At 46.2% G+C, this 230,686-nt stretch carries 224 protein-coding genes, 3 tRNA genes and 1 pseudogene (2 of these 228 only partly in view); 84 read left to right on the top strand and 144 right to left on the bottom strand.

The genetic code is table 11. The features are described 5' to 3' along the window. Positions 1–427: the beginning of a DMT family transporter gene (locus FD963_RS03310; RefSeq protein WP_215362980.1), read on the bottom strand. 476 nt of this gene lie to the left of the window's left edge; 427 of the gene's 903 nt are visible here — the first part of the coding sequence; the start codon lies at positions 425–427; its stop codon lies off the left edge, out of view. 147 nt (positions 428–574) lie between these two features. Between FD963_RS03310 and FD963_RS03305 the strand changes: the two genes are divergently transcribed. The 5 genes from FD963_RS03305 (at position 575) to FD963_RS03285 (ending at position 3,547) form a co-directional block, all read left to right on the top strand. Then, positions 575–1,720 (top strand): alpha-hydroxy acid oxidase, encoded by a 1,146-nt coding sequence (locus FD963_RS03305; RefSeq protein ID WP_215362978.1) that lies wholly within the window; start codon positions 575–577, stop codon positions 1,718–1,720. Positions 1,721–1,912: 192 nt separating this feature from the next. Beyond that, positions 1,913–2,521, top strand: a complete 609-nt coding sequence (locus FD963_RS03300; RefSeq protein WP_251367289.1) for a hypothetical protein — start codon at positions 1,913–1,915, stop codon at positions 2,519–2,521. 23 nt (positions 2,522–2,544) lie between these two features. Next, positions 2,545–2,736, top strand: a complete 192-nt coding sequence (locus tag FD963_RS03295; protein ID WP_215362976.1) for a hypothetical protein — start codon at positions 2,545–2,547, stop codon at positions 2,734–2,736. A 96-nt stretch (positions 2,737–2,832) separates the two neighbouring features. Beyond that, the gene (locus FD963_RS03290; protein ID WP_215362974.1) at positions 2,833–3,369 is read left to right on the top strand and encodes a cytochrome b; all 537 of its coding nucleotides are present in this window, start codon (positions 2,833–2,835) and stop codon (positions 3,367–3,369) included. Then, complete coding sequence (locus FD963_RS03285; protein ID WP_215322382.1) at positions 3,362–3,547, top strand: hypothetical protein; 186 nt, start codon at positions 3,362–3,364, stop codon at positions 3,545–3,547. The genes FD963_RS03290 and FD963_RS03285 overlap by 8 nt, the downstream gene beginning before the upstream one ends. A gap of 57 nt (positions 3,548–3,604) precedes the next feature. Here the strand turns inward: FD963_RS03285 and FD963_RS03280 are convergent, their stop codons facing one another. Then, positions 3,605–4,705, bottom strand: a complete 1,101-nt coding sequence (locus tag FD963_RS03280; RefSeq protein WP_215362972.1) for an alkene reductase — start codon at positions 4,703–4,705, stop codon at positions 3,605–3,607. 71 nt (positions 4,706–4,776) lie between these two features. Continuing rightward, on the bottom strand, positions 4,777–5,682 hold the full coding sequence (locus tag FD963_RS03275) for a hydrogen peroxide-inducible genes activator (RefSeq protein ID WP_215362970.1): 906 nt from the start codon (positions 5,680–5,682) through the stop codon (positions 4,777–4,779). A gap of 144 nt (positions 5,683–5,826) precedes the next feature. Here FD963_RS03275 and FD963_RS03270 point away from each other — a divergent pair, with 144 nt between their 5' ends. The 3 genes from FD963_RS03270 to FD963_RS03260 are packed head-to-tail and all read left to right on the top strand — an operon-like array spanning position 5,827 to position 7,767. Further along, positions 5,827–6,312 carry a rubrerythrin family protein gene (locus FD963_RS03270; RefSeq protein WP_215362968.1) on the top strand — a complete coding sequence of 162 codons (486 nt, stop codon included), beginning with the start codon at positions 5,827–5,829 and terminating at the stop codon, positions 6,310–6,312. A 60-nt stretch (positions 6,313–6,372) separates the two neighbouring features. Further along, positions 6,373–6,540 (top strand): rubredoxin, encoded by a 168-nt coding sequence (locus FD963_RS03265; RefSeq protein ID WP_068321654.1) that lies wholly within the window; start codon positions 6,373–6,375, stop codon positions 6,538–6,540. 57 nt (positions 6,541–6,597) lie between these two features. After that, positions 6,598–7,767 carry an NAD(P)/FAD-dependent oxidoreductase gene (locus tag FD963_RS03260; RefSeq protein ID WP_215362966.1) on the top strand — a complete coding sequence of 390 codons (1,170 nt, stop codon included), beginning with the start codon at positions 6,598–6,600 and terminating at the stop codon, positions 7,765–7,767. Between the two features lie 75 nt (positions 7,768–7,842). Here the strand turns inward: FD963_RS03260 and FD963_RS03255 are convergent, their stop codons facing one another. From FD963_RS03255 to FD963_RS03225, 7 genes are all read right to left on the bottom strand, one after another. Then, positions 7,843–8,436, bottom strand: a complete 594-nt coding sequence (locus tag FD963_RS03255) for a urate hydroxylase PuuD (protein WP_215362964.1) — start codon at positions 8,434–8,436, stop codon at positions 7,843–7,845. Positions 8,437–8,464: 28 nt separating this feature from the next. Beyond that, positions 8,465–9,043: a superoxide dismutase gene (locus FD963_RS03250; protein WP_215362962.1), complete on the bottom strand. Its 579-nt coding sequence runs from the start codon at positions 9,041–9,043 to the stop codon at positions 8,465–8,467. Between the two features lie 140 nt (positions 9,044–9,183). Next, on the bottom strand, positions 9,184–9,960 hold the full coding sequence (locus FD963_RS03245; RefSeq protein WP_072582966.1) for a 3-hydroxybutyrate dehydrogenase: 777 nt from the start codon (positions 9,958–9,960) through the stop codon (positions 9,184–9,186). 128 nt (positions 9,961–10,088) lie between these two features. Further along, on the bottom strand, positions 10,089–12,485 hold the full coding sequence (locus FD963_RS03240) for a xanthine dehydrogenase family protein molybdopterin-binding subunit (protein WP_215362960.1): 2,397 nt from the start codon (positions 12,483–12,485) through the stop codon (positions 10,089–10,091). Positions 12,486–12,497: 12 nt separating this feature from the next. Further along, on the bottom strand, positions 12,498–13,007 hold the full coding sequence (locus FD963_RS03235) for a (2Fe-2S)-binding protein (RefSeq protein ID WP_215362959.1): 510 nt from the start codon (positions 13,005–13,007) through the stop codon (positions 12,498–12,500). A 42-nt stretch (positions 13,008–13,049) separates the two neighbouring features. After that, positions 13,050–13,904 (bottom strand): xanthine dehydrogenase family protein subunit M, encoded by an 855-nt coding sequence (locus FD963_RS03230; protein WP_215362958.1) that lies wholly within the window; start codon positions 13,902–13,904, stop codon positions 13,050–13,052. 74 nt (positions 13,905–13,978) lie between these two features. Then, on the bottom strand, positions 13,979–14,455 hold the full coding sequence (locus tag FD963_RS03225) for a CoxG family protein (RefSeq protein WP_215362957.1): 477 nt from the start codon (positions 14,453–14,455) through the stop codon (positions 13,979–13,981). Positions 14,456–14,567: 112 nt separating this feature from the next. On the opposite strand from FD963_RS03225, the gene FD963_RS03220 reads away from it, so the two are divergent. The 8 genes from FD963_RS03220 to FD963_RS03185 all read left to right on the top strand — a co-directional run bounded on the left by FD963_RS03220 (position 14,568) and on the right by FD963_RS03185 (position 21,715). Further along, the gene (locus tag FD963_RS03220; protein ID WP_215362955.1) at positions 14,568–15,260 is read left to right on the top strand and encodes a TetR/AcrR family transcriptional regulator; all 693 of its coding nucleotides are present in this window, start codon (positions 14,568–14,570) and stop codon (positions 15,258–15,260) included. A gap of 14 nt (positions 15,261–15,274) precedes the next feature. Further along, the gene (locus FD963_RS03215; RefSeq protein WP_215362953.1) at positions 15,275–15,733 is read left to right on the top strand and encodes a VOC family protein; all 459 of its coding nucleotides are present in this window, start codon (positions 15,275–15,277) and stop codon (positions 15,731–15,733) included. Positions 15,734–15,742: 9 nt separating this feature from the next. Beyond that, on the top strand, positions 15,743–16,984 hold the full coding sequence (locus tag FD963_RS03210; protein WP_215362951.1) for an FAD binding domain-containing protein: 1,242 nt from the start codon (positions 15,743–15,745) through the stop codon (positions 16,982–16,984). Between the two features lie 75 nt (positions 16,985–17,059). Further along, positions 17,060–18,295 (top strand): ABC transporter substrate-binding protein, encoded by a 1,236-nt coding sequence (locus tag FD963_RS03205; RefSeq protein WP_251367287.1) that lies wholly within the window; start codon positions 17,060–17,062, stop codon positions 18,293–18,295. 87 nt (positions 18,296–18,382) lie between these two features. Further along, positions 18,383–19,267, top strand: a complete 885-nt coding sequence (locus FD963_RS03200; protein WP_215362949.1) for a branched-chain amino acid ABC transporter permease — start codon at positions 18,383–18,385, stop codon at positions 19,265–19,267. 14 nt (positions 19,268–19,281) lie between these two features. Next, entirely contained in the window at positions 19,282–20,241 is a 960-nt protein-coding gene (locus FD963_RS03195; protein ID WP_215362947.1) for a branched-chain amino acid ABC transporter permease, read from the top strand. Further along, positions 20,241–20,996, top strand: coding sequence for an ABC transporter ATP-binding protein (locus FD963_RS03190; protein WP_215362945.1), 756 nt, complete (start codon positions 20,241–20,243; stop codon positions 20,994–20,996). Before FD963_RS03195 ends, FD963_RS03190 begins: the two co-directional genes overlap by 1 nt. Before the next feature lie 14 nt (positions 20,997–21,010). Beyond that, positions 21,011–21,715, top strand: coding sequence for an ABC transporter ATP-binding protein (locus FD963_RS03185; protein WP_215362943.1), 705 nt, complete (start codon positions 21,011–21,013; stop codon positions 21,713–21,715). Here the strand turns inward: FD963_RS03185 and FD963_RS03180 are convergent. Continuing rightward, complete coding sequence (locus FD963_RS03180) at positions 21,712–22,215, bottom strand: YqaA family protein (protein WP_215362941.1); 504 nt, start codon at positions 22,213–22,215, stop codon at positions 21,712–21,714. The two genes, FD963_RS03185 and FD963_RS03180, sit on opposite strands and share 4 nt — an antisense overlap. A 160-nt stretch (positions 22,216–22,375) precedes the next feature. Between FD963_RS03180 and FD963_RS03175 the strand changes: the two genes are divergently transcribed. Together FD963_RS03175 and FD963_RS03170 are read left to right on the top strand one after the other, a co-directional pair. Further along, positions 22,376–23,545 carry an acyl-CoA dehydrogenase family protein gene (locus tag FD963_RS03175; protein ID WP_215362939.1) on the top strand — a complete coding sequence of 390 codons (1,170 nt, stop codon included), beginning with the start codon at positions 22,376–22,378 and terminating at the stop codon, positions 23,543–23,545. A gap of 12 nt (positions 23,546–23,557) precedes the next feature. After that, positions 23,558–24,742, top strand: coding sequence for a CaiB/BaiF CoA-transferase family protein (locus tag FD963_RS03170; RefSeq protein WP_215362937.1), 1,185 nt, complete (start codon positions 23,558–23,560; stop codon positions 24,740–24,742). Here FD963_RS03170 and cls read toward each other — a convergent pair. The 3 genes from cls to FD963_RS03155 all read right to left on the bottom strand — a co-directional run bounded on the left by cls (position 24,739) and on the right by FD963_RS03155 (position 27,166). Continuing rightward, complete coding sequence (cls, locus tag FD963_RS03165; RefSeq protein WP_215362935.1) at positions 24,739–26,217, bottom strand: cardiolipin synthase; 1,479 nt, start codon at positions 26,215–26,217, stop codon at positions 24,739–24,741. The genes FD963_RS03170 and cls overlap by 4 nt on opposite strands. After that, on the bottom strand, positions 26,214–26,900 hold the full coding sequence (locus FD963_RS03160) for an endonuclease/exonuclease/phosphatase family protein (protein ID WP_251367285.1): 687 nt from the start codon (positions 26,898–26,900) through the stop codon (positions 26,214–26,216). Before FD963_RS03160 ends, cls begins: the two co-directional genes overlap by 4 nt. 65 nt (positions 26,901–26,965) lie before the next feature. Continuing rightward, complete coding sequence (locus FD963_RS03155) at positions 26,966–27,166, bottom strand: (2Fe-2S)-binding protein (protein ID WP_215362931.1); 201 nt, start codon at positions 27,164–27,166, stop codon at positions 26,966–26,968. 66 nt (positions 27,167–27,232) lie between these two features. Here FD963_RS03155 and FD963_RS03150 point away from each other — a divergent pair, with 66 nt between their 5' ends. Then, a complete protein-coding gene (locus FD963_RS03150) occupies positions 27,233–27,928 on the top strand; it encodes an ABC transporter permease (RefSeq protein WP_215362930.1) in 696 nt (231 codons plus the stop codon). Further along, entirely contained in the window at positions 27,921–28,628 is a 708-nt protein-coding gene (locus FD963_RS03145) for an ATP-binding cassette domain-containing protein (RefSeq protein ID WP_215362928.1), read from the top strand. The genes FD963_RS03150 and FD963_RS03145 overlap by 8 nt, the downstream gene beginning before the upstream one ends. Here FD963_RS03145 and FD963_RS03140 read toward each other — a convergent pair whose 3' ends face one another. The 14 genes from FD963_RS03140 to FD963_RS03075 form a co-directional block, all read right to left on the bottom strand. Next, positions 28,629–28,919: a hypothetical protein gene (locus FD963_RS03140; protein ID WP_215362926.1), complete on the bottom strand. Its 291-nt coding sequence runs from the start codon at positions 28,917–28,919 to the stop codon at positions 28,629–28,631. A 9-nt stretch (positions 28,920–28,928) separates the two neighbouring features. Continuing rightward, the gene (locus FD963_RS03135; RefSeq protein ID WP_215362924.1) at positions 28,929–29,984 is read right to left on the bottom strand and encodes a formate dehydrogenase subunit gamma; all 1,056 of its coding nucleotides are present in this window, start codon (positions 29,982–29,984) and stop codon (positions 28,929–28,931) included. A 47-nt stretch (positions 29,985–30,031) separates the two neighbouring features. Continuing rightward, the gene (locus tag FD963_RS03130) at positions 30,032–30,268 is read right to left on the bottom strand and encodes a hypothetical protein (protein WP_215362922.1); all 237 of its coding nucleotides are present in this window, start codon (positions 30,266–30,268) and stop codon (positions 30,032–30,034) included. Further along, the gene (gene fdh3B / locus FD963_RS03125) at positions 30,268–30,924 is read right to left on the bottom strand and encodes a formate dehydrogenase FDH3 subunit beta (protein WP_072582988.1); all 657 of its coding nucleotides are present in this window, start codon (positions 30,922–30,924) and stop codon (positions 30,268–30,270) included. The genes FD963_RS03130 and fdh3B overlap by 1 nt, the downstream gene beginning before the upstream one ends. A gap of 27 nt (positions 30,925–30,951) precedes the next feature. After that, the gene (locus FD963_RS03120) at positions 30,952–33,930 is read right to left on the bottom strand and encodes a formate dehydrogenase subunit alpha (protein WP_215362920.1); all 2,979 of its coding nucleotides are present in this window, start codon (positions 33,928–33,930) and stop codon (positions 30,952–30,954) included. Between the two features lie 67 nt (positions 33,931–33,997). Next, positions 33,998–34,219 (bottom strand): hypothetical protein, encoded by a 222-nt coding sequence (locus FD963_RS03115; RefSeq protein ID WP_215362918.1) that lies wholly within the window; start codon positions 34,217–34,219, stop codon positions 33,998–34,000. Positions 34,220–34,334: 115 nt separating this feature from the next. Then, positions 34,335–34,985 (bottom strand): molecular chaperone, encoded by a 651-nt coding sequence (locus tag FD963_RS03110; protein WP_215362916.1) that lies wholly within the window; start codon positions 34,983–34,985, stop codon positions 34,335–34,337. Continuing rightward, positions 34,982–37,072 (bottom strand): 4Fe-4S binding protein, encoded by a 2,091-nt coding sequence (locus tag FD963_RS03105; RefSeq protein ID WP_215362914.1) that lies wholly within the window; start codon positions 37,070–37,072, stop codon positions 34,982–34,984. The genes FD963_RS03110 and FD963_RS03105 overlap by 4 nt, the downstream gene beginning before the upstream one ends. 11 nt (positions 37,073–37,083) lie before the next feature. Next, complete coding sequence (locus FD963_RS03100) at positions 37,084–37,650, bottom strand: DUF3306 domain-containing protein (RefSeq protein WP_215362912.1); 567 nt, start codon at positions 37,648–37,650, stop codon at positions 37,084–37,086. Continuing rightward, positions 37,650–38,165, bottom strand: a complete 516-nt coding sequence (locus FD963_RS03095; RefSeq protein ID WP_251367282.1) for a DUF3305 domain-containing protein — start codon at positions 38,163–38,165, stop codon at positions 37,650–37,652. The genes FD963_RS03100 and FD963_RS03095 overlap by 1 nt, the downstream gene beginning before the upstream one ends. A 32-nt stretch (positions 38,166–38,197) precedes the next feature. Next, positions 38,198–39,286, bottom strand: a complete 1,089-nt coding sequence (apbC, locus tag FD963_RS03090) for an iron-sulfur cluster carrier protein ApbC (RefSeq protein ID WP_215362908.1) — start codon at positions 39,284–39,286, stop codon at positions 38,198–38,200. 130 nt (positions 39,287–39,416) lie between these two features. Beyond that, positions 39,417–40,358 (bottom strand): anion permease, encoded by a 942-nt coding sequence (locus FD963_RS03085; RefSeq protein ID WP_371743885.1) that lies wholly within the window; start codon positions 40,356–40,358, stop codon positions 39,417–39,419. Positions 40,359–40,438: 80 nt separating this feature from the next. Beyond that, positions 40,439–41,086 (bottom strand): DUF47 domain-containing protein, encoded by a 648-nt coding sequence (locus tag FD963_RS03080; RefSeq protein ID WP_215362906.1) that lies wholly within the window; start codon positions 41,084–41,086, stop codon positions 40,439–40,441. Between the two features lie 66 nt (positions 41,087–41,152). Then, the gene (locus FD963_RS03075) at positions 41,153–41,347 is read right to left on the bottom strand and encodes a heavy-metal-associated domain-containing protein (RefSeq protein ID WP_371818484.1); all 195 of its coding nucleotides are present in this window, start codon (positions 41,345–41,347) and stop codon (positions 41,153–41,155) included. A gap of 51 nt (positions 41,348–41,398) precedes the next feature. Here FD963_RS03075 and FD963_RS03070 point away from each other — a divergent pair, with 51 nt between their 5' ends. Next, positions 41,399–43,666: a cation-translocating P-type ATPase gene (locus FD963_RS03070; protein WP_215362904.1), complete on the top strand. Its 2,268-nt coding sequence runs from the start codon at positions 41,399–41,401 to the stop codon at positions 43,664–43,666. Between the two features lie 50 nt (positions 43,667–43,716). Here the strand turns inward: FD963_RS03070 and FD963_RS03065 are convergent, their stop codons facing one another. Then, positions 43,717–44,514: a DUF3047 domain-containing protein gene (locus FD963_RS03065; RefSeq protein ID WP_215362902.1), complete on the bottom strand. Its 798-nt coding sequence runs from the start codon at positions 44,512–44,514 to the stop codon at positions 43,717–43,719. A gap of 47 nt (positions 44,515–44,561) precedes the next feature. Here FD963_RS03065 and FD963_RS03060 point away from each other — a divergent pair, with 47 nt between their 5' ends. Genes FD963_RS03060 through FD963_RS03040 form a run of 5 tightly spaced genes read left to right on the top strand, consistent with a single transcriptional unit; the run spans position 44,562 to position 50,119 of the window. Continuing rightward, positions 44,562–46,058, top strand: coding sequence for a glycosyltransferase family 39 protein (locus FD963_RS03060; protein ID WP_215362900.1), 1,497 nt, complete (start codon positions 44,562–44,564; stop codon positions 46,056–46,058). Positions 46,059–46,107: 49 nt separating this feature from the next. Then, on the top strand, positions 46,108–47,151 hold the full coding sequence (locus FD963_RS03055) for a lysylphosphatidylglycerol synthase transmembrane domain-containing protein (protein ID WP_215362898.1): 1,044 nt from the start codon (positions 46,108–46,110) through the stop codon (positions 47,149–47,151). A 17-nt stretch (positions 47,152–47,168) separates the two neighbouring features. Then, positions 47,169–48,428, top strand: a complete 1,260-nt coding sequence (locus FD963_RS03050) for a glycosyltransferase family 9 protein (protein ID WP_215362896.1) — start codon at positions 47,169–47,171, stop codon at positions 48,426–48,428. Positions 48,429–48,433: 5 nt separating this feature from the next. After that, positions 48,434–49,225 (top strand): phosphatase PAP2 family protein, encoded by a 792-nt coding sequence (locus FD963_RS03045; RefSeq protein ID WP_215362894.1) that lies wholly within the window; start codon positions 48,434–48,436, stop codon positions 49,223–49,225. Positions 49,226–49,231: 6 nt separating this feature from the next. Continuing rightward, positions 49,232–50,119 carry a 23S rRNA (adenine(2030)-N(6))-methyltransferase RlmJ gene (locus FD963_RS03040; protein WP_215362892.1) on the top strand — a complete coding sequence of 296 codons (888 nt, stop codon included), beginning with the start codon at positions 49,232–49,234 and terminating at the stop codon, positions 50,117–50,119. Here FD963_RS03040 and FD963_RS03035 read toward each other — a convergent pair. The 13 genes from FD963_RS03035 to FD963_RS02975 all read right to left on the bottom strand — a co-directional run bounded on the left by FD963_RS03035 (position 50,116) and on the right by FD963_RS02975 (position 61,459). Beyond that, positions 50,116–50,682, bottom strand: coding sequence for a heme-binding protein (locus FD963_RS03035; protein ID WP_215362890.1), 567 nt, complete (start codon positions 50,680–50,682; stop codon positions 50,116–50,118). The two genes, FD963_RS03040 and FD963_RS03035, sit on opposite strands and share 4 nt — an antisense overlap. An 80-nt stretch (positions 50,683–50,762) precedes the next feature. Then, positions 50,763–51,707: an LD-carboxypeptidase gene (locus FD963_RS03030; RefSeq protein WP_215362888.1), complete on the bottom strand. Its 945-nt coding sequence runs from the start codon at positions 51,705–51,707 to the stop codon at positions 50,763–50,765. Further along, positions 51,704–52,162, bottom strand: coding sequence for a tRNA adenosine(34) deaminase TadA (tadA, locus tag FD963_RS03025; RefSeq protein WP_215362886.1), 459 nt, complete (start codon positions 52,160–52,162; stop codon positions 51,704–51,706). The genes FD963_RS03030 and tadA overlap by 4 nt, the downstream gene beginning before the upstream one ends. Then, the gene (queD, locus tag FD963_RS03020; protein WP_215362885.1) at positions 52,163–52,627 is read right to left on the bottom strand and encodes a 6-carboxytetrahydropterin synthase QueD; all 465 of its coding nucleotides are present in this window, start codon (positions 52,625–52,627) and stop codon (positions 52,163–52,165) included. 35 nt (positions 52,628–52,662) lie between these two features. Beyond that, a complete protein-coding gene (gene queE, locus FD963_RS03015; protein ID WP_215362883.1) occupies positions 52,663–53,316 on the bottom strand; it encodes a 7-carboxy-7-deazaguanine synthase in 654 nt (217 codons plus the stop codon). A gap of 28 nt (positions 53,317–53,344) precedes the next feature. Continuing rightward, entirely contained in the window at positions 53,345–54,007 is a 663-nt protein-coding gene (locus FD963_RS03010) for a hypothetical protein (protein WP_251367281.1), read from the bottom strand. Positions 54,008–54,048: 41 nt separating this feature from the next. Further along, positions 54,049–54,750, bottom strand: coding sequence for a hypothetical protein (locus FD963_RS03005; protein ID WP_215362880.1), 702 nt, complete (start codon positions 54,748–54,750; stop codon positions 54,049–54,051). A gap of 64 nt (positions 54,751–54,814) precedes the next feature. Next, positions 54,815–56,686: a radical SAM protein gene (locus FD963_RS03000; RefSeq protein ID WP_251367280.1), complete on the bottom strand. Its 1,872-nt coding sequence runs from the start codon at positions 56,684–56,686 to the stop codon at positions 54,815–54,817. A gap of 36 nt (positions 56,687–56,722) precedes the next feature. Next, complete coding sequence (locus tag FD963_RS02995; RefSeq protein WP_215362876.1) at positions 56,723–57,520, bottom strand: ferritin-like domain-containing protein; 798 nt, start codon at positions 57,518–57,520, stop codon at positions 56,723–56,725. A 30-nt stretch (positions 57,521–57,550) separates the two neighbouring features. Further along, a complete protein-coding gene (gene guaA / locus FD963_RS02990; protein ID WP_215362874.1) occupies positions 57,551–59,158 on the bottom strand; it encodes a glutamine-hydrolyzing GMP synthase in 1,608 nt (535 codons plus the stop codon). 36 nt (positions 59,159–59,194) lie between these two features. Next, positions 59,195–60,658, bottom strand: a complete 1,464-nt coding sequence (gene guaB / locus FD963_RS02985) for an IMP dehydrogenase (RefSeq protein WP_215362872.1) — start codon at positions 60,656–60,658, stop codon at positions 59,195–59,197. Between the two features lie 26 nt (positions 60,659–60,684). After that, complete coding sequence (locus tag FD963_RS02980) at positions 60,685–61,035, bottom strand: RnfH family protein (protein ID WP_215362870.1); 351 nt, start codon at positions 61,033–61,035, stop codon at positions 60,685–60,687. After that, the gene (locus FD963_RS02975) at positions 61,028–61,459 is read right to left on the bottom strand and encodes a type II toxin-antitoxin system RatA family toxin (protein WP_215361255.1); all 432 of its coding nucleotides are present in this window, start codon (positions 61,457–61,459) and stop codon (positions 61,028–61,030) included. Before FD963_RS02975 ends, FD963_RS02980 begins: the two co-directional genes overlap by 8 nt. Before the next feature lie 25 nt (positions 61,460–61,484). On the opposite strand from FD963_RS02975, the gene smpB reads away from it, so the two are divergent. From smpB to FD963_RS02950, 5 genes are all read left to right on the top strand, one after another. After that, positions 61,485–61,937, top strand: a complete 453-nt coding sequence (gene smpB / locus FD963_RS02970) for an SsrA-binding protein SmpB (protein ID WP_046330447.1) — start codon at positions 61,485–61,487, stop codon at positions 61,935–61,937. Between the two features lie 144 nt (positions 61,938–62,081). Continuing rightward, positions 62,082–63,494 carry a circularly permuted type 2 ATP-grasp protein gene (locus FD963_RS02965; protein ID WP_215322276.1) on the top strand — a complete coding sequence of 471 codons (1,413 nt, stop codon included), beginning with the start codon at positions 62,082–62,084 and terminating at the stop codon, positions 63,492–63,494. 26 nt (positions 63,495–63,520) lie between these two features. Further along, positions 63,521–64,498, top strand: coding sequence for an alpha-E domain-containing protein (locus FD963_RS02960; protein WP_215362868.1), 978 nt, complete (start codon positions 63,521–63,523; stop codon positions 64,496–64,498). Positions 64,499–64,515: 17 nt separating this feature from the next. Beyond that, positions 64,516–65,313, top strand: a complete 798-nt coding sequence (locus FD963_RS02955) for a transglutaminase family protein (RefSeq protein WP_215362866.1) — start codon at positions 64,516–64,518, stop codon at positions 65,311–65,313. A 56-nt stretch (positions 65,314–65,369) separates the two neighbouring features. After that, positions 65,370–66,266: a peptidase gene (locus FD963_RS02950; protein WP_215362864.1), complete on the top strand. Its 897-nt coding sequence runs from the start codon at positions 65,370–65,372 to the stop codon at positions 66,264–66,266. An 88-nt stretch (positions 66,267–66,354) separates the two neighbouring features. Here FD963_RS02950 and ppsA read toward each other — a convergent pair whose 3' ends face one another. Continuing rightward, positions 66,355–68,760 carry a phosphoenolpyruvate synthase gene (ppsA, locus tag FD963_RS02945; RefSeq protein ID WP_251367279.1) on the bottom strand — a complete coding sequence of 802 codons (2,406 nt, stop codon included), beginning with the start codon at positions 68,758–68,760 and terminating at the stop codon, positions 66,355–66,357. A 106-nt stretch (positions 68,761–68,866) separates the two neighbouring features. Here ppsA and FD963_RS02940 point away from each other — a divergent pair, with 106 nt between their 5' ends. Then, the gene (locus FD963_RS02940; RefSeq protein WP_072583021.1) at positions 68,867–69,694 is read left to right on the top strand and encodes a pyruvate, water dikinase regulatory protein; all 828 of its coding nucleotides are present in this window, start codon (positions 68,867–68,869) and stop codon (positions 69,692–69,694) included. A gap of 16 nt (positions 69,695–69,710) precedes the next feature. Here FD963_RS02940 and FD963_RS02935 read toward each other — a convergent pair whose 3' ends face one another. The 16 genes from FD963_RS02935 to rpsB form a co-directional block, all read right to left on the bottom strand. Next, positions 69,711–70,535 (bottom strand): RNA methyltransferase, encoded by an 825-nt coding sequence (locus tag FD963_RS02935; protein WP_215362862.1) that lies wholly within the window; start codon positions 70,533–70,535, stop codon positions 69,711–69,713. A gap of 3 nt (positions 70,536–70,538) precedes the next feature. Beyond that, a complete protein-coding gene (gene rnhB, locus FD963_RS02930) occupies positions 70,539–71,132 on the bottom strand; it encodes a ribonuclease HII (RefSeq protein ID WP_215362860.1) in 594 nt (197 codons plus the stop codon). Then, the gene (gene lpxB / locus FD963_RS02925) at positions 71,129–72,385 is read right to left on the bottom strand and encodes a lipid-A-disaccharide synthase (protein ID WP_215362858.1); all 1,257 of its coding nucleotides are present in this window, start codon (positions 72,383–72,385) and stop codon (positions 71,129–71,131) included. Before lpxB ends, rnhB begins: the two co-directional genes overlap by 4 nt. Further along, positions 72,345–73,142: an acyl-ACP--UDP-N-acetylglucosamine O-acyltransferase gene (gene lpxA / locus FD963_RS02920; protein WP_215362857.1), complete on the bottom strand. Its 798-nt coding sequence runs from the start codon at positions 73,140–73,142 to the stop codon at positions 72,345–72,347. Before lpxA ends, lpxB begins: the two co-directional genes overlap by 41 nt. Next, a complete protein-coding gene (gene fabZ, locus FD963_RS02915) occupies positions 73,142–73,591 on the bottom strand; it encodes a 3-hydroxyacyl-ACP dehydratase FabZ (protein WP_072583028.1) in 450 nt (149 codons plus the stop codon). Before fabZ ends, lpxA begins: the two co-directional genes overlap by 1 nt. Before the next feature lie 46 nt (positions 73,592–73,637). Beyond that, positions 73,638–74,705 (bottom strand): UDP-3-O-(3-hydroxymyristoyl)glucosamine N-acyltransferase, encoded by a 1,068-nt coding sequence (gene lpxD / locus FD963_RS02910; protein ID WP_215362856.1) that lies wholly within the window; start codon positions 74,703–74,705, stop codon positions 73,638–73,640. Positions 74,706–74,710: 5 nt separating this feature from the next. Further along, entirely contained in the window at positions 74,711–75,238 is a 528-nt protein-coding gene (locus FD963_RS02905; RefSeq protein WP_215362855.1) for an OmpH family outer membrane protein, read from the bottom strand. 18 nt (positions 75,239–75,256) lie between these two features. Further along, positions 75,257–77,596 (bottom strand): outer membrane protein assembly factor BamA, encoded by a 2,340-nt coding sequence (gene bamA, locus FD963_RS02900; RefSeq protein WP_371818483.1) that lies wholly within the window; start codon positions 77,594–77,596, stop codon positions 75,257–75,259. Continuing rightward, positions 77,593–78,726: an RIP metalloprotease gene (locus FD963_RS02895; protein ID WP_215362854.1), complete on the bottom strand. Its 1,134-nt coding sequence runs from the start codon at positions 78,724–78,726 to the stop codon at positions 77,593–77,595. Before FD963_RS02895 ends, bamA begins: the two co-directional genes overlap by 4 nt. After that, positions 78,714–79,910: a 1-deoxy-D-xylulose-5-phosphate reductoisomerase gene (gene ispC / locus FD963_RS02890; protein ID WP_215362853.1), complete on the bottom strand. Its 1,197-nt coding sequence runs from the start codon at positions 79,908–79,910 to the stop codon at positions 78,714–78,716. The genes FD963_RS02895 and ispC overlap by 13 nt, the downstream gene beginning before the upstream one ends. Next, positions 79,910–80,737 (bottom strand): phosphatidate cytidylyltransferase, encoded by an 828-nt coding sequence (locus tag FD963_RS02885; protein ID WP_215362852.1) that lies wholly within the window; start codon positions 80,735–80,737, stop codon positions 79,910–79,912. The genes ispC and FD963_RS02885 overlap by 1 nt, the downstream gene beginning before the upstream one ends. Positions 80,738–80,765: 28 nt before the next feature. Beyond that, entirely contained in the window at positions 80,766–81,539 is a 774-nt protein-coding gene (locus FD963_RS02880; RefSeq protein WP_215362851.1) for an isoprenyl transferase, read from the bottom strand. Positions 81,540–81,564: 25 nt separating this feature from the next. Next, the gene (frr, locus tag FD963_RS02875) at positions 81,565–82,125 is read right to left on the bottom strand and encodes a ribosome recycling factor (RefSeq protein ID WP_215362850.1); all 561 of its coding nucleotides are present in this window, start codon (positions 82,123–82,125) and stop codon (positions 81,565–81,567) included. An 11-nt stretch (positions 82,126–82,136) separates the two neighbouring features. Beyond that, a complete protein-coding gene (gene pyrH / locus FD963_RS02870; protein ID WP_215362849.1) occupies positions 82,137–82,847 on the bottom strand; it encodes a UMP kinase in 711 nt (236 codons plus the stop codon). Between the two features lie 185 nt (positions 82,848–83,032). Beyond that, complete coding sequence (gene tsf / locus FD963_RS02865) at positions 83,033–83,917, bottom strand: translation elongation factor Ts (protein ID WP_215362848.1); 885 nt, start codon at positions 83,915–83,917, stop codon at positions 83,033–83,035. After that, positions 83,917–84,666, bottom strand: coding sequence for a 30S ribosomal protein S2 (gene rpsB / locus FD963_RS02860; RefSeq protein ID WP_215359531.1), 750 nt, complete (start codon positions 84,664–84,666; stop codon positions 83,917–83,919). The genes tsf and rpsB overlap by 1 nt, the downstream gene beginning before the upstream one ends. Before the next feature lie 244 nt (positions 84,667–84,910). Between rpsB and map the strand changes: the two genes are divergently transcribed. Together map and FD963_RS02850 are read left to right on the top strand one after the other, a co-directional pair. After that, entirely contained in the window at positions 84,911–85,771 is an 861-nt protein-coding gene (gene map / locus FD963_RS02855; RefSeq protein ID WP_251367348.1) for a type I methionyl aminopeptidase, read from the top strand. Positions 85,772–85,775: 4 nt separating this feature from the next. Next, positions 85,776–88,373 (top strand): [protein-PII] uridylyltransferase, encoded by a 2,598-nt coding sequence (locus tag FD963_RS02850; protein WP_215362847.1) that lies wholly within the window; start codon positions 85,776–85,778, stop codon positions 88,371–88,373. Here FD963_RS02850 and FD963_RS02845 read toward each other — a convergent pair. The 4 genes from FD963_RS02845 to smc are packed head-to-tail and all read right to left on the bottom strand — an operon-like array spanning position 88,370 to position 95,490. Then, positions 88,370–88,861 carry an NUDIX hydrolase gene (locus FD963_RS02845; RefSeq protein ID WP_215362846.1) on the bottom strand — a complete coding sequence of 164 codons (492 nt, stop codon included), beginning with the start codon at positions 88,859–88,861 and terminating at the stop codon, positions 88,370–88,372. The two genes, FD963_RS02850 and FD963_RS02845, sit on opposite strands and share 4 nt — an antisense overlap. An 11-nt stretch (positions 88,862–88,872) precedes the next feature. Continuing rightward, positions 88,873–90,888, bottom strand: a complete 2,016-nt coding sequence (gene ligA, locus FD963_RS02840) for an NAD-dependent DNA ligase LigA (protein ID WP_215362845.1) — start codon at positions 90,886–90,888, stop codon at positions 88,873–88,875. Between the two features lie 9 nt (positions 90,889–90,897). Next, positions 90,898–91,968: a cell division protein ZipA C-terminal FtsZ-binding domain-containing protein gene (locus tag FD963_RS02835; RefSeq protein WP_251367278.1), complete on the bottom strand. Its 1,071-nt coding sequence runs from the start codon at positions 91,966–91,968 to the stop codon at positions 90,898–90,900. Next, complete coding sequence (gene smc, locus FD963_RS02830) at positions 91,969–95,490, bottom strand: chromosome segregation protein SMC (protein ID WP_215362844.1); 3,522 nt, start codon at positions 95,488–95,490, stop codon at positions 91,969–91,971. A gap of 175 nt (positions 95,491–95,665) precedes the next feature. Between smc and dapD the strand changes: the two genes are divergently transcribed. From dapD to prmB, 3 genes are read left to right on the top strand one after another with little or no spacing between them, the layout of a single operon-like run. Then, on the top strand, positions 95,666–96,493 hold the full coding sequence (dapD, locus tag FD963_RS02825; protein ID WP_072583047.1) for a 2,3,4,5-tetrahydropyridine-2,6-dicarboxylate N-succinyltransferase: 828 nt from the start codon (positions 95,666–95,668) through the stop codon (positions 96,491–96,493). Positions 96,494–96,502: 9 nt separating this feature from the next. Next, entirely contained in the window at positions 96,503–97,654 is a 1,152-nt protein-coding gene (dapE, locus tag FD963_RS02820; protein WP_215362843.1) for a succinyl-diaminopimelate desuccinylase, read from the top strand. Between the two features lie 46 nt (positions 97,655–97,700). Beyond that, positions 97,701–98,597, top strand: coding sequence for a 50S ribosomal protein L3 N(5)-glutamine methyltransferase (prmB, locus tag FD963_RS02815; protein WP_215362842.1), 897 nt, complete (start codon positions 97,701–97,703; stop codon positions 98,595–98,597). A 4-nt stretch (positions 98,598–98,601) separates the two neighbouring features. Here the strand turns inward: prmB and radA are convergent, their stop codons facing one another. From radA to FD963_RS02800, 3 genes are read right to left on the bottom strand one after another with little or no spacing between them, the layout of a single operon-like run. After that, on the bottom strand, positions 98,602–99,966 hold the full coding sequence (gene radA / locus FD963_RS02810; RefSeq protein WP_215362841.1) for a DNA repair protein RadA: 1,365 nt from the start codon (positions 99,964–99,966) through the stop codon (positions 98,602–98,604). Positions 99,967–100,005: 39 nt separating this feature from the next. Next, positions 100,006–100,500, bottom strand: a complete 495-nt coding sequence (locus FD963_RS02805; RefSeq protein WP_251367277.1) for a hypothetical protein — start codon at positions 100,498–100,500, stop codon at positions 100,006–100,008. Between the two features lie 11 nt (positions 100,501–100,511). Continuing rightward, entirely contained in the window at positions 100,512–102,455 is a 1,944-nt protein-coding gene (locus FD963_RS02800) for a potassium transporter Kup (protein WP_215362839.1), read from the bottom strand. 155 nt (positions 102,456–102,610) lie between these two features. Here FD963_RS02800 and FD963_RS02795 point away from each other — a divergent pair. Further along, positions 102,611–102,687 (top strand) — tRNA-Met (locus tag FD963_RS02795). A gap of 99 nt (positions 102,688–102,786) precedes the next feature. On the opposite strand, the gene FD963_RS02790 is transcribed toward FD963_RS02795, so the two are convergent. The 5 genes from FD963_RS02790 to FD963_RS02770 all read right to left on the bottom strand — a co-directional run bounded on the left by FD963_RS02790 (position 102,787) and on the right by FD963_RS02770 (position 108,474). Beyond that, positions 102,787–103,158 carry a glycine zipper family protein gene (locus tag FD963_RS02790; protein ID WP_215362838.1) on the bottom strand — a complete coding sequence of 124 codons (372 nt, stop codon included), beginning with the start codon at positions 103,156–103,158 and terminating at the stop codon, positions 102,787–102,789. 23 nt (positions 103,159–103,181) lie between these two features. Further along, positions 103,182–105,551 (bottom strand): DNA internalization-related competence protein ComEC/Rec2, encoded by a 2,370-nt coding sequence (locus FD963_RS02785; protein ID WP_251367276.1) that lies wholly within the window; start codon positions 105,549–105,551, stop codon positions 103,182–103,184. A gap of 115 nt (positions 105,552–105,666) precedes the next feature. Further along, entirely contained in the window at positions 105,667–106,512 is an 846-nt protein-coding gene (locus FD963_RS02780) for a TatD family hydrolase (RefSeq protein WP_215362837.1), read from the bottom strand. A gap of 11 nt (positions 106,513–106,523) precedes the next feature. After that, positions 106,524–107,219 carry an ABC transporter ATP-binding protein gene (locus tag FD963_RS02775; protein ID WP_215362836.1) on the bottom strand — a complete coding sequence of 232 codons (696 nt, stop codon included), beginning with the start codon at positions 107,217–107,219 and terminating at the stop codon, positions 106,524–106,526. Continuing rightward, complete coding sequence (locus tag FD963_RS02770) at positions 107,212–108,474, bottom strand: lipoprotein-releasing ABC transporter permease subunit (RefSeq protein ID WP_215362835.1); 1,263 nt, start codon at positions 108,472–108,474, stop codon at positions 107,212–107,214. Before FD963_RS02770 ends, FD963_RS02775 begins: the two co-directional genes overlap by 8 nt. A 46-nt stretch (positions 108,475–108,520) precedes the next feature. On the opposite strand from FD963_RS02770, the gene FD963_RS02765 reads away from it, so the two are divergent. From FD963_RS02765 to lysS, 4 genes are all read left to right on the top strand, one after another. Continuing rightward, positions 108,521–109,501, top strand: a complete 981-nt coding sequence (locus FD963_RS02765) for a hypothetical protein (RefSeq protein ID WP_215362834.1) — start codon at positions 108,521–108,523, stop codon at positions 109,499–109,501. Positions 109,502–109,519: 18 nt separating this feature from the next. Then, the gene (gene recJ / locus FD963_RS02760; RefSeq protein WP_215362833.1) at positions 109,520–111,280 is read left to right on the top strand and encodes a single-stranded-DNA-specific exonuclease RecJ; all 1,761 of its coding nucleotides are present in this window, start codon (positions 109,520–109,522) and stop codon (positions 111,278–111,280) included. Between the two features lie 34 nt (positions 111,281–111,314). Then, a protein-coding gene (gene prfB / locus FD963_RS02755; RefSeq protein WP_215321673.1) for a peptide chain release factor 2 occupies positions 111,315–112,419 on the top strand; the annotation gives its coding sequence in 2 pieces (ribosomal slippage) (positions 111,315–111,386 and positions 111,388–112,419; 1,104 coding nt in all). 33 nt (positions 112,420–112,452) lie between these two features. Next, positions 112,453–114,003, top strand: coding sequence for a lysine--tRNA ligase (gene lysS, locus FD963_RS02750; protein WP_215362832.1), 1,551 nt, complete (start codon positions 112,453–112,455; stop codon positions 114,001–114,003). Between the two features lie 77 nt (positions 114,004–114,080). On the opposite strand, the gene FD963_RS02745 is transcribed toward lysS, so the two are convergent. The 4 genes from FD963_RS02745 to FD963_RS02730 all read right to left on the bottom strand — a co-directional run bounded on the left by FD963_RS02745 (position 114,081) and on the right by FD963_RS02730 (position 118,638). Beyond that, positions 114,081–115,772 carry an amidohydrolase gene (locus FD963_RS02745; RefSeq protein ID WP_215362831.1) on the bottom strand — a complete coding sequence of 564 codons (1,692 nt, stop codon included), beginning with the start codon at positions 115,770–115,772 and terminating at the stop codon, positions 114,081–114,083. Positions 115,773–115,831: 59 nt separating this feature from the next. Continuing rightward, a complete protein-coding gene (gene cysK / locus FD963_RS02740; protein ID WP_215362830.1) occupies positions 115,832–116,803 on the bottom strand; it encodes a cysteine synthase A in 972 nt (323 codons plus the stop codon). A gap of 96 nt (positions 116,804–116,899) precedes the next feature. Next, positions 116,900–118,096, bottom strand: coding sequence for an acetate/propionate family kinase (locus FD963_RS02735; RefSeq protein ID WP_215362829.1), 1,197 nt, complete (start codon positions 118,094–118,096; stop codon positions 116,900–116,902). Positions 118,097–118,152: 56 nt separating this feature from the next. Continuing rightward, entirely contained in the window at positions 118,153–118,638 is a 486-nt protein-coding gene (locus FD963_RS02730) for a disulfide bond formation protein B (RefSeq protein ID WP_215362828.1), read from the bottom strand. Positions 118,639–118,808: 170 nt separating this feature from the next. Between FD963_RS02730 and FD963_RS02725 the strand changes: the two genes are divergently transcribed. Beyond that, positions 118,809–119,585, top strand: a complete 777-nt coding sequence (locus tag FD963_RS02725) for a ferredoxin--NADP reductase (protein ID WP_215291637.1) — start codon at positions 118,809–118,811, stop codon at positions 119,583–119,585. A 111-nt stretch (positions 119,586–119,696) separates the two neighbouring features. Next, entirely contained in the window at positions 119,697–119,861 is a 165-nt protein-coding gene (locus FD963_RS02720) for a hypothetical protein (RefSeq protein WP_215364028.1), read from the top strand. A gap of 105 nt (positions 119,862–119,966) precedes the next feature. Here the strand turns inward: FD963_RS02720 and FD963_RS02715 are convergent, their stop codons facing one another. The 7 genes from FD963_RS02715 to accB all read right to left on the bottom strand — a co-directional run bounded on the left by FD963_RS02715 (position 119,967) and on the right by accB (position 125,941). Then, complete coding sequence (locus FD963_RS02715; RefSeq protein WP_215362827.1) at positions 119,967–120,125, bottom strand: hypothetical protein; 159 nt, start codon at positions 120,123–120,125, stop codon at positions 119,967–119,969. 105 nt (positions 120,126–120,230) lie between these two features. Continuing rightward, positions 120,231–120,950, bottom strand: coding sequence for a sulfite exporter TauE/SafE family protein (locus FD963_RS02710; protein ID WP_251367347.1), 720 nt, complete (start codon positions 120,948–120,950; stop codon positions 120,231–120,233). A gap of 29 nt (positions 120,951–120,979) precedes the next feature. Next, complete coding sequence (locus FD963_RS02705) at positions 120,980–121,756, bottom strand: ABC transporter ATP-binding protein (protein ID WP_215362825.1); 777 nt, start codon at positions 121,754–121,756, stop codon at positions 120,980–120,982. 40 nt (positions 121,757–121,796) lie between these two features. After that, positions 121,797–122,570: an ABC transporter permease gene (locus tag FD963_RS02700; protein ID WP_215362824.1), complete on the bottom strand. Its 774-nt coding sequence runs from the start codon at positions 122,568–122,570 to the stop codon at positions 121,797–121,799. A gap of 6 nt (positions 122,571–122,576) precedes the next feature. Then, positions 122,577–123,860: an ABC transporter substrate-binding protein gene (locus tag FD963_RS02695; protein ID WP_215362823.1), complete on the bottom strand. Its 1,284-nt coding sequence runs from the start codon at positions 123,858–123,860 to the stop codon at positions 122,577–122,579. A 60-nt stretch (positions 123,861–123,920) separates the two neighbouring features. After that, positions 123,921–125,378: a pyruvate carboxylase subunit B gene (locus FD963_RS02690; RefSeq protein WP_251367346.1), complete on the bottom strand. Its 1,458-nt coding sequence runs from the start codon at positions 125,376–125,378 to the stop codon at positions 123,921–123,923. Beyond that, on the bottom strand, positions 125,378–125,941 hold the full coding sequence (accB, locus tag FD963_RS02685; protein ID WP_215362821.1) for an acetyl-CoA carboxylase biotin carboxyl carrier protein: 564 nt from the start codon (positions 125,939–125,941) through the stop codon (positions 125,378–125,380). The genes FD963_RS02690 and accB overlap by 1 nt, the downstream gene beginning before the upstream one ends. 113 nt (positions 125,942–126,054) lie before the next feature. Here accB and FD963_RS02680 point away from each other — a divergent pair, with 113 nt between their 5' ends. Genes FD963_RS02680 through FD963_RS02665 form a run of 4 tightly spaced genes read left to right on the top strand, consistent with a single transcriptional unit; the run spans position 126,055 to position 130,132 of the window. Next, a complete protein-coding gene (locus FD963_RS02680; protein ID WP_215362820.1) occupies positions 126,055–126,867 on the top strand; it encodes an IclR family transcriptional regulator in 813 nt (270 codons plus the stop codon). A 15-nt stretch (positions 126,868–126,882) separates the two neighbouring features. Beyond that, positions 126,883–127,713: a 3-keto-5-aminohexanoate cleavage protein gene (locus FD963_RS02675; protein ID WP_215362819.1), complete on the top strand. Its 831-nt coding sequence runs from the start codon at positions 126,883–126,885 to the stop codon at positions 127,711–127,713. A gap of 5 nt (positions 127,714–127,718) precedes the next feature. Then, positions 127,719–129,329, top strand: coding sequence for a GMC family oxidoreductase (locus FD963_RS02670; RefSeq protein ID WP_215362818.1), 1,611 nt, complete (start codon positions 127,719–127,721; stop codon positions 129,327–129,329). Between the two features lie 32 nt (positions 129,330–129,361). Then, positions 129,362–130,132: a sulfite exporter TauE/SafE family protein gene (locus tag FD963_RS02665; RefSeq protein ID WP_215362817.1), complete on the top strand. Its 771-nt coding sequence runs from the start codon at positions 129,362–129,364 to the stop codon at positions 130,130–130,132. 10 nt (positions 130,133–130,142) lie between these two features. Here FD963_RS02665 and FD963_RS02660 read toward each other — a convergent pair whose 3' ends face one another. From FD963_RS02660 to FD963_RS02650, 3 genes are read right to left on the bottom strand one after another with little or no spacing between them, the layout of a single operon-like run. Beyond that, positions 130,143–131,678, bottom strand: coding sequence for an AMP-binding protein (locus tag FD963_RS02660; RefSeq protein WP_215362816.1), 1,536 nt, complete (start codon positions 131,676–131,678; stop codon positions 130,143–130,145). Positions 131,679–131,685: 7 nt separating this feature from the next. After that, the gene (locus FD963_RS02655) at positions 131,686–133,095 is read right to left on the bottom strand and encodes an aldehyde dehydrogenase family protein (protein ID WP_215362815.1); all 1,410 of its coding nucleotides are present in this window, start codon (positions 133,093–133,095) and stop codon (positions 131,686–131,688) included. 50 nt (positions 133,096–133,145) lie between these two features. Next, on the bottom strand, positions 133,146–134,132 hold the full coding sequence (locus FD963_RS02650) for a tripartite tricarboxylate transporter substrate binding protein (RefSeq protein ID WP_215362814.1): 987 nt from the start codon (positions 134,130–134,132) through the stop codon (positions 133,146–133,148). Positions 134,133–134,322: 190 nt separating this feature from the next. Between FD963_RS02650 and FD963_RS02645 the strand changes: the two genes are divergently transcribed. From FD963_RS02645 to FD963_RS02620, 6 genes are read left to right on the top strand one after another with little or no spacing between them, the layout of a single operon-like run. Then, entirely contained in the window at positions 134,323–135,123 is an 801-nt protein-coding gene (locus FD963_RS02645; RefSeq protein WP_215362813.1) for an IclR family transcriptional regulator, read from the top strand. 39 nt (positions 135,124–135,162) lie between these two features. Further along, positions 135,163–136,071 carry a bifunctional enoyl-CoA hydratase/phosphate acetyltransferase gene (locus FD963_RS02640; RefSeq protein WP_251367275.1) on the top strand — a complete coding sequence of 303 codons (909 nt, stop codon included), beginning with the start codon at positions 135,163–135,165 and terminating at the stop codon, positions 136,069–136,071. An 11-nt stretch (positions 136,072–136,082) separates the two neighbouring features. Further along, a complete protein-coding gene (locus tag FD963_RS02635) occupies positions 136,083–138,971 on the top strand; it encodes a molybdopterin oxidoreductase family protein (RefSeq protein WP_215362812.1) in 2,889 nt (962 codons plus the stop codon). Then, a complete protein-coding gene (locus tag FD963_RS02630) occupies positions 138,968–139,627 on the top strand; it encodes a 4Fe-4S dicluster domain-containing protein (protein WP_215275317.1) in 660 nt (219 codons plus the stop codon). The genes FD963_RS02635 and FD963_RS02630 overlap by 4 nt, the downstream gene beginning before the upstream one ends. After that, positions 139,627–140,562, top strand: a complete 936-nt coding sequence (locus tag FD963_RS02625; protein WP_215362811.1) for a DmsC/YnfH family molybdoenzyme membrane anchor subunit — start codon at positions 139,627–139,629, stop codon at positions 140,560–140,562. The genes FD963_RS02630 and FD963_RS02625 overlap by 1 nt, the downstream gene beginning before the upstream one ends. Positions 140,563–140,571: 9 nt before the next feature. Next, on the top strand, positions 140,572–141,147 hold the full coding sequence (locus tag FD963_RS02620; RefSeq protein ID WP_251367274.1) for a nitroreductase: 576 nt from the start codon (positions 140,572–140,574) through the stop codon (positions 141,145–141,147). Between the two features lie 7 nt (positions 141,148–141,154). Here FD963_RS02620 and FD963_RS02615 read toward each other — a convergent pair whose 3' ends face one another. The 4 genes from FD963_RS02615 to xsc form a co-directional block, all read right to left on the bottom strand. Beyond that, positions 141,155–141,562: an aconitase X swivel domain-containing protein gene (locus tag FD963_RS02615; RefSeq protein WP_251367273.1), complete on the bottom strand. Its 408-nt coding sequence runs from the start codon at positions 141,560–141,562 to the stop codon at positions 141,155–141,157. Beyond that, entirely contained in the window at positions 141,559–142,791 is a 1,233-nt protein-coding gene (locus tag FD963_RS02610) for an aconitase X catalytic domain-containing protein (RefSeq protein ID WP_215362810.1), read from the bottom strand. The genes FD963_RS02615 and FD963_RS02610 overlap by 4 nt, the downstream gene beginning before the upstream one ends. A 33-nt stretch (positions 142,792–142,824) precedes the next feature. Next, on the bottom strand, positions 142,825–143,808 hold the full coding sequence (locus FD963_RS02605) for a tripartite tricarboxylate transporter substrate binding protein (RefSeq protein ID WP_215362809.1): 984 nt from the start codon (positions 143,806–143,808) through the stop codon (positions 142,825–142,827). Positions 143,809–143,901: 93 nt separating this feature from the next. Beyond that, positions 143,902–145,710: a sulfoacetaldehyde acetyltransferase gene (gene xsc, locus FD963_RS02600; RefSeq protein ID WP_215362808.1), complete on the bottom strand. Its 1,809-nt coding sequence runs from the start codon at positions 145,708–145,710 to the stop codon at positions 143,902–143,904. 142 nt (positions 145,711–145,852) lie between these two features. Between xsc and FD963_RS02595 the strand changes: the two genes are divergently transcribed. Genes FD963_RS02595 through FD963_RS02585 form a run of 3 tightly spaced genes read left to right on the top strand, consistent with a single transcriptional unit; the run spans position 145,853 to position 149,618 of the window. Then, positions 145,853–146,830 carry an AAA family ATPase gene (locus FD963_RS02595; protein WP_251367272.1) on the top strand — a complete coding sequence of 326 codons (978 nt, stop codon included), beginning with the start codon at positions 145,853–145,855 and terminating at the stop codon, positions 146,828–146,830. A gap of 23 nt (positions 146,831–146,853) precedes the next feature. Beyond that, positions 146,854–148,602, top strand: a complete 1,749-nt coding sequence (locus FD963_RS02590) for a hypothetical protein (RefSeq protein ID WP_215362807.1) — start codon at positions 146,854–146,856, stop codon at positions 148,600–148,602. Positions 148,603–148,625: 23 nt separating this feature from the next. Then, complete coding sequence (locus FD963_RS02585) at positions 148,626–149,618, top strand: tripartite tricarboxylate transporter substrate binding protein (protein ID WP_215362806.1); 993 nt, start codon at positions 148,626–148,628, stop codon at positions 149,616–149,618. Between the two features lie 161 nt (positions 149,619–149,779). Here FD963_RS02585 and fdx read toward each other — a convergent pair whose 3' ends face one another. The 8 genes from fdx to uvrB all read right to left on the bottom strand — a co-directional run bounded on the left by fdx (position 149,780) and on the right by uvrB (position 157,480). Then, positions 149,780–150,118, bottom strand: a complete 339-nt coding sequence (gene fdx, locus FD963_RS02580) for an ISC system 2Fe-2S type ferredoxin (protein WP_215348652.1) — start codon at positions 150,116–150,118, stop codon at positions 149,780–149,782. A 39-nt stretch (positions 150,119–150,157) separates the two neighbouring features. Further along, the gene (gene hscA / locus FD963_RS02575; protein ID WP_215362805.1) at positions 150,158–152,023 is read right to left on the bottom strand and encodes a Fe-S protein assembly chaperone HscA; all 1,866 of its coding nucleotides are present in this window, start codon (positions 152,021–152,023) and stop codon (positions 150,158–150,160) included. Between the two features lie 28 nt (positions 152,024–152,051). After that, positions 152,052–152,579, bottom strand: coding sequence for a Fe-S protein assembly co-chaperone HscB (gene hscB, locus FD963_RS02570; RefSeq protein ID WP_251367271.1), 528 nt, complete (start codon positions 152,577–152,579; stop codon positions 152,052–152,054). After that, a complete protein-coding gene (gene iscA, locus FD963_RS02565) occupies positions 152,557–152,880 on the bottom strand; it encodes an iron-sulfur cluster assembly protein IscA (RefSeq protein WP_215359479.1) in 324 nt (107 codons plus the stop codon). The genes hscB and iscA overlap by 23 nt, the downstream gene beginning before the upstream one ends. Before the next feature lie 12 nt (positions 152,881–152,892). Beyond that, on the bottom strand, positions 152,893–153,279 hold the full coding sequence (gene iscU / locus FD963_RS02560; protein ID WP_068322308.1) for a Fe-S cluster assembly scaffold IscU: 387 nt from the start codon (positions 153,277–153,279) through the stop codon (positions 152,893–152,895). Positions 153,280–153,317: 38 nt separating this feature from the next. Continuing rightward, complete coding sequence (locus FD963_RS02555) at positions 153,318–154,577, bottom strand: IscS subfamily cysteine desulfurase (protein WP_371818482.1); 1,260 nt, start codon at positions 154,575–154,577, stop codon at positions 153,318–153,320. A 28-nt stretch (positions 154,578–154,605) separates the two neighbouring features. Further along, a complete protein-coding gene (locus FD963_RS02550; RefSeq protein WP_215362803.1) occupies positions 154,606–155,175 on the bottom strand; it encodes a Fe-S cluster assembly transcription factor in 570 nt (189 codons plus the stop codon). 151 nt (positions 155,176–155,326) lie between these two features. Next, positions 155,327–157,480 carry an excinuclease ABC subunit UvrB gene (gene uvrB / locus FD963_RS02545; protein ID WP_251367270.1) on the bottom strand — a complete coding sequence of 718 codons (2,154 nt, stop codon included), beginning with the start codon at positions 157,478–157,480 and terminating at the stop codon, positions 155,327–155,329. Positions 157,481–157,649: 169 nt separating this feature from the next. Between uvrB and FD963_RS02540 the strand changes: the two genes are divergently transcribed. From FD963_RS02540 to FD963_RS02520, 5 genes are read left to right on the top strand one after another with little or no spacing between them, the layout of a single operon-like run. Continuing rightward, a complete protein-coding gene (locus tag FD963_RS02540; protein WP_072583086.1) occupies positions 157,650–158,849 on the top strand; it encodes an amino acid aminotransferase in 1,200 nt (399 codons plus the stop codon). 31 nt (positions 158,850–158,880) lie between these two features. Then, positions 158,881–160,161, top strand: coding sequence for a polyhydroxyalkanoate depolymerase (locus tag FD963_RS02535; RefSeq protein WP_215362802.1), 1,281 nt, complete (start codon positions 158,881–158,883; stop codon positions 160,159–160,161). Between the two features lie 54 nt (positions 160,162–160,215). Beyond that, complete coding sequence (rsxB, locus tag FD963_RS02530; protein ID WP_215362801.1) at positions 160,216–160,902, top strand: electron transport complex subunit RsxB; 687 nt, start codon at positions 160,216–160,218, stop codon at positions 160,900–160,902. Beyond that, a complete protein-coding gene (nth, locus tag FD963_RS02525) occupies positions 160,902–161,558 on the top strand; it encodes an endonuclease III (protein WP_215363793.1) in 657 nt (218 codons plus the stop codon). Before rsxB ends, nth begins: the two co-directional genes overlap by 1 nt. Continuing rightward, positions 161,551–161,976 carry a DUF1841 family protein gene (locus tag FD963_RS02520; protein ID WP_215363795.1) on the top strand — a complete coding sequence of 142 codons (426 nt, stop codon included), beginning with the start codon at positions 161,551–161,553 and terminating at the stop codon, positions 161,974–161,976. The genes nth and FD963_RS02520 overlap by 8 nt, the downstream gene beginning before the upstream one ends. 72 nt (positions 161,977–162,048) lie before the next feature. On the opposite strand, the gene FD963_RS02515 is transcribed toward FD963_RS02520, so the two are convergent. Continuing rightward, the gene (locus tag FD963_RS02515; RefSeq protein WP_215362800.1) at positions 162,049–163,437 is read right to left on the bottom strand and encodes an autotransporter outer membrane beta-barrel domain-containing protein; all 1,389 of its coding nucleotides are present in this window, start codon (positions 163,435–163,437) and stop codon (positions 162,049–162,051) included. Positions 163,438–163,526: 89 nt separating this feature from the next. Here FD963_RS02515 and FD963_RS02510 point away from each other — a divergent pair, with 89 nt between their 5' ends. Then, positions 163,527–164,867: a radical SAM protein gene (locus FD963_RS02510; RefSeq protein WP_215362799.1), complete on the top strand. Its 1,341-nt coding sequence runs from the start codon at positions 163,527–163,529 to the stop codon at positions 164,865–164,867. Positions 164,868–164,869: 2 nt separating this feature from the next. Beyond that, positions 164,870–166,591, top strand: coding sequence for a hypothetical protein (locus FD963_RS02505; protein ID WP_215362798.1), 1,722 nt, complete (start codon positions 164,870–164,872; stop codon positions 166,589–166,591). A 48-nt stretch (positions 166,592–166,639) separates the two neighbouring features. Here FD963_RS02505 and FD963_RS02500 read toward each other — a convergent pair whose 3' ends face one another. The 6 genes from FD963_RS02500 to FD963_RS02475 all read right to left on the bottom strand — a co-directional run bounded on the left by FD963_RS02500 (position 166,640) and on the right by FD963_RS02475 (position 172,665). Beyond that, positions 166,640–167,602 carry a tripartite tricarboxylate transporter substrate binding protein gene (locus FD963_RS02500; protein WP_215362797.1) on the bottom strand — a complete coding sequence of 321 codons (963 nt, stop codon included), beginning with the start codon at positions 167,600–167,602 and terminating at the stop codon, positions 166,640–166,642. A 19-nt stretch (positions 167,603–167,621) separates the two neighbouring features. After that, complete coding sequence (locus FD963_RS02495) at positions 167,622–168,407, bottom strand: substrate-binding domain-containing protein (protein ID WP_215362796.1); 786 nt, start codon at positions 168,405–168,407, stop codon at positions 167,622–167,624. A 7-nt stretch (positions 168,408–168,414) separates the two neighbouring features. Next, on the bottom strand, positions 168,415–168,855 hold the full coding sequence (locus tag FD963_RS02490) for an HIT family protein (RefSeq protein WP_215362795.1): 441 nt from the start codon (positions 168,853–168,855) through the stop codon (positions 168,415–168,417). 111 nt (positions 168,856–168,966) lie between these two features. Next, positions 168,967–170,265, bottom strand: a complete 1,299-nt coding sequence (aceA, locus tag FD963_RS02485) for an isocitrate lyase (protein WP_072583092.1) — start codon at positions 170,263–170,265, stop codon at positions 168,967–168,969. Between the two features lie 260 nt (positions 170,266–170,525). Continuing rightward, a complete protein-coding gene (locus FD963_RS02480; protein ID WP_251367268.1) occupies positions 170,526–171,392 on the bottom strand; it encodes an amidohydrolase in 867 nt (288 codons plus the stop codon). A 10-nt stretch (positions 171,393–171,402) separates the two neighbouring features. Continuing rightward, a complete protein-coding gene (locus FD963_RS02475; RefSeq protein ID WP_215321631.1) occupies positions 171,403–172,665 on the bottom strand; it encodes an MFS transporter in 1,263 nt (420 codons plus the stop codon). Between the two features lie 107 nt (positions 172,666–172,772). Here FD963_RS02475 and FD963_RS02470 point away from each other — a divergent pair, with 107 nt between their 5' ends. Further along, the gene (locus FD963_RS02470; RefSeq protein ID WP_215362794.1) at positions 172,773–174,515 is read left to right on the top strand and encodes a 5-oxoprolinase/urea amidolyase family protein; all 1,743 of its coding nucleotides are present in this window, start codon (positions 172,773–172,775) and stop codon (positions 174,513–174,515) included. Beyond that, positions 174,515–175,234: a 5-oxoprolinase subunit PxpA gene (locus FD963_RS02465; RefSeq protein ID WP_215362793.1), complete on the top strand. Its 720-nt coding sequence runs from the start codon at positions 174,515–174,517 to the stop codon at positions 175,232–175,234. The genes FD963_RS02470 and FD963_RS02465 overlap by 1 nt, the downstream gene beginning before the upstream one ends. On the opposite strand, the gene FD963_RS02460 is transcribed toward FD963_RS02465, so the two are convergent. Both FD963_RS02460 and clpB read right to left on the bottom strand, forming a co-directional pair. Continuing rightward, positions 175,231–176,463: an MFS transporter gene (locus FD963_RS02460; protein ID WP_215362792.1), complete on the bottom strand. Its 1,233-nt coding sequence runs from the start codon at positions 176,461–176,463 to the stop codon at positions 175,231–175,233. The genes FD963_RS02465 and FD963_RS02460 overlap by 4 nt on opposite strands. A gap of 62 nt (positions 176,464–176,525) precedes the next feature. Continuing rightward, a complete protein-coding gene (clpB, locus tag FD963_RS02455; RefSeq protein ID WP_215362791.1) occupies positions 176,526–179,129 on the bottom strand; it encodes an ATP-dependent chaperone ClpB in 2,604 nt (867 codons plus the stop codon). Between the two features lie 103 nt (positions 179,130–179,232). Here clpB and FD963_RS02450 point away from each other — a divergent pair, with 103 nt between their 5' ends. Together FD963_RS02450 and ggt are read left to right on the top strand one after the other, a co-directional pair. Beyond that, positions 179,233–179,502, top strand: coding sequence for a GIY-YIG nuclease family protein (locus FD963_RS02450; RefSeq protein WP_215362790.1), 270 nt, complete (start codon positions 179,233–179,235; stop codon positions 179,500–179,502). Between the two features lie 70 nt (positions 179,503–179,572). Next, on the top strand, positions 179,573–181,171 hold the full coding sequence (gene ggt, locus FD963_RS02445; RefSeq protein WP_215362789.1) for a gamma-glutamyltransferase: 1,599 nt from the start codon (positions 179,573–179,575) through the stop codon (positions 181,169–181,171). 100 nt (positions 181,172–181,271) lie between these two features. Here ggt and oxlT read toward each other — a convergent pair whose 3' ends face one another. The 7 genes from oxlT to FD963_RS02410 all read right to left on the bottom strand — a co-directional run bounded on the left by oxlT (position 181,272) and on the right by FD963_RS02410 (position 188,759). Beyond that, the gene (gene oxlT, locus FD963_RS02440; RefSeq protein ID WP_215362788.1) at positions 181,272–182,540 is read right to left on the bottom strand and encodes an oxalate/formate MFS antiporter; all 1,269 of its coding nucleotides are present in this window, start codon (positions 182,538–182,540) and stop codon (positions 181,272–181,274) included. A gap of 182 nt (positions 182,541–182,722) precedes the next feature. Next, positions 182,723–183,178 (bottom strand): molybdopterin synthase catalytic subunit MoaE, encoded by a 456-nt coding sequence (moaE, locus tag FD963_RS02435; protein WP_215362787.1) that lies wholly within the window; start codon positions 183,176–183,178, stop codon positions 182,723–182,725. Between the two features lies 1 nt (position 183,179). Then, positions 183,180–183,437 carry a molybdopterin converting factor subunit 1 gene (gene moaD, locus FD963_RS02430; RefSeq protein WP_215362786.1) on the bottom strand — a complete coding sequence of 86 codons (258 nt, stop codon included), beginning with the start codon at positions 183,435–183,437 and terminating at the stop codon, positions 183,180–183,182. 18 nt (positions 183,438–183,455) lie between these two features. Further along, positions 183,456–184,694: a gephyrin-like molybdotransferase Glp gene (gene glp, locus FD963_RS02425; RefSeq protein ID WP_251367267.1), complete on the bottom strand. Its 1,239-nt coding sequence runs from the start codon at positions 184,692–184,694 to the stop codon at positions 183,456–183,458. A 39-nt stretch (positions 184,695–184,733) separates the two neighbouring features. Further along, on the bottom strand, positions 184,734–186,176 hold the full coding sequence (gene thrC, locus FD963_RS02420; RefSeq protein ID WP_215362785.1) for a threonine synthase: 1,443 nt from the start codon (positions 186,174–186,176) through the stop codon (positions 184,734–184,736). A gap of 19 nt (positions 186,177–186,195) precedes the next feature. Continuing rightward, on the bottom strand, positions 186,196–187,506 hold the full coding sequence (locus FD963_RS02415) for a homoserine dehydrogenase (protein ID WP_215359431.1): 1,311 nt from the start codon (positions 187,504–187,506) through the stop codon (positions 186,196–186,198). Then, positions 187,503–188,759: a pyridoxal phosphate-dependent aminotransferase gene (locus FD963_RS02410; RefSeq protein WP_215362784.1), complete on the bottom strand. Its 1,257-nt coding sequence runs from the start codon at positions 188,757–188,759 to the stop codon at positions 187,503–187,505. The genes FD963_RS02415 and FD963_RS02410 overlap by 4 nt, the downstream gene beginning before the upstream one ends. A 79-nt stretch (positions 188,760–188,838) precedes the next feature. Between FD963_RS02410 and FD963_RS02405 the strand changes: the two genes are divergently transcribed. The 10 genes and pseudogenes from FD963_RS02405 to FD963_RS02360 form a co-directional block, all read left to right on the top strand. Continuing rightward, complete coding sequence (locus tag FD963_RS02405; protein ID WP_215362783.1) at positions 188,839–189,216, top strand: Mth938-like domain-containing protein; 378 nt, start codon at positions 188,839–188,841, stop codon at positions 189,214–189,216. Beyond that, complete coding sequence (locus FD963_RS02400; RefSeq protein WP_215362782.1) at positions 189,216–190,907, top strand: glycosyltransferase family 39 protein; 1,692 nt, start codon at positions 189,216–189,218, stop codon at positions 190,905–190,907. Before FD963_RS02405 ends, FD963_RS02400 begins: the two co-directional genes overlap by 1 nt. An 11-nt stretch (positions 190,908–190,918) precedes the next feature. Further along, positions 190,919–192,085, top strand: a complete 1,167-nt coding sequence (locus FD963_RS02395) for a DegT/DnrJ/EryC1/StrS aminotransferase family protein (RefSeq protein WP_215362781.1) — start codon at positions 190,919–190,921, stop codon at positions 192,083–192,085. A gap of 41 nt (positions 192,086–192,126) precedes the next feature. Continuing rightward, positions 192,127–193,089, top strand: a complete 963-nt coding sequence (locus tag FD963_RS02390) for a glycosyltransferase (protein ID WP_215362780.1) — start codon at positions 192,127–192,129, stop codon at positions 193,087–193,089. Beyond that, a complete protein-coding gene (locus FD963_RS02385; protein WP_215362779.1) occupies positions 193,090–193,959 on the top strand; it encodes a formyltransferase in 870 nt (289 codons plus the stop codon). A 37-nt stretch (positions 193,960–193,996) separates the two neighbouring features. Next, positions 193,997–195,043 carry a bifunctional UDP-4-keto-pentose/UDP-xylose synthase gene (locus FD963_RS02380; protein ID WP_215359419.1) on the top strand — a complete coding sequence of 349 codons (1,047 nt, stop codon included), beginning with the start codon at positions 193,997–193,999 and terminating at the stop codon, positions 195,041–195,043. 22 nt (positions 195,044–195,065) lie between these two features. After that, entirely contained in the window at positions 195,066–195,983 is a 918-nt protein-coding gene (locus FD963_RS02375) for a polysaccharide deacetylase family protein (protein ID WP_215362778.1), read from the top strand. Between the two features lie 32 nt (positions 195,984–196,015). After that, complete coding sequence (locus FD963_RS02370) at positions 196,016–196,483, top strand: peroxiredoxin (RefSeq protein ID WP_215362777.1); 468 nt, start codon at positions 196,016–196,018, stop codon at positions 196,481–196,483. A gap of 232 nt (positions 196,484–196,715) precedes the next feature. After that, the gene (locus FD963_RS02365; protein WP_215362776.1) at positions 196,716–198,377 is read left to right on the top strand and encodes a PhoH family protein; all 1,662 of its coding nucleotides are present in this window, start codon (positions 196,716–196,718) and stop codon (positions 198,375–198,377) included. Positions 198,378–198,501: 124 nt separating this feature from the next. Continuing rightward, a pseudogene (locus FD963_RS02360) lies at positions 198,502–198,885 on the top strand (C40 family peptidase); the annotation flags it as partial. A gap of 12 nt (positions 198,886–198,897) precedes the next feature. On the opposite strand, the gene FD963_RS02355 reads toward FD963_RS02360, so the two are convergent. Next, the gene (locus FD963_RS02355; RefSeq protein ID WP_215362774.1) at positions 198,898–200,961 is read right to left on the bottom strand and encodes an autotransporter domain-containing protein; all 2,064 of its coding nucleotides are present in this window, start codon (positions 200,959–200,961) and stop codon (positions 198,898–198,900) included. A 181-nt stretch (positions 200,962–201,142) separates the two neighbouring features. Here FD963_RS02355 and FD963_RS02350 point away from each other — a divergent pair, with 181 nt between their 5' ends. Next, positions 201,143–201,409 carry a hypothetical protein gene (locus FD963_RS02350; protein ID WP_215362773.1) on the top strand — a complete coding sequence of 89 codons (267 nt, stop codon included), beginning with the start codon at positions 201,143–201,145 and terminating at the stop codon, positions 201,407–201,409. A gap of 102 nt (positions 201,410–201,511) precedes the next feature. Here the strand turns inward: FD963_RS02350 and dnaB are convergent, their stop codons facing one another. From dnaB to FD963_RS02320, 6 genes are all read right to left on the bottom strand, one after another. Further along, on the bottom strand, positions 201,512–203,962 hold the full coding sequence (dnaB, locus tag FD963_RS02345; RefSeq protein WP_371818491.1) for a replicative DNA helicase: 2,451 nt from the start codon (positions 203,960–203,962) through the stop codon (positions 201,512–201,514). A gap of 69 nt (positions 203,963–204,031) precedes the next feature. Further along, positions 204,032–204,484, bottom strand: a complete 453-nt coding sequence (rplI, locus tag FD963_RS02340; protein WP_215362772.1) for a 50S ribosomal protein L9 — start codon at positions 204,482–204,484, stop codon at positions 204,032–204,034. Positions 204,485–204,497: 13 nt separating this feature from the next. Beyond that, entirely contained in the window at positions 204,498–204,770 is a 273-nt protein-coding gene (gene rpsR / locus FD963_RS02335) for a 30S ribosomal protein S18 (protein WP_011902267.1), read from the bottom strand. A gap of 13 nt (positions 204,771–204,783) precedes the next feature. Next, positions 204,784–205,077 (bottom strand): primosomal replication protein N, encoded by a 294-nt coding sequence (priB, locus tag FD963_RS02330; protein ID WP_215321607.1) that lies wholly within the window; start codon positions 205,075–205,077, stop codon positions 204,784–204,786. A gap of 59 nt (positions 205,078–205,136) precedes the next feature. Further along, entirely contained in the window at positions 205,137–205,511 is a 375-nt protein-coding gene (gene rpsF, locus FD963_RS02325) for a 30S ribosomal protein S6 (protein ID WP_215362771.1), read from the bottom strand. A gap of 134 nt (positions 205,512–205,645) precedes the next feature. Next, a complete protein-coding gene (locus FD963_RS02320; RefSeq protein ID WP_215362770.1) occupies positions 205,646–206,722 on the bottom strand; it encodes an asparaginase in 1,077 nt (358 codons plus the stop codon). 59 nt (positions 206,723–206,781) lie between these two features. Between FD963_RS02320 and lexA the strand changes: the two genes are divergently transcribed. Then, positions 206,782–207,501, top strand: coding sequence for a transcriptional repressor LexA (gene lexA / locus FD963_RS02315; RefSeq protein ID WP_215362769.1), 720 nt, complete (start codon positions 206,782–206,784; stop codon positions 207,499–207,501). Between the two features lie 76 nt (positions 207,502–207,577). On the opposite strand, the gene FD963_RS02310 is transcribed toward lexA, so the two are convergent. The 5 genes from FD963_RS02310 to uvrC form a co-directional block, all read right to left on the bottom strand. Further along, positions 207,578–208,039, bottom strand: a complete 462-nt coding sequence (locus tag FD963_RS02310; RefSeq protein WP_215362768.1) for a hypothetical protein — start codon at positions 208,037–208,039, stop codon at positions 207,578–207,580. Between the two features lie 85 nt (positions 208,040–208,124). Continuing rightward, a tRNA-Cys gene (locus FD963_RS02305) sits at positions 208,125–208,198 on the bottom strand. Positions 208,199–208,248: 50 nt separating this feature from the next. After that, positions 208,249–208,324: transfer RNA gene (locus FD963_RS02300), tRNA-Gly, on the bottom strand. Positions 208,325–208,440: 116 nt separating this feature from the next. Beyond that, the gene (gene pgsA, locus FD963_RS02295; RefSeq protein ID WP_215362767.1) at positions 208,441–209,016 is read right to left on the bottom strand and encodes a CDP-diacylglycerol--glycerol-3-phosphate 3-phosphatidyltransferase; all 576 of its coding nucleotides are present in this window, start codon (positions 209,014–209,016) and stop codon (positions 208,441–208,443) included. 33 nt (positions 209,017–209,049) lie between these two features. Continuing rightward, positions 209,050–210,960 carry an excinuclease ABC subunit UvrC gene (uvrC, locus tag FD963_RS02290; RefSeq protein ID WP_215362766.1) on the bottom strand — a complete coding sequence of 637 codons (1,911 nt, stop codon included), beginning with the start codon at positions 210,958–210,960 and terminating at the stop codon, positions 209,050–209,052. Here uvrC and earP point away from each other — a divergent pair. Together earP and efp are read left to right on the top strand one after the other, a co-directional pair. Beyond that, positions 210,959–212,029, top strand: a complete 1,071-nt coding sequence (gene earP / locus FD963_RS02285) for an elongation factor P maturation arginine rhamnosyltransferase EarP (protein ID WP_215362765.1) — start codon at positions 210,959–210,961, stop codon at positions 212,027–212,029. The genes uvrC and earP overlap by 2 nt on opposite strands. 87 nt (positions 212,030–212,116) lie before the next feature. Then, positions 212,117–212,677, top strand: a complete 561-nt coding sequence (efp, locus tag FD963_RS02280; RefSeq protein WP_072583128.1) for an elongation factor P — start codon at positions 212,117–212,119, stop codon at positions 212,675–212,677. A 68-nt stretch (positions 212,678–212,745) separates the two neighbouring features. Here efp and nagZ read toward each other — a convergent pair whose 3' ends face one another. The 17 genes from nagZ to FD963_RS02195 all read right to left on the bottom strand — a co-directional run bounded on the left by nagZ (position 212,746) and on the right by FD963_RS02195 (position 228,096). Then, positions 212,746–213,825, bottom strand: coding sequence for a beta-N-acetylhexosaminidase (gene nagZ, locus FD963_RS02275; protein ID WP_215362764.1), 1,080 nt, complete (start codon positions 213,823–213,825; stop codon positions 212,746–212,748). A gap of 30 nt (positions 213,826–213,855) precedes the next feature. Continuing rightward, on the bottom strand, positions 213,856–214,248 hold the full coding sequence (gene acpS, locus FD963_RS02270) for a holo-ACP synthase (protein WP_215362763.1): 393 nt from the start codon (positions 214,246–214,248) through the stop codon (positions 213,856–213,858). Positions 214,249–214,289: 41 nt separating this feature from the next. Beyond that, entirely contained in the window at positions 214,290–215,033 is a 744-nt protein-coding gene (pdxJ, locus tag FD963_RS02265) for a pyridoxine 5'-phosphate synthase (RefSeq protein WP_215362762.1), read from the bottom strand. 12 nt (positions 215,034–215,045) lie between these two features. After that, positions 215,046–215,780 (bottom strand): DNA repair protein RecO, encoded by a 735-nt coding sequence (recO, locus tag FD963_RS02260; protein ID WP_215321597.1) that lies wholly within the window; start codon positions 215,778–215,780, stop codon positions 215,046–215,048. Positions 215,781–215,785: 5 nt separating this feature from the next. Further along, complete coding sequence (era, locus tag FD963_RS02255; protein ID WP_216863838.1) at positions 215,786–216,679, bottom strand: GTPase Era; 894 nt, start codon at positions 216,677–216,679, stop codon at positions 215,786–215,788. 44 nt (positions 216,680–216,723) lie between these two features. Beyond that, positions 216,724–217,515 (bottom strand): ribonuclease III, encoded by a 792-nt coding sequence (gene rnc, locus FD963_RS02250; RefSeq protein ID WP_215362761.1) that lies wholly within the window; start codon positions 217,513–217,515, stop codon positions 216,724–216,726. A gap of 5 nt (positions 217,516–217,520) precedes the next feature. Further along, on the bottom strand, positions 217,521–218,327 hold the full coding sequence (gene lepB / locus FD963_RS02245; protein WP_215362760.1) for a signal peptidase I: 807 nt from the start codon (positions 218,325–218,327) through the stop codon (positions 217,521–217,523). Next, positions 218,327–220,132 carry a translation elongation factor 4 gene (lepA, locus tag FD963_RS02240; RefSeq protein WP_215362759.1) on the bottom strand — a complete coding sequence of 602 codons (1,806 nt, stop codon included), beginning with the start codon at positions 220,130–220,132 and terminating at the stop codon, positions 218,327–218,329. The genes lepB and lepA overlap by 1 nt, the downstream gene beginning before the upstream one ends. Positions 220,133–220,268: 136 nt before the next feature. Then, complete coding sequence (locus FD963_RS02235) at positions 220,269–221,717, bottom strand: DegQ family serine endoprotease (RefSeq protein ID WP_215362758.1); 1,449 nt, start codon at positions 221,715–221,717, stop codon at positions 220,269–220,271. Between the two features lie 50 nt (positions 221,718–221,767). After that, on the bottom strand, positions 221,768–223,015 hold the full coding sequence (gene fabF / locus FD963_RS02230) for a beta-ketoacyl-ACP synthase II (RefSeq protein ID WP_215362757.1): 1,248 nt from the start codon (positions 223,013–223,015) through the stop codon (positions 221,768–221,770). Between the two features lie 21 nt (positions 223,016–223,036). Beyond that, positions 223,037–223,276 (bottom strand): acyl carrier protein, encoded by a 240-nt coding sequence (acpP, locus tag FD963_RS02225; RefSeq protein ID WP_011902246.1) that lies wholly within the window; start codon positions 223,274–223,276, stop codon positions 223,037–223,039. A 100-nt stretch (positions 223,277–223,376) separates the two neighbouring features. Then, positions 223,377–224,120, bottom strand: coding sequence for a 3-oxoacyl-ACP reductase FabG (gene fabG, locus FD963_RS02220; RefSeq protein WP_215362756.1), 744 nt, complete (start codon positions 224,118–224,120; stop codon positions 223,377–223,379). Between the two features lie 40 nt (positions 224,121–224,160). After that, complete coding sequence (gene fabD / locus FD963_RS02215) at positions 224,161–225,096, bottom strand: ACP S-malonyltransferase (protein ID WP_215362755.1); 936 nt, start codon at positions 225,094–225,096, stop codon at positions 224,161–224,163. 59 nt (positions 225,097–225,155) lie between these two features. Further along, entirely contained in the window at positions 225,156–226,142 is a 987-nt protein-coding gene (locus FD963_RS02210) for a beta-ketoacyl-ACP synthase III (RefSeq protein WP_215362754.1), read from the bottom strand. Next, on the bottom strand, positions 226,139–227,152 hold the full coding sequence (plsX, locus tag FD963_RS02205) for a phosphate acyltransferase PlsX (RefSeq protein WP_215362753.1): 1,014 nt from the start codon (positions 227,150–227,152) through the stop codon (positions 226,139–226,141). The genes FD963_RS02210 and plsX overlap by 4 nt, the downstream gene beginning before the upstream one ends. Positions 227,153–227,235: 83 nt before the next feature. Continuing rightward, a complete protein-coding gene (gene rpmF / locus FD963_RS02200; RefSeq protein ID WP_011902241.1) occupies positions 227,236–227,415 on the bottom strand; it encodes a 50S ribosomal protein L32 in 180 nt (59 codons plus the stop codon). Positions 227,416–227,520: 105 nt separating this feature from the next. Beyond that, positions 227,521–228,096 (bottom strand): DUF177 domain-containing protein, encoded by a 576-nt coding sequence (locus FD963_RS02195; RefSeq protein WP_215362752.1) that lies wholly within the window; start codon positions 228,094–228,096, stop codon positions 227,521–227,523. Between the two features lie 43 nt (positions 228,097–228,139). Here FD963_RS02195 and FD963_RS02190 point away from each other — a divergent pair, with 43 nt between their 5' ends. Both FD963_RS02190 and FD963_RS02185 read left to right on the top strand, forming a co-directional pair. Beyond that, entirely contained in the window at positions 228,140–228,748 is a 609-nt protein-coding gene (locus tag FD963_RS02190; protein ID WP_215362751.1) for a Maf family nucleotide pyrophosphatase, read from the top strand. A gap of 28 nt (positions 228,749–228,776) precedes the next feature. Then, a complete protein-coding gene (locus FD963_RS02185) occupies positions 228,777–229,547 on the top strand; it encodes an SAM-dependent methyltransferase (RefSeq protein ID WP_215362750.1) in 771 nt (256 codons plus the stop codon). Between the two features lie 18 nt (positions 229,548–229,565). On the opposite strand, the gene sppA is transcribed toward FD963_RS02185, so the two are convergent. After that, positions 229,566–230,513, bottom strand: a complete 948-nt coding sequence (sppA, locus tag FD963_RS02180; RefSeq protein ID WP_215362749.1) for a signal peptide peptidase SppA — start codon at positions 230,511–230,513, stop codon at positions 229,566–229,568. 29 nt (positions 230,514–230,542) lie between these two features. Next, on the bottom strand, positions 230,543–230,686 hold the 3' portion of the coding sequence (locus FD963_RS02175) for an HAD-IA family hydrolase (RefSeq protein ID WP_215362748.1). The gene runs 531 nt beyond the window's last position; 144 of the gene's 675 nt are visible here — the last part of the coding sequence; its start codon lies off the right edge, out of view; the stop codon is at positions 230,543–230,545.

Genomic DNA, 230,686 nt, shown 5'->3' with positions numbered 1-230,686 from the left:
CACGGGTGAGCACAATACCAACACCTAATAAGCTCACTACCGCGCCAATCATCTGCAAGATGCTGGGCTTTACTTGATAAAACACCGCACCAATAAATAGCATCCAGATGGGCATGCTGGCACCGATCAAGGTGACGTTAATGGCGGTAGATGTTTGAAGTGCGAGGTATAACAGGACGTTATAGCTGCCTACCCCAAATAAACCCAAGAGAAGGAAACGTTTCTTGTTTTGCCATAAGGCACTTCCCGGCATCAGAACCCGCCAACCCAAGGGAAGCAAAAGTAAGGCAGCCAATCCCCAGCGGACCACGCTTAAGGTAATTGGGGAGATGCTTCCAACCAATACTCGCCCAGCGATTGCATTGCCTGCCCATAAAGCGGTAGCTATAAGCAAGTAGGCAATTGTGGCGAAATTCAGCTGACCCATTCGGCGACTTTATAGGGGAAGTAGTTATTTGAGGTCCCCAAGCAAGGGATACCCTAGCATTGTAGAAACAAATCCCCGGTATTGCTAAGATAGAGCTTAAATTAAGCTTTTGCTTCTACAAAATAGCATCAAACAGAAGGATACATTGTGGCAATCATTACCAATATAGAAGACTTGCGGGTCCTCCATCAAAAGCGCACCCCCAAGATGTTCTACGACTATGCAGACTCAGGATCATGGACCGAGTCAACGTACCGCGCCAATGAATCCGATTTTCAAAAGATTAAGTTACGTCAGCGTGTAGCGGTGAACATGACTAACCGCACCACTAAGACAACCATGATTGGTCAAGAAGTTGCTATGCCGGTAGCACTTGCACCTACAGGCCTAACTGGAATGCAACATGCCGATGGTGAAATTTTAGCCGCTAAGGCTGCTGAAAAGTTTGGTGTGCCATTCTGCTTATCCACTATGAGCATTTGCTCAATTGAAGACGTAGCCGAACACACCACAAAACCATTTTGGTTCCAACTTTACGTCATGAAAGATCGTGGCTTTATTGAGCGTTTGATTGAGCGCGCTAAAGCGGCCAAATGTTCTGCACTAGTTTTGACTCTGGATTTGCAAATCTTAGGTCAACGTCATAAGGATCTAAAGAATGGTCTCTCCGCTCCTCCTAAGCTGACGATTGCCAATATGATCAATATGGCGACTAAGCCACGCTGGTGCTTGGGTATGGCTATGACGCCACGCAGGACTTTCCGTAATATCGTTGGACATGCTACTGGTGTGGGGAACATGTCTTCACTATCTTCTTGGACTGCAGAACAATTTGATCCGGGCCTCAATTGGGGTGATGTGGAATGGATTAAAAAACTCTGGGGTGGAAAGCTCATTATCAAAGGCATCTTAGATGAAGGTGATGCGCGCTTGGCAGCAAACTCGGGCGCTGATGCTTTAATTGTCTCTAACCATGGTGGCCGTCAATTAGATGGCGCGATTTCTAGCATTCAGGCTTTACCCGGAATTGTGGGTGCTGTTGGTAAAGATATTGAAGTCTGGATGGATGGCGGTATTCGCTCAGGTCAAGATGTTTTAAAAGCGTGGGCCTTAGGTGCGCGTGGCACGATGATCGGCCGCCCCTTCCTATATGGCTTAGGCGCCATGGGTGAGGCTGGTGTAACCAAGTGCTTAGAGTTAATTCACAATGAGTTGGATATCACCATGGCATTTACAGGCCATCGCGATATTCAGAATGTGACTAAAGATATTTTGTACCCGGGAACCTTTTAAATTTTTCCTCTTCTTAACCACCCTCTTGCTGTCTTTGGTGTCTCACTTTTAGTATTTGCCCTCTCTGTTTGGTTTGGGTATGCCGCACTGAGTCGCTTCCGAACAAAAGATACCGAGACATCTGCAGATCTCGGCATTATTCAGACTGCCACCTTAACCTTGCTGGCCTTAATTATTGGCTTTACTTTCTCAATGGCTATTAATCGCCATGATCAGCGCGAGATCTTTGAGGAAGGCGAGGCGAATGCCATTGGCACTGAATTCTTAAGAGCTGATCTTCTACCTCCAAAGGCTGCTGCCGCAACGAAGAACCTCTTACTTCAATATACAGATCAACGCATTCTGTTTTACTCAAGACAGAGTCCCGAAAAGATTGAAGAGATTCGCAGAAAAACAGATCAACTGCAAACCGCCCTCTGGAATGAGATTCTTCCAACCGTTCGCATGCAACAGACTGCCTCTATTGCATTAGTTGCATCCGGCATGAATGATGTTTTGAATTCTCAAGGTTATGTACAAGCAGCTTGGTGGAATCGTATCCCTCTTACGGCATGGGCTTTGATGGCAGCAATCGCTATTTGCGCCAATCTCTTGGTTGGATTTGGCGCGCGAAATTTTAAGAAGAACATCGGCCTATTCATGATCTTTCCTTTTGTTATCTCGGTCTCTTTCTTTTTGATTGCTGACATTGATAGTCCAAGAGGCGGAGTCATTCGCATTGAAGCTAGAAACTTAGTGGCGCTAAAAAATAACCTAAGCCAACAGATGGCAATTACCAGTCCATCTGTTAGCAATCAATAAGCTTCACCATAAAGGCGGTCCAGATGAAACGAGTAGTGGATGTTTTTAAAAACCGGGGGCGTGAACTGGTATGGACTTATGTCATCGATCTGCAGAATGATGAGGAATTCCATCCTGGGCAGCTAGATTTTGAATTTGAGGCGCTTAGGCTCTCGCAAATAGATAAGCGTGGTCTAGCAAATGAGCTTAGCGCCAAGGTTAGGCTCAATAACTAGGTTTAAATGCCGCCTTAAGGGGCAAAATCCCTGGCATCAATAATGTTAATGAGATTGATTATCATTTATGATGAGCTCACTTAACATCCGCATTGAATGTCTAAAACCAAATACCACCCAGCCTCCATATTCTTCCATTGGCTTGTTTTCTTCCTAGTTGTCGCCGCTTTTGCAGTGATTGAACTCAAAGGACAGTTTCCCAAAGGAAGCGAGTCTCGTGAGCTATGTAAATCAATCCATGGCGTTATCGGACAGCTCATTTTTATAGCAATGGCCCTTCGCCTAATCATCCGCTTAACTTATGGCGTTCCTGAGCCCACAAACCCAAAGACTTTGTTCATTTCATTGGCCAAGGTCATGCATTGGCTGCTGTATACCCTGCTCTTGATATCGCCCATTTTTGGCATCCTGTATTTTCAGTATGGCGGCAAAGAAATCCACTTTTTGGGCTTGGTGTGGCCTCAGCTGGTCGCCCCCAATCCGGAGATGAAAAAAGTAGCTGAAGGGATCCATGAGTTTTTAGGAAATTCGCTCTACTTTTTGATTGGCATTCATGCTTTAGCAGGCTTGTGGCAACATTACGTCGTAAAGGACGATACACTTCGTCGTATGTTGAATAAAGTTGATGCTTAAAATGAAACCTCTCTCTAAAAAAGCCAAGATGGCAATAGGCTGGACAGTCCTAATGACGGTGGTGGGCACCGCAATGCTGCATCAATGGCAATTTTTTGCTATGGGTTGCGCATCTATTGCCTTTTTACTCGCAGCAAACCAATACGGTCTTCTTAAAGACCCTGAAGACAAAAAATAATCCCGCTTTATTAAGAGCGGGATTTATTAGCAACCATCCCAGAATCTGGGACTTCTATTACAGAGTTGGGTAATCTGTGTAGCCCACTTCCTCGCCACCATAAAAAGTAGCGCGGTTATATGGATTTAGTGCGGCACCCTGCTGAAATCTCTCTGCTAGATCTGGATTAGAAATGTAGAGACGGCCATAAGCTACTGCATCAGCTAAATTATCTTCTAACACCTTCTCACCCATAGCTTGGTCATACCCACCAGCGGTGATAAATTTTCCTTGATAAGCAGCACGGAACATCTCGGAGGTAATAGGGGCATCCTCAAGAACTTGATCACCTCCGCCAGCACTGGTTGAGCGAGGCTCAATCATATGCACGTAAGCTAAGTTATAGCCATTAAGCTTCTTAATTGCAGCAGTAAATAATGCTACCGGATCACTATCACCCATATCATTGAAAGTACCGTATGGTGAAAGGCGAACCCCCACCTTATCACTCGGGAATACTTCGCTTACAGCTTCGATGACTTGACCCAATAGACGCAGACGATTGTCGATCGAGCCACCATACTCATCCATACGTTGATTGGTTTTGTCTTGCAAGAACTGATCTAGCAAATAGCCATTAGCCGAGTGAATTTCAATACCATCAAAGCCTGCAGCTTTTGCATTCTGTGCTGCCGCCTCAAACTCCTTGAGCAAGCGAGCGATGTCTTCCAAACTCATTGCCGTTGGAGTCTCATAGTCGTGGAGTTTCCAATCTGCACCATACGTTTGACCAGCCGCAGCAATTGCAGAAGGTGCCTCAGGTACGCCCTGCTCTGGATGCAAGGAAGAATGGGAGATACGACCCACGTGCCACAACTGCGCAACAATCGCACCGCCCTTAGCATGCACTGCCTCAACAATCTCTTTCCATGCAGCGGTTTGTTCTACCGAATAGATTCCAGGCGTCGCTGGGTAACCTTTACCCAATGGAGAAATCTGTGTTGCCTCAGTAATAATAAGTCCGGCACTCGCACGTTGCGCGTAATAGGTTTTAGCTAACGGGTTAGGAACATCACCACCAACAGCACGCATCCGCGTGAGCGGTGCCATCACTAAACGATTTTTTAAATGAAGTGCTCCCAGATTTACCGGGGTGAACATAATTTCTTTGCCTGACATTTGCTGCCTTTTAAATGAGTAAAAAGAGGGATGACTGTAACAAGGATTGGTAAATTTTGCTGAACATGCGATTAAGCGACGCCAAATTGTTCGCGTATGCAATCTGCCAGCGCATTAAATTCTTGAGTATGTGCGGTAGAGGGGCGCGCAACTAAAGCAATCACTCTCTTGGGCGCTGGTGAGGCTAACTCTTTTGTCACTAACTCAGAGTTATTTAATAGACTGCTTTTAACTGCCATTCCAGGAAGTAAGGCAATGCCAAGTCCAGACTCTACCATTTGCAATAAGGTTAACAAACTAGTTGCTTCCATCCCCTCGGCTTTACGAATGTCCGTGCGCTTACACGCTTGCAAGCTATGCTCTCGTAGACAATGACCCTCTTCGAGCAGCAAGAGGCGTTCGGCCATCTTGGCAGGTAATGTCACTTCCTTTCCCCTCAATGCGGGATCTCCATCCTTGGCAACCAACCAAAAATGGTCGTCAAATAATTCTTGAACAAGAAGGCCTTCTACATCATATGGAAGTGCTATCAAAGCAAAATCTAATTTATGCTCAGCTAACCTGGAAAGTAAATTCGCAGTGAGATCTTCTCTCAAAGTAATTTTGAGATCTGGAAAACGTTTACGAACTTCTGGCAAAACAGTGGGCAATAAAAATGGTGCGATGGTTGGTATGACACCCAAACGAATTGTGGCAGTCATGGGCTTACCGGTTGCGCCTGCATACTCCACTAAATCCTCAGATGCCGCCAAGATTAGCTTGGCACGCTCTAGAACTTCCAAACCTATTGGAGTGATAGATACATTCTGTCGATCACGCTCGACCAAATGGATCCCCAATGCATCCTCCAGTTCCTTCAGACCAGCACTTAAAGTCGACTGGCCAACAAAACAGGCTTGAGCTGCACGGGTGAAATTGAGCTCTTTTGCCAATGCAACGAAATACCCCAGCTGCCGTAAAGACGGTAAATAAGCCATTTTCCCTCCATTATCGAATAATTAGATAAATACTATCATAATGATTCATTAGACTGATCAATAAATAAGGCGCACACTGCATTCATGGTTGAGAAAGCAGCAAAGAATACTCAACAAACCATAGGTCTTAATAAAGGAATCAAAATGACACGTCCAGAAATCAAAACCATCCAAAACTTGGAGTCCGCATTCGCTGGTGAATCCATGGCTCATATTAAGTATCGTTATTTTGCAAAATTGGCTCGCGCTGCAGGCGATGAGGAAACTGCAAAGATTTTCGAGGCCACTGCCGACCAAGAAGTCATGCACGCTTTTGGTCACCTAGACCTGCTCTACCCTGCTGGCACTATTACTCCGGCACGTGCTTTAGAGATCGCGATTGAAGGTGAAACTTATGAGTACACCGAAATGTATCCTTCGTTTCGTAAAACGGCGGTAGAAGAAGGTAATGCAGCTGCAATCCAGGAGATTGATGAGCAAATTGCAGAATCCAAAGAGCATGCAGAGCAATTTCAGGCGGTATTAGCCAAAGCAGCAAAACGCTTCGCTGCATTAGCAAATGTTGAGGAGCGCCATGCCAATCATTACAAACTAGCTTTGGAAAAGGCAAAGGTATTTGCAGCCCAATAGGGTGACGCAGAAATATTTAGAAATTAAATTTAAAATCAACAGACTATTTAAGGAATCAAAATGAAAACTTACCAATGTATCGTGTGCGGCTATATTTATGACGAAGCAAAAGGAATCCCAGAAGATGGCATTCCAGCTGGCACACTCTGGGCTGATGTACCAGAAGACTGGGAATGCCCTGATTGCGGTGTAGCAAAAGCAGATTTTGAAATGGTTCAGGTAAGCTAAGGCCACTTCAGCACCCCTTCACCCTGTTTACCTATTCGTCACTTGGAGAGCCCAGCTTTGGATCAAACTACCCCTCAATCCCAATCCGCAATTGTCATCATTGGCAGTGGATTGGCTGGCTACACAGTTATCCGCGAAATCCGAAAATTGGATAAAGCAGTCCCCATTACGCTAGTAACACGTGAGCCTGGTTACTTTTATTCCAAGCCCATGCTTTCCACCGCTCTTGCGAGCAAGAAAGAAGCAGCGCAATTAATCTCTACGCCAGCTGATGGCATGGCAACGCAACTAGAAATGACTGTCTTGGGTGAGTGTGATGTAAGCGCAATTAATCCTAGTGCGCAAACCATTCAAACTAGTAAAGGTGAAGTACCTTATGGAAAACTGGTAATGGCTTTGGGTGCCGATCAAATTCGTCTCCCACTTCAAGGGAGCGCTGCGAACGAAGTCATCACAGTAAATGATTTGGAAGACTACGCACGCTTTCGTAATGCAATCACCGGAAAAAAGAAGATTGCCATTCTGGGTGCGGGCCTGATTGGCTGTGAATTCGCCAATGATCTTGTGCTGGGAGGTTATGAGGTAGATGTGATTGATTTAGCCCCGCAGGCTCTTGGTCGGCTCTTGCCTGAAGCTGCAGCTTTAGAGCTACAGGGAAAGCTCAGTGCGACCGGGGTGTGCTGGCATCTGTCCACAACCGTGCAGGCGCTAGATCGTCACGGAGATTCTTTGCAGGTCACACTAGCTAATGGCAACACAATCTCTTGCGACGTATTTTTATCGGCCGTTGGTCTAAAGCCCAGAATTGAATTAGCAAAAGCTACTGGCATTAAGACCGATCTTGGTATTCAGGTAAATCGCGAACTTGAAACCAACATTAAAAACATCTTTGCTATTGGAGATTGCGCAGAGGTGGATGGCTTAGTTCTGCCTTACGTGATGCCTATCATGCAAGCAGCAAGAGCATTGGCACCAACCTTAACCGGACAGACTACCGCACTTACCTATCCAGCGATGCCGGTGATGGTCAAAACCCCAGCCTTAGCCACTATTGTTTCTCCACCCGCTAAAGGTGCTGAAGGTAATTGGACGACAACCGCTGTTGAAGGTGGTCTAGAGTCTCGTTTTGAATCTGCTGATCACAAGTTGTTGGGCTTTGTATTAATGGGTACCGCTACCGCACAACGTGGTGCATTAACTAAGGAGCTGCCAGCTATTCTGGATTAAATCCCCTAGATTGATTTGATTGATCAACCAAAAAGGCCCGCGATGCGGGCCTTTTATTTATGCGGCTGGTAGTGATTAAGAAACGATCACAAACCATGTAGTGTTATGCGATTGAGCAACCATCAAAAACAACATTGGTACGGATAACAATGTATTTAAACGGGATGTCAGCATTGCAACGCGAGCAGATTTTGCCTTAACGTCAGCTTCAACAACAACGATGCCAAGAGCACGCTTTTGATTTGGCCAAATAATGAACCAAACGTTAAAGGCCATTACCAAGGCAATCCACATACCCAAACCAATTGCGCGGAATGGAGCTTGCAATGTAAATGCTTGGTGTAAGTAACCATTTAAAGCGGCAACAATCAAACCGGTTAGCACAGTAAACAAAGCTGCGTAACGGAACCAGAACAATGCTGCCGGAGCAATCACTTTTCCAATCGCTGGCTTTTGCTCATCAGGAATCTTTGGCATTGAAGGAATTTGCACAAAATTAAAGTACCAGAGCAAACCAATCCACATCACACCAAACATCACGTGTAACCAACGGAAAACAAACGGTAATTCAGCAGAACTAAAGTTGCCGCCCAAAGCCAAAATAATGAGGGCGAGGAGGACGAAGCCCGCAAAAACGGTTCGCCCTAAGGAGGTCAAGATTGATGTCATTAGATTTTCCTAAATAAGATAATTTAAATTAAGCAAAATTTTGACTAGCAAAATCCCAATTCACCACATTCCAAAAGTTTTCCACGTATTTTGGTCGCGCATTGCGTGTGTCAATATAGTAAGCATGCTCCCAAACATCACATGTCATGAGCGGCTTAGCATCTGTGGTGAGAGGCGTTGCAGCATTGCTAGTGGAAGCAAGATCAAGGCTGCCATCTGCTTTTTTAACCAGCCATGCCCAACCTGAACCAAAAGTTCCTACAGCACATTTTGCAAATTCTTCTTTGAATTTATCAAATGAGCCCCACTTAGCATTGATAGCATCAGCCAACGGGCCGCTAGGTGCTCCACCACCATTTGGCTTCATGCTTGACCAATAAAAGGTATGGTTCCAAACTTGTGCGGCGTTATTAAAAACACCGCCTGTAGATTTCTTAATAATGTCTTCAAGAGATGAATTTTCAAACTCAGTCCCTTTAATCAAATTATTTAAATTAGTGACATAAGCCTGGTGATGTTTACCATAGTGGTACTCCAAAGTTTCCTTGGAGATATATGGGGCCAAAGCATCGAGTGCATATGGCAACTGAGGTAAGGTATGTTCCATTTGTATTCCTTTTAATTACATTACGCAAAATATAGATTAATTTTGGGTAACTATAGACTATTCTGGGGTTTTTGTTTGATTCAAGAAAAATGCCGACAAAGCAGCTTGCCGGCATTAACTTCAACTCTGTTTATCAAGGTTTATTGAGCGGTCCAGCCGCCATCCATATTCCAAGCTACTCCACGAACCTCAGAGGCGTCTGGCCCACAGAGGAAAACCGCCAAGGCTGCCAATTGCTCTGGGCTCACAAACTCTCCAGATGGCTGCTTTTCGGATACCAAGGCATTCTTAGCGGCCTCATTGGAAATGCCTTCGCGTTCTGCACGAGCATCTACCTGCTTCTGAACCAAGGGAGTTAGAACCCAACCCGGGCAGATTGCATTACAGGTAATGCCAGTGCGTGCATTTTCCAAAGCCGTCACTTTAGTTAATCCAACAATCCCATGTTTAGCAGCAACATAGGCAGCCTTCTGGGTAGAGGCCACCAAGCCATGTACAGAAGCGATGTTGATAATGCGGCCCCAGTTGCGTTTTTTCATACCAGGTAAAGCATGGTGTGTTGTATGAAATGCCGAACTTAAATTAATGGCAATGATGGCATCCCACTTATCCGTTGGAAACTCTTCAATGTTCGCGGTGTACTGAATGCCGGCGTTATTAATCAAGATATCTAGTGAGCCAAAACGCTTCTCTGTTTGCTTAATCAGATCTTCGATCTCAGCGGGCTTACTCATATCGGCGCCATGGTAATCCACCTCTACTCCACAGGCTTTAATTTGAGCAATGGCTTCATCTTTCTCGCCAAAACCATTGACCATGATGTTGACGCCTTGTTTAGCCAGTGCAATAGCCATTCCCAAGCCAATACCGCTAGTGGAGCCAGTAACTAGGGCTGTTTTACCTTTTAATGTGGACATATCATTTACCGTATCAAGTTAACCAAAAGGGCTTCAGACTGCTTTATGGGCCCCAAAACTTGATGTTACAGGATGTGCTGAACCACCCCCGGAGGTGATGCACCAGGGTGGTCAGAGTCTATTTAAAGCTAGATTTTCTTGAGAGCCCGCAGGATCTTTTCACAGGTGATGGGCTGATCAAAGACGGATGCATTTAATGGTGCCAAGGCATCATTAATAGCGTTTTGAACTGCACCTGGCGCTCCGGCTGTACCAGCCTCACCTGCCCCTTTAGCACCCAATTTTGAAGATTGGGTAGGTGTCTCAACGTGAGCAACCTCAATATCCGGCATCTCGTTAGCCATTGGCACTAAATAATCTGCCATGCTGCCATTGCGCAACAAACCACTTTCGTCATAGAGGCATTCCTCGAAAAGAACGCCTCCAATACCTTGAACGATTGCGCCGCGCACTTGTTCATTGACTAACATTGGATTGATAACACGACCGCAGTCTTCTACTGCCCAATGCTTCAATAGCTTCACGAAGCCTGTGTCTGGGTCAACCTCAACGTAAGATGCTTGCACTCCATTCGTAAAGATGAATGGATATTCTTTTTGTGTGTAGTGACGTGTCACCATGAGATCAGCCGAAAATCCTGCTGGCAAAGTATCGGTACGGAAATAACCCACCCTACCCACTTCACTAAAGGGCAATAATTGCTCACCAGTCGCTTTATCAAGGATATGTCCACGACGAGCAGTTAATTCAGCAACAGGTCGATTCAAAATAGCGCCCGCAAGTTTAATGATGTTTTCTTGTAGGGCTTGAGAAGCCAAGAGAACTGCTTCACCGCCAACACCGGCTCCACGTGATGCCCAGGTGCCGCCACCGTAAGGAGTGACATCGGTATCACCAGTAATAACACGCACTTGATCGATTGGAACGCCAACAGCATCAGCGGCAATTTGGGTATAGATACCTTCAGTGCCTTGACCTTGTTCACCAACACCAATCAATACCGAAACCACACCGCTGGGATCCATGCGAACAGTAGCGCCATCTTGCGAGGCAATACGTGCGCCACCCACACCATAAAAAGCGGGACTTGGATTGGTTAACTCAATCAATGTTGCAAATCCAATGCCGCGATAGATTCCTTTTTTGCGTAACTCAGCCTGCTCTTTACGCAAGGCGGAATAGTCCATCATTTTTTCGATGGTTCGCAAACATTGTTCATGCGAGAGAACTTCTAACTTAATTCCAGAAATTCCGGAGCAGGGATAAGCGTCATCCGGAATCACATTGCGCTTACGGAACTCGAGTGGATCCATTTGCAATTTTTGCGCAGCCAAATCTACCAAGCCTTCGGTCACAGCACAAGCAATCGGATGGCCTACGCCACGATACTGACAGGTTGGTGTTTTATTCTGAAATACCACATTTAACTTAGCGCGATAGTTCTGATGCTTATAAGGGCCGCCTACCAAGTTCACCACCTGATTGCCCTCAATGGCGCTGGTTCTAGGGAACATGGAATAAGGGCCAATGGCCGTCAAGTCATCAATCTCAAAAGCCAAGATATCGCCTGCCTTATTGGCGGCTATACGGCCTTTAATACGATGCTCACGCGCATGAATATCACTAGTAAATGATTCAAGACGGTCTGCAACAAACTTCACAGGGCGCTCAAGCATCATGGCAAGCCCTACGGTAGCGAAATCATCTGGATAGGCGTGAACCTTAATACCAAAAGATCCGCCCACATCCTTGCAAATGACATGCACATCTGATTCTGAAAGACCAAACTGACGGCAATACAGATCTTGCATCATGTGTGGCGCTTGTTGCGAGTGGTACACAGTGAGGCGACGATCGCCTGGGTTGTAATCTGCAATTTGGCAACGTGGTTCGAGCGTGACACCGGTATGACGGCCAAATCCAAAGGTCGCTTCTGCAACTACGTCTGCAGTTGCAAATACTTCATCCACATTACCAACATCGAGGCTACGGGTAAAACATAAATTATCGCCAAGATCAGCATGAATAACTGGAGTGTCCGCATCAAGCGCGGTTTCCATGGAAACGACTGCCGGCAACTCTTCCCACTCAACATCGATATGCTGCAAAGCATCTTCCGCCTGCGCTCTAGTTTCTGCAACCACAGCTACAACTGGCTCACCCTGCCAACAAGCGCGATCAATTGCTAAGGCGTGTTGAGGGGCAGACTTCATACCGGCTAGGTGACCTAAAGTGGCTACCCAAGGCTTACAAATTTTCGCCATTTGCACGCCGTCTACAACCGCAAGAACACCAGGCATCTTGCTAGCATGCTCTGCATGAATTTTGCCGATTTTCATGTGCGCTACAGGGGAGCGCCAGAACACCACATGTGCCATACGTGGCAATTGGATGTCGTCAATGTAAGTCCCTTGACCTTCAAGCAGACGACGAGCTCCATGTCTTGGTTCGCTATGACCGATATACCGCTGATCATTTGTTACAGGATCCAGCACCATTCCTTTTAAATCACTTGGCTTATTCATAATGCGTTTTCCTTAAGCGTTAGCAAGGACAGGGTTAATTTTTTGGCCCTTGGCACGAGCATCTAATACGTCGACGATTGCATCGACAATAGAGTGGTAACCAGTGCAACGACAGTAATTACCTGAGATCCATTCACGCACTTGTTCGCGCGTTGCTTTTGGTTGTTTCTCAATCAACTCTGCTGCAGCTAACAACATGCCAGAGGAGCAGAAGCCACACTGCATAGCGTTGTGGCGCATAAAAGATTCTTGTAAATCTGTCAAAACACCATTTTTGGTGAGACCTTCGACCGTTTCAACCACGCTGCCATCCGCCTGTACTGCCAGAAATAGGCATCCGCGAATGATTTGTCCATCCACCTTGACGGTACAAGCGCCACAAGCACCCTGCTCACAGCCCAAGTGAGGGCCTTTTAAATGCAAATCTTCACGTAAAAAATCCACCAGGTGTCTGCGTGGCTCAATCTCTGCGTTGACGAGTCGACCATTAACGGTCATTGAAATTTTTTTCTTCAAACTCATTTTGATCTCCGAATTCTTTTGCTGGTGTTTGCTGTTTGAGTATTAAGCAATCATGTGCTTGAGTCCACGCTCAAGCAATACACCAATTAAATGTTGTTTCGCTTCTGCGCTATTGGTTATGTCTGCAATTGCTTCGATTTCATCACGCACTTCTGCTACAGCCCTAGCAATCAACTCATCGTTGAGTTTTTGGCCATTGAGTAAATCCTGTGCTTTAGTTGCCATCACTGGCGTAGCGCCAACCGAAAAGAATGTGAAAGCGCAATGAGTCAAAACATCACCTTGCTTCTGTGCAACTGCGGCTAAACCAGCAACCGCGTAATCGCCATGACGTCTAGCCAGCTCATGAAAATAGAAAACTTCTTGTTTGCTCGCCAATGGAATCTCAGTCGCCACGAGAATTTCATTGGGCTCTAATGAGGTCGTATACAGGTCAATGAAAAAATCGTTTGCTGAAATTCGGCGCTCGCCTGCTGGACCATGAATCACCATGGTGGCACGCAGAGTCAAGCTACAAGCAGGCCATTCAGCGGCTGGGTCACCATATGCTAGTGAACCTCCCCAAGTACCGAGATTACGAATAGCGCGATGCGCAATATGTGGAGCGGCAGCTTTTAAAAGTGGAGCATGTTTTGCGACTAATTCTGAATCTTCAATTTCAGTATGAGTCACTAGAGCGCCAATACGCAAGCTATCTCCAACCACCGAAATACCTTTGAGCTCAGCGATATCAGTGATATCAATTAGCACTGTGGGCTCAGACAAGCGCATATTCAAAGTGGCCAATAAAGTTTGCCCACCCGCAATTAATTGCGCATCATCGCCGCCCTGCTCAAGTAAAGACAAAGCCTCTTGTAAGGCCTTGGGCTTTACATAATCAAATGCTGCAGATTTCATTACGTCTCCTCCACCACCAATGTATTAAGCTTTTTAGCTTTTTATTTTTGCGCTACTTTTTTAACACTGCTTTTTTATTTACCGCCAACGTCTGACTCCAACGCCACTGTCTCCCCGCCTAATTCTTTTGCAAACTTCTGAAAAAAATCGTCTGCAATCTTTTTTGCTGATGCGCTAATTAGGCGACCACCAATTTGACCTAACTTGCCGCCAATCGAGGCTTCGGTCGTATATGAAACTAGAGTACCGCCCTCAGTCTGCTTAAGCTCAACTCGTGACTTACCTTTGGCAAACCCTGCCGCCCCGCCAGATCCCTCAAAGGCCATGGAGCAAGACTGGTCTGGAATGATGTCGCTTAAGAGCAATTTCCCGGCAAAACGGGCTCTAACAGGCCCAATCTTGAACATCACCTTGGCATGAATCTCTTCCGGGGAGATGCGACTGATCTCCTCACAGCCAGGAATGGACTTGGCCAGCACGTCAATATCGTTCAAACCCTTCCACACTTCAGGGATTGGAGCGGATATGAGTTGCTCGCCATTTAATTCCATTTGATCTCCTTGGGGTTTGTACGAATAGAGTCTTATCTACCAATTGTTCAACAATGTACCATTATTTAACTTTTGGTCAATAAGTCCAAATTCGGATAAACCCTGAGAATCCATGCGTTTTACTGAAGATAGCGTTACTAGCCCAAATACTGCTGAAATTTCAGAAGGCTCAATGGCGCCCACCAGAAAAAGAATGGGGACCGCCGAGCGGAAACGCCAAATATTGGATAGTGCTATTCAGTTCTTTGCTAGAAATGGCATCGACGGCCAATTAAGAAATTTATCCAAAGAATTGGGTATCACTCATACCCTGCTCTATCACTACTTCCCCACCAAAGATGCGCTGATTCAAGAAGTTTACAAAGAGGTCTTTGAATCTCGCTGGAAGCCGGAGTGGGAAGAGTTGTTGGATGACGACACACTCACTCCTGAGGAAAAATTCAATGCGTTCTATTTGGATTACTCCAACACAGTCTTAACTTATGACTTTGTGCGTATTTTGATTTTTTCTGGCTTAAGTGATCACTCTATTAGCGATCGCTTCTTCGAACTTTTGCGCACGCGCTTATTACCGAGACTCATTCGTGAAACTCGTAAGTATTGCGGTAGATCCGATACATCAAAGCCCACGCAGCGTGAGCTTGAATTTCTCATGGGATTGCATGGTGGCGTTTTCTATATCGGCATGAGACGCTGGATCTACGGGCAAGCCATCTATGCGGCTGAGAGCCCCAATACAGAACAAGAAATCATTCGCGACCGAGTGCAGTCATACCTCCACTCTGCTAAATCACTGTTTGCTTAATTCAAAGGGTATCCATGTCTAACTTAAGCCTGAATCACTTCTCCATTCGCAGTCTAGAGATCGAAAAAACTACTGACTTCTATAGCAAGCTACTTGGCCTTACAGTCGGCCCTAGACCAGAGTTCCCATTCCCAGGTGTCTGGCTCTATAACGGTGATGAGAGTAGCTGGGCTAATGCGGTCTTGCACCTCATTGCTATTGACAAAAATGATCCGAACGGACTAAAAAAATATTTAGGTGAGCGCGACCCTAGTTCGCTTCATGGATCTGGAGCTGTTGATCACATTGCTTTTTTTGCAACCGGCCTGGAAGAAAAAATTGCGCTTCTCAAAAAATTAAACGTTTCTTATCGTGAACGAACCGTACCAGTCATAGGGCTCCACCAAATATTTTTAGACGATCCTAATGGCATTGTTATCGAGTTGAACTATCCTGCAGCAGAAAAAACCGCTCTAGATGCGAAAGCGGCCTAGGGGTTATTGATGGCAAAAATCCTAGTTGTAGGTGGCTCTCTTGGCGGTTTATTTGTGGCAAATATTTTGCTGCGGCAAGGGCATGACGTTACTTTGCTAGAAAAGACTGTTGGGTCCTTGGACGGTCGTGGTGCCGGTATTGTGACCCACGATGCTTTAGCTGAAGCACTTCGTGCTGCTGGAGTCACCGTTGATGAAACACTCGGCGTACCCGTGAACAAGCGCGTCACTTTGGGTGCTGATGGTCAAAGCTTGGGCGAAATGGAGTTACCTCAAGTATTAACCTCCTGGAGTCGCCTGTATCACATGCTCAAAGAAAGCTTTCCAAGCGAGCGCTACCTTCAAGGCAAGACCGTGAAGTCGGTTACGCAAGATGCGAACGCTGTACAGGTGCTTTGTGAAGACGGCTGCCAATATGATGCTGAATTGCTCATTGCATCCGATGGCATACGCTCTGCAGTGCGAGCGCAAGTCGCGCCACAGATTCAACCTGAATATGCCGGCTATATAGCTTGGCGTGGCGTTTGTGACGAAGCCTGCTTATCAAGCAATACTTTGGATACCTTATTTAATCGCTTTGGCTTTTGCTTACCCAATGGCGAGCAAATGCTGGGTTACCCAGTTGCTGGCTCTGGCAATGACACTCGCCCAGGAAAGCGTCGCTATAACTTTGTTTGGTATCGCCCGGCCTCAGAGCAGGAGGAGTTGGTAAGCCTTCTCACAGATGATGATGGTCATCACTACCCCACTGGTATCCCACCCCTTAAAGTGTCTTGGAAGCATATTGCTCACATGCGCAAAGTCGCACAGGAGATTTTGGCGCCACAATACGCAGAAATATTAGAAAAAACAGCCGCTCCATTTTTACAAGCCATTTATGACGTACGCTCCGAACAAATTGTCTTTGGCAGAATCGCGCTCATGGGTGATGCTGCTTTTGTTGGTAGACCACACGTAGGAATGGGTGTCACTAAGGCTGGTGATGAAGCTATTGTGATAGCTAAGCATATTGCCGCGCATGGCGCTACTCCAGCAGCCCTCAATGCATATAGCGAAGAGCGCTTAAAGCTAGGTCAACAAGTAGTGGCTAGAGCCCAGTATTTGGGTCGCTATATGCAAGCCCAAGGAAGCAAGGGCAATAGGGATAACGAGAAGTTAAAAAGAAATGCCGATACTGTTATGGCGGAAACCGCAATTGATATCAGCGATCTATTAGCTCAAGGGAAAGCAGTGCCTGAATCCGCACATTAAAAGGCGCATTCAGTTAAGATTTAAAACAATAAAAAGTATTCTTATTTAACAAAGTTTTATATGGAGGAGACAACCATGAAACAAAAAGTAACGAATCAAACAAGACGACAGATGTTGATTGGTGGAGCTGCAGCTGCAAGCACACCACTTTGGCTAAATGTTGCAAACGCTCAAGCCGATACTATTAAGATTGGCTTTCCGACACCGTTGACAGGACCCTTCTCAGCAGAAGCTCAGGATCAGGTGAAAGCCGCTGAACTAGCTATTAAAGAATTTAACGATGCAGGTGGGTTTAACGGACGCAAAGCAGAGCTTTTAGTACGCGACGACAAACTCAATCCTGGTGAAGCTGCAACACGTACATTAGAGTTGATTGAAAAAGATAAAGTGAACTTTGTCGTTGGCTCACTTTCTGCAGCGACACAGCTCTCCATCAATGCCGTTTGCAAAGAGCGTAAGGTTCTTTTTAATTCCATTAGTCAATCTGATGCGATTAACGAAGCGAAAGACTGGAGCGTTTATACATTCCACGAAGCACTAAACCCAACGATGACTGCTGGTGCAGTAGCGCGCTACTCCATTCCCCGTTTTGGTAAAAAGATTGTGTTCTTAACAGCTGACTATGCTTACGGCCATGAAATGGTTCGTGCTTTTGAGCGTGCCGGTAAAGAAATGGGCGCAACTACTTTGGCTGATATTCGTCACCCATTGGGCGCATCTGATTACTCCGCCTTCTTGCCACGTATTAAAGCTTTGAACCCAGACATTTTGGTGCTCTGTAACTTTGGTCGCGACTTGGTTAACGCCGCTAAACAATGTACTGACTTTGGCCTTAAATCTAGCATGAAGATTGTGACACCGGTACTGCTTTACACCTCACGTCTTGCTGGTGGACCAGAAGCTTTTGAAGGCATCATCGGCGGCACTTCTTATTACTGGGGCCTTGAGGATCGTATTCCGACTGCAAAAACATTTAACGATGCTTTCCGCAAAATGTATAACGGCTCTGTGCCATCTGACTACGGCGCACTTGGTTATGCGGGTGTGAAGAGCGTATTGGCTGGGGTGAAGATTGCAAAATCAACCGATACCCTAAAAGTGGTTGCAGCCATGGAGAATATGAAGTACGACTGGTACAAGGGGCCTGAGTACTATCGTAAGTGCGACCATCAGGCCGTGCAAACCGTCATCATCGTAGAGTCTAAATCTAAGAATATGAAAGACAAGTACGACGTCTTCAATATTTTGACGATCGAACCTACCACTGAGAAAAACATGCGTTCATGCGCAGAGCTAGGTCACAAAGCCTAATCTTAAAATTTCAGGGTGGATAACTCATTCACCCTGATCCACTCCCCCGCACCATTAGGTAAAGGGGAGTTTTTTCTGAATACATTTATGACCGGTCTTACATTTGAACTTCTCTGCATGCAACTGCTTACGGGCATCGCCTTAGGTAGTATTTATGCACTTTTAGCCCTTGGCCTATGCCTTATTTTTGGCATGCTGAACGTGGTGAACTTTGCACATGGTGCCTTCTTTATGGTGGGCGCATTTTTAGGCGTGTACTTCTTAGGCATCACGGGAAGCTTTTGGTTCAGCCTAGTACTAACGCCACTACTTACCGGCGGCATAGGGCTTGTCACTGAACGTTTTTTGGTCAGGCCACTCTATGGGCGCGGCCTAGATTACCCTTTACTACTCACCTTTGGACTTTCATACGTCCTGATTGAAGTGATGCGCGTTACCTTTGGGATCGAAGGCTTACCTTCAATTACCCCAGAAGGACTCGGCGGAACAGTGAATGTAGGCATTGGTTATTTCCCTAAATATCGCCTCTTCCTTATTGCGGCAACTGCAGTCGTTATTTTGGGTGTTTGGTTCTTTATTCAAAAGACACGTTATGGCCTCATCATTAAAGCCGGCGCTGCTGACCAAGAAATTGTGAAGGTCTTAGGCATTGATATTGCTAAGGTTTGGCTTTTGGTTTTTGGATTAGGTTGCGCAATTGCCGGCCTTTCAGGAATTCTTGCCTCACCAACACGCTCAGTCAATCCAGAGATGGGCATTCCCATTCTGGCGGAATCTTTTGTAGTGACCGTTGTAGGCGGCATGGGCTCTCCAGTCGGCGCAGTGGTGGCCGGCTTATTAGTGGGCGTGGTCTATAGCATGACCTCCCTCTTCTTCCCCGAGTTAGCAGAGCTTTCTATTTTTGTACTGATGGCTGTAGTGCTGTTAATTCGCCCACAAGGTTTATTTGGCAAAGCAGGAGCGATGGGCTAAGGCTCCGAATATTTATGAATTCATTTTTCCAACTTATTGCACGTCATCGCGTACTAGCTTGCACGCTATTCTTAGCAATTTTCCCATTCATCATGCCGTATGAAGCTCTGGCAATCAATATTTTGATCTTTGGTTTATTCGCCATGGGCTTTAACTTACTGTTTGGTTACATGGGTCTACTATCCTTTGGTCATGCAGCCTTTCTAGGTATTGGTAGCTACCTCACCGGCATAGCCATTGTTCACTATGGTGTACCTTGGGGTGCTGCCATTCTGGTTGGCATTATTGGCGCCGCTATTGGCGGACTCATCATGGGCTACCTCGCCATTCGCACTCGTGGCATCTACTTCTCCATGGTGACCTTAGCGCTCGGTCAAATTGTGTACTACATCTTCTATAAGGCAGAGAGCCTTACTGGTGGTGAGAATGGTTTACGAGGCGTCCGCGTGGATGAATTCAACATCCTAGGCATCCCGGTTGACTTCTTAAATCCATTGATCAAGTACTACATTATTCTTTTCTTTGTGGTTATTGCGATTTGGCTTATTTCTCGTATCCTGAGCTCACCCTTAGGCGCTGTGATGGAAGCAATCCGCGAGAACGAAAAGCGTGCTGCGGCTTGTGGATTTGACGTAGCTCGCACCAAACTATTGGTCTTCGTATTGTCGGCGGCGATTTGTGGCTTGGCAGGCTCATTACGCGCCCTCCATCTCTCTATCGTGCCAATTGATTCTTTGCACTATCTACAGTCTGGTCAGGCAGTCATGATGAGTATTCTCGGTGGAATGGGCACTTTCTTTGGTCCATTCATCGGCGCAGCAGTCATGCTCTATTTGGAAGATGTTGTAACTACCTTCACTAAGCATTGGATGGCTGTCGTTGGCTTAGTGTTCATGTTCTTTGTGCTGTTCTTCCCTAAAGGCATTTGGGGAACCATTCTGAGCAAGCTACAAATCAATCAGGATTCGAAATAATGAATAGCGCAACTACAACCCCTATTCTTGAAGCGCGTCATGTCAGCAAGAGCTTTGGTAAGTTCAAAGCATTGCAGGATGTATCCACTAGCTTTATGCCTGGAACGCTTACAGCGATTATTGGCCCAAATGGCGCAGGCAAAAGCACCTTCTTTAATGTCTTAAGTGGCGCATTCCCACCATCCAGCGGTCAAATTCTATTTAATGGCAAAGATATTACTGGTATGCAGCAGCATGAATTTGCTCGCATTGGCATTTCTAAAAGCTTTCAAATTACCAATGTCTTTAAGCAGCTCAGCGTTCATGAGAATATTCGCGTAGCAGCACAGATGGAAACAGCGCGTTACAACTTCCTCCGTAATGCGCAAAGCTATCAAAAGCCAATTGAGATCGCCGATGAATTACTGCATCGAGTCAATCTAGAGCACTTACGTAATAAGAAAACAGGTGACTTAGCGCATGGCCAGCAGCGCGCTCTTGAAATTGCGATGGCATTAGCCTGTAACCCTAGCCTTCTATTGCTAGATGAACCCACTGCCGGTATGTCTCCAGAAGAAACTTTGGTCATGATGGAATTAATTCGCACACTCGCCAGTGAGCGTACGGTTATTTTGGTTGAGCACAAGATGAAACTCATCATGGGTCTGTGCAAGCGCATCATCGTTCTACACCATGGCGAGTTCTTGGCAGAAGGTACCCCAGAAGAAATCCAAAATAATGCAGAGGTACGTCGTGTGTACCTAGGTCAAGGTTAATCAGAAAGCAAACTATGTTGCGTGTAGAAAACTTAAACGCTTGGTATGACCGCAGTCACGTATTGCAAGGCATCTCACTTGAAGTGAACAAAGGTGAGATCGTTACTTTGATGGGCCGTAATGGTGCTGGCAAAACTACTACCCTACGGTCTCTGATGGGGCTACTATCTAAACGTCAAGGAAAAGCATCCATTGATGGCACTTCATTTTTAGATTTACCTGCTCACGAGCGCTTTCATTTAGGCCTGGCATATGTTCCAGAGGATCGCCGTATTGTTCCCGGGCTGACTGTCAAAGAAAACCTAGAGCTTGGGGTGATCGCTAAGAAGAATTCAGGCGATATGAGTGCATTGGTTGATGAGATTGCTGAAACCTTCCCCAGACTGAAAGAGCGTTTACATCAAGACGGCACTTCGATGTCCGGCGGTGAGCAACAAATGCTTGCCATTGCTAGAGCAATGATTGGGAAACCTAAAGTCATTCTGCTTGATGAGCCCTCAGAAGGTATCATGCCGGTCTTGGTTGAAGAGATGTTTGAGCTATTTGCCAAACTAAAGCAAGAAGGCTTAACTATTCTGCTGGTAGAGCAAAATGTTCAACAGGCTCTGAAAATTTCTGACCGCGCCTACATTCTTGATCAAGGCGAGATTGTTTTTCATGACACTGCTCAGAACCTTTTGAACAATGATGAGATTCAGCAGAAGTACTGCGCCGTTTAGATGAGATGTAACCAGTGACCTAGTTGGTGCCAAAAACTTTCAGGGACCAAAGTAAGTAACCAGGTAATCGTAATAAAGCGCAAGAGCTTACCGATAAACATGTAAATCAGACATGGCTGCCACGGGAGCTTTAACCATCCCGCAGCCAGGCACAAGGGATCACCCAATCCAGGTAACCAAGACAGCAGCAACAACTTAGGCCCCCACTCTTCAAGCCAACGCTTGAGGCGAGTATTGCGGGGCTCATCCATTACCTTAAACCGGTTACGTGCTATTGCTCCCAGCCACCAATCCAACATCCCGCCTAATGTATTACCAACTGTGGCAACGACAATGGCCGCCCAAAATAAGTCAGGGTTAAGGGTGATATAGCCAAACAGAATAGGTTCAGAACCAGCTGGTATTAATGTTGCAGAAATAAACGCACTGATAAATACCGCCGGCAAGCCAACAGAAGGCATTTCAAACCATCCAAAGAAGTGCTCGAACATGGGATCCATTAAGCAATGGCCTCTATAGTGCCGTCATACGCGTGAATTTGTTTAGATCTCATGAAGCCTATTTTGCCTTGTTTTAAGCAATCTCCAAGATTTTCAAATCTTGCTTAAACTAGTGCCTAAATCAGCAAATAAACCATAAAACCTATAAATTGAGACTTTTATGAATCACCCTATTCCCAAGCCAGACCAATACCAAGAAATGCGTGAAGCCTTGCGTGATCTCTGTGGCTCCTTTGATTCTGCCTATTGGCAAAAGATTGATCACGAACGAGGCTACCCAGAGGCTTTTGTAGATGCTATGACTAAGGCTGGCTGGCTGGCTGCCTTAATTCCAGAAGAATATGGTGGCTCCGGTTTAGGTCTTGCTGAAGCCTCGGTAATTATGGAAGAGATTAATTTTTCTGGGGGTAACTCAGGCTCATGTCACGGGCAGATGTATAACATGGGCACCTTATTGCGCCATGGCTCAGACGCGCAGAAAAAAATGTATCTGCCAAAAATTGCAACGGGTGAGCTGCGCCTTCAAAGTATGGCCGTCACCGAACCAAGCACCGGTACCGACACTACCAAACTGAAAACGACTGCAGTGAAAAAAGGTGACAAGTATGTAATCAATGGTCAAAAGGTATGGATCTCCCGAATTCAGCACTCTGACTTAATGATTTTGCTGGCGCGCACCACTCCACTTAGTGAAGTACAACGCAAGTCAGAAGGCATGTCGATCTTTATCGTCAATCTCGCTGACGCCATTGGCAAAGGCATGGAAGTACGACCTATCGCCAACATGGTGAACCATGAAACCAACGAAGTGTTCTTCGACAACTTAGAAATCCCCGCAGAAAATCTCATTGGCACCGAAGGTCAAGGATTTAAATACATTTTGGATGGTTTAAATGCCGAGCGAGTCTTGATTGCCGCTGAATGTATTGGTGATGCGTACTGGTTTATTGATCGTGCCCGCTGCTATGCGAATGACCGAGTCGTTTTTGATCGACCTATTGGCAAAAACCAAGGGATTCAATTTCCAATTGCTGATAGCTATATTGAAACCGAAGCCGCAAATCTCATGCGCTTTAAAGCATGCGAGTTATTTGACAATCACCAACCCTGTGGTCCAGAGGCTAATATGGCCAAATACCTAGCGGCCAAAGCATCTTGGGAAGCAGCAAATGTCTGCTTGCAAACTCATGGTGGCTTCGGCTTTGCCAATGAATATGATGTTGAACGAAAATTTAGAGAAACTCGCCTCTATCAAGTGGCGCCTATTTCAACGAATTTAATTTACTCCTATATTGCTGAACACGTTCTTGGTCTCCCAAGATCTTTCTAAGAAGACATTAATATGAGCATTCGTCCATTGGATGGCATTACCGTTGTTTCTTTAGAGCATGCTATTGCAGCACCCTTCTGCACACGCCAATTAGCAGATTTAGGGGCAAGAGTCATTAAGGTTGAGAGGCCTGGTGGCGGTGACTTTGCGAGAGGTTACGACACCCAAGTAGACGGACTCTGCTCTCACTTCGTTTGGGTCAATCGCTCTAAGGAAAGTTTGACCCTAGATCTTAAACAGCCATCAGCAATTGCAGCACTCAAGACCTTATTGAAGACCGCTGATGTCTTAGTGCAAAACCTCGCGCCAGGGGCAGCTGCTCGCATGGGACTGACAGCCGAGATTTTGCAGAAAGACAATCCAAAACTCATTCTGTGCGATATCTCAGGCTATGGAAATGACGGTCCTTATCGCGATAAAAAAGCTTACGACTTACTTATTCAGAGTGAGGCTGGATTCTTATCAGTCACGGGCACACCTGAAACCCCTAGCAAAGCCGGAAACTCGATTGCTGATATTGCAGCCGGCATGTATGCCTATACCAATATCTTGGCGGCACTCTTGCAAAGAGGAAAAACCGGTAAAGGCTCAGTCATCGATATCTCTATGCTCGAGTCCCTCACTGAATGGATGAGCTTTCCTCTGTACTACGCCTACAAAGGCGCAGAACCGCCACCACGCAATGGCGCCTCTCATGCCACCATCTATCCATACGGCCCCTTTAAGGCGGGTGATGGTAAAACGGTCATGCTGGGCTTACAGAATGAACGTGAGTGGGTGCAATTTTGCGAAACGGTCTTAGAAAGCCCTGCACTCGCCCAAGATGAACGCTTTGATCGTAACTTCAAGCGCAATGAAAAGCGCGCTGAACTTTTAGAAATTATTGACGCTTGCTTTAGCAAACTGACTTCCGAGCAATTAATTGCAAGACTAGAAAAAGCACAGATTGCAAATGCCCACCTCAATGATATGGAAGGTCTTTGGAAGCATGAGCAACTGAAAGCACGCAACCGCTGGACCGAGGTAGATACCCCCAACGGTGCAATTGCAGCCTTACTACCCCCCGGCTTAAATAGCAGCTATGACTATCGCATGGATCCCATCCCAGCGGTAGGAGATCACACAGACTCTATCCTTAAAGAATTGGGACTGGGAGAGTCCGATATTGCCAGCATGAGGACAAGCGGCGCAATTTAAAGCAGTGGTGAAGTGAGATGTGCTGCGTTTTCAAGATAGCGATGCCAGCGCGGGCGCTTCGCCCAGGCCTTAGGATCAACATAATCTGATTGCGCTAAGTAGGACTGAATCAGCTTCTCAAGATTGGCGCAGAAATCATCGTCATACACAATCAAGCTAATTTCAAAGTTCAGCCGCAAACTACGTTGATCAAAATTCACTGAACCAAAGATTGCAACTCGCTGATCAATCAACAAGCTCTTGGTATGTAAGAGGCCACCCTTAAACTCAGCAATCTTGACTCCAGAAGTTAATAAATCCTGATAGAAGCTTTTGCTACTCCACGCAACCAAAGTGGAGTCATTCAGCTTTGGCACAATCAAGGTGACCTTCACGCCGCGCCTTGCAGAAGCCATCAATGCTTGCATCAGGCCATCGTCCGGACCAAAGTAAGGGGTGGTGATAGTAAGCTCCTCCCGCGCATCGATAATGGCCGAAAGCATTAGTTGATACAAAATATCGTCACGATATACCGGCCCAGAAGCAAATTCCTGGGCAATGACCCCGCCCTCCCTTGGCGCCACTGGAGGTGAGCGATCATTAAAATGAGTAATCTCAGGATTATCAACACTCCAGTCGAACGCAAAGGTCAGTTCGAACTGCGCTGCAACCGGCCCCTCAATACGAACCATTGCGTCAACCCACTCCCCCACTCCTGAGTTCTGCTTAAAAGTACGAGGGTCGACCATATTCATACTTCCAGTCCACACCACGGAACCATCCACTACAAATATTTTTCGATGCAAGCGCAGATCTGCGCGGCGGAACTGAAAGCGGCCAATCTGAATCGGCAACGCTTCAGTCACTTGAATGCCTGCGTTTCGGAACCGGGCAGGCCAGGATGACTTAAACCAGTCCTTACTACCTAAAGAATCTAATAAAACGCGACAATCTACACCTCGCTTTGAGGCGGCAATGACAGCCTCACCGACTCGATCGGCATCACCACCCAGAGCCCAAATATAGAACTCTAGATTCAGGCTTTTTTTTGCCTGATTGATCTCATCAATTAAGAGCTGCAGAATTTCCAGTGAATTTGTATGCAGCTCCACTTTGTTTCCATCCACTACTGGAGTGCCATTATTGGATTCAGCCAATAGACTTATGGCTCTAGACTCAATAGGTAACTTCTGTCTCTCACCTGCAAACTCTTGACATAACTGTTGGGTAATTTGCGAATACTCTAGATTCATACGTTTAATTTTTCGCGTCAAACTACGACCTACCGGACGCTCTCCAATCAGTACGTAAAGGGCAATTCCCATTAGCGGAAAAGTCATCACGATAAAAATCCAAGCAAATGCAACCCCAACAGGTCTTCTTACAGAAATGATGACACCAATAAAATACGTTACCAATAAGAAGTGAGTTAATAAAATCAATCTCAAATTAAAAGCAGATTGTGTATTAATAAAAATGCCTAATAAATCATTCATTCAAGTTCCAATTCAGCAGTAATGCCTAGGTGATCTGATAGCTTTAACCATTCATGCAAAATTTCTGCTGAATGTACCTTTATTCCTCGAACATAAATTCTATCCATTGCAAGCAATGGCTTCACACTGGGAAATGTTCTTGCCGGGGAGCCGGTCAGTAATTCGAATACCTCATCGAAGCCAGCAGCTTTCATGGGGGCACTCACCCGATTACGCCAATCGTTGAAGTCTCCCGCCACAATGGTGGGGCCGTTTTGAGTGAGATCCTGAATATGCTTAATGATGGCCTCCAACTGCCTCTCTCTGCCACGCTCGAAAAGCGCCAAATGCACACAGAAACAATGAATCGGTTGATCCATACCATCCAAAGTAGTAACGCTATGTAGCAGGCCGCGACTCTCGAAACGATATGCTGAAATATCGTAGTTATTTCCTTTTTGTTGAGGGTGCTTAGAGAGGATGGCATTGCCATGATGCCCATCGCGATACTCCACATTTTTTCCATAATGCCAATCGCGCCAAAAGTCTTCGGAAAGGAAGTGGGTCAACTCTGTTAGCGGCCATTGACTAAAGCGACGCACCCTACCCCGATGCTCCTGCTGCAGCTCCTGCAAGAAAAGAAGATCTGGATGGTGGCTGCGCATTTTTTCACGCAGCTGGTAAATCGTGGAATGTCTATGCAAGGGAGATAACCCCTTATGGACATTCATACTTAATACTGTGAAACGGGGAGTTTTATTAGAGCTCATCAAAACTGATCTGCAGCACGTTGGCGTCGAACGCGCGCTAAGTAGATTTCGCCTTCGACCAAATCCTGACACTGCATACATTTATTGCAAATGGATGCCTGCTCCCGCAACTCATCAATTGAGTCTATCGGGTGAGCATCCAAATATTCGCGCAAATCCACGTCGAGGACCTCATTACAGAGGCAAACCACTTCAGCCATAGGTCAAAAATAGGGGAATCAATCTCATTACAGTCATTTTGCCATTGCCTTGATAGAATCAAGCGCATGTTAAAAGCTTTTCAAGACGCCCTTTCCCTGCTCTCCCATTTAGATGGCGGTGTAACGGGGATTGTCTGGGTTTCTCTACAGGTCAGCCTTACCGCCCTACTGGTTGGAACGCTTTTGGGCCTGCCGATTGGCGCCCTTCTAGCAACCGAACGTTTTGCAGGTAAAAAAACCATCATTGTGACCCTGAACACCCTCATGGGTGTGCCTACAGTCATAGTTGGCGTGCTGGTATACCTCATGCTGTCACGTACAGGGCCCCTTGGCATGTGGGGCTGGCTATTTACAGTGAAGGGGATGATTGTGGCTCAAACATTGCTCACAACCCCCTTAATCGCCGCCCTTAGCCGCCAAATACTCGAGGACTCTTGGAAAATACATCGAGATTCCTTTCTGAGCCTCAAATTGCCACCCATTTCCCGCTTTAAATGGCTGATATGGGATTGCCGTTTCTCGCTGACTATTGCCGTGCTTGCTGGCCTAGCCAGAGCCATATCCGAGGTTGGAGCGGTCATGATTGTTGGCGGCAATATTGATCACTCCACCAGAACAATGACAACTGCGATTGCGCTAGAGACCAGCAAAGGTGATCTACCTTTGGCCCTCGCCCTTGGCATCGTCTTACTTACCATTGTTCTTCTGGCTAATTTATTTACCTTTGCAGTTCGCCAAATTGCGGAGCACCGCTATGGTTAATGCAATGGAAACTTTTGAAAAGTTCATTGAGCTCAAAGACATCATTGTCAAAAGCAATGGCAGAACCATTCTGAACATCCCGCACGCCCTCATTCCAGCAGACAGAATTACTGCCTGTATTGGCCCCAATGGCGCTGGTAAAACTACTCTTCTGAAACTTCTAGATGGGCTCGTCAAGCCAGATAGTGGAACAGTGAGTTACTCGTTTAAAACAAAAACGGCTTTGGTTTTGCATCACACGCCGATGATCAAAGCATCAGCTAGAACCAATATCGCAATGGTTTGTGACGCGGATGAGTCCATTAAAAATGCTGATGTAGACCGAGTGATTGAGCAAGTAGGTTTAAGCGGGCTTGCCAATAGCCCAGCGCATAAATTATCTGCAGGTGAAAGACAAAAGGTTTGCCTTGGAAGAGCTATTCTTCAAAAACCCAATTTGGTTTTACTGGATGAGCCGACCGCCAATCTCGACCCCCAGACCACCGAACAGGTTGAAGAGTTGATCCGTCAATTTGATCGACAGGAAGTAGATGTGATTTTTTCATCCCATCAACTTGCCCAAGTGCAAAGACTGGCTGAGCACATTATCTTCATTGACCAAGGGGAAATAAAAGAAAAGGGACCCGTAGGCCCCTTCTTTAACAATCCTCAAACACCAGCAGCTAAACGCTACTTACAACAAGAGTTACTCGCTGACTAATTACTTGGCAGCGGGTGCTGCTGGAGCAGCAGGAGCAGCTGCTGCAACTGGTGGAACAAATGGTGGTGGTGCAATACAGGCAGCTGGAGCCGCAGTTCCGGAGACCTTAAATCGATCAGCAACCCGGTTTTGAGCCTGACAGAGTTGATATGCGCCAACCTTATCGCCGTAGGCAGTTTTTGCTTTAGCCAAATCTGCTGCTGCCTGAGCTTCCGGCGTCAAAGGTGGAAGAGTCGCAAAAGATGATGCAGAAGCGAATGCGCAGAATGTAAAAGCAATGATTTTTTTCATGGCTCGTCCTTATTTATTTAACTTGTCATACCAGAGCTCATGGTGCTCTTTAGCCCAAGTAGCATCTACATAGCCGGTCTTCATTCCGTCGATTGAGCCTTGCATACCAATGGTACCAATATAAATATGGCCCATCGCCATGGTAGTCATTAAGATTGCAGCGCTACTATGAATGATGTTGGCGATTTGCATCGTGCCACGCAGGTACTCTATCTGCATAAACGGCACGATCATGTCGAGCACAAATCCTGAAGCAGAAATTACCAGACCCAAGAAAGTCATGCCGAACCAGAACCAAAATTTCTCACCCATATTAAAGAAGCCTGCTGGCACATGCTTGCCGCTAAACATTCCACCAAAAGTTAACAGCCAATTGAGATCGCCTTTTTCTGGAATATTTTTACCGACAAAGAGCAAAAAGAAAATCACAATACTAAGAGTAAATAATGGGCCGGAAAAATTATGGATATTCTTGCAAACAAACAAAAAGGAGCCATATGCGACACCGCCCATCAATGGCATTGCAAAATATTTTCCATACAAAATCATCAAACCAGTAAACGCCAAGGCTAGGAAGCTAAAGGCCATCACCCAGTGAGTGATGCGGTCCAACGCACTAAAACGCTTCACTTTAATGCCTGACAACGGCTCATGTAGTTTGATTGAGCCCTTGAGGGTGTACACAGCAATAATTCCAAAGAAAGCAATGGCCAATAACCAGCCGCCGTAAACGGTAATGATGCCGTTACGAATCACGCGCCATTCTTGACCGGCACGTTGGATTAAAACACCCGCCTGCTTATCCGGAATACTGACGTAGTTTTGCGGATCGCTGTTTGGTGCCATGAAGATCGATGGGTTTGCGGGCTGAGCCTGCGCTTGAGTTCCATTGGCCAAAGCATTTGGATTTGCCGGCACAGATGCAGCAGGCACATCCACTCCACTTGGAGAAGGCAAAGGCGCCATCGGTGCACGTTCAGCAAAGCTCATACCACTCGCTAGAGTGAGTGACAAACCTGCAGCCACTACCAAAGTGCGTAGAACTTTAGAAAATGATCGTTTCATACACATGTCCTTAAACGTTTTCGTTTTATTTATTGTTATTTAGTTGATCACTTAACGCGACTGTATTCGTTTTGAGCTTGATTGCGCTTGTCAATCGACTCAGTCCAACTAGCCTGGTTTCCCGGCGTCCAATTCTTAGTCATAAATCCATTATTGGCACCCATATAAGGGGCAACATCTGGACGTTTAGCAGCTTTAGCAGCAATTTCTGGAGGCTCAGAGCAAGCCCCCAACAAAGCTGCTGCTGCAAAACACAAGCCGAGAGTTTTGAAATTGACTTTCATTATTGAGCCCCTGGAATTTTTGCAGCGGGCGTTGGCGTAGGCGCTGGTGCATCCGGCCCACCGTAAGCAGTATTCCAACCAAAAGCTTTGGATCCTGGGTACTTGCCATTCTTCTCACGCGTTGCAACACGATTATTAAAGATGCCGCTAATAACATCACTATCGCCGCCAATCAATGCCTTGGTAGAACACATTTCAGCGCAAAGTGGTAACTTGCCTTCTGCCAAACGATTGCGGCCATACTTTTCAAACTCTGCAACGCTGCCGTTTTCTTCTGGGCCACCACTACAGAATGTGCACTTATCCATTTTGCTGCGGGAGCCGAAGGCGCCTTTACTGAGGAACTGTGGTGCGCCAAATGGGCAAGCAAATGAGCAGTAACCGCAACCGATACAGATATCTTTATCGTGCAGAACAACACCCTCGTCCGTGCGGTAGAAACAATCTACTGGGCATACGGCCATACAAGGAGCATCGCTACAGTGCATGCAAGCAACTGAGACTGATTTTTCTTGACCAATGATGCCGTCATTCACCGTTACAACGCGACGACGATTAACACCCCAAGGTACTTCGTTTTCATTCTTACAGGCTGTGACACAACCGTTGCACTCAATGCATCGCTCCGTGTCGCAAATAAATTTCATTCTTGCCATTGTGTTCTCCTGACCTTATTTTTTGACTTAGGCAAATTTCTCGATTTGACACATTGTGGTTTTCGTTTCTTGCATCATCGTCACCATGTCATAACCATAAGTAGTTGCAGTGTTAACCGCCTCTCCCTGAACTACTGGGGCAGCACCTTCTGGGTAATACTTCCGAATATTTTCGCCCTGCCACCAGCCAGCAAAATGGAATGGCACGAATGCAGTTCCTTGGTCAACACGCTCAGTAACCAATGCGCGCACTTTGATCTTGGCACCCGTTGGTGATTTCACCCAAACATAATCCCAGTTCTTAATGCCACGATCTGCTGCAGCCTTAGGATTAATCTCCACAAAGTTTTCTTGTTGGAGCTCTGCTAACCATGGATTAGAACGAGTCTCATCACCACCGCCTTCGTACTCAACCAAACGGCCTGAAGTCAGAATGATTGGGAACTTCTCATATAACTTCTGATTCAAGTTTTGATCTTGAACAGTTTTATAGAGGGTTGGCAAGCGCCAGAAGTTTTTCTTATCGGCAGCTGTTGGGTACTTACGCATCATTGGAGCGTTTGTACTGTAGAGCGCTTCACGGTGAATTGGAACTGGGTCTGGGAAGTTCCAAACCACTGCACGTGCCTTGGCGTTACCAAACGGATGACAACCATTCTTCATTACCACGCGCTGAATACCGCCAGATAAGTCAGTCTTCCAGTTTTTACCTTCAGCGAGTTTTTTCTCGTCTTCAGTTAACTGATCCCACCAACCCAATTTCTTCACAAACACGTGATCAAACTCTGGGTAGCCAGTAGTAATTGCGGCACCCTTGGAGTGAGATCCGTCTGCAGCAAGCAAGCTGACACCTTCACGCTCAACACCGAAGTTGGCGCGGAAGTTACCACCGCCCTCCATGACACTCTTACTTGTGTCATATAGGTTTGGTGAGCCTGGGTGCTTAATTGCTGCCGTACCGTAGCAGGGCCAAGGCAAGCCATAGTAGTCACCAGTGGTGTCATATCCGGTCACTGGATCAACAGCGCCACGAGACTTCAAGGTCTTCGGATCAAAGGTTGCCACCATTCTCATGTGAGCCTTGAGGCGCTCAGGGGTTTGGCCTGTGTATCCAATAGTCCAGCAAGAGCGATTAATCTCGCGCAGGATGTCTTCAATTTGCGGCTCTTTCCATTGCTTACCAGCAAATTTGGAACTGAGCATTTTGTAGTTCTTAGACAACTCTTCGCCGAAACCTAAGCGGTCAGCAAAAGCTTGCATGATCACGTGGTCAGGAACAGATTCAAACAATGGATCAATTACTTTCTCACGCCACTGTAATGAACGATTGGAAGCTGTCGCTGAACCGCAAGTTTCAAACTGCGTTGCAGCAGGCAATAAGTACACATTGCGATTCTTATTAACCGCTTGACCTTCTGCAGCAGGCATTGCTGCCATTGCAGCGGTAGCGCTTGGATACGGATCAACGACTACCAAGAGATCCAACTTATCCATCGCACGCTTCATATCGAGGCCGCGCGTTTGTGAGTTCGGAGCATGACCCCAGAAGAACAAGCCTTTTACGTTAGTCTGCTGGTCAATCATGTCATTCTTCTCGAGAACAGCATCAACCCAACGAGACACGGTGGTGCCCGATTTCTCCATCATGTCGGGCGCATAACGGCCTTTAATCCACTCGTAGTCAACACCCCAAACTGTTGAGAAGTGCTTCCATGAGCCAGCAGCTAAACCATAGTAACCAGGCAATGAATCTGGGTTAGGGCCAACGTCAGTTGCACCCTGAACGTTATCGTGACCGCGGAAAATGTTAGTACCGCCACCAGACTTACCTATGTTACCTAAAGCTAATTGCAAGATGCAGGAAGCACGCACAATCGCATTACCGATAGTGTGCTGCGTTTGACCCATACACCAAACAACGGTACTAGGACGATTCATTGCCATGGTTTTAGCGGCTTGGTAAACCTGAGCCTCAGGTACACCACAAGCCTCCTCAACTGCGGCAGGAGTCCACTTCTCCATCACTTCTTTACGAATCTCTTCCATGCCATAAACACGGTCGTTGATGTACTTCTTATCTTCCCAGCCATTTTTAAAGATGTGATACAGCATGCCGAATAAGAAAGGAATATCAGTACCAGAACGAATGCGGATGTACTGGTCTGACTTTGCAGCAGTACGTGTGTAGCGCGGATCTACTACAACCACCTTGCAACCATTCTCTTTTGCATGCAAGAGCATCAACATCGAAACTGGGTGTGCTTCAGCCGCATTTGAACCAATGTACAAAGCAGCCTTGGCATTCATCATGTCGTTGTAGCTATTGGTCATCGCACCATAGCCCCAGGTGTTTGCAACACCCGCTACTGTTGTGGAGTGACAAATACGAGCTTGATGATCTGTATTGTTTGTGCCAAAGAAAGAGACCCACTTACGGAGTAAGTAGGACTGTTCATTATTGTGTTTGGAGGAGCCGATGAAGAACATCGCATCCGGAGAATATTTCTGGCGAATATCCTTCATCTGAGCTGTAATTTCAGTTAAGGCTTGATCCCAAGAAATGCGTTGGTACTTTCCATCAACCAACTTCATTGGGTAACGCAAACGGTAATCACCATGTCCGTGCTCACGCAAGGCAGCGCCTTTAGCGCAGTGAGCACCCATATTAATTGGGGAATCAAAGACTGGATCTTGACGAACCCATACGCCATTCTCAACGGTAGCATCTACTGCGCATCCTACAGAACAATGCGTACAAATAGATCTCTTAACTTCAATCTTACCCTTGCCGTCTAGCATTGCCTTGCTTTGCTCAGCAGATGCTTTTTGCACAAAACTCAATTGACTAGCGGCTATACCAGCGCCGACTCCTACGCCTGAGCGCTTGAGGAATGTGCGGCGATCCATCGTTGGAACAGCAGCTTTTAAGCCGCGTGACAGACTACCGATCAAGCGCGATGTAGAGCGACTGCTTTGTGGGGTATTGGATTTACGAGTCAGACTCATATGTTGTCCCTGAGAAAGTTTTTTTATTTATGTTGAAACAGTAAAAGCAATAGTGAAACTGAGATGGTTAAATCAATGTGGATTCGTAGTACTTACGCATGTGAGCAGTCATCGTTTGACCCACATCTTGCACAGCTTTAGTACCACTGATTTCTTGGATAACCGCTTTACCAACTGGGGTTTGACTTACTACAGCGACGGCTCCAACTGCAGCGCCTGCACCAATAAAGAACTTACGGCGCGACGGCTTATTTTCTTCGCTTAAAGCAACCTTGGATTTGACGGTCATTGCATGCTCCTATGGAATTATTCTTGATTTGGGTCAAGTGTAATAGGAAATCGCATTTTTGACATATTGGCGTAACTATTAGTTATTAAGACAATATTTATATTGCGGTGCAACATCAAATCATGTCAAAGCCTTGCCCTTCAATTGCGAGGAATTCTCTAGTTAGCGCAGCGATTGGGTGATAGAGATGCATCTCAGGAATACCCTCTATTGCATCGCAAAATTCGTCATACCAAGGGCGAATATGCTCATTGAAAAAAACCTTTTGATTTGTAAGGTTTGAGATCTCCACGTCATCCCCCGCAATGAGATAACGCATGACCTCACTGAGGGCCGAGATATGGTCTTCAGTTTCAGTCACCTCTTCTGCGGCCTCAAGCCCAAAACCCTCTAAAGCCTTGCGAATATTCACCAAGGGCTTTTCATTTAGATGGCCCGCCATGTAAAAAGAGCCATTCAAAACGACATTCGGCTTACCAACGCTGATGAAATTCAAATCAAACTCTTCATGCCAAGCCTTTGCAGGATTGTTTTTAGCGACCTCCACTACGTCCATCCAAACCTTAGCCAAGGGCGCCTCATCAGCAGCATCTGGTTGATCGGCGGAAGCGGCAATTTGATCCAAAAGCGCTTGATCGGGTGGCATCTGAAAAAAGCGGGCAATCAAGCCATATAAATCCGCCCTAGCCAAATCCTCAGGCAAGCCTACATCACCTACTTCGGCCGATAGATTCTCTTTTGCTGCTTCTTTCGTAATTTCGCTCATGTTTCTTTTTTCACCATATCTACCACTCGACAATCACTACACATCTTCAATCGGTCCATTGCCGCACCAGCAAAAGCACCATGCGCACCAAGCTTGCTAAGCATCAAATCAACCATCTTGAGGGTTCCAAAAGGCTTGCCGCAGCTGATGCAATGGAATGCCTGGGTTTCATTCAGGGTCGTCCGTTGCTTGCGCTGCTCAACCGTTTGCAAACGAGGCGCAAGGGTTAAGGCCTTCTCGGGACAGGTTTGCACACAGATGCCGCACTGCACACACTGCTTCTCAATAAAAGAAAGAATGGGTTCATCGGGATTATCTAAAAGCGCACCTTCAGGGCAACCGCTGACACAAGACATACATAAGGTGCAAGCATCTTTGTTAATTGCTAGACCACCCAATAAGGAAGACTTTGGAAGTACTGCGCCCATCTCCGGCAATGGAGTCTTCGCTTGTTTTTGCAAATGCTCTAGCGCTGCCTCAAGCGTTTCGCGTTTCTGATTCGATAAGCCAATGCTTGCGGGAGTACAGATCGGGCCAAGCGATCCACGCTGACGCAATGCGCCCATCACTTTAGACACAGTCGCTATATCTTCAGCAGAACTAGCTAAGATCAGATGAATGCGATCGTCAAAGCCATACGCATTCAGAATGCTATTTGCTAAAACTACCTGCTCTTCAAGTACTGCGCGATATGCAGGATCCTCGTCTCCACTTAATAGCAAAGTCACTTCCGCAAAACCATACGTCAGCGCACCAAGCCATAAGTCCAAACCAGTAGAGGCAATATGCTCAATGCCATAAGGAATCACAAATGCAGGGAGACCTTCGAATTGCTTTGGCATGACATGCGCCGATCTGCCCAAGCCATCAATCATTTGCGTACCCGCTTTTAGGGTATGCAAAAGCAAGCTGGGGGCCATCGCTTGATTAATCTTTTTAGCTTCGGCGGTAAAGACGCTCGCTACCGTTTTGAGCTCTTTGCCCTGATGTGCAACGCTTGGGTAGTTATAACGCATTGCGCCGGAAGGGCATGCAGTTGCACACGCTCCGCAACCCATACAAAGATTTGGGTTGACCTCTACAGAACCTTGGCCATTTTTAAAGATTGAACCAATAGCGCCTGTTGAACAAACATCAATACAAGCACTGCAACCGACTTTGCCATTGCGACCATGAGCACAAATTTTTTCGTTATAGGCAAAATACTTAGGCTTCTCAAACTCTCCCACCATCTCAGAGAGTTGATTGACTGCCAGCGCCTGCTCCAAGGGATCAACACCGGGGGCAAAGTAACCCTGCGGTGTTTGACTCATACGCATTTTGGAATCTGCACGTAAGTCCAAAATTAAATCGAATTCTGAATTACGCTCGCGCTCTTTACGATCAAAAGAAATGGCACCAATACTGGCACATGCAGTAACGCAGTCACGATGGGATTTACATTTACCTAAATCAATCTGGAAGGAGAGATCAATGGCGCCCTCCGGACACACTTCAACACAGGCCCCACAGCGAGTACACATCTCCGGGTCAATCGGATTTTGCAAATCCCAATTTACTGAAAAGTTTCCTAGGTAACCATCTAACTTGGTTACTGCGCCAGTAAAGATTGGGTAGCTACGGGTCAGCGGCAAGTCGCCAGGCTGCGTACATAAGACTGAAACATCTAATGATGGGCTTAATTTTTCGGCCCAAGGAATGGCTTGTGAACCAGCGCCGATAATTAACAACCTACCCTGGCTTTCGTAATTCACAACAGGAACAGGTTCAGCCTCTGGCATATCAGCTAAGGCCAACAATGCAGCAATTTTAGGTCCGGATGTTTTAGCTTCTTGAGTCCAACCAGCTACTTCACGAATATTGACAAAACGCAGTGGCGCAACTAATGGCTTTTCAGCCTGGTCAGCGAGCTCACTAAAAAGGGCGCCCTCTTGAGTACACGCTATCACTAGAGAATCAGAACCATCTAGCGCCTTTAAAAAAGAGCCGACCTCCTGCCTGCACAAGGATTGATGAATCGGAACCCCGATAGCTTTTGCATCCAAAGGCATGGTGCCATTACAGTTGCAGACTAATTTTTGACTCATGCGCTATCTTCTTAGGTTTTTTTCTGTTCAGACTCTATTGATACCTTATTGGGTACTTCTTCCAACTGATCTGCAGGTTTTTGTTGTGTGGATGTTAAATCAGTTTGCTGTTCGCCTGCCAATGTGTGGCCCTCAAGACGCGGTTCAGGCGCTGGGTTTACGCTTTGCTGAGATTCTGGAGCAAGCTCTTCGCTCGATTTGCGGAAAAGGTTGAGCATATCGCTCTGCACCATCCTCTCCAGCATTCCAGGTGGCAGTGGATCCGGTTTGCTGTAGTCATCAATATAAATATCCAACCCATCCATGATGTTGAAATGGGGATCGGTAAACATTTTCTTTAAAGCAGCCTGCTGAACAGCGGGATCTACATCCGGTTTCATAAAAGCAGAAAAGTCTGGATCGAAACGATCGATCTTGACTACATCCTCTAGGGTAGCTGGCGGAGGTGCAGCCTCTTTAGCACCCTCAACGAGTGGAGCCTGATCAGCCTCTCTAGGAACCTCTACTTTTTTTTCTGGTGAAACATCTTCTTTACCAGCTTTGCGTTTAGACCAACGCCCCAGAAATCCATCGGCCATTATTCCTCCATAGGGCGTTGCGCACCCTTAAATGAAGCAGGCTTATGGCGTTTTTTGGGTTCCGGCCGATAGTTGTCATTGACATACTCTTGCAACCATGACGCATGCTGCTCACTCAGCGGTATCGTATCAACCGACTCACCACCATCGAGCAAGCGAGCCGCTTCGTTATAGCTGACACAAATGCGATGAGGCACTGCAAACGAAGCTTCAGATTTTGCCAAGGAGAGCGACTGCTCATCGATATAACGCTCAATATCTTCTTCTAAGCGCCACATGACAAACCATGCGGGCGTTGTAGCGGAAACATTGAGATAGTAACCCTCAGCCTCGTCCGGAAAGAGATCGAGCTCATAGCCTGTAAATAGCCAGGATTCACCATCGGCATCGCGCCCAAGAAACTGACCCACAATGGATTTACTTTGTTGACTATTGAATTGCCCAAAATCAGGCAACACTTCCTGAGGCACCCAGCGGAACGAGACCCATGGGTTGTCAATATTCTGTTTACGCATTAGTACTGCAAAGCGCATAAATGTTCAGAGCCTCAGGTGTTTTGAACCACAATGTTCGGAAATTTACTGCTCATATCTTTAGATAGAGTAGCAACACGAATGGCTACCTGTCTAGCAATGCCTTTATAGATAGCGCTAATAGCGCCATCTGGATCAGCCACTACTGTTGGGCGCCCGGCATCAGCCTGCTCACGAATCGAAAGGTTTAAGGGCAAGGAGCCCAAGAAATCTACCGCGTACTCTTTACACATTTTTTCACCGCCGCCAGTACCGAATACGTGCTCTTCGTGTCCACATTTAGTGCAAACGTAAGTACTCATGTTTTCAATAATGCCAATGATGGGTACACCCACCTTCTCAAACATCTTGAGGCCCTTACGAGCATCTAGCAAAGCAATATCTTGAGGCGTGGTAACAATGACTGATCCTGTAACGGGAACCTTTTGCGCCAAGGTCAATTGAATATCGCCCGTGCCAGGCGGCATATCTACGATCAGGTAGTCAAGATCACGCCAACGGGTTTGGCGAAGCAACTGCTCCAACGCTGAAGTCACCATTGGACCACGCCACACCATGGGTGCGTCGTCATCAATCAAGAAACCGATCGAACTTGCCTGCAAACCATAGGCTTCCATTGGCTCTATCGTATTTTCTTCAATAGAGTCTGGCCTACCGGTAATGCCCAGCATCATTGGCTGACTTGGTCCATAGATATCGGCATCCAAAATGCCAACCTGCGCGCCCTCAGCTGCAAGAGCTAAAGCCAGATTCACGGCCGTTGTTGATTTACCCACGCCGCCCTTACCACTGGCCACTGCAATAATATTTTTTACACCGGGCAATAACTTCACGCCACGTTGAACGGCATGCGCAACGATTTGACTAGAGATATTGACGCTCACATTTTTGACGTCTGATAACTCACGCAAAGCATTGATTACCGATTTACGAATCGAGTCAAACTGGCTTTTAGCAGGATAGCCCAACACAACATCCAAAGAAATATTGCCATCTTCTACGCGGAGATTTTTAATATTTTTAGCCGAGACAAAATCGATCTTCGTATTGGGATCAACCAAATTTTTTAGCGCTGCCTGTACCAACTCTGGTGTAACCGACACTACATTCTCCTAATATGGATAAACCTAGAATGGACTTCTAGGTTTTTTAGTATTTTCTTAATTAGCGCTAGCTTACTCGTAGCAGCCAATATTTGCTGAAAGTGACTTTGATCACCTTCTATTTACCGCATTAGAAAATCAGCAAACTCAGATAATAGACTGCCATCGACATCAAAGCAGTGGCTGGGATGGTGAAGATCCAGGCCCAAACGATGTTTCCAGCGACTCCCCAGCGAACTGCACTTGCCCTTTGGGTAGAACCAACACCAACAATAGCCCCAGTAATTGTGTGGGTAGTCGAAACAGGAACGCCCAAGGCTGTTGCTGCAAACAAAGTAATGGCGCCACCAGTCTCAGCACAGAAGCCTCCTACTGGTTTGAGTTTTGTCAGCTTTTGACCCATGGTTTTTACAATGCGCCAACCACCAAACATCGTGCCCATCGCAATGGCGATATAGCAACAAATAATGGTCCAGGTCGGAGGCATCTTGGCGCCAGCTTCTGCGTACCCCGTAATAATGAGCAAGAGCCAAATAATGCCAATGGTCTTCTGAGCATCATTGCCGCCATGACCCAAACTATAGGCGCTGGCAGAAACTAACTGCAGGCGGCGGAACCAGCGATCTGTTTTTGCTAAGTTAGCGTTTTTGCAAACCCAGGCCACCAACAACATCATCAAGGAGCCGAGCAAGAAGCCGACTAGCGGAGAAATAAAAATAAAGGAAACGGTTTTGATGATTCCGGACCAAACCAAGCCATCCACCCCTGCCTTTGGCAATGCCGCTCCAACTAAACCGCCAATCAAAGCATGAGATGAGCTAGATGGAATGCCGTAATACCAAGTAACCACATTCCAAATAATTGCCCCTACCAAAGCGCCAAAGATGACATGCAAATCAACCGCAGCCGGGTGAACAATGCCTTTACCAACCGTGGCAGCCACGCTGAGATGAAAAATGAAGATGGCAAGAAAGTTAAAGAAGGCAGCGAATACTACCGCCTGCTGTGGCTTTAAAACACCAGTAGAAACTACGGTCGCAATGGAGTTAGCTGCATCATGAAAGCCGTTCATGAAATCAAATGCAAGAGCTAACACTACTAATAGCGCTACAACCCAAAAGGCTACTTCTGTCGCTGGCAACTTAATTCGCCTTAAGAGTTTTCAAGAACGATGCCCTCAACCAAGTTGGCAACGTCTTCACATTTATCGGTAACTTCCTCGAGCAACTCATAGATACGCTGGCACTTAATCAGCTCACGTACTTCGATATCCTCCCGGAACAATCTAGTAATCGCGGTAGATAGCAGGCGATCAGCCCCAGACTCCAGGTGATCGATTTCATCACAAGTTTTTAATGCCGCTTTGGCCACTTCTGGATCGGAGATATCTTTTAATGTAGCAACGGCATTCTTCATGCTGATGCAGCACTGATTACAAAGCTCTGCCATTTGCAACATCTCTGGCGTCATTTGTTTTACATCATACAAATGCATTGCTTCAGTACCGTTTTGCAATAAATCAGCTACGTCATCCATCGTATTGATGAGTGAAAAAATTTGGTCACGATCGATAGGGGTGATGAAAGTCTTGTGCAAACGACGATGCACTTCCTTAACAACATCGTCACAAGCATGCTCTGCCTTATCAACCTCTTGGGTGTACTTTGCACGCAATACTTCGTCGCTGTAATGCTCGACAAACTTCAAAAAAGATTCGGAGGCAGAAACGATATTACTAGCGTGCTCATTAAAAAGCTCGAAGAAATTACCATCGTGAGGCATTAACTTGCTGAAGAACATAAATCACGATCCTTTGGGAACAAAAACTACGGGTTTTGTTAGGTTTGCCGACATTCTAAACAATTGTTATTGAACAACTGGAAAGCCAGCATCTGTTATGAGCTGGCTCGCCTGCGCGGCAGATAGAGTGGTTTCGAGGGTTACAGTCTGGCTTGCCAAATCTGCCTGAACTTTAGCCTGAGGGTCTTGGGCCTGAACTGCCCGAGTTATGGCATTAATGCAGCCCCCACAGGTCATTCCGGATACTTTGAAACTCAACATATAGGCCTTTTTAATTTGAATATGGCTTGTATAGAGTAGATTATCTTCTATATGAATCCCCAAAAAGACACTAATTCAGAGCTATTTACTCTAGATATCGGCGGGATGACCTGTGCCTCTTGTGTTGGCAGGGTTGAAAAGGCTTTAGACAAGATTCCCGGCGTAGAGGCCGCCAGTGTGAATTTGGCAACTGAACAAGCCAAAATTCGTATAAAAGCCAATTCTGAAGTCAAAATCGATGACATCATCGCTCTGGTACAAAAAACAGGTTATTCAGCCAAAATCAGTGCGCACCACGGCATTCCTGAGTTAGCCCCATCTAAATTGTTCTGGGGAGCTGATGGCCTAGGTCGGGTCGTTTTGGGCTTTGCTTTGTCAGCCCCACTCTTTCTACCCATGTTCTTGATGCCCTTTGGCATTCATTGGTCACTTTCACCAACATGGCAACTATTACTTGCAACGCCAGTACAATTCTTTTTAGGTTGGCGCTTTTATAAAGCAGGCTTCAAATCTCTGATGTCGGGTGTTGGCAATATGGATTTATTGGTCGCGCTCGGCACAAGTGCAGCCTACGGATTAAGTGTGTATCAAATGATTGCACTACCTCATGCAAGTCACGAGCTCTATTTTGAAGGATCAGTTGTCATTATCTGCATGGTCATGCTTGGTAAATGGTTAGAAGCCAGAGCCAAGCAACAAACTAGTGAAGCAATACGCGCCTTGCAAAAGCTATGGCCTGAACATGCCAAAGTCATCGAGCGCAATATTGTTATCAGTGAGAACTCTGCATTAGACCAATTTCGAGATCTTCCTCTAGATCAGGTATTCCCTAAAGATCGCATCTTAGTGTTGCCAGGCGAACGTATACCGGTAGATGGAATCATCTTACTTGGCAACAGCCAGGTTGATGAGTCCCTCCTTACCGGAGAAAGCGACCCTGTCAAAAAGCATCTTGGTGAAAAGGTCATTGGCGGCTCACTCAATGGGGAAGGCCTATTAGTGGTCGAGGCCCAGGCGGTAGGCGTTGAAAGCGTTCTCTCAAAAATCATTTCTTTGGTAGAAGATGCGCAAACCCAAAAAGCACCCATCCAAAAATTAGTCGATCAAGTCAGCGCGATCTTTGTTCCTAGTGTGATTGTGATTGCGCTTATTACCGGGTTAGCGAACTGGTTTTATTTGGATTCTGCATCCGTAGCCATACTGCGCGCAGTCTCAGTTCTCGTTATTGCATGTCCATGTGCACTGGGTCTTGCAACACCTGCAGCCATCATGGCAGGAACTGGCGTGGCAGCGCGCTTTGGAATCCTCATCAAAGATCCACAGGTATTAGAGTTGGCACATCGCTTAAATGTAGTGGCCTTCGATAAGACTGGCACCCTCACCATTGGCAAACCAAGACTGCTAGAAATTATTCCTTTTGGCGATTCATATGCGGTTGATGACATTCTCGCGAGTGCAGCAGGTTTACAGCTTGGTAGTGAGCACCCTCTTGCAAAAGCACTACTAGATGCCGCTAAACAAAGGGGCTTAAATCCCATCACACCAACAGACAGCAAAGCCCTGCCCGGTATTGGCATTAGCGGCAGACCAAGCGCTGGCGTTTTCCTGGGCCTTAGTCAGAACCTACAAAGCGTTGCATCGTTAGAAGGCAATTCCCACTACTCCGCAATACTTGCAAAGGCACAAGCCTGTTTTGATGCCGGTCAAACTGTCTCGGTATTAATGAATCAAGAAAATCCCTCCTCACCTATTGCGATCATTGCCTTTGGAGATGAACTCAAAGATAACGCTCAGGAGGCGGTTACCTCACTGCAGCATCTACATATTCGAGCAGTAATGCTTTCTGGCGATAATCTAGCTGCCGCTAATCGTGTTGCCAAAACGATTGGCATTCAAGAAGTATTTGCGCAAATTATGCCGAGCAGTAAAGCAGAAATCATTCGTCAACTCCAATCAAAAGATGATGAGCGTCAATTTGTTGCAATGGTAGGAGATGGTGTGAATGATGCGCCTGCCTTGGCCACTGCAGATGTGGGCATGGCAATGTCTACTGGCACTGATGTGGCCATGCAAGCTGCCGGCATTACCTTAATGCGAGGCGACCCCACTCTGGTGGCTAATGCTATTGATATCTCCAAGCGGACTTGGAGAAAGATTCAGCAAAATTTATTTTGGGCTTTTATCTTTAATGCCACCGGCATTCCCTTGGCCGCACTAGGATATCTTTCGCCAATGCTAGCTGGCAGCGCCATGGCTTTATCGAGCTTCTGCGTTCTTAGCAATGCCTTACTACTCAAGCGCTGGCGTCCTGTGCATTAACAAATAAGAAGCATTGCTTACTCGCATATTGTTACTTATTTGGAAGTAATTTATTTTGGATTCTTGCGAATGAGTTCAATGTCACCGTAATACGCACGCGCTTCTGATTTGGTATTGTCTGTATCGGTGAGTAAGGCGATACCAATGACTTGACCAGGGCTCTCACCGTAGGCACGCTTATAGTCAGCCGCTAAATCGCGCTGATGCTTGTGCCACTGATCCAAACCATCCCAACCGGAATCTACCACAATCATTTTGATGCGAGAGGTATGCGCATTTGGAATAATGGTATCAACAGGGGACTTTCCAGACCAGATATACATTAGCGTGGCATAAGGCATTTCTTGGCCGCTAATAAGATTGGCCATTTCAAAAGTCATTTTTTCTTTTAAGGGTAACTTTGACTTATTACCATCGAATGCAACCAAGATACGTAGCGGAGCATCATCTGCGTAAGCATCCGTATTATCAGCATTCACAATTGGGTTGATGGCCTTCCATTCCCACTGCAGCCACAAATTATTTACCTGACGAGGACGCAACTTCACAGCCAATCCGGATGCGGATGTTTTGGAATTAGCGCTAAGCACTGTTTTGCCTTGATAGTTTTCCAGGCGATACACCGTGTTCTTTTTAAAAGGTGCAATGCGGTAAAAATTCCAACCATTAGGCATGCCAGCACGCGCAGTTTCAGCCGAGAACTTTGGCAACTCCTCTTGCGCTGGCAATTGATCCACATTAAATGCCTGTCCTGCCTCGTTTTGCACAGAATCTCCACCAAGCCCTGCACATCCAGTCAAAAATACGACTGCGCTAAGGATTAAAAGTAAGAGAGCTTGCTTGATCATCCCTTAATTGTCCCAAAGAATGGTCTTTGTGAGTCTAAAATCATCGCATGCGCCAACAATCACCTTCCAGCTGGGCCGCAATCTGCATCCTCATTGCCGCGGTAGTGCACCTAGCCATGGGCTTTTCAATAGAGTTTTCAGTTGATGAGGCCCACTATGCGCTCTATGCCCAACATTTAGCCTGGAGTTATTTTGATCACCCACCGTTGGTGGGTTGGATTCAGTGGCCCTTGGTAGCACTCACTTCTTCTGAAGGCATCATTCGCCTCATCCCAGAGTTGCTGTGGATTCTCTCTTCTTACCTAGTTTATGAAGTTACGGTTGAAGTGCACCACTTTATTCGTGGGCGCAACGCCGGCTATCTCACCAGTGCACTGCCATCAGTAAACTTATGTGGACTAATGGCGGTCTTAACTGTTATCGCTGCACCCATGTTGCACATTCTGGCAATTGGTTTACTACCGGATACTTTACTTACGCCATTAAGTCTTGGTCTGATGTGGATGGCTTTGCGTTGGTTAAGTAAAGACCAATTTAGCATCGGCGATTGGATTATTACTGGCGTCTTATTAGGCCTAGCTGGCTTAAGCAAATATACAGCCGCTTTTACTGCGCTTGCATTGCTATTGGTATTTCTGAGTACACCAAGAAAACCATGGATCACGAAAGCGGGTTTTTGGATTGCTGCGCTAAGCGCCCTACTGCTAATCACACCCGTCCTGTATTGGAATTGGGCTAATGATTGGATTTCATTTAAATATCAGCTTGCCCATGGCGGCGGCGGAGAATGGCTCTGGCGCAGGCTAGGTGCTTATATCGGCATTCAAATACTGGTCTTTGGTCCTCTTTTTATTTTAGGATCTGTTGTGTTTTTAAAAGACTGTATGCATGCAACAAAGCTGTCGTTGCTTGCGCTCTTCGGATTCTTTTTGATTCCATTTGCAATTTTTGTCAGCCTCTCTGGCGGAGGTGGGCTTCCCCACTGGACTTCACCCGCATGGTTCTGTCTCGCGCCATTTGCCGGAATTGGCTTAGCAAAAGCTTGGGCTACACAACATCGTTATTGGATTCGTATTTTATTTTTCATTCAAATTGCCCTGTGTTGCATCGGCTTTGGATACGTGCTGTTAGGTGGTATTAGTTCGGCCCCAATCAAATCCAATCCGATTGCTGATTTATATGGCTGGAAGGCGGCGGGTCAAAAAGCAGCAGACCTTGCTAAGGCCACTAAAGCCAATGGCATTGCTGTTCAAAACTGGACTTTAGGCAGTCGAGCTGCTTGGTACGCTTCACCTACGCCAGTTTATGTTTTAGACCAGAGACAGGATCAGTTTGATCTCTGGTTTGGGGATTTACCAAAAGGGGCAAACGTTCTCTTGATTAACTGGTCTGGCATGCCATACCCTATACCGGTGGGCAATAAATCAGCCTTTCAGGCCTGTGAGCCCCTTGATAGCCTAGAAATCATCCGATTTGACAGAGTTTTATCAAAATTTGACTTTAGTCTTTGCAGTCATTGGCAAGGCCCTGACCAATCGGAGTAATTCCACCAAATTCAAGACCTTAGGCGCCCGAGGCATTATCCTTACGCTTATGAGTTCACAAGCCCAACCCACCCCTAAAGCCCAATCGGGGTGGAAATCCATTCTGAAGAAGGCTTGGCCTACCATTCGCGTCCTACTGTCCATTGCCTTGCTTTGGAAGGCAACGAGTGGAATTGATTGGCGCTCACTATTTGATGCTCATATTCAGATGCAGCCTTTATGGTTCTTGGCAGCTCTAGCAAGCATGATGCTTGCATTTATTTGCGGTGGATATCGCTGGGGATTGTTTATGCAAAGGGTCGGGTTTCCACGCCGTATTCGCTCTTACATTGGCCTCTACTTTGCCGGCGGTCTTATTAATCAGGGTCTACCAAGCACATTGGGTGGTGACAGTTATCGCGCTATTACCGCAACACATTTAACCACTACCGGCAATCTCTCGGAAACCAAAGAATTGGATGATGAACTTCATCACTCAGTAGACCTTGAGCACGCGACTCCTAAATTACGTTTAAGTTTTTCAATGGTATTAGTAGATCGCCTCCTCGGTTTAGCCGGGAACAATTTACTGGGCGGAATTGGTTTGATATTAGGTGGCGCCACCCTCGCAGCATGGGGTCAAGATTTGGGTTACGCAGTAATGGCAGTCATGCTGCTAGCTGGTGTAGCGATTGCCCTAATACTCGCCTGGGGACCTAGCAAGGCACTCCTGCAAAAACTCTTAGAGCGTTTCAATATGAACAACGCCATGCCTGGTATCCAGCTAGCATTTGCGTGGCCTAACAATATTGCTCAAGCATGCCTGGCCATTGGTATTCACTTTCTCACTATTTTGACTCTACTCTTTTGCCTTAAGGCTTACGGTGTAGATGCGCCTATCGAAGGTTTAATGATTGGCTTACCTGCGCTTAGCCTGTTACTGATGTTGCCGATTAGTATTTCGGGATGGGGCTTGCGTGAAGCCACTCTTTCATCCGTTCTGGCCTTATGGGGTGTAAACCCCTCGCTAACAGTACTAGCGTCTATTAGCTACGGAGCAATTACTGTTTTATCGGTGCTACCAGGTGCCTATTTTTTATTAAAAAGAAAATAATTTTTTTGAGCCAAACTATGACTATTAGTGTCAACACTATGCGCGCGATTGATCATTGGGTCGGTGTACCTCTTTGTGCAATCGTTAGCCCATTTATCGCTTTAATTGATCGCATAAAAAATACATTCAATCGCGACCCAGAGACTCCAAAAAAATTACTCTTTATTGAACTCTCGGAAATGGGAAGCGCCATTCTGGTAGACCCTGCAATGCGCAATGCGAAAGCTCGTGGGGCGGAGTTGTTTTTCTTAATCTTCAAAAGCAATCGCGCCAGCCTGACTTTGCTCAACACCGTTAAACCGGAAAATATCTTCACGATTGACTCATCTAGCTTAGGTGGATTAATTAAAGATACGCTACGCTTTTTGGTGCTTGCTCGCAAGCACCGCATTGACACCGTTATTGACTTAGAGCTGTTTTCCCGCTTTACCGCCCTACTGACTGGTATGTGTGGTGCACGACGTCGCGTGGGATATCACATTTTTCATGGCGAAGGATTGTGGCGTGGCTTCATGCTAACTCGCAAGGTGCATTACAACCCGCACATTCATATTACTAAGAATTTTCTGTCTTTAATTCATGCGGCATTTGCCCAAAAAATTGAAGTTCCATTTAGCAAGATTGAGATTCCAGACTCGGAAGTACGACTAGAGCAGGCCATCATCAATCCAAGCGCACTAGAAAAGGTGCGTGAGCGTATCGAAAAAATGGCTAAAGAGGCGCGCATCCATTACACCCCGGGGAAAGATCGCCTCATCCTCATCAATCCAAATGCAAGTGATCTACTTCCACAGCGACGTTGGGCGCAACAACGTTTTTCTGAGTTGATTCAAGCAATCCATCAGCAATATCCCAACGATCTCATCTTGATTACCGGCTCACCTGCTGAGTTTGTGTATGTTGAAAAAGTTCGCGCTGTTGCCAATGTTAAAAATGCATTGAATTTTGCCGGACAGGTTGGCTTTGCTGAACTCCCACCTTTGTACACCCTGTCGGATGTCATGGTTACCAATGACTCTGGTCCCGGTCACTTCTCGGCTGTGACGCCACTGAGAACTGTTGTGCTGTTCGGGCCTGAGACTCCAGCCCTTTATGGCTCCGTTGGTAATTCCATAGCGATCACCGCTAACCTAGCCTGCTCGCCCTGCGTGAGTGCTGCCAATCACCGTAAAACCCCTTGTCAGGACAACGTGTGCATGCAGGCCATCACTGTTCCACAAGTGCTGGATAAAGTGATCAAGCAATTGCAAGACGCTGATAAGGCAAAGGCTCGCTAAGCTGGATGAGCAAAAAGGCAATTCCCACATTTGCTTGGTTCATTCCATTAGCCCCTCTTGCGCTCGCTTGCGCAATCTACTTTGGTGAATTTCAAAGCAGCACCTTTTTATTCATTAACCGGTTTACGCAATTGCTACCAGACACCCTTTGGGCTTGGCTTACTTTTTTAGGCAATGGTTGGGGAGTGTTTGCACTAGCCTTTCCATTGTTATTGCTTGCGCCAAGGATGCTGACTGCTGGAATTTTTGCTGGCGGGATAGCCGCGTTAGCAAGCACAGTCTTAAAGGGTTTCTTTAATTTACCTCGACCCGCAGGCATCCTGACCAATGGCAGCTTTTATCGCATTGGTGAAGCACTACTTTACAAAGCCTTCCCCTCTGGACATACGCTCACTGCATTTGCAATTGTGAGCGCCTTTTATTTTTCGGTAGCCAAAGAAAAGCGTGCTCCATTTATGTCGCTATTTTTGCCTGCAGCTTTAGTAGGTCTATCACGCAGCGCTGTAGGGGCTCATTGGCTTACTGACGTTTTAGGTGGCGCAGGTGTTGGTATTTGGTGTGGAATGCTCGGAGCCTTAGCGGCCAATCAGTTTCCTGAAAACCAACTGGGGCCAAGAAAAATCTGGACACATCTGATTGCGCTTGGGGGTGTAATAGCAATTTACGCCCACCTTACTCAAATCATGGATCTGGAGTTAAATCTGCCATTGCAGTATCTCTCCATTGCCATTGTGGCTTTCACACTAGTCTTTTATATAAAGGCGCAATTTACTCAAGCGCCTCGCAAGGCAGAATAATTCAAGATGTTTAGTTATCGACATGCATTTCATGCGGGAAGTCACGCAGACATCCTGAAGCACCTGACCTTAATTCACTTGGTTCAATACCTTCAAGAGAAGCCTGTTGCCATTACCTTTGTTGATACCCATGCAGGTGCTGGCATCTATAGCTTGCAAGATGGCTTCTCTACGGTGAGCAAAGAAGCTGATGGTGGTATCTTTCGCCTCAAACAATATGTAGAAACTTGCCATCATGCAAACACTCCAATCCCCGAGAGCATTCATGAATATCTGAAGTGCATTAATACCGAGAACATTGAGGGCCATCTAAACACCTATCCTGGCTCCCCCTTTATTCTGGCCCGCCTGCTGCGTCCACAAGATCGACTCAAGCTCTTTGAGTTGCACCCCAAAGAGATCGATATTCTGCGCCACAACATTGGCGAACTAAAGCAATCCAAACAGATTGATATTTATGCCGAGGATAGCTTTGCCAGACTCAAGGGCTTACTCCCTCCTCCTAGTCGTCGCGGTCTCGTATTAATTGACCCCTCTTACGAAGACAAGCAAGACTATCGCTATCTTGAGCTTGCCATGGAAGAGGCGCTGCAACGCTTTGCAACCGGCTGCTATGCTATTTGGTATCCAGCACTATCAAGAAGAGAATCGGCAGCCCTACCTGACCGCCTGAAAAAAATCGCTACCGCACATAAACGCTCATGGTTACATACAGAATTACGAGCTGAAAATGCGCCAGGTGAGCGCCGTTTGCAAGCTAGCGGGATGTTCATCATCAACCCACCATGGACTCTAGAAAAACATCTGGCCCAGGCACTACCAACCTTAACGAAGGCTTTAGGCATCAATGGTGGCGGCCAATTTTTATTGAAGAGCTTCGAAGCTAAGAACTAGTCACGTAAAGTGATCATGACTTCATTGCGACGCATGAAGGGCAAAGTCCAAGGCGGGTTATAACGTGCGAAATTAGGAGTACCCGTGCCAGTCAAATGCCGGACCTTCATCCACCGCTCGAGCTCTAGCGTTTTCTCAGCCACTTTCTGGCTATTATAAAAACCACTAAAGCCAATCACTGCCTTTTTAATTGCTGGAATTTGACGTAATTGCACCTGAGGATTGATTGGTTTTGGAATCGTCTCCATGCTGTACTCACTAGGCATGACAAATGACACCGTCCACTTACCAGCGTTTGACTCGATCCCCACGGGTGCAGTCATTGCAATCTTTTCGCTCTTTGCTGATTGATCTTCGACTATCACTGGCGCAGTCATTGCAATTTTTTCGCTCACTTGATTCTGACCAAAAATATAAGCAGCAATCAAGCGAAATCCTTGGCTCGAGGCCTCATCTAAATCACCCTCAACTTGTACCTCAGCAATAATCATGGGTGCATAAGAGCGGATTTCAAAAGGTGGCTCTTTTTCGAGAACAGCATATTTTGGCTCTTCGGTTGCCATGACTGCTCCTGTAAGGGTGAGTGCAATGAAAACTAAAAGACTTTTAAACAAAGAGTTTTCCACACGGGTCTCAGTAAAGATTACCACTGTGCTTTAAGTTCAAATCCATTTGAATTGCAATTTAAATTTGCTTGAGCACCAACAGGCAAAGTTAATTTATTGGCCTGATGTCCAAATGGAAGTCCAGTCAAGATTGGAATTTCTTTTGGCAAACGTTTGCGAATCACCTCAATCGCGCGCTCGAGCGAATACCCCTTATCGTTGTCGTAAAGACGATAGGCAGAAAATCCACCCAACAATATGGCTGCTTGATTAGCAAGAATGCCTGCATCTAAAAGTTGCATCAACATTCTTTCAATTCGATAAGGATGCTCATTCACATCTTCCAAAAATAAGATTCCGCCTTGCGTTTGCTTAGCGCTTGGAAAATATGGCGTACCAACCAAACCAGCCAGAACGGTTAAGTTACCGCCCCACAATAAACCCGTGATCGAGTGCGCGTCTTCTTTACCCAAGTAAGCTTGAGGGGTCGACACTTGGCAATCCAGCTTTCGGTCTTTTAATGCAATCTGGAAATGCTTCCACATAAATTCATCCGGCACTACCGGCGCACCATCATCACCCAGTCTTCCAAAGTCGTAGTTCAGCATTGGACCAGCCAAAGTGATCGCGCCAGTTTTTGCTAATAATCCCAACTGAAAGACAGTGAAATCACTGTGACCACATACTTGCAAACCATTTTGAATCGCCTTTGCAATTGCATCCCACTCAATACTCGGCAACAAACGATGGAGGCCATAACCCCCACGCATAGACATCACTATAGTCTGAGGTTCTAATGTGGTTATGGCGTTTAATTCAGCGAGACGTTCATCATCGTTGCCGGCAAAGCGCTCATAGACGCGATGTACGCAATCTGCATTCTGGATGGCGATACCTTGGCGTCCTAGCCAGTCAATACCAGCCAAGGGACTTTTACTATCTAAACTTGCTCCAGAAGGAGCAATGAGGTGAATGGATTTCAACGTCGCCCCTTAAAAAAATCACGCAGCAATTGACCGCACTCTTGACTCATGATGCCACCTTCAACACTTGTCTGGTGATTAATCTGTTTTGAAGAAAATATATCTAGCACGCTACCAGCAGCACCTGTTTTGGGGTCTGGCGCCCCATAAACCACTCGATCAATCCTAGCATGGAGCATGGCGCCAGAGCACATCGCACACGGCTCAAGAGTGACATATAAGGTGCTACCAGGGATGCGGTAATTCTTTTCGGCTAGAGTGGCTTCTCGCAAGGCCAGCATTTCAGCGTGGGCGCTAGGATCATGGTTTGCAATCGGTTTATTAAAGGCCCTCGAGATGACTTGGCCATCACGAACCAGCACTGCGCCTACAGGAACCTCGCCTGATTGCGCTGCCAACTGAGCTTGCTCAATTGCCATACGCATATATTGCTGATCAAGCTCTGTTTGCGTCATTTAGACGGGATGAACATCAGCCCAGCAATTGGGCGTCTCATAAAGACGAATGGAAGAGAGCTCTAGGCGACCACTAAAAGCTTTGCTGAAAACGGGTTTCAAGATTGCAAAGGCTGCGTTAGCTAAGTTCTCAACAGTTGGCACATGCTCCATGATGACCGTCTTGTGATTAGGCAAGGTCGACAAGAAAGCAACCAGACCTTCGTCCTCTTTAGCTACTAAAAATGCATGATCCCAAAGATCTACTACGTATTGGTTTGTTAATCGCTTGATATCGCCAAAGTCGAGCACCATGCCGTCATCTGCTTTACCAGGATGATCAGCTACCTCACCAGTTAGCGTAACTTCAATCGCATAGCGATGTCCGTGCAGATGGCGACATTGACCATCATGATTGGGGATACGATGCCCGGAGTCAAACTCAAGGCGACGGGTAATGGAGATGGCAGGCTGTTTATTTGTCATTGGGCACTTAATTAATCTTATTTGAGCTTAGTCAACTATCGAATCCCGATCAGTTTATGAGATTGCAGACTCAATCTCCACAAGGGACGCTTTTGACATAAGCTTACTGCTAACTCAGTATTACTTTTGAGGTTATGCCCATCCATGGGCTGCAAGAAACGATTGCGATAATCCATACCCTCAAAGCGGGCCATGAGTTTTTCTAATGCCTGATGGTCATTTTGGGGGACCACTAGCTTTAACTCATCCGCTTGAAGAACAATCAGATCAGAACCAGCCTTAGGACTCACACAAACCCAATCAACCCCCTTAGGAACTTTAATGGTGCCGTTTGTCTCAATTGCCACTTCAAATCCTTTTTGATGAAGTGCTGCAATCAACTCCTCATCTAATTGCAAGAGCGGCTCTCCACCCGTGAAAACCACATAACGCTGCTGCGGACCAGCCGAAGTGCTACGCCATGAAGTCTCGATTGCATCAGCAAGTAAGGCAGCAGTCTCAAACTTACCGCCGCCAGCACCATCGCTACCTACAAAATCGGTATCGCAAAATTGACAAATAGCAGTGGCGCGATCTTCTTCACGTCCACTCCAAAGATTGCATCCAGCAAAGCGACAAAATACGGCAGCCCTACCAGTGTGGGTGCCTTCGCCTTGAAGTGTGGGAAATAGTTCTTTAACGGTATACATAGCAGTGCACCTATTTTAAGCGCAATGCCTATTTCCAGGAGATTAACTCCCACTCCAGATAATCTTCCCACAGAGCGCCATTCCACCTCATACCCCCAAGCAAATACCGCCCAAATGATCTACGTATGACCCAGCGCCCAATTTCTGGAGAAAACCAGAGGTCTTCTTCTCTGTAGTTAGATACCCTAAAAACATCCTGGCTTTGGAAATAAGGAATTTCATTGTGATATTTCAGAGTCAAAAATTGACCAGCCGTCACAGATAATCGCTCCCATTGCGAAGCATCCATACTCAGACCCCAGAAATAGCTACCATCCGGATAACCCAGTACTTGATACCTTGATTGATAGTAACCACTCGACTTAGCATTTAACTGCACTGGCCACACTGGAACTGCTGGAGCAAACTTTTGGGGTGGAGACCAATGAGGGTCCTGAATGACATACCCCCAGGGTGATTGAATTTCATCTGGTAGGGGCCCAGCCTTTATGCCAGACCTAGAAATTCGAATTTGATCTCCCACTGAAACCACTTTTTCAGTAATAACATCGATCACCTCTTGATTAAATACATTACGGACTTGGTAGACCCACTCTTGACCAACTTTGGGAGGACGAACTGTTGGCGTAGGCTGAGGTTGAGCCTCAACAATTCCCTTGGGGTAAGGTTGAGATGAAATACATGCTGCCAAAAAAAATGGCAGTGTAAAAAGGAATAGTTTTTGTAAATATCTTATTTGTAAGAAGTGAGTTGCCATTGATAGCTCCCCTCTAGAATTGCTACTCCAAGCTGCCCCTGAATCATGTACGAACCAGACGATTCCCGAGCAACCCAACGGCCAATGCTAGGGGCAAACCAAATTGTCTCCTTGCGAATACAGTCTGCTTTATTGTCGTCCTCACTCTCATAGTTGATGAGATTTTGGTAGCGCAATGCTAGAAATGTTCCAGCAGGTACAGTAATCTGCTCCCAACCATGTGAACCCATGTATTCCTGCCAGCCATAGGAATTATCAGAATATCCGGCCAAACTATATTTGGTATTTAACTGCTTACTCGAATGAGAGCTTAACTCTTGGGGCCACAAAGGAATTGGTGGATTGAAGCTGATCACGCGCGGCCAAGCTGTAGTAGTCTGCACTGTACCCCAGGGTCCTTGAATCTCGCTAGCCAACCTACCACCACCCTCATCCATGCGCTCAATGACAATGGCCGATCCTAGACTAGCAACTTTTTCAGTAACAGTACCAAGAATCTTCCCATCAAAAACATCGCGCTTAACATATGTCCACTCCTGCCCCACTTGAGGGGGTCTTACGTTTGGAGTTGGTTTTGGTTGAGCAACAGGAGTTCCTCGCTCATATCCTAACGGAACTCCACATGCTACTGGAGCCAAAGCTGCTGATGTAATGAAAGTGCGACGCGATAAATTCATTTATTTCTCCTGCGTTAATTTGGGGCTTTGTAAAATAATTGTAAGCCCGATTGAGGTGGGTGGGCTACCGATACAAAGCCTTCTCAATGAAACTCTTGGAAATGGTTGTCTTTGGTACGGCAATGCCCAAACCATCAAACCAAGACTGTGCTTTGATATCAAAGCCTACGCCATGCATATAGTTATAGATGGCTTTTTTTAGCCCCTGGCCGAGCGCATCATGATCAACGCCGGCGGGATCAATAAAGAGCACATCATTTTTAGCAAAAGAGATTTCTGGCAATGGAATTAACTCAATTCCATACTCTTGAGGATTCATGCCTACGGGAGAGTGCACGGTACAAGTAAAGCGATGAAAGAAGCCGCTTTGAATGCAGCCATGCTCAAAAAGCTGTCTCACATACTCCAAAGCATCCACCGTCTCCTGTACGGTTTGCGTAGGAAAGCCATACATTAAATAAGCATGAACCAAGATGCCGGCATCTGAGAATCCTTTGGTAACTTGAGCTACCTGCTCCACGGATACCCCCTTTTTCATGAGATTGAGTAGGCGATCAGATGCCACTTCGAGACCTCCAGACATCGCAATGCATCCACTCTTAGCTAATAGCTCCGCCAATTCAGGCGTGAAGGTCTTCTCAAAACGAATATTACCCCACCAAGAAATGAGCACCTTGCGGCGAATGAGCTCCTCAGCCAGTGCTTTTAATATCTTAGGTGGCGCAGCTTCATCCACAAAATGAAATCCTGTCTGCCCAGTCTCCCGAACAATTTGCTCAATACGATCTACCAATAAACTGGCTGACGCAGTTTCATAACGAGAGATGTAATCAAGGGATACATCGCAGAAGCTACACTTTTTCCAATAACAGCCATGTGCAACAGTCAGCTTGTTCCAGCGGCCGTCACTCCATAGGCGATGCATCGGATTGAGCATATCCAAAAGAGATAAATAAGAATCCAGCGGTAGCCCATCCCAAGTAGCGGTGCCAACCTCTTCAAAAGGCACATCAAGTTCTTGCCAATTGAGGTATTGCACTTGATTACTAGAATTCCGAATAAAGGTGCGCACCAATCTTTCGGCGGAGCGTTTGCCGCCAATGTGCTCGAGCAAAGCAAGCAGCGGTCTCTCGCCAGAATCCAGTGTGATGAAATCCACATAATCAAAGATGCGAGCATCGGATAACTCTCGAAGCTCAGTATTGACATAGCCTCCACCTAAGGCAATCTTGATTTCTGGATATGATTTTTTAATCACCTGGGCAATACGCAAGGCCGCATACATTGCTCCAGGGAAAGGTACCGATAGAAGCACTACACCTGGCTGGTGACGCTCAATCGCTTTAGTCGCCAACTCTTGTAAATGCAGGTCCATGAGTGTTGGCTTAGCCTGGAGCGCATCGGCCAGAGGCGTAAAGGTAGGCTGACTACTTGCCAAGGATTCCGCATAACGCACGAATTCAAAGCGGTCATCAACAGCATCACGCAATACATCGGATAAATCATTGAGATAAAGGGTGGCTAAATGACGTGCCCTATCTTGAGACCCTAAAGCCCCAAAGGCCCAAGACAAAGGATCGGCCGCCTCCTCATCATCAAATGCATCAAGAGAAGCAAAGCGTGGGCCCTCCGGTAAAAAATCCCGGGTATTGATGCGATGACTTAAAGTGCTATCGCGTCCCTGCAAGAAGCTAATGGTTGGAGTGATGGTTGATTGATAGGAATCAAAGTAGTCTAGGAAAAAATTAACGCTGGCACTACGATTCTCTTCAGCAATAGAGAGTGCTTGAGCGCGAATCTCCGCCATGCCCTCTGGAGTAAAAAAACTGAGCACTAAAGCTAAGGCAAGATCCTCCTGAACGGCATCAACATCACGAGATCTTAAGAACCCCGTGAGATAAGCCGTAGAAGGATACGGCGTATTCAACTGGGTCATGGGTGGAATGAGGCTCAATACCTTCATATTTTTCAGCTATGCACCAAGAAGACTTAACTCTTCAGATGTGAAACCAGCCTGCTTGCGGGCCTCCATATTGAATGGGGGCTTTAAAACAGGCGCACGATATTTGGCAGCCAACTCTCGATAAGCAGTGATTGGAGAAATATTATCTTGAGCACATAAGAAATTAAACCAACGATTGCCAATCAATACATGGCCGATTTCATCATTGAGAATAATTTCCAATATCTCCACCGCACGCACTTCTTTAATTTGTTTGAAGCGATCCCGAATCGCTGGTACAGCATCTAAGCCTCTTGCTTCCATTGTTCTGGGCACCAAGGCCATTCTGGCAATCACAGAATCGGTTGTTCGTTCGACCATCTCCCACAAACTATTGTGGGCAGGGAAATCCCCATAAGAAAACCCAAGTGCATGCAAATACTCATTTACTAAACTGAAGTGATAGGCCTCTTCTTTGGCAACTTTCAACCAGTCCTCATAGTATTCCTTGGGCATATCTGGGAAACGCCAGATTGCATCTAGCGCAAGGTTCATCGCATTAAACTCAATATGGGCGAGTGAGTGCAATAAGCCCGCCCTGCCCTCGGAGGTATCCATTCTTCTTTTGGGAACAAGCTTAGGAAGCACCAATTCCGGCTTTAGCGGACGCCCCGGCAGATAAAGGCCTTGAGCATCAATCTTACTAACAGTATTTAAAGTAATTTGTTGTTTTTGATACTCATCAAACATACTGAGTAACTGAATTGCTTTGCTTTGAGCATCAGCACTTGCCAGGATTGCGAGTGAAGCTTCGCGTAATTCAAGCATGGATATTGGTAGGCTTAAATCGCCTACCTCCTATTCCCACTCGATCGTTGCTGGCGGTTTTCCACTGATGTCATATACAACTCGATTAATACCGCGCACTTCATTAATGATGCGATTGGAAACCTTCCCCAGTAATTCATGCGGCAAGTGAGCCCAATGTGCTGTCATAAAGTCTTGGGTTTGTACCGCCCTGAGAGCAACAACATATTCGTATGTTCTGCCATCACCCATGACGCCAACAGACTTCACTGGCAAGAAAACAGCAAACGCTTGACTGGTAAGGTCATACCAAGATTTTTGACTTGCTTCATCAATCGTATTACGCAACTCTTCAATGAAGATGGCATCAGCACGCTGCAGCAAGCTAGTGAATTCAGCCTTAACTTCACCCAAAATGCGCACGCCAAGACCTGGCCCCGGGAATGGATGGCGATATACCATCTCACGAGGAAGACCTAAAGCCACTCCAAGTTCGCGGACCTCATCCTTAAATAGCTCACGCAAGGGCTCAAGCAATTGAAGATGCATATCATCAGGTAAGCCGCCAACGTTATGGTGACTCTTGATCGTGTGCGCGCCCTTTTTACCCTTACCTGCAGACTCGATGACGTCAGGGTAGATCGTTCCTTGGGCAAGCCACTTAGCATTCTGAATCTTCCCAGACTCAGTCTGGAAAATTTCTACAAATTCTTTACCGATGATCTTACGCTTGGCTTCTGGATCAGCAACACCAGCCAATTCACCCATGAATTTCGCTTTAGCATCAACGCGGATCACTTTCACACCCAAATTGCGTGCGAACATTTCCATCACCATATCACCTTCATTCAAGCGAAGCAGGCCATGATCCACAAATACGCAAGTGAGCTGATCGCCAATCGCGCGATGAATTAAGGCTGCCGCAACACTGGAGTCGACACCGCCAGACAAGCCCAGAATGACCTCTTCATCACCGACTTGTTTGCGAATATTCTCAACCGCTTCTGCAATGTAGTCACCCATTACCCAGTCAGGCTTGCATTGGCAAACCTCATGCACAAAGCGCTCAATGATCGCAGTGCCTTGAATGGTATGCGTGACTTCCGGATGAAACTGAAATGCGTAGAAGCGACGCTCTTCATCTGCCATGCCAGCAATTGGACAAGACTCAGTAGAGGCCATCAACTTAAATGCAGGCGGCATTGAAGTGACTGAGTCGCCATGACTCATCCAGACCTTCAAAATCCCATGACCTTCGCTAGTGGAGAAGTCCTGAATACCTTTGAGCAAATTCGTATGCCCATGAGCACGAACTTCAGAGTAACCAAACTCACGCGCTTTACCCAAAGACTCTGCGGAAGCAACTGCACCACCCAATTGGGTAGCCATAGTTTGCATGCCGTAGCAAATTCCCAAAACAGGTACGCCAAGCTCAAAAACAATTTGGGGTGCACGAGGACTACCGGCTTCAGTTACCGAACTAGGGCCGCCAGAGAGAATAATGCCTTTGCCACCTTGCTCCTGAACAAACTTACGAATGAACTCAGGGTCGCAATCGTAGGGATGGATCTCTGAATACACGCGTCCATCACGTACACGCCGAGCAATCAGTTGAGTTACTTGTGAACCAAAGTCGAGAATCAGTATTTTGTCGTGCACGAAAAGGTCAGCCTTTATTTCAGCTTTTTTTAGTTGTTAATCAATATGGTAATTTGGCGCTTCTTTAGTGATCTTCACGTCATGAACATGCGACTCACGCACGCCAGCTGAAGTGATTTCTACGAAGTTGGCTTTTTCATGAAGCTCATCAATGGTCTTACAACCAAGATAGCCCATAGAAGAACGAATGCCGCCAGTGAGCTGATGCAAGATTGCCAACACGCTACCTTTGTATGGCACCTGACCCTCAATGCCTTCTGGCACTAACTTTTCTGCATTCGCAACGATGTCGCTTTGGAAATAACGATCAGCAGAACCATCCGCCATCGCGCCCAAAGAACCCATACCGCGATAGCTCTTGTAAGAACGTCCTTGGTACAGGAACACTTCACCAGGAGCTTCTTCAGTGCCAGCAAACATACCGCCCATCATGACTGAACTAGCGCCAGCAGCCAATGCTTTTGCAACGTCACCTGAGTAACGTATGCCACCATCAGCAATCAATGGAATGCCAGTACCCTTAAGTGCAGTTGCCACATTCACAATCGCAGTGATTTGTGGGACACCTACACCAGCAACAATACGCGTTGTACAGATTGAGCCAGGACCAATACCCACCTTGACACCATCAGCACCATGATCAGCCAATGCCTTAGCGGCATCACCTGTAGCGATATTGCCGCCAATCACTTGTACATGAGGATAGTTTTGCTTAACCCACTTCACGCGATCTAATACGCCTTGGCTATGGCCATGGGCAGTATCCACAACGATCACATCAACACCAGCGCGCACCAATAACTCAATACGCTCATCGTTATCAGGGCCAACGCCTACTGCGGCGCCAACGCGCAATTTACCTTCGCCATCTTTACAAGCATTCGGGTGTTCAGTTGCCTTGAGAATGTCTTTAACGGTAATGAGGCCACGCAGTTCAAACTTGTCGTTGACAACCAATACGCGCTCTAAACGATGATGACTCATTAAGCGCTTTGCTTCATCTAATGAGCAGCCTTCTTTCACGGTAATCAAACGCTCACGTGGAGTCATCTTGGTTTTTACTGGGGCATCTAAGTCCTCTTCGAAACGCAAATCGCGATTCGTAATAATGCCAACAACCTCTTTACCAACGAGCACTGGGAATCCTGAGAAACCATGCTCACGAGAAAGTTGGATCACCTGACGCAGAGTGACATCTGGGCTAATCGTGATTGGATCACGCAGAACACCAGATTCATATCGCTTTACTTTAGCCACTTCACGCGCTTGCTCAGCGGGCTTTAAGTTTTTATGAACAATGCCAATGCCACCTTCACTAGCCATGGCGATTGCCAAACGACCTTCAGTGACGGTATCCATAGCGGCGGACACCAATGGTGTATTAAGTGAAATGTCTCGAGTTAACTTACTTGCCAAGCTGGCATCCCGAGGGAGTACCGATGAATAAGCCGGTACGAGGAGCACATCGTCAAAAGTGAGTGCTTTTTGAATGAGTCGCATGCAAAACCCCTAGTCGCAAAAACAGATTATAGCCTCCTAGCCTTTCTTTTAGCTGCGGCAGCCTGGAATTTGGCATCCTGGTTCTGATTAGCCTTCTTGCGCCGAACTGTTTTAGGGTCAATTAGTAGCGGGGAATAGAGCTCCAATCGATCTCCAGCATAAATGGGGCTATCCCAGTCCTTGCGTTTACCAAAGACCCCGAAGCAGCCTTTTCTGGCCAAAACAGGGTCGTCTGGGCCAACTGCAATCCCGGCCCTAATAAGGGCCAAGCCAACCGTAGGCAACTCGCCCGCTGACAAAAGGAGCTTGAGCGTCTTAATCACTGGCTCACCCTGCCTGGCATCACAGAGAATGAGGTCAAGCGAGCGCTCAGCCATAGAGATCCTCGGCACGTTTTACAAAGCAGTCAACAAAGGTGCCGGCTATATGACCAAATACTGGGCCAATAATCTTGTCCAGAATGACGCTCTTGAACTCCCAGTGCAGCTTGAACTCCACCTTACAAGCATCTTCCCGCAAAGGGATAAAGTTCCACTGCCCAGAAAAGTGCTTAAACGGACCATCGACAAAGACCATGTCAATCGTTTCAGGGCGGTGATTCACATTCCGAGTATGAAAATACTGGTTAATGCCTTTGAAATGGATATTGATTTTGGCGTCGAGCACGGTCTCAGTCTGCTCAAAAATTTCTACCCCGCCACACCAAGGCAGGAACTCAGGATAGCGTGCGACATCGGTCACTAAGCCGTACATACGGTCGGCTGATTGGCCAATTAAAACGGTCTTGTAGACGTCTGCCATAATCGTTCTTGAGAGCTAAATAAATATGAGTATCGTCGATAACAAAAAAGCCTTCTTTGATTATTTTATCGAGGAGCGCTTTGAGGCAGGGCTTGTGTTGGAAGGCTGGGAAGTGAAAGCCATCCGCGCAGGTCGCGTGCACGTCAAAGAAGCGTATGTCGTCATTCGCCAGGCGGAGCTATTTTTGATCGGCTGCCATATCACCCCCCTGCTGTCAGCCTCTACACATATCGTTCCGGACAGTACTCGTACTCGAAAACTCCTTCTGAATGCGATCGAAATTAAAAAACTCATCGGTAAAGTGGAGCAAAAGGGCTACACCCTTGTGCCCTTAAACTTACATTTCTCCAAAGGCAATGTGAAGTGCGAGATTGGCCTCGCCAGGGGTAAAAAGCAGCATGACAAACGCGCAGCAACTAAAGAACGTGAGTGGGAAGTCCAAAAAGGTCGTATTGCCAGAGGCGATCTAAACGCTTAATTTCTCGCCTAATCCCAGAAAAACTGGGGTAGACTGCCCTTGAGGACGAATATTTGAGCATTTATGCACTTTTATGGTGCAATTCAGCACCAAGCCGCTTCAAATCATTCATTCCAGCTTTTATAAAGGCATTAGTTTGTATCTATGAAATTGCCTTTTGACGAAATGCTCGACGCCGCAGGCAAAGCGCGTCCCCACTACCAAATCTTTCACAATTGGCTGAAACAGCAAAGTGACACCCTCATGGGTCTCAAACGCGCTGAGGCAGACCTGATCTTTAGAAGAGTGGGTATTACCTTTGCCGTCTATGGAGATGACTTGGGTTCGGAAAGAACCATTCCCTTCGATCAAGTGCCGCGCATCTTTACTGCCAAAGAATGGGAGCAACTGGAAGCGGGATTACGTCAACGGGTCAAAGCACTCAATCGCTTCATTTACGACGTGTATCACGATGAAGACATTATTAAGGCAGGCATTGTTCCAGCCGAACAGATTTATAACAATGCGCAATATCGCCCCGAGATGCGCAACGTCAGCATACCGCGCGACATCTACGCGCAAATTGCTGGAATCGATATCGTTCGTGCCGGTGAGGGGGAGTTCTACGTTTTAGAAGATAACTTGCGAGTTCCATCTGGCGTGTCTTACATGGTTGAAGACCGCAAGATGATGATGCGACTCTTCCCCGATCTGTTCCAAAAATATCGCATTGCTCCTGTAGAGCATTACCCTGATCTTTTATTGGAATGTCTCAAGTCAGTTAAACCAGATGACGTTAAAAAACCAAACGTCGTTGTACTAACTCCAGGCATGTATAACTCTGCTTACTTTGAGCACAGCTACCTCGCGCAGCAGATGGGTGTTGAGTTAGTGGAAGGTAAAGACTTATTTGTGAAGAATGAGCAAGTCTTTATGCGCACCACCCAGGGACCAGAGCGCGTTGATGTGATCTATCGTCGCGTTGATGATGACTTCCTGGATCCATTGGCATTTCGTTCTGACTCCACTTTGGGCGTTGCAGGACTTCTATCCGCACATAGAGCTGGTAATGTGACATTGGCAAATGCGATTGGTACTGGTATTGCTGATGACAAATCCATCTACCCCTATGTACCTGAGATGATTGAGTTTTATCTTGGTGAGAAACCGATTCTTAATAACGTACCTACATTCCAATGTCGTAAGGCAGATGACTTAGCCTATACCTTAGCTAATCTGGATAAGCTGGTTGTGAAACTGACTCATGGTGCTGGTGGTTATGGCATGTTAGTTGGTCCAGCATCAACCAAAGCAGAGATTGAAGAATTTAGAACTCACCTTATCGCTAATCCAGATAAATATATTGCGCAACCTACATTGGCGCTATCCACCTGCCCTACCTTTGTTGAGTCAGGTGTTGCACCAAGGCATATCGACTTAAGACCCTTTGTTCTCTCAGGCAAGACTATCAAGATGGTTCCTGGTGGATTAACTAGGGTTGCACTCAAAGAAGGCTCTTTAGTAGTGAACTCCTCCCAAGGTGGCGGAACTAAAGATACCTGGGTATTGGAAGAGTGAATGAAGAGCATGGGGAATAAGAAAATATGTTGAGTCGTACCGCTGATTGTCTTTATTGGATGGCCCGTTACACCGAGCGCGCTGAGAACACTGCCCGCATGCTCGATGTAAACCATCAAACCTCCCTACTTCCACAGCCAGCAGAATTTTTAGAGCAGAGTTGGAAAAAATTACTCACGATTTCCAAGCTGGAAGAAGCCTTTCTCAGCAAATATGATGTCGTTAATCGCGAGAATGTCTTGGACTTCATGATTTATGAAACCAGCAACCCATCGAGTATTGTTTCTTGCTTATTTGCTGCACGGGAAAATGCCCGCGTTATCCGCGGCAAAATTACTTCTGAAGTTTGGGAAACCCAGAACACCACTTGGCTTGAGCTCCAACGCATCTTAGAAGCAAGACATCAAGCCGACCCTAGTCGCCTTTTGGAATGGGTCAAGCACCGCTGCCACCTCTTTAGGGGTGTTCTATACGGCACGATGCTGAAGAATGAGGCTTTTTACTTTATTAATGTGGGAACGCTGCTAGAGCGCGCCGACAACACCGCACGTATTTTGGAAACCAAATATGAGGACCCAGCAGCCCTGAGGGTTCTTGGCGCCAAGAAATCCTCAGATGATGGCACTGATGGTGAATTCTTTGACTTCTATCACTGGGCGGCGTTACTGCGTTCTGTCTCGGCCTTTGAAATCTATCGTCAAATCTACTCTGATCAAGTTACACCAAAACAAGTCGCACAGCTACTGATATTCAATAAACAGATGCCACGATCCTTGGTGTCCTGCGTCAATGAGTTAATCCCCCTCATTTCTGAGGTCAAGAATCAGCAATCCAAAGAAATTGAACGTTTGCTTGGAAAACTTAAGGCAAGCTTAGATTACTCTGATATTGATGAAGTATTTGAGCAAGGCCTGGAAGAATTTATTGAAGCTTTCTTAGAGCGCATTAACTACATAGCCGATGAGTTTAGCAATGCTTATCTCATTCCACTGGCTGTTGCCTAAGAAATCACGAAGACTATATGCATCTTAAAATTCGCCATCGCACGGAATATCGCTATGAAACACCAGTGCATTATTCCATACAAGAGTTACGCTTAACCCCACCAACCGTCGCAGGACAGCAGGTTGATAAGTGGAAAATCGGCACCCCAATTAAAGCTTCCAATTCAATTGATACATTCGGAAATCTTTGCAGTGTATTTGTGCAAGAGAGTCCTTACACCTCAATGATGATTGAGGCTGAAGGCGAAGTGCATACACAAGATGCATTTGAGTTCATCGATGATGCTAAAGCGGTTTCACCATACTACTTACTGCAGCAAACCAATCTGACTGAGCCTACAGATGAAATGTTGGAATATTTCTCCTACGGCATTCCAAAGAAAAATTCCGTTGATCAAGTACTTAAGCTCGCCGAGGCAGTTCAAGGATTGATTGTGTACTCTCCTGGCCAAACGAACTTTGCCACGACTGCAGCTCAATCCTTTGCCATGAAATCTGGCGTTTGCCAAGATCACGCCCACATCATGTTAGGTCTTTGTCGCGCCTCAGGAGTGCCGGCTCGATATGTCAGCGGTTATTTCTTTGCAGAAGAGTCTCCGAATCTTGCTAGTCATGCTTGGATCGACTTTTGCAGCGATATCGATAAAGGCATCTGGACCAGCGTAGATATCACACATGCCTGCTTAGTTGACTCACGGCATATTCGCCTTGCCATTGGTAGAGATTATTACTCTGCCGCCCCTGTTAAAGGGGTGCGTTCTGGCGGCGGCGGAGAAGAACTCAGCGCCAACATTTCGATTCAACAGTTGCCATAGCAACCCTCTGGGATATTTAAGAGATAATTCCAGGAAATAATGAAGAGGGTCTGTGTATGACGTATTGCGTTGGTCTTTGCCTTAAAGATGGTCTTGTTTTCTTATCCGATACCCGGACAAATGCTGGGGTAGACCAAATCGGCACCTTTAGAAAGATGACCCTGTTTCAAAACAAGGATCGCTTCTTTACCTTAATGAGTGCCGGCAATCTTGCCATCACCCAATCCGTTAAAGAAATCCTGCTTCAAGGACAGCTTTTTAAAGGTAAGAACCTCTGGACAGCCAAAAACTCATACGAAGCAGCCGTTCTAGTGGGCGATGCTATTAAACAAGTGTATGAACGCGATCATGCTGCACTTGAAAAATCAGGTCTTGAATTTAACTGCAATATGATTTTTGGTGGTCAAGTAAAAGGCGAGAAACCGCGCCTATTTAATATTTACTCGGCAGGGAACTTTATTGAGGCTACACCCGAGACTTGCTATTTCCAAATTGGTGAATCCAAGTACGGCAAGCCAATCTTGGACCGAGTACTCAACTTCAATACACCACTTAATCTTGCGACCAAGTGCGCCCTCATCTCCATGGACTCCACTCTAAAAAGTAATATTTCGGTTGGACTGCCTCTAGATATGCTGGTTTACGAAAAAAATTCTCTGAAAGCCACGAAGCTCGTCACCCTAGATGATGCAAACCCCTATTTCGCGATGATCCATCAAGCATGGGGCGAGAAACTACGCGAGGCTTTTAACTCCATAGCGGAACCTAGCTGGAGCGGCGCTCATAAATCGAGTGACATCTCCACTCCCGCTAAAAAAATGGGGATTGTTCCAATCAATCATCCTCCCTCTAAAGTAAAAGTTCAAAAAGCCACAAGAACAACCAAGGCCACTCCCGTAAAGAAGGCGGCAAAGAAAGTGGTGCCAAAGAAGGCGACTGCAAAGAAAAAGTAAGTTTCCAATATTCAAGCGTTGGATACATTGATAAACAAAAGGCCTAGAAAAAATCTAGGCCTTTTGCTTTAATGCTATCCGCTTTGGTTTAGGCTTTTAAGTTCTTACCCAACATCTCCCAGGTAGCCACTACGCTATCTGGATTTAATGAGATTGAGGTAATTCCCTTCTCAACCAACCAACGAGCAAAGTCTGGGTGATCTGAAGGGCCTTGACCGCAAATACCAACATATTTATTTTGCTTACGGCAAGCATCAATTGAACGAGCAATCATGAACTCTACCGCTGGATCACGCTCATCAAAGTCGATAGCCAACAATTCCATGCCGGAGTCACGATCTAGGCCCAGAGTTAATTGAGTCATGTCGTTTGAGCCGATTGAGAAGCCATCAAAGTACTCCAGGAACTGGTCAGCCAAAATCGCATTAGATGGGATCTCACACATCATGATGAGACGCAAACCATTCACACCACGCTTCAGACCAAACTTCTCCATCATGTCGATCACGCGCTTAGCCTGATTGATAGTACGTACAAACGGAACCATGATTTCTACGTTGTCCAAGCCCATATCTTCACGAACACGCTTCATTGCTGCGCACTCGAGAGCAAAGGCTTCGCCAAAGTCTTCAGAAACATAACGTGACGCACCACGGAATCCCAACATTGGATTCTCTTCATCAGGCTCGTAACGCGATCCGCCAATTAACTTCTTATATTCATTGGATTTGAAGTCTGACAAACGAACGATTACTGGCTTTGGATAGAAAGCAGCGGCAATGGTTGCTACGCCCTCAACCAACTTGTCTTCGTAAAACTGGCGTGGGCTTGCGTAACCACGAGCAACGCTCTCAACTGCACGCTTGAGATCAGGATCAATGTTTGGATATTCCAATACAGCACGTGGATGCACACCAATGTAGTTATTAATGATGAACTCAAGACGAGCCAAACCAACACCGGCATTTGGAATCTGGCAGAAATCAAATGCCAACTGAGGATTACCAATGTTCATAGTGATCTTCACTGGAATCTCTGGCAACACACCACGGGAAACTTCAGTGACTTCGGTTTCGATCAAACCATCATAAATATGGCCTTCATCACCCTCAGCACAAGAAACTGTCACCATCATGCCGTCTTGTAAATGCTCAGTGGCATCACCGCAACCAACAACAGCAGGTACGCCTAATTCACGGGCAATAATCGCTGCATGGCATGTTCGTCCGCCACGATTGGTCACAATCGCAGAAGCACGCTTCATGACTGGCTCCCAGTTCGGGTCAGTCATATCGGCAACCAAGACATCGCCTGGCTGAACACGATCCATCTCACTTGGGTCACGAATAATACGTACAGGGCCAGCGCCAATCTTTTGACCAATCGCACGGCCTTTTGCTAGTACCTTTGAGCTACCTTTTAATTTGTAGCGCATCTCTACCTGTCCAGCAGCTTGACTCTTCACAGTCTCAGGGCGCGCTTGCAAGATGTAGATGCGGCCATCTTGACCATCCTTACCCCACTCGATGTCCATTGGACGACCGTAATGCTTCTCAATGATCACCGCATATTTAGCTAACTCCGTGATATCTGCATCCTCCAAAGAGAAGCGGTTACGCTTTTCTGGGGTGACATCAACAGTCTCTACTTTTTCTGCAGAGCCTTTAGGGGCAAATTGCATCTGAATTAACTTTGAACCCAAAGAGCGGCGAATGATCGCCTTCTTATCTTGAGCCAAAGTGGTTTTGAATACATAAAACTCGTCTGGGTTTACTGCGCCCTGAACAACAGTCTCTCCCAAGCCATAGCTAGAGGTAATGAAAACCACATCCTCAAATCCAGACTCGGTATCCAGAGTAAACATCACACCAGCAGCGCCTAAGTCAGAGCGGACCATGCGCTGGATGCCGGCAGATAAGGCTACTTCAGCGTGGGCAAAGCCCTTGTGAACACGGTAGGAGATAGCGCGATCGTTATACAAAGAAGCAAATACTTCACGAATTTTCTTAAGAACATCATCAATACCTTCGACGTTCAGGAAAGTTTCTTGCTGGCCAGCAAAAGAAGCATCTGGCAAGTCTTCGGCAGTAGCTGATGAACGCACCGCAAATGAACCTTTACCAGAGTCATCCAATACAGCAAATGCTTTACGAATTTCTTCATCCAACTTTGGTTGAAATGGAGCTGTTTCAATCCAGCTACGAATTTCTGCACCAGCTTGCGCCAATGCACGCACATCATCAATATTCAAACCTTCCAAGCGCTGCTGAATACGCTCAGTCAGATTGTTATGCTTTAGAAAATCACGAAATGCTAATGAAGTCGTTGCAAAACCTGTAGGAACACGAACCCCAGTAGACGCTAACTGAGAAATCATTTCTCCTAGTGAGGCATTCTTACCGCCGACTGATTCAACATCAGTCATACGGAGTTGCTCGAAAGGCAAAACATAGGCATCAGCCATACTGCTATTTTGTTGCTGTTGGTTGGACATAAAATACTCTCAAAAGATAAGGAAACTGGTCTAGCGGCCACCTAAAATGGGGCATGCTTTAATATCATTCTATTGTAGTGCTGACCCTGACTTTTAAGCCAAATCCATGTCTAACGAAACCCGCATTGTTTTTATTGTCTCTGACGGCACCGGCATCACCGCCGAGAACTTCAGCCAATCGATTTTGGCTCAATTTGAGGCCACTTTTAAGCATATTCGGGTGCCTTTTGTGGATAGCGTGGATAAAGCCCACGATGCCGTTAGCAGCGTCAACCAGGCGGCAGCTAAATATGGGGTACAACCCATCGTTTTCACCACTTTGGTGAACTCTGAACTCAACGCCATTGTAGCCAAGGCAAATGGCCTAATTTTGGACATGTTCCAGACCTTTGTAGCCCCTCTAGAAGAAGCCTTAGGCATGAAATCCACCCATGCCATGAACCGCCTTCACCACAATGCCGATACCGAGGCCTATAAGAACCGGATTGAGGCCATTAACTATTCCCTGGCCCATGACGATGGCCAGTCCAATCAAAACCTGGCTGAAGCCGATGTCATTCTGATTGGCATCTCCAGAGTGGGAAAAACGCCAACAAGCTTGTACCTGGCAATGCAGTACGGATTAAAAGCTGCAAACTACCCCCTCATTCCAGAAGACTTTGAACGGGGGCAACTTCCAAAGGATCTAGTGCCCTATCGCCAAAAAATCTTTGGCTTAATGATTGATGCGGAACGGCTCTCAGAGATTCGCAATGAACGTAGACCCGGCAGCAATTACGCCAAGCTGGAAAACTGCCGTTATGAAATTAATGAAGCAACGGCGATGATGAAAAAACAATCCATCCCTTGGGTGCTCACTACCAGCAAATCCATTGAAGAGATTGCAACTACCGTGCTACAAGCAATCAAGTCGGATAAAACAATACTGGGATAAGTTTTAATCCCTTGGTTTAAGTACGCCTAATCCGCAGAGTCTCAAATAGGCATACCGCTGCTGCAGTTGAAACATTCAAGGATTCCACCCTAGGATCAATCGGGATGGAAACTCCTTTAGCTTGAGCTAGCAAATCATCCGAAACACCTTGCCCCTCGCTACCCATTACCCAAGCAACCGGATGCAGCAGCTCTTTTTTCAGGGAGTAGAGATCTTGCTCTGCATCTGCTGTAGCTGCAAGCAATGGCGCTGTAACTGCACTCAGCAACTGTTGGTTAGACCAGCCTTCATATAAATCTAGCAGCTTATGAGCCCCCATACCAGCACGCAATACTTTTGTGGACCACAGATGGGCACAGCCTGATAAAGCGATGACTTGAGTAAAGCCTGCTGCAGCTGCGGTGCGCAAAATAGAACCCACGTTACCCGCATCTTGTACTCGATCCAATATCACGACATCGCCATCAAAAGTTGCAATGGATTGGGGTGTCGCGAACGTGGACTTGGGTAGATCAAGCAAACCTGCAATATGCGGGGCATTCACTAAGTCACTCAGTAGATCCCATAGGGCACTATCTAGCTGAAATACCTTAGTCTCAGGACACATTTCGAGATGTTCGTAGACGGCTTGTGCGATCTCTACATTCTTGAGGCCGATTTCTGATGTGAGGAGAGTTCTTAAAGCAGGATCACCCACCCAAGTTTGAACTAGATGAATGCCCTCCAATAAAGCTTGGCCGCAAGCGAGTCTAGCCTTCTGCCCCTTAGATCCAGTAGCCTGTAGGTTACGAATCTCTTTAAATAAGGGATTCTCTTTGGAGGTGATGAGATCAAAGTTCATGACTTAATGGTTTTGGTTTTCTAGAACTTTTCGCACCGGCGAAAAACTTCTTCTATGTTGATCACATACGCCGTATTGCTTGAGAGCTGCAAAATGCGCTTCCGTTGGATAACCCATGTGTTGCGCAAATCCATATTCTGGATGGCGTTCATGCAATATCTGCATCTGGCGATCACGCGTGACTTTGGCAACTATCGATGCCGCTGAAATAGCAGGCTCCTTAGCATCACCCTTCACAATCGCTTCTGCAGCAATCGGTAACTCCGGACAACGGTTGCCATCAATCAATGCTTTATCAGGCCAAGTGCCTAAGCGTGTAGTGAGATCTTCAATTGCCCTGCGCATTGCCAGCATAGTGGCCTGCAAAATATTCACCTCATCGATCTCAGCTGGACTGGCTTCGCCAACACCCCAAGCCTTTGCCTTTTCCATAATCTGCTCGTAGAGATATTCACGACGAATAGCGGTTAACTTCTTAGAATCTTTTAAACCTTCAATTGGATTATTGGGATCAAGCACTACGGCACCAGCAACCACCGCACCAACTAATGGTCCACGCCCTGCTTCATCTACACCGCAAACCCAAATAAGGCTCATACGCTTATTTTATTCTTACGTTGATTGGCAATAGTTTGCACTACGGCTTGCGCAACCAATAAACCAGTGGGGCGACGTAAAGTTTCATGCATCCGGGCAAAACGTTCTTTGAGTTTGACAACTTTAGCTGGATGTTCTAACCAGGCTTGTATGGCATTAGCTAGTTTTTCTGGAGTAGCATCATTTTGAAGAAGTTCAGGAACAATGAACTCGCCGCACAAAATGTTTGGCAGACCTACATAAGGCATATAGCCTTGGCGTTTCATGATCTGCGCAGTTAACCAAGGCACCTTATAAGAAATCACCATCGGCTTTTTCCATAGGGCAGCTTGCAAAGTGGCTGTACCACTAGCAATTAGTACAACATCCGATGCTTCTAGCACTTCATCAGCCATGCCATCCAGCAGATGAATCTGGATATCTGGATTGCTGTTTTTTGTCTTGAGTAAAAGTTGTTCAAGAGGCTCACGTAATCGTGGTGTTGCCACCGGAATTAAGAAATGTAGCTTCTGACCTTTTAACCTCTCAGCCAATAACTGCATCGTTTCAAAAAAAACCGGGGCAATGAGCTCAATCTCTGATCCACGACTTCCAGGTAAGACAGCAATTACCAACCCTTCAAGTGAAGCAGTAGGAATTTTGAGGTGTTTACTTAATTTTTCTCGCGCTTGCTGAATATTAGGTTCAAGCGGAATTTCACTAGCCAGTGGATGACCCACATAAGTCGATGCCACACCAGCTTTGTCATAGATTTCAGTTTCAAAGGGGAAGATGCAAAGCATGCGTTCCACTGCTTGGGAAATCTTCTTGATGCGCCCTGCTCGCCATGCCCAAATAGATGGCGAGACCAAATGCAAAGTGGGGATACCTGCTTTGCGTAATTGAAGCTCTACACCTAAATTGAAATCTGGGGCATCAATTCCCAAGTAAACGTCTGGGCGACCTTCATTCAGAAGGTTTTCAATCAGCTCCTTACGCAGCTTCAGAATAGATGGAAGCTGCTTAATAGCCTCAACATAACCTCGCACACTCAAGGTTTCCATGGGCCAATCGGAGCGCATGCCCTCGGCCTGCATGCGAGGCCCCCCGATTCCATAAACCTCAAGACCGGCCATATCCGGAATTTGATTTAGCGCACTAAGAACTGGCGCTGCTAATAGATCGCCAGAAGGTTCGCCAGCTACACAAGCTAACTTTGGCAAAGTATTTCCGTTACCGAATAATGCCGCGTGTAGAAGCGGCAATAAAGTCATGGAACTGTGCGAGCTTCTCAGCAGTAGCAGCATCTGCCGCTGAAGCAACAACCATCTTCTGAATCTCTACTTTAGCGTCCTCAAAACTCAGGCCATCCTTATAAAGTACTTTATAGGCTTGACGTAAGGCAGAGATCGTTTCACTTGAGAAACCGCGGCGCTTTAAACCCTCAACGTTAATACCGTGAGGGGAGGCTTTATCTCCAGCAGCAATCACAAATGGTGGGATATCTTGTACTAGCGCGGAAGCACCACCCAACATCGCATGCTGACCAATACGAACAAACTGATGTACACCAGACATACCGCCCATGATGGCCCAATCTTCAACCTGAACATGGCCAGCGATTTGCGCATTGCTTGAAAAAATCGTGTGATTACCAACCTGGCAGTCATGCGCAATATGAACATAAGCCATGATCCAGTTATCGTTACCGATACGAGTAATGCCTTCGTCTTGTGAGGTACCCGTATGTATCGTCGTGAACTCACGCACAGTATTGCGGTCACCAATAATCAACTGGGTTGGCTCGCCACGGTATTTCATATCCTGCGGGGGGCCACCAATGGCTGCAAAGTGAGCAAAGCTATTTTGCGCACCGATTGTGGTGTAACCCTCAATCACCGCATGAGACCCCACTTTAGTACCAGCACCTATCTTGACGTTAGGGCCAATGACGGAATACGGGCCAACCTCAACATCACTAGCCAGCTCAGCCTTGCTGTCAACAACAGCGGATGCATGAATCCGAGTCATTACGCGCCTTTCGTACGAACCGCACAAGTGATATTAGCTTCTGCAGCAATCTCACCATCCACGGTTGCCTTAACAGCAAACTTATAAATACCAGCACGACCGCGCTCTAATGTGGCAGTCATGATTAACTGATCGCCAGGCAATACGGGCTTTTTAAAGCGTGCGCCATCAATGCCAGCAAAGTAATAGATTGCATCTTCCGCGCGCTCTTCAGAGAATGTGAGCAAAGCAGCAGTTTGCGCTAAAGCCTCAATAATTAACACACCAGGCATTACTGGGAAATCTGGGAAATGACCCTGAAAGAAAGGCTCATTCATGGTGACGTTTTTTAATGCGGTGATGCTTTCACGCGGGGTAATTTCTAATACGCGGTCTACCAATAGGAATGGATAGCGATGCGGTAGCAATTGAAGAATCTTATTGATGTCGATTGCGATTGGTGTGCTCATAAATGACCCGCTGAAAAGTAAATATTAATTTTGATTTAACAGAATCTCAAGATTCCGTAGTTTTGTTTTTGTCTAACAAGCGCAAGCGCTGACGTATTTTATCTAGCCCACGCAAAATAGCCGCATTTTTCTCCCAGGCGCCGTGGAGCATTGATGGATAAACTCCTGTGAAATGCTGCCCAGGCTCCGTAATGGATCGAATAATAGAGGTATTACCAGAAACCGTAGTTCTGTCGGCAATCGTGAGATGGCCCGCAAAGTTTGCTGCGCCGCCAATGATGCAAAAATTACCAATTTTGGTACTGCCAGAAATAGCTGCACATCCAGCGACAACGCAGCAATTACCTATCACTACGTTATGCGCAATTTGCACCTGATTATCAATCTTTGTTCCTGCACCTATAACCGTATCACTCATCGCGCCACGATCAATCGTGGTTGAGGCGCCAATCTCGACATCATTGCCAATGACCACTCGCCCCGTCTGAGGAATCTTGACCCACTCACCGCCTGTAGCAGAAAAATCTGGGGCAAAACCAAAACCATCGGCGCCGATGACTGCGCCACTATGAATAATGCAACGCTCACCAATCTGAGTGCTGTAATAAATAGAAACGGAGGGATAGATCAGCGTATCGCCTGCAATAATGCTGTCCCTGGCAATGCTGGAATTTCCAAGAATAGAAACACGTTCACCCAACTTTACGCCCGCGCCAATTTGCACAAATGGCCCGATGTGGCAGGAAGATGGAACGCTTGCGGTGGAATCAATCACTGCACTAGGATGAATTCCTGGGGTAAAAATTGGGCTATTTGCTTTTGCAAAGTACTGCGCCATTCTGGCGAATGTAGCGTATGGATTTTTAGAGACAAAGTACACCCGCTTGGCAGAATTTGCACCGGGATTAGCTTGTAAAAACTCTAAATCAGACTTGCCAACAATCAATGCGCCAGCAACACTATCGCTAGCTTGCTGTCTATAAAGAGGGTTGCTGAGGAAGGAAATTTGATCTGACTGCGCTCGCTCCAAAGGAGCGAGGCCAGTAAATCCGTGGGAAGCCTCCCCCACCAAGCTTGCTTGAAACTGTTCGGCCAGCTCAATGGCGGTCGGCATAAAGCTTACTTCTGGCTATTTAAAGCCTTGATAACGTCATCGGTTACATCAGCCTTAGGGCTGACATAAGCTGCTTCTTGAACGATGATGTCAATTTTTCTTTGCTCTGCAATTTGCTTCAATACTAAGTTTGCTTTTTCAGCAATCTTAGCGCGCTCTTCGAAAGTGCGCTGATTGAGATCTTCAGTAAATTCGCGTTGCTTACGTTGCAGTTCACGATCCTGATCAGCCAACTCACGTTGGCGACGAACGCGCTCAGCTTCGTTCATTACGGCAGCATCGCGATCCAACTTTTCAGCGGCAGATTTAATTTTTTGAGCGCTATCACGCAAATCATTCTGGCGCTTAGTAAATTCGTTTTGCAGGCGAGTTTGCATTGCTTTAGCTAGGTTCGACTCGTTGAAAACTTTCTCAGAATTAACAACAGCAACGCGCGTTCCTGCATCTTGAGCGAAAACTTGAGGGGCTGCGATTACTGTCATGGCAGCGATCACGCCAACTTGAATCCATTTAGAAGATTGATAAAGCTTCATAAAACTTTCCTTAAACAATTAAAACGCTGTACCTACTTGGAACTGCAAACGCTGAACGTTGTCCGTTGGTTGTGACTTATACGGAATACCGTAGCTGAATTTCAGTGGCCCTAATGGTGATATCCATGATAAACCCAATCCATAGGAATATCTCAGAACTAGATTGATGTTTTCCCCAAACGCATTACCGCCGTCCACGAAGGTAAATAGACGCAAGGTCTTATCGACACCCGAACCCGGAACAGGGAAGGTGTATTCCACGTTAGTAACAATTTTCGATTGACCACCAGTAGGCTGGTAGGAGCCAATAATGGTGTTGTAGTACTGAGGGCCCAAAGAGCCAGGAGCATAGCCACGAACAGAGCCAATACCGCCCACATAGTAGTTTTTAGTAATTGGGAAGGGCTTGCTGCCATAAGCCTCGCCATAACCAACCTCACCATTAAAGGACAGAATATTGCCTCTTGAGAATGAGTGGTATTTCTGGTACTGGCCATAAATACGATAAAAAGTGAGATCTCCAACGGGGGTTCCCACTTCAGCAGAGAGCTGCTGCAAGGATCCGTCAGAAGGAATCAAAGTACTATCGCGACCATCACGCGCCCATCCGACTGTTAGAGGTACGTTGTATGTTTGCAAGCGGCCTGGCACCGTTCCGCCATAGCTGGTTACATAATTCTGATAAGGGATCGGTGTATTGGTGGTGGCATAAATACTGAATACCTCAATGCCTGTTCCAAAGAACACACGATCAACCTCGGTATACGGAACACCAAACTTAATGTTGGAACCAACGGACTTAATTTGATAATCTGGATCGCCAGCATAGTACAAAGGCTTGGATGAACGATAGTACAGATCGGTATAACGACTAATGCCATCTTCCGTAAAGTACGGGTCGTAATTTGAGAGCGTTAGATTCTGAGTAATCTTACCTAACGAAGCATTCAAACCAATCGCAGTACCAGTACCAAACGCGTTATCTTGATTAACGCCGGCAGACAAAATCAATTTCTCGGTTGAAGAAAAGCCTGCACCAAGAGTGACAGCACCCGTTGGCTTTTCTGTAACCTTGACATTGACGTCAACCTGATCAGGGGAGCCTGGAACGTCTTCCGTGGTGACATCAGTTTCAGTGAAATAACCTAAGCGACCTAAACGCTTTTTGGATAGATCAATTTTGTCACTATCAAACCAAGAGCTTTCGAACTGACGCATTTCGCGACGAATCACCATGTCACGAGTTCTTGCATTTCCAGAAATGGCCACTTGGCGCACGTAGATACGACGTCCTGGATCAACCACTAAAGTGAGGTCGACCTCGGCAACGTCGCGACGTATATCTGGTTGCGGATTAATGGTTGCAAATGCATAGCCATAAGAACCCAATATCTCAGCAATTGCCTTGGTGCTCTCGGTTAATTTAGCCGATGAGAATGTATCCCCGGGCTTCAAAACAACCAACTGCATCAACTCTGCTTCTTTACCCAACGTTTCACCAGCTAAGCGCACATCTTTAACGGTAAACTTTTTACCCTCACGAATACTAATAGTGAGGTAGATGCCCTTTTTATCCGGGGTGATCGACACCTGAGTAGACTCGATCACAAATTCGAGATAACCACGATTGAGGTAATAAGATCGAATGGACTCCAAGTCGGCAGTTAACTTTTGCTTGGAATAAAGATTATCTTTGCTGTACCAAGACAACCAACCGCCAGTTTTTAATTGCATCTCACTTTTCAGCGTGCTCTCGCTAAAGACTTCATTACCAATAAAGTTAATCTCTTGAATTTTGGCAACAGGGCCTTCATCAATATTGAAGTAAATAGCAACCTGGTTACGCTCAACTGGGGTAACCGTAGCGACCACCTCAGCCGCATACATGCCTTTTCCAACATATTGGCGCTTTAATTCTTGCTCGGCCTTATCAATTAGAGCCTTGTCGTAAAAACGCGCTTCAGCAACACCCACTGTTTTTAAAGACTTACGCACGATCTCGGGATCAAACTCTTTCATCCCCGTAAATTCAATACGAGAAATCGTTGGGCGCTCTTCCACGATCACAATGAGAACGTTACCCTGCTCTTGAATTTGCACGTCTCTAAAAAATCCAGTGCTATACAAAGCCTTAATGGATTCCGCACCTTTTTCTTCGGTAAAGGTATCACCCACTTGAACAGGTAAATAACTAAATACCGTTCCAGGCTCTACGCGCTGCAAACCTTCAACACGAATATCTTTCACCACAAATGACTCGGCCGCGGAGGCATTCAAACTCAACCCAAGCACAGAATATACCAGGATATGGGTGATGAAGCGGGCAAAAATACGGAAAGAATGTGTCAGAGGATTCAAGGCGAAATATAGCGTTGTAAATCGTTAAACAAGGCCAGTAATGACATAGAAATCAGCAAAATAAAGCCCACTTTTTGGAGCTGCTCCTGCATTGATGTCGAAATCCGCTTACCAGCGACCAACTCCCATGCATCATACAGTAGCTGACCCCCGTCAAGCATCGGAAAAGGGAGCAAATTCAGCAAACCAATGCTAATGCTCATAAGCGCCAAAAAGGCCAAAAATGGCTGCCACCCCACCTGTGCTGATTTACCCGCCATATCCGCAATGCTGAGGGGTCCACCCAGCTGTTTTAAGGAGGTATTACCGGTAAACAATCCAGCCATCAGTCTTGCAGAAACCTTTGTAATTACCCACACTCTCTTTGAGGCAAAAATGAGCGCATCCACCGGCCCTAATTTCAGGTCCTGCCACTGCGCCAAGGGGGTTAATGCAGGGAGAATGCCCAGGCCCAACATCGGATCCTGATGAGGGCTAATTTTGGGTAAATCCTTGGCATAAAAGGACTTTATGGAGCTTCCGTCAGCAGCTGTTGCTAGCTCTAGAGCAAACCCATTCTGTCCGGTAAGCGCATCCATCAAGCTCCAGCGCAAGGCATTCCAACTCGGCACAGGGTCAAAATCCCCAAAAAAGGGCGCACCACTCTCCTCAGAGCCCAAATTCTGCCAACCAATCACCCGATCACCTGCTACCAACCCAAGCTTGGCAGCCACCGAATTTTCAGGGGGATTTTGTAGCACAGCAGGTAATTGCGGAGCGCCGGACATATAGATCAAGGCAAAAAAGGCAATCGCTAAAAAGAAATTGGCTAATGGGCCCGCAGCCACAATCATTGATCTCTGCCATAAGGGCTTTTGATCAAATGCTTCAGATTGATCGGCCGAGGCAATCACTTGCTGGCGATCTCGACCATCGAGTAATTTCACATAGCCGCCCAATGGAATTGCAGCCAATACCCACTCTGTATTATTTTTTGCATGGTAAGTGAACAACGGCTTACCAAAACCAATGGCGAAGCGAAGGACTCGAACTCCACAACAGCGGGCAGCAAAAAAATGCCCAAACTCATGAAAGCTAACCAACACACCCAGGGTTAACAAAAAAGCTGCGAGAGTAATCAATGCCTGCAAAGAATTTCCCTCACCACCACTTTCGCTGCTTGACGAGCACGAGCATCCACATCCAGAATTAATTCTAGCGAATCTGCATTGACGGAAGAAATAGAGCTCAACACGCTCTCCACCACATGGGGGATTTGCAAATACGGTAGACCATCATCTAAGAATGCTGCTACAGCAATCTCATTGGCAGCATTCAGAACCGCTGGCGCTGTACCCCCAGTCTTAGCGGCGGCAAACGCCAAAGAAAGACAAGGGAATCGCTCTAGATCTGGATCGGTAAAACTTAAGTTTGCCAACTGCGTCAAACTGAGCGGAGCCACACCTGCTTCGATACGCTCTGGCCATGCTAGACCATAAGCAATAGGGGTTCGCATATCAGGCTGACCTAATTGCGCAAGCACAGAACCGTCGCGATACCGAACCATCGAATGCACAACGCTTTGCGGATGAATTAATACTTTAATTTTTTCCAAAGGCAAACCAAACAACCAAAACGCCTCGATCACTTCAAGGCCTTTATTCATCATCGTCGCAGAATCAACTGAAATCTTTCTGCCCATCACCCAGTTGGGATGTGCACAAGCCTGCTCGGGAGTAATGCTGGCCAATTGCTCAAGCGGCGTACTCCTGAATGGTCCACCAGAGGCAGTCAACCACAGTTCTTCAACCCCTAAGCTCGGATTGGGGTCTTTAGAAAATTGAATGGGCAGACATTGAAAGATGGCATTGTGCTCACTATCGATTGGCAGTAATTCGCCACCCCCCACCTTCATCGCCTGCATAAATAAATCGCCAGACATGACCAAGGCCTCTTTATTTGCGAGCAATACTCTTTTGCCAGCTTTTGCAGCAGCTAAAGCGGGCACCAATCCTGCTGCACCCACAATGGCAGCCATGACGGTATCGCAATGCGATTCAGTAACGGCGCTGACTAAAGCTTGCGGTCCATGCAAGACCTGCGTATTAATATTTTTCTCGAGCAAAATTTTGCTCAAGCGAGCGGCACCATCAGCATCCGCTACTACCGCAATAGCTGGCGTAAATTCAGCGCACTGCTTAGCCAGTAAATCCACCTGCTTTGCTGCGGTAAGTGCGACTACCTTAAAGCGATCTGGGTGAGCACGAATCACATCGAGCGTATTAACGCCAATGGAGCCAGTAGAACCTAGAATGGCAACCTGCTTGACTGACATTACACAAATCCCGCCAATAGCGCTGCGATGGGCATTGCCGGAATCAAAGCATCCACCCGATCCAACACTCCGCCATGGCCTGGTAATAAGTGACTAGAATCTTTGACGCCAGCTAAACGCTTTAACTGAGATTCAAATAAATCCCCAAAAATACTGAAGGCTGTTAATACCGTGACCATCAGGAACATGGGAACCCAACCAAAGCGGATAGCCCAGGCACCAAACAAGGTCGACTCAAAAGGCAAAAAGTAAACGCATAAGAACGCATAAACATAGCAGAGCATTAAACCGCCAACGGCACCTTCAATCGATTTACCTGGACTAATTTGCACAGCAAGCTTGTGCTTACCAAACGCCTTACCAACAAAGTAAGCGCCAATATCGGCAACCCATACTAGAGCCATGCTGCTAAGCAAAAAGATCAGCCCTAACTCGCGCAAGAAAACCAATGCAAACCAAGTGGCTGGCAACAAAATTAAGCCGAGAACCACATAAAAAGGTCGCAGCTTTTCTAGCGAAAGATTCATGCCTTTCGCCAAGATAAACGGTGCAACGAAGAACCAAAAAATGACGGCTAAAAGTAATAAAGAAAATTGCCAGGAGGCATTTTGCATACCCAGCAAAAACAAAATAATGGCCAAGCAAAATAATGCGTATAACCAGGCAGCACGTCCTGCATCAGGCGCTAGTAAACGACTCCATTCCCAAGCAGCGGCCAATAAAGCCACCAAAAAAAATGCGCCAACATACATGGCCGGGAGCAAAAACAGAATGGGTAGCAATACCGCCAATAGAACAAGGGCGGTAATGACTCGGGTTTTTAACATGGGAAATTAAGCTTAGTAATTAGCAGCGTTAAACTGCATCGCTCATTGCTTGAGAGGCAAGCTGAGCACTGGTACGACCAAAACGGCGCTCGCGCTGGCTAAACCAGTCAAACGCCTGATGCAATTCTTTTTCATCAAAGTCGGGCCACAAAACATCTGTGAAGTACAGCTCGGTATAAGCCAGTTGCCATAACAAGAAATTGCTAACGCGCTGCTCGCCACCAGTGCGGATAAACAAATCCGGCTCTGGAGCGTACGCCATTGAGAGATGTGGTTGAAGTAGTTCTTCGGTAACCTGTTCTGGCTTCAAATTGGGGTTAGCAGAAAGACATTGGCGCATTGCCTGCAAGATATCCCAGCGACCACCATAGTTGGCAGCAATCGTAAAAGTTAACCCCTTGCACTCAGCAGTCTTTTCCTCAGAGAATTGCACCATCTCTTGGATAGCGGAATCAAAACGGCTCAAGTCACCAATTAAACGCAAAGCAATATCGTTTTCCGCCAGACGAGACACCTCACCCTTGAGTGACTTCAGGAATAACTTCATCAAGAAGCCCACCTCTTCTGGTGGGCGACGCCAGTTCTCTGAGCTAAAGGCAAATACCGTGAGATATTCAACACCAAGCTTACGGCATTCTTCAACGATTTTTCGCACAGCACTCAAACCTTCTGAATGCCCAGCAACACGAGGCATCATGCGCTTACTAGCCCAACGCCCATTGCCATCCATGATGATCGCCACATGGCGCGGTATAGCACTTACCTCTGGGATAGCTAGGGTTGAACTAGAGTGTTGAGTCATGAGAGGCTGAAAATTCAAGCCGGCCTTAAACCGTCATGATTTCTTTTTCTTTTTCTGAAACGATCCTATCAACATCGATCACCGCCTTATCCGTCATCTTCTGAATGTCATCAGTAGCACGACGCTCTTCATCTTCGGAAATTTCTTTGTCCTTAGTCAGGCGCTTTAAATGCTCATTTGCATCGCGACGCAAATTACGAACAGCAATCTTAGTTTCTTCACCCTCATTCTTCACAACCTTTGTGAGGTCGCGGCGGCGCTCTTCAGTCAGAGCAGGCATTGGCACGCGGATTACCGTACCCTGAGATGCTGGGTTTAAGCCTAAATCGGAATCACGAATTGCTTTTTCAATAACTGCAACCATCGTCTTTTCAAATGGCTGAACGTTAATGGTGCGCGCATCTGCTAAGCCTAGGCTAGCAACCTGACTTAATGGCGTTGGGTTACCGTAGTAGTCCACCTGAATGTGCTCCAGAATTCCTGGGTTAGCACGGCCAGAGCGAATCTTGGCTAAATTGGTCTTCAAAGCCTCAAGAGACTTTTGCATCTTTTGATCGGTATTGGTTTTAATTTCTGCTGCGGACATCAGGCCTCCTATTAAACGTGTACTAAAGTACCTTCAGGTTCACCTTGCACTACACGCATTAATGCGCCTGGCTTGAGAATTGAAAATACTTTGATTGGTAATTTACGATCACGGCACAATGCAAATGCAGTTGCATCCATGACTTGTAGATTCTTGATTAACGCTTCGTCAAACGTAATAGTTTTATATAAGGTGGCAGTTGGATCTTTTACTGGATCGGCACTGTAAATACCATCCACCTTCGTTGCTTTGAGCATAATCTCAACATTCATCTCAGCCCCACGCAGAGCAGCGGCAGTATCAGTTGTGAAGAAAGGATTGCCCGTACCAGCTGCGAAAATAACAACCTTACCCTCGCCCATAGCGCGAATTGCACGTGGACGAATATAGGGTTCAACAACTTGGTCCATACGTAGTGCAGATTGCACGCGCGCCTCAACACCTTTTTGACGCAAGGCATCTTGCAATGCTAAGGAATTCATCATGGTTGCCAACATACCCATGTAATCGGCAGTTGCGCGATCCATACCGGCGGCACCACCTGCAACTCCGCGGAAAATGTTTCCGCCGCCAATCACAATTGCTAGCTCTACTCCAATATTCACAATATCGGCGATTTCCTTAACCATGGAATCGATAGTGATTGGATTGATGCCAAAAGCATCATCACCCATAAGGGCTTCACCAGATAGTTTTAGGAGGACTCGTTTGTAGGCTGGCATGTTTTTTATTTTCCGTAATTTGCCAAGTAATTTACTTACTTAGCTTATTGATCTTTAAGCACTTTTTAATATCTCCGCCAAATTATAAAGGGCTTGGGAGGGATCAAAGAAAAGGGCACAGAAACTAAGGTTTCTATGCCCTTTTGGGTATTACCAACTAGCGGGGCAAGCCCCAAACTAGCCTATTAAGCTGTTGCTTTAGAGGCGGCAGCCACTTGTGCAGCTACTTCAGCCGCAAAGTCGTCTTGACGCTTCTCAATGCCCTCGCCTACAACAAACATGGTGAAACCCTTGATTGTTGTATTCGCAGCCTTGAGCATTTGCTCTACAGATTGCTTGTCGTTTTTAACGAAAGTCTGGTTCAACAAAGAAACCTCTTTGAGGTACTTCTGAATAGAGCCTTCAACCATCTTTTCAACGATTTCTGGTGGTTTACCGGATTCAGCAGCTTTTTGAACGGCAACGCTACGCTCTACAGCAATTGCTTCTGCAGGAACGTCAGCCATCGATAAAGCTACTGGCTTCATTGCAGCAATGTGCATTGCAACGTCTTTAGCGGCAGTCTCATCACCTTCAAACTCAACCATTACACCAATACGGGCGCCATGGAGGTAAGAAACCAACTTGCTGCTGCCAGCAAAACGCTTAAAGCGACGTGGCATGATGTTCTCGCCGATCTTGCCGATCAATGCGCTACGAACTTCATCAACAGTTTGACCATTCAATGGCAATGCTAACAATGCAGCAACGTCAGTCGGGTTATTTTCAGCAACCAACTTCACGCAGTCATTTACAAATGCCAAGAAATCATCATTCTTAGAAACAAAGTCAGTTTCGCAGTTCACTTCTAACAAGGCGCCAGCAGTGTCATTGATAGAAGTAGCAACGATACCTTCAGCCGTTACACGAGAAGCTGCTTTACCAGCCTTGCTACCTAGCTTAACGCGCAGAATTTCTTCTGCACGAGCCATATCACCATCAGCCTCAGTCAAAGCCTTTTTGCACTCCATCATCGGAGCATCAGTTTTGGCGCGTAACTCGCCAACCATTGCAGCGGTAATAGCGGCCATTATTCAGCCTTCCCTTCTTCAACAAACTCTTCTTCACCTTCTTTAACTGCTGTCAAGATTTCTTGAACAGAGTTAGCTTTGCCTTCGAGGATTGCATCTGCAATGCCGCGTGCGTAAAGGAGAACCGCTTTGCTGGAGTCATCGTTACCAGGAATGATGTAATCAACACCTTCTGGTGAGTGGTTGGTATCTACAACAGCGATTACTGGAATACCAAGCTTGTTAGCTTCAGTAATAGCAATCTTGTGATAGCCAACGTCCACTACAAAAATTGCATCAGGAACGCCATTCAAATCTTGAATACCGCCAAGTGCTTTTTGCAATTTGTCGAGATCACGGTCATTAGTCAAAGCCTCTTTCTTTGAAAGCTTTTCCCAGTCACCAGCTTCTTTAGCAACTGCCATGTCTTTCAAACGCTTGAGGGAACCTTTAACAGTTTTGAAGTTGGTGAGTGTGCCACCCAACCAACGGCTGTCGATGTAAGGCATACCAGCACGAGCAGCTTCTTCAGCAATGATCTCGCGTGATTGACGCTTAGTACCAACAAATAAAATAGTGCCACGATTAGAAGCAACTTGTTTTGCAAATTTCAGGGCGTCCTGAAACATTGGCAATGTTTTTTCCAAGTTGATGATGTGGATTTTGTTGCGATGGCCGAAAATATAAGGGGCCATTCTTGGGGACCAGAAACGGGTTTGGTGACCAAAATGGCAACCGGCTTCCAGCATTTGACGCATAGTTACTGACATAACTTCTCCTAAGGGTTGTTTCTAAAGTTGAGTCCTAGCTGCGCTAAAAAACGCCACCCTGGAAGGCTCAACTCGCGATTTCAAGTCCAAAATAGACCTGAGAACGAAATTATAGCTTAAATATCAATGCTCTAGCCACCTTCGCCCCCAAGCAATAAAAGGGGTCAACTCTCAAAAGAGCCCCTAGAAGCCCCAAAAATGGGATATTTGCCTAATATTTAGGCAATCTGACCAAGCCAAAACTATCCAAGTCGTTGATAATCAAGGCATGAATAGTGTATTTACTGCAGAAAAAGACATCCTTGGGATGCGCGAAGCTGGCCGCTTAGCTAGCGAAGTTTTGGATCATGTGGCTCCTCACGTTAAGGCGGGAGTTACCACAGGCGAATTGGATCGGATTTGTCATGAATACATGCGCGATGTCCAAAAGACCATTCCGGCTCCATTAAATTATCAGCCGCCTGGATACCCGCCCTTTCCAGCATCCATCTGTACTTCTGTAAATGATGTGATCTGCCACGGCATCCCAGGAGACAAAGTTCTCAAGACCGGTGATGTTGCAAACCTAGACATCACTGTGATTACTCCTGATGGTTACTACGGCGATACAAGTCGCATGTTTATGGTGGGTGAAGTTTCTGTCATGGCTAAACGCCTCACACAAATTACTTTTGAATGCATGTGGTTAGGAATTGCTCAAGTTAAACCAGGTGCATCACTTGGCGATATCGGTCACGTAATACAGACCCACGCTGAAAAAGCAGGTTACTCAGTCGTGCGCGAATACTGCGGGCATGGCATTGGCAAAGTATTCCACCAGGACCCACAGATTCTGCACTATGGCAAACCAGGTACTGGTGAAAAGTTAGAAGTTGGCATGACCTTTACGATCGAGCCAATGATCAACGCGGGCAAACGAGACATTCGCACCATGCCTGACCAGTGGACAGTGAAGACAAAAGATCGTAGCTTGTCAGCCCAATGGGAGCATACGCTGTTGGTTACCCCGACAGGCGTTGAGGTGCTGACTTGGTCAGAAGGTAGCAACCCACCTCCTGATTGCGTCAAGGGTCTTTCATTTAGACCGACATTAGTAAGCGCTTAATAGAATGAGTCAGTCGCAAGCAGTTAGCAATATTATTGATGCAGCTAGCCTGCGTGCCGCTCGGGAAATAGCTTATGACGAATTTAGAAAAACACAATCTGTTGGTAAATTAACTAAGCAACTTTCCAAGTTAAGCGATCAACTCCTCAGTCATTTATGGAATGCCTGCGCCTTAAATAATGAAGCAACATTAGTTGCGGTTGGCGGCTTTGGTAGAGGCGCGCTATTTCCCTACTCTGATATTGATATATTAATTCTGCTTCCAGCGGATGAAGAAAAGGCTAGAGCGTTATCAAAGCAAGTTGAGCAATTTGTTGCAAGCTGTTGGGATACAGGATTGGAAATAGGCTCTTCAGTCAGAAGTGTGGCTGAATGTATGTCAGAGTCCGAGCAAGACATTACTGTACGCACATCTCTATTGGAGGCTCGCCTCATTTGCGGTAATAAACAGTTATTCAAAGACTTTGCCAAAGCCTTTGAAGCGGCAATGGATCCGAAAGCCTTTTTTCAGGCCAAACAAGCTGAACAAATTCAGCGTCATTACAAATACCAGAACACTCCTTATTCTTTAGAGCCTAATTGCAAAGAGAGTCCTGGGGGCTTGCGTGACTTACAGGTCATCACCTGGGTTAGTAAGGCTGCATTATTGGGTGATACCTTTAAAGACCTCAATGAAGCTGGTCTGGTGACGCAGCGCGAACTCACCGAACTCAAACGCAATCAACGCTTCTTGGAAACCCTACGCGCCAACCTCCATTTGTTAGCGGGGCGTAGGCAAGACGTTCTTGCATTTGATTTGCAGGCAGCATTGGCAGCCTCAATGGGAATCACGGAAGAATCCTCACGCCAAGCAAGTGAAGCTATCATGCGTCGCTACTACTGGGCAGCAAAAGCGGTTACCCAATTAAATGACGTTCTCTTGCAAAATATTGAAGCCCTGCTCTTTCCGCAAGAGTCCAAAACGATTCTCGCCATTCCAGGCGAAGGTAACGAGCACTTTATTGAGCGTCAAGGGGTGTTGGATATTACCGATCCCCAACTTTTTCAGAATCATCCCGAACAGATTCTGAGAACCTTCTTGGTATTTGCCCAAGCATCGAATGTAAAGAGCTTATCTGCAACTATTTTTAGAGCTCTCTATAACGCTCGCACCAAGATGGATAGCAAGTGGCGCGCCGACCCAATCAATAGAGCGCTCTTTATTGAGCTATTGAAGCAGCCCGAAGGCGTCAGTCGCGCCTTTCACCTCATGAATCGCAGTAGCGTTTTAGGTCGCTACCTTCCAGCCTTCCGCAAGATTGTTGGGCAGATGCAGCATGACTTATTTCATATCTATACCGTTGATCAACACATCTTGATGGTGCTGCGGAATGTGCGCCGCTTCATGGTCGTTGAACATACACATGAATTCCCCTTCTGCAGCAGTCTCATTGCTCACTTTGAGAAACCATGGTTACTAGTCATTGCCGCACTCTTCCATGACATTGCCAAAGGACGTGGTGGCGATCACTCGCAATTAGGCAGAGCTGACATGCGCAAGTTCGCCAAGGATCATGGCTTAGATAAAAAAGATACTGAGCTATTGGTATGGTTGGTTGCTGAGCATCTCAACATGAGTCAAACCGCTCAGAAACAAGACATTACCGATCCCGATGTGGTGAGGGCATTTGCGAAAAAGGTAGGTGATGAACGTCATCTCACTGCGCTGTACCTATTAACGGTAGCCGACGTACGCGGAACCAGTCCTAAAGTTTGGAATGCCTGGAAAGGCAAACTCCTAGAAGATCTCTATCGCGCAACACTTAGGGTGCTGGGCGGAGCTAAGACAGATGCCTTATCAGAATTAGCACAACACCAAGAAGAATCCAAAGCTAAATTACGTCTGTATGGCATTAATGATGAATCATATGAAGATCTATGGAAGCAATTAGATGTAGCCTTCTTCCTAAGACAGGACTCATCTGACATTGCTTGGCTCACACGTCATCTATACAACAAGGTCAATAGCGATCAACCTATTGTGAGGGCAAGGCTGTCCCCTATTGGCGAGGGCTTGCAAGTTGCTGTTTACGTTAAGGACCAAGAAGATCTGTTTGCCAGAATTTGCGCTTACTTTGAAAGGCATGGTTTCTCAATTTGGGATGCCCGCATTCATACGACACGTCATGGCTATGCTTTAGACACCTTCCAAATCTCGGGTAGTAACTTGGTGGATGAAGGCGGTAGCTATCGCGACATTATTCAGCTGGTAGAGTTCGAGTTAACTGAGGCTTTAACCAATGCGGAGCCACTGCCCAATCCAAGCATGGGTCGCCTCTCAAGACAATCACGTACATTCCCAATTCAGCCACGCGTGCATATGGTTCCGGATGATCGTGGCCGCTATTACACACTGGCACTCTCAGCGAGTGACCGTACCGGCCTGCTCTATACAATCTCTAGAGTGTTAGCGAAGCATCAGGTCTCTATTCATACTGCCAGAATTAATACCCTGGGAGAAAGAGTGGAAGACATCCTGCTCTTGGATGCAGCAAACCTGGGCAAGAATCCAAAGCTGCAGATACAACTTGAAACTGAACTACTTGAGGCTTTAGGGGCTTAAGACAACTTAGCTAATACACGTTGAATACGAGCACTTTCAATGTCAGTTAAGGTAAGCCACCGGCACTCAATATCTTCCATAGATTGTTCTTGCCGTAAAACCTTCAACCCATAAAGCAGGTCAATATGTAAATGAGCGGGCTCACCCTTTTTAGGGTTGGCGGGGATTTCATGGATATCAATATCAAGGAGCTCTTGATTATCGGGGTCTATCTCACAAACGTAACCGGTTTCTTCATAAACCTCTCTGATTGCAGTCTCAACTGGAGACTCACCTTCATCAATGTGGCCGCCAGGCTGAAACCAACGCTTGATGTACGGATGAAAAATGAGCAAGGCTTTGTCATCCTTGATGACTAAGCCGCTGGCGGTGATGTGACCCTGGGTTGTTACACGAGAAAATGGACTAGAAGACGATAGGATGATATTGCACTGATCCTCATAAATGGTATTACGCGCCCGAATGGCAATTTCAGAAAATATATTCACGCAAAAAGAAACTATTTAAGAAGCTCAAGCATTGCTGCTTCGTCAATTACCGGAACACCTAGTTCCTCAGCTTTAGTCAATTTGCTACCTGAATCTGCGCCCGCAACAACATAATCAGTTTTCTTAGAAACTGATCCAGCCACTTTTGCGCCTGCTTTTTCAAGGAGATCTTTTGCTTCATCTCTTGTCATGGTTGGGAATGTGCCCGTTAGGACAAAGGTCTTTCCTGCAACAGCTGCGCTAATGACTTTTTCCTCTACGGCAAGTTGCATTCCTGAGGCCAGTAACTGCTCCATGACTTCTCGGTTATGCGCTTCTTGCATAAAGCTCGTGATCGAGTCTGCAACAACTGGACCTACATCTTTTACTATGAGCAGATCTTCAAGATTTGCATCCATTAAGGCATGCATCGATTGATAATGATTAGCTAGATCCTTGGCGGTAGTTTCGCCCACATGACGAATTCCCAAGGCAAAGATAAATCTGGCTAAGGTCGTGTTTCTGGATTGGTTGATTGCCTGAATGAGGTTATCTGCAGACTTCTCACCCATACGCTCTAGATTAGCTAGCGCTGTGAAGCCTAATCTGTATAGATCTGCGGGTGTTCTTACTAGATTGTGATCGACCAATTGATCCACAATCTTCTCACCTAGACCTTCAATATCCAGCGCTCTTCTGTGGGCAAAGTGAATTAAGGCCTGCTTGCGCTGCGCACCGCAGAATAATCCGCCACTACAACGCGCAACCGCTTCATCTGCTAAGCGCTCGATATGGGAATCACATACCGGGCAGTTGGTTGGCATTACAAATTCTGCTGCATCGGCTGGACGTCGATCCTTAATGACTGAGACCACCTCAGGAATTACATCACCCGCCCTTCGCACTGATACGGTATCGCCAATACGCACATCTTTGCGCTTGACCTCATCTTCATTGTGTAAGGTTGCATTGGTAACAGTTACACCACCAACCTCTACTGGCGCTAATCTGGCAACTGGAGTAATCGCACCTGTGCGCCCTACTTGCACATCAATACCCAAGACAGTCGTTAGCGCTTCTTGCGCTGGGTACTTATGAGCAAGCGCAAACCTAGGGGCTCTTGATACAAAGCCTAGCTTAGCTTGCTCAGCAAATGAGTTCACCTTATAGACCACACCATCAATGTCATACGGCAATGCATCTCTTTTTGCGCCTATCTCGTTATAGAAGGCCAAGATCTCTTCTACCGAATGCAAAACCTTACGCTCAGAGCAAACAGGCAAACCTAGCTCAGCATAAGCATTGAGTAATTCTTCATGGGTTTTAGGCAACCAAGATTGGGGCTCTAGCGCACCTAAGCCATAAGCAAAGAAAGAAAGTGGCCGTTTAGCGGTGATCTTAGAATCCAATTGACGAAGGCTACCTGCTGCAGCATTGCGAGGGTTGGCGAACTCTTTCTCACCCAACTCTGCCGCTTGTCGATTCATTTTCTCGAAGTCTTTGAGATACATAAAGACTTCACCCCGCACTTCTAGGACTTTCGGAACATTCCTACCAGTGAGCTTTAGTGGAATGGCGCGAATCGTTTTGATATTGGCAGTGACATCTTCACCGCTAGCACCGTCACCTCGGGTTGCTGCTGTTACCAGCGAGCCATTTTCATAACGAAGGGAGATTGCCAGGCCATCAAACTTTAGCTCACCCGCATAAGTCACATGATCCACGTGCAAGGCTTCGCGACAACGGCGATCAAAGGCAATCAGCTCACTATCTTCAAATGCATTATTTAAGGAAAGCATTGGCACTGCATGAGTAACCGAATCAAACTCCTTTAATGCTGCTCCACCCACCCGCTGAGATAAAGATTCTGGGGTAACCCACTCGGGATGAGTAGCCTCAATATCAATCAACTCCCTATAGAGGCGGTCATATTCAATATCAGGTAAAAGCGGATTATCTAAAACGTAATAGGCATGCTCCAGACGAGCAAGCTCGGCTTGCAAGAATGCGTAACGCTCCGCTAAATTTGTCGGACTAGTGGACGACAACGTGATTTCCTAGCTAAATAGTCTGCTAGCTGTAGAAGATCCAGCTGGAACGCCAGATTTCTCAAGATTGGCATAGAGAACATCGAGATGCTGACGAATACTGATGACCGCAGCCTCACTCAAATTGATGCCACTGTCATCTACCAAGCGCCCATGAGCTGCTTGTGCAATCTCCACCCCTTCAGAGAGCATTCTTTCAAATGCACGCTCTTCTTGTGGCACCAAGGGAACTTCAAGTAATAAGGTCACCTGAGTTACCGATTTATTTGGATCAAAATCAGTGCTACTAAACAGCACTACGCCTTTGCTGAGATATTCATATTGACGGCCATTACGAGATAACTTAAATCCACGTTGACGCATGAGCGCATCAAAGTTACCCCACGGACATGGTTCATCAAAAAGGACATTGATACTCAATTGAATGTCGCTCTCGGCAGCCATGACATCTAATTCATTAGCGCTTTCCAACATCGTGCTCACGCTCGGCATATCGATTTGGGAGCCCAACGTTTCTGCGAGCGCTTGGGCGCGAGAGCAAAAATCAGATAGCTCTAGAACACCGATAGCACCTTTGCGGCTTGCTAACTGAATGGCTAGCTGTAAATCAGAATACGTAGAGTCAGGATGGAGTTCTTCCCAGTCTTCAGCAACATCTAGGTTGGCATTTAAGCCTTCGCACATCCAGCGAGCTGTTGATTGAGCCTCAAGATCCGTCCAGGCATTAATTTCTGCCAGAATTTCTGAACCACTAATAGCCTCATCAAAGCGCAGTGTGATGACACAATCAATCCGCGGATCAATCGCAAACTTTTCTGGGGCTGAAATCGTTGTGATTACTTCGCCGAAGCTGGGCTCAGTGCGCCCTACATCACTGTCAGCAAAACCTTGACCAAAACTCGGCTCTTTTCCAAAGCGATCATCTGCAGAATATTCACTTTCCTCTTTTGCCTTACGACGGGCGCGAGCATACTTAATATTCAAAACCGCCACTGCTATCAGTATTAATAGGCCAATAACAGCCAGTGCTAATTGCAAATCAGACAAACCCAACATCGTCATGATTTGTTCTACGTACACTTAGGCGGCCTCCACCATTGAAACAGCAGAAGAAATATCCACCGCAACAATGCGGGATACACCCTGCTCTTGCATAGTGACGCCAATGAGTTGATGAGCGATTTCCATAGTGATCTTGTTATGAGAGATAAACAAAAACTGTGTCTTATCTGACATTTTGGCAACTAGATTTGCATAACGCAAGGTATTTGCATCATCCAATGGAGCGTCTACCTCATCGAGTAAGCAAAATGGGGCTGGGTTCAGGAGGAAGAGCGAGAATACCAAGGCAATGGCAGTCAAGGCCTTTTCACCACCAGAGAGGAGGTAAATAGAACTGTTTTTCTTACCAGGAGGCTGGGCCATGACCTGTACACCAGAATCCAAAATCTCTTCACCAGTCATTACCAATTCAGCATGACCGCCACCGAACAGCTCAGGGAAGAGCTTGCCGAAGTGGGTATTGACCTGGTCAAAAGTGCCCTGTAATAAGTCTCGTGTTTCAGCATCGATTTTGGCGATCGCATCTGTCAGAGTCTGCATTGCTTCATTCAAGTCGGCAGACTGCGCATCCAAGAACTGCTTGCGCTCACGAGAGCTTGATAACTCATCCAAAGCAGCCATATTGACTGGGCCTAAAGACTGAATTTCAGTATTCAAGCGATTAACTTCGCTCTGCAAGGCGCCAACTTTTAAGTCGGCACTGAAATTTGCCTCAAGTGCAGTAAGGTCAGCCTCTGCATCAGATAACAATGTGGCAAATTGCTCAAAGTTCAAACGAGCAGCCTGCTCACGCAATTGCAAATCCACCACTTTGTCACGCATTGGCTGTAGGCTGCGCTCAACTTGCATACGGGACTCATCGGCTTCGCGCAACTGATGTAATAAAGCATCCTGCTCAGTACGAGCATTTGCCAAAGCTGCTTCACGTGCACTGCGGGCTAGTAATAGACCTTGTAATTTATCTTGGGCCTCTTCGTCGCTCAGAGTTTCTAGTTCTTGAGCGGCGGCATCATGCTTATCCTGAATTTCCATGATCTGAGTACGGGCGGTACTTTGATCACGTTGCAAATCAGTGATGCGCTGTTGCAATGAACGCGTTGCAAAGGCCGCCTCTTGAGCAGACATTTCAGCAGAACGGAGTGACTCACGCAAACGATCGCGCTCTTCAGTAGAGCGCTCTAATTTTTCTTGCGCTACTTGCAAAGCTTCTTGCAAGCCTTCTTTAGATTCTTCAGATTCAAGCAACTCAGCAGCAGACTGCTCTTGGGTCTGACTCACTTGCTCCATCTGTTGGCGCAACTCACTTAATTCACCCTGAATCTGCGCTGCACGTTGACTGTATTGCTCTTCAGCTTGAGTCAACTGCATTCTTTCCACTTCAAAGCCGTGTGATTCTTGAACAGCATGTTCTGCATTCTCACGAGCTTGTTCTGCTGCTTGGTGAGCTGCTTGATAGTTAGCAACACATTGATCCAACTCACCCTTGAGCTCACTTTGCATGAGTTGTTGTGCGCGCAATTGCTTCTCAAGACTTTCCATCTCTTGAGCACGCGCCAACATACCAGCTTGCTCAGAATCAGCTGCATATAGTTGTACGCCAACACGACTCACTAAATGACCTTGTTGGGTAACAAATGCGCCACCAGCCGGTAATTTTTCACGGCGATGCAAAGCATCTTCAAGACTGCTAGCAATGTAGATCTTGTCTAACCACTCTTGCAATACAGATGTCAGTCTTGGGGCGCCTGCACTTTGCACGCGACTCAATAATGGCGTGAAGTCCGCAGGAGCTGAGGTATGTGCTGGCGTGATTTCTTCGGTGAGCAAAATTGCTAAACGACTTGGAGGGGCATCATTAGCCAAGGCCAATGTTTCTTGTACGCTCTTTGCGGTCACCGCAGCCAAACGCTCACGCAGTACAGATTCCAGCGCAGTTTCCCAGCCACTTTCTACTTTGAGCTCTTGCCAGAGGCGCTTACTCTCTTTAAGACCCTTACTTTCAAGCCAAGGTCCAATCTTCCCTTGAGCCTGGACGCTGGCCTGCAAGGCAGTCAATGCGGTCAACTTGGCTTCAGTTTGAGCAAGATCTTGATTAGCTACTTGAATCTGTTGTTGAGCAGTATTACGGGCTTCATCAGCAGCCGGGACGCGTTGTTGGGTTTCAACAGCGCGCTGCTTAGCCTCTTCCACTTTACGGGCAGCCATGACCTGACGATCTATTGCTGTTTGTAAAGCTTCAGCATCAGGACGACGTAAGCCATCGAATTCACCAACAAGGCGAGTCTCGCGCCCCTTCAATTCATCTGACTGAGCTGACATTGAACGCAGGCGCTCACCCAAACTGGCTAAACGTTGCTCAATAGAAGCAACTGAATCACGTGCGCTATTGAGTTCACGTGAGGCATTTTGATATGCCTCTTCACGACTTGGCATTTGCTCTTGCAAACCATTTAAATCCGCTAAGAGTGTTTGTTCTTTTTCAGCAGCTAAAGACAACTCATACTCAGTAGTACGCTGCGCTTGTGCTGCATCTGTTTCTTGCACAGTCCAGCGCTGTAACTGCGCTTGTAGATCCTGAGTTTGTTGCTGCAAACGTTGACGCGCTTCTTGCACATAAAGAATCTGCGCCTCAACCTGACTGACGTCAGAATTGGTTTGATATAAATCACCTTGCGCTTGAGAAACTTTATCTTGTAATGCGTACTGTTGTGTACGCATGGTTTCTAGCTCAGCCTCGACGTGGCGCAGCTTAGCGGTCTGCTCTTCCAAGCCAACTTGCGTATCGCGGATACCGTTCGCATGGCGCTCTTGCTCTTTCCCGGCCTCGGTCTGACGCACAAACCAAAGCAGTTGTTGCTGAGACTTCATCTGTGTAGAAAGCTCAGCGTGACGCTCAGCAACAGTCGCTTGTTTTTCTAAGCGAGTGAGTTGCTGATCAAGCTCTCGCAAGATATCTTCAACTCGCGTTAAATTTTCTACAGTGTCCTCTAAACGTGAGGCAGTTTCTTTGCGGCGCTCTTTGTATTTAGAAACACCAGCAGCCTCTTCCAAGAACACACGCAACTCTTCTGGCTTCGCTTCCAGAATACGGTTGATCGTGCCTTGACCAATAATGGCGTAACCTCTTGGACCCATACCGGTGCCCAAGAAAATATCTTGAATATCTTTACGACGTACTACTTGGTTATTAACGTAATAGCTCGAATTTCCATCACGAGTTAAAACGCGTTTGATACCTAATTCTGTAAAAGCACTCCACTGACCTTGAGCGCGCCCTTCAGTGTTATCAAAAATGAGTTCAACACTAGCGCGGCCAGATGGCTTACGTAAACCAGAGCCATTAAAAATAACGTCCTGCATCGATTCGCCACGCAATTCGCTGGCACGGGATTCTCCCAAAACCCAGCGGACGGCGTCAATAATGTTCGACTTTCCGCAACCGTTAGGACCCACAACGCCAATGAGTTGGCCAGGCATTTCAAAATGGGTTGGGTCTACGAAAGACTTAAAGCCGGAAAGTTTGATGGATTTCAGTTGCACGGCGTACTTTGCAGGGAAAAAAGAGGTTCAAATAAAGGGGTGAAAAATTAAAGCTAAAGTGGGAAGATGATAGCAAGCTCTTGCCTGCTTGGACGCGTTTTTGCCCCATCTATATAATGATAAATCTACCTCCCGGGACAAAATCCCTTAACAATCTGATAGTTAACTAAAAAGCATGAGCCAATCACCACAAAACATCATTGAACAAGCCTGGGAAAACCGCGCAAACCTCTCTCCAGATAGCGCCCCTGGGGATGTCCGTAATGCCGTAAATGCCGTGTTAGAGGGCCTTAATGCCGGTACTATTCGCGTGGCTGAGCGCCGTGACGTCGGTAAGTGGGAAGTAAATCAATGGGTTAAGAAGGCCGTTTTGCTTTCTTTCCGCCTCGAAGACAATCAACCTATGAGTGCTGGTGGGTTTACCCAGTTCTACGATAAGGTTCCTAGCAAGTTTGAAAACTACACTGCCGCCGACTTTGCTGCTGGTGGATTCCGCGTGGTTCCCCCTGCCATGGCCCGCCGCGGCTCATTTATCGGCAAAAACGCTGTTTTAATGCCTTCCTACGTCAATATTGGCGCCTATGTTGGTGAAGGCACGATGGTCGATACCTGGGCAACCGTAGGTTCTTGCGCCCAAATTGGCAAAAACGTTCACCTTTCTGGCGGCGTTGGTATTGGCGGTGTTTTGGAGCCAATCCAAGCTGGCCCAGTGATTATTGAAGATAACTGCTTTATTGGCGCCCGCTCTGAGGTGGTTGAAGGCGTTGTAATCGAAGAAAACGCTGTTTTATCTATGGGTGTCTATATTGGCCAAAGCACCAAAATTTATGACCGCGAAACTGGCGAAGTGCACTACGGTCGCGTTCCAGCTGGTTCAGTAGTTGTTCCAGGCTCACTTCCTTCTGCTTGCGGCAAGTACAGCTTGTATGCCGCAATCATTGTTAAGAAGGTTGATGCTCAAACAAGAGCAAAGACAGCTATTAACGAATTACTCCGCGACTAAGTTAAATCCATGAGCGCCACACTTGAGCTCACCGAAGCTCTCATCGCCTGCCATTCCGTAACCCCGGCCGATGGTGGCTGCCAAGATTTAATTGCTAAACGTCTTCAAGCAATTGGTTTTCATACCGAGAGCGTGGTGAGTGGCCCTGAAAATTTTCAGGTAACCAACTTGTGGGCAATTAAAAAAGGTGCAGCTGGCGATCAAGGCAAAGTCTTGGTATTTGCAGGCCATACCGATGTAGTGCCTACAGGCCCATTAGAGAAGTGGACAAACAACCCCTTTACCCCAACCATTCGTGACGGCATGCTTTATGGTCGTGGCGCAGCGGATATGAAAACATCCCTCGCTGGTTTTGTGGTTGCTACAGAAGAGTTTGTCACTACACACCCAGATCATCAGGGCACCATTGCTTTCTTAATCACTAGCGATGAAGAAGGTCCCGCTAACGATGGCACAGTCATTATGTGCGATCGTCTACAAAAACAAGGTCAGCGTTTGGACTACTGCGTCATTGGTGAACCGACTTCAGTTGATCGGCTTGGCGACATGATTAAGAATGGTCGTCGGGGCTCTCTGTCAGGAAAGCTCAAGGTGAAAGGTATTCAGGCGCACATTGCTTACCCTCACCTTGGCAAGAATCCAATTCATCTTTCTGCGCCAGCAATTTCTGCATTAGTAGAAACTGAATGGGACAAAGGTAATGAATACTTCCAACCCACCAGCTTTCAGATCTCCAACGTGCATGCTGGCACCGGTGCTAATAACGTGATTCCTGGTGAGTTGGTGATCGACTTTAACTTCCGCTTCTCCACCGAGAGTAAGCCAGAGCAACTCCGTGAGCGTCTAGAAAAGATTTTGAAGGATGCCGGTTTAGAGTTTGAGATTGACTGGGTATTGGGCGGTAGCCCGTTCATCACTGGTGATGGTGATCTGGCTGGAGCATTACGCAAGGCCATCAAAGCAGAAGCCAACATTGATACAGAACTTTCCACTACTGGTGGTACCAGTGATGGCCGCTTTATCGCCAAGATTTGCAAAGAGGTCGTGGAGTTTGGCCCCCTCAATGCGACTAGTCACAAGATTGATGAGTGTGTCATCGTTGACGATGTCGTGCCACTCAAAAATATCTATCGCAAGACCCTCGAACAGTTAATCGCTTGATCGATCAATTGCGCACCCGACTTTTCTCCTAAAGAACCCCTCCATCATGGACCCTGAGTCTCAGCAACACCTCACAGTAAACCAGTGCATCAATCAGATTGCACAAATGCTCGAAGCAGCAAACTTACATTACGGCCACGGAGCAATTGATGCCCAAAGTGAAGCTTTGTGGATTGTGAGCAAACAACTTAATCTCAGCCCAGCAGAAGCGTTAGATCACCTGGATGATGCAATATCCGATGAGCAGCAGCAAAACGCATCCGCCGTTGCCAACGCCAGAATCTCGACACGTAAACCACTCGCCTACATCTTGGGTGAAGCCTGGCTGATGGGCGTGCCTTTTTTCTGCAGCGAGCAAAGTATTGTTCCGCGCTCCTGGATTGCAGAACTTATAGCTGATGGTTCACTAGAGACCTGGTTGCCAGCTGATGGCAAAGCGCTTGATCTTTGCACTGGTAATGGCTCGCTAGCAATTCTCTTGGCCCTGTCATGCCCGGATATTCATGTGAGCGCGTGCGATATCAGCATGCCCGCACTCTCTGTTGCCGCCCGTAATGTGGATCGTCATGGCCTAAGCTCTCAAATAGAGCTATTAGATGGCGATCTTTGGGATGCTTTGCCAGAACCAAATGAAGATAACCTTTTTGATCTGATTATCTGTAATCCACCATACGTGAATGCCGCTTCCATGCATGCGCTCCCTGCTGAATATCACGCGGAGCCAGAATTGGCTTTAGCTGGTGGAGAGGATGGCATGGACATCATCAGGCGCATTATTGCTTCAGCACCCGATTACCTATCTGAGCGCGGCGCTATTTTGCTCGAGATTGGTAATGAGTATGAGCATTTCAAAAGGGCTTTCCCGCAAATTCCCGCAATCTGGATGGAAGTCTCCGCAGGAGAAGAGCAAGTCTTATTAATTCAAGCAGAAGACTTGCGCTAAGGAATTAACTAAGCTCGGCAGCAGCAGCAATAGCTTGATCAATTCGCTCCACCGGAATTACCTTCAATCCCGGAATCTTGGTCTTTGGCATATTCGCTTTTGGAATGATGGCCACAGTGAAGCCCAATTTAGCAGCTTCTTTCAAGCGTTCTTGACCACGAGGGCAAGGACGAATCTCACCAGCCAAACCAACTTCACCAAAGACAATCAACTCTTTTGGCAATGCGCGATTGCGAATCGAAGACTGAATAGCCAGAAGAACAGCTAAGTCAGCAGCCGGCTCAGAAATCTTGACGCCACCTACCGCATTTAAGAAAACATCTTGATCAAAGCAAGCGACGCCAGCATGGCGATGTAGCACTGCTAAAAGCATGGCTAAACGAGCTTGCTCCAAGCCAACGGCTAAACGACGGGGATTGGGCACATGCGCTGTATCAACTAAAGCCTGAATCTCTACCAACAAAGGTCTACTGCCCTCTTGCGTAACCAATACACAAGCCCCCGGAACCATTTGCTCATGCTGCGACAGAAAAATCGCCGACGGATTAGTTACACCGCGCAGACCTTTTTCAGTCATCGCGAATACGCCCAACTCATTGACAGCGCCAAAACGATTTTTAATCGAACGTACTAATCGGAAAGAGGAATGGGTATCACCCTCAAAATACAAAACAGTATCGACAATGTGTTCTAAGACTCTAGGACCAGCGAGATGCCCATCCTTTGTAACGTGCCCGACCATCAGCACACAGATGCCACTTGATTTAGCGGCTCGGGTTAATTGAGCTGCGCACTCGCGCACCTGCGCTACAGAGCCCGGAGCCGAACTTAATACCTCTGAGTACAAAGTCTGAATCGAATCCACCACCAATACTTGTGGCTTCACGGTATCCATAATCGAAATCAGTTTTTCCAACTGAATCTCAGCCAACACCTCAAGCTGAGGCGCATCTAATGCGATGCGCTTAGCACGCAGAGCAATCTGCGCAGCGGATTCTTCGCCACTGCTATAAAGCACATTCATACCCGCAGAACTCATCTCTGCTAAAGCCTGCAGTAGCAAAGTGGATTTACCAATTCCTGGATCACCGCCCAAAAGTACCACGCCACCTGGAACCAGGCCACCACCTAGTACGCGATCAAACTCTTCAACGCCCGTGCTGAATCTCGGCAAGTCTTCGGCGCTAATGGCGGATAACTTTTGTCTTGGAAGTGATTGCGCCAAGCCCTGGAAGCGAGCATTAGATGTCGTCTCAGGTAAACCCTCTTCCAAAGTATTCCAGGCCTGACAAGATGGGCACTGGCCCTGCCACTTAGCAGAGGTGCCACCACAAGACTGGCAAATATAAACTGTTTTTACTTTAGCCAAGATCCGCCTAATGAAATATAAAAATAAATTAAAAAGGAATCAATCGAGCTGAGTGCCCGCTTTATTTTCTTGTGCGCGCTTAGGGGCATCCTTGCGTCGTTGCTCTAGGTCAGCCGCTCTTGCTGCAGCATCTTTTTGTTTCTGCTCAAACTCGCGTTGATTGGCTGCTCGCTCAGCGGCTTTTTCAGGTGAAGCCCGCTCAGCAGAACGCTTGATATCCTCTTGAGTCTTTAAACTATCCCGAAGCTTGCGCTGCACTTCATGCAAGGCCATCTCTTGCTCACGAATCGGATCGATTTCTTTGCGATAGTCTGCGCGAGCACTTCTTAAACAAGAATTAACCCAGTAATTCTGGTAGCACTCAGAGGATGCTTTACCCCAGCGGAACTTAGCCCACTCACGCTGAAGCTCTAATTCTTGCTCAATCTTATCTAACTGATCAAGCTCGGCCTCTTCAGCAGGGGTTGCCAATACAACCCCGCTCAATGCTGAAGCCAATAAAAATATTGAAATCAATATTTTCGATTGGAGCAAAAGACTCTTTCTCAAATCTCGACCTTTGCACCCAACTCAACCAAGCGATTTGCAGGAATCTTAAAGAAGTCTGACTGACGTCCAGCGTTCTGATACATCCAGCAGAATAATTTTTCGCGCCAAATAGCCATGCCAGGGATTTCAGTAGAGACGATGGTATCGCGCGACAAGAAAAATGAGGTGTTCATCAAATCAAACTTCAGATCGGAGGATTTTTCAATTAACTCAATAATTTGACCCATGTCCGGCGTTTCATTGAATCCGTACACCGCACGGACAACGTAGATGCCATTACCAAGGTCGCGCAAGGTAATACGCTCACTATCTTTTACGTAGGGCACATCCCAAATGCTGACCTTGAGGAAAAATACCCTTTCGTGCAATACGTGGTTGTGCTTCAAATTGTGCAAGAAAGAAACTGGTACGTAATCTACGTGGGCCGTCAAGAAAACAGCCGTCCCCTCTACGCGATGCGGAGGATGCTGCATCAAAGCCTCAATAAAGCTCTTGAGCTCAATACCGTTATTCATTGCGTTATGGCGCAAAATCTTACGTCCTTGATACCAAGTCATTAGCAATAAGAAGCATGCGGCACCGAGTAGCAGTGGGAACCAGCCGCCTTCCATAATCTTTAAAAGATTAGCAGTTAAGAAAGCTAAATCAACAATCAAGAAAGATCCGATTACCAAAGCAACGAGCAGCGAGTTCCAACGCCAAACCACTCTCATCACAATTGCCGCTAAGAATGTGGTCACGATCATTGTGGTAGTAACAGCAATACCGTATGCGGCTGCTAAGTTTGCAGATTGCTTAAACGCCAAGACTACAGCGATCACCAGAATCAACAGAGTCCAGTTCACCAGCGGCATATAGATCTGACCAATCTCTTTATCGGAGGTGTGACGCACCTTCATACGCGGTACAAAACCTAACAAAATTGCTTGGCTGGTCATTGAGAACGCGCCAGAAATCACCGCTTGAGATGCGATCACAGTTGCAGCGGTAGCCAATATCACCAAAGGAAATACTAGAAATTCTGGCACCATTAAGAAGAATGGATTGGTAATAGTCTCAGGATTATTTAAGAACATCGCGCCTTGACCAAAGTAATTCAGAAGCAAACAAGGCATGACAATAAAAAACCAGCCCATACGAATAGGCTTGAGTCCAAAATGACCCATATCAGCATACAAAGCCTCAGCACCAGTCAATACCAGGAAGACTGCGCCCAAAACAATAAAGCCTTGCAATGAATGCTCGATCAAGAAACGAATAGCAAATAGGGGGTTGATGGCTGCAAAAATTGCTGGGTTGAGGATGACTTGATGCACCCCCATCAATCCAATAGCAACAAACCAGACCATCATGATCGGGCCAAAAAGCTTGCCAACCAGATCAGTTCCAGTCTTTTGAATAAAAAAGAGGATGACTAGAATAAAAATGGTGATTGGTATGACATAACGCGTTAAATCACTGGATATCACCTCAAGACCTTCAACAGCAGAAAGCACGGAAATTGCTGGGGTAATGATGGCATCGCCATAGAACATACAGGCGCCGAACACGCCCGCCATAATGATTAGAAGTGAACGCTTGGAATTTACAGGGGCCGTTCTTAAAGCTAGGGCCATCAGCGCCAAAATACCGCCCTCACCATGATTGTTTGCGCGCATCACGAATAAAACATACTTCAGGGAAACCACAATCGCAAAAGCCCAAAATACCATTGAGATCACACCGTAAACAGCATCAGCAGAAAACGGAATGCCGTGCTCAGGACTAAAACATTCTTTCAGCGCATACAAGGGGCTTGTGCCAATGTCGCCGAAGACAACACCGATAGCAGCGAACATTAACGAAATTGAGGCGCCCTTCTTGTGAGGATGATCCTCTCGAGAAATCTCTACAGGCCGCAATAAGGATGATTCTGAAAACTCAGGATTGCTAACTGACATTATTAAACCTTGGCGTGATGTTGCGTGGCAATATGTTACTCCTTGCCGGCTGCGATTAAAAAGAGAATTTCTTTGGTAAAACGCCTTATTTATGCGTTATTTAAAGGAATACCTCGACAGAGAGGCCCAAAAAATGGTAGAATTTGAGCTTCAGACGCGGGGTGGAGCAGTCTGGCAGCTCGTCGGGCTCATAACCCGAAGGTCGTAGGTTCAAATCCTGCCCCCGCAACCAAGAATTACGTACTAAGCCCTTAATTTTTAAGGGCTTTTTGCTTTTCTGAGCATTAAAAAAGCCCAATTACTCGGGCTTTTTGGCTATTTCTGAGTGGCTTTAGTTCAAAACCTTGTAACCGCGACCACTTAAACATCTCTTTACAACAGCCTCTTGAGCTTGGTTTCCGCTAAACGCGCCACCCGCACCACCAATTACAGCGCCAGCTCCGGCAGCCTGCGCAATTCCTGATCCGTTGCCGCCAGTAACCAATCCCAGCAGACCACCAACTACCGCGCCAGCACCAGCTCCTTTAGCAGCTGTAGAACCCATTCCTGATTGTTGTTGAGCATAGTTTTGACAGTCTTTTAAATCGCTCTCATAAGTAGCCTCATTGACGCCCTTCATATCCACAAGGGGGCGAACATTCGCACCAGCACATCCAACCGTCACACCAACCACCAGAGAACATAGGGCAAGTAACTTATTCATCCGCAGAATCCTTTTACTCAATTTCACATCGATCGATGCCATAACCGTTTTATATCATGCCGCAAAAATCGTGTCGAAGATTTTGAATTATTTTTAAATAGCCAAGTCTGGGCGCCTGTTTTCGGGGTTTGGTAGAAAGGAATTCCCAAGCTCTGATAGCGTGCCGTGACATCTGGATGTGGATGTCCATAACGATTGCGATAGCCATTTTGTGCAAAAGCCTGATGAGGTTCCAATCTTTGCAGGAGCGCCAAGGAAGAGGAGGTTTTGCTGCCATGATGTGGCGCCATAAAAACTAATTCCCTGTCACCAATTTCATGCAACATTTTTTCATCTAAGCGCTCGGTAATTTCTGCTTCACCTTGCTTTTCAACATCACCCGTTAACCAGAGCGAGCTTTGTTGATTGCGTACCTCAAGCACGCAACTCATTTCATTGGGCTTGCCAGGGTATTGATCTGCAAATACCGCTGCCTCATGAGGATGCCAGATGGCAAACTCGACACCATCCCATTTCCAGCGCTGACCGAAGCGACAAGGAATGGCTGGAATCTTTCTTTTATATAAATTTTGAAGTAGTGGATTAGCGCTAGGCAAAGATCCCATCATCAAATCAAATTGAATACTCTGCAGAAGTGTTGCAGCCCCACCAATATGATCACTATCGCTATGACTAATCACCATGCGATCAATATGATGAATTCCCTTGCCACGTAAATAGGGAAGAATCACTCTCTGACCTGCATCATCCTTCTTGCCTTGAATAGGTCCTGTGTCATAGAGCAATCTTCTATTGGCAGTCTCAAGCAGAACTGCAGTGCCTTGACCAATATCAAAAATACTCGCCCTAAACTCTCCTTGAGCGAGATATCCATCTCCAAATAACTGGGTTGGCCAAAAAAATAAGGGGATAGATAAAAAGACACCAAGCAATCGACCTTTCCACGTTTCTCCAATCGGACCAGGTCGAATTGCATACACAATTCCACATCCAGCAATCACCAGCACCCACCACTCAGGCTGCTTTGACCAAGCCACAGACCAACTCCAACTCGCCATCCATTCCAGGATGAGTGCAAGATATTCCATGGATGAATGCGCCGGCAATAAGAGCCAGCGGCCGATAAACTCTGGAAGCAAGGCGCCAGTAATTGCCAGCGGAGTCACGATATAACTGACCAGCGGAATAGCAAATGCATTAGCCAATGGTGAAACAATCGAGACTTGGTAAAACCAATACAAAGTCAATGGCAGCAGCGCCAGTGTGACAACAGCTTGGACACGACACGCCTCACGAAGAGCTTGCCCCATACGATGCATCCAATGCGCCTCCAATTCTCTTCCCGTAGGGATACCCAATAAACCGGAAGAATCTCCCATGGCATACAGAATGGCAGCTACAGCACCGAAAGATAACCAAAAGCCTGGCGTGTAGGGGGCCATAGGATCGATGAGCAACACGAATGCCAGAGCCCACCACCAGATATCAAAGGAGCGTGGATTTCGGCCAGTCCATAGCGCAAATGCCACCACCCCAACCATATACATCGTTCTTTGCGCCGGAATCTGAAATCCTGCTAACCATGCATAGATAAACGCAGTCACAAACCCCGCTACTGCCGCAACTTTGCTGACCGGAGCAATCAAAGGCCAAGTGCGTCGACGCCATATAAATGCTGCACATGAAGCACCAACACCTGCCAACATAGTTACATGAAGCCCAGAGATGGAGATGAGATGCCCAATACCCGTTGCATTAAATACTTGCCAGTCATCTTGATTGATGGCGTTCTGATCACCCATTACCAAAGCAATCAAAACACCGACATACCTTGCATCATCCGGTAGCATCGACTGAATCTTTTGACGCAAATGCCAGCGCGCAAGTTCCATGCGTAACTCAAACTCTGTCCAAGCGATATCTTTATCCAGCAATAACTCACCAGACCTTACTGATCCACTAGCTCCAAAGTCTTGATGAAAAGACCAACGCTCAAAATCAAAGGTATGTGGGTTGAGAGACCCATAAGGGCGCTTTAGCTTCGCCTTGATTCTCCAGCGTTGGCCCGGGATGATTTTGGGTATTGCCTGAGGATTTCTCCAAGCAGGCTGCCAACTTAAATAGATTCTTTTTGGAAAGCGCTTGAGAACTTCTTTTCCAGAGATGATGTCATCAACCTCAAAGGCAAACTTGGCGCCCGATGAATTACCTTGCGGCAATGCTGCGACTCTGCCCTCAAGCTTTAACTCCCTGCCTTCCAGCTCTGTGGCAAGCACATTCTCTAAGCGATTTTCAGCATACAAAGCATTCCATGCAAAGCCTGCTACAAACAACAAAACAATCACTCCAAATTTTCGAAGAGGAGATTCCTGAGAAACAAACCAACTAGACAATAAACAAGAAATGCCAACACCCACGCATGAATACACCCAATATTCGGGTGGTTGTGGCAAAAAGAGAAGAAGCGATCCCCCGGCGATAAATGCCGCAATAGCTAAGCGCAAGAAATTAAGAGGCTAAGTTGAGACTTGAGAGCTGAGGAATACCTGCGCAGAGGGCAGACCAGCGTGGCAACACTTGCATTGCATTACCCCATACCGCCGAAGCAAATTCGTCGTCACTAACACCCCTAACTGAGGCAAGCTCTTTTGCAATACGCGGTAGAAAAGCAGACTCATTACAAACAATGCCCTCCTCTCTAAGCCATGCAGGTGGAATATCGGGAGCGTCAGTTTCGGTAACGATACTATCGAGCGGCAGTTCTTTTAAGAGTCTACGAATTTGTAAAGCGCGCTCATAAGTCGCTGCACCGCCAAATCCTAATTTAAATCCAAGCTCAATAAATTGCTCGGCCTGCTGAAAGCTGCCGTTAAAAGCATGCGCTATTCCGCCGGGGATATTGCGGCGACGTAAAGCTTTCAAGATTGCATCCTGAGAGCGACGTACATGCAGGATTACAGGCAATTGATACTTCTGAGCCAAATCCAATTGCGCATCGAAAAAGAACCCCTGCTTATGAGGATCTAAATCCTCAACAAAATAATCCAATCCAATTTCACCGACACCCACGAAGCGAGGATCAGATAGGGATTCAACAATTCTTTTCTCAAGCGTCTCGATGTCGCCCTCTTGGGCTTGATTGGTATAGAGCGGGTGTATTCCTAGGGTATAAACCAAACCCGGTATCTCTTGACTATATTGATGAGCTAGCTCTTTGACATTAGAACAATCTGCCACCTTCACAGCAGACAACAGTATTGCTTTAACGTTTTTTTCAGCAGCCGCCTGAATAATTGTCGGCAATGAAGTCGCAAACTCAGGGGCATCTAGATGGCAATGGGTATCGATCCACATGGGACGCCCACTCACACTGAGAATGGCTTTAATACTCCACGCTCTAAATGCAAGATCCGATCACAACGCTTGGCGCGCACCGGGTCATGCGTCACAATCACAAAGGCTGTGCCTTGATCTCGAGCGATGTCCAACATCAAATCAAATACGCCGTCTGCAGTCTCAGTATCGAGATTGCCTGTTGGCTCATCCGCCAGAACGCAAGCGGGATTACCAACCAAGGCACGAGCTACCGCCACACGTTGACGCTCTCCTCCAGACAACTCTCCTGGGGTATGGAGTTCACGTGCAGCCAAGCCAACCGCTTTAAGCATCTTGCTAGCGCGATCCATTGACTCGTCATTACTAAGGCCGCGAATACGCAAAGGCAAAGCTACATTCTCTGCAGCACTGAATTCATCTAAGAGATGATGGAACTGATAAATAAACCCAAGACTATGGTTACGCAGTTGATCTAACTTCTTCACTGATAAATTATTCAAGTTAGAACCAGCCAAAATGACGGAACCAGAACTTGGAGTATCTAAGCCGCCCAATAAATGAAGTAGGGTGCTCTTGCCAGAACCTGAAGAACCGACGATAGCCACCTTCTCCGATGGAGAAATATCCAAATCAATCGCTTTTAATACCTCTACGGAAGTGGGTCCTAGACCATAGGTCTTGGCTAAACCTCTGGCCTTCAGCACTAAGTTATTTAAATCACTCATAACGCAGAGCCTCCGCAGGTTGCACCTTGGCAGCACGACGACTTGGGTAAAGCGTCGCTAATACAGAAAGGCCAAATGCCATTAATCCCACAGTCAGTACATCGCTAGCCCTAACATCGGAAGGTAATTCGCTAATGAAATACACCTCGCGCGGCAAAAACTGCACACGGAAAATGGCTTCAATGACCGGCACAATGACATCAATATTCAGAGCAATTAAGAGACCTAATGCAACACCAACCAAGGAACCCAAAAGACCAATCGCCAATCCCTGAATTAAAAATATTCTTTGAATGAGCCCAGGACTTGCGCCCATGGTTCTCAGAATGGCAATATCAGCTTGCTTCTCGTTCACCGTCATGACTAAGGTGGACACTAAATTAAATGCGGCTACGGCAATAATTAAAGTCAGAATGATGAACATCATCTTTCTTTCAGTCTGAACTGCTGCAAACCAATTGCGGTTTGATCTTGACCAGTCAGTGACCCAAAGCGCCTGAGGAACAATGACTGCCAACTCATTGGCGACCTCTGGGGCCCGCTGCATATCATCCACCTTGACGCGCAGACCAGATGGATCATGTAGGCGTAACAAGGCAGCAGCGTCCTTCCAATGCATGATGGCTAGAGAGCTGTCGTATTCATAATGGCCGCTGTCAACAATGCCGACTACCTGGAGCGTGCGCATCCGTGGCATAGCACCTGCTGGAGTTAAATCACTTTCAGGAACAATTAAATTAATACGATCTCCAACGTGTGCACCAACAATTGCTGCAAGTTGTGCGCCCAGGGCCACACCAAAACTACCGGGCTTTAGATCATCAATATTGCCGGTAACAAATTGTTTTGGTAAATCCGAAACCTTACCTTCTTCGCTAGGCAAGATGCCGCGAATAGCAACGCCGCGCATCACTCCTTCGCGAGTCAATAAACCTTGCGAACTCACCATTGGCGCAACACCAATAACGTGTGGTTGTGCTGCAACCTTCAGTGCTAGTGGTTCCCAGTTTGCCAGCCCATCAGGAGCGGTAATTTCCACATGAGACAGCACCGATAACATGCGATCGCGTACTTCCTTTTGGAAACCATTCATCACCGATAGAACCACAATCAGTGCGGCCACCCCTAAAGCGATACCGGCCGTAGAAATCCCAGAGATGAAGGATAGGAAACCATCGCGCTTCCCCACCGTCTTACGACGCTTGGATCGGGTGTAGCGTAGGCCAATTTCTAGCTCAATAGGAAGTCTCAACATAGTTACAGTTTAGTGAATCGCGCGGACAAACTGATGGAATATCTAAATGCCACCTAAAATCAGGGAAATGACTGCAAATTCCACCCCCTCCAAAGCTGCGCTGAGACGCTTCACCCTGATGCTTTCAGGGGAAGATGCGCTAGATGAGCTCGAAAGTAGAGATAGCCCTCATAAAGGACTGCCTCATGAGCGCTTTTTGCTCGGCGAATTGCTCCCGCTTGCCCCGGTCTTGCTTCTTGGGCAATCCGCTCCAGCCGTCAATCCAACTGAAGTCATTGCCTGCTTACAGCCAGTGCATCTGCATGCCACTCGAGATCACCTTATTTTGATGGGGCAAAATCAGATAGATCTGACCCCCGAAGAGTCGGCCAAGCTTCTGCAAGCAGCACTCCCTTTTATTGAAGAAGATTTTCAGGGCTCTGTACTTTTCCAGAACCAGCATTATTGGTTTGTTCCTGCTGGCCCATTTTCCAGTCTAGCAAGTTACAGCGTGGATCAGGCTCATGGCCGAAATATTGATTGGTGGATGCCGCGTGATACTCAAGAAGAAGGTATCGCTAAACGTTGGCGCAAACTACAAAATGAAATCCAAATGCTTTGGCATATCGGCCCAGTCAATGAGGAGCGCGGACAACGTGGCATGCCCAGCATCAACTCGATCTGGATTAGTGGCATTGGCAAGCTCAATGATGTTCAAGCGCCAGCATTACTAAAACAATCACAGCGCCTCATCGGCTCACACCCCATACTGGCCGGTCTATCAAGACTATTAAACCTGCCACACAAAATCGTTGTAGATAAGAAATCTTTGGTTGGTTCCTTTGCCTGGCTTGATCAACCGGAAACGGCTTGGCCACTTTTAAGTACAGCATTAGAAGACAAGCAGCTAGATGAAGTTGTCATTATTGACTTTGTGAAGGGAAAAGTTAGAGAGCGAGTTTTCACCGCTAAAGATCTCAATAAAAGATCTTGGGCTTTCTGGAAAAAAGCAGAACCTCTGACTTGGAAAGAAATTAGTCAGCCATGAGTTACGCATAAATTTCATATGAGCTTATTTTCCCAACGCCCCTTCTCAAAGCGCACCGCCACCTGGTTAGCGCAGAGTGGCTTACATCCACTACTGGCTCGACTCTATGCTGCTCGAGGTCTGGAATCTCCGGAAGAACTTTCACTTGATTTAAAACAACTGCTTTCACCAGTTGAACTGAAGAATTGCATTAACACCGCTTCTTTACTTGCGGATATCCTTGAGAAAAAAGAGCCGATGCTCATCGTCGCAGACTATGACTGTGATGGCGCAACCGCCTGTGCTGTTGGCCTGCGGGGCCTACGTATGTTGGGCGGCCCCGAAACCCCAATTCAGTTTCTGGTTCCGAACCGCTTCACAATGGGGTATGGTCTAACGCCTGAAGTTGTTGAGTTAGCAGCACAACAAACACCTAAACCTAAATACCTCATTACCGTAGATAACGGTATCGCCAGTGAAGCAGGTGTAGATCGCGCGCGCGAGCTAGGAATGGCAGTGATTGTGACCGACCATCATCTACCTGGAGATAACTTACCGAAGGCGCTAGCAATCGTTAATCCCAACCAACCAGGTTGTAGCTTTCCAAGCAAAGCTCTTGCTGGTGTTGGTGTGATGTTTTACATGCTGGTGGCATTACGCGCTGAACTTCGTAAGCGCGGTAAATTTACAAACGAGACTCAACCCAAGGTAGAAAACCTATTAGATCTTGTTGCTTTGGGAACAGTTGCTGACGTAGCACAACTCGATCGTAATAATCGCGTTTTAGTTTCCAACGGCTTGAAGCGTATCCGTGCTGGGATATCTCAACCAGGTATTCAGGCGCTATTTCAGGCGGCGGCTCGAGACCCACGCAAAGCAAATACTTTTGATCTAGGCTTTGCCATCGGCCCCAGACTCAATGCCGCCGGGCGTCTAGCGGACATGACTTTAGGCATTCGCTTGCTCCTCACTGACAATGCAGATGAGGCACTTAATCTTGCGCATGAACTCGATCGCATTAATCGCGAACGCCGTGTGATTGAAACGGGGATGCAAGAAACTGCCCTCTCTCATCTTGCCGAAGATCAACTTGACGGCACCATGACTGAGCGCTCCAGTATTTGTTTATGGAACTCAGAATGGCATCAGGGAGTTGTTGGCATTGTGGCTTCACGACTGAAGGAACGTTTTAATCGCCCAGCGATTGTGTTTGCTCCTGCCGATGGCAGCACCGGTGAAGAATTACGTGGCTCTGGTCGTTCATTGACAGGCTTTCACTTAAGAGATGCCTTAGATCTGGTTTCTAAAAGAGAGCCGGGGCTAATTTTGAAGTTTGGTGGTCATGCGATGGCTGCAGGCCTTACGATTCGAAAAAGTGATTTCGAAAAGTTTGATGCCTGCTTTCAGGAAGTGGCGAGTGGCTTATTGACGGATGAGTTACTAGAGCGTCGCCATGCTCACGATGGCACGTTGGAGCTCTCTGAATTTACCTCTGAAGTAGGTGACCTATTAGCCGAAGAGATCTGGGGTCAAGGTTTCCCTCAGCCTGTTTTCTATGGGGAATTTGAGATTACCCAGCAAAGCCTCATGAAAGAAAAGCATTTACGACTGATGGTTCGCCCTATTAGCGGCTCTGAACCCAGGCCGACTAGTAAACCACTCACCGCTGTTTGGTTTAACCGCACTCAAAGCCTGCCCGCCAAAGCCAAATTGGCCTATCGCCTTGTCACTGACAGGTATCAGGGTCAAGCCCGAGTACAGATCATGATTGAAGCCCATGATGAGGCGGCCAGCACCTAAGGGTCGAAGGCAATAACCCCCTTATAATCAGGGGATGGAAGCTGAACAACTAAATACTATTTCAAATACCTTGTCCGATCTGCTCACCCGTGAGCAAGCTCTTCGGGGGTATCTTTGACTTCGAAGTAAAGTCACGTCGCCTTACCGAAGTTAACTCCATTCTGGAAGATCCCACCATTTGGGATGATCAAAAGAAAGCACAAGCCCTGGGCAAAGAGAAGAAATTGCTCGATGGCGTAGTGGCGACCCTTACCGATCTCAACACCAATATTACTAGCGCTCTTGAGCTGTTTGATATGGCCAAAGAAGAAAGCGATTTTGAAACGATTGGCGCTATTGAGAAAGATGTTGAGAGCTATAGCAAGACTATCGGCGATCTAGAGTTCCGTCGCATGTTCCACAACGAGATGGATTCATGTAATTGCTTTATCGATATTCAAGCTGGAGCTGGCGGTACCGAAGCCTGTGATTGGGCCAGTATGCTCTATCGTCAATACCTCAAGTATTGCGAGCGCAAGGGTTACAAAACAGAAATACTCGAAGAGTCTGATGGCGACGTTGCAGGCATTAAGAGTGCGACGATTAAAGTCGATGGTGAATACGCATACGGACATCTCCGCTCTGAAACTGGCGTGCATCGCTTGGTGCGTAAATCCCCTTTTGATTCTTCCAATGGTCGCCACACATCCTTTGCCTCTATCTATGTGTATCCAGAGATTGATGACTCGATTGAGATCGACGTTAATCCTGCCGATATTCGTACTGATACCTACCGCGCTTCTGGTGCAGGTGGTCAGCACATTAATAAAACCGACTCAGCTGTCCGTTTAACCCATATTCCAACGGGGATTGTGGTGCAGTGTCAGAACGACCGCAGTCAGCACCGCAACCGTGCTGAAGCGATGAGCATGCTCAAGTCTCGCCTCTACGAACATGAGATGCAAAAGCGCCGTGCCGAACAAGATAAATTAGAAGCCAGCAAGACCGATGTGGGCTGGGGCCATCAAATCCGCTCCTACGTCCTAGACCAAAGCCGTATTAAAGACTTGCGCACTAACGTTGAAATCTCTAATACTCAAAAAGTATTAGATGGTGATCTTGATGCCTTTATTGAAGCCAGCCTGAAACAAGGCGTGTAAAAACCGAACACCCATTACCGCACTGCTATAGATATGAACGATAAAACCCATTTAGACCCTTCCCCAACTACTGAAGCAGTTGATGAGAATCACATCATTGCGGAGCGCCGTGAAAAACTGGCCAAGCTTCGTGCTGGTGGCGTTGCATTTCCAAATGACTTTGTTCCCACCCATTTAGCAGTTGACTTGCATGCTCATTACGACAGTCTGACTAAAGAAGAATTAGCCGCCAAGAAAGTTCATGTCAAAGTAGCCGGACGCATGGTTCTCAAACGCGTGATGGGTAAAGCCAGCTTTGCCACTATTCAAGACCGCAGTGGGCAGATTCAGTTCTATATCAATGATGAGCTCAGCGGTGCCGACGTTCATAGTGCCTTCAAGCACTGGGATATGGGTGACTTTATCTCCGCCGAAGGCAATCTCTTTAAGACCAATAAAGGTGAGTTGTCTGTTGAATGCAGCAACTTACGCTTACTCAGCAAATCATTGCGCCCACTACCAGATAAGTTCCATGGCCTCTCAGACCTAGAGACTAAATACCGCCAGCGCTATGTAGACCTCATTGTGAATCCAGAGAGTCGCAATACATTTAAAGCACGTAGTAACGCAATTGCCTCTTTACGTCGCCATATGTTGGATGCAGATTTCATGGAAGTAGAGACGCCAATGCTCCACCCGATTCCTGGTGGCGCAGCAGCGAAGCCCTTTATTACTCACCACAACGCACTCGACATGCAAATGTTCTTGCGTATTGCTCCAGAGCTTTACCTCAAGCGTTTGGTAGTTGGTGGTTTTGAACGTGTCTTCGAAATCAACCGCAACTTCCGCAACGAAGGCGTAAGCCCACGTCATAACCCTGAATTCACCATGATGGAATTCTATGCGGCGTATACAGACTATCGCTGGTTAATGGACTTCACAGAAGGCTTGATTCGTGCAGCCGCAATGGATGCTCAAGGCACTGCTGTATTAACGCATCAAGGTCGTGAACTCGATCTGAGCAAACCATTCCAACGCCTAACCATTACTGGGGCCATCCTCAAGTACTGCGGTCAATCAGGCAAGAGCTATGATGCATCCCAGTTGGATGACATCAACTTCATTCGCGCTGAATTGAAAAAAGGTGGCGAGAACCCAGACGCTCCAACCCTCAAGAATGCAGGCATTGGCGCACTTCAACTTGCTTTATTTGAATTGGTTGCCGAAGAACATCTTTGGGAGCCAACTTATATCATCGATTATCCAATTGAAGTTAGTCCACTCGCTAGAGAATCCGATACCCGCCCAGGCATTACTGAGCGCTTCGAACTCTTTATTACCGGCCGTGAAATTGCCAATGGCTTCTCTGAGTTAAATGATGCTGAAGATCAAGCGAACCGCTTCCGCAAGCAAGTGGAACAAAAAGAAGCTGGCGATGAAGAAGCCATGTACTTTGACCATGACTTTATCCGCGCCCTAGAGTACGGCATGCCTCCAACTGGTGGTTGCGGTATTGGTATCGATCGTTTAGTCATGCTGCTGACCGATGCACCAAATATACGTGACGTGATTCTCTTCCCGCACTTGCGGCGCGAAGAAGAATAAATTCTTCAGCAAAGAAAAAAGAGAGGCAACTGCCTCTCTTTTTTTAACTTCTTTTCAATTACCATACCAGCAATCACTTAATTGCCATAGACCTCAACGCCACCTTTAATAGTTTTAAGGACTTGTATATTCTTAATATCATCTGGCGCAACCTTTAAAGGGTTTTGATCAAGAACCACTAAATCAGCAAGCTTTCCTGGTGCTAGCGATCCCTTGCTAAGCTCTTCCTTGTATTGATAGGCTGCATTGCGAGTAAAACCCTGTAAAGCCAAATACGGAGTAATCCGCTGTTCAGGCCCCAACACTGCCCCAGAGAATGTCTTACGGTTCACGGCACTCCAAACTGAAAAGAGCACATTAGGGCCGGATGAAGGGGTGTCATTATGCAGAGAAAGAGTTATACCTTTTACATTAGCGCTATTTGCTGGGCTTAAATTGGCAGCCCTCTCAGCACCTAAGACCCTGTTATAAACATCGCCATATAACCAAGTGTCATTGGGCATCATTACTGCCATCACGTTTTTCTTCTTGTAATCATCTAACTGATCATCGCGTGCAAAGAAAGAATGGGCAATCACGGTACGACGATCTTCTGTAATGCCAGTCTCCGCAATCGTTTTACTTAAAGCGGCTAGAGTCATATCAATGCCGGCATCCCCATTGCTATATCCAAAGTATTGAATATTTTTCTCGTAAGCTAACTTGGTGTACTTATCAAACAAGGCCTGTGGATAGTAGGCAAAGCCACGCCAGTCTTTTGGAAAGCCTGTGGTATCAAGATAGGGCTTGGTGAAGTAGGCCAAACGCAGTTGCGGTGCTCCATCGGTTGGCACCTGAATTCCGGCAACTTTAAATCCTCTGTCTCCGTGGCTATAAACACCAAACTGGGTATTGGGGTTGGAGGCCAACATTTGATCGACGATATCGAAAGTTGGTAAAGCAATTAAATCGATGGCCACAATTTTTCTATCGATAGCTAATCGCATATTACGCATATCCGCAATACTGGCTTCGTAACTTTGTGCCGTTGTAAAGCCATTGGAGACATAGATCTTCTCGGCTTTGCGGTAAGTTTCAAATGTCAGATCCTGTGAATACTTACCAACCGCCTTAGCAACCGCCTCTAAATAAGGCATGCCGATCAATTCACCTGTGAGTTGGCCAGTTTTAGGGTCTACTGGAATAAATCCGGAAACGGCTTTAGTGGCTTTTGTAATTCCTAATTTCTTTAGGCCAGCAGAATTCACCATACCAGTCAGCGTAGAGATATTCTCAAGCAACACCGCTTGCTTTGGAAATGCGGCATCCAGATCAGCGATTGTTAATCCACCATCAGACAGCATTGCTTCAGCGTAACCCGTGCCAATAACCCAACCATTAAATACTTTGGCCTCTGAACGCAGCCTGTTAATTAACTGGGCTCTAGTCTGCGGAGGATTTCTGGAGAAGTAGGCAAGATTGACACCGAGCGTATCTTGGGCGATTAATGCAAAGTGCCCCCAAGTGTCAATAAAGCCAGGCAATAGGGTGTGCCCTTTTAAATCTTGTAGAGCGGCATTGGATCCAGCCTGAGACAAGGCTTCGCGCATATCGCCGGTGTAGGTAATCTTGTTGTCTTTGACAACAATCGCCTCAACATACTTAGGAGCATCCCCCTCCATCGTGAGGATGTCTCCGTTGAAGTACACGGTTGGCACGGTGACATTGGCAGCGGAAGCTAATGAAAATGTGGTTAAAAGGAGAGCAAGAAACTTATAAGTATTTTTCATAATCTCTTTATAAACCATTTAGGCTAAAGAGCCTACCGAGCATTCCGCTTGGAGACTAATTATGCAGCCAAGCCTTTTTCGTCAAATACTCCTTCGAATAAGGCAGAGCTTAAGTAACGCTCAGCCGTATCTGGAAGCACCACCACGATGGTTTTACCCGCGTATTCAGGCTTCTTAGCTAAACGAACCGCTACTGCAGCTGCAGCACCACAGGAGATGCCCACCAAAATACCCTCTTCTTTAGCAATACGGCGGGCAAATTCAATAGCTTCTTCGTTGCTTACTTGCTCAACTTTATCGACTACTGATAAATCTAGATTCTCCGGAATAAAGCCGGCACCAATTCCTTGAATCTTATGTGGGGCAGGCTTGATTTCTTCACCATTGAGTTTTTGCGTGATGACTGGACTTGAGGTGGGTTCAACCGCAACCACCTCAATGTTTTTCTTCTTAGTGTTCTTAATATAACGGGCAACACCGGAGATTGTTCCGCCAGTTCCAACGCCCGCCACAAACACATCAATCTTGCCATCAGTATCTTCCCAGATTTCTGGACCGGTGGTCTTTTCATGAATCGCTGGATTCGATGGATTGCTAAATTGCTGCAGTAAGACATATTTAGGATCAGACTCTGCAATCTCTTTAGCCTTAGCAACCGCGCCATTCATGCCTTTAGGACCTTCGGTCAGGACAATCTTGGCACCCAAAGCCGTAAGCAACTTGCGGCGCTCAATACTCATGGTCTCTGGCATGGTCAATGTCAAAGGGATGCCGCGAGCTGCCGCTACGAAAGCCAATGCAATGCCAGTATTGCCACTAGTTGGCTCAACCAATTCCTTGCCTGGCCCTAAGATACCTTGTTCTTGCGCATCATTAATCATGGCCACACCAATACGACACTTCACTGAATAAGCTGGATTACGGCCTTCGATCTTGGCGAGCACAGTTGCCTTAGCACCATCAGTTACGCGATTTAAACGCACTAAAGGTGTCTTGCCAATGGTTTGGGAGTTGTCGGTAAAGTAAGTCATGAGGATTCCTTAATGCGAAGAGATTAATAGAGATCTTATGGGTTAAAGCAATTCTTGTAAAAGAAATGATGGTTATTAGCTAAATACTAAAAACAATTAAGACGCGCCCTGAGAACGAAGCAAGGTAACAGCCTCCTGAGCGGTCATTACACCCTCATCGGTGGGGACTACCCATACCTCAACACGGCTTTGTGGGGCGCTAATTTTTAACGTTAAATGCTGCGTTGCCTCTTGATTCAGGTTTTCATCTAACTCAACCCCAAGCCATGCCAGTTTTTTACAAACCGCTGACCTCAAAATAGGATCATGCTCGCCAATGCCGCCACTGAAAGAAATCAGATCGAGGCCACCGAGACAGCCAATCATGGCTCCGCCCTCGCGAATAATCTTATAGATAAATAAATCAATCGCCTCCTTGGCCAAGGGATCTGAACTGCCCCTCAGTTTTCTCATATCCGCAGAGATTGTTGAGACCCCAAGCAAGCCACTCTTTCTATAAAGAAGATCTTGCAGCTGATCATGGGTGTAGCCACGCTCGACCAAATACATCAATACACCAGCATCTAGAGATCCGCTACGAGTCCCCATCATCAAACCATCTAATGCAGAAAATCCCATCGTGGTCGCCACACTCTTGCCATCAATAGCAGCACACAAGCTAGCACCATTACCAAGGTGGGCCATCAACACTTTATCCCTCGCTTTGTTCGAGCTCTCCATAAGCTCGCCAATAATGTACTGATACGAAATTCCATGAAAACCATAGCGCCGAACTCCTTGATCAGTAATCTCTTTGGGCAATGCTAGAGATGTTTCGAGAGTACTCATGGTTTTATGAAAGGCGGTATCAAAACAAAGAACTTGTGGAATGCCCGGAAATACTTGAGAGAAAGCTTTCACGCCATCCAGACTATGGGGCTGATGCAATGGTGCTAGGGCACTCATCGCTGATAGCTTCTCTAGCGTAGCTGGGGTTGAAATGATGGGCTGAAAAAACTCAGAGCCCCCATGAACAATACGATGGGATACAGCCCGAATAGGAGGAAGATCTTTAATTCCGAGCAATAATTCCTTGAGATGCAATAAAGCAGCAATAAATGGATCTTGGTCAACATCCAAAAAATGATCAACATGCTCTACACCCTGATAGGCATAGCGAAGTTCAGTTTTTCCACCTGGCTCAAGACCCTCAAAACTGCCAGCCAAAATAGAAGGCAATACTGCACCATCGAGGGTTGGATAAATTGAAAACTTGAGAGATGAGGAACCAGCGTTAACGGTCAGAATTGCCATATGAATATAAGGTAGGTGTGATGAAGCTCATCAATGAAGAGGTAATGGTGAGAGCGCTATTCAGTTTTAGTATGTTTAAAAAATGTCACCGCAAATAAAATCAGTAAGACACAAAACCAAAACAAGGACCATTCCGGAACCTGTAATCCCAAAATAGCAGGCAACTTAGCAGAACAAAGTCCATCAGCCTTAAACAACCAAGGTAAACCTTGGACCAACTGAAATTGATTAATCCAAACCTCTAGAGGATCTATGCCGCAAGAAGCTTCTGGATAAGATAAGAGCCAGACTTGCTTGCCCGCGATGATGACTCCAAAACAAGCAGACATTGCCGCCAATAAGTGAAATAACTTTTTCAAAGCAGGAATGCCAGCTGCTAAAAAGCAACTGATAGCAATTCCAAGGCAGCCAATTCGCTGCAAGATGCAAAGGGGGCATGGCAAAAAAGGGGTGTCCTGATAGCCAAATTGCTGAAGTAAGACAGCAAAGACTACCAAGCTCAAGCTAAATAAAGAAATAAAGAGGTATTGAGTGCGGCTCATCCCTAGATGATAGCGAGATCACACTCCCAAAACCCCAAACCAAGGCTTTTATAACTAAAAGTGTATAACTTATAAGAAGTTTATTGGTGATTGCGTCTTGGATACCCCCTGTAGCAACCCAAGATTGAGGATAATTGAGGTTTAGACAACCTCATCAAGATTAAGCATTTATGGCAGCGTATAACACCGAAACCGTTCTGACCGTTCACCATTGGAATGACACACTTTTTAGCTTTACTACCACCCGCAATAAAGGTCTACGCTTTCGCAGCGGTCACTTTTTGATGATTGGTCTTGAGGTTGAAGGTAAACCACTTGTAAGGGCCTATAGCGTTGCTAGCCCTAACTACCAAGAGCATCTCGAATTTTTGAGCATTAAAGTCCAAGATGGTCCGCTGACTTCACGCCTACAAAAAATTCAGGTGGGAGACCCTATCCTCGTTAGCGAGAAATCTGTTGGTACTTTAGTCATTGATGATCTAAACCCTGGTAAACATCTGTATCTTTTCAGCACCGGCACAGGTCTTGCGCCATTCATGAGCATTATTCGTGATCCAGAGACTTACGATAAGTTCGAGAAGGTCGTTCTCATTCATGGTGTTCGCCTGGTCAGTGAACTGGCTTATGGTGACTATATTAAGAATGAGCTTACTCAGGATGAGTATCTGGGTGAGCTGATCAGAGAAAAGTTGATCTACTACCCTACCGTAACCAGAGAAGCTTTTAAGCATACTGGACGTCTAACTACCGCCATCGAATCCGGTCAACTATTTAAAGATATCGGCTTACCTCCATTAGATCCTGCGGTCGATAGAGCTATGATTTGTGGAAGCCCTTCCATGCTCAAGGAAACCGCGGAAATGCTTGATGCCAAAGGTTTCAAGGTATCCCCGAGTCTAGGTCAACTCGGTGACTATGTATTCGAACGAGCCTTCGTGGAGAAGTAATCTGCCGATTTAATATATCTAAAAGTAGTTTAGTTATCGCTATATATTCCTTGCGAATATATAGCGGCCTTGATACAGTGTTTCTAACGAGATCAGTTTCAAGGAGTTGAGATGTCACCTATCAGAGAGCACTACAACCCGGCCATTATTAGCCTGTTGCGCGAACACGATCAGCTGCCTCATGACAAAATTGCCGAAAGAAAAAGTTTTCAGCGCCAAATTCTTTTTTTAATGAACGCTATTAAAACAGCAGAATTTGAAACTTCATTTTCTTAAGCACTCAATCTAAATCAATCAGACATAAAAAAACCGCCTATCTGGCGGTTTTTTGTTAGCCTGAAATGTAACCTACTTCAGAGCATCTTATTTCAGAATCACTGATTAATCTTCTATTTGAAAATACACATCAGCGCTAGCTTGAACATTGACTTGTGTATTAGAAGAATTTTCGGCAACTGGAGAAGCAGCAAAAGTTTTTTCAGTCGTTAGCAAAACTGATTGAACAACTGCGTCTTGTTTGTTTTCAATTGTGTAACCCATATTGCACTCCTTTTTTTAATCTAAGCTGGCATATTCATCCAATGAGGTTACAGAATAGGGGTTTTTCTTATATCTGAGAAGAATATATATTTCATTTACTTATATCTATTTAAATATAAGTAAAAAGAGCAAATTAAAGCCTGCATTAGCAATCAGAAGCATTAAACAGAGCCTCTTTAAGGCATTGTCAGAAAGAGCGTGCATCCCCAAAACCCACTGCGCAAGACTTAGACCAAGCCAGTATGCCGGAATAGCGAAAAGAAGATAGGTAAGCCAGCCCAATCCACCACCCATCAAACTTGCGGCAACAATCGCAAATATAGAGATGCCAGAAACGAAATGGGATAACAAAGCCCTCGTTCTATCGAATGCTTGATTAGTTGAATTGAGGTATAGAGCAGCTGGAGGACCACCAATCCCGCAGGCTCCCAACAACAAGCCTGATAAGCCACCAGCCAATCCATCTAAAGCACTAGAACTGTTGAATCGCACATGGGGCTTAACTAACAAGTAAGCGGCGAAAAATAGAATAACTGCACTCGTCGCCGTCTTGAGTGTCACCAATGGAATAAATCTTCCTAACCAAATACCAAGCGGCAAAGACACTGCAGAAAAAATTAACATCAACCAAAGTCGAGGGCGATCTTCTTGATGCACCTTCCACTGCCGGGAAAGCAATACACCCCCAAATACTTCAGAGCACATCACAATCGGAATTAAAAAGGGGATTGGGAAAACCCACATTAAAAGAGGCGTCATGATGAGCGCCCCTCCGAAACCACTTAATCTTCTGAAAAATCCACCAAAAAATGCCGCGACTAGCAATAAACTGATCGAGGCTAGATTTTCAGGAATCAAACGGCCTCGCTGACATCATGTTCGCCAGCAATGAGATCACGAATCTGACGACGGATTTCTAAATAAGCGGGAGTATCTTCAACCATTCTACGAGGCTCGGGAACGCGGATAATTTCCTTCACTCTGCCAGGACGACGCGTCATCACGACAATGACATCTGAAAGATTGATGGCCTCCTCAATACTGTGGGTTACCAGTACTACCGTCTTGCTTTCTTCATTCAGAATTCGAATCATTTCAGCCTGCATCATGGCGCGATTTTGCGCATCTAAGGCCGCAAAAGGCTCATCCATTAAGAGGACTGTTGGATCCACAACCAGCGCTCTAGCGATCGAGACGCGTTGACGCATGCCGCCTGAAAGTTGATGTGGGTAGTGGTTTATGAACTGACTTAAGCCAACAAGAGCAGCAAAGCGAGTAACAATTTTCTTAATCTCTCCGGTATTAGTGCCTTTAATTTTTAGACCAAAAGCAATGTTGTCATACACAGTCAACCAAGGGAATAGTGCGTAGTCCTGGAACACCATCGAGCGATCCGCACCAGGGCCATTCACGACTTTTCCAGCGCACTCAATGCGACCGGCCGTTGGCACCTCAAACCCAGCAATTAAATTGAGTAAGGTGGTCTTTCCGCAACCGCTATGTCCCAAGATTGAACAAAACTCATTCTTGCGAACCTCTAGAGAGATGTCATCGATTGCCAAAACCTCTTGGCCCTTGGCATGCATTGACGGATAAATTTTTCGTACGTGTTCTACTTTAAGTGCTGGCATTGGATTATCTATTTACATGTTTAATGATTAACAATACTGCTTATGCATTCAGCGCTCTAGACCATGGCATAAGTTTCTGCGCCGTATATCGAATCAATCTATCTAGGCACAGACCAATCAATCCAATAGCCAACATGCCAACCAAAATGTAATCTGTTCTTAAAACAGTACGCGCATCATTAATTAAGAACCCCAAACCAGAGTTAGCACCGACCAATTCAGCCGCTACCAAAGCCATCCAACCCACTCCAAGACCAATACGAATACCAGTCACAATCTGAGGAAGCGCTGCACGCAAGACAACTCGAGTAATTACGCCCCAAGAACCAGCACCCAAACAACGTGCGGCACGAATCAGGTTCGGCTCTACATTCTTAACCGCATCAATCGTGTTTAAAAGAATTGGGAAGAAGATGCCCAAGAAAATAATGAATTGATTTTGGGTGTTGCCAACACCAAACCACAAAATACTCAGAGGAATCCAGGCGATTGGTGGAATGGGTCGCAAAATTTCTACGATCGGATCCACCTGCTCATTCACCCATTTAAAACACCCCATCACGATTCCTAGAGGGATTGCGACAGAGGCATAACAAAAAGCAATAAATTCTCTCGATAAGCTATCGAATAAATGTTTCCAGATTTCGCCAGATTTCATCAATTCGAAACCACCTTGTGCCACTCCCGAAGGAGGTGGCAACAAGGTAGCTTCTGTTTTATCCAGAATAAACCGACTGGCATATTCCCAGGCAGCAAGCAAGACAACCAATAAAGCAAGGCGACGAAATTGCTTGAAAAAATGAATGATTGGCATAGCGCTTTATTTTTTATAAACCTTACCGTCAAAAGACCAATCTCTAGTGAGATCACCCTTTTCTGAGAAGGCCTGAGGCTTAGAAGTGTTCAATGGATTCATATACGTTGGGTAAGGCGTTTTATCCATTGGCGCAGACCAGTTGGCAGGCAAGAATGGAGGACGAGTAATCGTTGCCCAACCCAATTTTTCAAATGTCTTATCCATAAAACGAGTATCCACAGCGCGGGCGAAATCAATACCTGTTAACTTATTCTGAATACGCTTGTTTTCATAAAGCCATGTATAGATCGGCTCATTTGCACGACCCCAGAACACTGGAATAGGATAAATGTAATTTGGCTTATACAAGAGGTTGTACGCAGAAATCTGCTGACGCAAGATTTCTTTTGAATAATTCTTCAGATTTGGGTCTTCCTGCATAACATCTACAGCAGCATCTGGATTTTTTCTAATCCAAAGTGTTGCTTCTGCAATTGCATCGGTAAACGCCTGAACAACATCGGGAGCGTTATCAATCACCTCTTGGCGTACATAGAAAGTACCCTCATAAATATTGTAGGGATAGCTATCACTAATAATTCTGGCGTTCTTACGTTCCTTAGACATGATGGTTGGGGTCGGATCCCAAGGCACTACTGCATCAATACCCTTAGGCATCGCCATTTGCTCACCCGGAGGCATATTTTTCAGGATGATATCTTTACCAATCTCAATACCATTAGCCTTCGCTGCAGCTTGAATGTAGAACTCCGCAGAGGAGCCAGTCACAATGCCAATAGTGGCCGGAGGATTTGATCCTTTGAAGTCTTTAAAGGATTTGATTTTGGAGTCCAATGGGACCAATACCGCATGCATCAAATTTGTATTGATCACCGCAATCGTTTTAACGGGAACATTTTTATCAATTAATGAAGTAAATGGGAAATTTCCGCCATTACCAAACTGGAATCGACCGGAGATGATCACCTCATTAATTGCTGGCCCAGATGGGAATGCTTGTAATTTTGATTCGATACCACGCTTGGCCAAAAGACCTTTTTTATCCATTACCAAGTTAATCGTATTTTGACCAGACCATGGCGGCTGAAATGCAATCTGCAATGGCCACCAACCTTTTTCCTTGAGCCAGGCTACAGACTTAGCAGAAACCTTCTCATCAGCACCCTCCGGCCATCCGTAGTCGTTGAATTTAGTTGCATTTTGAGCCATCGAAAGCATTGGAGCGCCCGATAACATGGCGACAGCGAGCACTGAAAAGATACGGCGTGATGCGCTAAATTGTTTCATTACGATCTCCTTAAGAATGAAATTTCTTGTACCGAATACAAAAAGCAAAAGTCAAAAAAACTAACTGCTGAAGCTTAACTCTATACCGCCCAACTTGGTTCTAATTTTTCTATATTCTTTTTTCATAACTAAATACTTCACCAACTCAGTAAAGGGCTGCAAAGCAGGCCCTTGCTTCAAAGCTTCCTGAGCACCATCTCTTAATCCTGTTGCAAGGTTTTCAGGATAAAAAGCATGCAAGCTCAACTGCTCCTTACTTACTGAACGCCCCCATTTTTTTCTTAATACCGGCAATGCAGGTTCAATCAACTCCCCAGGCCTACGAGATGCGTTGTAATCTACATTGGCACGATTCATCACTTCAGCACTTGGAGTGCCAGCTAATCTTCCGTAGTGACCTTTGAGGTACAACTTCACCTCATCAGGAATCGTTTTATAACGCTCACCCTGCATCACATTCAGAACAGCTTGAGTCACGATATATTGGGCAAATGGGCTGACCAATATGGGGTAACCCAAGTCTTCACGAACTCTGGCCGTCTCTTCAAGAATCTCAGCTTCCCTATGTGAAATACCCATTGTGGCTAATTGAGCACGTAAATTAGAAATCATTCCGCCAGGGATTTGATGCTCATATAAGGCTGGGTCGTAACTGGCTTTCTCTCCGCGAGAAAAATTGTCACGCGCGCAAATCCAATCAAAGTATTCATCCACTTTTTGCAAAGCAGAGAGATTCATCTTTGGTGCACGGCCTAGTTTCTGTGCGCTGGCATAGACATCTAGCACAGAAGGCAAGGAAGCGCCATTCGCTAAACAGTCTGTTGCGACATATCCATAAGCAAATCCAGCCTTGATAGCCTCTTCGTATACCAATGGAGCCAAACCAGATTGGCAGTGGGAATGCAATTTAATCGGGATACCAGCAGCTGCAGAGACTACCGCAGGGAAAAGTGTTGCGGCCCGATCAGGAGTGAGTAAGCCAGTTGGGTCTTTTACCGAAATAAAATCGACGCCCAACTTTACCAACTCATGTGTGCGGGCAATAAAGTACGCATCGTCATGCACAGGGCTTAAGGCATACGTCAACATGGCATTGATTAACATGCCATATTTTTTACCTGCCTTAACAGAAGATTCAATATTGCGGTTATCGTTCAGGGCATCGTAAACAGTGAGCACCTTCACGCCAGACTGAGCCAATAACTCCACATTGAGCTCCACTACGTCGTCTGGGAATAACTCAAATGTATAAATACTTTGACCACGAGTTAATGCATCTGTCGGCGTAGTGAGTTGCTTACTCAAAAACTCCATGCGCTTCCAGGGATCCTCGCGCAAGAATCGCACCATGACATCGAATACAGCTCCGCCCAATATATTGATGAATCCATAGCCAGCCTGATCAATATCATCCAAGGCTGGATACATATGGGGAGTAGTCATGCGGGTAGACCAAAGACACTGGTGCGCATCGCGCAAAGTGACATCAATCATTTCAAATGGCTTCTTCTTAATCATCACGCAAGCTCAATCACCATCAGAGGCTGCCCAACTTCGATCGTTGCGCCATCCTCAACCAAAATCCGTGACACCTTGCCTGAACATTCCGCAGGAATGGTATTGAGCAACTTCATTACTTCAACTATGCATACATCTGTAGCAGGTGTAACGCTATCACCCACCTCAACAAATGGCGGAGAGCTTGGGCTTGGCCTACGATAAAAAGTACCAATCATTGGACTCACGATCATGCGCTCTGAAGATGAAATAGTCAGTGCAGCATTAGCAGTCGGGACAGCAATAGGGCTTGGAGCAGACACAGTCACTGGGGAGGCAGCGTATGCGGCCGGAGCAGCAATATTTGGGGCTCCTACAGAAATCTCAATCTCAAATTCTTCCGTCTTATAACCAAAGGTAGTAAACGTACCCGCGTCCTTGATGAGGGCAACAATCTCCTTTACCTGCTTCATCGTGAACTCAGGGGGCATCTTCACCTTGGTTGCAGCTTTTTTTGCTGGAACTTTTTTAGAAGTCTTTGGATTTGCTTTCGCTTTTGAGGCGGCTTTCTTTTTTGTTTGCACTGTCTCGTATTTTTAGTTAATATTTTCTCTAATGAAATTTAAAGTATCATCAGATGAAATGCTTTAAGGGTAAACACTTAAAAATGCAAATATCCTCAAAAAATCCTTAATAAATGCCGCAAAAGCTCTCCCGCATCACTCCTCCAGCCGAAATATTGGAAGAATCCGCCAAATCCAGCATGGCGGAAAAAGTGCTGCTCATTCTAGAGACGATTGCGCAATCAGAATTTCCACTCACGCTTGAGACCATATCTACTAGCACCGGATTAGCCAAGCCCACCGCATTTAGATTGCTAAACACACTAGTTACCCAAGGATTTATTGAGCGAGATCCCAATGGCAGGCGTTTTCAACCCAGCGCAAAACTCAGAATCTTAGGGATCAATATTCTCTCGGTGGACTCGATCCGGTCACAACGCGTAGCAGTCATGAAACGTTTAGTCGAAGAAATTGGGGAAACTTGTAACTTCAATATTTTGGATGGCAACAAAGTGATGTATCTAGACCGCGTCGAAACAAGCGCACCTATTCGACTTCACGTAGATCTAGGTATGCGCGTTCCGCTTCACTGCACTGCTAGTGGAAAATTATTTCTCTCCGGCATGACTGAATTGCAGGTTCAGCGCTCACTTGGAAACGAGCCTTTTAAAACTTATACCCCCAAAACAATTACCACTTACGATAAATTATTTTCTGAGCTGGAAAATATTCGTCAAAACGGCTATGCCCTTGATGAATCAGCCTTCCTGGAGGGTTTCATTGGTATCGCTGTACCAGTAATTAATTCTAAACAGAAAACCTTTGCGACGATTACGGCTCATGGGCCCGCTCCGCGCATGCAAGAAAAATCCATTGATTTTTATATCAAACCTTTAAAACGCGCTGCCCAAGATATACAAAGCAGCCTATCTGAAACTAGTAATTAATTTTTTGGAATTCATATGAGTACACCCGTAATTATTACAGTAGCAATGACCGGAGCGATTCCGAGAAAAAAAGATTGTCCAGGTTTGCCAGTAACTACTAGCGAGCAGATTGAAGAAACTCAGAAGGCATTTGAAGCGGGTGCTTCTCTTGCACACATTCATGTGCGCAACCCTGATGAAACCCCAAGCTCTGATCCTGATTTATATGCAAAGGTACAAGAAGGCATTCAGAAATATTGTCCAGGAATGATTATTCAATTTTCTACCGGTGGTCGTGGGCGCGATCAGGCGGCACGTGGCGGCATGCTCTTTCATCGGCCTGATATGGCCTCCTTAGCAACCGGATCAGTCAACTTCCCTACTGGCATCTACGAAAATCCACCAGAATTTGTAGATGGCCTCGCAAGTGAGATGCTCAAATACGACATCAAGCCAGAAATTGAGATATTCGACCTGGCTATGCTCTACAACGCGGCGAATCTCATTGAACGTGGCTTGCTAAAAGCGCCGGCTCACGTGCAATTTGTGATGGGCATCCCAAATGCAATGCCAGCGAGACGCTCGATTCTAGAATTTCTCATTTCAGAATTAAAGGCCGTAATGCCTGATGCCACCTGGACTGCAGCAGGTATTGCACGTCATCAACTCACTGTAAATGAATGGACCCTTGAATTAGGTGGTCACGTTAGAACCGGGTTGGAAGACAATACTCGCTTTGATAAAACCCGCGCTGCAAAAGATAATGCAGAGCTTGTTGCGCGCTTAGCTGAAATAGCTCCTAGATATAACCGAACAGTTGCTACGCCAGCACAAGCTCGCGAAATTTTAGGTTTAAGGAAGCACTAATTAGCATGCTAAACACATCGTTCGATTACATTGTTGTCGGCGGCGGATCATCTGGCTGTGTTTTGGCTAACCGCTTATCAGAGGATCCTAAAAATTCCGTTTGCCTTATTGAGGCTGGGCCTAAGGACCGCTCTCCTTGGATTCATCTACCAATTGGCTATGCGAAAACCATGTGGGATCCAAAACTCAATTGGAAATTTCAGACCGAGCCTGATCCCGGCGTGAACAATCGACAAATTTATTGGCCTAGAGGAAAGACATTAGGTGGCTCTAGCTCAATCAATGGCTTAATTTTTATTCGCGGCCAGAAAGAAGATTACGACACTTGGCGTGATCTCGGTAATCCAGGTTGGGGTTGGGATGATGTACTACCCTACTTTAAAAAAGCAGAAGGTAATGATCGCTTGGGCGAGCCATTGCATTCTAAAACTGGGCCATTAAAAGCCTCGTCCATTCCAAAGAAGCATCCCTTAGTTGAGGCATTTAAAAAGACAGCTAATACTTTAGGAGTGCCAGAGACAGATGACTTTAATAACCTAACGCAGGAAGGCGTTGGTTACTATCAACTCACCACCTACAAAGGCTTTCGCTGCAGCACTGCAGTTGCTTACTTAAAGCCTGCTAAGAAACGCAGTAACTTACAGATCTTGACAGATAGCCAGGCTTGCAAAGTTATTTTTGAAAATAAAAAAGCCGTTGGAGTCGAGATTATTCGCAATGGCATTAAGAGTGAAGTTCGCGCGAATAAAGAAGTCATTCTCAGCGCTGGCGCCATCCTAAGCCCGCAGCTCCTGCAATTATCAGGAGTAGGTCCCGCAAAACTCCTTCAGGAATTTAATATTCCTGTTGTGGTTGATTTGCCAGGGGTCGGTGAAAACCTACAAGACCATCTGCAACACCGTCTTATTTATGAGCTAAACCAACCCATCTCCACCAACGACCAACTCTCATCTTGGTTTGGGCAATTAAAAATGGGTTTGGATTGGCTGCTCTTCCGCGGTGGCCCATTATCGATCGGCATCAATCAAGGCGGCCTCTTTACACGAGTGATGAAAGATTCCAAAACGCCTGATATTCAATTTCACTTGGCAACACTTTCCGCTGAAATGGCTGGGGGCAAGGTGCATCCTTTTTCTGGATTCACCATGTCAGTATGTCAATTACGACCAGAATCTCGAGGTCATGTCCGCATTCAATCTTCGGACCCACTCGTGCCGCCAAAAATGTTTGCCAACTACATGTCGACACCATACGACCGCGATATCAATATTGCCGCAGTCAAGTACGCCAGAAAAATTGCGCAGACTGAACCACTGCGATCTCTTGTGGTCAGAGAGGTCAAGCCCAATAACCCCCAATCAGATGAAGAAATCTTAGAGTTTTGCCGCAATAATGGTGCAACGATTTTCCACCCTACTGGCACATGTCAAATGGGTCCAGATACTGATCCAATGGCAGTGCTTGACTCCTCTTTAAGAGTTAGAGGTGTACAAGGTTTGAGAGTGGTTGATTGCTCTGCCATGCCAACACTTCCCTCAGGCAATACCAATTGGCCAGCAGTGATGCTCGCTGAGAGAGCCTCAGACCTTATTCTAGGAAAGATTCAATCTCACTAATGCATTACCTTATCTTTTCCTTAATTGGAGTGATGACAGGCTTACTAATGGCCCTTTTTGGTATTGGTGGCGGTGCATTTATTGTTCCGGCATTAGATGCTGCCTTTTTAGCAGTGCCCAATTCTGCTCATCCGCCTTTTCAACTAATAGTGATTGGTAGCTTATGCACCATTGTTATAGGATCCCTACCCCGCGCTATTAAAGTTTTAATTGGCGATAAAAATGAACGTGGTATTGCAAGGCTATTAATACTCAGTGCGCTACCATTCATATTGCTAGCCAGCCTAGCAGCCACTCAATTGGCTGATCAAGCGTTGCGCCTAGGGTTTTCTGGGACGATTGTTTTAATTGGGCTATGGACTCTCTTTGGCAAAAATCCGTCGAGCAAATCAGCTCCCACCCCCATCAAACCCAGCACTTATAAACTCATTGCCGTAGGGGCTATTTCTGGAATTTCATCAGCATTATTTGGTCTTGGTGGCGCAACCCTCTTGATGCCGCTCTTAACAATGTGGGTAGGATTGCCGATTGCTATTTGTGTTGATATTTCGATTCTATTTGTATCGGCAACTTCCATCGTGAGTCTTACTACCCTCAGTTCAGCATGGGTGGGAATTCATGGGGCAGATAGCATCGACAGCACAATCTTAATTTTGATACTCATTCTAGGGATAAGCGCCGCATTGACGCAGACTCTGGCAGCAGGAAAATTAGTCAGAATGAAGGATGGCTTAAGGCAGCGCTTACTAGGGTGCTACCTCGTAAGTCTGGGCATCTGGGTAATTGCCCGCTCTCTTAGCTAAATCTTAAAATCTAAGCCACTTTAGGAATAACATCCATCAGCTTTAAGCGCTGAACCTTGCCAGATGGTCCACGCGGCAGATCTTCCATAAAGAGAATAATCTTCGGCGTTCTGAATTTGCCCAATTCTTTTAGGCAAAACTGGCGCATCTCTTCTTCGGAACAAGCGGCGCCTGGTTTGAGAACAATGCAAACCATAATTTCTTGGCCATAGTTGCTATCTGGAATACCAACTGCCGCCGCATCCAATACTGCAGGATGCTTTAGGACAGCCTCATCGATTTCTCGGGGGGCAATATTTTCTCCGCCTTTAATAATGAGTTCCTTAAGGCGTCCGGTGATGAAATAAAAACCATCGTCGTCACGCATTCCAAGATCACCCGTCTTAAGCCATCCCTCACTATCGAAAGCCTTTGCAGTTTCTGCTTCTGCTTTGTAATAAGCATTCAGAACATTACCGCCACGTAGGCAAATCTCACCAACAGTATTATTGCCCTGAAGGTTACCTTCTGGATCGATCACCTTTGCCTCTACCCCACAAGGTTGACCTGGGCTGCCATAGCGCCGGCTTTCATCATGGGGGTTACAAAAAACCATGGATGCTGACTCTGTCATACCCATGCCTTCGATCACCGTTATTCCAAAGAGCGCCTCGAATTCACGATGATGCTCGGGGGGTAAGGGAGCAGAAGCAGATCGACCAAAACGAATCGATTTCAACTCCTCGCGACTTGGCAATGCACCCCCACTCTTGGCAGCATTAATTAAATACGCAATGATGGTTGGGACCATATTGATCCACGTGCAGTGGTATTGAATGGCCAAGCTCCACCAATTCTTTACAGAGAATGAATGTGGGGCCACAACAGATCCGCCAGATACAAACGGAGTAATAGTAGAAATTACCTGGCCATTAATGTGATAAATCGGCAAAGAGCTCAATACAACATCTGCTTGCGTCAATGAATGCCATGCAGCCATGGATCGAGCTGCATGCAATAAATTGGCGTGAGTTAATAAGACGCCCTTAGGCGTACCTGTTGTACCTGAGGTATACATTAAAAGTGCAGGTCGTGAAGACTCTACCGCAGGCAATATTCCAGGGGCGCATTGCATAAAAGGGCCTGCGGCGGCATCTGGGTCAAGCTCTACTAACAGGAACTTTCTTTTGGTTTTCTCAATGGCCAAAAATAGACTTTGCTTCTTGTCGGGCGAGTAAAACAAAACTTCAATGTCGCTATGATCCAAGACCCAGGCCAACTGATCCGTGGGGGCCAATAGGTTTAAAGGTGTGATGACTCGACCGCAAGACATGGTTGCCAAAAATACTGTGCTGGTCTGGCGCCCGTTTTGCATAAATAAGCCAACGTGGCCCTGCTCACTAATACCTTGTTGCTCTAACCAGGTTGAAAAGTGACGCGCTTCTTTTGCGAGCTGCCCATAAGTTAGAGAAAACCCAATCTCAGGTGCAAATAGAAATGGTTTTTCAGGCTGCACTGCCTCCCAGTGCACCAGTACTTCGCCCAAACTCTTGCAAGCTGCAGTCATCTTTAAACTAGGCCTGTGGAAAGCGGCTGAAATATTCTTTCAACAAATCCTCTACCTTGGGCACATGCTCAGGGATTGGTCTAACCACTCTTGTGATGTTCATGTAGTGGCGGTAATTCATATTCTCAGAGAAATTATTTTTTCCCCAGGTACCACATCCCATGGATAAAGAAAAAGGTAGGCCATTTTCAAAGCTACCACCCGTTGCAATCGCATGAGCCTGATTCACAATAATTCTAGCTACCGGCAATTGCTGCGCTAGTGCTGCAGCCCTAGCAGCTTGTATGTCACCGCTTTGCGCGGTATGAAAGCCAACAGAATGTCCAGCCCCTTGATAGGCATAAACATTGGCAATTAATTGTTTGGCTGCCTCAAAATCTGCAGCCTTCCAAACGGTTAAAACTGGACTCAGTTTTTCACCAGAAAATGGTGCATCTGGGCCATAACCCTGCTCTTCAACCATAAAAAATTTGGCTGATTTTGCTTTTGGATTCTGTAATTGAGCGCGCTCAGCAATGACCGCTGGATTCTGAGCTGTCAGTGTTGATGTCAGCTTGCCATGATGGAACATCACATCCTCAAGCCTCTTCTTGTCAGCCTCATCCAACATCAAGCCGCCTACCGCCTCAAGAGCACCAATGGCTTTGTCGTAAACCTGAGCGCAAATGACCGTCCCATTCTCGCTGGAACAACTGGTAGCGTTGTCAAATGTTTTGGACTGCAGTATTTTGTTAGCAGCACCAGCAAGATCAGCATGTTCATCAATAATCACCAACACATTGCCTGCGCCGACCCCAAAAGCAGGTGTACCGCAAGTATATGCAGCGCGGATATTAGATTGAGAGCCTGTTGCAACAACCAGATCAGCTAATCGCATTAATTCATTCGTGGAGTCTTTGGTGATTGGTGATGGCAACATCTGCACTAAATCACGAGGCGCTTTTACTTGATCCAATTGCTGATGAACAAACTCCAACAAACGTGCGCAGGTTGATTGCCCTTTTGGAGAGGGCGCAATAACTACTGCATTACGGCACTTTAAGGCATTCAAAATTTTGTTAATTGGGGTTGCGCCAGGGTTGGTTGAAGGCGTGATGGCCGCAACCACACCAACTGGGCGAGCATATTCTGTAAGCCCTGTTTTTAAATCTTCAGAAATAATCCCCACCGTTTTGGCATAACTTAAGTCTCGTACCAAGCCTAGGGTTTTTCTAAAGTTCTTTTTAAACTTATCAGCTACATCCCCAAGACCAGTATCTTTGACAGCCAGCTCTGCCAACTCTTGATTGCGCTTTGGCTCCAATATTGACCAAGCTACAGCCTCAACCACTAAATTGACTTGTGCTTGCGTATATTGCTCGTATATTTTTTGAGCCGCACGTCCGCGCTCAACAATAGCTTCTACTGGCGTCATCATTTATCTTTTTATCTTTAATTATTAATTTGCATCTTCAGATTTACTGCAACTTATTCAGCCTTAATGCTGGCATCCTTCGTTACTTTTTTCCACTTAACCAATTCTGCTTTCACAATTGCACCTAATTGCGCAGGAGTACTACCCACCGCTTCGGCGCCTTGACCTAATAATTTTTCTTTGATAGCTGGCTCAGCCAATACTTTGATAGTGGCCTTATTGAGAGTCTCAACAATGGCACTTGGTGTTCCTGCAGGCACGAATATGGCATACCAAGAATCGACTTCGTAGTCCTTAAACCCAAGCTCAACCATAGTTGGAACATCCGGAAACATTGGCGAACGCTTTACAGTGGATACCGCTAAAGCCCTGAGTTTTCCGGTCTTAACGTAGTTAGCAGCAGCTGGAATAGAAACCCACAACAAAGGAACTTGTCCAGCAATCACATCAGTAATTGCAGGGCCACCACCACGATAAGGTATGTGCATCATGGTTACGCCAGCAGAGCCTGCCATCATTGCACCAGCCAAATGACCAGGAGAACCATTGCCCACTGAAGCATAAGAAACTGCATCAGGTTTAGCCTTCGCCATTTGAATCACATCCTTAACTGACTTCACTGGGAAATCGGGATTGGCTACCAATATTTGCGGCAGTGAAGCGACCAAAGATACCGACAAAAAATCTTTTTCAGTATCAAATGCCAACTTTGGATAGATGGCAGGATTAATAGTGTGGGAAGAGAGAGTAAACAAGACGGTATAACCATCAGCTGCAGATTTTGCAGCAATGTCCGTTCCAATTGAGCCGCCAGCGCCACCGCGATTATCAATGATGATCTGCTGGCCAAGGGCCTGACTCAAGGGTTCTTGCATGATGCGGGCAATAACATCAGTACCCCCACCCGGTGGATAAGGAACGATAAATTTAATAGGTTTGGTTGGCCAAGCTTGTGCTTGAGCAAACTGCGCCAAACCAAGCGAGCCTGTTAAGGCTAGGACCATCGACAGAACAGCGACTAATAGATTGCTTCTACGCATACCCAATCTCCTGTTAAAACTGCTTTTGGGCCTATCTTAGCCCTTATTTGCTATCTCTTGAAGCATAAATGATCTTATTAAACGGAACAAGTTGTTTCGTATAAGTAAAAATACTAACATTTTTCCTAGAAATTACAACCTTGTTCTATTAGAATGAACAAAACGACACATTTCATGAGATTTAACACTTATGCTTGAATTAGATCCTATCGAACAGCTAGATACCGCCAAAAGAGATAACTCGAGCGAAAACTCCTCCATGCTGAAGGGTGTGGTGATTTTGGAGGCCTTGGCCGGATTGCAACAGCCCGCGACCTTAGCCCAACTCATGCAAATTACCGGCATGCCAAAAGCATCTCTGCATAGAACATTGGCTATTTTCGAAGAGGCGGGCTTGGTAGCACGAGAGCCTGGGGGGCGTACCTACGCTCCTGGTGAGCGCCTTTCACATTTAGCAATGTCGACACTAACGCACGACACTGTCTCAGCCATACGTCACACCATTCTTCGCGGCTTAGTGGCTGATCTTGGTGAAACTTGCAACCTCGCAGTCTTAAGGCGTGGCGAACTTTTTTATTTGGATCGTGTTGAGGCAAATTGGGCCTTACGTCTGCACCTCCCCCCCGGAACAGTGCTGCCGCCACATTGCAGTGCCAGCGGAAAATTACTGCTCGCCTACAAGCCTGTAGAGGAACGTACTAAGATTTTAGAAAATCTTCCGCTTGAGCAATTTACTCATAGAACCATTACAGATCGCCACTTGTTGGAATCCGAAATGGAGAGAATTGTCAGCACTGGTTATGCAGTTGATAACGAAGAGTATGTATTAGGAGTTTCTTGTGTGGCTGTGCCGGTAAGAGACTCTATTGGCGAGGTTGTGGCAGCAATTGCTGTCCATGCAGCAACCGCAAGACTCCCATTAAATCAAGCGATGGAGCATATTCCTAAGCTAAAAGAAGCGTCTGAGCGCATCTCTCAAACTCTTTCCTAATCAGTACCGCATCACGGAACACTTAGGAAAAATCTCAACGTGAAATACCCGCTCTTAGAAAAAATGATTGATGAGGCTAAGAGTGATTTACCTCTTGGAGTAGTCTACCCACTTAGCGCGCCAGCACTGGAAACTGTTTTTGATCTCATCAAAAGACAGTTGTGCACACCCATCTTAATAGGCCCTAAAAAAGATATTGAAGAGCTAGCTGCCATTGAAGGACTCTCTCTAGATGGTATACAAATTGTCGATACGCCCAAAGACCCCATCTTAGCAACGAAGAAGGCTGTTGAGATGGTTAAAGAAGGGAAGTTGGCCGTTCTAATGAAGGGATCTTTACATACCGAAGATCTGATGGGGCCAATTGTGAGTCGTGATGGACTGCGAACTGATAAACGAGTCAGCCATCTTTTCTTATTTGAACTTGCTCGTTATCACAAGCTACTGGGCGTCACAGACGCAGTGGTAAATATTGCGCCTAACGCTCAACTCAAAAGAGAAATTCTTGCCAACAGCTTAGACGCCTTAAAAAGATTAAGCATCAGCAATGTCAAAGTAGCCATTATTGCCGCCACTGAAGTCATCAACCCAGCAATGCCATCAACTACGGATGCGAAAGAAATTGTCGATGAGCATATTGCTCACCCTATTTTTCCAGACACCATCATTGAAGGCCCTTTTGGATTTGATAACGCGATTTCAGCTCAGTCGGCAAGAACTAAGGGCATTTATTCCAAGGTTGCTGGGGATCCAGATCTCTTGTTGATGCCTGATTTACAGGTTGGCAATATTCTCTATAAGTCCTTTGTTTATATGGCTGGTGCCGAATGTGCTGGAACCATCTTAGGTGCTCAAGTGCCTATCACCCTGACATCCAGATCTGATTCTGTTTTTTCTAGAGTGGCCTCTACAGCAATGGCCATTCTTCTTGCTAAAAATCCTCAATAGTTGAGAAAGCTATGTTCAAAATATTTTCTAGTGACCCAGTGCATGACCCTGTCAATAAACAAGCGCCAGCAACGGAGATAAAAAAGACCACCTGCTACATGTGCGCTTGTCGTTGTGGCATTCGGGCACACTTACGCGATGGTAAATTGGTATATATCGATGGCAATCCTGAGCATCCATTGAATCAAGGCGTCATTTGTGCCAAAGGTTCCTCAGGAATCATGAAACAGAATTCTCCTGCACGCATTACGCAACCACTGTTGCGAAAAGCGGGCAGTGAAAGAGGCAATGGCGAGTTTGAACCTATCAGCTGGGAAAAGGCATTTGATATCCTGACTGAGCGTCTTGCCAAAATTCGCGCTACTGATCCAAAGAAATTCGCCCTCTTTACGGGCCGCGACCAAATGCAAGCACTCACTGGCTTGTTTGCAAGACAGTTTGGTACGCCCAACTATGCAGCTCATGGTGGTTTCTGCTCAGTCAATATGGCCGCCGGCATGATTTACACCATTGGTGGAAGCTTTTGGGAGTTTGGTGGTCCGGATTTAGATCAGGCGAAGTTGTTTGTGATGATTGGTACTGCTGAAGATCACCATAGCAACCCAATGAAGATTGCTTTGTCCAAATTTAAACGGGCTGGTGGTCGCTTTATCTCAATCAACCCAGTAAGAACTGGGTACTCTGCGATTGCAGATGAATGGATTCCAATCAAACCCGGTACTGATGGGGCGCTCTTCATGGCTTTGATGCATGAGCTGATTCGCCTTGAAAAGTACGATGCCCCCTTCTTAAAACGTTTTAGTAATTCAGCGCAATTGGTATGCATGGACTCAGGCCCAGAAGAGGGTTTGTTCTTGTATGACCCTGACTCCGATCCGCTTAACTTGGATTTACCTCACAACAAATATATTTGGGATGAAAAATCCCAAAGTGCGAAACCTTGTTTTGCTCAAGGCACCTCACCCGCTCTTCTGGGTGAATATGTCATGGGCCCAGGACCACATCAAGGGAAGAAAGTGGTTCCTTCATTTGAGCTTCTTAAGCGACAAGTGAGTGAAACTACACCAGAGTGGGCTGCAGCCATTACTAGCATTTCGGCCGAACGGATTCGCAAGCTTGCTCTGGAGATGGCCGATACTGCATTTGGTCAAGAATTTGAGTTACCCATTCAGTGGACAGACTCTTGGGGCGAAAAGCATGAGTCTGTAACTGGCAGACCCGTTGCTTTCCATGCAATGCGTGGTCTCTCAGCACACTCCAATGGATTCCAAACCACGCGTGGCTTAGCAGTACTGATGTCTTTATTGGGAACCATTGATCGCCCAGGCGGGTTTAGACATAAAGCACCTTACCCACGTCAAGTTCCGCCGAATGCAAAACCACCGTCTTCTGAGAATGACATTAAACCCAATACTCCTTTGGCCAAACCTCCGCTCGGATGGCCAACACAACCAGAAGATTTGGCATTAGATTCCGATGGCAAGCCATTACGCATTGATAAGGCTTATTCATGGGAGCACCCTTTAGCAGCCCATGGATTAATGCACAACGTGATTACCAATGCAGTGAAGGGCGACCCCTACTCTATTGATACGCTCATGATCTTCATGGCAAATATGTCCTGGAACTCCACCATGAATACGATGGAAGTTCGCGAACATCTCAATGCTAAAAATGATGATGGCGAATTTAAGATTCCATTCTTAGTAGTATGCGATGCATTCCAGTCGGAGATGGTCGACTTAGCTGACTTAGTGCTCCCAGATACTACCTATCTAGAGCGTCACGATGTCATGAGTATGCTCGACAGACCCATTTCTGAATTTGATGGCCCCGTTGATTCAGTTCGCATTCCCGTTCTTGAGCCATTAGGAGAATGTAAGCCATTCCAGGAAGTCTTGATTGAGCTGGCATCCCGCTTAAAGTTCCCTGCATTCACCACGCCAGAAGGGGATCGTAAGTTTAAGGATTATCCTGACTTTATTACTCGCTTCCAGACCACCCTAGATTCAGGCATTGGCTTCTTAAGCGGATGGCGCGGTAAAGATGGTGACAAATCATTGCGCGGCGAACCCAATCCGAACCAATGGCAAAAATATGCTGAGAACAATTGCGTTCACCAATATCACATGCCTCCTGAGCATCAGTACATGCGTAACTGGAACAAGGGGTATTTAGACTTCTCGAAAGACAACGCTCTACGCCAGAAGAATGATCCGATCATGATCGCGATCTACTCAGACATATTGCAACGTTTTCGCTTGGCGGCAACCGGCAAACGTCCTGGCGCGCAACCGCCAGAGCATCTGAAGGCACGCATCTACAAATATTTTGATCCACTGCCTTTCTGGTACCCACCACTTGAGGATGAAGCTACAGATCTCACTAAATTTACCCTCAATGCAATTACCCAACGCCCGATGGCGATGTACCACTCATGGGATTCACAAAATGCGTGGCTAAGACAAATTCATAGCCATAACTATCTATATGTCAATACTGCGACTGCACTCAAGAGCGGTATTGCAGATGGCGCCTGGATGTGGATCGAATCGCAGTGGGGTAAGGTCAGATGTATGGCAAGACACTCGGAAGCCGTTGATCCTGGAACAGTATGGACCTGGAATGCTATTGGTAAAGCAGAGTCAGCTTGGAGTTTGACTAGTGATGCAGATGAATCTAAAAAAGGCTTTTTATTGAATCACCTCATCTCAGAGGAACTTCCCTTGGGAGGCTTTACCGTTAGCAACTCTGATCCAATTACTGGCCAAGCTGGCTGGTATGACGTTAGAGTACGACTGGCACCTGCAGATGAAAATGAACCTAAAGAAACCTGGCCACAAGTAAAGGCATTTGAAGTTCCTGGAATGGCCCTCAAAAAATCGGGGGAGACAAAATGAGCAAAAAAAATAAACAACTCGCTCTCGTTATTGATCTTAATGTTTGTGTAGGATGTCATGCCTGTGTAACCTCATGTAAAGAGTGGAATACATCCGGCTCAGCAGGCCCGCTTACTGATCTGAACGCCTATGGTGCAAGTCCAAGCGGCACTTTTTTTAATCGAGTACAAACTTTTGAGGCGGGAACCTTCCCGAATACTCAAACAGTTCACTTTCCAAAATCATGCTTACATTGCGAAGAGCCGCCGTGTGTTCCCGTTTGCCCTACTGGTGCGAGTTATAAGCGCAAAGAGGATGGAATTGTGCTGGTGGATTACGACAAATGCATCGGTTGCAGCTACTGCTCCTGGGCTTGTCCTTATGGCGCTCGAGAGCTAGATCAAGAACGTCAGGTTATGACCAAGTGCACACTCTGTGTGGATCGCATCTATAGCGAGACTTTGCCAGAGTCCGAGAAAAAGCCTGCTTGCGTTCTCGCCTGCCCCACTAGCGCACGTATCTTTGGCGATGTTCATGATCCAGAATCCGCTGCCAGCAAAGCAATAGAAGAACGCTCAGGATATGCACTCATGCCTGAATGGGAGACTCAACCTGCTAATCACTATTTACCGCGCTCCATTATGGAAACGATTGATGCAGCAAGGAATGACAAATAATGCGACCACAATTTTCAATCATCTTCTTTACCACCCTAGCCGGAATGGCACAGGGTCTTTTATTTTTCCTGGCCTTATCAAACCTATATAGCCAAGCAACCCCCAATGCATTCCTCACCAATCTTGCTCTGCCGGTTGCCTTTGTACTTCTGGCCTTAGGATTGGTGGCCTCATTCTTCCACTTGGGCCACCCTGAGCGAGCATGGCGCGCTGCCATGATGTGGAGGACCTCTTGGTTATCCAGAGAAGTAATTGCCTTGCCAGCACTCATGGCAGTGACTGCAGCAACTTACTTTTATGCCTGTATTAGTGTGGTGCCACAATGGTTATGGATTGCCCTTCTAGTTACTACGATTGCGCTTTGGATCTGCACTGCAAAGATTTATCAATGCATTCGTTTTATCCAAGAATGGTCGCACCCCTCCACCCTGACAAACTTCATTCTCCTTGGATTGACATCTGGATTGATTTTGTTGGAGTTGCTAATTGCTTTATGGGGTGACTCTGCTACACAGATCATTGATGCGCCACTATCAATGCTTGCCCTCTTGCTACTATTCCTGTCTTTTAATCTAAAGCTTTGGATTTGGAAGCGCAATCAAGGCCTAAAACCGAAGTCTAATCTTTCTTCAGCAACAGGCATCAAAGGTAGCAATATTCGTCAAACCTCAATGGGTTTAATGGGCGGCAGTTTTAATACCCGCGAATTCTTTCATCACCAAACTGATCGCGTTATTGCCAATCTCCGTAAAATTATCTTGCTGTGTGCCTATGTAATACCAATGATATTGATGGCATACACCATTACTATTCCAAGCATCTTGATGATTGCCTTGGCATTACTGATCAATTACCTAGGCTTGCTTGCTGAAAGATGGATGTTCTTTGCAGAAGCTAATCATCCACAGAACCTGTATTACCAAAGAGTCTCTTAAGTACGCCTAATGCCTATGGATCAATTTGCCGAACAACTGATTCATGGCAGAACCCATATATCGCCCAAAAGATTAGGGGATCCAGGCCCAAGCCACGCACAGAAAGAAACCATTCTCTTGGCAGCTAATGCCGCTCCTGATCACGGCAGAATGGTTCCATGGCGCTTCATTGAGATCCAGGAAAGCAGTCGCCCCGCCCTAGGAGAAGTATTCCATCAGTGCCTGTTAGATCGCGATCAGAACGCTACCTCGATACAACAACAAGAAGCGCGCGAGAAAGCATCCCGTGGCCCACTACTGCTACTAGCCATTGCCAACTACCGAGATGCAAATGACGATATTAGCAAACAAGAAAAGCTGGTTTCCCTTGGGTGCGCCATTCAGAACATTCTGCTGAGCGCTTATGCCTTCGGATATGGATCTGGACTATCGAGCGGCAGAGCTTTGCAAAGTGATCGTATCCGGGAGTTATTCCAACTCACAAAGGATGAGGAACCGATTTGCTTCATTACGATTGGTACCGTCCAAAAAAATAAGCCCAGTCGTATTCGGCCGTGCTTATCTGAGTATCACTCTATTTTTTAATTAATTACTACAGCACTTCCACTGTTTGGTTTTCAGTGTCGATTCGTAATTTAGCACCACTTACAATTGCCTGAGTAATATCACAATCAAAGCCGCTCAACATCGGAATGCCCGCATGAGCAGCGCCTTGGGCTAGGATTGGATTGGCTGCATTAAAAATAATGGCAGCAGGGCAAAGGTTTCTCGACTTCATCTCATAGAGCATCCATGCACTTGCCACCCCGCCTTTAGCGGCATCTAGAACTAAAATCTTATCTTTATATGATTGGCCAAAAAGCTTATGTGCCGGGCGTGAGAAAACCCCTTTTATGCGATCCAAATCATAGCGGGCTGAAAATCCATCGGATGCACTCAGACATTCGCCTTCGATACTCTCGCCTTGGGCATGTTTAGCCTTATAAATTTTTCCACTCACTTTAGTCTCCCCGTTACAGCAGCTTGCACACAGTCTTCCATGGAGGCCAGCATCGGCGTATAACCATAGCCACCCAAAATATTCACAATTTTTGCACTATTGGTTGCTAATACCTTCCACCCATTCGTCTCTGCTATTTCTCTTGCATAAGATTGATAGAAGCACATGCCAGAAAATACTGTACCGCCTGCACTTTCAATCATTTCCGTATACCCCATGCGATCTGAGTCTGGTTTTACTTGCGGGCTAGTCATAGCCAGCAAAGGCTTAATGAATTTCTTGCCTTTACATAGCTCTGCAATACTCTTCATCTCCATGAGACTTAGCTGCGGCGCAGAAAATACCACGACGTCAATTTCTTCAGCAATACGATAAGAATTCTGCAATCCCATTACCTCTTCCTTGGTAATGGGAACCTCTGGAAGATGTAAGTACTCCAAATCTCGAGCGCGAAGAGCTTCAGGCGTAACACCCAATACGTGAAATAGCGCAGTAGATCCAAAACTCGCCATTGCTGCGCCGAAGTGTTTCATAGCATCAGAGCCTGGATGACCTTCGATGCCATCCAAAATAGGAACCGACCAATAGTTCCCTGATTTCTTACCAATCAGACCCCCTAAAGCGCCCCACTCATTGAGCGTTTGAGGTGTCCATGAAGTTTTAAAGCGATGCGTAGGCTTACGGTGTTCATCGAGGTGATAACCGTAGCGAGGGGTTCTGCCAGTCAAACCTGCCGCCAATGCAGAAGGGCCTCCCTCAAAATTTGATCTAGCACCACAGACGCTATTGGAATAAATAACCACTCCGGTGTCACCAAATGCTAAATGCTCTCCAAATACGGGCGCCATAATAGTTTGGTAATTAATGCAAGTATCCGTCATAGACACGCCCATTTTTACAAAGGCATCAATAGCGCGTTTTTCAAGCTCAAGCATTTTTTCAGTTTGACCTAATTGCTTTGCTTTGCTGAAGTCAGTGCCCCTTGGATCAGTAATCGTCGGAATGCGAACCGATCGGTCCTCAATCGAATTCTTAGCTAGACCTTCGAGCCATTCAACACCAGCTTCACCCAAGCTCTCGGTATCAGCCATGATGTGCGCCTGGGATACAGGTACTAAATCTTTAGCACCAAAGAACTCGCCTACTTTAATTTGATGTGCGATAGCTGTTTGTCTTACTGGACCTAATTCACCAGCAAGCATAGCCTTTTCTTCTTGATTTAACTTCATCTTGTTCTCTTCCCAATTCTCATTCATCTACCATCAATCAATAGTGGCACCAGAATCCCTAACCACCCTGGCCCATTTCGCAATCTCACTAGTCTGGAAATTAGCCAAACTCTCTTTGAAGTCTGTATTTGGTTGGACACCCAAGTTACCCAAGCGCTCTTTGAACGCAGCTGATTGAGCCACCCTCTCTGTATCGACTCTTAATTTTTTGGTGATTGAATCTGGCAATTTCGCTGGACCAAATAAAGCCCACCAAGCAGTTGACTCAAACTGGGGGTATCCCAATTCTGCAACCGTTGGTACGTTAGGCAATAGAGGTGAACGCGTCTTACTAGTTACAGCTAAAGCACGCAGTTTTCCTGAAGTGATGTGCGGCAATACGGATTGAATTGGATCAAAGACTAATGGAATTTGATTGCCAATGAGATCTGTTACTGCGGGTGCACTCCCCTTGTAGGGAATATGTTTGAGTTTGATCTGAGTGGTGGATTCAAATAAGGCCGCAGTCAAATGTCCTGGGGTACCATTTCCAGCTGTTCCATATGCAATCGTATCGGGCTTTGAACGGGCCTCAGCAATTAACTCGGCAAGCGTTTTAATACGATCACTTGAATTAACCACAATGACAACAGGAGCGGTGGCAACCAAAGCAATTGGTGTGAAATCTCTAGTCATGTCATATGGCAGCTGTTTATACAAACTGCCATTGATTGCATTCGTTCCTACAGTACCCATAAATAAGGTATAGCCATCTGGTGCTGACTTGGCAACGAGATCGGCGCCAATCGATCCGCCAGCACCGCCCTTATTCTCAATAATGATTTGTTCTTTAAGGCGATCACCGAGGAGGACTGCTAACGGCCTAGCAACAATATCAGTTGGTCCTCCCGGTGGAAAGGGAACAATTAGCCTGATAGGTTTGCTCGGATAGACATCCGCTATCACATTGCTTGAAAGCAAAATCAAGCCAAAGCAAGTTAAGAAATATTTAAAACCTTTTATTACTAGGCTATTCATATAAACAGACCTCAGCAAAATGCGGATGGAATTAGTCTAGTGCAAAAGAAAAAGTCCAGTTGAACCGGACCTTTTCCCTATACTCATGACAGCTTATACGTAATCTTTATATTTATCCAAGAAGCGCACTGGCTTAGATAAAGCATCACGGCGGAATGGATCACCAAGCTCACGAGTACACATGATCTCGATTACACAGGTCTTACCTTCCTTCATCTGCATATCAATTGCTTTCTTGAGGGCTGGTCCAACCTGATCAAGCTGATCAACCACAATTCCCTCGGCGCCCATGGATTGCGCAATACCGGCAAAGCTTGGGCTCTCTAACTCACCAGCCACAAAGCGACGGTTATAGAAGTCCACTTGGTTCTTTTTCTCGGCACCCCACTGACGGTTGTGGAACACAACCGCTGTAACTGGAATATCGTGACGAACAGCCGTCAGAATCTCGACCATGCTCATTGCCCAAGCGCCATCGCCAGCGTAAGCAACCGCCGGACGATCAGGAGCGGCTGCTTTAGCTCCAATAATGGTTGGTAGTGCATAGCCACAATTACCAAAACTCATTGGGGCAAAGAAGCTACGTGGCTTTTCAAAGCGGAGATAGCTATTAGCAACGGAGTTGATATTGCCAATATCGGTAGACACCATTACATCAGCAGGCATAGCCTTTTCAAGCTCACGCAAAACCTGACGCGGGTGCAAGTAATGACCGCCTGTTGGAGTCACTTCTTTTTTCTGTTCTTCAATCATGTCAAGACTAAATGCATCTTTTTCATGAGTCCACTCATCCAACTCTTTTTCCCATGCGGCTTTTTCTGCAGCAATCGTTTTAGCGCGTTCTGCTTTAGTGGCATCACAAGCTAATTTCTTACCTTCTAAACGCTTAGTTAATGCTACTGCAGCTGCCTTAGCATCACCACAAATGCCTACTGAAATCTTCTTCACTAAGCCGAGCATCTTGTTATCTGCATCGATCTGAATAATCTTGGCATTTTTTGGCCAGTAATCCATACCATGCTGTGGCAATGTTCCGAATGGCCCAAGACGTGAACCCAGCGCAACAACTACGTCAGCCTGAGCCATCAACTTCATTGCAGCCTTGGAGCCTTGATAACCTAGGGGGCCACACCATAAAGGATGGCTTGCAGGGAATGAATCGTTATGTAGGTAGCTATTAACTACTGGGGCACCCAAGCGCTCTGCAAAGGCTTTGCACTCCTCTACAGCATCACCCATCACGACACCACCACCAGAAATAATCACGGGGAACTTAGCATTAGCCAAGAGTTCAGCAGCCTCATCCAAGCTCTTCTCACCGCCAGGCCCACGATCAAGACGATTTGGTTGTGGAATTTCTACTTCAATCTCACCATAGAAATAATCACGTGGAATATTGAGTTGGGTTGGACCCATTTCAGACAATGCGCGATCAAAACAGCGGCCAGTAAATTCAGCCATACGCTTTGGATTGTTAACGTGACCTTGATACTTTGTGAACTCTTCAAACATTGGCAATTGGTTGGCCTCTTGGAAGCCGCCTAAACCCATACCCATTGTTCCTGTCTCAGGAGTAATGATCACCACAGGGCTATGTGCCCAATATGCCGCCGCAATTGCAGTAACGCAGTTACTAATGCCAGGGCCATTTTGTCCAATCACAACACCGTGACTTCCACTAACGCGAGCATAACCATCGGCCATGTGTGCAGCACCTTGTTCATGCACCACTGGAATCAAGCGAATGCCTGCTGGAGCAAAAATGTCCATCGCATCCATAAAGGCAGAGCCCATGATTCCAAAAATATCTTTCACCTTGTTAGCGACCATGGTCTCCACAAACGCTTCGGAAGGGGTCATTTTCTGCGGGCCAGTGGGTAAATTAGTGCCAGACTTAGACATAAAGCTCTCCTAGGTATTCAATTAAACGGAACATTTTGTTCTACAATATGAATAATAATAGCGTATTTTTAAGAAAGTCAAGCATATAAACCCCAATCTGGAATATATTTGACAACACATTAAGACTTTTAAGGGCAAGGAAATGGCTGAAAGCACATCTTCAATCGATTTAATGGGTTTACAGCCTGAAACGAGGGTTTCTTTGCACTCCGCCTTCCCAGAGTGCGGGGGCTTTGCAGATTTTGAAATTCCCGCCTTTAATAAGCCCAGCGAGCTTGTTCCCGCTGTCGACCCTAGTTATCAACTTAATTCAGAGGCTACTTTAGCCATTCTGGCTGGATTCGCCTTTAATCGCAGAGTAATGCTTCAGGGCATGCACGGTACTGGTAAATCCACTCATATAGAACAAGTTGCAGCACGTTTAAATTGGCCGTGCTTACGCATCAACTTAGATGGCCAAATTACTCGCATGGATCTGATTGGCAAAGATGTCATTGGCCTAGAAGACGGAAAGCAAATTACCCGCTTTCAAGAAGGCCTCATACCTTGGAGTCTGCAACGCCCTGTTGCACTCATCCTAGATGAATACGATGCCGGTCAACCAGATGTCATGTTTGTCATTCAGAGAATGTTGGAGCGCGAAGGTCGTCTTACTCTACTCGATCAAAATAGGGTCATTAATCCCAATCCCGCCTTTCGCATCTTTGCTACCAGCAACACGGCTGGACTAGGAAATTGGAATGGGTTATATCAAGGAACACAATTACTAAACCACGGCCAAATGGATCGTTGGGATATCGTCGCTGCGCTTAACTATCTTGAGCCCAGCGAAGAGCAAAAGATTTTGATGGCAAAAGTACCAGAGCTTTCTGATGCCCAAGCAAAAGCGATGATTAGCCTTGCGAACCTGACTAGAAGCAGCTTTGCAGCCGGAGACATTTCGACATTAATGTCAACAAGAACACTCATTACCTGGGGAGAAAATTGGCGCATTTTTAAGGACTTGCAGATTGCATTTGCTCTGGCATTTTTAAATAAATGCGAATCTGAAGAAAAGGTATTGGTGGCTGAATACTATCAACGCTGCTTCGCTAGCGAACTTGATGTGAACAAGAAGTAAATTTAGGCGCTATTACAGTCACCTTGCAAACCCAAACCCACCAAGACTTCGAGCAGCAGCAACAATACGGTGCAATGATTCGCTCATTGTCTGGTGAGGCTAGCGCGCAAATTCGGGATTGGCAACTATTTCATAACTCAGCGCCCGTCGATTCCATTGCTCCACATCTCAGTCTTGAGAACCTAAATGCATCGTGGTCCTATCCGCGTGGCGTGCTAGATGGCATCGCATTGCGCCTACGACATTCAGATGCAGACCTACATGCGTCGCTAACACCTGAAGGCATGATTGAATCGCTGATATTTGAAGTCTTAGAGCAAATTCGAGTGGAGAGCAATTGTCCTGATGAGCTCAAAGGCAGCCAGCAAAATGTTCGGATGCAATTTATTGCTTGGATGCAACAATTCATTGCGAGTGGCGGAGTGGAGGGAAGTATTGGTCTTTTACTCATCACCATCTTTTCAACGGTTTGGATGAAACTCAATAGCCAGTCCATTCCGCAGTTAATGCAAGATATCGTAGAAGCCACTAGAGCTGGATTGGCTGCAAGTATGGGACCTCTTTTAGTAAAACTAAAGGCTAGCCGCAAGGACCAAGAGGGGTATGGGAAAACCTCGCATGAAGTAATCAATCTGGTATCCGGGTTGATTGCCAAGGAGTACCGCAATAACCCCAGCATTCGCACTAAACGTAAAAGCCAAGGCGCTACACAACTAAAAATTGAGTGGGTACCACCACATGCTGGAAAAATTGCAGTGGATTTTAAGAGCCCGGCAATATCTTGGAGTGAGAAGCGATACCAGCTCAAGACATCACTTAATAAATATGTCATTTACAACTCAAGTTATGACACTGAGGTTGAGGCCAAGAAAAAAATTAGATTGGCTCAGTTGGCCGTATATCAAGATCAGTTGAATACTGAAATAGCCAAACAAAATATTCCTTGGGCAAAGCTCATTCGCATGTACCAGCAATTATTTTCAAGCCATTCACCAATTCAGTGGCAAAACACTGAAGCTGAGGCAGTTCTTGATCGACGCTACCTTACTCGTGCATTAACCTCCCCACTTCAGCCTGCGCTATACAAAAAGCTAATCCCCAGTAGCCAAGTAAACGCGAGAGTTACCCTTTTGGTGGATTGCTCTGGCTCCATGAAGGAGCAGCGGATCAAAATTGCTACTTGCATAGATTCTTTAGTGAGAATACTTGAGCAAGCCGGCATTAAAACGGAGGTGCTTGGATATAGCACCAACACCTGGCAAGGCGGAAAACCTTTTAAAGAGTGGCGCAAAAATGGCCAACCCCCTAATCCCGGACGTCTTAATGAACGAGCGCATTGGATTTTTAAAGACTTTGATACTAGCTGGAGAAGATCTCGCGCTGGCATAGCTGCGTTATTGCGTCCAGAAATCTATTGCGAAAGCGTTGATGGTGAGGCACTCATTTGGGCTGTAGAGCGCTTGCAACACTCTAGTAGCAGTAGGCATTCCACCAAAACACTTGTTCTCTTCTCTGATGGTTGCCCAATGGATCGCGCAACGATTGAGGCGAACGGTGAAGAATTTTTAAAAGAACATCTTCTGCAGGCTATTTCTTGGTGCGAACAGCAACCCCATATTCAATTATGGGGTTGCGGCATTGGATCTGAACTTCGGTCTGCCTTTCAACACCGCCTTAGCTGGGATGAGGATCCCGATAATGTGGCAAGTACTTTAAAAAATTGGGCAAGTGAATTTAAGGCATCATCTTTTATCAATAAAAAATATTCATAACACAGTAGTTGGAGAAAAATATCATGCAACTTTTAAATAGAGTCTTCACCAAAAAAAATAAAATTATTCTTGCGCTTTGCGCTACTCTAGGCATATTTGGCTCTACCAATCTTGCCGCTCAGACGTGGCCCGATAAGCCCATCAAAATGATTGTTCCGTTTGCTGCTGGTGGAAGCGCAGATATTTTAGGAAGAATACTTTCCCAAGAGCTAGCTAAGAATCTTGGTCAAAACGTGATTGTTGAAAACCGTGGGGGTGCTGGCGGCAATATTGGCGCAGAAATGGTTGCTAAATCCCCGGCAGATGGCTATACCATCCTTCTAGCCTCTGGCAGTATGATGACCGTCAACCCTTTCATCTACAAAAAGTCCTCTATTAACTATATAAAGGACTTAACTTACATCACCGCCATAGCAACCGTTCCAATGGTGATTGCAGTAAGCCCAAAACTACCAGTTAATACACTTTCCGAACTAATCGCTCTAGCCAAAACAAAAGAGTTGAACTTTGGATCGGCTGGTATCGGCAGCCAGATACATATGGCCAACGAGAATTTTCTGTACTCTGCAGGAATTCATGCGACGCATGTACCCTATAAAGGCGAGAACCCTGCATTAAATGATTTAATCGCTGGGCAAATTGATTTTATGGCTGGTAATTTTCCAGCAACTGGAGGATTTGCAAAAGCAGGCCAAGTTAAAGCGCTTGCCGTTACCAGCAGCAAAAGGTTGAAGCAGCTCCCTAATGTTCCCACTGTTTCTGAAGCGGGTATCCCTGGATTTGAAAATACTGGTTGGTATGCCTTAGCAGTCCCAGCAGGCACACCACAATCCATCATTGACAAAATTTATGTTGCAACTGAGAAATCATTTAAGGCGCCGTCTCTACTTGCCAATATGGATACCAACGGCTTGACACCAATGATGATGAAGAGCAAGGATGTAGATACCAAAATACAGGTCGAATCTGCAAACTGGGAAAAGGTAATCAAGGCAAGAAATATTCCTACGCAATAATTTAAAATCCGTCAAAGAAAAAGCCACCCCGAAGGATGGCTTAAAAGATTTTTTTGGAGGTACTACCTAAAGAATGAACTACAACTTCATATTGGTCCCACCAGAAATTTTTCAGTATTAGGTATGCATGATTCTAGGCATTAATGCATTATTTTGGTGCATTAATGGTTTTCTTTGGCATGATTGATTGAATATTTAGGAATTTCAATCACTAAATCCTGTTTGGCAACGATAGCTTGGCAAGATAAACGGGACTGGGGGTTTAGACCCCACGCACGATCAAGCATATCCTCTTCATTTTCATCGGGCGGGTTCAAGCTTTGAAACCCCTCTTTAACGATTACATGGCAGGTAGTGCAAGCGCACACCATATCGCAAGCATGTTCAATGGGAATGTCATTCTCTAACAGGGCTTCGCAAATCGAAGTGCCTGGGGCAACCTCAACAACTGCACCTTCAGGACAGTATTCACTATGCGGTAGTACAACGATTTGAGTCATGATTCTTTTCTATGGGTATTCGGTTTGTATTTTGTTTACTTAAATTTCAGCAACATTCTTGCCAGATAAAGCCTTTTGAATACTAGCGTTCATGCGTTTTTGTGCAAAGTCATCGGTAGCTTTAGCGGCATGATCAACGGCCTTGCGAACAATGGCGCTATCAGTTTCTTCATTTAAGATTTTTTGTAGAGTTGCCATCTCTTGATCAACTGCTTTCTGCTCTTCCGCATTCAGTAAAGAGCGATCACTCGCTAACGCGGTTTGTACTGCATCTAATAGACGCTGCGCATTCACTTGCTCTTCACGCAATGACCTCGAAAGCAAATCCTCTTTGGCAGATGCAAAACCGTCTTGCAGCATGCGTGTAATCTCTGCATCAGTTAGGCCGTAAGAGGGCTTGATATCAATTGATGCTTTTACGCCAGAGCCTTGCTCTACGGCGCTTACAGACAATAAGCCATCCGCATCCACCTGGAAGGTGACACGGATACGGGCTGCGCCTGCAGCCATTGCTGGTATGCCGCGTAATTCAAACTTACCTAATGAGCGACAGTCTTGAGCAAGTTCGCGCTCACCCTGCACTACCTGAATGGCCAATGCAGTCTGTCCATCTTTAAAGGTTGTGAAGTCTTGCGCTCTAGCTACTGGTATAGGTGTATTACGTGGAATGATTTTTTCCACTAAGCCGCCCATGGTTTCAATACCAAGCGATAGCGGGATAACATCTAAAAGTAGCCACTCATCATCTTTACTTTGATTACCGGCTAATAAGTCAGCCTGCATCGCCGCACCCAGTGCGACTACTTGATCAGGATTCAGATTATTCAATGGCTGGGTTCCAAAGAGCTCACCAACAGCGCGCTGTACATTTGGCATACGGGTTGAACCGCCCACCATTACTACACCCTTAACATCTTCAGCTTTAAGACCGGCATCACGCAATGCTTTTTTGCAAGCCATCAAGGTCTTAGTCACTAGATTTTGGGTTATCTCAAAGAGCTGCGCCTGACTAACGCCAACATTAACCACCGTACCATCCGCTAGAGTCTCGTGCACACGAGCTAGAGGATTGTGACTCAGCAGTTCTTTGGCATGCTTACAGGCTTGCAGGAGCGTACGATGATCGTGAATAGATAAAGGAGGAAGCTTGGCTTGCTCAATGACCCAGCAATACAAGCGATGATCAAAATCATCACCACCTAAAGCAGAATCACCGCCAGTAGCAAGCACCTCAAACACACCGCGACTCATGCGTAGTATGGAAATATCAAAGGTGCCACCACCTAAATCGTAAACGGCATAAATACCTTCAGAGGCATTATCCAATCCGTAGGCAATCGCAGCAGCAGTCGGCTCATTCAATAAGCGTAGTATCTCAATGCCAGCTAACTTAGCGGCATCTTTGGTTGCTTGACGTTGCGCATCATCAAAATAAGCGGGCACTGTGATCACAGCGCCAACAATCTCATCAGATACAGAGTCTTCCGCTAGTTGGCGCAAGCGCGCCAAGATTTCTGCGGAGACTTCAATTGGACTCTTATCCCCAGCAACTGTTCTGAGTTTAAGCATACCGGGTTGATCAACAAAGTCGTATGGGGCGCTTTCAATATTCTCAACATCCAGCAAGCCCCGACCCATGAAACGCTTTACTGAAACAATAGTGTTTTTTGGGTCAATCACTGCGCTCTCAAGCGCTTCAAAGCCGGCTTGAGTTCTGCCATTAGGTAAATAACGAATAACGGAAGGAAGTAGCTCGCGCCCTTGTGCATCAGGCAGAACCTTAGGCAAGGCATCACGCACAATGGCTACTAAAGAATTAGTGGTTCCCAAATCAATACCCACGGCAATACGGCGCTGATGGGGCGCCAGCGATTTACCGGGTTCAGAGATTTGTAATAAGGCCATAGGAGATAGAGTTTAGCTTGAGTGAGGACTAAATTAAGGCTGCAATGCTGTCATCAAGCTCAACCGCAAACTTATTGATGAAGAGCAAGCCGCGAAGTAGCTCTGCGGCACGTACATAGTTTTTGGCGCCATCAATGGCTTGGACGATTTCTGCAAGCGTCTCTTGTTTTGATTGCTCTACTTCAGCCATCAAGGCTTCAAGCGCCGTCAAATCTTCCGCTTGCTCATCTAAACTCTCTCGCCACTCCATCTGCTTCATCAGAAAAGCAGCAGGCATGGCGGTATTGGTTTCTAACTTGGCATCAACGCCATGAAGCTGGCAAATATAGAGGCCGCGTTGAATAGGATTCTTCAGTGTTTGCACAGCAGTGTTAGCAAAGGTAGCCATCTGCATGGCAAGGCGCTGTTCAGCATCGCTACCACGCGCATGGCGATCGGGATGCACCTCCTTCTGAATCGCGAGGTATGCCTGATCTAGAGCAGGCAAATCGATTTTGAATTGCTGATTTAATCCAAAGAAGCGGAAGTAATCGTCAGACGCGGAAGGATTCGCCACAACCACACTCATCTTTTACGTTTGGATTTTGAAACTTAAATCCCTCGTTCAAACCCTCACGCACAAAGTCTAACTCTGTACCGTCCAAGTAAGCCAAGCTTTTTGGATCTATGAATACCTTAATGCCATTGGACTCAAATACCTGATCTTCAGCGGCAGGCTCATCTACATACTCAAGCTGATATGCCAAGCCAGAGCAACCTGTTGTGCGAACACCCAAGCGCAAGCCACAACCTTTGCCGCGCTTCTCAAGATTGCGGTTTACGTGTGCAGCTGCTTTGTCGGTTAAGGTAATTGCCATAGTTTTATCTGCTTATTTCGCTGGATGTTTTTCTTTGTAATCCGCTACTGCTGCCTTAATAGCATCTTCCGCCAAGATAGAGCAGTGAATCTTTACAGGGGGCAAAGCCAACTCTTCAGCGATGAGTGAATTCTTAATCTCCAGCGCTTGATCCAAAGTCTTACCCTTAACCCATTCGGTTACCAGGGAAGATGAAGCAATAGCTGAACCGCAACCATAAGTCTTGAACTTTGCATCTTCGATTACGCCTTGATCATTCACGCGAATTTGCAACTTCATCACGTCACCGCAGGCTGGGGCTCCAACCATACCAGTACCTACACTGTCGTCGCCCTTCTCAAATGAGCCAACGTTACGGGGATTTTCGTAGTGGTCGATGACCTTTTCGCTATATGCCATGGTATTTCCTCTTTAATTTCTTTATCTTTAAATATCTTTTAGTGTGCAGCCCACTGAATCGTGCTGATGTCGATTCCGTCTTTGTACATTTCCCAGAGCGGAGATAACTCACGCAACTTGGCAATCTTCTCTTTTACCAACTTGATGGTGAAGTCCACTTCTTCCTCAGTCGTAAAGCGACCCAAGGTAAAGCGAATGGAGCTATGCGCCAACTCATCGTTGCGACCCAAGGCACGCAATACATAAGAAGGCTCTAACGATGCTGAGGTACATGCTGAACCAGAAGAAATCGCCAAGTCTTTCAACGCCATCAACATAGACTCGCCTTCAACATAATTAAAGCTAATGTTGAGGTTATGCGGAACACGATCATCCATATCGCCGTTGACGTAGACTTCTTCAATATCTTTCAAGCCATTGAGTAGGCGGTCACGTAGTCCGCGAATACGCTTATTCTCTTCGATCATCTCAACACGAGCAATGCGGAAAGCCTCACCCATACCTACGATCTGGTGAACTGCAAGAGTTCCAGAACGCATACCGCGCTCATGGCCACCGCCATGAATCTGTGCCTCAATACGAATACGTGGCTTACGACGCACAAACAAAGCGCCAATACCTTTAGGACCATAAGTCTTGTGTGCAGAAAAGCTCATCAAGTCCACTTTGATCTTCTCTAAATCAATATCCACTTTGCCAGTTGCTTGCGCTGCATCCACATGAAAAATCACACCACGCGAACGGCACAACTCACCAATGGCAGGAATATCTTGCACAACACCGATTTCATTATTGACATACATCACCGAAGCCAAAATCGTACCCGGCTTCATTGCAACTTCAAGCTGTGCAAAATCAATCAGGCCATTAGGCAAAACATCTAAATAAGTCACTTCAAAACCTTCGCGCTCAAGCTCACGACAAGTATCTAAAGTTGCCTTGTGCTCGGTCTTAACGGTGATGATGTGATTACCGCGATCTTTGTAAAAATGTGCTGCGCCTTTTAATGCCAGGTTAATACTTTCAGTAGCACCGCTAGTAAACACAATCTCTCTTGGATCAGCATGTACTAATTGAGCAACCTCTGAACGCGCCCACTCAACCGCTTCTTCTGCAGCCCAACCATAAGCATGACTACGAGAGGCGGCGTTTCCAAACTGCTCGCGCAAATAAGGCAACATTTTGTCAACCACGCGCGGATCAATCGGCGTTGTAGCTGAATAGTCCATATACACCGGGAAGTGCTTAGGACTAAACATTGGAACCGGTTGCTTTGGAAGGTCTTGTGGTGCGTTCATGGTTTATTTATCGGTAGGTAATACGTTATTAACTTTGGCGCGCCAAATTGAATACAGAATTCACTAATGGCGCTTTAGGCGCTACTTCTTTTTTAGCTGCAAGTGCTGTAGCAGGCTTATCCGCTTTAGTACTTTCAACTTTAATTTTCTTTTGACGCATATCTTGAATCACAATGCCGCGCCCTTCTTGCTGATGAACCAAATCTTTTAAGCTCACCGAACTCAGGTACTCAACCATTTTTGAATTGAGATTACTCCAGAGATCATGCGTCATACAACGGCCATGATTTTCTTCATCGGTATGACAGTTGCCCTTACCGCCACATTGAGTTGCATCGAGAGGTTCATCGACGGCAACAATAATGTCAGCCACACTCACCTCAGAGGACGGACGTGCCAAGGTGTAACCACCACCAGGACCACGAGTACTCTCCACGATATTGAAACGGCGTAATTTGCCGAACAATTGCTCGAGATAAGAAAGGGATATTTTTTGTCTTTGGCTAATTCCGGCCAAAGTTACGGGGCCATGCGTTTCACGCAGGGCTAAATCAATCATTGCGGTTACTGCAAAACGACCTTTGGTTGTAAGTCTCATATGTCACCTTGGTAATGGATTGTTATGGACAGCTAACAGTCGGGCGGGTAATACCCGACCATTCCACTCAACTTTACCATATTCCCCATCAAATTGCTCGGGAATTATCCCAAAAAACCTCAATACAAGCCAGGAATTAGCCAATCAATTGTTAGACAGAGTCCCTAGACCTAGCCCCAAAAGCCATTTCTTTAACCTTAGTGAGCCTATCCCTAGTATTGGCAGCCTTTTCAAACTCCAAGTTTTTGGCCTCAGCGTTCATTTGCTTCTCTAGGCGCTTAATTTCAGCCGCCAAGTCCTTCTCGCCCATATCTTCATAGTGGGCCCGCTCCTGCTCAACCTGCATCTCCTGACGCTTCTCTTTAACGTCATAGACACCATCAATAATGTCCTTAATGCGCTTTTTGACCCCTTTAGGCTCAATTCCATGAAGCTTATTGAAGGCAATTTGCTTGGTTCGCCGTCTTTCAGTCTCGCCCATTGCGCACTTCATAGAGTCGGTAATGCGATCAGCATACAAAATGGCTTTGCCCCGAACGTTACGAGCGGCACGGCCAATGGTTTGAATCAAACTGCGTTCTGAACGTAAAAAGCCTTCTTTATCGGCATCCAAAATGGCTACTAGAGAAACTTCAGGAATATCCAAGCCCTCGCGTAATAAATTAATGCCGACCAACACGTCGAAGACACCCAAACGTAAGTCACGCAATATTTCTACACGCTCAACCGTATCGATATCAGAGTGAACATAACGTACCTTCACACCGTTATCGGAAAGATAGTCTGTTAATTGCTCCGCCATCCGTTTAGTCAACACAGTCACCAGAACTCGCTCATGCACTTTGACGCGTGCATGAATTTGATCTAACAAATCATCGACCTGGGTGCTTGCTGGCAACACTTCAATTTCTGGATCAACTAAACCGGTTGGTCTAGCTACTTGCTCGACAACTTGTCCTTGATGTGTTTTCTCATAATCAGCCGGTGTTGCAGAAACGAAAATGGTTTGACGCATTTTGGTTTCAAACTCAGTAAATTTCAGTGGGCGGTTATCCATTGCTGAAGGCAAACGGAAGCCAAATTCCACCAAAGTGTGTTTACGAGATTTATCCCCGTTATACATCGCATTCAACTGACCAATCAGAACATGACTCTCATCTAGGAACATCAAGGCGTCGTTAGGCAAATAGTCTACTAGTGTTGGTGGGGCATCCCCTGGAGCGGCGCCGGAAAGGTGGCGCGAGTAGTTCTCAATACCCTTGCAGAAGCCCAACTCATTCAGCATCTCTAAATCAAATCGCGTTCGTTGCTCGAGGCGTTGCGCCTCAACCAGTTTTCCATCCTTCACAAACTCATCTAAGCGAGTACGCAATTCTGTTTTGATGGTTTCGATTGCTTTCAAAACAGTATCACGAGGTGTGACGTAATGTGAGCTTGGGTACACAGTAAAGCGTGGAATCTTTTGACGAATCTTGCCAGTGAGAGGATCGAAGAATTGCAAACTCTCCACGACATCATCAAACAACTCCACCCGAACTGCTAACTCATTATGTTCGGCCGGGAAAATATCAATGGTGTCACCACGCACTCGAAATACACCGCGCTTGAAATCCGTTTCGTTGCGATCGTATTGCATCGCAATGAGGCGCATCAAAATATCACGCTGACTCATCTTGTCACCGGGACGTAATGTCATCACCATACTGTGATAGTCGCCAGGATTACCAATGCCGTAAATTGCAGATACGGTCGCAACAATAATGACGTCTCGACGCTCTAACAAACTCTTGGTTGCCGACAAACGCATCTGTTCGATGTGCTCGTTAATAGAGGAATCTTTTTCGATAAAAAGGTCGCGCTGAGGTACATAAGCCTCTGGCTGGTAGTAATCGTAGTAGCTGACGAAGTACTCAACAGCGTTTCTCGGAAAAAACTCTCTAAATTCACTATAAAGCTGGGCAGCTAGGGTCTTATTCGGGGCAAAAATGATGGCAGGACGGCCTGTTCTAGCAATGACATTAGCCATCGTGAAGGTCTTTCCAGAGCCAGTAACCCCTAAAAGCGTCTGGAAGGTCAATCCATCCTGAATACCCTCAACCAGGGCATCAATGGCCTGGGGTTGGTCCCCAGCAGGAGGAAATGGCTGATAGAGCTGATAAGGGGAGTCCGGGAAGGATACAAACTTGGCCGGATCCAGGTCGTGGCCCGCCTCACCCAAGGGATCTGCCGCAGGGGTTTTTTGCAATTCTTTTACTTCGGCTTTTGGACCAGTTTTGGGCAACTTAGGGGGCATCTCGGCTATCATTTCACCTGTGAGAGTTCTTCACAGCGAATTTTGTACAAACAATGATTTTGCCGTTTTTCTTAGGAAATAGTTGATTCTGACTTCAAAAACCGACAATTAAACTGAATTTAACGGCAGCGACAAACAAAACCACCCTTAATTACCCCCTAACTACCACTTTCGACCTCAAATGACCCTGTTTGCCTCAGTCCAGCTAGCCCCTAAAGATCCTATTTTTGGCCTCACAGAAGCCTACGTTGCAGACCAGCGCGCTGACAAAGTGAATTTAGGTGTTGGCGTGTATTACACAGACGAAGGCAAAGTGCCACTTCTTAAGGCCGTGATTAAAGCTGAGGAAGCGATTGTTGCAAAGCACTCACCACGTAGCTACATTCCAATTGAAGGTCCAAACCCCTACAACAGTGCAGTGCAAAATTTATTGTTTGGTGCTGACTCTGCGCTCATTAAAGATGGTCGCGTTGTAACTGCTGAGTGTCTCGGTGGTACCGGTGCATTGCGCGTTGGCGCAGATTTCATCAAGCGCTTGAACCTCAATGCACCATGCGCGATTAGTAACCCAACCTGGGAAAACCATCGCGGCATTTTTGAATCTGCTGGCTTTGATGTCGTTGAGTACACCTATTTCGACGGCAAAACTCGTGGCGTAGATTTTGACGGCATGGTGAAGTCTTTAGAGTCTTTCCCAAAGAACACTACCGTGTTGTTGCACGCTTGTTGCCACAACCCAACCGGTGCAGATATTACTGAAGCGCAATGGCGCCAAGTGATTGACATCTGCAAGAACAAAGGCCTCATCCCCTTCTTGGATATGGCCTACCAAGGCTTTGCTGATGGGATTGAGAAAGACGGTATTGCAGTTCGTCTCTTTGCTGACTCGGGCATGTCTTTCTTTGTATCAAGCTCTTTCTCTAAATCATTCTCCCTCTATGGTGAGCGTGTTGGTGCATTATCCATCGTGACCCAAAGCAAAGATGAATCTACTCGCGTACTTTCACAATTGAAGCGCGTCATTCGCACAAACTATTCCAATCCTCCGACTCACGGCGCTGCTATTGCTGCTGCCGTTTTGAATTCACCAGAATTACGTAAGCTCTGGGAAGATGAGCTGGCAGAAATGCGTGACCGTATTAAAGCAATGCGTCATGGCTTGGTTGAAAAACTCGCTGCCGCTGGAGTAAAGCAAGATTTTGCTTTTATCGAGAAGCAGCGTGGCATGTTTTCTTACTCAGGCTTAACGGCTGAGCAAGTTGATCGCTTACAGAAAGAGGATGGCATTTATGCTCTCTCGACTGGACGCATTTGTGTTGCAGCCCTCAATACCAAAAACATTGATAAAGTGGCTAAAGCAATTGCCCGCGTATTGGCGTAATAAGCGGATACACTGAATTACCGGAGGTACCATGCTATATCAGTTACATGAGTTTCAAAAAGCCTTACTTCAACCAGTTAGTTCTTGGGCACGCGCTGCTTCAGAAGCTTTTATCAATGCCTCAAATCCCGCCTCCAAGGTTCCGGGATCGGATCGATTGGCTGCTAGTTATGAACTCCTCTATCGCTTAGGTAAGAACTACAAGAAGCCAGAGTTTGGTATTCGCTCAGTCACGGCGCATGGCAAAGAAGTTGCCATTCATGAAAGAACTGCAGTTGCAAAGCCATTTTGTAACTTAGTCCGCTTTAAGCGCTTTTCCGATGATGTTGAGGTCATCAAGAAACTCAAAGAAGATCCAACAGTATTAGTGGTGGCTCCATTATCTGGACACCACTCCACCTTACTACGTGACACAGTACGTACCCTCTTGCAAGACCATAAGGTTTACATCACCGATTGGATCGATGCTCGTTTAGTACCGGTAGAAGATGGTGAATTTGGTCTTGATGACTATGTTCATTACGTACAAGAATTCATTCGCACTATTGGCGCTAAAGATTTACATGTGATCTCTGTTTGCCAACCTACCGTTCCAACTTTGGGCGCAATCTCATTAATGGCCTCTGCCGGCGAAGCAACGCCAGCCTCTATGATCATGATGGGCGGCCCAATTGATGCACGCAAGTCACCGACTGCAGTAAATAACCTTGCAGATCAAAAATCATTCGAGTGGTTCGAGAGCCATGTAATTTATAGCGTTCCGCCTAACTATCCAGGCGCTGGCCGTAAAGTTTACCCAGGCTTCTTACAACACACTGGCTTTATCGCCATGAACCCACAGAACCACTTGCAATCTCATTGGGATTACTTCCAAAACTTAGTTCGTGGCGACGAACAAGATGCTGAATCACATATTCGCTTTTACGACGAGTACAACGCGGTATTGGATTTGGACTCTAAGTTCTATTTAGACACCATCAAGACTGTTTTCCAAGACTACTCACTGCCAAACGGCACCTGGGAAGTTGCCGGCGAACTCGTGAAGCCGCAAGATATTAAAAAGACTGCTCTACTCACCATTGAAGGTGAGCTTGACGACATCTCTGGAAGCGGTCAAACACGCTCAGCACATGGTCTATGCTCTGGCATTCCAAAAGGTAATAAAGACCACTACGAAGTTGCGGGTGCTGGTCACTACGGCATTTTCGCTGGTCGTCGTTGGCGTGAGAAAGTTTATCCAAAGATTAAGACGTTCATTCGTGAGCACCAGAATACGAAGAAAACTGCTACACGGACTACCAAGTCTGCATAAATTAAGGGCTCTTCGGGGCCTTTAATTTTAAGAAGAATGCGAAAAGCAATTTCCATGAGCCTAGCAAATAACCTCATTGATCAACTTGAGGATATTCTTCCGCAAACCCAATGCACTAAATGCGGCTATCCAGATTGCCGTGGATACGCAGAGGCAATGGCCTCTGGTGATGCGCTACCAAATCGCTGCCCACCTGGTGGGGTTGAGGGTATTGAGCGCCTAAGTAAGGCTTTGATACCCATCTACCCCCAAGATGCCTTTGAGCTTCATCCCACTATCGATCCAGAGTGTGGCGTAGAACGCCCCAGGCCAGTAGCGTTTATTGATCCACAGAAATGTATTGGCTGCACACTCTGCATTCAGGCATGTCCTGTCGATGCAATTGTTGGCGCCTCTAAACAAATGCATGTGGTTCTGACTAAGTGGTGCACTGGTTGTGACCTATGTATTCCGCCATGCCCAGTAGATTGCATCAGCATGATTGATGTCACTGAAAATAAAACTGGCTGGGATGCCTGGTCTCAAGACTTGGCAGACATCTCCCGCCAACGTTATCACGATCGTGAAAAACGACTCGATAGAGAGCAAAAAGATAATGATGATCGCTTAGCCAAAAAGGCTGCAACTAAATTAGCTGCGGTCAATGCTGAAAGCCCATCTTCTGCAGATGAACTTCAAGAACAAGAGCGCAAACGCGCCATCATTGCAGCAGCCATTGCACGAGCCCAGCAAAAGAAATGATGAATCTAGAAAAGCGTCGTGCTTTTTTTGAGCAGCTCAAAGCCAATAATCCCAAGCCAGAAACTGAGCTGGAATATAGCTCCCCATTTGAGTTATTAATTGCAGTATTGCTATCAGCACAAGCAACCGATGTCTCAGTTAATAAGGGAACACGCAAACTCTATAAAGTTGCCAATACCCCGCAAGCCCTATTAGACCTTGGTGAGGAAGGTGTGAGACCCTATATTCAGCATATTGGCTTATTTAATTCCAAAGGCAAGCATATACAGGAAACATGTCGGCTTCTGCTTGAGAAGCATGGCGGAGAAGTGCCGCAGACTCGCGAAGAATTAGAAGCTCTACCCGGCGTAGGCAGAAAAACAGCCAACGTCATTCTGAATACTGCCTTTGGACAAATCGCCATGGCTGTTGATACTCACATCTTTAGAGTCTCCAATCGGACTGGCCTAGCACCCGGCAAAGATGTAGTGAAAGTGGAAGAGCAATTACTCAAGCGCGTGCCAAAAGAATATCTGCTAGATGCCCATCACTGGCTTATTCTGCATGGTCGATATACCTGCAAGGCGCGCAACCCAGATTGTGCGCAATGCATAGTAGAGCCACTATGCGGCTTTAAACAAAAAACTAGCAAAGGAAAAGTTCGTGGCGATATTTAATCCAACCCGTGAAGAAGTGCGGCGCTTTTTCTGTGACGCCTGGAAAAAGAAGACCGAGAATCATATTCTCGATCCAATGGAGACGTTGGCCAGTGATTGGATGGTTGAGCATCCCGAATACCACGACTTACTCAAAGATCCAGAGGGCGCTCTAGCTCAGGACTACACACCAGAGCGGGGAGAAACGAATCCATTCCTGCATCTATCAATGCATCTCTCCATTAGCGAGCAGATCTCAATCAATCAGCCGCCCGGCATTAAAGAGATCGCAGATAAGCTCTCTCTGAAGTTAGGCTCAATGCATGAAGCACAACACGTGATGATGGAATGCCTAGGGCAAGTGATGTGGGAAGCGCAGCGTGAAGGGCAGCCACTTAATCCAGAGAGGTATCTGGAGGCTTTGAAAAAGTTGGCCTAATTATTACAAAACCAGTCTTTGATCCTAGACACATTAATTCAGCCGATCAAAGCTCGCTAAGATACCTTCCCATTAGAACGATTTGCGAAGTCTTAAGCTGCCCTGATAAAACGAATAAGCGCTAGAAAACTCTGTAGAAATTGCTGCCGATAAGCTTAAATCTTTTTGCAACTCATAATTAGCGGAGGAAATTTCAATCACGGTAGCACGTGCGTTGGTCAAGGCTATCGGCAATCCGAACTGGTAGCTCGGACTTGATTGAGTTGACATATTCATAGTTGTAGATTTTCCAAAGTCATACTTATAGCCTACGGATATTGCCCCAAGACTGACCTTATTAGATGAATCCATGAGCGAGTATCTCAAACCAAGTGTAGTAGGTATGGAAACATAATTCATCGATGATGTATTGAGTCCAGCACTTGGATTACTGCCTGAACCACTTACAGACTCATTCATACCTTTGTAGGCATAGTTAGTCACTGCAACATTTAAAAAACCATCAAGATTTGGTAAGGCGGCCGCTAACGGAAGTGATCCCATGACATTAACTCCATAGGTATTGACGTTAGTATTTCCGGTAGCAGATTGGATGTTTGAAGATGTGCCAGAAACGGTACCCTGACTAAGATTCTGTCGAGTGCTGTTGTAGTTATAGTTACCAAAGAGCAATGTGCCAACAAATTTGGCTGTTTCGATCTGTAGCTTTTTAAACAGCCCAATACTCAAACCAAGGCCGTTACCACTTCCATCTGAACCAGCTGAATAATTAGCTGACGTCACATTCGCCAAAACTCCAGCAGGCTCATCCTTGCTACCAAAAATATTACCCGAGAGATTTAATCCCCAAAAAGAAATATTTTGTCTAGCCCCTGAGGATTGCCCGAGTTGATCTACCGAACCACCCTGGTAGTAGAAAGAGGACTTGATAGTTGCATCACCTTCAGCATCAATCATCGAAGTCGCATCTCGAATACTCGCTTCGTTAGCCCGAATGGTTGAGTTCAGCGGGCCCGCCATCAGGCCTGCAGGTACCTGACTCGAGGCGCCAGGAGCATATGTGTAGAAACCTGGTGAAACCTGCGTTGCTGATGCTTGACCAGTGGATGCTACATAAGTTCCCGGTAGCGCTGGCGTAGCAGATGTTGCACCTGTATTGGCAACAAAGTATCCGGCAGGAGCTGGAGTGGCTGAAGAAGATCCAGAATTAGCCACATAGGAGCCGATGGGCGCCGGAAGGGCGGCTGTAGCCCCCTGTATTGGAACGTAATAACCAGGACTCGCCACTAGAGCGGAAGACTGTCCAGGATTCGGCTGATAGAAACCGGGCGCAGCCAAGGTGGCGGCAGTTGATCCAGTAAAATTTACATAGGACCCAGGAGATGCATCAATACAGCCACCGGGGGCGCTATCTAGACCAGTGGAGCTATAAGTACCGACGCCGCAGGATAAAGCAGCCATGGCTCCACTTGAGGCAGACATTGCAACAAGAAAGAGGCTGAGCGAGGAAGATTTAGACGATTTCATAGGGTTAGCAGTAAATTAATAGAATGAGCGCCCAAACATTAAACCAACTACTTTCAGAAGCCTCTGAGTGCTATCGACTTAATTTAACAGAAAAGGCCGAAAGTCTCTATAGAGCAGCGCTACAGATAAACCCCAATCAAGCAGGCGCCTTATTTAACCTAGGAACACTTTTATTGCGAAGGGCTGATCTCCAAGGCGATCAACTTGTTAAAGACTCTTTTCGGCAAGATTTAGCGAACGAAATAGATCAAAAAAAAGCTGTTGAGCTTGTAATACAAATACATCTTTCAAATACATATAAAAAGCATGCTCAGAAATGGCTGAGATATGCTGAGCTTAATCAGCTAACATTCCCAACTTTAAGTGAGCTCAAGAGACAAATTGAGATCCCAGCCCATTTAGAAAAAATAATTTACATCCCTACGGAAAAGAAGTCATTAGAGCGATATCATCCGATCGAATCCTCTTCATATGTTTATGCAGTTGATGTTGTCGGTGGATGTAATTTACGTTGCCCAACCTGCCCTATTGGCAACCAAAAAGAAATGCCGAAGGGGATCATGGGGCCAGAATTATTCTCCAAAATACTCAAAAAAATATGCGAAGAAAATCCAGCTCATAAGCCAGATATTTGGCTTTTTAATTGGAGTGAACCCCTGCTTAACCAACATTTACCAGATTTCATCAAAGAAATTCGTAAGGCTAACTTAACTTCGTTCATTTCGAGTAATTTAAATATCTCAGATCGAATTGATGCAGTGATAGAGGCTAATCCCGATAGATTTAAGGTATCTATTTCTAGCCTACAGCAAGAGATATATGGGGTAACTCATGACCGTGGAGATATTCAAACAGTCATTCAGAATTTTGAGAAGTTGGCACAAGCAAGGGATAGCCACCAATCTACAACTGAAATATGGATTGGGCATCACCTTTATAAAAATACTATTAACGAGATGGATCAAATAAAAGCTCTTGCCAATCATTACGGTTTTGGCTATAGACCTTCATATGCAATCATGGCGCCAATTGAAAAGGCTCATGCCTTACTTAAGAGCATCAATGGAATTGAGTCAGACATTGAAGAACAGCTTTTCTTTCACCCGAAAACAATAGCTGAAAATATTAAATCGAGAAGATCGGGATCGATGGATTGCGAATTACGCTTTAATATGACTGCAATTAATTATGATGGGTCGATTTCGCTGTGTTGTGGTACCACTAAAAATCTATCAGATGAAATTGGCAAGAAAACCTATTTTTTAGAGAATAGCGCTTCTGAAATTGAGAGCTTGAAATACAAGCATTCTTTTTGCTCTACTTGTATGGAAAATAATCTGCACCTCACCATTCAGGATGTTTAGGTATGAAAATTGACATTCAGTCCGCCCGCAATATATTAAGGGCAAAAAACTTTTATTTAGCTGCCACTCAATATCAGGAGCTTATTTCTGCCGACCCGACTAATTACATTCTTTATCTTGAGCTTTCATCGGCGCTAATGGGTTTGCAAAAATTTGATGAGGCATTAGTAGTGGTAAAGCAGATAGAGCACATCGAATCAAGCTTCAAAGATGAAGTTCAACTACAAAAAGGCAACATTTATCTTGCTCAGGGTCGTTTTTTAGAATCTATTCAAATTCTGCAAGGCTTAATTCCAGGGCCCTGCGAAGATCGTGCCAGAACCCCTCTATCTGGAGCCTATATTGGTCTAGGCTTACCAAGCAAGGCCATAGCATTATTTCTTGATCTTGCCAGAGAGAAATTAAGTATTGGTGATGCCAATAACTTAGCAATCAGCCTTTGTGAGCGAATGGAAACACCTGAAGCGCTGGAAATATTGGGCGATCGCATTGTGATAAATAATTATGATCAGAGCACAATCTCGAACTTATTAATGCTATCCAATTACGAAGCTGAACCTGGAAAATATATTCAGATTGCCAAAGTAGGAATAAGGAAAATTTCTAAAAAAATCAGACCTCAAAAATTATCTCAATCAAAAAATAGTCTTCCAAAGATTGGTTTTGTTTCGGGAGACATGAATCAACATCCGGTTGGATGGTTTTCTCTTGGGCTCTTACGGGAATTAAGTAAAAATTACTCAATTTCAATTTACTATACAGGCCATAAAACAGATCAATTAACAAATGAACTTATTTCTATCGTCTCAGGATTTTCTTTTGTAGAAAGTTTAACGGATGGCGATTTAATTAATCAGATTCAGTCCGATAAGATAGATGTCTTAATTGATCTATCTGGTCATACAGCTAATAGCAGAATATCGATCTTTAACCAACGAATTGCACCTATACAGCTAAGTTATTTAGGCTACTTTGCATCAACCCATGCACTACAAATGGATGGGGTTATCTTTGATGAATGGCATTTGCATAATGTGTCGGATGATTTTTTTTCAGAGGCCATCTACAAATTACCCTGTTCACGTTTTTGCTATACGCCCCCACCTTATGTACCGCAACTTAATCCACTGCCCGCTATTGCAAACGGTAGCATCACATTTTGCAGCTTTAGCAGTACATCAAAAATTAATAATGAATGTATAGAGATGTGGTCAAAAACTTTAATGGCAATACCGCATTCTAGAATTCAATTAAGATGGAAAACCTTACGTGATCACCAACTCAGAAATCATATTAGAGAATTGTTTTTGTCTTATGGGGTTACCAATTCAAGAGTTGAGCTTTATGCGGACTGCGATCATGAGTCACTGTTCCACTTTTATAATGAGGCAGATATAGCATTAGATACATACCCATTTTCTGGAGCAACTACAAGTTGTGAGGCCCTTTGGATGGGTCTTCCCGTTATAACCAGAACCGGCATAACCCCAGCATCCAACCAATCAGCAAGCATCCTTCATGAAATTAATCTTGGTGAATGTGTTACAAACAGTATTGATGGGTTTGTAGAGCAAGCAAAAAGACTATCCAATGATCTGGACAAGCTATCACATTTGCGCACGACAATGAGAAAGCGGATTTCCAACAGCCCCTTAGGAGACCCTAAATTCTTTTCTGTGCATTTTTCTAAATTGATTGAAGATATTTACCTAAAATTAAAATAGAGTCTACGTTATTTGAATGACTTCGATTGACCCATTGATGAAGTCAACTCAATCCTCTTTCATATTGGCGCGCTTCACTATTGGCTCTAACCTTGCCTTTTCATCAGCCAAGAATTTAGCAAATGAAGCTCTTGTTCCAGGTGACGGCTCTATACCTTGAGGCGTTAGACGGCTTTGAACGGCGGCAGTCTTAAGGCCTGCATTAATTGCTTGATTCATTTTCTCCAAGATAGCATCAGGCGTTCCCTTAGGCGCAAAGACACCCGCCCAGTGACCAATGAATACTTCAGGATACCCCTGCTCTTTAGTTGTTGGAACATCAGGCAGAGCGGCAATTCTTTTATTCCAGGTGGAAGCAACTGCTTTTAATTTGCCGCCTTGGATTTGCGGAATTACTACAACGCTTGCCTCTGAGGTTGCGTCAACTTGATTAGAGATAACAGCCACCATTCCTTCGGAACCACTCTTATAGGGAATAATTTCATATTTACCGCCTGCTTTTACTTTCAACATCTCCGCTACGAAGTGTGGAGTACTCCCAGTACCAGCGGTCGAGAAGTTAAGCCCCTTGGGATCTTTGGCAAGAACAAGCAGATCCTTCATATTATTAATTTTTGAATCGGCTGAAACAACAATAATGGATGGGCTTATAGCGAGCATCCCAACGGGCACTAAATCGCCTTCCTTATATGGCATGGATGACTTAATCATTGGGTTAGTAATAATTCCACCAGCACTAACAAAGAAGGTGTACCCATCTGGCGCACTCTTTGCTACAAAATCTGCACCCAATACAGAACCAGCGCCTGGTTTATTTTCAACAATAATGGGTTGACCCAATTGCTTTGAGGCAGCTTCAGCAACCACCCTGGCAACAGTATCGTTAGCGCCGCCAGGACCAAACCCAACAACAAATTTAATGGGGTGATTAGGCCAAGGGTCAGCAGCAAACGCCGGTCCAAATGTGAAGCTTAAAAATGTAATTAATACGGCTTTGGTGAAAAACTTCATTTCTATTTTCCTTTTTATCCTACCAAGGCAAGGCCGGCAATACTGGCTTTAATCCAGCCCTTTGAATCGTTGCAACAGCTTTTGTTGAGGCTAAATACTCAATCAAGTCTTTTGATGCAGCGAGATTTTGTGTATCACTAGTAATGCCCGCAGAAAATAGCACTGTCTTTTGCGCCTCAGGCGGCAACTCACCAATAAACTCTACCCCAGGAATAGGAAGCAACTCACTCACTTGCTGAAAACCTAATTCCGCATCCCCTCTAGCTACAACAGAAGCGACTCGCTCGCTATAAATTTTTCTTGCAGTTTTATCCATCTGCTCTGCAATTCCCATTTTGGGGAAAAGTTCAGTTGATAAGTAAACGCCGCTAGCACTTGCTGAATATGCAACTGACTTTGCATTTAATAAAGCCAATTTCAATCCATTCATTGTGCTGATATCAGGCTTTGGTGCACCTGCCTTTACTACCGCACCCATTACCGAAGCAACCAAATCAACTCGCGTCCCAGATTGAAGATCTCCGCTCTTGATAAACCCCTCTAAAGCTGGTACAGCCAGGATTAATACATCAAACTGCTGACCTTTCGCTAATCTAGAAGGAATGGAGTCCGGTGCAGCGCCCATTGATGAGCCATAAGAAATAATGACTTTATTAGGAGATTGTTTTTCATACTCAGGGGCTAACTCCTTTAGAGCTTCAGCAAAGGCTCCAGAGGTAATCACCTGAATGTCAGCCGCATAAGAATGGTTAACTTGCAATACATTAGTTGCGAGCAATAAAAAAGTAAAAAATAGATTGCGCATTAAATACCTAGGATAAATTTGCAATTACATCCTTGATTGCCGCATGTAATTCTTGAGCTTTTTTTCTTCTAGTCTCTAATACGGCTTCTTTTGTTTCTTGTGTTTTTTTGGACCAAGCCGATCCAGGGAAGTATGCGTCATCCTTAAATCTAGGGATGACATGCCAATGGATATGCGGAACCATATTGCCTAAGGCGGCAATATTGACTTTATCTGGGTGCATAACGTGGCGCATGGCCTCTTCAACAGCGAATACTAGAGCCATCAAATGCTCGCGCTCACTATGGGTAAGGTCCGTCATCTCAGCCACGTGACGATTCCAAATCACTCTACAGAAGCCAGGCAGATCGGGGTCGCTGACCAGAACGACTCGACAGTCATCTCCGCGCCATATGAGTTGCCCCTCTTCAGGCTTGAGTTCGTCTTTACAAAGTACGCAATTAGTCATTTGAAGAATGTAAACGAAAACGGCACCTAAGTCACCCTTGTGGGGTCATTTAGGTGCCGCGGCAGTATGGTGCTGCTGCTTACAACGTACTACTTAGGGATCTATTAAAGATTAGTGGAACTGCTCTTCTTCAGTAGAACCAGTCAACGCTGTTACAGAAGACTTGCCACCTTGGATAACGGTAGTGACGTCGTCGAAGTATCCAGTACCAACTTCTTGCTGATGTGAAACGAACGTGTAACCACGGTCACGGGCAGCAAATTCTGGCTCTTGTACTTTCTCGATATATGCAGTCATACCGCGCTGCATGTAGTCTTGAGCCAAGTCGAACATGTTGTACCACATAGAGTGGATACCAGCCAATGTGATGAACTGATACTTGTAACCCATTGCGCCTAATTCACGTTGGAATTTAGCAATCGTTGCGTCATCCAAGTTTTTCTTCCAGTTGAAAGATGGTGAGCAGTTGTATGCCAACATCTTACCTGGGAACTTCGCACGAATCGCTTCCGCAAACTGGCGAGCAAACTCGAGGTCAGGAGTACCAGTTTCACACCAAACCATATCAGCATAAGCAGCGTAAGCCAAACCACGTGAGATCGCTTGATCCAAGCCTTTACGTGTTTTGTAGAAGCCTTCTGGAGTACGCTCGCCCGTCAAGAATGGCTTGTCATTTGCATCGTAGTCAGATGTCAACAAATCAGCAGCTTCAGCATCGGTACGGGCCAAGATGATAGTAGAAACACCCATCACGTCAGCAGCCAAACGTGCAGAAATCAACTTCTGGACTGACTCGGCAGTAGGCAACAATACTTTACCGCCCAAGTGACCGCACTTCTTAACAGAAGACAGTTGATCTTCAAAGTGAACGCCAGCGGCACCCTGCTTAATCAATGCCTTGCTTAATTCAAATGCATTTAATACACCACCAAAACCTGCTTCAGCATCGGCAACGATTGGAGCGAAATACTCGATGTAGCCTGCATCGCCCTTGTTGATACCTTTGGCTGTTTGAATTTCATCAGCGCGTTGGAATGAGTTATTAATGCGTTCAACCATCTTAGGAACAGAATCTACTGGATATAAAGATTGGTCAGGATACATAGCTGCATAAGAGTTACCATCAGCGGCAACTTGCCAGCCTGACAAGTAAATTGCTTGAACGCCAGCTTTAACCTGTTGCATTGCTTGACCACCGGTCAAAGCGCCCAAACAGTTAACGTAAGCTTCGTTGTTTACCAATTCCCAGAGGCGCTCAGCACCATGTTTAGCTAAAGTGTGCTCAATCTTCAATGAACCACGAAGACGTACTACGTCCTCAGCCGTATAGCCACGAGTAATACCTTTCCAGCGTGGATTGGTATCCCAGTCTTTTTGTAGTGCTGCGATTTCTGCTTTGCGATCTGCCATGTTTTTCTCCCTAAGTTAAACAAGTACTTCAAAATTTAAGGACCTTTAAGACCTATTCAAGTCTTATGTCTTATATAAGAGTTTAGACAGTTAGAAAAAGCAGGCAAGGGGAATTTGAGATATTTTTTAAAATATTTAGTTATTTAAATTCAATAACTTATGTTCTTATTTTTACAATGTGGAACGCACATCCACTGTTTGCAATAAAACAAGGAGTAACTTGCTGCACTACATTTTACGCAGCGTAATGGAATTTCACATTATGAAAAGTAAAGCTTCTGCGGATTGGCGCAGAGGATGCGATGGCGTATGGACTCGTCTGGCGCATACAAAGCGAGGCTTTCAAGCATCTGGGCCACTGTTGGCATCACACCCCAATTGGCCACATGCGGCCAATCAGAACCCCAGACACAACGATCAGGTGCGGCATCAATTAATACTGTTGCATAAGGGACCACATCTGGATAAGGGGGTGCTTGATCAGTTAATCGGTATGCACCCGACACCTTGACCCACGCCCTCTCTCTCACTAAATCAACAAGCGCATTAAAACCAGGGGAATCCAGACCAACAGAAGTTCTTAAGTAGCCCATATGATCAATCACTAGTGTGGACTTTAACTTCTGCATGCGCGGCATTAATACCGGGAGATCATTTGCATCTAACAAAAATTGAATATGCCACCCCCAATCCCTTGCTAAAGCATCACACTCCTCAAGCTTCGAAATATCTAAGCCGCCTCCAGAGAACATAAGGTTCATGCGAATGCCAACTACACCAGTATCCCTCATCTTTTGATAATAAGAATCTACTTGACCAAGTAGCGGCACAGCAACCCCACGCAAGCGTTGCGGATGATTTCTTAACGCCTTTAGCATTGGCTCATTATCTTGGCCATTCACGCTGACTTGAATTAGGACACCATAAGTCATCCCAACCTCATCAAGCATTCGAATGTATTGCTCCTCGGTTGCCTCTGGAGAAGTGTAGGAACGATCAGGCACAAAACTGGCCGCACTAATGACATGCGCATGTGTATCCACTGCGCCAATAGGCATCTGAAAAGGAAAAGGACCACCCTGATGATCGGGCGGTCCTGGGCAAAACGGAATTTCTTTTTGTGACACAGATAAGCCGTTAGTTAGCCTTCAATTCGCGCCCCTTGGTTTCAGGAAGAATTACTGCAGCTATAAAGAAAACACCATAAGCAATCACAGCAAAGATCGCAATCGCCATAGCCAACCCATATTGAGCTGAGAAATAACCAACTAAAGCAGGGAATAAAGCACCAATACCGCGGCCAAAGTTATAGCAAAAGCCCTGACCGGATCCACGCAAACGAGTTGGGAAAAGTTCAGTCAAGAATGCGCCCATGCCTGAGAAATAACCGCTAGCAAAAAAACCGAGGGGGAAGCCAAGCCACATCATCATCTCATTCGTGATTTCTAACTGGGTGTATGCCAAGACTAAAACAATTGCGCCCAGCGAGAAAGTCATAAAGAGTTTCCGACGGCCAAAGCGGTCAGCCATCCAAGCGCCAACCAGGTAACCAACAAAGCTGCCAACAATCAGGAATGCCAAGTAACCGGTAGAGCCAACGACTGTTAATTTACGCTCAGCCTTTAGGAAGGTTGGCACCCAAGTTGTAATCGCGTAATAACCACCTTGCGCACCCATGGTCAACAAAGAAGCCAAGATGGTAGTTTTCAAGATACCCGGTTTGAAAATTTCAAAGATTGATGGTGAGTCACCAGCTGCCGCAACTTTTTCACGAGCAATCTTCGCAATCTCAGGCTCCTCTACATTACGACGGATGTAGAGCAGGAGTAATGCTGGGAAAAAGCCCACAACAAACATTGCGCGCCATGCCATATCAGCAGGGAGCAAGCTAAACATAATGGCCTGCAGAAGCACAGCAGCACCCCAACCTACCGCCCAAGCGGATTGCACACTACCAACAGCGCGGCCACGATATTCAGCGCGAATCGTTTCACCCATCAATACAGCACCAGCAGCCCACTCACCACCGAAACCAAAACCCAAGAGTGCGCGAGCAATCATGAGCTGATTAAAGTCTTGTGTGAATGCACAAATCAAACTGAAGCTAGAGAACCAAAGAATCGTGAACTGAAGCGTGCGTACGCGACCAATACGATCAGCTAAATAACCTGCAAACCATCCACCAAATGCAGAAGCCAATAAAGTACCCGTTACCGCAAGACCAGCCATGCCCCGATCGACCTGCCATACTGCAATAATGGTTCCAATCACCAAGGGGTAAATCATGAAGTCCATGCCGTCTAATGCCCAGCCTAAGAAACAACCCCAAAAAGTTTTCTTTTCTTTGGGGCTCATGACCTTATAAAAACCAGTCAGACTGGTATCCGGTTGTTGACTCATTTTGTCTCCTTTATTTTTTAGGCTTTAAATTAATGAATGAGTAATATCTTTATAACCCAATTATTCCTGCTAAAGCACAAACTAGAGAAAACCCTTAACACTCCATCATGATGCATTGCACACTAATTGGCGACCACAGCATATTGATTGATTTCTCCAAATCATCAGATGCCTTAAAAGATATTCATGAGCTAAGCAAGCTACTGTTGACCAACAAACCCTTATGGGCAGCTGAAATCGTTCCCGGCCTAGATTCTCTAGTCATCCAACTGCAATATACGCATGAAGGCCCGAGCCTAACGCGTCAACAAGCTTTTGCAGAGCTAGAAAAAATTCAGCGGCAATTAGCAAAACAGAAGGGGCGCTCAACTTATCCGGCTAAGATTCACCGCATTCAAGTTTGTTATCACCCAGATGTCGCATTAGATCTGCACGCCATTGCCAAGGCTTGTCAATTGTCTATTGAAGAGACGATTCATCTTCACAAGAAAAATCTTTATACGGCAGATATTTTGGGCTTTATGCCTGGGTTTGCATACTTCAGTGGCCTTAACCCTAAATTGCGCCTACCTCGCCTATCCTCTCCTCGACCAGCAGTGCCTAAAGGTAGTGTTGCGATTGCAGAATTACAAACTGCAATTTATCCCCGAACTACGCCAGGCGGATGGAATCTGATTGGTCGCTCACCCAATCAAATGTTTGACATCCAACATAAACCGCCAGGATTATTTATGGCCGGAGATCAAATGCAGATTGAAGAAATTACATTGGATGAGTTTTATTTACAAGATCAAAGAAACGCTCACCAAGAAATTATTCACGCATTAGATAAAACTAATAACAAAGCAGCTATTGAAGTATTGCAGTCTGGAACCTTTAGCACTATTCAGGATAAGCCAAGATCCGGCCTTTCTCATTGGGCGGTTGGTCCTGGTGGAGCCTGCGACTTATCATCACTTCATTTAGCAAATGCTTTAGTAGGCAACTCATTAGAGATGGCTGCTATAGAGATGACCTCCAGTGGTCCAAGCCTTCTTTTTCATCAAGCAACTTGTGTAGCCTGGGTTGGCGCACACTGTGACGGCATTGTTGATGGTCGACGCATTCCAGGCAATCGACCTGTATGGCTGGCAAAAGGCAGTACGCTCAAATTCTCGCTACTGAATCCTGGGTTTCGAACGCTACTAGCAATCGGAGGTGGACTGGAATTGCCTAAGATCTTGGGCTGCTCAGGCTCACACATCAGCGCTGATATTGGACCAAAACGACTTGAAAAGGGGGAGATCTTATCGCTCATCAATCCTCAATTACCTTTGCACTCACCTTTCTTAAAATCACTCCTTAAAGAAGATGCATTGCCATCTTTTGCAAAATGGCACATCAAGTCACCCTTCACACCCCTAGAAACAATCACACCAATCCATTGCTTGGCAGGCCCTCACCTATCCTTTTTATCCATTAAAGAGCGAGAGTTATTTTGGTCGACCGTTTGGACCGTGAGCAACCAAAGCAATCGCATGGGTCTCCGTCTACAAGGTGAGTTCAAGGTCAAAAAGAATTTACCCAATATTCCATCACAAGCAATTACGTTTGGAACTGTGCAATACCCACCCTCACATGAGCCTATTGTGATGCTTGCAGAGCATCAAACTACTGGCGGATACCCGCGCTTAGCCGAAGTCATTCATTCCGACCTCATTAAATTGGCACAAGTTAAACCGGACTCAAAAATACGATTCATTCCGATAGATATTGAAGAGGCAGACCGTTTAAATGCGGAAGCGTTAAAGTTACAAGAATCAACAATCAACTCAATTCAAACAATTATTCAAACCAGTGGAAATTCGTAATGGATATTAATAGCGATATGGGCGAAGGCTTTGGCGCCTGGGAAATGGGCAACGATGCATTATTGCTTGACTACATTACATCGACCAACATTGCCTGTGGGTGGCACGCTGGCGATCCAGCACGTATGAAAAAGTTGGTTGAAATGGCAAGCAAAAAAGGGGTTCATATTGGCGCACATCCAGGCCTTCCAGATCTAGAAGGGTTTGGGCGACGTGAGATGGCTATATCCGAAGAGGATGCCTATAACTATGTTCTTTACCAAGCTGGCGCATTAAAAGCTTTTGTGAATGCAATCGGAAAGAAGCTACATCATGTCAAACCGCATGGAGCCCTATATAACCAGGCAGCCAGAGACATGAAACTTGCTAGAGGAATAGCGCGGGCAGTAAAAGATTTAGGCCCGGAAGTTATTTTGTATGGTTTAGCGGGAAGCTGCATGATCGATGCTGCAAAAGAATTGAATGTGCCGGTATGGCAAGAGGTATTCGCAGATCGCAAATACACTAAAGAAGGTTTTCTAGTTCCGCGAAGTCAGGCGGGCGCTGTCATTGAGAATGAATCCGAAGCACTCAATCAAGCGATCGATATGTCAAGGAATGGGAAAGTGACTGCAATTGATGGCAGTGAAATCAAAATCCAGGCCGATACACTGTGTATTCATGGCGACAATCCGCATGCAGTTGAGTTTGCGAAAAAGATTAAAGCCGCATTAATTTAGACGGCTTGCCGGCTTTTTGATTTCACCTGAAAAATGGTTGGAATAATCATCAGCTGGAATACGACGATTCCTAGGAATAAGGCTTTGGGCAAACCAGCATCCATAAAGAAACCAAAAATAAATGGGCCCACTGCCGCGCCCAAATCAATTCCTGAATAGACGATTCCGTAAACACGCCCAGCTACACCTTGTGGCGTTGCCTTTTTCACTAATAGATCTCGTGAAGGCGCCACTACTCCATACCCAAATCCCAGAGCAAAGAAAATGATGGGAATGAGATCAATTGAAATAAATCCTGTGGATAACAGCAAACACATTACTACCGTAATAGACAGGCATGCGGAGACAATTCTTTCCGGTGCCTGCAACTTCGCCGCCAAGTAGCCCCCAAACAAAACTCCTCCAGCGCTCCCTAACGCCAAAAGCGTGATGTAGTAACTGCCTACATTTAAAGGAATCTCATAAATACTAAAGAGCGCGCTTGGTGCAAAAGATTGCAAGCTAGAGGTGGAGGCCATACTAAAGAAAAAGAAGACCCAACACAGCCAAACCGCCGGCAATCGCAAGAATGCAAATGGACTCTCCTGAGCAACACCAGGATTGGTCGCCTGGGTACTCGCATGCGTATTCTCATGACGCTCTTTAACATTGTCTAAGAGGGCATTTTTATTGACCCAAAGTATCACCAAGACACAAGCCTCTAGAAGGGCTGCAGATAAGAAAGCAATACGCCAATCGGCAAGTTGAGCAATCGCTACCATGAAGGCTGGCGCAGCTGCCCAACCTAAATACCCTGTGACGCCATGCATAGAATAGGCGTATGGAAGATTGGGTGGAGACACCTTATGATTAATGAGTGTGTAATCAACGGGATGAAAAATACCATTACCGCAACCAGCAATAACCGCTCCTAGTAACAACATGGTGTAACCATTGCTTTGGGAATACACCAGTGCTGCAAGTACAAGTAAGCCAACGCCACCGAAGAGAACCGGTCTAGCTCCAATACGGTCTACTAAAAAACCAGATGTAGCCTGAGCTATACAAGACACGACAAAGAAGACCGACATGAGCAAACCGAGTTCGGCATAACTCAATGCAAAAGCTTCCTTCAACCATGGGAACATGGGAGGGAGCACCAAATGAAAGAAATGAGAGCTGCCGTGAGCCAGGCTAATGAGACCAATAACCCGGACATCACCGGCGCGCCCACTAAGCGCGACAGTCATGCACCGAGTTTACTGGCGCAGGAATATTCCTGCTGAACTACGTATTTGCTACTTAAGACCGCTTAATGAACCTGACGGCTAAAGCTAAAGTCACCTGATTTATCAACATCGACAGGCACCACATCCATGGGCCCGAACTTGCCTTCCAAAATCATCTTGGAGACGGGATTCTCAATATATTGCTGGATCGCCCGCTTCAGCGGCCTTGCTCCAAAAACCGGATCAAAGCCCACTTCAGCAATCTTATTCAAGGCGGCATCACTCACCTCAAGCTGCATATCCACTTTTGCTAAACGATCTGACAAGTTCTTGAGTAAGATCTTGGCGATGTTGGCAATGTTGCCTTTGTCCAAACCATGGAACACCACGATTTCATCAATACGATTTAAGAACTCAGGGCGGAAATGATTCTTCAACTCCTCAAATACTGCTTCTTTAATTTCTGCTTGCTTCTTATCTACCATTGATTGAATCAAATGGGATCCAATGTTACTGGTCATAACAATGACAGTGTTCTTAAAGTCTACGGTACGACCTTGGCCATCAGTGAGGCGGCCATCATCAAGCACTTGCAGGAGCACATTGAATACGTCTGGATGCGCTTTTTCGATTTCATCAAACAAGATCACGCTATATGGATGACGACGAACTTGTTCAGTTAAATAACCACCCTCTTCGTAACCAACATAACCTGGAGGCGCACCGATTAAACGCGCCACGCTATGCTTCTCCATAAACTCACTCATATCAATACGAATGAGGTGATCTTCACTATCAAACAAGAAGCCAGCGAGGGCCTTACAGAGCTCAGTCTTACCAACTCCAGTAGGCCCAAGGAATAAGAAGGATCCATAAGGGCGATTCTCTTCAGCCAAACCAGCCCGAGAACGACGAATAGCATCTGATACTGCGCGAATAGCCTCTTCTTGACCAACCACACGCTTATGCAGCAGCTCCTCCATCTTGAGCAACTTATCGCGCTCACCCTGCATCATCTTCGATACCGGAATACCTGTCGCACGAGAAACTACTTCCGCAATTTCTTCTGCGCCAACTTGAGTACGAAGTAACTTGTTCTTCAATACGCCGTCTTTATCGCCCTTAGCTTCTGCCGCAGCAGCAGACTTCAACTTAGCTTCTAACTCAGGCAGCTTCCCATATTGCAACTCCGCAACCTTTTCTAACTTGCCATCGCGTTGTAGCTTTGCAATATCCACTCTTACTTTTTCAATTTCCTCTTTCAGCTGAGCTGCACCCAATACAGCACCCTTCTCCGCTTTCCAAACCTCTTCTAAATCAGCATACTCAGCGCCCAGACGTTTAATTTCATCCTCAATAAGGCCTAGACGTTTTTGCGAAGCATCATCCTTCTCCTTCTTAACGGCTTCGCGCTCAATCTTTAATTGAATCAAACGACGCTCCAGCCTATCCATCACTTCAGGCTTGGAATCAATCTCCATCCGAATACGCGAACCCGCCTCATCAATCAGGTCGATCGCCTTATCTGGCAAGAAACGATCCGTAATGTAGCGATGCGATAACTCAGCAGCTGCAACAATCGCTGGATCAGTAATTTCAATACCATGATGCAGTTCATAACGCTCTTTAAGACCGCGCAAGATGGCAATAGTTGCCTCGACGGTAGGCTCCTCCACCATCACTTTTTGGAAACGACGTTCCAGCGCAGGATCTTTTTCGATGTACTTACGATACTCATCTAAGGTGGTTGCGCCGATGCAATGTAATTCACCACGAGCTAAGGCGGGCTTGAGCATATTGCCGGCATCCATCGCGCCCTCACCCTTGCCTGCACCAACCATCGTATGAATCTCGTCGATAAAGATAATGGTTTGACCTTCATCTTTAGCGACATCGCTAAGAACAGCCTTGAGGCGTTCCTCAAATTCACCGCGGTACTTGGCACCAGCCAATAACAAGGCCATATCCAAGACCAAGACACGCTTATTTTTCAATGTCTCAGGAACTTCGCCATTGACGATGCGCTGCGCCAAACCTTCAACGATTGCGGTCTTACCCACGCCAGGCTCACCAATGAGTACCGGATTGTTCTTACCGCGACGTTGCAAAATTTGAATGGTGCGACGAATCTCATCGTCACGCCCAATTACTGGATCGAGCTTACCCATACGAGCACGCTCAGTTAAATCCACTGTGTATTTCTTTAAGGCTTCACGTTGGCCTTCAGCATCTGCACTATTCACTGATTCTCCTCCGCGCACTAAATCAATAGCCGCTTCTAACGATTTACGATTTAATCCATTTTCACGAGCAACTTTACCGAGCTCACCCTTGTCATCAGCCACCACTAGTAAGAACAACTCGCCAGCAATAAATTGATCATTGCGTTTATTAGCTTCTTTTTCACATAGGTTAAGCCAGTTACTTAAATCCCGGCCTACCTGAACGTCTCCGCCGGTACCCTGCACTTCAGGAAGATTGCTGATGATCTTTTCTGCGCCTTTTTCTAGGCCAGAAACATTGACTCCAGCTCGAGTCAATAAACTCTTCGCACTACCATCCGAATCACGCAACATTGCCAACAGCAGATGGGCCGGCTCGATGTATTGATTGTCTTTAGCCAAAGCGATACTTTGGGCCTCACTTAAGGCCTCTTGAAATTTGGTTGTTAATTTATCTATTCTCATTTTTACGCCTCATGTATTCCATGGATATCTATCTATAGAATATAAGGGCAATATTTCTAATTTCAAGCATCTAGCGCACTTTTTACCCTAATTCGACCTTATTTTGACCTGGCTTGTTTACCTTCTAGAGTGCTCTGATGGCAGCTATTACGCTGGCATCACGAACCGCCTTGAGCATCGCCTGGAAGCCCATAACTCAGGGCAAGGCGCGCGCTACACAAGGTCCCGCACACCTGTTGCCCTCTTAGCAACACAAGAGCACTCCGACCGTTCTGAGGCCTCTAAAGCCGAACTCCGCTTAAAGCGTTTACCTAGGTCTAAAAAACTCGCTTTTTTTGAGATTGAGAACACCACCAAAACTGGGCGTAGTTAGTCAGAGCAATCTATGAGCCAGCAATACAATATAGCCATAACAAAACCAATTATTTAACCGGACAACAATCATGCAACCAAAATGGGGAACCAGAGGAATGGCGGTAGCGCCACATTCTCTAGCATCAGAATCTGCTTTAGCTGTTTTACGTGAAGGGGGCAATGCCCTAGAAGCAATGGTTGCCGCTGCTGCAACCATTGCTGTGGTCTACCCTCATATGAACTCCATAGGCGGAGATTCTTTCTGGGTGGTTCATTCTCCTGGAAAGGCCATGGGTGGAATTGACGCCTGTGGTGCAGCTGCTGGATTGGCCACTAAACAATGGTATGCAGAACGCGGCATTACTAAAGCCATTCCATTTCGCGGTGCAGTAGCGGCTAATACCGTTGCCGGGACTATTTCTGGTTGGGGCGCAGCACACCAACTCTCCAAGCAAGGACTAGGCGGCAAACTACCACTTTCACGCCTGTTAGCTGATGCGATTCACTATGCAGAAGCTGGCACACCGGTTACCTTTAGCCAATCCAGCCTTACAGAAAAGAAGCGTCAGGAACTGAGCCCAATCCCAGGCTTCGCAGAGACTTTTTTAGTAAATGGCAAAGCACCTGCGGTCGGCAGCATCTTTAAGCAAGAGCGTCTTGCCAAAACCTTGCGTCAGATTGCCGAAAAAGGGACGGATGATTATTACCGTGGCGAACTGGCTGAATCACTAGCAAAAGAACTCGCTGAGTTAGGCAGTCCACTGAGATTGGATGACCTGCACCGTCACAAGGCAAAACTCATAGACCCTCTTGAGCTCAAACATAGCTTGGGTAATGTCTACAACATGACACCGCCCACACAAGGCGTAGTCTCATTGATGATTATTGGCATCTTGGATCAACTGAACTTAAAACGCTTCAAAGTAGATAGCCCAGAATACGTTCATCACTGCGTTGAAGCCACTAAGCAAGCATTTAAGATTCGCGATCAGTTTGTGACAGACCCTGCGTATATGACAAAGAATGCGCAATCTTTCTTGTCACCTGCATTCCTGAAAAAATTAGCCAAGAATATTGACCCTAATAAAGCCCTTCCATGGGGCCAAGGCAAAGGTCCTGCAGATACTATTTGGATGGGCGTGATTGATGGCGATGGCAATTGCGTTTCTTTCATTCAAAGCATCTATCATGAGTTTGGCGCAGGCATTGTGCTTCCCACCTCAGGTGTCAACTGGCAAAACCGCGGTTGCAGTTTTTCTCTCGATCCAAATACACTCAATCACCTTGAGCCGTATCGCAAGCCTTTCCACACTCTTAACCCAGCGATGGCTTTATTTAAAGATGGTCGCTCAATGGTTTATGGAACGATGGGTGGAGATGGTCAACCACAAACCCAGTGCGCAGTATTTACTCGTACAGCAACTTATGGCCTCGATCCACAGGATGCTATTAGTCGCCCACGCTGGTTGCTTGGCCGCACCTGGGGGCAAACGAGTGATAGCTTAAAACTAGAATCACGCTTTGGTCCAGAAGTCGCGAAAGAACTTCATGCTTTAGGCCATGAAATTGAAATGTTAGACGCCTTTGATGAAACCGTTGGTCATGCAGGCTGCATTATTCGCGATCCATCGGGAACACTACAAGGTGGATGGGATCCTAGAAGTGATGGAGCTGTGAGCTCATTCTAATATTGGGCAATTTAGTAACAATTAGACGGCATTAAAAAAGGCTACCAAGTTGGTAGCCTTTTTTCTAACTTCGAATTTCAAATTACCACTGAGTTAGCACTTATGCAGTACGTGTCTTCAAATACTTAGCACGCATTGGGCGTAGCACGAAGAATGCCAGGATAGCTGCAGTAGCATCCAATACGATCATGATGGCAAATACTGGTATCCAGCTTTCAGTCACGCCATGAATATAGGCTGCAACTGGTGCGCCGATAATAGAACCAACGCCTTGAGCCATGTACAAGAAACCATAGTTTGTAGTTGCATGCTTTTGACCAAAAGTATCAGTCAAAGTAGATGGAAATAAAGAGAAAATCTCACCCCAACCAAAGAACACAATACCTGAGAGTAATACGAACATGACAGGATCTGAGCGTGTCATTACCCAAGCAAACATAGCAACTGCTTCTAAACCAAAAGCAATTGTCATGGTGTATTCACGTCCGATACGATCAGATACCCAACCAAATATTGGTCGAGTTAAGCCATTGGTAACGCGATCAATTGTTAGGGCCAAAGGTAAGGCGGCCATACCAAAAACCATAGCCGATGTAATGCCAAAGTCTTTTGCAAATGCGCCCATTTGAGAGATCACCATCAAACCTGATGTAGACATCATGGACATCATCAAAAACATCAACCAAAATACTGGTGTCTTTAACATTGTCTTTGGAGCAACTCCTGTTGCAGCGGCCTCTCTTTGATCAGCCGTTTGCACGCGATCAGCGTGAGGCACGCGGATCCCTTGCGCAGCCAATAGTCCAACAGCGCCAATGATGTAACCAAAGAATGTCAACGTGCCCTGAATACCTGTCTCAGTCAAACTAGCAGAGATTGGGAAGGTAGTAAGCAACGCACCAATGCCATAACCAGCAGCAACCATACCAACTGCGAATCCACGATTATTTGGAAACCAGCGAACCATCAAACCAACAACGCCGATGTAAACAATGCCGGTACCCAAGCCGCCTAAAACGCCGTAGGTGATGTAAAGATGAGATACGGTAGTAAGGTTAGCCGAAAGAACCCAGCTTGCGCCCGTCAGAATGGTACCAATGGATAACAAAAGGCGAGGGCCAAATTTATCAACTAAGTAACCCTGAAATGGCGAAAAGAAAGTTTGCAACACAATCAAGATCGAAAATGTTATTTGCAACTCTGTCAACGTAACGCCGAGCTGACCCATGATTGGCTTGGTAAATAAAGCCCATACATATTGCGGACTAGAAATGGACATCATACAAATCACGCCCAAAGCCAATTGCACCCACTTCGACTTGAGGGGGTTCTTACTGGTGCTTTCCGCACCCATTACAGCTGAAGTCATATGAATCTCCCGTTTATTGTTTAATCAAAATTTCTAAATACTTTTGTACATGTATTTTGATCTAAATTTGCGGGTAATTACTAAGGAATTCCCTTGGATGGTGCATAAACGCTTATTTTGATGCGGCTTGATGCACCAATAAAAACCTTAAATAAGGACCCAATCTGGCAAAGAAAAAGAAATTAGGTCAACTTCCAACGAGCCATTGCAGCTTCATCGGTAACGCGGGCATCAACCCAGCGAGCCCCTTCTGAGGTGTCTTCTTTTTTCCAGAAGGGGGCTGCCGTCTTAAGGTAGTCCATGATGAACTCACAGGCAGAAAATGCTTCACCTCTGTGTGCGCTGGTGACTGCCACTAATACGATTTGATCTTCGGGCAATAAAGGCCCAATACGATGAATCACCAGTGATTGGAAAATATCCCAGCGCGCTTTGGCTTGATCCAGAATTTCCTGTAACGCCTTCTCAGTCATACCAGGGTAATGCTCAAGCGTCATACCCTTTACTTGGCTACCGTCATTCATATCTCGCACGGTGCCCAAGAAAGTAACTACTGCACCTACTCGTGGATCACCTTTGCGTAATGCCGCTATTTCCGCGCTGACATCAAAATCGCTTTCTTGGATTTTGATTGGCATATCAACCCCCAGTCACCGGAGGAAAGAAGGCTACTTCAGCACCATCTTGCAATGGAGTGCCTGCATCAACCATGTGCTGATTCAACGCACAACGCAAGACTTTGCCATCCGCCAATACTTCAACCCAGGGATTGCCGCGCTCGATAAGGTGAGCCCTAAGTTCAGCAATCGTTTTGACTGTTGCAGGAATGGTGATGCTCTCTTGCGAGACACCAAGCGCTTCACGAAGTGAGGCAAAGAATCGTAATTCGAGCTTCATAAAGTAATCGTAAACCGATTATTTGAGGAATGCATCAAAAGGGATGTACTTCACAAGGTCACCAGCCTTAATTGGCTGGTTTGGTGGGCAATCTACCAAGCCATCACCCCAGGAGGCGCTAGTAAGAACACCTGAGCTTTGGTTAGGAAATAAATCTAAGCCGCCCTGCTCATTCACCTTGACACGTAAGAACTCATTACGACGATCGGCTTTTGACCAATCAAAATCTGCACGCATGAGATAAGAATGGGGCTGCTTAGCCTCACGGCCCTGTAACTTCAGAATAAAAGGGCGAACGAATAATAAGAAGGTAACAAAGCTGGATACAGGGTTGCCAGGCAACCCAATAAACCAGGCTTCGCCATCTTTAGATTGATCTGATTTACGGACCGCGCCAAATGCCAATGGCTTACCTGGTTTAATCGCGATCTGCCAGAGATCCAATCTTCCTTCAGCAGTAACTGCCGGCTTAATGTGATCTTCTTCGCCAACCGAGACGCCGCCAGAGGTAATAATTAAATCGTGATCCTTACTGGCTTTACGTAATGCACCGCGTGTCGCATCCAGACGATCTGGAACGATGCCTAAGTCTGTTGCATCACAACCTAAAGATTTGAGGCAGGCTAATAAAGTGTCACGATTGGAGTTATAAATGCCGCCCGGTTTTAATGACTCACCAGGCAGGGCCAATTCATCGCCAGTGAAAAAGGCGGCCACCCTGACGCGACGTTTAACGCTTAAGTGAGTCAAACCCGCTGAAGCAGCTACGCCTAACTCTTGTGGGCGCAAGAAAGTACCTGCAGTAAGAGCAGTTTTGCCAGCAGTGAGATCTTCGCCTCTGCGACGAATCCACTGGCCCGCTGTTGGAGCGATATTGATAGTCACTTGACCGCCTTCACCCTCTAGCGTGCAATCCTCTTGCATCACGACTGCATCCGCACCAGGAGGCACAGGAGCTCCCGTGAAAATTCTAGCGGCTGTGCCAGACTCCAACGGGATTCCCATCGATCCAGCCGGAATGCGCTGAGCAATCTTGAGTGACTTTCCTGGAGTGGCGGCATCAGCAGAGCGAACCGCATATCCATCCATCGCAGTGTTATCGAGTGGAGGTACATCAACAAGGCTATTGACGTTTTCAGCGAGCACCCGGCCTAAAGCGGCCTGCATAGCAACTTTCTCACTCTCACCAATAGTTTGAGCATGGGAAAGTAGGTGATCTAAAGCCTGCTGCGCAGTCAACATCGGTGGCTTTGTCATAGGGTGATTATTTATTGCTTAAATTTTCTAAGTTAAGAATTAACTTAGATGTGTAGTAATAAATGCTTTAACTTGATTCACGTCGGCATCGATATTTTCTACGCGCTGTGGCTTAGATTTAATATCTTTAAATGCTGGCGGACATTCTGCTGGACGACCTAAAGCAATTTCTATCGTTTCTTCAAACTTGATAGGTAAGGCTGTCTCGAGAACAATCATTGGAATACCGGCTTGTAAATGCTCGCGAGCTACTTTCACGCCATCAGCGGTATGTGTATCAATCATGATGCCGTAGCGTTTATCAATATCGCGGATAGTTTCTAGGCGATTCTCATGGGTGCTACGGCCAGATTGGAAGCCGTATTTACCAAGCTCTTTAAAGACAGCATCTTTCGAGATGTCAAAACCGCCTGCTTCATCAACTTGCTTAAACATGGCTGCAGTAGCCCTGCCATCTTTACCCATGAAATCAAATACAAAACGCTCAAAGTTACTTGCTTTGGAGATGTCCATTGATGGGCTAGAGGTATGCAACGTCTCAGCAGACTTACGCGCACGATAGACACCAGTGCGGAAAAACTCATCGAGCACATCATTTTCGTTTGTTGCGGCAATCAAATGCTCAATAGGTAAACCCATCATGCGAGCAATATGGCCTGCGCAGATATTGCCAAAGTTACCCGAAGGAACAGTGAATGATACTTTCTCATTACTAGACTTAGTTGCTAGCAAGTAGCCTTGGAAGTAATACACCACCTGAGCAACTACACGACCCCAGTTAATGGAGTTCACGGTACCAATTTGGTTCTTCGCTTTAAAAGCATGATCATTGCTAACTGCCTTAACAATATCCTGGCAGTCATCGAAGACGCCAGCTACTGCTAAGTTAAAAATATTGGGATCTTGCAAAGAATACATTTGTGCTGACTGAAAGGCGCTCATCTTGCCACGCGGTGAAAGCATAAATACCTTCACACCCTCTTTGCCACGCATCGCATATTCAGCAGCACTACCTGTGTCACCAGAAGTAGCACCCAAAATATTAAGCTGCTGACCTTTTTTCTTTAGGGCGTACTCAAAAAGATTACCTAGCAATTGCATGGCCATATCTTTGAAAGCTAAGGTTGGACCATTTGAAAGACTCAATAGACCGATACGGGTTCCCTGTTCTTCCCCCAACCAATGCAAAGGCGTAATGTCTTTGGCATTATCTTGTGCGCGACCATTGCAGTAAACCTGCTCTGTATACGTTTTACGCAAGATTGCACGTAAATCTGTCTCAGGAATATCGTCGCAATATAGGCTCAATACCTCATAAGCAAGGTCGGCATATGACAAGCTGCGCCAAGCATCTAGCTGGGCTGCAGTGACTTGTGGGTACTGAGTAGGCAAATACAAGCCGCCATCAGGCGCCAATCCACCTAGCAAAATTTCTAAGAAGGATTGTTGCGGGCTATTGCCACGAGTAGATTGGTAACGCATATATTTTGCTGGGTTTTACTTAAGACAGATTTTCTAAACGGATCTTCACAACTTCACCAGCAACCGTCTTGAGATTCTGAATCTCTTTAATCGCGGCAAGCATGTTCTTTTCTTTGGTCTCGTGGGTTAAAGCTACCAAATCAGTTTGACTTTCACCCTCATCAGCTTCTTTTTGTAAGAGCGCATCAATGGAAACGCCATGCGATGCCAAAATCTTAGTGATGTCAGCCAATACACCGGCCTGATCAGCTACACGCAAGCGCAGATAGTAACTAGTCGTGATCTCACCAATAGGGAGCACTGGTGTGTCATGCACAGCATCTGGCTGGAAGGCCAAGTACGGTACGCGATGTTCGGCGTCAGCACTTAGCAAACGAGTGATATCCACTAAGTCAGCAATCACTGCGGAAGCAGTTGGCTCAGAGCCTGCACCTTTTCCGTAGTACAAAGTTGTTCCAACGGCATCGCCAAATACCTGCACGGCATTCATGGCACCTTCAACGTTGGCAATCAAGCGCTTAGAGGGAATTAAGGTTGGGTGCACGCGTAGCTCAACGCCTGTTGAAGTTTTCTTTGCGATACCAAGTAGCTTAATGCGATAGCCCAATTGCTCTGCATACTTAATATCAATTGCATCTAATTTAGTGATGCCTTCAATGTGTGCTTTTTCAAACTGCATAGGGATGCCAAATGCAATCGCACTCATGATGGTCGCTTTATGAGCAGCATCAACACCTTCGATATCAAAAGTAGGATCCGCTTCTGCATAGCCTAGGCGTTGCGCCTCTTTAAGCACTGTTGCGAAATCCAAACCTTTGTCGCGCATCTCTGACAAGATAAAATTGGTTGTGCCATTAATGATGCCCGCAATCCATTCGATGCGGTTTGCTGTTAAGCCTTCACGCAAGGCTTTAATAATGGGGATACCACCGGCTACGGCAGCTTCAAAGGCAACCATCACGCCTTTAGCATGCGCCGCCTTAAAGATTTCGTTACCGTGAACAGCAATCAATGCTTTATTAGCTGTAACCACGTGCTTACCGGCAGCGATAGCTTCAAGAACTAAGTCTTTGGCAATGCCATAACCACCAATAAGCTCAACAACGATGTCGATCTCTGGGTTATTGATCACGGCACGGGCATCACTCACCACTTGTGCGCGGTCTTTAACCAATTCTTTGGCACGCTCTACATTTAAATCAGCAACTGTATTAATGCGAATGCCGCGCCCTGCACGACGAGTAATTTCATCTTGGTTACGCTCGAGAACAGTGAATACGCCACCACCAACAGTGCCAATACCTAACAGACCTACTTGAATCGGTTTCATGATGCCTTTGCTGCAGTTGAAGAAGCCTTGCGGCTGTGCTTATTACGATAACGCTCCAGAAAACGGGCAAGGCGGCTAATAGCTTCCTTGAGCACATCTTCGTGAGGCAAGAACACTACGCGGAAGTGATCAGGTTTGCCCCAGTTGAAACCAGAGCCCTGCACTAACAATACTTTTTCCTCTTTCAAAAGATCGGCTACAAATTGCTGATCATCTTCAATTGGATAAACCTCAGGATCTAGCTTTGGAAATAAATACAAAGCGGATTTTGGTTTCACGCAAGTGACACCTGGAATATCGGTAATGAGCTTCCACGCAAGATCACGTTGCTTTGCAAGGCGACCACCCTCACTAACTAAATCATTAATGCTTTGGTAACCGCCCAATGCAGTTTGAATCGCATACTGACCTGGCACGTTCGCACACAAGCGCATTGAGGCCAGCATATTGAGGCCTTCGATATAGTCTCGGACCATTTCTTTATCGCCTGAAACCACCATCCAGCCAGCGCGGTAGCCGCAGGAACGGTAATTCTTGGAAAGGCCATTGAAGGTAATAATGACTACATCTGTAGACAAAGAGGCTAATGAGAGATGCTTCTCGCCGTCGTACAACATCTTGTCGTAGATTTCATCAGCAAACAAAATCAAACCATGCTCACGAGCAATTTGCGTTAATTCCAGCAGTATTTCTTTGGAATAAATCGCACCAGTAGGATTGTTTGGATTGATCACCACGATCGCTTTGGTACGCGGTGTAATTTTTTTACGGAGATCGTTTAAGTCTGGCGCCCACTCTTTGGATTCATCACAAAGATAGTGGACCGGTGTGCCGCTCGATAAACTAACTGCAGCAGTCCAAAGCGGATAATCTGGAGTTGGGACTAAAACCTCATCGCCATCATTTAAGAGTGCGTTCATCGACAGAACGATGAGTTCAGATACACCATTACCGGTATAAACATCATCCAAGGTTACGCCTTGAATGCCCTTTTCTTGGCAATACTGCATGATGGCTTTGCGCGCAGCAAAGATTCCCTTGGAATCAGAATAAGCTGAGGCATTGCTTAAATTGCGAATCATGTCCAACTGAATCTCTTCAGGCGGATCAAAACCGAAAACCCCTACGTTTCCGATGTTTAATTTGATGATTTTGTGGCCCTCTTCCTCCATGCGCTGAGCAAGCTCAAGCACCGGCCCACGTATGTCGTAACAGACGTTATTGAGCTTTTGGGACTTTAGGATCGGTTTCACAATAAATTTAAGGGTAAGTTCTTGAAATATGAGAAAAAACAGCTAGCTATAATCCACATAATTATGACAGAGAGTCCACTTGAAGCTTCAATCTGACCCCCATTCCGGAGCAAATACGATCACTGGCTATGGCGATGGCTACGTAGAGATCAATAAGATCCCTTACGACCATGCGGTCCTGCTCAGCTCCGACGGCGCCATCTCTAACTGGTCTGCGCAAACATTTGACAGCTTAGAAGCCAGTCATTTCGCGCAAATGGTTGATTTAGAACCAGAATTAATCCTGATTGGGACCGGTAGCCGCCAACGCTTTCCCAAGCCAGAGCTCCTTAAATCTTTGATTGAGGCCAAAATTGGCTTTGAAATCATGGATTCCCAGGCTGCCTGCCGCACCTACAACATCCTTGTCGGCGAAGGCCGTCAGGTCGTTCTAGCCCTGATTGTGGAACCCACTTAATGCAATTTGGCCACATCCGGCAGTCTTCAGCCCTGCATCCAGGCAAGATTTTGCTGCTGGCCATCATTTATGCCCTGCTGTGGTTTGGCACTCTTAATTACCGTCACCTCATCCCATCCGACGAAGGCCGCTATGCTGAGATAGCCCGAGAAATGCTGGTTACCGGTGACTGGATAACCCCTCGCTACAACGGTTACAAGTATTTTGAAAAACCCCCTCTTCAAGCCTGGGCAACAGCCGCCGCTTTTCAAGCTTTTGGTATTGGCAATTGGCAAGCGCGCCTTTGGACAGCGCTAACGGGTTTCCTAACTATTCTTTTGGTCGGCTTTACTGGTGCGCGCATCTTTAACGCTAGAGCAGGCTGGTTGGCTGCTGTTGTATTGGCATCAAGCCCGATGTGGGTTATTAGTGGTCACTTCAATTCGCTCGACATGGGCTTGTCCTCATTTTTAGTGGCAGCTCTATGTAGCCTCTTACTTGCACAAACTTCCCATAACAAAAATAACTGTCGCAACTGGATGTGGGCTTGCTGGATTTTTATGGCGCTAGCAACACTATCCAAAGGCGTTATTGGCGCAGCGATTCCTGCAATGGTATTTATTGCTTACTCCATTAGTACATGGGACTGGAAAATCTGGACGCGCTTACGCTTATTTAGTGGAACTATTTTATTCTTAGCTATCACTGCTCCTTGGTTTGTATTGGTAGCGCAACGCAATCCTGAGTTCCTAGAGTTTTTCTTTATTCATGAGCATCTACAGCGCTTCACACAAGATGATCACAGCAGAACTGGCCCCGTTTACTATTTTGCGCCGCTACTCGTGATCGGACTGCTCCCCTGGATTCTTCAGGTCCCCGGGGGACTTGCACAAGCATGGAGCGAGCGCCGTCGCGAATTCTCAGCGAGCTGGTTATTAGTCTGCTGGTTTGCTGTGATCTTTGCATTCTTTAGTATGTCTCACTCCAAATTGCCTGGCTACATCATCCCCGTTTTCCCAGCGCTCGCTTTAATTATTGGTAATCGTTTAGATCGCTTACTTGGTCACACCAACACTATGGCATTACCATGGAAATTACAGACACTTTGCTTTGCAATTTTGGGGTGTGTTGGATTTTTCTTTTTAGATGCCATTGGCAAACAAGCAAGACCTGATGAGATTGAAGCTTATGCGCAATATACCTATTGGGTGATTGCTGCATTAGTAGCACTTGTCAGTTTTAGCGCTTACGCAGCATGGCAAAGCAAGCGCAATGGCATTCAAAGTATTGTGAGTTTTGCTGGTGGTTTCTTTCTGTGCGCCATCATCGCAGGAACAGGTCATGAGACTTTGGGTCGCGCTGTATCGGGCATCGACCTGGTAGAGCGAGTCAAAGCCTCTATTCCAGAAAAAGTGAATTTCTATTCAGTGCGTCTTTTAGATCACACCATGCCTTTCTACTTAGGCAGAACCATGATCATGGTGGAATCTCCTGATGAACTCGAGTTTGGAGTCAATCAAGAGCCAGAGCTTTGGATGCCGACCTTAGAAGCCTTTATTACCCGCTGGCAAGAAGATCAAACGGCCTATGCCATGATGGTTCCAGAGCAATTTGAGACGTTAAAGGCCCAGAACTTCCCCATGCAGGAAGTCGATCGCGACTCTCGCAGAGTGATTGTGAAACATCCCGATACACCGACCCCAGCGCGGTAATATAGAACACCATGTCAGACACCAATTCTCCATTCATTCCTTTTACGCGCCCTAGCTTCAATCAAGAAACCATCGATGCTGTTTCAGAAGTATTGCGTTCAGGATGGGTGACATCCGGACCGAAGTTGGCCGAGTTTGAAGCTGCTTTAAGTAAATACTTTGGCGGTCGTCCGGTACGCTGTTTTGCCAATGGCACCGCAACCATGAAAATTGCCTTGCAGGTTGCCGGTATTGGCGATGGCGATGAAGTCATTACCACTCCAATTTCTTGGGTAGCGACTTCTAATGTGATTTTGGGTGTTGGCGCCAAACCAGTCTTTGTAGATATTGATCCCATTACACGCAATATTGATCTAAATAAAGTTGCTGCCGCAATCACACCTAAGACACGCGCGATCATGCCCGTCTATTTGGCCGGTCTTCCCGTTGACATGAATCAGCTCTACGTACTAGCCGAACAACACAAGCTTCGCGTGATTGAGGATGCAGCTCAGGCCTTTGGCTCACAGTGGCAAGGCAAGAAGATTGGCAGCTTTGGTGACCTGGTGAGCTTTAGCTTCCAGGCCAACAAGAGCCTCACTACTGTTGAGGGTGGCTGCCTTGTTCTCAATAACCTCGATGAAGCAAAGCTCGCTGAAAAATTCCGCCTCCAAGGATTAACTCGTCAAGGCATGGATGGCATGGACGTAGACGTATTGGGTGGCAAAGATAACTTGACTGATGTGAATGCAGCCATTGGTCTTGAACAGCTCAAGCAACTTCCCTCTTATCAAGCACGTCGTGCTGAACTCGCGCACCAATACTTTGCTGTGCTGCGTGCCAAATTAAAATCTGCTGGATTGGAAGATTTGAAATTAGAACTCCCAGTAGAAAATTTCACTGATAGCAACTGGCATATGTTTCAAGTTGTTTTGCCACTCGAGCAGATCAATACGGATCGGGCCCAAGTGATGATGGAGCTAAAAGATCTTGGTATTGGCACTGGCGTTCATTACCCCACAATTACCGGGTTCACACTTTACAAAAACCAAGGCTACAAAATATCCGACACACCAATCGCCGAACGCATTGGTCGATCCATTCTCACCCTCCCCTTATTTCCTGCAATGACCGATGAGGATATTGGCCGCATAGCCAGCGGATTGGTCGGAATTTTGCAGAAATACCGCAAAAACTAGCGTTCCTGGGTTAAACCCAAAGAATCAGGCAAAATTGCAGCATGACTGCAAATTTAGTTGCCAACCCAACACTCAGCATTGTTATTCCCGTTTACAACGAGGAAGATGGTCTCCAGGCTCTATTCGATCGCCTTTATCCAGCATTAGATACTCTGGCTACCAAACGCAAGATCACCTACGAGATCGTATTTGTTAACGACGGTAGCAAAGATCGTTCTGCTGGCATTCTTTCCAAGCAAGTCGAGTTACGTCCTGATGTAACCCGTGCCGTTTTATTTCACAGCAACTTTGGCCAACATATGGCCATCATGGCTGGCTTTGAATACGCCAAAGGCGAGCACATCATTACTTTGGATGCAGATCTACAAAATCCTCCCGAAGAAATTGATGCTTTAACTGAGCAGCTATTAAAAGGTCATGATTACGTAGGCACTATTCGCGCCGATCGCCGCGATAGTTTCTTCAGAAAATTTGCTTCACGTGCTATGAATCGCTTGCGCGAAAACATTACCCGCATCACGATGACTGATCAAGGTTGTATGTTGCGTGGATATAGCCGTCGCATTGTTGACTTAGTACGTCAATGCGATGAGAGCAATACATTTATCCCGGCACTGGCATATACTTTTTCTGCAAACCCAGTAGAAATTACCGTCAAACACGAAGAGCGTTTTGCTGGTGAATCCAAATACAGCTTGTACCAATTGATTCGCTTGAACTTTGACTTAGTCACTGGTTTCTCCGTCATGCCGTTGCAGATCTTCTCAATACTTGGCATGCTGCTATCCCTTGCTGCTGGTAGCTTGTTCGTCTACCTGCTAGTGCGTCGATTCCTTCTGGGTGCTGAGGTTGAGGGTGTATTTACCCTATTCGCCCTAACCTTCTTCCTGATTGGTGTAATGCTCTTTGGGCTCGGTCTTTTAGGTGAATATATTGGTCGCATCTATCAGCAAATCCGCAAGCGCCCTCGTTATGTAGTGCAAACCGTTTTAGAGAAAAAATAATTGCACGCGGTCGTCTTTGCTTATCACGATGTTGGCGTCAACTGCCTCAAAGCACTTCTCAATGCGGGCATAAAAGTCGATCTAGTAGTAACCCATCAAGATGACCCCAATGAGAACGTATGGTTTGGGAGTGTTGCAAAAATCTGTCAAGAAAAAAATATTTCTTACGTCACTCCGAACGCTAATGAATTAGTAGAGTTAATTCCTAAGCTGCAAGCTTTAGCTCCTGACTATATTTTTTCTTTCTACTATCGCTTCATGATTCCGGAGCAGATTTTGGCTTGCGCCAAAATTGCCGCACTCAATATGCATGGCTCACTACTACCAAAATACCGCGGACGTGCGCCAGTTAATTGGGCCATTCTGCATGGCGAAACGCAGACCGGCGCAACTTTACACGTCATGGAAGCAAAACCGGATGCGGGAGATATTGTTGGGCAAGCAGCCGTCAGCATCGACCCAGATGAGACCGCCACTGAAGTATTTGGTAAGGTCAGTCAGGCTGCCGTGAGTGTGATCGATCAGGCCTTGCCTAGCCTTCTAAAAGGAATTATTCCCCGCAAGGCGAACGAGCTCCAAAAAGGCAGTTATTTTGGCGGTCGTAAGCCTGCGGATGGGCAAATTCATTGGAATCAGACCGCCAAACAGGTCCACGACCTGGTTAGGGCGGTTGCACCCCCTTATCCGGGCGCCTTTAGTGACCATGATGGCAAAACCATGATTGTGGCCCGCACCAGCCTAAACGGGCCATTTCCGGCCAAGCTCAATCTTGAGGTTTGCGGCATCCAAGTGGTTGATAATCGGGTATTCGGCATTTGTGGCGACCATCAAGCAGTTGAAGTATTGGAATGGTTTCCAGCAAGCAAATAAGTAGCGACATAAATTAGATTAAAACGAGGCAGTAGAGATGAAAAAAGTACTCATTCTTGGTGTTAATGGTTTTATTGGTCACCACCTTTCCAAGCGCATTCTCGAGACAACCGATTGGGATGTCTATGGCATGGATATGCAAAACGATCGTCTTGGTGATTTGGTTAACCATCCACGCATGCACTTCTTTGAAGGCGACATCACGATCAATAAAGAGTGGGTTGAATATCACATTCGCAAATGCGATGTCATCTTGCCTTTAGTAGCGATCGCAACGCCAGCTACGTATGTTCAGCAACCACTCAAAGTATTTGAGCTCGACTTCGAAGCCAATCTCCCAATCGTGCGCTCTGCTGTTAAGTACAAAAAGCATTTGGTATTCCCATCAACTTCTGAAGTGTATGGAATGTGTGAGGATGGTGAATTTGATCCTGCTAAATCGAATATGGTTTATGGCCCAATTAACAAGCCACGCTGGATCTATGCTTGCTCGAAACAGTTGATGGACCGTGTGATCTGGGGCTATGGCATGGAAGGCTTACGCTTTACTCTCTTCCGCCCATTTAACTGGATTGGCCCTGGTTTAGATAGTATCTACACACCAAAAGAAGGCTCATCCCGCGTTGTGACTCAGTTCTTAGGTCATATCGTTCGCGGTGAATCTATCAACGTGGTTGACGGCGGCGCCCAGAAACGTGCCTTTACTTATATTGACGATGGTATCGATGCTTTGATGCGCATCATCGATAACAAAGATGGTGTTGCTAACGGCAAGATCTACAACATCGGCAATCCAAAGAACAATCACTCTATCCGTGAGCTAGCCAATCAGATGCTAGAAATCGCGCGCAGTATTCCGGAGTATGCAAAGAATGCCAATGAAGTGAAGATTGTAGAAACTACTTCGGGCGCTTACTACGGTGAAGGCTATCAAGACGTTCAAAATCGTGTTCCAGCAATTGACAATACGATGAGCGAACTGGGTTGGAAGCCAACCACTACGATGTCAGATGCGCTCAAGAATATTTTTGAAGCCTATCGTGAAGATGTAGAAAAAGCGCGCACTTTAGTAGATAAAGAATAAGCGAAAGCAAATTCAAAGGTACATGGCTAAGATTGCTCTCAAGGTTGATGTTGATACCTTACGTGGAACTAAAGAGGGCGTACCCAATCTAGCCCGCACTTTGGAGCGTTTTGGCCTTAAAGCCACCTTTCTATTTAGTCTTGGGCCTGACCATACCGGCTGGGCCTTAAAACGCGTCTTCCGCCCTGGCTTTCTGAAGAAAGTCAGTCGCACCTCTGTTGTGGAGCACTACGGTATTAAGACTTTGCTATACGGCGTTCTCCTTCCTGGACCAGACATCGGTAAAAAAGCTGCGGCAGAAATGCGCGCAATTGATAAAGCAGGTCATGAGACAGGTATTCATACTTGGGATCACGTAGCCTGGCAAGATGCCGTTCGCAATCAAGATGCATCCTGGACAAAAGCGATGATGCAAAAAAGCTGGGATCGCTTTGTAGAAATCTTTGGCCATGCCCCAGTCACTTATGGAGCAGCCGGATGGCAAATGAACGAAGCAGCCTTTGAGCAACTCGATCAATGGGGAATTACCTACTCTTCTGATGGTAGGGCCGAACCCAATCTCATGCCTTATCGTCTTGCACTGCCTTCAGGAAAAGCGAAGCATGTTCAGTACCCAACCACACTCCCTACCTTTGATGAACTCATTGGGATCGATGGCGCAGATGAATTTGGCGCAGTCAAAAAGTTATTAGAAATCACCCAAAGCAATCCAAATGACCAAGTCTTCACGCTCCATGCTGAACTAGAGGGGCAAAAGCTATTGCCTGCCTTTGAGCAGCTACTGGCTGGATGGCTAAATCAAGGCCACGACCTAGTCACCATGGGCGAGCTTCATAAATCTTGGGAAGCCACAAAGCAACTCGATAAAATAGCCGTACTACCGCTGGCCTGGGGAGAAATACCCAATCGCAGTGGCGACTTAATCATTCAAAATAACTAGAACTTAGAGACAACAACCAACAAAGGATCATCATGACAGTAGCCATCGGTCAACCTATGCCACAGTGCGCGATTCCAGCAACTTCTGGATTAATGTTTTCACCTGCGTCCGCAAAAGGTAAAAAGCTGGTTCTCTACTTCTACCCTAAAGATATGACGCCAGGCTGCACTGCTGAGTCTGGAGAGTTTAGAGACAACATTGAAGCATTTACAAAAGCCAATACTCTGGTGGTCGGGGTCTCCCGAGATAGCCTCAAGTCACATGACAATTTCCGCAGCAAACTAGAACTCCCTTTTGAGCTGGTTGCCGATACCGAAGAAACGCTTTGTCAGATCTTTGGCGTCATGAAGATGAAGAATATGTATGGCAAGCAAGTCCGTGGCGTCGAGCGCAGCACCTTCCTATTTGACTCCTCTGGCAAGCTAGCAAAAGAGTGGCGCGGCCTGAAGGTTCCAGGTCATGTGACGGAAGTGTTACAAGCTGCTCAAGCCACTAAATAATTTTTACAATAATTTGATCTGAGGTGCTTGCAAACCCCAAAATTTGGGGTAAAGTGATTCATATGCACCGTAAACGACGGGAAAGTCTGACAATCCGTTTGAATCAGAAACCTGAATATCTCAGATCAGGTACGGGGAGCAACCCCCTCCGTTTTTCAGTCCTCACCACAACTAGTTTCGCAATAAACCGTCAATGCAATCCGCTTGGCGGTTTTTTCTTTTAGGAGAGTCCATGCCACTGCCCCCAATCCCCACTCAAATTGCTGATCAAGTCAAACTCAGTCGCAAAGATACTCCCGACTTAAAGAAACGCCCTGCTCAAGCAAAACCGGTGGTAGTGGAAGCCGTTGACTGGACCAACGACGCAGAGGAAGATTTATCCGCTGCAGAAGTAGCTCTCGAGAAGATTAAGGCGGATCATCGCCCCACCTCCAATGCACGAAACGAAAGCAAGGCGCCTACACCCGCAAAACCTAAACGTGTAATTCGTACTGGGCCGCCAAGCTTATTTGTTCTCGATACCAACGTATTGATGCATGACCCAAGCTCTTTGTTCCGTTTCTCCGAGCACGATCTCTATCTGCCGATGACGACTCTAGAAGAGTTGGATAACCACAAGAAAGGCATGACAGAGGTAGCTCGTAATGCTCGTACTGTCAGCAGATCCTTAGACCAGCTGATTGCCGGCACCAGCGGCACTCTGGATGAAGGCATCCCTCTAAATAAGCTAGGTAACCAGGATGTGACTGGCCGCCTCTTCTTCCAAACCAAATTCTCTACTCAAGCATTGCCAGAAGGCTTGCCCGAAGGCAAGGGCGACAACCTGATTTTGGCAGTAGTCAGTGAGTTGCAAAAAACTCGTAAGGGTCAAGAAGTAGTATTGGTATCCAAAGACATCAATATGCGTATCAAGGCACGCGCACTTGGCTTGCCGGCTGAAGATTATTTCAATGACCAAGTTTTAGAAGATCGCGACTTGATGTATGCCGGAGTCATGCAGCTGAATGCAGACTTTTGGCCTAAGCATGGCAAGGATATGGAAAGTTGGGCTGACTCAAAATCTGGCACCATGTTCTATAGAGTAACTGGGCCATCCGTACAAAGCATGCTGGTCAATCAGTTTGTTTATCAAGAAAATCCAGATGGCTCTACACCTTTCTACGCACAGGTTAGAGAAATTAATGGCAAGACCGCTCTCTTACAAACACTCAGAGACTTCTCTCATCAGAAAAATAATGTTTGGAGTGTGACTGCGCGTAATCGCGAACAGAACTTTGCCATGAATCTACTCATGAATCCGGATGTGGATTTTGTGACCTTATTGGGTCAAGCGGGAACCGGTAAAACCCTGTTAGCACTGGCCGCCGGCCTCGAACAGGTCCTCGACAGCAAACGCTATAACGAAATCATCATTACTCGTGCCACGGTGCCTGTGGGCGAAGATATTGGCTTCCTGCCAGGCACCGAAGAAGAGAAAATGCAGCCTTGGATGGGTGCATTTGACGACAATCTCGAGGTATTACAGCGCAACGAAGATGGTGGTACTGGTGAATGGGGTCGCGCTGCAACTCAAGAATTAATTCGTTCGCGTATTAAAGTAAAAAGCATGAACTTTATGCGCGGCAGAACTTTTGTGAGTAAATTCGTCATCATTGATGAGGCGCAAAACTTAACCCCTAAACAAATGAAGACTTTGGTAACCCGTGCAGGCCCTGGAACCAAAATTATTTGCTTAGGTAATATCGCCCAGATTGATACCCCTTACTTAACAGAAGGTTCTTCTGGTTTGACTTATGTGGTGGATCGCTTCAAAGGCTGGCGTCATGGTGGTCATGTGACATTGGCGCGCGGTGAGCGCTCACGTCTTGCGGATCATGCTGCTGACGCACTCTAAGCAAAGTCTCTCATGCCGCACTCTCCTGGGGTGCGGCATTTTTATTTGTAGCTTACTCATCCTAAGTGGATGCAGCACATTTAGCGGTAAGCCAAACACTACAAAAGTTTCTCAATTCAAACAAGACACCAGCGTTGGCACAGAGGATATTTCTATTGCAGCGGTAGGTCTAGTCGATGTTCCTTATCGATATGGTGGCAATACCCCCAAAGGTGGTTTTGATTGCAGCGGCCTCATTGTTTATGTCTACAACAAAGCGGCAGGAATCAAAATGCCGCGTACGATTCAATTAATGAGCACTAAGGGTGTAAGTATTGAAGGTCAGTCACCAGCTCCAGGAGACTTAGTGTTCTTCAACACCACTGGTGAAAAATATTCCCATGCGGGCATCTATGTTGGGCAAGGCAGATTTGTACATGCCCCTAGTGCCGGAGGAACAGTACGCCTGGATTACATCACATCACCCTATTGGGCAGCGAAGTTTACTGAGGCGCGGCGTTTCACCCCTCAGTAAATAGCATTAAAGGCCGACTGTATAGGTAGCTAGGACTGTAGTGGATGTGATGGCTTGATAAGCCTCTTGACGATAAATACCTGTTAGACCCAATCTCTCTCTATTACTCAAATCATAAAAAGCGCCAAGGGTAGCCGTTGGTCTTAAAGTACGGTAGTTATTATTCATAGCGATGTTGTAATCGCCATTACCGGTTGAGATTAAATTGCCTACATTTGCATTTACATCTTTTTCTGCACCAACGCTAGCTACTAATGTTGTTTTCTCATTCAACTTATGGCTTCCAATGAATCCTGCAAGTACAGTTGTTGTGTAATTAGCAATGGCGTTATAAGTTAAAGGGCTGGAGACACTGCTCGATTGAGCCTCACTATAGCCACCCATGCCACCCACTACATAACGCATACCAGCATAAGGCGAGACAAGAGATTTATTCCCAACCGCAAAGCCGTATTTAAGCAAGCCTTGAACGCCTTGAGTGGTCAAATTAGTTGAACCAGAGCCAGCTTCAGAGGCACCTACCACTGGTCTCGTTAAAGTTGCGCCCTTGTTTGCGTAGCCAGCAGATATTTTGGCTTCCACACCTGTTCCATCCAAATTTTGAGACCAGGCGCCAAAGATACCCACCATAGGACTGCCGTTATTAAGCTGCGCAATTCCGCCAGGAGTGCTTTGCACAAGATGCTGATCCAGGTATCCACCAAATCGTAAATTTGGAGAAAAACGATATGCGCCAATAATCAAAGCGCTAGTAGTGTTATCTGGATAGCCGCTAACATTTGTAAAGCGACCACCAGCAGATACGCAAACATTGTTTGCGCCAAATAGAGAGCAGTCATAGGTCATGCCATTCACTACACCAGCATTCTGCATAGCAAATAAGCCTTGTAAGGTGTTCCCTAGCGAAGTAAGTGAAGCCTGAGTATCAGGATCTATAGGGTTTAGCAGATAGGATTGAGCAATTAATTCGGTCTTCAGAGTATCGAGAACCGGTGGCGCTGCAGATTGAGGAATGGACTGAATGACTAAATCAGATTGCATAGCAGACCCACCTATGCGGTGGACTAATGCCCATACATAATTATTTCCGCCTGAATTAAATGTTCCATATGAATTTCCAAGATTATTAATCTTCAATCCATTGAGAACTGTTGAGTATGTAGTGTTGTATGCCAGCGATGAACCATTATTAATATTAAAATTCATTACTCCAGTTACAGTACCTCTAGTGACATCTAACTTACCGTAATGAGTCAAGTCCGTAACTATCACGTTATAGTTGACTGGCAAAATACCTGAATAAGTTAAGGGTAATGATCCCCCTTGAGAGTTATTTAAGGTTGTGAGATTGCCAAGGTTATATACGCCAAATGAGTTTGAACCGCTAGCTGTAATAGTGCCCGTATTCTCAACAGTTACCTGAGCTGACCCCAAAATATCGATGCCATTTGCTGATGAGCCAGATGTAGAAATTACTCCTGAGTTTGAAATCGCATTTACTCCAGATCTTGAGCCAGAATTAAGGCGCACACCAGCGGCATTAGCACCGGATGTGGTTATCGACCCAGCATTTGTAATTGTGTTTGCACTAGAGCTTGCATTCGTAGCGCTAACGTAAATACCAGCAGCATTTCCACCGCCGGTAGTAATAGAGCCAGTACCAGAAACACTAGTAACTGGAGTATTTGCAATGGTGCTACCGCCTGCTTGAGATCGACTATTTGCCCCAGAAGATATGCCATAGCCGTTATAAAAAGCGCTGGTGTTTAAATTACCATTGTTTGTAACATTAGCGCCACTACCTAAACCAATTGTGGAGCCATTAATTAAAAGCACAGTTCCAGAATTTACATTCACCGTTACGCTATTGCCTGCACTAGAGCTACCTTGCGTGGAAATTACACCAGCAGAAGTTGAGCCAGATGGAATACAGGTAACCGTTGTTCCACTTGTATCGGGAGTGTAGTTATCACAACTACCAGCAGCAAAAACTACTGTAGAAGCGCACAAAGTAAATCCAGCTAAGAAAATGCGAATAATGCACTGACATACAGACTGATGAAACATCATATTGAACTCAACTATGAAGAGGATTAGTGACTTGACCATATTAAATATATTGTTAATCATAATTACCCTAATAGTTAATATCCATTAACCCTAGAGCTAATGCATATCTCGCATGATTAAAAATATTAGTTTTAAGCCTTATAAGAAGATATAGTTGATTCACCTAACCTGGAGAAGTCATATGAAAAAGTTGATTATTGCTTTAAGCATTGCATTGAGTTTTGCACTCCCGACATACGCCTTTGCAGATCAGGCTGCTTGTGAAGCTAAGGCTATAAGCAAGGATGGCAAGCCACTCTATGGCGCAGCTAAAGATGCCTCTATTAAAAAATGTCTAGGCGATGCAAAACCAACTGATTGCGAAGGAAAAGCAGTTAGTAAAGATGGTAAGCCTTTGTATGGCGCTGCCAAAGCAGCTTCCATCAAAAAATGTGAAGGCGGAAAATAATTTTGATCTTCTAAATTTTATTTAGCTGCTTTAGTAAAAAAGCCTCGCATTGCGAGGCTTTTTCTTTGTCTATTCTTCCGTATTCTTTTTATTTATTCAGCATTAGAACGGCTCATATCCACCAGAAGAGTAACCGACAGAACCCATCGCTAAGTTATCAAACTTAGTATATGGACCTTGCCAACTTAAGCGCACAGTACCAATTGGGCCGTTACGTTGCTTACCAATGATGATCTCAGCCATACCTTTATCGGTCGTGGTATCCGGGTGATACACCTCATCACGATAGATGAACATGATTAAGTCGGCATCTTGCTCGATGGCGCCTGACTCACGTAAGTCAGACATGATTGGACGCTTATTAGGGCGTTGCTCAAGACCACGATTTAACTGAGAGAGCGCCACTACAGGACACTGCAATTCTTTTGCGAGAGACTTGAGTGAGCGTGAGATTTCTGAAATCTCGGTTGCGCGGTTTTCAGAACCGGAACCACTCATTAACTGCAAGTAATCAATCACCACTAACCCGAGCGTGCCGCCAAAGTTTCTGGCAATACGACGAGCGCGTGCACGCAACTCTAAGCTTGATAAAGAACCAGTCTCATCAATCAGAATTTGGGTATTACTTAAGCGAGCAATTGCATCTGTGACGCGTGGCCACTCATCGTCTTGCAACTTACCAGTACGCATACGACCTTGGTCTACGCGCCCTACTGATCCAAGCAAACGGGCAGCCAATTGCTCACCCGACATCTCCATAGAGAACACCACAACAGGCAAGCCTTCAGCAAGCGCAACGTTCTCAGCGATATTTAAGGCAAATGCAGTGTTGTGAGTAACGACATAATCATTCGTTACGTAAGTTCTTTGGGGGTGACTAACTGAAATACATTGCGCCTCAGACATCCTGGAAGGCTCAATACTTTGAAATGAAAGTCTACGTTGGCGATCCCAGCTTGCTCTTAATCTTTCAGTCTTTTCGGGCAGAGTAAAAGCTTGAAAACCGGGACCAAAACTCATATTTAAAACATAAGATAAGCGGCCTTGCTTCTTTTCACCCTTGTAGGTATAGCTTGATTTTTTCTGTGCTGTTGAGCAAAAGCCACCCAAAGACCTGGCTAAAGCCGCAACGTCTTCAGACAATTGCTTACTCGCCGTACAGAAACGAATAGAACCCCACTTCTCAATCCACCCATCGGTATCCATCAATCCCTGGAATAATGCGAGACGAGAAGTCTTGTTCGCCTCTAGATAAGTAGCAGGAATATATTTATCAAAACTTCTGCAACCTAGTACGCCTAATTCACCTAAAGCAGCTCTAAAATAATTTGTCTTTACAGCTGCTCTTTGACCATTAGCGGCAATTCTTTCTTTCGAAACCAATCTCCAGTCATAAGCATTAGCATGCACCAACTCCATCTCATAGTTCGCAAGCAAATTCATGCGCTCTACCAACTCTGGAGATTTGGTAGAAAATGAAATGCTCCTATGAGATAAAGCCAAAGTTCCATCGCCAAGCAACGCACCTAAAACCCATGGATGAATTGGCAATGCATTCGAGTGGCCAAAGTCACCCGAAACAGGATCAATCCACAATCTATTTTTATATCGAACACATTGCAGCATTTCCATTAATCGGGTGGTATTGATAACGCGTGGCTCGGACCAATCGCGATACATCACCCGCCAGAGATGCTCATCACAGCACTCAGCTTGACGGCCATCGGAAAAGGTAACTTTGTATATCTGCTTAAGACCTTGCGGATAAATACCGGTAACCATTGAATGCTGGCCATCAACGGAAGCCAGGCGATCGCCAAAACGCAAATCACCCATCAACTTCCAGCCATCAACCGTTTTCACTTTTGCATCTAGAGGCTGAGCTTTACCCATAGAAGGACGACCCGCAACAATCACTAAGTCACCTTTTTGCAGGCCGCTAGTTTGCTTATCTAAATCTATGAAGCCAGTTGCAATACCGGTGATGTCACTACCACCTTGGCGGTTATAGAGCTCATCAATGCGGGCAACAACAGCCTTCAACAAAGGTTCAATCTCTAGATAGTCGGCTTTGCGACTGCCCTCTTCACCAATCTGAAGAATGCGTGACTCCGCTTCATCCAACAAGGTTCTGACTGTTCGACCCTCTGGAACGAATGCAGAATTCACAATGCTGTCTGAAACTTCAATTAAGCGACGCAAAATACTACGGTCACGAACAATATCAGCATAGCCTTTAATGTTTGCTGCACTTGGAGTGTTTTGCGCTAATGAATTAAGGTAATCAATACCAACTAAGTCACCACCCTGCTCAGATTTAATTGCATCATGAACAGTAATAACGTCAGCGGGATGATTGTCGCCAACCAAACGAGCAATTGCTTTGTAGATCAAAGCATGTTCGGGGCGATAGAAATCTTTATCGTTTAATACTCCACCCAGGTTATCCCAAGAAGAGTTATCGATCAGTAGACCGCCGAGCAAAGATTGCTCGGCTTCTACAGAATGCGGCGGGACTTTTAAAGCCTGCACGACTGCATCCCCAGAACCCATCATGCCGGGATTCAGCGTCACGGAACGTGAACGGGATTCAGCCATGAGGCTAGTTTACAGACCTAAAACTTAAGCTTGCTCGCCAACTACACGAATAGTGATGTCTGCAACTACATCGGTATGAACAGCAACCGCTACAGGGTGATCACCAACCATTTTCAATGGGCCAGTAGGCAAACGAACTGAAGACTTCTCAATTACAAAGCCTTTAGCTTTCAAAGCATCAGCGATGTCATGATTGGTTACAGAACCAAACAAACGACCGTCAACACCCGCTTTTTGACCGATTTCGAGAACCAGGTCTTTGAGTTTGATGCCAACCGCTTCAGCAGCAGCCAATTTCTCAGCAGCTAATTTTTCCAACTCAGCACGACGAACTGCAAAGTCAGCAATTGCTGCTTCAGTTGCACGACGCGCTTTGCGTTGTGGGATTAAAAAGTTACGAGCGAAACCGTCTTTAACGCGAACTACGTCGCCAAGGTTGCCCAGGTTAGTTACTTTTTCTAAAAGAATGATTTGCATTGAGGGCTCCTAATTATTTCTTGTGTTGATCGGAGAATGGCAATAAAGCCAAGTAACGAGCACGCTTGATAGCAGTGTCTAACTGACGCTGATACTTTGCCTTTGTGCCTGTCAAACGAGCAGGAGTGATCTTGGCGTTTTCGCCAATGAAGTCCTTCAATGTATCTACATCTTTGTAATCAATCTGTTCTACGCCAGCAACAGTAAAACGGCAATAACGCTTACGCTTGAACAATGGGTTCTGAGCTGGTTTCTTTTTGAAATCGGGTTTCTTTCCAAACGCCATGATGATTTCCTCTTTAATTTTTCAATTGAATATGGGTAATATGGAAAACAAGTCTTTGATTACGTAGAGTCTTGGGTGCTAAGAATCCCTCAAACACTGCCTCAGCTCCTAAATCCATTCGCTCTAAGTCCTTTTGTATCGGACCGATTGTGATGGCTTCAACGTTCATCTGAATTTTCCTTGCCACTCCTACCTCGTTTGCTTGGCCGCTATGTTCTAGCTGGCAATGCATCACCGGTATTCCTGCTGGTGTAAATCGAATCGCGTCTTTAGATACCAAGATCGCAGTGAGGGTGAAATGATTCAACGCCGCTCCGCTTCTCTGATACGTTTTCTAGTCTGTGTATTCCTCTTCAAATTTCTAACTTAGGCTGTCGCTACAGGAGCGTCAGATTGAGCTGATTTACGCGCTTCTTCACGTTGCACTTCTTTCATCATGATGGAAGGCTCTGTTTCAGCTTTCTTAGTCTTGATGATGAGGTGACGCAAAACAGCATCGTTAAATTTGAACGCATGCTCGAGCTCTTCCAGAGTTTTCTGGTCGCACTCAATGTTCATGCAAACGTAGTGGGCTTTAGCAAGCTTGTCGATCATGTAAGCCATCTGACGACGACCCCAGTCTTCCATACGATGAATTTTGCCGCCCGCAGCTGCTAATGTAGCTTTGTAACGATCGATCATCGCTGGCACTTGCTCGCTTTGGTCCGGATGGACGATAAAGACGATTTCATAATGACGCATCTAACACTCCTTAAGGATAGAGTCACCTGGGCGTCTTGCTAAGTTCTGATGGTTGTGAACTTAGCGCCAGTGTGACAAGGTAGTAACAAATTGTAGGTACTGCTAACAACGCTTTTAAAGCTGCTTTTCAGCACTTACCTTATTACAGGCAAGACCGCTATTCTAGCAAAAAAATCCTGCCAAGTCAGGGATTTACCAGCTATTTGAGCCTGTTTTTCGGCATTCAGCGCTAGCTGGAGTGCAATTCTGGCTCTGGGGGCGGTAAGGCTGCCTGATGCCAAACACCCGCCAATGTCCTTTTCAGGCAAATCTGACAGGGTTTCACCCGCACCGGTTCTGGTAGTTCTCACCAAAGCAATTCCATGCTTTACCGCCGCACCAAGGGAATCTCTCCATGCATCATGAAAGCCTCCCATGCCAGAGCCCGCAAGGACCAAACCCTTTACTTTGGAGTTCAGCCAATGGGTAATTGTTTCTGAGCGAGCGCCTGCATGGCTCGTCAATATTTCTACCCAAGGCCATTCACCCTCTTTAGGGATTGGCAAATCCTCATTCCAAAGGGCCTGAACCGCCTTCACGCCTGATAGCCAGGATGGATTAATCAACCCAACTGAGCTACTAGGGGAGGCTTGGATAGGCGCATTGAGGGCGCTACCATGGCGTTTTGCCAGATCCATAGCCAAACAACCCCTGCCATCCATAACGGCATAAATACCGCCAGGGCAGTTATCAATAGGTGTTGAAGCCCAACGAATAGCGTCCAGCAAGTTGGATGGGCCATCCGCCTTAGGGGCATTGGACGGCAACATAGCGCCAGTCAAGATGACTCTTTTGCCTAAATTTTGAGCATATTTTCCGCAAGTCAGCTGCAAAAAGACACCCGTCTCTTCAATCGTGTCAGTTCCGTGAGTGACCACTATCCCTTTAACCAAGGTATTAGCGAGAGCCTCTCTTACACCCTCACCCAGTAAGGTCAATAAGGGCTCTGTCAGGTTGCGGCTATTTATGTTGGCAACCTGCCTTGAAACCAAGCTAATGCCTTCAGGAACGGCAGACTGAATATGGGTAAGCAAAGAGGCGACTTCGACCTGGCCAGCTTCATATTGCATAGGATTGTCAGTTGGGCTCGGCGCCAAACCGGCAATCGTGCCGCCCATACCTAGAACCAAAATATGAGGTGAAGTTTCAGGAGTATTTTGTTGAGAACTCATACCCCATTATCCCCCTTAAATAGCTTGATCTATCAAATACTGCTGTATACAATCCCAGTATGGACATAAACACAGTCGATTTTCCGGAGGAGCTGACTGCCCTCCCCAAGCTCACTCCACGTCAGAATGAGATTTTGGAGTTGATTACTAAGGCCATCGATGAAAGCGGTCTGCCGCCCACTCGTGCAGAAATAGCTACCCAACTCGGATTTGCTTCTGCCAATGCCGCCGAAGAACATTTGCGCGCGCTTGCTAAAAAAGGTTACATCGAATTAACGCCCGGTACTTCACGCGGCATTCGTATTCCGCAACGATTCAATCAATCCCATAACAGCAATAAATATCGCCAACTATCGTTACCATCAGGCGCATTGCAACAACTCACATTGCCATTAATTGGGCGTGTTGCGGCTGGATCTCCGATCATGGCTGTGGAGCATATTGAAAAGCATGTTCCAGTGGATCCAAATTTATTTAGTAAAGGCGCTGATTACCTATTAAAAGTAAAAGGTATGAGCATGCGCGATGCCGGCATCTTAGATGGCGATTACCTGGCAGTTAGAAAGACAACCGAAGTTCGTAACGGTGACATCGTTGTCGCTCGCTTAGATGATGAGGTGACTGTAAAGCGTTGGCAACAAAAGAAAACTGCGAATGGCATGGTCATCGAATTGCAAGCAGAGAACCCAGACTTCAAAAACATTTTGGTAGATGATCGTCAACCCAACTTTGCTATAGAAGGACAAGCGGTTGGCTTAATTAGGGCTGAAGGTCTGTAAGCTATGTTGCATATAAGAAAAGGCCTCTAAGTAGAGGCCTTTTTATTTACTGCCGTGAAGAGCGGTATTTTTTGATTTACTTCTTACTGGGCGCCACTACGTTAGCATTCTTTGGCGAAGAAGTAATCGTGATCAATGTCTTTGGTCCAGTTAATGAACCTTCATTGAGCTCCACTGTAGCAGTACGATCACCCTTGGTAAATACTAAGATACTCGTTTTTGTTTTCACTGCGCTCACCGTTGTCCAGCCAGCACGTGGATATTCAGATTGGAAGAATGCATAAATATCAGTGGGCGTTTGCACACCAGATAAAACTACACGACCAACCCAGCTATCACCGCGACCAATAATTAATGAATCCGCACCAATAATTTTTGAGGCTGCCGGCAAAGGCATATCACCCAACAGCTGAGCCTGAACTTCTTGAACCTCCTGAGGGGTGCCTGTTGGCGAATCGCCAGAGCTAGCACATGCCCCTAACATTACCGATAGGAACAATGTAAGAGCGCTGAGTTTAAGGGTGTGAAGTTTGATCATTTTTCGCTTTGCAGAATTGATGCGACTTTCTTATACATACTGAAAGTATTTTAGGTGCTCCACCTATTTCGTCAAGCGAAATTACTGGAGGCGCGTGAGGGAATCGAACCCCCGTACGAAGCTTTGCAGGCTCCTGCCTAACCACTCGGCCAACGCGCCAAAACTCTTGAATCAAAAATGGGAAGCTTTTTAGGGCTTCCCATCGAACTTGGAGCGGGAAAGGAGGTTCGAACTCCCGACCTATACCTTGGCAAGGTATCGCTCTACCAGCTGAGCTATTCCCGCATAACAGGGCGATAGTTTAACAAACAATCTGCAAGAAAGCATTATTCCTTGTAAAACCTCTTAAGCAAGGGAATTGATTTGCCCAGGAGGGCTTAACTGGCTGGGCTTTGTAATGCTTAGTCTATTTTTCCAGCGAGCTGGGGCAGGGCCTTTTTCATGTAATAGAACATCGACCAAAGCGTTAAAAATGAGGCAATCCAAATTAACCAGGTACCTACTTGAGCACAATTGAGCCAACCAAATAAGGTGTCATTTAGCAATAAAAAAGGAATGGCCACCAGTTGAGCAGTCGTTTTGAGCTTGCCAACCATATGAACTGCCACGCTTTTTCCAGCCCCTAATAAAGCCATCCACTCTCTCAGAGCGGAAATTGTAATTTCACGACCAATGATGATGAGTGCAACCCAAACTTGTACACGATCCATATTCAATAAAACCAATAATGCGGCAGCAACAATAAGCTTGTCTGCCACAGGATCCAAAAACTGACCAAATGCAGATTCTTGTTTTAAACGGCGGGCCAAAAAACCATCTAACCAATCGGTAATAGCGGCAGAGATAAAGATGACTGCAGCAATCAGATTCTTATCAAAAGGAGTAAGCCAAGAATTGGGAAGATAAAAAATAGCTACCAATAGCGGAATCGCTGCAACACGCAACCAGGTTAGGGCGATCGGGAGATTAAAAGGCATTGGATAAGCATAAACCAAGAACGGTCAATGCCCCTAGTGAAGCTGACGATATATCTGCTCTGCGAGCGTTAAAGAGACACCTTCAACACTGGCAATCTCTTCGATGCTGGCATTGGAGACGCCCTTTAGGCCACCAAAACGAGCTAGCAACTTTTGACGACGCTTGGCACCAATACCCTCAATCTCCTCTAGGCGAGAGATTGTCCTAGCCTTAGCACGCTTAGCGCGCATACCAGTAATGGCAAAGCGGTGCGCCTCATCTCGTATCTGGGCGACTAATAGCAATGCCGCGCTATCAATGCCTAATTCCAAAGACTTACGTCCATCCGCAAAAATGAGGGTTTCCAATCCAACCTTACGACCCTCACCCTTAGCAACGCCCACAATCAAACTGACATCCATTCCAAATTCGGCAAGAACTTGTCTTGCCATTTCTACCTGGCCTTTGCCGCCGTCAATCAAAATCACTTGAGGAATCTTTTCAACGGGCAACTCTTGAAAGTTGGCATAACGTCTCTGTAAAACCTGACGCATTGCTGCGTAATCATCGCCCGGTGTAATGTCATTGATATTGAAACGTCGATATTCACTGGACTGCATCGCGTTCTTGGTATACACCACACAAGATGCTTGGGTTGCTTCCCCTGAAGTGTGGCTAATATCAAAACATTCAATGCGCAACTGCTCAAGACTCTCCAATTCGAGGCTCAAGATATCAGCCAATGCACGTGCCCTAGCCAACTGCCCACCCGTCTCAACTAAACGTTTAGTAAGTGCAATCTTCGCATTTCCCTCTGCCATCCCAAGCCAGTGACGTCTTTGACCTTGAGGTTGATGCAAAAAGGTAATTTTTCTACCCGCTTGTGCATTTAATAACTCGTGCAAGTCTTCCGGGGGAGATTCATTGAGTTGAGTCAGGTCATCACTTGCCGATTGAAGAGCATGATTTAGAACGAGTACTGGTGGAATTAAATTCGCAGCAGTTTCATCCGCATGTTCTTCCAAATAATGCTGAGTAATAAAGGCCTCCAATATCTCCGAAGCGGATGGTAGCTCACCGGAGGTGGAGCGTAAACCCTTGGGGAAATACGCTCTATCACCCAAGTGACGGCCGCCACGAATCATTGCTAAGTTCACACAAACCATACCCTCCATTTGCGCTACAGCGATCACATCTACATCACCCTCACCCTCGGCAACGGTATCCATCGACTGTTGCTGCAACACACTAGATAAATCAGCGATGCGATCTCGCAATACCGCAGCCATCTCAAACTCCATTGCTTCGCTATGCCTGTGCATTTCTTTTTCCAGCTCGGATAACACTCGGCTGTGATCACCCTCTAAAAATCGCGTAGCTTGAGCAACATCTTGCCCATACTGCAGGGCGCTGAGGCGACCAACACAAGGAGCGCTGCAGCGATGAATTTGATGCAAGAGGCAAGGACGACTGCGATTCTTAAATACAGAATCCTCACAAGTTCTTAAGCGGAATACTTTTTGAAGTATCTGCACACTATTACGTACTGCCCAGCTATTCGGAAATGGTCCGAAGTAATGATTCCGTTTATCGACCTTGCCGCGATATGAAGCTAGTCTAGGGAACTGATGCCCGGTTAACATCACATAAGGGTAAGACTTGTCATCACGAAAGAGAATATTGAATGGCGGAGCCAACTCTTTAATGAGATTGTTCTCTAGAATGAGGGCTTCCGTTTCAGTCCGTGTTACCGTTGTCTCATAGCGGGCAATTTTGCCCACCATCAGTTCAATACGCGGTGATAACTGGGTACGCTGGAAATAACTAGAGACACGCTTTTTAAGGTTGCGAGCTTTGCCTACATACAGAATATGTCCCGCTTCATCAAAAAAGCGATATACCCCCGGCAATCCGGGTAGCCGTTTAACATCCTGCTGAAGGGTTTCGAAAAGCGAATTACTCATGCGTTGGGATATTTTCTGCCAAATCGTCGATAACTATGGTGATGCCGGTGTTTGCTGGCGTCTAGCCCGAAGCTTATCAAGCATTCATGGGCAAGAGGTCCGTATTTTTTGCGATGATCTGCCAACCCTTAATTTACTCGCATCAGGAGTAGAGCCATCCATTAAGCAAAAAATTGATATACAGCCATGGGAAGCTAGCCATGCTAACGCTCGTCACCCAGTACAAATGCCCGATGTTGTGATTGAGGCTTTTGGTTGCGAACTGCCAGAACGTTACTTAGCCGGCCTATTTATCGCCCCAGTCAAACCCATCATCATTAACTTAGAATACTTGAGCGCAGAGCCCTGGGTAATTGATTTTCATGGCAAGGCGTCACCTCAGTCACACGGAATTCCGAAGTATTTCTTCTTTCCCGGCTTTCAGAATGAGGTGGGCGGACTTTTGCTGGACCCTATTCCAGCAAAAGGTCCTCTTGATGCAAAAAATATTCCTAATGATCTGAAGTCTGTATGGTCTGAGTTGCGACCAGGTAAAAAACGAATCAGTATTTTTTGCTACCCGGGTGCGCCCCTAAAAAAATGGCTAGCTGACTTAGGGCGTCTTGGTGAAGATATTGATGTCTTGCTTGCCCATGGCCATGCCGAACAATTAAGTCTTTATGGAGAGCAGCCGATATCTCTCCCCAAAAATCTCCAACTGCTCTCAATGCCATTTGTATCTCAGGATGAATATGACTGGGTGCTCTCGCAATGCGACTTCAATATTGTGCGGGGAGAAGATTCTTTTATTCGGGCGCAGCTTGCTGGCAAACCATTTATTTGGCATATCTATCCTCAAGAAGACCGTGCCCATGAAGTGAAATTAGCAGCTTTTCTGGACCTCTATCTGGAAGAGGCTAACCAAGGGTTGAGGCTAGCTACGATAGCCGCCATGACTTGGGCAATGCCCAGCGAATGGTTTGGCGACTTAAACAGCTGGAATGCGCATGCCGAGCATTGGCGCACCCATTTACTTGAAAAACAAGCAGATGGCGGCTTGGCAGCACGTTTAATCCGCTTTGTCACCTAATCCCAAGCAATAAAGGCTTGCGGGCGGTTACAATCTTGTTTTTGATAAAAACCGCAGAAAATTAGCTCTGCCCCCAGGAATAGCAAGATGAAAACAGCACAAGAACTCCGCGTTGGTAACGTAGTGATGATCGGCACCGATGCCCAGGTCGTTTTAAAGGCCGAATATAGCCGCTCTGGCCGCAACTCCTCTGTTGTGAAAATGAAATTTAAGAATTTGTTAACCGGCGCACCTAACGAAGGCGTTTACAAAGCGGATGACAAATTTGATGTTGTGATTCTCGATAAGAAAGAATGTACTTACTCTTATTTCGCAGATCCAATGTATGTATTTATGGATACTGAATACAACCAGTATGAAGTGGAAGCTGAGTTCATGGGTGATGCATTGAACTACCTCGAAGAGAGCATGCCATGTGAAGTAGTGTTCTACGAAGGTAAAGCACTTTCAGTAGCAATGCCTAACTCATTGGTTCGCGAAATCATTTACACAGAACCAGCAGTTAAAGGTGATACTAGCTCAGGTAAAGTATTGAAGAACGCAAAATTGGCAACTGGCTATGAATTGCAAGTTCCATTGTTTTGCAATACCGGTGACAAGATCGAGATCGATACTCGCACCGGTGAATACCGTAGCCGTGCTAACTAATTAGCTAGTTACAGATGTTAAAAAGCCCGGCATGCCGGGCTTTTTTATTTCTACAGACCAATATCTACTTAATCGGCAATAAGTCCCAACTGCCCCAGCAAGCCTTTGGCGTGCTGGTACTGAGCCTCGTTCTGCAATTCGTTCCATGTCGGCGCTGGCGCTACCGGCATCAGACGATTTAAACGTATTGCGGATTCTGATTGCTTTGTCTTGGAGACTTTTAATTTTGAGAGCAGTTGATCAGCAAGATCTGGACGGTTGCAGATCAATACTGCATCGCAACCAGCCTCTAGGGCCATTTCTGCACCCTTGACTACCGATCCTGCAACGCTTGCACCTTCCATGGATAAATCGTCGCTGAAGATCACGCCTTCAAAACCTAATTCTTGACGCAAGATGGAATGGAGCCAAATCTTTGAAAACCCTGCTGGGTTCTTATCTACCTTTGGATAGATCACATGCGCCGGCATAACCGAAGCCAAGCTGAGATCCAACCACTCATACGGCTTAGCATCATCATTCAAAATTTCCTTTAAAGGGCGCTCATCTACCGGAATGGCTACGTGCGAATCAGCCTCAGCCCAGCCATGTCCAGGGAAGTGCTTGCCACAGTTGGCCATGCCAGCAAGACGCAAACCTTCATTCAAGCTTTTCGCCAATGCAAAAACAATTTGGGGATCACGACTAAAAGAACGATCACCAATAACACCGCTGCGGCCAAAGTCCAAATCCAGCACTGGTGTAAAACTGAAGTCAACGCCACAAGCACGCAACTCAGCAGCGAGCATATACCCACAAGCAGTTGCTGCAGCCATTGCGATTGCAGCAGATTCTGCAGCATGAGTTGATTTATTTTTCGCGCTCCATAATTCACCCAATTTACGCATAGCTGGTAAGTGGGTAAAGCCGTCTGTTCTTGCACGCTGTACTCGACCACCCTCATGATCAATGGATATAAGCACATCAGGGCGCAGCTTCTTAATGGCAGCAGTTAATTTAGTGAGCTGCTGACGATTAGCAAAGTTTCTGCCAAATAAAATAACGCCACCAGTCAGGGGATGCAAGATACGGCGGCGATCTTCTGCATTTAATTCAAGACCAACTACATCCAGGGTGACTGGGCCAGGTGCCATAGTTAACTTACTCATTGCTTCCTCTATTTCAACTGTAGTTTTTATTTACTTTTGAGTAACGATGACATGCGCAATTGCCATATCTTGTTCATCGCTCACAGTAACATGAGCTTCCCAATTTTTTTCTTTCATAAATAGCGCCAAAGCTCCTAAGTAAGAAGTGATTGGTTTGCCGCTAGGCTCATTTAAGGTTTGGAGTGAACGCCAAGTCATCGGCATTCTCATTCCCAAGCCAATCGCTTTTGAGAAGGCCTCCTTGGCTGCGAAACGCGTAGCCAAGAATGCAATACCGCGCTTATGATTTCTGGCAAGGCGGTTTCTGAATACCAACATTTCATCTGGTCCCAGAATTTTTTCAGCTAGGCGGCCATTAGTGCGATCGTAAGCCGCTTGTAAGCGCTCAATCTGCAGAATGTCTGTGCCGATGCCGATGATCATATTTACTGTAATGGCTTTTTATTATTTGCTGTTATTAATACTTAAGCGCTGGCTCTGCCCTGAGCCATCAAGGCTTTCATGTCGATAATTGCTTTTTGCCAACCCTTAAATAAGGCCTCAGCAACAATGGCATGGCCAATATTGAGCTCGGATAATTCTGTAATTGCCGCAATCGGTTTCACATTACCTTCATGCAAACCATGACCCGCATTGACTCTCAGGCCGATACTTTTTCCGAATATTGCAGCTTTACGAATACGCTCTAACTCTTTAGCCTGATCAGCGCCAGATAAATCAGCGTAACGGCCGGTGTGCAATTCCACCACGGTTGCACCAACCTCTTTAGCCGCCTGAATTTGTTTTTCTTCTGGATCAATGAATAGAGATACCCGAATACCAGCATCAACTAATTTTTTTGTAGCGGCCTTCACCACCTCAAAATACCCCAAGACATCCAAACCACCTTCTGTTGTGACTTCTTCACGCTTCTCCGGAACCAGGCACACATCATGTGGCTTAACCTTGCATGCGATGTCAATCATTTCGGGCGTTACTGCACACTCTAAATTCATGCGCGTTTTAATTAGTGGTCGCAGTGCCAATAAATCCGCATCTTTAATGTGACGACGATCTTCCCGCAAGTGCAGAGTAATTAAATCAGCGCCAGCCTCCTCAGCAAGGGCTGCTGCTCTCAGTGGATCAGGATAGACCGTGCCTCGTGCATTACGCAAAGTGGCGACGTGATCGATATTGATACCCAGTTCAAGGCTTGGATGGCTGCTCATCTCTGTAGATTACTAGATTTTCTTCAGATCAATCAAAATTTGGCGAGTCGTCAATACCTGATCCTGCAAGTGCAAGCCAAGAAGAAAGCGCATTAATTGCTTACTCTCAGAAAGAGTCTCAGGGTCTGAGAAATCTCCCGCTGCAATCGCCAAAAGGGATTTACCAGTAAGAACGGGCCAGTGTCCAGGATCATCGGCCTGAACAGGGCGTACCCCTCGCTCTGGTTGATAGACATACTGCTCTTGAGCTAATGGCACCTCATTCGTTTCAACGCAGCGATCCAAGGCGGCTGCATACCCCGTCTCCTGCAAGAGCGATAACTCAAACGGACGCAAAATCTCTTCTAAGCCTTTAGACTCAAACTCCAGATTCGATAAAGCATTAATAGTCTCAGAATAGCGATCGTAGAGTTTTTCGTAATCATCTTCACGCGCTAAAAACTTGACGAGCAATTCATTGAGATAGAAGCCGCAGAGCAAAGCATCACCAACCAAAGAAGGCATACCCCCCACCCATTCCGACTTCGTTAAAGTGCGGAGCTCTGATTTACCACTCCAAGAAACTAGTAGCGGTTGAAAGCGCTGCAATACCGGCCTTAGAGTGGAGTGTGGACGCTTGGCGCCCTTAGCAATCAAAGCCATACGGCCATATTGCCGAGTAAAGACATCCAGAATTAGGCTGGTCTCTTTATAGGGAATGCTGTGCAGTACAAAAGCAGGCTCGTCAGCAATGCGAATCGAAGCCATGAAACTTATTCCAAACCTTGAGCCCGCAATTCAGCTCGATCATCCGCCCAGCCACGCTTGACCTTAACCCAAGTCTCTAAAAAGACTTTGCCGTCAAAGAGTTTTTCCATATCGATACGGGCATCAGTTGAAATCTTCTTGAGACGCTCACCCTTTTGACCAATGATCATTGCCTTATGACTATCGCGATCAACCAAAATGGTTGCGGCAATGCGACGCATCTTGCCATCCATCTTGAACTGATCGATCACTACCGTGCTGGTGTAAGGCAGTTCCTCACCAGTAAAGCGGAATACTTTTTCACGCAGGATCTCAGCCGCTAAAAAGCGCTCGCTGCGATCGGTAATAGTGTCGCCATCATAAACAGCTTCCGCCTCGGGCAGATAGCCCTCGAGAACATCCAACAATCTTTCAATATCACCAGGACTCTTGGCGCTCATCGGCACGATCTCAGAAAACTCGCACTTCTGGTCTTCATGGCCACCTAGTTCGCACCAAGGGCGAGCCATGTCTTTAATAAAGCTAAGTAGTGCTTGGTCGCGCTCTGATGGAGTCTGAAAGCGACTGTTAAACAGGTCTAATTTATTTAAAACCAGTACAACCGGTAAGTCATCTGGCAGTAGTTTCAACACCTTCTTGTCATCTTCACCAAAGTACCCAGCCTCAACCACGAAGCAAGCGACATTCACGTCTTGCAAGGCAGTGGTGACAGTGCGGTTCAGCGCCTTATTTAAAGTATTCATTAAGCGCGTCTGAAAGCCTGGGGTATCGATAAAGATAAACTGCGCTTCTTCGCGATTCTGAATACCCAAAATACGATGACGCGTAGTTTGCGCTTTACGAGAGGTAATGCTGATCTTCTGTCCAACTAACGCGTTCAGAAGAGTTGATTTACCCATATTAGGACGCCCAACAATGGCGATGGTGCCGCATCTAAACACGATTAGCCCTTCAGCTTAAGATTGAACTGCTCTTCGGTCGCTTCTTTTTTAGCCGCCTTCTTCTTGGCCGACCGAGTTTTCTTGGGTTTGCGAGATTCTTGTGGCAACGCTTTGAGCATAGCAATCAAAGCCAGCTTGGCAGCCGCTTGTTCAGCAGCGCGGCGTGAGGCGCCCTCACCTTTGACTGCCACTTTGTGGCTAGGGATTAGGCATTCCACCTCAAACTGTTGATTGTGTGCAGCGCCAGTAGTGCCAGTCACGTTATAAGTTGGCAATGGCAATTGATAGCCTTGTAGGCATTCTTGCAATAACGTTTTATCGTCTTTGCCTAAAGTTTTAGGGTCAACATGTGCCAAGATAATCGAATACAGTTTACGTAAGGTTGCCTTAGCAGCCTCAAAACCACCATCCATAAAGATCGCGCCAGTCACTGCCTCTAAGGTATCGGCAAGAATAGAGGGGCGACGAAAGCCGCCACTCTTCAATTCACCCTCACCCAGGCGCAAGTAATCGGATAAAGATAAAGTTTGAGCGATTTCATATAAAGCCTGCTGCTTTACTAAGTTCGCACGCACACGGGAAAGATCGCCCTCATCTAAATCGGAATAGCGTTCATAGAGCATCTCTGCGACTACGCAGTTCAAAATGGAGTCTCCCAAAAACTCAAGTCGCTCATTATTTTTCTTGCTATGACTGCGATGAGTCAAGGCTTGATTCAGTAGCTCAGCCTTTTTGAAGGTGTATCCGAGGCGCTCTTGCAGCGGTCCAGTTTCGATAACGGCGCGCGCATTCATAATATTTACTCGAATCCGCCAATGCGGCCAAGATTGCCTAGATTAAGCCAAACAAAGAAGGCTTTGCCAACAATATTTTTATCCGGCACAAAGCCCCAGTAACGTGAGTCTGCACTGTTATCACGGTTATCACCCATCGCAAAGTAATGCCCTGGAGGCACTTTGCAAGTCACGCCAGACTGCTGGTACTGACAGAACTCGGAACCCGGAAAACGCTCAGTCGGAAATACGGTAGCAGGACGATCGGGGTCATTCAGGATGTCATGACGATTGCCGCCCAAATCTGCCGGGAAAGTTTCCGTGAAACGTTTGGCATAGCGCATATTCTCGGGATCGAGATACGGCTCGCCACCACTATATTGCAGAGGTTGACCATTAATAGTCAGGCGCTTATTTTCATAAGTGATTTCGTCGCCTGGTAAGGCCACTATGCGCTTGATGTAATCTACCGATTCATCACGTGGGTAGCGAAAAACGACAACATCACCGCGCTTGGGTGAACCCAAGTCAACAACTTTTTGATTCAGTACCGGTAAACGAATTCCATAGGTAAATTTATTGACCAAAATGAAGTCGCCGATTTGCAATGTGGGGATCATTGAACCAGAAGGAATCTTAAAAGGCTCAGCAATAAAAGAGCGCAAGACAAACACTGCGCAAATTACCGGGAAGAAACCTGCTGTGTATTCAAGCCACAAAGGCATACGATCAATACCCGCCAAACGTCTTTGCGGGGCAAAGTGCCATTTGTCAGCAACCCAAGCGATTCCAGAAACAATCACCAAGATAAAAAGGACTAGGGCAAAGTTCATTAATCCTCCACCTGCAGAATAGCCAAGAAGGCTTCTTGTGGAATTTCCACGTTACCGACTTGCTTCATACGTTTCTTACCTTCTTTTTGCTTCTCTAATAACTTACGCTTACGGGAGATGTCACCACCGTAGCACTTAGCCAATACGTTTTTACGCAATGCCTTGACGTTTTCACGCGCAACGATATTGCTGCCAATCGCCGCCTGAATAGCCACATCGAACATTTGACGAGGAATAATGCCGCGCATCTTAGAAACCACTTCGCGCCCGCGATGTTGACTATTGCTGCGGTGAACAATCACAGAGAGGGCATCCACCCGCTCACTATTAATTAGGATGTCGACCTTAACAACATCTGCCGGGCGATATTCTTTGAACTCGTAATCCATTGAGGCATATCCGCGTGAGATGGATTTCATTTTGTCAAAGAAATCCAAAACAATCTCAGCCATTGGCAACTCATAAGTGAGCTTGACTTGACGGCCTAGGTAATTCATATCCATCTGAATACCACGCTTACCAACACACAAGGTAATCATCGCTCCTACATACTCTTGCGGCATATATAAATTAACGGTCACGATAGGCTCAAGAATCGTATTGATCTTGCTGGCCTCAGGCATCTTCGACGGGTTATCCACCATCATGAGTGTGCCGTCAGATTGCTCCACTTGATACACCACCGTTGGAGCGGTCGTGATGAGATTCATGCCGTACTGACGCTCTAAACGCTCTTGCACAATCTCCATGTGGAGCAAACCCAAGAAGCCGCAACGGAATCCAAAACCAAGAGCCTGTGAAACCTCTGGCTCATATAAGAGTGAGGCGTCATTTAACTTGAGCTTTTCAAGGGACTCGCGCAACTGATCGTATTCACTCGCTTCTACTGGATATAGGCCAGCAAAAACTTGGGGCTTCACTTCTTTAAAACCAGGTAGTGGCTCGGTCGCAGGAACGCGCCCTTGCTGCCCGGGAGTGTGTGTCACGGTGTCGCCAACCTTGGCGGCTTTTAATTCTTTAATACCGGCAATCACAAATCCCACTTGACCAGCGGATAGCTCAGGACGATCTACTGACTTCGGACTAAACACACCCACATGCTCGACTAAATGGCTCGAACCATTGGCCATCAAGGTAATTTTTTCCTTAGGTTTTAAGGTGCCATTCACAACGCGCACCAACATGACAACGCCTACGTAGTTATCAAACCAGGAGTCAATAATCAAAGCTTGTAATGGATCCTCTGCATTACCCTTTGGTGGAGGTACCCGAGCAATCATTTCCTCGATGACATCCGCAACGCCTAAGCCTGTTTTGGCTGAGCAGGTCACAGCCTCAGAAGCATCAATACCAATGACATCTTCAATTTCTTTTTTAGCACGCTCAGGATCGGCTTGGGGCAAGTCAATCTTATTCAGTACTGGCACAACCTCAACGCCCAACTCAAGCGCCATGTAACAGTTGGCAACCGTTTGGGCCTCAACACCTTGACTAGCATCTACAACTAACAACGCACCTTCACAGGCAGACAAAGAGCGGCTGACCTCATAGGAGAAGTCAACGTGTCCCGGGGTATCAATCAGGTTGATGTGGTAAATCTTGCCATCTTTGGCTTTGTAATTTAAAGCTGCTGTTTGCGCCTTAATGGTAATACCGCGCTCACGCTCAATATCCATTGAGTCAAGAACTTGGGCTTCCATTTCGCGATCGGAGAGACCGCCGCAGAGTTGAATAATACGATCAGCAAGCGTCGATTTGCCGTGATCGATATGGGCGATGATAGAAAAATTGCGGATTAAATCCATAGCGTCTTAATAGGTCATTCAAAAAACGCCTTGTCAGAACGCACCAGGATGATGCGCTGCAAAAAGTCGTCTTAAAGTGATTGTAATGGGTGGCGCCTAAAAGGCGCCAAACCCCTTTTTTAGGCCAAAAATGGGGTTATTTAGGCCTTACAGGGACGACTAAAGTGCTGTCAGCCCGGCGGATAAAGACTGGAACAGCCTTATTAGCGTCCAAGCCCTTGGCTAGGGTCTCAAATTGCTTAACACTCGTAATATCGGTATCTGCAACTCGAATAATAATGTCACCTGGTCGAATCCCCGCTTTTGCCAAAGGGCCATCCCCTAAACCAGTAACCTCAACCCCGCTCTTGATATTCAAATCCTTCTTTTTGCTATCGGATAGCTCGCCCACAACAACCCCAAGAGTATTGGCACTATTGCCATTTGCCGCAGGTGCATCTGGCTTCTTGCTGGCCGCCTGAGTAGATTCGGTATCAGTTACAGTAACCGTTAAGTCACGGGTTCCGCCTTTACGCCAAACTTGCACTGGCACCGAAGTGCCTGGCTTTGTTTCACCAACCACTCTTGGTAAGTCGGTTGATTTAGAAATATCGCGCCCGTTGAAACTGAGAATCACATCACCCGCTTCAATACCGCCAGCTGCTGCCGGTCCACCTGGCTCGACATTGCGTACATACGCGCCGCGAGGCTTACCCAAACCGAGACTCTCAGCTACTTCTTTTGTCATCTCGCCTAAAGCAACGCCAATTCGGCCGCGAGTCATCTTGCCATTAGTACGCAATTGATCTGCCACACGCATTGCCTCATCAATCGGAATTGCAAAAGAGATGCCCATATAGCCACCAGAGCGACTAAATATTTGTGAGTTGATGCCAATCACTTGACCAGCAGTATTTAAAAGTGGCCCTCCGGAGTTTCCTGGATTCACCGCAACATCAGTCTGAATAAAGGGTAAGTAGTCACCTGTATCACGACTCTTGGCCGACACAATCCCTGCAGTCACGGTGTTCTCAAGGCCAAATGGAGAGCCAATCGCCAACACCCACTCGCCTACCCGCACTCTCGATGAATCACCTAAAGGCAGCTTCGGCAAATCACGTGCTTCAATTTTCACAACCGCAACATCGGTACGCTTATCCATGCCAAGTAACTTTGCTTTGAACTCGCGCTTATCAGTCAGGGTCACATAGATAGTGGTGGCGCCTTCAACAACATGAGCGTTAGTCAAAATCAGCCCATTGGATTCAATAATGAAACCAGAGCCTACACCACGATCTGCTTCTTGCGGCTTACCTGGATTAGGCTGCGCTGGCTTAGGTCCATTAGGAATTCCCGGAATAGGTACACCAAAGAAACGGCGGAAGAATTCGGCTTGATCTTCTGGCATTCCAGGAATGCCGCCTTGCGCTTGCTGCACCACTACTTTTTCAGTTATACGTATATTGACGACCGCAGGACTTGCGCGTTCAACCAAATCCGCAAAGTCAGGAATGGTCACTCGAGGATTTTGAGCTAACGCAGGCGGAATAAACGCGACTTGCCCTAGACCAAAGATAGCCAAGAGCGCAATTAAGTACTTTTTCATAAAGCTATAGACCTACTTGGTAAAAACCAACAATAAAGATATTAAGAATATTAGGTCAGTTTGCCAAAAATCAAGGTACCGTTAGTACCCCCAAAGCCAAAATTGTTTTTGACTGCATGGTCGATCTTCACGTCTCTAGCGGTATTGGCGCAGTAGTCCAAGTCACACTCAGGATCTTGATTGAAGATATTGATAGTAGGTGGCGATTTTTGGTGATGAAGAGCCAAAATCGTGAAAACAGACTCCAAGCCACCTGCGCCGCCCAAGAGGTGGCCAGTCATCGACTTGGTGGAGTTAATTAAAGTCTTCTTAGCGTGGTCGCCAAGAGCGGCCTTAATAGCGCCAGTTTCGTTCTTATCACCCAACGGCGTGGAAGTACCGTGAGCATTGATATATTGAATCTGGTCAGAGTTGAGGCCAGCATCGCGCATTGCATTGACCATACAACGACGGGGACCATCCATATTTGGGGCAGTCATGTGATAAGCGTCACCACTCATACCGAAGCCCAGTAATTCGCAATAAATTTTTGCGCCGCGGGCTTTAGCGTGTTCATACTCTTCAATCACAACTACGCCTGCGCCCTCACCCAGAACAAAACCATCGCGGTCTCTATCCCAAGGGCGTGATGCAGTTGCAGGATCATCATTGCGTGTAGAAAGCGCTCTTGCAGAAGCAAAGCCACCAACCCCTAATGCGGAGATAGTGGATTCAGCACCGCCAGCAACCATGACATCAGCATCACCGTACTGAATTAAGCGCGCAGCCAAACCAATACTGTGCAATCCAGTCGTACATGCTGTCACCGCAGCAACGTTTGGACCTTTAAGACCAAACAAAATACTAAGGTGGCCAGAAATCATATTGATGATGGAGCCTGGAACGAAGAAAGGCGAGATACGACGAGGGCCACGAGCCAATAACTCAGCACCCGTTTCTTCAATCATTGGTAAACCACCGATACCGGAGCCCACCATGACGCCTACGCGCTCAGCGTTTTGTTCAGTGATCTCTAAACCACTGTCGCGAATAGCTTGCGTACCAGCAGCAATGCCGTAATGGATAAAGGTATCCATATGGCGCGCCTCTTTGGCAGAAACATATTCTTCGACATTGAAATCTTTCACCTCTCCAGCGAAGTGAACGCTAAGCGGAGTGTGGTCAAACTTGGTGATAGTAGCAATGCCTGATTTGCCCGCGAGCAAATTAGACCAAGCTACATCAACCGAATTACCAACAGGTGAGATAAGACCAAGGCCGGTAACTACTACCCGGCGTCGGCCATTTGATACTGACACAGTAATACCTAGGCTAGGGAATTAACCCTGAGCTTTAGATGTAGCGAAGTCGATCGCGAGCTGAACTGTGGTGATCTTTTCAGCTTCCTCATCAGGAATTTCGATGCCGAATTCATCTTCCAAAGCCATAACCAGCTCAACAGTGTCAAGAGAGTCAGCGCCCAAGTCGTTCACGAAAGAAGATTCATTCTTGATGTCTCCTTCTGCGACGCCTAATTGCTCAGCGACGATTTTCTTAACGCGTTGTTCGATGTTGTCCATTAATTTCCCCAGGGGTTGTAAAAACGATGAAAGGATTTTATCAGTTTGGCGGACCGAATTAGCAAATTCGCCTAAAAATGACCAAATCCCTGCTTTGCCGTTAGGCTAAATAGAGTCCGCCATTGACGTGTAAGGTGCTACCCGTAATGTAACCAGCCGCTGGGGAGGCCAAAAAGGCCACCGCTTGGGCGACATCCTCAGGGCTACCCAAGCGAGCCAAAGGAATGTTCACTTTTAGGGCATTTTGCTGTTCTTCGCTCAAAGCGCGGGTCATATCGGTATCGATAAATCCAGGGGCCACGCAATTCACAGTGATATTACGGCTACCAATTTCACGAGCTAAGGCACGAGTCATTCCAGAAACGCCTGCTTTTGCAGCTGCGTAATTTGCCTGACCAGGATTACCCATATGACCAACAATAGAGGTGATATTGATAATGCGGCCACCACGAGCCTTCATCATTGGGCACATCACTGCCTGAGAAAGACGGAAGACTGAACTTAAGTTGGTATCAATCACATCCGTCCACTCATCAGACTTCATGCGCATCGATAAGTTGTCACGCGTAATGCCAGCGTTATTGACCAAGATATTAATACCGCCATATTCCTTGACGATCAGATCAATAATTTCCTCGCAAGCATTTGGGGCGTTCACATTCAACACTTTGCCGGCGCCGCCTGCAGCTCTTAAATGCTCATTAATCGCTTTTGCTCCACTCTCGGATGTAGCTGTTCCAATTACCTTTGCGCCGCACTTAACTAACTCATCCGCAATCGCTTGGCCGATGCCGCGCGAGGCGCCAGTTACCAAGGCAATTTGTCCGCTTAAGTCGAGATTCATATTTGTTTTCCGCTCAGTTCTATATTTCTTTAATCTTGTTTTATTTCAAGCTTGCCAGGACTTCATTCAAGCTAGCTTCGTCAAATACTGGCACACCAGTCACTTGATCATTAATACGCTTAGTAAGGCCTGCCAACACTTTGCCAGGGCCACATTCCACTACCTGAGTAATGCCTTGAGAAGCCATAGCCTGAATGGTTTCTTGCCAACGCACAGGCTTAGCAGCTTGACGCACTAAGGCATCTTTAATTGCAATCGGATCACTCAAGATTTCAACATCAACGTTGTTGATCACAGAAATCGTGGGGGCTTTAAATTCGATATTGGCTAAATAGCCTTTGAGCTTTTCAGAAGCGGGTTGCAATAAAGAAGAGTGAAATGGTGCAGATACTGGCAATGGCAAAGCACGCTTAGCGCCAGCAGCCTTTAATAATTCACATGCTTTAGTAACGGCATCACTTGCACCAGCAATCACTACTTGACCAGGGGCATTGAAATTGACGGCTTCAACAACACCGCCAGCAGCAGCACTTGCTTCAGCGCAAACCTGAATCACCGCGGCATCATCCAAACCCAAAATAGCAGCCATGCCGCCCGTACCGACAGGTACTGCACTTTGCATTGCTTCAGCACGAAAGCGCACCAAAGGTACGGCATCTTTAAAAGAAATGACGCCGGATGCAACCAAAGCGGAATATTCACCAAGACTATGTCCCGCCATTACCTTGGGTGCAGAACCACCCGCTGCCAACCAGGCTCGATAAAAAGCAACGCCCGCAGTCAACATTACAGGCTGAGTATTCGTGGTTAATGACAGCGCCTCAGCAGGGCCTTCAGAAATCAGCTTTGCAACGTCTTCACCCAATGCCTCAGAAGCCTCTTGCAATGTTGCGCGTACTTCTGGGCGCTCAGAAATGGAATTGAGCATGCCAACGGATTGAGAACCTTGACCAGGGAATACAAATGCAAATGTCATGTGATTAATTCGCTAAAAAGAAATTAAAGAGATGAATGAATAAAAATAGTGTGCCGCTCTTAATATTTAATGGCAACCGCACCCCAAGCAAAACCACCGCCAACACCCTCTAGCAAGAGATGTTGTCCACGCTGAATCTGCCCAGACCGCACACCAGCATCCAACGCCAATGGAATCGATGCAGCCGAAGTATTGCCATGCTCATGCACAGTAACGATGACTTTATCCATGGACATACCCATCTTTTTAGCGGTGCCTTCCATAATGCGAATATTGGCTTGATGCGGGACTAGCCAGTCGATTTGCTCGGCCTTGAGATTCGCTTTTTCGAGTGCTTCGTGAGCTACTTGCTCCAAGACCTTCACAGCGAGCTTAAAGACTGCTGGACCATCCATAGTCATAAATGGAGAGCCGTGTACTCCGCCATTTCCAGCGCGCCCAGGAACGCACAAAATATCGCGCTGACTACCATCAGCATGTAATGCGGTAGAGAGAATGCCCGCTTCTTTAGAGGCCTCAAGCACAACAGCTCCAGCACCATCGCCAAACAAGACGCAAGTGCCACGGTCTTGGAAATTCAAAATACGGGAGAATGTTTCTGCGCCAATGACCAATACTTTTTTGTATGAGCCAGAACGAATAAACGCATCTGCAATAGCAAGCGCATAAGTAAAGCCGGCACAGACTGCTTGCACATCAAAAGCCGCACAAGCAGTGTGCGCACCTAATTTGTCTTGCACTACGCAAGCAGTACTTGGAAAACCGCCCAAATGATCTGGGGTAGAAGTGGCCAAAATGATAAGGTCCAAATCTTCAGAGGTAATACCAGCACTAATCAATGCAGCTTGTGCCGCCTTGACAGCCAGATCACTAGTCAACTCATTTTCAGCAGCAAAGTGACGTGCAGAGATACCGCTTCGTGTCTTAATCCACTCATCGCTGGTCTCCAAACCAGTTTTGGCAAGACGCTCGACTAAATCTTGGTTAGTTAAGCGCAACTCAGGAAGATAGCTTCCAGTGCCCGCTACTCTTGCAAAAATACTCATACTTTTGTCTCCACCACAAAGGCTGCAGCAATGCGCTCTACCATGCGGTTCTTAGCCGCTTCATAGGCGCGATCCAAGGCAAAGCCAAATGCAAAGCGATCGGCAGAACCATGGCTTTTAATCACACAACCACGTAAACCTAACAATACTGCGCCGTTGTAACGACGATGATCAACACGCTTACGCACTCTTAGCAATGGCACCATTGCACAGATCGCCATCAACTTCGTAAGCCATGAGCGATTAAATTCTTGACGAATCAAGCCACTCATCATTTTTGCCAAACCTTCACTGGCTTTCAGAACGACGTTGCCAACAAAACCATCGCACACCACGATATCCGTAGTGCCCTTGAAAATATCATTACCTTCTACGTTGCCATAAAAGTTTAAAGAGGTTTGGCGAAGTAACTCGCTGGTTTGCTTAACAACCTCATTGCCTTTAATCACTTCCTCACCAATGTTGAGAAGGCCAATTGAAGGGTTTTGTTTACCATCAACCACCTGCACCATCACGTTTGCCATCTGGGCAAACTGCACTAAATGCATTGGCTCGCAGTCGGCATTTGCGCCAAGATCCAGCATAGTTGTACCGCGCCCTAATTCATTGGGGATGGCGGTAGCTATCGCAGGACGATCAACACCATCAAGCGTTTTAAGAATGTAGCGAGAGATCGCCATGAGTGCGCCAGTATTACCAGAAGAGATCACTGCATCAGCGACACCCTCCTTCACTTGCATGATGGCAACGCGCATAGAGGAATCTTTTTTGCGACGCAGAGCGATCTCAATGGGATCATCCATCAAGACAACTTCACTAGCGGAAATAATTTGAATTCGCTCCATAGGAGCTTTGGGAGATTTACTCAAGACTTGCTTGATTAAATCGGGATCACCAACGAGGGCAATCTTCACATCAGCGTGTTTTTCTAAAAAATCGCAGGCAGCCGGAACCGTCACGACGACTCCATGATCTCCGCCCATGGCATCAATAGCGAGAGTAACGCTCATAAGCTGATTGATTGCTGCAAGTGATTTATCCAAGAAAAAAGCGGCTTTTACTGGAGCCGCTTCTATCTGTTTAGACTAAAAAATTAGTCGTTTTTAGTTTTAACAACTTTACGACCACGATAGTAGCCGTTAGGTGAAATGTGGTGGCGCAAATGAGCCTCACCAGTTGTGGCTTCAACAGCCGTAGCAGGTGCGGTCAAGAAGTCGTGCGCACGATGCATGCCACGTTTGGAAGGTGATTTTTTGTTTTGTTGAACGGCCATATTGAACTCCTAAGCAAGGCGATATTCTAGCATGGAAATGCGCCTAAATGCTTGATTTTTTGACAAAAGATACATAAAACAACAACCGAAATCAGACCCCTAATTTCAGTTTTTCTTCATATTTTTCAATACGTTAAAGGGGTTTTCCCGCTTATTTGAGACCTCTTCTTTACCCTCATCGCCAAAGGTAGAAGCATGGGGCTCACAAAACCCATCGGGATGCTTTGGAATTAGAGGCAAAGACAGCAAAACCTCATCCTCAATGGTTTCCAGAAGGTTGAAATGCTGATTTACGACCAGAGGCTCTTGCTCTTCATCCTCAACGGGGTACTCATCAGCCTCAGAATCCGTCAAAACCAGAATAAATCGACGTTTTTCGTCTAAATCCACCGCGCAATCTTGTAAACAGCGCTGACAGACCAGGTGCAGACGCCCTTTTAGGCCTAATTCAAGGATTTGATGAGGCTCACTACCCGGGGAATCTTCAAAATAGGTCTCTACTAACCAATTGAAGCCATCGGCTGGATTGACGGTTGAAGCCTCCTCAGCCAATCTTGGCATATCTGACATACTTAAAAAACCAGCGCCTTTATAAGATTGAGGGGCACAAAAATCTACCCTCTTTAAGGCGCTTGGCTCGGCAGATAGCTCGACTTGAGGTAAAACTTGATTACGATTCATGGCATCAGTCTAAATGAAGCCGCACCAGAAAGCACAAAACAGAATGAGTAGTTTCCAAAACCCACCCCTCATCTTAGCGTCTACATCCAAATATCGCCGTGAGCTTTTAGAGCGTCTACGCATTCCTTTTGAAGTCATTTCACCAAATGTAGATGAGACACCACTCGCCGGAGAAAGCACACTCGATTTAGCACTTCGACTTGCTCAAGCTAAAGCAGCAGCAGTTGCCAAAGGGAATCCTGATGCGTGGGTCATTGGCTCTGATCAAGTTGCCGATCTGTGTGGTGCAGCGATTGGTAAGCCCGGTAATTTTGAAAGAGCATTGGCACAGTTACAACTCATGCGCGGTCAAGTAGTGACTTTTCAAACAGCGCTGTGTTTGATGAAGGGCGATATCCAAACTACTTTATGCGTTCCTACTGAAGTCACCTTTCGCAAACTTCCAGACAGCACTTTGGAGGCCTACCTATATGCCGAAGAACCTTATGACTGCGCTGGCAGCGCTAAGTCTGAAGGCCTTGGTATTAGCCTGCTAGAGTCCATAAAGAGTGATGACCCAACCGCTTTAATTGGCTTGCCGCTAATCGCATTAACCGGCATGCTACGCGATGCTGGCTTTGCAATTCCATCAAAAATATCAAACAAAAATTAATCACTAGATTCATTAGAAAAAACAATTCATGAGCAAACTCGGCACCCTGTATTTAGCTCCCAATACCTTGGGTGATGATGGTCGCACTGAGCAATTGCCTTGGGTACTTCCATCCGAAACGATTACGCAAACAGCCAAGCTAAAGCACTGGATTGTTGAAGATGCCAAGACAGCCCGCGCATTATTAAAAGCGGTCGATTCTATTTCTCCATTAGCGTGCACGGTTCAAGAAATGCAAATGAGTGAATGGCGTGGTGCTGCGCGTAACGCAAAGTATGGTGATGCGGTGAAACCCGCCGATTTACTCAAACCTTTGCTTGCCGGAAATGATATGGGCTTGATGTCTGAAGCAGGGGTCCCCGGCGTTGCAGACCCTGGCGCAGAGTTAGTGCTAGCGGCCCACAAGCTTGGCGCCAGAGTCAAACCACTAGTTGGACCAAGCTCTATCTTGTTGGGCCTCATGGCAAGTGGACTTAATGGTCAACGCTTTGCATTTCAGGGGTACTTGCCCCATGACACCCATGAGCGCGCTGCCAAACTTAAACAACTCGAGCTTGAGTCTCGTAAATTACAACAAACTCAAATTTGGATTGAGACACCGTATCGAAATACTGCCATGCTCATGGCTTGTATCCATTCGTTGGCACCGCAAAGCTTGTTATGCCTCGGAGTGGACCTTAGCCTGCCATCAGAAATGATTGCCACCCTTTCAATTGCGGATTGGCGCAAACGCTACCCGAATGAAGCTGCATGCTCTTCATTACAAAATAGGCCAACAGTATTTCTACTATTGGCCTAAATCTTGAATACTTTATTTTTACTTTAAATCTGATGTCTTCACTAGAGCTTTACCAGCAGCAGCCCCAGCCTCAGCGCCAAAGCGTTTAGCAACACGCTCAGCGAAATTCTCCTTCATGGTGTAGTCCAGAATATCGGGCGCCTTAAAGATGTCGCGCGCAACCGTATCAACCGTACCATACCCATCAACCAATCCAATCTTGACCGCTTGCTCGCCATTCCAGATGCGGCCAGAAAATAAATCTGGCACGTCTTTTAAGCGATCGCCACGACCCTCTTTCACCACTGCAATAAATTGCTGGTGAATCTCATCAATCATGGTCTTAACCATTTCAATTTGCTTTGGATTCTCTTTGCTAAACGGATCCATCATGCCTTTATTAGAGCCTGAAGTAATCATGCGACGAGTAACGCCCAACTTATCCATGAGGCCTGTAAAACCAAAGCCTTCCATGATCACGCCAATGGATCCCACTAAGCTGGCTTTATCAACCAAGATTTGATCCGCAGCGACTGCCACGTAGTAACCACCAGATGCGCAAATGTCTTCGACTACGACATAAAACGGTTTTTTGGGATAGAGCTTGCGCAAGCGGTGGATCTCATCATTGATCATGCCGGCTTGAACTGGCGAACCTCCAGGACTATTAATGCGCAACACAACCCCAGCACTATGTTCATTCTCGAATGCAGATAGTAAAGATGAATTGATATCCATCGCATTAGCCATCGAGCTGGAAGAAATTTCTCCTTCAAGTGTTACCAACGCAGTGTGCTTTTCTACCCCCATGCCCTTGCCTGGAAGATGAAAGTCAAATATCGAAAGCAGTGCGCCAATAATGACTAGCAAGGTGAGCACTCGCAGTACCGCTTTCCAACGACGTGCTTTACGAGTCTCCTTCAAATTCTCCAACAAGAGATGCTCAAGAGCTTGGCGCTCCCAATTCGGGTTTGGATTGTTTTCCATCTATAAATTCCTTAGTGTTACCAATCAGATTACAAATTATTTTTAAGCCATTGAGATAGCTGAGTGACATCATCAACATGCGCCAATGAAGGTGACTCCTTCAGAGTGCTCGGGGGATGGGCACCGTAAGTCACTGCTACTGCATCGACTCCTGCATTCGCCGCCATATCTAA

The sequence above is a fragment of the Polynucleobacter sp. JS-JIR-II-50 genome (genome assembly GCF_018687895.1).
In the GTDB taxonomy this organism is placed as follows: Bacteria; Pseudomonadota; Gammaproteobacteria; order Burkholderiales; family Burkholderiaceae; genus Polynucleobacter.
The sequence above is the reverse complement of the archived record's forward strand: the minus strand, read 5'-3'. Positions and strand labels throughout refer to the sequence as shown.

Excerpts from the sequence above, each read along its gene's own strand:
- iscU (WP_068322308.1), bottom strand. The coding sequence starts at position 153,279 with ATGGCATATAGCGAAAAGGTCATCGACCACTACGAAAATCCCCGTAAC.
- thrC (WP_215362785.1), bottom strand. The coding sequence starts at position 186,176 with ATGCGTTACCAATCTACTCGTGGCAATAGCCCGCAACAATCCTTCTTA.
- FD963_RS03035 (WP_215362890.1), bottom strand. The coding sequence starts at position 50,682 with ATGGCAACCGAAGAGCCAAAATATGCTGTTCTCGAAAAAGAGCCACCT.
- FD963_RS03085 (WP_371743885.1), bottom strand. The coding sequence starts at position 40,358 with ATGAACGGCTTTCATGATGCAGCTAACTCCATTGCGACCGTAGTTTCT.
- FD963_RS03300 (WP_251367289.1), top strand. The coding sequence starts at position 1,913 with ATGGCTATTAATCGCCATGATCAGCGCGAGATCTTTGAGGAAGGCGAG.
- FD963_RS03045 (WP_215362894.1), top strand. The coding sequence starts at position 48,434 with ATGAGCAAAAAGGCAATTCCCACATTTGCTTGGTTCATTCCATTAGCC.
- FD963_RS02800 (WP_215362839.1), bottom strand. The coding sequence starts at position 102,455 with ATGTCAGTTAGCAATCCTGAGTTTTCAGAATCATCCTTATTGCGGCCT.
- FD963_RS02460 (WP_215362792.1), bottom strand. The coding sequence starts at position 176,463 with ATGACTGTCGCGCTTAGTGGGCGCGCCGGTGATGTCCGGGTTATTGGT.
- FD963_RS03270 (WP_215362968.1), top strand. The coding sequence starts at position 5,827 with ATGACACGTCCAGAAATCAAAACCATCCAAAACTTGGAGTCCGCATTC.
- pgsA (WP_215362767.1), bottom strand. The coding sequence starts at position 209,016 with ATGCCTTTTAATCTCCCGATCGCCCTAACCTGGTTGCGTGTTGCAGCG.
- pdxJ (WP_215362762.1), bottom strand. The coding sequence starts at position 215,033 with ATGAGCAGCCATCCAAGCCTTGAACTGGGTATCAATATCGATCACGTC.
- FD963_RS02620 (WP_251367274.1), top strand. The coding sequence starts at position 140,572 with ATGCCTATGGATCAATTTGCCGAACAACTGATTCATGGCAGAACCCAT.
- FD963_RS03295 (WP_215362976.1), top strand. The coding sequence starts at position 2,545 with ATGAAACGAGTAGTGGATGTTTTTAAAAACCGGGGGCGTGAACTGGTA.
- FD963_RS02965 (WP_215322276.1), top strand. The coding sequence starts at position 62,082 with ATGAAATTGCCTTTTGACGAAATGCTCGACGCCGCAGGCAAAGCGCGT.
- FD963_RS02960 (WP_215362868.1), top strand. The coding sequence starts at position 63,521 with ATGTTGAGTCGTACCGCTGATTGTCTTTATTGGATGGCCCGTTACACC.
- FD963_RS03210 (WP_215362951.1), top strand. The coding sequence starts at position 15,743 with ATGGCAAAAATCCTAGTTGTAGGTGGCTCTCTTGGCGGTTTATTTGTG.
- nagZ (WP_215362764.1), bottom strand. The coding sequence starts at position 213,825 with ATGAGTAAGTTAACTATGGCACCTGGCCCAGTCACCCTGGATGTAGTT.
- rpsB (WP_215359531.1), bottom strand. The coding sequence starts at position 84,666 with ATGTCAGTAACTATGCGTCAAATGCTGGAAGCCGGTTGCCATTTTGGT.
- rnhB (WP_215362860.1), bottom strand. The coding sequence starts at position 71,132 with ATGAGCCTTATTTGGGTTTGCGGTGTAGATGAAGCAGGGCGTGGACCA.
- FD963_RS02745 (WP_215362831.1), bottom strand. The coding sequence starts at position 115,772 with ATGAAAAATACTTATAAGTTTCTTGCTCTCCTTTTAACCACATTTTCA.
- FD963_RS03235 (WP_215362959.1), bottom strand. The coding sequence starts at position 13,007 with ATGAGTTTGAAGAAAAAAATTTCAATGACCGTTAATGGTCGACTCGTC.
- oxlT (WP_215362788.1), bottom strand. The coding sequence starts at position 182,540 with ATGACTTCAGCTGTAATGGGTGCGGAAAGCACCAGTAAGAACCCCCTC.
- prmB (WP_215362842.1), top strand. The coding sequence starts at position 97,701 with ATGGACCCTGAGTCTCAGCAACACCTCACAGTAAACCAGTGCATCAAT.
- FD963_RS03285 (WP_215322382.1), top strand. The coding sequence starts at position 3,362 with ATGCTTAAAATGAAACCTCTCTCTAAAAAAGCCAAGATGGCAATAGGC.
- FD963_RS02995 (WP_215362876.1), bottom strand. The coding sequence starts at position 57,520 with ATGCTTGAATTACGCGAAGCTTCACTCGCAATCCTGGCAAGTGCTGAT.
- FD963_RS02195 (WP_215362752.1), bottom strand. The coding sequence starts at position 228,096 with ATGAATCGTAATCAAGTTTTACCTCAAGTCGAGCTATCTGCCGAGCCA.
- FD963_RS02585 (WP_215362806.1), top strand. The coding sequence starts at position 148,626 with ATGCAACTTTTAAATAGAGTCTTCACCAAAAAAAATAAAATTATTCTT.
- moaE (WP_215362787.1), bottom strand. The coding sequence starts at position 183,178 with ATGCCAATCAAAATCCAAGAAAGCGATTTTGATGTCAGCGCGGAAATA.
- iscA (WP_215359479.1), bottom strand. The coding sequence starts at position 152,880 with ATGGCAATTACCTTAACCGACAAAGCAGCTGCACACGTAAACCGCAAT.
- FD963_RS02505 (WP_215362798.1), top strand. The coding sequence starts at position 164,870 with ATGAAAATTGACATTCAGTCCGCCCGCAATATATTAAGGGCAAAAAAC.
- FD963_RS02365 (WP_215362776.1), top strand. The coding sequence starts at position 196,716 with ATGCCACTGCCCCCAATCCCCACTCAAATTGCTGATCAAGTCAAACTC.
- FD963_RS03140 (WP_215362926.1), bottom strand. The coding sequence starts at position 28,919 with ATGAAAAAAATCATTGCTTTTACATTCTGCGCATTCGCTTCTGCATCA.
- efp (WP_072583128.1), top strand. The coding sequence starts at position 212,117 with ATGAAAACAGCACAAGAACTCCGCGTTGGTAACGTAGTGATGATCGGC.
- earP (WP_215362765.1), top strand. The coding sequence starts at position 210,959 with ATGCGTTGGGATATTTTCTGCCAAATCGTCGATAACTATGGTGATGCC.
- FD963_RS03110 (WP_215362916.1), bottom strand. The coding sequence starts at position 34,985 with ATGAGCGAAATTACGAAAGAAGCAGCAAAAGAGAATCTATCGGCCGAA.
- FD963_RS02670 (WP_215362818.1), top strand. The coding sequence starts at position 127,719 with ATGCTAAACACATCGTTCGATTACATTGTTGTCGGCGGCGGATCATCT.
- FD963_RS03130 (WP_215362922.1), bottom strand. The coding sequence starts at position 30,268 with ATGAAAGTCAATTTCAAAACTCTCGGCTTGTGTTTTGCAGCAGCAGCT.
- FD963_RS02655 (WP_215362815.1), bottom strand. The coding sequence starts at position 133,095 with ATGATGACGCCAGTAGAAGCTATTGTTGAGCGCGGACGTGCGGCTCAA.
- fdh3B (WP_072582988.1), bottom strand. The coding sequence starts at position 30,924 with ATGGCAAGAATGAAATTTATTTGCGACACGGAGCGATGCATTGAGTGC.
- FD963_RS03230 (WP_215362958.1), bottom strand. The coding sequence starts at position 13,904 with ATGAAATCTGCAGCATTTGATTATGTAAAGCCCAAGGCCTTACAAGAG.
- FD963_RS03195 (WP_215362947.1), top strand. The coding sequence starts at position 19,282 with ATGAATTCATTTTTCCAACTTATTGCACGTCATCGCGTACTAGCTTGC.
- fabG (WP_215362756.1), bottom strand. The coding sequence starts at position 224,120 with ATGAATCTCGACTTAAGCGGACAAATTGCCTTGGTAACTGGCGCCTCG.
- nth (WP_215363793.1), top strand. The coding sequence starts at position 160,902 with ATGAATCTAGAAAAGCGTCGTGCTTTTTTTGAGCAGCTCAAAGCCAAT.
- FD963_RS02790 (WP_215362838.1), bottom strand. The coding sequence starts at position 103,158 with ATGAATAAGTTACTTGCCCTATGTTCTCTGGTGGTTGGTGTGACGGTT.
- guaB (WP_215362872.1), bottom strand. The coding sequence starts at position 60,658 with ATGCGACTCATTCAAAAAGCACTCACTTTTGACGATGTGCTCCTCGTA.
- FD963_RS02510 (WP_215362799.1), top strand. The coding sequence starts at position 163,527 with ATGAGCGCCCAAACATTAAACCAACTACTTTCAGAAGCCTCTGAGTGC.
- sppA (WP_215362749.1), bottom strand. The coding sequence starts at position 230,513 with ATGGAAAACAATCCAAACCCGAATTGGGAGCGCCAAGCTCTTGAGCAT.
- aceA (WP_072583092.1), bottom strand. The coding sequence starts at position 170,265 with ATGGCAGATCGCAAAGCAGAAATCGCAGCACTACAAAAAGACTGGGAT.
- rnc (WP_215362761.1), bottom strand. The coding sequence starts at position 217,515 with ATGAATGCGCGCGCCGTTATCGAAACTGGACCGCTGCAAGAGCGCCTC.
- fabD (WP_215362755.1), bottom strand. The coding sequence starts at position 225,096 with ATGACATTTGCATTTGTATTCCCTGGTCAAGGTTCTCAATCCGTTGGC.
- FD963_RS02885 (WP_215362852.1), bottom strand. The coding sequence starts at position 80,737 with ATGTTAAAAACCCGAGTCATTACCGCCCTTGTTCTATTGGCGGTATTG.
- FD963_RS02880 (WP_215362851.1), bottom strand. The coding sequence starts at position 81,539 with ATGACTCAACACTCTAGTTCAACCCTAGCTATCCCAGAGGTAAGTGCT.
- fdx (WP_215348652.1), bottom strand. The coding sequence starts at position 150,118 with ATGACTCAAATCGTTGTACTACCGCATAGTGAATACTGTCCTGAAGGT.
- FD963_RS03185 (WP_215362943.1), top strand. The coding sequence starts at position 21,011 with ATGTTGCGTGTAGAAAACTTAAACGCTTGGTATGACCGCAGTCACGTA.
- moaD (WP_215362786.1), bottom strand. The coding sequence starts at position 183,437 with ATGAAGCTCGAATTACGATTCTTTGCCTCACTTCGTGAAGCGCTTGGT.
- FD963_RS02500 (WP_215362797.1), bottom strand. The coding sequence starts at position 167,602 with ATGAAGTTTTTCACCAAAGCCGTATTAATTACATTTTTAAGCTTCACA.
- ggt (WP_215362789.1), top strand. The coding sequence starts at position 179,573 with ATGCAACCAAAATGGGGAACCAGAGGAATGGCGGTAGCGCCACATTCT.
- FD963_RS03120 (WP_215362920.1), bottom strand. The coding sequence starts at position 33,930 with ATGAGTCTGACTCGTAAATCCAATACCCCACAAAGCAGTCGCTCTACA.
- FD963_RS03065 (WP_215362902.1), bottom strand. The coding sequence starts at position 44,514 with ATGATCAAGCAAGCTCTCTTACTTTTAATCCTTAGCGCAGTCGTATTT.
- clpB (WP_215362791.1), bottom strand. The coding sequence starts at position 179,129 with ATGAGAATAGATAAATTAACAACCAAATTTCAAGAGGCCTTAAGTGAG.
- FD963_RS02350 (WP_215362773.1), top strand. The coding sequence starts at position 201,143 with ATGAAAAAGTTGATTATTGCTTTAAGCATTGCATTGAGTTTTGCACTC.
- FD963_RS02665 (WP_215362817.1), top strand. The coding sequence starts at position 129,362 with ATGACAGGCTTACTAATGGCCCTTTTTGGTATTGGTGGCGGTGCATTT.
- FD963_RS03290 (WP_215362974.1), top strand. The coding sequence starts at position 2,833 with ATGTCTAAAACCAAATACCACCCAGCCTCCATATTCTTCCATTGGCTT.
- FD963_RS03000 (WP_251367280.1), bottom strand. The coding sequence starts at position 56,686 with ATGACCCAGTTGAATACGCCGTATCCTTCTACGGCTTATCTCACGGGG.
- FD963_RS02550 (WP_215362803.1), bottom strand. The coding sequence starts at position 155,175 with ATGAGACTTACAACCAAAGGTCGTTTTGCAGTAACCGCAATGATTGAT.
- FD963_RS02375 (WP_215362778.1), top strand. The coding sequence starts at position 195,066 with ATGGCTAAGATTGCTCTCAAGGTTGATGTTGATACCTTACGTGGAACT.
- recJ (WP_215362833.1), top strand. The coding sequence starts at position 109,520 with ATGAGCTTATTTTCCCAACGCCCCTTCTCAAAGCGCACCGCCACCTGG.
- FD963_RS02955 (WP_215362866.1), top strand. The coding sequence starts at position 64,516 with ATGCATCTTAAAATTCGCCATCGCACGGAATATCGCTATGAAACACCA.
- FD963_RS03150 (WP_215362930.1), top strand. The coding sequence starts at position 27,233 with ATGTTAAAAGCTTTTCAAGACGCCCTTTCCCTGCTCTCCCATTTAGAT.
- smpB (WP_046330447.1), top strand. The coding sequence starts at position 61,485 with ATGAGTATCGTCGATAACAAAAAAGCCTTCTTTGATTATTTTATCGAG.
- FD963_RS02730 (WP_215362828.1), bottom strand. The coding sequence starts at position 118,638 with ATGAGCCGCACTCAATACCTCTTTATTTCTTTATTTAGCTTGAGCTTG.
- FD963_RS03005 (WP_215362880.1), bottom strand. The coding sequence starts at position 54,750 with ATGAATTTATCGCGTCGCACTTTCATTACATCAGCAGCTTTGGCTCCA.
- FD963_RS02380 (WP_215359419.1), top strand. The coding sequence starts at position 193,997 with ATGAAAAAAGTACTCATTCTTGGTGTTAATGGTTTTATTGGTCACCAC.
- FD963_RS02235 (WP_215362758.1), bottom strand. The coding sequence starts at position 221,717 with ATGAAAAAGTACTTAATTGCGCTCTTGGCTATCTTTGGTCTAGGGCAA.
- FD963_RS02555 (WP_371818482.1), bottom strand. The coding sequence starts at position 154,577 with ATGAACGCACCACAAGACCTTCCAAAGCAACCGGTTCCAATGTTTAGT.
- FD963_RS02715 (WP_215362827.1), bottom strand. The coding sequence starts at position 120,125 with ATGGGTTACACAATTGAAAACAAACAAGACGCAGTTGTTCAATCAGTT.
- dapE (WP_215362843.1), top strand. The coding sequence starts at position 96,503 with ATGAGCGCCACACTTGAGCTCACCGAAGCTCTCATCGCCTGCCATTCC.
- lepA (WP_215362759.1), bottom strand. The coding sequence starts at position 220,132 with ATGGATTTAATCCGCAATTTTTCTATCATCGCCCATATCGATCACGGC.
- acpP (WP_011902246.1), bottom strand. The coding sequence starts at position 223,276 with ATGGACAACATCGAACAACGCGTTAAGAAAATCGTCGCTGAGCAATTA.
- recO (WP_215321597.1), bottom strand. The coding sequence starts at position 215,780 with ATGGCTTCGATTCGCATTGCTGACGAGCCTGCTTTTGTACTGCACAGC.
- FD963_RS02700 (WP_215362824.1), bottom strand. The coding sequence starts at position 122,570 with ATGCCAATCATTCATTTTTTCAAGCAATTTCGTCGCCTTGCTTTATTG.
- queE (WP_215362883.1), bottom strand. The coding sequence starts at position 53,316 with ATGTATACCGTTAAAGAACTATTTCCCACACTTCAAGGCGAAGGCACC.
- tadA (WP_215362886.1), bottom strand. The coding sequence starts at position 52,162 with ATGACGCAAACAGAGCTTGATCAGCAATATATGCGTATGGCAATTGAG.
- FD963_RS02320 (WP_215362770.1), bottom strand. The coding sequence starts at position 206,722 with ATGAGTTCTCAACAAAATACTCCTGAAACTTCACCTCATATTTTGGTT.
- FD963_RS02605 (WP_215362809.1), bottom strand. The coding sequence starts at position 143,808 with ATGAATAGCCTAGTAATAAAAGGTTTTAAATATTTCTTAACTTGCTTT.
- FD963_RS02415 (WP_215359431.1), bottom strand. The coding sequence starts at position 187,506 with ATGAAACCGATTCAAGTAGGTCTGTTAGGTATTGGCACTGTTGGTGGT.
- FD963_RS02775 (WP_215362836.1), bottom strand. The coding sequence starts at position 107,219 with ATGAGTGATTTAAATAACTTAGTGCTGAAGGCCAGAGGTTTAGCCAAG.
- FD963_RS03060 (WP_215362900.1), top strand. The coding sequence starts at position 44,562 with ATGCGCCAACAATCACCTTCCAGCTGGGCCGCAATCTGCATCCTCATT.
- dapD (WP_072583047.1), top strand. The coding sequence starts at position 95,666 with ATGAGCCAATCACCACAAAACATCATTGAACAAGCCTGGGAAAACCGC.
- FD963_RS03155 (WP_215362931.1), bottom strand. The coding sequence starts at position 27,166 with ATGGCTGAAGTGGTTTGCCTCTGTAATGAGGTCCTCGACGTGGATTTG.
- acpS (WP_215362763.1), bottom strand. The coding sequence starts at position 214,248 with ATGATCATCGGCATCGGCACAGACATTCTGCAGATTGAGCGCTTACAA.
- FD963_RS02975 (WP_215361255.1), bottom strand. The coding sequence starts at position 61,459 with ATGGCAGACGTCTACAAGACCGTTTTAATTGGCCAATCAGCCGACCGT.
- FD963_RS02535 (WP_215362802.1), top strand. The coding sequence starts at position 158,881 with ATGCTATATCAGTTACATGAGTTTCAAAAAGCCTTACTTCAACCAGTT.
- FD963_RS03175 (WP_215362939.1), top strand. The coding sequence starts at position 22,376 with ATGAATCACCCTATTCCCAAGCCAGACCAATACCAAGAAATGCGTGAA.
- FD963_RS02935 (WP_215362862.1), bottom strand. The coding sequence starts at position 70,535 with ATGAACTTTGATCTCATCACCTCCAAAGAGAATCCCTTATTTAAAGAG.
- FD963_RS02720 (WP_215364028.1), top strand. The coding sequence starts at position 119,697 with ATGTCACCTATCAGAGAGCACTACAACCCGGCCATTATTAGCCTGTTG.
- rplI (WP_215362772.1), bottom strand. The coding sequence starts at position 204,484 with ATGCAAATCATTCTTTTAGAAAAAGTAACTAACCTGGGCAACCTTGGC.
- FD963_RS03250 (WP_215362962.1), bottom strand. The coding sequence starts at position 9,043 with ATGGAACATACCTTACCTCAGTTGCCATATGCACTCGATGCTTTGGCC.
- rsxB (WP_215362801.1), top strand. The coding sequence starts at position 160,216 with ATGAGCCTAGCAAATAACCTCATTGATCAACTTGAGGATATTCTTCCG.
- FD963_RS02705 (WP_215362825.1), bottom strand. The coding sequence starts at position 121,756 with ATGCCAGCACTTAAAGTAGAACACGTACGAAAAATTTATCCGTCAATG.
- FD963_RS02595 (WP_251367272.1), top strand. The coding sequence starts at position 145,853 with ATGGCTGAAAGCACATCTTCAATCGATTTAATGGGTTTACAGCCTGAA.
- FD963_RS03115 (WP_215362918.1), bottom strand. The coding sequence starts at position 34,219 with ATGACCGTCAAATCCAAGGTTGCTTTAAGCGAAGAAAATAAGCCGTCG.
- lpxB (WP_215362858.1), bottom strand. The coding sequence starts at position 72,385 with ATGACTTTATTGCCGCTTCTACACGCGGCATTATTCGGTAACGGAAAT.
- FD963_RS03265 (WP_068321654.1), top strand. The coding sequence starts at position 6,373 with ATGAAAACTTACCAATGTATCGTGTGCGGCTATATTTATGACGAAGCA.
- frr (WP_215362850.1), bottom strand. The coding sequence starts at position 82,125 with ATGTCCGCAGCAGAAATTAAAACCAATACCGATCAAAAGATGCAAAAG.
- rpsF (WP_215362771.1), bottom strand. The coding sequence starts at position 205,511 with ATGCGTCATTATGAAATCGTCTTTATCGTCCATCCGGACCAAAGCGAG.
- FD963_RS03105 (WP_215362914.1), bottom strand. The coding sequence starts at position 37,072 with ATGAGTCAAAAATTAGTCTGCAACTGTAATGGCACCATGCCTTTGGAT.
- era (WP_216863838.1), bottom strand. The coding sequence starts at position 216,679 with ATGGGTAAATCAACTCTTCTGAACGCGTTAGTTGGACAGAAGATCAGC.
- lepB (WP_215362760.1), bottom strand. The coding sequence starts at position 218,327 with ATGAACTTTGCCCTAGTCCTTTTTATCTTGGTGATTGTTTCTGGAATC.
- queD (WP_215362885.1), bottom strand. The coding sequence starts at position 52,627 with ATGACAAATAAACAGCCTGCCATCTCCATTACCCGTCGCCTTGAGTTT.
- FD963_RS03100 (WP_215362912.1), bottom strand. The coding sequence starts at position 37,650 with ATGGCCGATGGATTTCTGGGGCGTTGGTCTAAACGCAAAGCTGGTAAA.
- FD963_RS02645 (WP_215362813.1), top strand. The coding sequence starts at position 134,323 with ATGCTTGAATTAGATCCTATCGAACAGCTAGATACCGCCAAAAGAGAT.
- FD963_RS03215 (WP_215362953.1), top strand. The coding sequence starts at position 15,275 with ATGTCTAACTTAAGCCTGAATCACTTCTCCATTCGCAGTCTAGAGATC.
- FD963_RS03255 (WP_215362964.1), bottom strand. The coding sequence starts at position 8,436 with ATGACATCAATCTTGACCTCCTTAGGGCGAACCGTTTTTGCGGGCTTC.
- hscA (WP_215362805.1), bottom strand. The coding sequence starts at position 152,023 with ATGGCCTTATTACAAATCTCTGAACCCGGTAAATCGCTGGCGCCCCAT.
- FD963_RS02725 (WP_215291637.1), top strand. The coding sequence starts at position 118,809 with ATGGCAGCGTATAACACCGAAACCGTTCTGACCGTTCACCATTGGAAT.
- FD963_RS02610 (WP_215362810.1), bottom strand. The coding sequence starts at position 142,791 with ATGAAGTTAAATCAAGAAGAAAAGGCTATGCTTGCTGGTGAATTAGGT.
- cls (WP_215362935.1), bottom strand. The coding sequence starts at position 26,217 with ATGAATGATTTATTAGGCATTTTTATTAATACACAATCTGCTTTTAAT.
- FD963_RS02650 (WP_215362814.1), bottom strand. The coding sequence starts at position 134,132 with ATGCGTAGAAGCAATCTATTAGTCGCTGTTCTGTCGATGGTCCTAGCC.
- FD963_RS02680 (WP_215362820.1), top strand. The coding sequence starts at position 126,055 with ATGCCGCAAAAGCTCTCCCGCATCACTCCTCCAGCCGAAATATTGGAA.
- FD963_RS03200 (WP_215362949.1), top strand. The coding sequence starts at position 18,383 with ATGACCGGTCTTACATTTGAACTTCTCTGCATGCAACTGCTTACGGGC.
- FD963_RS02395 (WP_215362781.1), top strand. The coding sequence starts at position 190,919 with ATGTCAGACACCAATTCTCCATTCATTCCTTTTACGCGCCCTAGCTTC.
- FD963_RS02765 (WP_215362834.1), top strand. The coding sequence starts at position 108,521 with ATGCCACCTAAAATCAGGGAAATGACTGCAAATTCCACCCCCTCCAAA.
- FD963_RS02465 (WP_215362793.1), top strand. The coding sequence starts at position 174,515 with ATGGATATTAATAGCGATATGGGCGAAGGCTTTGGCGCCTGGGAAATG.
- uvrB (WP_251367270.1), bottom strand. The coding sequence starts at position 157,480 with ATGATAGCCGAGATGCCCCCTAAGTTGCCCAAAACTGGTCCAAAAGCC.
- ppsA (WP_251367279.1), bottom strand. The coding sequence starts at position 68,760 with ATGTCCAACCAACAGCAACAAAATAGCAGTATGGCTGATGCCTATGTT.
- FD963_RS02625 (WP_215362811.1), top strand. The coding sequence starts at position 139,627 with ATGCGACCACAATTTTCAATCATCTTCTTTACCACCCTAGCCGGAATG.
- FD963_RS02905 (WP_215362855.1), bottom strand. The coding sequence starts at position 75,238 with ATGAAGCTTTATCAATCTTCTAAATGGATTCAAGTTGGCGTGATCGCT.
- FD963_RS03240 (WP_215362960.1), bottom strand. The coding sequence starts at position 12,485 with ATGAATAAGCCAAGTGATTTAAAAGGAATGGTGCTGGATCCTGTAACA.
- glp (WP_251367267.1), bottom strand. The coding sequence starts at position 184,694 with ATGACAAAGCCACCGATGTTGACTGCGCAGCAGGCTTTAGATCACCTA.
- FD963_RS03245 (WP_072582966.1), bottom strand. The coding sequence starts at position 9,960 with ATGTCCACATTAAAAGGTAAAACAGCCCTAGTTACTGGCTCCACTAGC.
- FD963_RS02660 (WP_215362816.1), bottom strand. The coding sequence starts at position 131,678 with ATGACTGCAGCTTGCAAGAGTTTGGGCGAAGTACTGGTGCACTGGGAG.
- FD963_RS02515 (WP_215362800.1), bottom strand. The coding sequence starts at position 163,437 with ATGGCTGCTTTATCCTGCGGCGTCGGTACTTATAGCTCCACTGGTCTA.
- FD963_RS03055 (WP_215362898.1), top strand. The coding sequence starts at position 46,108 with ATGAGTTCACAAGCCCAACCCACCCCTAAAGCCCAATCGGGGTGGAAA.
- FD963_RS02370 (WP_215362777.1), top strand. The coding sequence starts at position 196,016 with ATGACAGTAGCCATCGGTCAACCTATGCCACAGTGCGCGATTCCAGCA.
- FD963_RS02355 (WP_215362774.1), bottom strand. The coding sequence starts at position 200,961 with ATGATGTTTCATCAGTCTGTATGTCAGTGCATTATTCGCATTTTCTTA.
- FD963_RS02475 (WP_215321631.1), bottom strand. The coding sequence starts at position 172,665 with ATGAGTCAACAACCGGATACCAGTCTGACTGGTTTTTATAAGGTCATG.
- uvrC (WP_215362766.1), bottom strand. The coding sequence starts at position 210,960 with ATGAGTAATTCGCTTTTCGAAACCCTTCAGCAGGATGTTAAACGGCTA.
- FD963_RS02400 (WP_215362782.1), top strand. The coding sequence starts at position 189,216 with ATGCAATTTGGCCACATCCGGCAGTCTTCAGCCCTGCATCCAGGCAAG.
- plsX (WP_215362753.1), bottom strand. The coding sequence starts at position 227,152 with ATGAGCGTTACTCTCGCTATTGATGCCATGGGCGGAGATCATGGAGTC.
- FD963_RS02770 (WP_215362835.1), bottom strand. The coding sequence starts at position 108,474 with ATGTTGAGACTTCCTATTGAGCTAGAAATTGGCCTACGCTACACCCGA.
- FD963_RS02490 (WP_215362795.1), bottom strand. The coding sequence starts at position 168,855 with ATGACTAATTGCGTACTTTGTAAAGACGAACTCAAGCCTGAAGAGGGG.
- tsf (WP_215362848.1), bottom strand. The coding sequence starts at position 83,917 with ATGGCCGCTATTACCGCTGCAATGGTTGGCGAGTTACGCGCCAAAACT.
- lexA (WP_215362769.1), top strand. The coding sequence starts at position 206,782 with ATGGACATAAACACAGTCGATTTTCCGGAGGAGCTGACTGCCCTCCCC.
- FD963_RS02190 (WP_215362751.1), top strand. The coding sequence starts at position 228,140 with ATGAGTAGTTTCCAAAACCCACCCCTCATCTTAGCGTCTACATCCAAA.
- FD963_RS02780 (WP_215362837.1), bottom strand. The coding sequence starts at position 106,512 with ATGTGGATCGATACCCATTGCCATCTAGATGCCCCTGAGTTTGCGACT.
- dnaB (WP_371818491.1), bottom strand. The coding sequence starts at position 203,962 with ATGGGTTCTGGGGATGCAGTCGTGCAGGCTTTAAAAGTCCCGCCGCAT.
- FD963_RS03075 (WP_371818484.1), bottom strand. The coding sequence starts at position 41,347 with ATGTTGAGTTTCAAAGTATCCGGAATGACCTGTGGGGGCTGCATTAAT.
- FD963_RS03205 (WP_251367287.1), top strand. The coding sequence starts at position 17,060 with ATGAAACAAAAAGTAACGAATCAAACAAGACGACAGATGTTGATTGGT.
- FD963_RS02470 (WP_215362794.1), top strand. The coding sequence starts at position 172,773 with ATGATGCATTGCACACTAATTGGCGACCACAGCATATTGATTGATTTC.
- FD963_RS03095 (WP_251367282.1), bottom strand. The coding sequence starts at position 38,165 with ATGCGTAAACAGAATATTGACAACCCATGGGTCTCGTTCCGCTGGGTG.
- FD963_RS03040 (WP_215362892.1), top strand. The coding sequence starts at position 49,232 with ATGTTTAGTTATCGACATGCATTTCATGCGGGAAGTCACGCAGACATC.
- rpsR (WP_011902267.1), bottom strand. The coding sequence starts at position 204,770 with ATGGCGTTTGGAAAGAAACCCGATTTCAAAAAGAAACCAGCTCAGAAC.
- fabZ (WP_072583028.1), bottom strand. The coding sequence starts at position 73,591 with ATGAGCACACCAATCGCAATCGACATCAATAAGATTCTTCAATTGCTA.
- FD963_RS03145 (WP_215362928.1), top strand. The coding sequence starts at position 27,921 with ATGGTTAATGCAATGGAAACTTTTGAAAAGTTCATTGAGCTCAAAGAC.
- FD963_RS03225 (WP_215362957.1), bottom strand. The coding sequence starts at position 14,455 with ATGGAATTAAATGGCGAGCAACTCATATCCGCTCCAATCCCTGAAGTG.
- rpmF (WP_011902241.1), bottom strand. The coding sequence starts at position 227,415 with ATGGCCGTTCAACAAAACAAAAAATCACCTTCCAAACGTGGCATGCAT.
- cysK (WP_215362830.1), bottom strand. The coding sequence starts at position 116,803 with ATGACTTACTTTACCGACAACTCCCAAACCATTGGCAAGACACCTTTA.
- FD963_RS02690 (WP_251367346.1), bottom strand. The coding sequence starts at position 125,378 with ATGATTAAGAAGAAGCCATTTGAAATGATTGATGTCACTTTGCGCGAT.
- lysS (WP_215362832.1), top strand. The coding sequence starts at position 112,453 with ATGAACGATAAAACCCATTTAGACCCTTCCCCAACTACTGAAGCAGTT.
- FD963_RS02675 (WP_215362819.1), top strand. The coding sequence starts at position 126,883 with ATGAGTACACCCGTAATTATTACAGTAGCAATGACCGGAGCGATTCCG.
- pyrH (WP_215362849.1), bottom strand. The coding sequence starts at position 82,847 with ATGCCAGCCTACAAACGAGTCCTCCTAAAACTATCTGGTGAAGCCCTT.
- xsc (WP_215362808.1), bottom strand. The coding sequence starts at position 145,710 with ATGTCTAAGTCTGGCACTAATTTACCCACTGGCCCGCAGAAAATGACC.
- FD963_RS02630 (WP_215275317.1), top strand. The coding sequence starts at position 138,968 with ATGAGCAAAAAAAATAAACAACTCGCTCTCGTTATTGATCTTAATGTT.
- FD963_RS03220 (WP_215362955.1), top strand. The coding sequence starts at position 14,568 with ATGCGTTTTACTGAAGATAGCGTTACTAGCCCAAATACTGCTGAAATT.
- FD963_RS02850 (WP_215362847.1), top strand. The coding sequence starts at position 85,776 with ATGAGTCAGTCGCAAGCAGTTAGCAATATTATTGATGCAGCTAGCCTG.
- FD963_RS02980 (WP_215362870.1), bottom strand. The coding sequence starts at position 61,035 with ATGGCTGAGCGCTCGCTTGACCTCATTCTCTGTGATGCCAGGCAGGGT.
- FD963_RS02735 (WP_215362829.1), bottom strand. The coding sequence starts at position 118,096 with ATGGCAATTCTGACCGTTAACGCTGGTTCCTCATCTCTCAAGTTTTCA.
- lpxA (WP_215362857.1), bottom strand. The coding sequence starts at position 73,142 with ATGACTCGGATTCATGCATCCGCTGTTGTTGACAGCAAGGCTGAGCTG.
- FD963_RS02540 (WP_072583086.1), top strand. The coding sequence starts at position 157,650 with ATGACCCTGTTTGCCTCAGTCCAGCTAGCCCCTAAAGATCCTATTTTT.
- ispC (WP_215362853.1), bottom strand. The coding sequence starts at position 79,910 with ATGTCAGTCAAGCAGGTTGCCATTCTAGGTTCTACTGGCTCCATTGGC.
- FD963_RS03275 (WP_215362970.1), bottom strand. The coding sequence starts at position 5,682 with ATGGCTTATTTACCGTCTTTACGGCAGCTGGGGTATTTCGTTGCATTG.
- FD963_RS03170 (WP_215362937.1), top strand. The coding sequence starts at position 23,558 with ATGAGCATTCGTCCATTGGATGGCATTACCGTTGTTTCTTTAGAGCAT.
- FD963_RS03280 (WP_215362972.1), bottom strand. The coding sequence starts at position 4,705 with ATGTCAGGCAAAGAAATTATGTTCACCCCGGTAAATCTGGGAGCACTT.
- FD963_RS02635 (WP_215362812.1), top strand. The coding sequence starts at position 136,083 with ATGTTCAAAATATTTTCTAGTGACCCAGTGCATGACCCTGTCAATAAA.
- FD963_RS02940 (WP_072583021.1), top strand. The coding sequence starts at position 68,867 with ATGTCTAACGAAACCCGCATTGTTTTTATTGTCTCTGACGGCACCGGC.
- FD963_RS03180 (WP_215362941.1), bottom strand. The coding sequence starts at position 22,215 with ATGGATCCCATGTTCGAGCACTTCTTTGGATGGTTTGAAATGCCTTCT.
- FD963_RS02310 (WP_215362768.1), bottom strand. The coding sequence starts at position 208,039 with ATGATCAAACTTCACACCCTTAAACTCAGCGCTCTTACATTGTTCCTA.
- FD963_RS02185 (WP_215362750.1), top strand. The coding sequence starts at position 228,777 with ATGAGCAAACTCGGCACCCTGTATTTAGCTCCCAATACCTTGGGTGAT.
- FD963_RS02495 (WP_215362796.1), bottom strand. The coding sequence starts at position 168,407 with ATGCGCAATCTATTTTTTACTTTTTTATTGCTCGCAACTAATGTATTG.
- FD963_RS03050 (WP_215362896.1), top strand. The coding sequence starts at position 47,169 with ATGACTATTAGTGTCAACACTATGCGCGCGATTGATCATTGGGTCGGT.
- FD963_RS02950 (WP_215362864.1), top strand. The coding sequence starts at position 65,370 with ATGACGTATTGCGTTGGTCTTTGCCTTAAAGATGGTCTTGTTTTCTTA.
- FD963_RS03070 (WP_215362904.1), top strand. The coding sequence starts at position 41,399 with ATGAATCCCCAAAAAGACACTAATTCAGAGCTATTTACTCTAGATATC.
- lpxD (WP_215362856.1), bottom strand. The coding sequence starts at position 74,705 with ATGCCGACCGCCATTGAGCTGGCCGAACAGTTTCAAGCAAGCTTGGTG.
- FD963_RS02390 (WP_215362780.1), top strand. The coding sequence starts at position 192,127 with ATGACTGCAAATTTAGTTGCCAACCCAACACTCAGCATTGTTATTCCC.
- FD963_RS02695 (WP_215362823.1), bottom strand. The coding sequence starts at position 123,860 with ATGAAACAATTTAGCGCATCACGCCGTATCTTTTCAGTGCTCGCTGTC.
- FD963_RS03135 (WP_215362924.1), bottom strand. The coding sequence starts at position 29,984 with ATGAAACGATCATTTTCTAAAGTTCTACGCACTTTGGTAGTGGCTGCA.
- FD963_RS03080 (WP_215362906.1), bottom strand. The coding sequence starts at position 41,086 with ATGTTCTTCAGCAAGTTAATGCCTCACGATGGTAATTTCTTCGAGCTT.
- FD963_RS02210 (WP_215362754.1), bottom strand. The coding sequence starts at position 226,142 with ATGAGTATTTTTGCAAGAGTAGCGGGCACTGGAAGCTATCTTCCTGAG.
- FD963_RS03190 (WP_215362945.1), top strand. The coding sequence starts at position 20,241 with ATGAATAGCGCAACTACAACCCCTATTCTTGAAGCGCGTCATGTCAGC.